General features: G+C 43.2%; 147 protein-coding genes (2 of these 147 cut by a window edge). 35 read left to right on the top strand and 112 right to left on the bottom strand.

The features are described from left to right. Positions 1 to 881 carry the 3' portion of a hypothetical protein gene (locus ABDD94_RS01485; protein ID WP_345954395.1) on the top strand. The gene continues 352 nt to the left of window position 1, outside the view, so 881 of the gene's 1,233 nt are visible here — the last part of the coding sequence; its start codon lies off the left edge, out of view; the stop codon is at positions 879 to 881. On the opposite strand, the gene ABDD94_RS01480 is transcribed toward ABDD94_RS01485, so the two are convergent. The 4 genes from ABDD94_RS01480 to thrA all read right to left on the bottom strand — a co-directional run bounded on the left by ABDD94_RS01480 (position 878) and on the right by thrA (position 6,566). Continuing rightward, the gene (locus ABDD94_RS01480; protein ID WP_345954394.1) at positions 878 to 1,483 is read right to left on the bottom strand and encodes an HAD family phosphatase; all 606 of its coding nucleotides are present in this window, start codon (positions 1,481 to 1,483) and stop codon (positions 878 to 880) included. The genes ABDD94_RS01485 and ABDD94_RS01480 overlap by 4 nt on opposite strands. A gap of 57 nt (positions 1,484 to 1,540) precedes the next feature. Further along, positions 1,541 to 2,845 (bottom strand): threonine synthase, encoded by a 1,305-nt coding sequence (thrC, locus tag ABDD94_RS01475; protein ID WP_345954393.1) that lies wholly within the window; start codon positions 2,843 to 2,845, stop codon positions 1,541 to 1,543. Positions 2,846 to 3,034: 189 nt separating this feature from the next. Beyond that, positions 3,035 to 4,054, bottom strand: a complete 1,020-nt coding sequence (locus ABDD94_RS01470) for a homoserine kinase (protein ID WP_345954392.1) — start codon at positions 4,052 to 4,054, stop codon at positions 3,035 to 3,037. Between the two features lie 61 nt (positions 4,055 to 4,115). Next, positions 4,116 to 6,566, bottom strand: coding sequence for a bifunctional aspartate kinase/homoserine dehydrogenase I (gene thrA, locus ABDD94_RS01465; protein WP_345949591.1), 2,451 nt, complete (start codon positions 6,564 to 6,566; stop codon positions 4,116 to 4,118). 388 nt (positions 6,567 to 6,954) lie between these two features. Between thrA and rsgA the strand changes: the two genes are divergently transcribed. The 6 genes from rsgA (at position 6,955) to ABDD94_RS01435 (ending at position 12,096) form a co-directional block, all read left to right on the top strand. Further along, positions 6,955 to 7,878: a ribosome small subunit-dependent GTPase A gene (rsgA, locus tag ABDD94_RS01460; RefSeq protein ID WP_345954391.1), complete on the top strand. Its 924-nt coding sequence runs from the start codon at positions 6,955 to 6,957 to the stop codon at positions 7,876 to 7,878. A 99-nt stretch (positions 7,879 to 7,977) separates the two neighbouring features. Further along, complete coding sequence (dtd, locus tag ABDD94_RS01455; protein WP_345954390.1) at positions 7,978 to 8,430, top strand: D-aminoacyl-tRNA deacylase; 453 nt, start codon at positions 7,978 to 7,980, stop codon at positions 8,428 to 8,430. Next, positions 8,430 to 9,002 carry a pentapeptide repeat-containing protein gene (locus tag ABDD94_RS01450; protein WP_345954389.1) on the top strand — a complete coding sequence of 191 codons (573 nt, stop codon included), beginning with the start codon at positions 8,430 to 8,432 and terminating at the stop codon, positions 9,000 to 9,002. The genes dtd and ABDD94_RS01450 overlap by 1 nt, the downstream gene beginning before the upstream one ends. Before the next feature lie 363 nt (positions 9,003 to 9,365). Continuing rightward, on the top strand, positions 9,366 to 9,791 hold the full coding sequence (locus tag ABDD94_RS01445; RefSeq protein ID WP_345954388.1) for a hypothetical protein: 426 nt from the start codon (positions 9,366 to 9,368) through the stop codon (positions 9,789 to 9,791). Positions 9,792 to 9,815: 24 nt separating this feature from the next. Further along, a complete protein-coding gene (locus tag ABDD94_RS01440; RefSeq protein ID WP_345954387.1) occupies positions 9,816 to 10,466 on the top strand; it encodes a hypothetical protein in 651 nt (216 codons plus the stop codon). After that, positions 10,447 to 12,096, top strand: a complete 1,650-nt coding sequence (locus ABDD94_RS01435) for a response regulator (RefSeq protein WP_345954386.1) — start codon at positions 10,447 to 10,449, stop codon at positions 12,094 to 12,096. Before ABDD94_RS01440 ends, ABDD94_RS01435 begins: the two co-directional genes overlap by 20 nt. An 8-nt stretch (positions 12,097 to 12,104) precedes the next feature. Here the strand turns inward: ABDD94_RS01435 and ABDD94_RS01430 are convergent, their stop codons facing one another. From ABDD94_RS01430 to ABDD94_RS01405, 6 genes are read right to left on the bottom strand one after another with little or no spacing between them, the layout of a single operon-like run. Continuing rightward, positions 12,105 to 14,474 carry a glycoside hydrolase family 2 TIM barrel-domain containing protein gene (locus ABDD94_RS01430; RefSeq protein WP_345954385.1) on the bottom strand — a complete coding sequence of 790 codons (2,370 nt, stop codon included), beginning with the start codon at positions 14,472 to 14,474 and terminating at the stop codon, positions 12,105 to 12,107. Between the two features lie 14 nt (positions 14,475 to 14,488). Further along, positions 14,489 to 15,892 carry a glycosyl hydrolase 53 family protein gene (locus tag ABDD94_RS01425; RefSeq protein WP_345954384.1) on the bottom strand — a complete coding sequence of 468 codons (1,404 nt, stop codon included), beginning with the start codon at positions 15,890 to 15,892 and terminating at the stop codon, positions 14,489 to 14,491. 11 nt (positions 15,893 to 15,903) lie between these two features. Further along, positions 15,904 to 18,489, bottom strand: a complete 2,586-nt coding sequence (locus ABDD94_RS01420) for a membrane or secreted protein (protein WP_345954383.1) — start codon at positions 18,487 to 18,489, stop codon at positions 15,904 to 15,906. A gap of 25 nt (positions 18,490 to 18,514) precedes the next feature. Further along, complete coding sequence (locus ABDD94_RS01415) at positions 18,515 to 19,558, bottom strand: glycosyl hydrolase 53 family protein (RefSeq protein WP_345954382.1); 1,044 nt, start codon at positions 19,556 to 19,558, stop codon at positions 18,515 to 18,517. A 10-nt stretch (positions 19,559 to 19,568) separates the two neighbouring features. After that, positions 19,569 to 21,080, bottom strand: coding sequence for a RagB/SusD family nutrient uptake outer membrane protein (locus ABDD94_RS01410; protein ID WP_345954381.1), 1,512 nt, complete (start codon positions 21,078 to 21,080; stop codon positions 19,569 to 19,571). Positions 21,081 to 21,100: 20 nt separating this feature from the next. Continuing rightward, positions 21,101 to 24,199, bottom strand: a complete 3,099-nt coding sequence (locus tag ABDD94_RS01405; protein WP_345954380.1) for a SusC/RagA family TonB-linked outer membrane protein — start codon at positions 24,197 to 24,199, stop codon at positions 21,101 to 21,103. Between the two features lie 331 nt (positions 24,200 to 24,530). On the opposite strand from ABDD94_RS01405, the gene ABDD94_RS01400 reads away from it, so the two are divergent. After that, positions 24,531 to 28,742, top strand: a complete 4,212-nt coding sequence (locus tag ABDD94_RS01400) for a two-component regulator propeller domain-containing protein (RefSeq protein ID WP_345954379.1) — start codon at positions 24,531 to 24,533, stop codon at positions 28,740 to 28,742. A 139-nt stretch (positions 28,743 to 28,881) separates the two neighbouring features. On the opposite strand, the gene ABDD94_RS01395 is transcribed toward ABDD94_RS01400, so the two are convergent. Continuing rightward, a complete protein-coding gene (locus tag ABDD94_RS01395; protein ID WP_345954378.1) occupies positions 28,882 to 29,724 on the bottom strand; it encodes a phosphatase PAP2 family protein in 843 nt (280 codons plus the stop codon). A gap of 320 nt (positions 29,725 to 30,044) precedes the next feature. On the opposite strand from ABDD94_RS01395, the gene ABDD94_RS01390 reads away from it, so the two are divergent. The 3 genes from ABDD94_RS01390 (at position 30,045) to ABDD94_RS01380 (ending at position 33,273) form a co-directional block, all read left to right on the top strand. Then, positions 30,045 to 31,706: a hypothetical protein gene (locus ABDD94_RS01390; protein WP_345954377.1), complete on the top strand. Its 1,662-nt coding sequence runs from the start codon at positions 30,045 to 30,047 to the stop codon at positions 31,704 to 31,706. A 3-nt stretch (positions 31,707 to 31,709) separates the two neighbouring features. Then, positions 31,710 to 32,159 carry a hypothetical protein gene (locus tag ABDD94_RS01385; protein WP_345954376.1) on the top strand — a complete coding sequence of 150 codons (450 nt, stop codon included), beginning with the start codon at positions 31,710 to 31,712 and terminating at the stop codon, positions 32,157 to 32,159. 130 nt (positions 32,160 to 32,289) lie between these two features. After that, on the top strand, positions 32,290 to 33,273 hold the full coding sequence (locus tag ABDD94_RS01380; protein WP_345954375.1) for an FAD:protein FMN transferase: 984 nt from the start codon (positions 32,290 to 32,292) through the stop codon (positions 33,271 to 33,273). A gap of 15 nt (positions 33,274 to 33,288) precedes the next feature. Here ABDD94_RS01380 and ABDD94_RS01375 read toward each other — a convergent pair whose 3' ends face one another. The 16 genes from ABDD94_RS01375 to ABDD94_RS01300 all read right to left on the bottom strand — a co-directional run bounded on the left by ABDD94_RS01375 (position 33,289) and on the right by ABDD94_RS01300 (position 55,192). Further along, positions 33,289 to 35,478, bottom strand: a complete 2,190-nt coding sequence (locus ABDD94_RS01375; protein WP_345954374.1) for a PepSY domain-containing protein — start codon at positions 35,476 to 35,478, stop codon at positions 33,289 to 33,291. Positions 35,479 to 35,493: 15 nt separating this feature from the next. Beyond that, positions 35,494 to 35,988: a DUF2271 domain-containing protein gene (locus tag ABDD94_RS01370; protein WP_345949609.1), complete on the bottom strand. Its 495-nt coding sequence runs from the start codon at positions 35,986 to 35,988 to the stop codon at positions 35,494 to 35,496. 7 nt (positions 35,989 to 35,995) lie between these two features. Beyond that, positions 35,996 to 37,531 carry an ankyrin repeat domain-containing protein gene (locus ABDD94_RS01365; protein ID WP_345954373.1) on the bottom strand — a complete coding sequence of 512 codons (1,536 nt, stop codon included), beginning with the start codon at positions 37,529 to 37,531 and terminating at the stop codon, positions 35,996 to 35,998. A 176-nt stretch (positions 37,532 to 37,707) separates the two neighbouring features. Continuing rightward, positions 37,708 to 39,021: a hypothetical protein gene (locus ABDD94_RS01360; protein WP_345954372.1), complete on the bottom strand. Its 1,314-nt coding sequence runs from the start codon at positions 39,019 to 39,021 to the stop codon at positions 37,708 to 37,710. A 192-nt stretch (positions 39,022 to 39,213) separates the two neighbouring features. Then, positions 39,214 to 40,158, bottom strand: a complete 945-nt coding sequence (locus ABDD94_RS01355; protein WP_345949612.1) for a 6-bladed beta-propeller — start codon at positions 40,156 to 40,158, stop codon at positions 39,214 to 39,216. After that, positions 40,155 to 41,393: an MFS transporter gene (locus ABDD94_RS01350; protein ID WP_345954371.1), complete on the bottom strand. Its 1,239-nt coding sequence runs from the start codon at positions 41,391 to 41,393 to the stop codon at positions 40,155 to 40,157. Before ABDD94_RS01350 ends, ABDD94_RS01355 begins: the two co-directional genes overlap by 4 nt. Before the next feature lie 38 nt (positions 41,394 to 41,431). Next, positions 41,432 to 42,505: a galactose oxidase gene (locus tag ABDD94_RS01345; protein WP_345954370.1), complete on the bottom strand. Its 1,074-nt coding sequence runs from the start codon at positions 42,503 to 42,505 to the stop codon at positions 41,432 to 41,434. A 55-nt stretch (positions 42,506 to 42,560) separates the two neighbouring features. Next, positions 42,561 to 43,496, bottom strand: a complete 936-nt coding sequence (locus tag ABDD94_RS01340) for a dihydrodipicolinate synthase family protein (RefSeq protein WP_345954369.1) — start codon at positions 43,494 to 43,496, stop codon at positions 42,561 to 42,563. Next, positions 43,497 to 44,432, bottom strand: a complete 936-nt coding sequence (locus ABDD94_RS01335; protein ID WP_345954368.1) for a dihydrodipicolinate synthase family protein — start codon at positions 44,430 to 44,432, stop codon at positions 43,497 to 43,499. After that, positions 44,433 to 45,212, bottom strand: a complete 780-nt coding sequence (locus ABDD94_RS01330; RefSeq protein ID WP_345954367.1) for a phytanoyl-CoA dioxygenase family protein — start codon at positions 45,210 to 45,212, stop codon at positions 44,433 to 44,435. Positions 45,213 to 45,272: 60 nt separating this feature from the next. Next, a complete protein-coding gene (locus tag ABDD94_RS01325; protein ID WP_345954366.1) occupies positions 45,273 to 46,718 on the bottom strand; it encodes a RagB/SusD family nutrient uptake outer membrane protein in 1,446 nt (481 codons plus the stop codon). A gap of 17 nt (positions 46,719 to 46,735) precedes the next feature. Further along, positions 46,736 to 50,104 (bottom strand): SusC/RagA family TonB-linked outer membrane protein, encoded by a 3,369-nt coding sequence (locus tag ABDD94_RS01320; RefSeq protein WP_345954365.1) that lies wholly within the window; start codon positions 50,102 to 50,104, stop codon positions 46,736 to 46,738. A gap of 94 nt (positions 50,105 to 50,198) precedes the next feature. Next, on the bottom strand, positions 50,199 to 51,518 hold the full coding sequence (locus tag ABDD94_RS01315; protein WP_345954364.1) for a sulfatase: 1,320 nt from the start codon (positions 51,516 to 51,518) through the stop codon (positions 50,199 to 50,201). 216 nt (positions 51,519 to 51,734) lie between these two features. Then, positions 51,735 to 52,889 carry a sialidase family protein gene (locus ABDD94_RS01310; protein WP_345954363.1) on the bottom strand — a complete coding sequence of 385 codons (1,155 nt, stop codon included), beginning with the start codon at positions 52,887 to 52,889 and terminating at the stop codon, positions 51,735 to 51,737. 79 nt (positions 52,890 to 52,968) lie between these two features. Further along, positions 52,969 to 53,661 (bottom strand): GntR family transcriptional regulator, encoded by a 693-nt coding sequence (locus ABDD94_RS01305; protein ID WP_345954362.1) that lies wholly within the window; start codon positions 53,659 to 53,661, stop codon positions 52,969 to 52,971. Positions 53,662 to 53,902: 241 nt separating this feature from the next. Next, positions 53,903 to 55,192 (bottom strand): sialidase family protein, encoded by a 1,290-nt coding sequence (locus ABDD94_RS01300; protein ID WP_352432883.1) that lies wholly within the window; start codon positions 55,190 to 55,192, stop codon positions 53,903 to 53,905. 194 nt (positions 55,193 to 55,386) lie between these two features. On the opposite strand from ABDD94_RS01300, the gene ABDD94_RS01295 reads away from it, so the two are divergent. Continuing rightward, the gene (locus tag ABDD94_RS01295; protein ID WP_345954360.1) at positions 55,387 to 56,304 is read left to right on the top strand and encodes an alpha/beta hydrolase; all 918 of its coding nucleotides are present in this window, start codon (positions 55,387 to 55,389) and stop codon (positions 56,302 to 56,304) included. Between the two features lie 213 nt (positions 56,305 to 56,517). Here the strand turns inward: ABDD94_RS01295 and ABDD94_RS01290 are convergent, their stop codons facing one another. The 4 genes from ABDD94_RS01290 to ABDD94_RS01275 form a co-directional block, all read right to left on the bottom strand. Further along, positions 56,518 to 56,997: a PA2169 family four-helix-bundle protein gene (locus ABDD94_RS01290; protein ID WP_345954359.1), complete on the bottom strand. Its 480-nt coding sequence runs from the start codon at positions 56,995 to 56,997 to the stop codon at positions 56,518 to 56,520. Positions 56,998 to 57,274: 277 nt separating this feature from the next. After that, positions 57,275 to 60,034 carry a glycoside hydrolase family 2 TIM barrel-domain containing protein gene (locus ABDD94_RS01285; RefSeq protein WP_345954358.1) on the bottom strand — a complete coding sequence of 920 codons (2,760 nt, stop codon included), beginning with the start codon at positions 60,032 to 60,034 and terminating at the stop codon, positions 57,275 to 57,277. Between the two features lie 63 nt (positions 60,035 to 60,097). Beyond that, positions 60,098 to 60,424, bottom strand: a complete 327-nt coding sequence (locus ABDD94_RS01280; RefSeq protein WP_345954357.1) for a hypothetical protein — start codon at positions 60,422 to 60,424, stop codon at positions 60,098 to 60,100. 186 nt (positions 60,425 to 60,610) lie between these two features. Next, complete coding sequence (locus tag ABDD94_RS01275) at positions 60,611 to 62,026, bottom strand: glycoside hydrolase family 43 protein (RefSeq protein WP_345954356.1); 1,416 nt, start codon at positions 62,024 to 62,026, stop codon at positions 60,611 to 60,613. A gap of 1,224 nt (positions 62,027 to 63,250) precedes the next feature. Between ABDD94_RS01275 and ABDD94_RS01270 the strand changes: the two genes are divergently transcribed. From ABDD94_RS01270 to ABDD94_RS01250, 5 genes are read left to right on the top strand one after another with little or no spacing between them, the layout of a single operon-like run. Then, positions 63,251 to 66,310 carry a TonB-dependent receptor gene (locus ABDD94_RS01270; protein ID WP_345954355.1) on the top strand — a complete coding sequence of 1,020 codons (3,060 nt, stop codon included), beginning with the start codon at positions 63,251 to 63,253 and terminating at the stop codon, positions 66,308 to 66,310. Between the two features lie 12 nt (positions 66,311 to 66,322). After that, entirely contained in the window at positions 66,323 to 68,221 is a 1,899-nt protein-coding gene (locus tag ABDD94_RS01265) for a RagB/SusD family nutrient uptake outer membrane protein (protein WP_345954354.1), read from the top strand. Between the two features lie 16 nt (positions 68,222 to 68,237). Beyond that, positions 68,238 to 71,105: a SusC/RagA family TonB-linked outer membrane protein gene (locus tag ABDD94_RS01260; RefSeq protein WP_345954353.1), complete on the top strand. Its 2,868-nt coding sequence runs from the start codon at positions 68,238 to 68,240 to the stop codon at positions 71,103 to 71,105. A 23-nt stretch (positions 71,106 to 71,128) separates the two neighbouring features. Continuing rightward, positions 71,129 to 72,904, top strand: a complete 1,776-nt coding sequence (locus ABDD94_RS01255; protein ID WP_345954352.1) for a RagB/SusD family nutrient uptake outer membrane protein — start codon at positions 71,129 to 71,131, stop codon at positions 72,902 to 72,904. A 37-nt stretch (positions 72,905 to 72,941) separates the two neighbouring features. Next, complete coding sequence (locus ABDD94_RS01250) at positions 72,942 to 73,976, top strand: DUF5627 domain-containing protein (RefSeq protein WP_345954351.1); 1,035 nt, start codon at positions 72,942 to 72,944, stop codon at positions 73,974 to 73,976. Positions 73,977 to 74,141: 165 nt separating this feature from the next. On the opposite strand, the gene ABDD94_RS01245 is transcribed toward ABDD94_RS01250, so the two are convergent. The 16 genes from ABDD94_RS01245 to ABDD94_RS01170 all read right to left on the bottom strand — a co-directional run bounded on the left by ABDD94_RS01245 (position 74,142) and on the right by ABDD94_RS01170 (position 109,035). Further along, complete coding sequence (locus tag ABDD94_RS01245; protein WP_345954350.1) at positions 74,142 to 76,751, bottom strand: TIM-barrel domain-containing protein; 2,610 nt, start codon at positions 76,749 to 76,751, stop codon at positions 74,142 to 74,144. Positions 76,752 to 76,760: 9 nt separating this feature from the next. Beyond that, positions 76,761 to 78,704 (bottom strand): glycoside hydrolase family 97 catalytic domain-containing protein, encoded by a 1,944-nt coding sequence (locus ABDD94_RS01240; RefSeq protein WP_345954349.1) that lies wholly within the window; start codon positions 78,702 to 78,704, stop codon positions 76,761 to 76,763. A gap of 88 nt (positions 78,705 to 78,792) precedes the next feature. Then, a complete protein-coding gene (locus ABDD94_RS01235; protein ID WP_345954348.1) occupies positions 78,793 to 80,166 on the bottom strand; it encodes a glycoside hydrolase family 43 protein in 1,374 nt (457 codons plus the stop codon). 13 nt (positions 80,167 to 80,179) lie between these two features. Further along, the gene (locus tag ABDD94_RS01230) at positions 80,180 to 82,585 is read right to left on the bottom strand and encodes a TIM-barrel domain-containing protein (protein ID WP_345954347.1); all 2,406 of its coding nucleotides are present in this window, start codon (positions 82,583 to 82,585) and stop codon (positions 80,180 to 80,182) included. 48 nt (positions 82,586 to 82,633) lie between these two features. Next, complete coding sequence (locus tag ABDD94_RS01225) at positions 82,634 to 84,697, bottom strand: NPCBM/NEW2 domain-containing protein (protein WP_345954346.1); 2,064 nt, start codon at positions 84,695 to 84,697, stop codon at positions 82,634 to 82,636. A gap of 52 nt (positions 84,698 to 84,749) precedes the next feature. Next, on the bottom strand, positions 84,750 to 86,519 hold the full coding sequence (locus tag ABDD94_RS01220) for a family 43 glycosylhydrolase (protein WP_345954345.1): 1,770 nt from the start codon (positions 86,517 to 86,519) through the stop codon (positions 84,750 to 84,752). Positions 86,520 to 86,623: 104 nt separating this feature from the next. Beyond that, positions 86,624 to 89,218: a xylan 1,4-beta-xylosidase gene (xyl3A, locus tag ABDD94_RS01215; protein ID WP_345954344.1), complete on the bottom strand. Its 2,595-nt coding sequence runs from the start codon at positions 89,216 to 89,218 to the stop codon at positions 86,624 to 86,626. 271 nt (positions 89,219 to 89,489) lie between these two features. After that, positions 89,490 to 91,436 carry a glycoside hydrolase family 97 catalytic domain-containing protein gene (locus ABDD94_RS01210; protein WP_345954343.1) on the bottom strand — a complete coding sequence of 649 codons (1,947 nt, stop codon included), beginning with the start codon at positions 91,434 to 91,436 and terminating at the stop codon, positions 89,490 to 89,492. A gap of 263 nt (positions 91,437 to 91,699) precedes the next feature. After that, positions 91,700 to 93,046 (bottom strand): family 43 glycosylhydrolase, encoded by a 1,347-nt coding sequence (locus ABDD94_RS01205; protein ID WP_345949641.1) that lies wholly within the window; start codon positions 93,044 to 93,046, stop codon positions 91,700 to 91,702. Positions 93,047 to 93,166: 120 nt separating this feature from the next. After that, the gene (locus ABDD94_RS01200; protein ID WP_345954342.1) at positions 93,167 to 94,102 is read right to left on the bottom strand and encodes an alpha/beta hydrolase; all 936 of its coding nucleotides are present in this window, start codon (positions 94,100 to 94,102) and stop codon (positions 93,167 to 93,169) included. Between the two features lie 26 nt (positions 94,103 to 94,128). Beyond that, on the bottom strand, positions 94,129 to 94,974 hold the full coding sequence (locus tag ABDD94_RS01195; RefSeq protein WP_345954341.1) for a sialate O-acetylesterase: 846 nt from the start codon (positions 94,972 to 94,974) through the stop codon (positions 94,129 to 94,131). Positions 94,975 to 95,000: 26 nt separating this feature from the next. After that, complete coding sequence (locus ABDD94_RS01190; RefSeq protein WP_345954340.1) at positions 95,001 to 97,007, bottom strand: alpha/beta hydrolase-fold protein; 2,007 nt, start codon at positions 97,005 to 97,007, stop codon at positions 95,001 to 95,003. Positions 97,008 to 97,607: 600 nt separating this feature from the next. Next, entirely contained in the window at positions 97,608 to 99,278 is a 1,671-nt protein-coding gene (locus ABDD94_RS01185) for a glycoside hydrolase family 43 protein (protein ID WP_345954339.1), read from the bottom strand. A 277-nt stretch (positions 99,279 to 99,555) separates the two neighbouring features. Then, a complete protein-coding gene (locus tag ABDD94_RS01180) occupies positions 99,556 to 103,725 on the bottom strand; it encodes a two-component regulator propeller domain-containing protein (protein ID WP_345954338.1) in 4,170 nt (1,389 codons plus the stop codon). Between the two features lie 433 nt (positions 103,726 to 104,158). Then, positions 104,159 to 106,639 (bottom strand): glycoside hydrolase N-terminal domain-containing protein, encoded by a 2,481-nt coding sequence (locus ABDD94_RS01175; RefSeq protein WP_345954337.1) that lies wholly within the window; start codon positions 106,637 to 106,639, stop codon positions 104,159 to 104,161. A gap of 32 nt (positions 106,640 to 106,671) precedes the next feature. Further along, positions 106,672 to 109,035 (bottom strand): glycoside hydrolase family 127 protein, encoded by a 2,364-nt coding sequence (locus ABDD94_RS01170; RefSeq protein ID WP_345954336.1) that lies wholly within the window; start codon positions 109,033 to 109,035, stop codon positions 106,672 to 106,674. Between the two features lie 535 nt (positions 109,036 to 109,570). Here ABDD94_RS01170 and ABDD94_RS01165 point away from each other — a divergent pair. Further along, positions 109,571 to 110,659 (top strand): endo-1,4-beta-xylanase, encoded by a 1,089-nt coding sequence (locus ABDD94_RS01165; RefSeq protein WP_345949649.1) that lies wholly within the window; start codon positions 109,571 to 109,573, stop codon positions 110,657 to 110,659. Between the two features lie 215 nt (positions 110,660 to 110,874). Here ABDD94_RS01165 and ABDD94_RS01160 read toward each other — a convergent pair whose 3' ends face one another. Both ABDD94_RS01160 and ABDD94_RS01155 read right to left on the bottom strand, forming a co-directional pair. Further along, positions 110,875 to 112,794 (bottom strand): RagB/SusD family nutrient uptake outer membrane protein, encoded by a 1,920-nt coding sequence (locus ABDD94_RS01160; protein ID WP_345949650.1) that lies wholly within the window; start codon positions 112,792 to 112,794, stop codon positions 110,875 to 110,877. A 10-nt stretch (positions 112,795 to 112,804) separates the two neighbouring features. Beyond that, positions 112,805 to 115,876 (bottom strand): SusC/RagA family TonB-linked outer membrane protein, encoded by a 3,072-nt coding sequence (locus ABDD94_RS01155; RefSeq protein ID WP_345954335.1) that lies wholly within the window; start codon positions 115,874 to 115,876, stop codon positions 112,805 to 112,807. Positions 115,877 to 116,628: 752 nt separating this feature from the next. Between ABDD94_RS01155 and ABDD94_RS01150 the strand changes: the two genes are divergently transcribed. Continuing rightward, complete coding sequence (locus ABDD94_RS01150) at positions 116,629 to 118,212, top strand: glycoside hydrolase 43 family protein (RefSeq protein ID WP_345954334.1); 1,584 nt, start codon at positions 116,629 to 116,631, stop codon at positions 118,210 to 118,212. A 219-nt stretch (positions 118,213 to 118,431) separates the two neighbouring features. Here the strand turns inward: ABDD94_RS01150 and ABDD94_RS01145 are convergent, their stop codons facing one another. Together ABDD94_RS01145 and ABDD94_RS01140 are read right to left on the bottom strand one after the other, a co-directional pair. Beyond that, positions 118,432 to 119,706: a glycosyl hydrolase family 8 gene (locus tag ABDD94_RS01145; protein ID WP_345954333.1), complete on the bottom strand. Its 1,275-nt coding sequence runs from the start codon at positions 119,704 to 119,706 to the stop codon at positions 118,432 to 118,434. Between the two features lie 51 nt (positions 119,707 to 119,757). Next, positions 119,758 to 121,713: a family 43 glycosylhydrolase gene (locus tag ABDD94_RS01140; protein ID WP_345954332.1), complete on the bottom strand. Its 1,956-nt coding sequence runs from the start codon at positions 121,711 to 121,713 to the stop codon at positions 119,758 to 119,760. Between the two features lie 656 nt (positions 121,714 to 122,369). Between ABDD94_RS01140 and ABDD94_RS01135 the strand changes: the two genes are divergently transcribed. Next, positions 122,370 to 123,635, top strand: a complete 1,266-nt coding sequence (locus ABDD94_RS01135) for an SGNH/GDSL hydrolase family protein (RefSeq protein ID WP_345954331.1) — start codon at positions 122,370 to 122,372, stop codon at positions 123,633 to 123,635. A gap of 243 nt (positions 123,636 to 123,878) precedes the next feature. On the opposite strand, the gene ABDD94_RS01130 is transcribed toward ABDD94_RS01135, so the two are convergent. The 6 genes from ABDD94_RS01130 to ABDD94_RS01105 all read right to left on the bottom strand — a co-directional run bounded on the left by ABDD94_RS01130 (position 123,879) and on the right by ABDD94_RS01105 (position 138,862). After that, positions 123,879 to 126,335 (bottom strand): beta-galactosidase, encoded by a 2,457-nt coding sequence (locus ABDD94_RS01130; protein WP_345954330.1) that lies wholly within the window; start codon positions 126,333 to 126,335, stop codon positions 123,879 to 123,881. Beyond that, positions 126,328 to 129,276 (bottom strand): sugar-binding domain-containing protein, encoded by a 2,949-nt coding sequence (locus tag ABDD94_RS01125; RefSeq protein WP_345954329.1) that lies wholly within the window; start codon positions 129,274 to 129,276, stop codon positions 126,328 to 126,330. Before ABDD94_RS01125 ends, ABDD94_RS01130 begins: the two co-directional genes overlap by 8 nt. Positions 129,277 to 129,291: 15 nt before the next feature. After that, a complete protein-coding gene (locus ABDD94_RS01120; protein WP_345954328.1) occupies positions 129,292 to 132,636 on the bottom strand; it encodes a DUF5107 domain-containing protein in 3,345 nt (1,114 codons plus the stop codon). A 13-nt stretch (positions 132,637 to 132,649) separates the two neighbouring features. Continuing rightward, the gene (locus ABDD94_RS01115) at positions 132,650 to 133,999 is read right to left on the bottom strand and encodes a sugar porter family MFS transporter (RefSeq protein WP_345954327.1); all 1,350 of its coding nucleotides are present in this window, start codon (positions 133,997 to 133,999) and stop codon (positions 132,650 to 132,652) included. Between the two features lie 146 nt (positions 134,000 to 134,145). Beyond that, positions 134,146 to 135,666 carry a RagB/SusD family nutrient uptake outer membrane protein gene (locus ABDD94_RS01110; protein WP_345949660.1) on the bottom strand — a complete coding sequence of 507 codons (1,521 nt, stop codon included), beginning with the start codon at positions 135,664 to 135,666 and terminating at the stop codon, positions 134,146 to 134,148. Positions 135,667 to 135,682: 16 nt separating this feature from the next. Further along, a complete protein-coding gene (locus ABDD94_RS01105) occupies positions 135,683 to 138,862 on the bottom strand; it encodes a TonB-dependent receptor (protein ID WP_345954326.1) in 3,180 nt (1,059 codons plus the stop codon). Positions 138,863 to 139,313: 451 nt separating this feature from the next. Here ABDD94_RS01105 and ABDD94_RS01100 point away from each other — a divergent pair, with 451 nt between their 5' ends. Then, positions 139,314 to 140,207: an AraC family transcriptional regulator gene (locus ABDD94_RS01100; protein WP_345954325.1), complete on the top strand. Its 894-nt coding sequence runs from the start codon at positions 139,314 to 139,316 to the stop codon at positions 140,205 to 140,207. Positions 140,208 to 140,263: 56 nt separating this feature from the next. On the opposite strand, the gene ABDD94_RS01095 is transcribed toward ABDD94_RS01100, so the two are convergent. The 11 genes from ABDD94_RS01095 to ABDD94_RS01045 form a co-directional block, all read right to left on the bottom strand. Further along, positions 140,264 to 140,863, bottom strand: a complete 600-nt coding sequence (locus ABDD94_RS01095; protein WP_345954324.1) for a hypothetical protein — start codon at positions 140,861 to 140,863, stop codon at positions 140,264 to 140,266. Positions 140,864 to 141,093: 230 nt separating this feature from the next. Beyond that, positions 141,094 to 142,938, bottom strand: coding sequence for a PQQ-binding-like beta-propeller repeat protein (locus tag ABDD94_RS01090; RefSeq protein ID WP_345954323.1), 1,845 nt, complete (start codon positions 142,936 to 142,938; stop codon positions 141,094 to 141,096). A 25-nt stretch (positions 142,939 to 142,963) separates the two neighbouring features. Next, positions 142,964 to 144,478: a family 10 glycosylhydrolase gene (locus tag ABDD94_RS01085; RefSeq protein ID WP_345954322.1), complete on the bottom strand. Its 1,515-nt coding sequence runs from the start codon at positions 144,476 to 144,478 to the stop codon at positions 142,964 to 142,966. A gap of 67 nt (positions 144,479 to 144,545) precedes the next feature. Then, positions 144,546 to 146,258: a RagB/SusD family nutrient uptake outer membrane protein gene (locus ABDD94_RS01080; protein ID WP_345954321.1), complete on the bottom strand. Its 1,713-nt coding sequence runs from the start codon at positions 146,256 to 146,258 to the stop codon at positions 144,546 to 144,548. Between the two features lie 19 nt (positions 146,259 to 146,277). After that, entirely contained in the window at positions 146,278 to 149,553 is a 3,276-nt protein-coding gene (locus ABDD94_RS01075; protein WP_345954320.1) for a TonB-dependent receptor, read from the bottom strand. A 58-nt stretch (positions 149,554 to 149,611) separates the two neighbouring features. Beyond that, positions 149,612 to 150,847, bottom strand: a complete 1,236-nt coding sequence (locus tag ABDD94_RS01070) for a DUF1343 domain-containing protein (protein WP_345954319.1) — start codon at positions 150,845 to 150,847, stop codon at positions 149,612 to 149,614. A gap of 17 nt (positions 150,848 to 150,864) precedes the next feature. Next, on the bottom strand, positions 150,865 to 151,713 hold the full coding sequence (locus ABDD94_RS01065; RefSeq protein ID WP_345954318.1) for a phosphodiester glycosidase family protein: 849 nt from the start codon (positions 151,711 to 151,713) through the stop codon (positions 150,865 to 150,867). A gap of 589 nt (positions 151,714 to 152,302) precedes the next feature. Beyond that, on the bottom strand, positions 152,303 to 155,101 hold the full coding sequence (locus tag ABDD94_RS01060; RefSeq protein ID WP_345954317.1) for an insulinase family protein: 2,799 nt from the start codon (positions 155,099 to 155,101) through the stop codon (positions 152,303 to 152,305). 87 nt (positions 155,102 to 155,188) lie between these two features. Then, the gene (locus tag ABDD94_RS01055; protein WP_345954316.1) at positions 155,189 to 156,874 is read right to left on the bottom strand and encodes a cytochrome c biogenesis protein CcdA; all 1,686 of its coding nucleotides are present in this window, start codon (positions 156,872 to 156,874) and stop codon (positions 155,189 to 155,191) included. Between the two features lie 3 nt (positions 156,875 to 156,877). Beyond that, entirely contained in the window at positions 156,878 to 157,324 is a 447-nt protein-coding gene (locus tag ABDD94_RS01050; protein ID WP_345954315.1) for a protein-disulfide reductase DsbD domain-containing protein, read from the bottom strand. A gap of 9 nt (positions 157,325 to 157,333) precedes the next feature. Next, positions 157,334 to 158,395, bottom strand: coding sequence for a PLP-dependent cysteine synthase family protein (locus ABDD94_RS01045; RefSeq protein ID WP_345954314.1), 1,062 nt, complete (start codon positions 158,393 to 158,395; stop codon positions 157,334 to 157,336). Positions 158,396 to 158,555: 160 nt separating this feature from the next. Between ABDD94_RS01045 and ABDD94_RS01040 the strand changes: the two genes are divergently transcribed. Next, positions 158,556 to 159,029: an Lrp/AsnC family transcriptional regulator gene (locus ABDD94_RS01040; protein WP_345949674.1), complete on the top strand. Its 474-nt coding sequence runs from the start codon at positions 158,556 to 158,558 to the stop codon at positions 159,027 to 159,029. 87 nt (positions 159,030 to 159,116) lie between these two features. On the opposite strand, the gene ABDD94_RS01035 is transcribed toward ABDD94_RS01040, so the two are convergent. The 11 genes from ABDD94_RS01035 to ABDD94_RS00985 form a co-directional block, all read right to left on the bottom strand. Further along, on the bottom strand, positions 159,117 to 160,229 hold the full coding sequence (locus ABDD94_RS01035; RefSeq protein WP_345954313.1) for a TlpA disulfide reductase family protein: 1,113 nt from the start codon (positions 160,227 to 160,229) through the stop codon (positions 159,117 to 159,119). A 21-nt stretch (positions 160,230 to 160,250) separates the two neighbouring features. Beyond that, the gene (locus ABDD94_RS01030; RefSeq protein ID WP_345954312.1) at positions 160,251 to 161,372 is read right to left on the bottom strand and encodes a TlpA disulfide reductase family protein; all 1,122 of its coding nucleotides are present in this window, start codon (positions 161,370 to 161,372) and stop codon (positions 160,251 to 160,253) included. Between the two features lie 19 nt (positions 161,373 to 161,391). After that, positions 161,392 to 162,525, bottom strand: a complete 1,134-nt coding sequence (locus ABDD94_RS01025) for a TlpA disulfide reductase family protein (RefSeq protein ID WP_345954311.1) — start codon at positions 162,523 to 162,525, stop codon at positions 161,392 to 161,394. A gap of 12 nt (positions 162,526 to 162,537) precedes the next feature. Next, positions 162,538 to 163,995, bottom strand: a complete 1,458-nt coding sequence (locus ABDD94_RS01020) for a RagB/SusD family nutrient uptake outer membrane protein (protein ID WP_345954310.1) — start codon at positions 163,993 to 163,995, stop codon at positions 162,538 to 162,540. Between the two features lie 14 nt (positions 163,996 to 164,009). Then, a complete protein-coding gene (locus ABDD94_RS01015) occupies positions 164,010 to 167,615 on the bottom strand; it encodes a SusC/RagA family TonB-linked outer membrane protein (RefSeq protein ID WP_345954309.1) in 3,606 nt (1,201 codons plus the stop codon). 223 nt (positions 167,616 to 167,838) lie between these two features. Continuing rightward, positions 167,839 to 168,966, bottom strand: a complete 1,128-nt coding sequence (locus ABDD94_RS01010; protein WP_345954308.1) for a FecR domain-containing protein — start codon at positions 168,964 to 168,966, stop codon at positions 167,839 to 167,841. A gap of 85 nt (positions 168,967 to 169,051) precedes the next feature. Continuing rightward, positions 169,052 to 169,204 carry a sigma factor-like helix-turn-helix DNA-binding protein gene (locus tag ABDD94_RS01005; RefSeq protein WP_345954307.1) on the bottom strand — a complete coding sequence of 51 codons (153 nt, stop codon included), beginning with the start codon at positions 169,202 to 169,204 and terminating at the stop codon, positions 169,052 to 169,054. Next, complete coding sequence (locus tag ABDD94_RS01000; protein ID WP_345954306.1) at positions 169,205 to 169,654, bottom strand: sigma-70 family RNA polymerase sigma factor; 450 nt, start codon at positions 169,652 to 169,654, stop codon at positions 169,205 to 169,207. It abuts the gene before it with no gap. Between the two features lie 496 nt (positions 169,655 to 170,150). Then, entirely contained in the window at positions 170,151 to 170,417 is a 267-nt protein-coding gene (locus ABDD94_RS00995) for an SRPBCC domain-containing protein (protein ID WP_345954305.1), read from the bottom strand. Between the two features lie 297 nt (positions 170,418 to 170,714). Beyond that, on the bottom strand, positions 170,715 to 171,095 hold the full coding sequence (locus ABDD94_RS00990) for a DUF4260 domain-containing protein (protein ID WP_345954304.1): 381 nt from the start codon (positions 171,093 to 171,095) through the stop codon (positions 170,715 to 170,717). A gap of 4 nt (positions 171,096 to 171,099) precedes the next feature. Next, positions 171,100 to 171,726: a cyclic nucleotide-binding protein gene (locus ABDD94_RS00985; protein ID WP_345954303.1), complete on the bottom strand. Its 627-nt coding sequence runs from the start codon at positions 171,724 to 171,726 to the stop codon at positions 171,100 to 171,102. Positions 171,727 to 171,910: 184 nt separating this feature from the next. On the opposite strand from ABDD94_RS00985, the gene ABDD94_RS00980 reads away from it, so the two are divergent. The 3 genes from ABDD94_RS00980 to ABDD94_RS00970 all read left to right on the top strand — a co-directional run bounded on the left by ABDD94_RS00980 (position 171,911) and on the right by ABDD94_RS00970 (position 174,431). Further along, complete coding sequence (locus tag ABDD94_RS00980; RefSeq protein WP_345954302.1) at positions 171,911 to 172,870, top strand: NADP-dependent oxidoreductase; 960 nt, start codon at positions 171,911 to 171,913, stop codon at positions 172,868 to 172,870. Positions 172,871 to 172,880: 10 nt separating this feature from the next. Then, the gene (locus tag ABDD94_RS00975; protein WP_345954301.1) at positions 172,881 to 173,789 is read left to right on the top strand and encodes a helix-turn-helix transcriptional regulator; all 909 of its coding nucleotides are present in this window, start codon (positions 172,881 to 172,883) and stop codon (positions 173,787 to 173,789) included. Between the two features lie 282 nt (positions 173,790 to 174,071). After that, positions 174,072 to 174,431 carry a hypothetical protein gene (locus ABDD94_RS00970; protein ID WP_345954300.1) on the top strand — a complete coding sequence of 120 codons (360 nt, stop codon included), beginning with the start codon at positions 174,072 to 174,074 and terminating at the stop codon, positions 174,429 to 174,431. A 4-nt stretch (positions 174,432 to 174,435) separates the two neighbouring features. Here ABDD94_RS00970 and ABDD94_RS00965 read toward each other — a convergent pair whose 3' ends face one another. Continuing rightward, positions 174,436 to 175,485, bottom strand: coding sequence for an SDR family oxidoreductase (locus ABDD94_RS00965; protein WP_345954299.1), 1,050 nt, complete (start codon positions 175,483 to 175,485; stop codon positions 174,436 to 174,438). A gap of 101 nt (positions 175,486 to 175,586) precedes the next feature. Here ABDD94_RS00965 and ABDD94_RS00960 point away from each other — a divergent pair, with 101 nt between their 5' ends. The 4 genes from ABDD94_RS00960 to ABDD94_RS00945 all read left to right on the top strand — a co-directional run bounded on the left by ABDD94_RS00960 (position 175,587) and on the right by ABDD94_RS00945 (position 183,424). Further along, positions 175,587 to 176,369, top strand: a complete 783-nt coding sequence (locus ABDD94_RS00960) for an AraC family transcriptional regulator (protein ID WP_345954298.1) — start codon at positions 175,587 to 175,589, stop codon at positions 176,367 to 176,369. A gap of 1,019 nt (positions 176,370 to 177,388) precedes the next feature. Then, positions 177,389 to 180,529, top strand: a complete 3,141-nt coding sequence (locus ABDD94_RS00955; protein WP_345954297.1) for a SusC/RagA family TonB-linked outer membrane protein — start codon at positions 177,389 to 177,391, stop codon at positions 180,527 to 180,529. A gap of 10 nt (positions 180,530 to 180,539) precedes the next feature. Continuing rightward, entirely contained in the window at positions 180,540 to 182,402 is a 1,863-nt protein-coding gene (locus ABDD94_RS00950; RefSeq protein WP_345954296.1) for a RagB/SusD family nutrient uptake outer membrane protein, read from the top strand. Between the two features lie 137 nt (positions 182,403 to 182,539). Beyond that, entirely contained in the window at positions 182,540 to 183,424 is an 885-nt protein-coding gene (locus ABDD94_RS00945) for a hypothetical protein (RefSeq protein ID WP_345954295.1), read from the top strand. A 302-nt stretch (positions 183,425 to 183,726) separates the two neighbouring features. Here the strand turns inward: ABDD94_RS00945 and ABDD94_RS00940 are convergent, their stop codons facing one another. The 10 genes from ABDD94_RS00940 to ABDD94_RS00895 all read right to left on the bottom strand — a co-directional run bounded on the left by ABDD94_RS00940 (position 183,727) and on the right by ABDD94_RS00895 (position 197,724). After that, complete coding sequence (locus tag ABDD94_RS00940; RefSeq protein ID WP_345954294.1) at positions 183,727 to 185,139, bottom strand: pectate lyase; 1,413 nt, start codon at positions 185,137 to 185,139, stop codon at positions 183,727 to 183,729. Positions 185,140 to 185,323: 184 nt separating this feature from the next. Beyond that, positions 185,324 to 185,452, bottom strand: coding sequence for a hypothetical protein (locus tag ABDD94_RS00935; RefSeq protein ID WP_345954293.1), 129 nt, complete (start codon positions 185,450 to 185,452; stop codon positions 185,324 to 185,326). A gap of 116 nt (positions 185,453 to 185,568) precedes the next feature. Continuing rightward, entirely contained in the window at positions 185,569 to 186,822 is a 1,254-nt protein-coding gene (locus ABDD94_RS00930; protein ID WP_345954292.1) for a delta-60 repeat domain-containing protein, read from the bottom strand. Between the two features lie 429 nt (positions 186,823 to 187,251). After that, entirely contained in the window at positions 187,252 to 188,790 is a 1,539-nt protein-coding gene (locus tag ABDD94_RS00925; RefSeq protein ID WP_345954291.1) for an alkaline phosphatase family protein, read from the bottom strand. 21 nt (positions 188,791 to 188,811) lie between these two features. After that, on the bottom strand, positions 188,812 to 189,660 hold the full coding sequence (locus ABDD94_RS00920) for a glycerophosphodiester phosphodiesterase family protein (protein ID WP_345954290.1): 849 nt from the start codon (positions 189,658 to 189,660) through the stop codon (positions 188,812 to 188,814). Between the two features lie 10 nt (positions 189,661 to 189,670). After that, the gene (locus tag ABDD94_RS00915; protein ID WP_345954289.1) at positions 189,671 to 191,164 is read right to left on the bottom strand and encodes a SusD/RagB family nutrient-binding outer membrane lipoprotein; all 1,494 of its coding nucleotides are present in this window, start codon (positions 191,162 to 191,164) and stop codon (positions 189,671 to 189,673) included. Between the two features lie 10 nt (positions 191,165 to 191,174). Further along, on the bottom strand, positions 191,175 to 194,576 hold the full coding sequence (locus tag ABDD94_RS00910) for a SusC/RagA family TonB-linked outer membrane protein (RefSeq protein ID WP_345954288.1): 3,402 nt from the start codon (positions 194,574 to 194,576) through the stop codon (positions 191,175 to 191,177). A 198-nt stretch (positions 194,577 to 194,774) separates the two neighbouring features. Then, complete coding sequence (locus tag ABDD94_RS00905; protein WP_345954287.1) at positions 194,775 to 195,779, bottom strand: FecR domain-containing protein; 1,005 nt, start codon at positions 195,777 to 195,779, stop codon at positions 194,775 to 194,777. A 100-nt stretch (positions 195,780 to 195,879) separates the two neighbouring features. After that, positions 195,880 to 196,458 carry a sigma-70 family RNA polymerase sigma factor gene (locus tag ABDD94_RS00900; RefSeq protein WP_345954286.1) on the bottom strand — a complete coding sequence of 193 codons (579 nt, stop codon included), beginning with the start codon at positions 196,456 to 196,458 and terminating at the stop codon, positions 195,880 to 195,882. A 219-nt stretch (positions 196,459 to 196,677) separates the two neighbouring features. Then, on the bottom strand, positions 196,678 to 197,724 hold the full coding sequence (locus ABDD94_RS00895) for an NADP-dependent oxidoreductase (RefSeq protein WP_345954285.1): 1,047 nt from the start codon (positions 197,722 to 197,724) through the stop codon (positions 196,678 to 196,680). 176 nt (positions 197,725 to 197,900) lie between these two features. Between ABDD94_RS00895 and ABDD94_RS00890 the strand changes: the two genes are divergently transcribed. Beyond that, the gene (locus ABDD94_RS00890) at positions 197,901 to 198,302 is read left to right on the top strand and encodes a winged helix-turn-helix transcriptional regulator (protein WP_345954284.1); all 402 of its coding nucleotides are present in this window, start codon (positions 197,901 to 197,903) and stop codon (positions 198,300 to 198,302) included. A gap of 129 nt (positions 198,303 to 198,431) precedes the next feature. Here the strand turns inward: ABDD94_RS00890 and ABDD94_RS00885 are convergent, their stop codons facing one another. From ABDD94_RS00885 to ABDD94_RS00795, 19 genes are all read right to left on the bottom strand, one after another. Beyond that, a complete protein-coding gene (locus ABDD94_RS00885) occupies positions 198,432 to 198,944 on the bottom strand; it encodes a cupin domain-containing protein (RefSeq protein WP_345954283.1) in 513 nt (170 codons plus the stop codon). Between the two features lie 18 nt (positions 198,945 to 198,962). Then, on the bottom strand, positions 198,963 to 199,349 hold the full coding sequence (locus ABDD94_RS00880; RefSeq protein ID WP_345954282.1) for a DUF4267 domain-containing protein: 387 nt from the start codon (positions 199,347 to 199,349) through the stop codon (positions 198,963 to 198,965). Between the two features lie 72 nt (positions 199,350 to 199,421). Continuing rightward, the gene (locus ABDD94_RS00875) at positions 199,422 to 200,000 is read right to left on the bottom strand and encodes a Crp/Fnr family transcriptional regulator (RefSeq protein ID WP_345954281.1); all 579 of its coding nucleotides are present in this window, start codon (positions 199,998 to 200,000) and stop codon (positions 199,422 to 199,424) included. A 942-nt stretch (positions 200,001 to 200,942) separates the two neighbouring features. Beyond that, positions 200,943 to 202,256 (bottom strand): hypothetical protein, encoded by a 1,314-nt coding sequence (locus ABDD94_RS00870; RefSeq protein ID WP_345954280.1) that lies wholly within the window; start codon positions 202,254 to 202,256, stop codon positions 200,943 to 200,945. A 47-nt stretch (positions 202,257 to 202,303) separates the two neighbouring features. Further along, positions 202,304 to 202,852, bottom strand: a complete 549-nt coding sequence (locus tag ABDD94_RS00865) for a hypothetical protein (protein ID WP_345954279.1) — start codon at positions 202,850 to 202,852, stop codon at positions 202,304 to 202,306. 30 nt (positions 202,853 to 202,882) lie between these two features. After that, complete coding sequence (locus ABDD94_RS00860; protein ID WP_345954278.1) at positions 202,883 to 203,827, bottom strand: hypothetical protein; 945 nt, start codon at positions 203,825 to 203,827, stop codon at positions 202,883 to 202,885. A gap of 7 nt (positions 203,828 to 203,834) precedes the next feature. Beyond that, entirely contained in the window at positions 203,835 to 205,637 is a 1,803-nt protein-coding gene (locus tag ABDD94_RS00855; RefSeq protein WP_345949706.1) for a phage baseplate assembly protein V, read from the bottom strand. Positions 205,638 to 205,652: 15 nt separating this feature from the next. Next, complete coding sequence (locus tag ABDD94_RS00850; protein WP_345954277.1) at positions 205,653 to 206,261, bottom strand: hypothetical protein; 609 nt, start codon at positions 206,259 to 206,261, stop codon at positions 205,653 to 205,655. Between the two features lies 1 nt (position 206,262). Further along, positions 206,263 to 207,159 (bottom strand): hypothetical protein, encoded by an 897-nt coding sequence (locus ABDD94_RS00845; protein WP_345954276.1) that lies wholly within the window; start codon positions 207,157 to 207,159, stop codon positions 206,263 to 206,265. Between the two features lie 97 nt (positions 207,160 to 207,256). After that, complete coding sequence (tssD, locus tag ABDD94_RS00840; protein ID WP_345949709.1) at positions 207,257 to 207,649, bottom strand: type VI secretion system tube protein TssD; 393 nt, start codon at positions 207,647 to 207,649, stop codon at positions 207,257 to 207,259. An 89-nt stretch (positions 207,650 to 207,738) separates the two neighbouring features. Beyond that, positions 207,739 to 208,137, bottom strand: coding sequence for a type VI secretion system tube protein TssD (gene tssD / locus ABDD94_RS00835; protein ID WP_345949710.1), 399 nt, complete (start codon positions 208,135 to 208,137; stop codon positions 207,739 to 207,741). A 120-nt stretch (positions 208,138 to 208,257) separates the two neighbouring features. Beyond that, positions 208,258 to 208,827 carry an NAD(P)H-dependent oxidoreductase gene (locus ABDD94_RS00830; protein ID WP_345954275.1) on the bottom strand — a complete coding sequence of 190 codons (570 nt, stop codon included), beginning with the start codon at positions 208,825 to 208,827 and terminating at the stop codon, positions 208,258 to 208,260. Positions 208,828 to 208,944: 117 nt separating this feature from the next. Continuing rightward, on the bottom strand, positions 208,945 to 210,333 hold the full coding sequence (locus tag ABDD94_RS00825) for a DUF5458 family protein (RefSeq protein ID WP_345949712.1): 1,389 nt from the start codon (positions 210,331 to 210,333) through the stop codon (positions 208,945 to 208,947). Between the two features lie 34 nt (positions 210,334 to 210,367). After that, positions 210,368 to 210,805, bottom strand: a complete 438-nt coding sequence (locus tag ABDD94_RS00820) for a type VI secretion system contractile sheath small subunit (RefSeq protein WP_345949713.1) — start codon at positions 210,803 to 210,805, stop codon at positions 210,368 to 210,370. 97 nt (positions 210,806 to 210,902) lie between these two features. Then, on the bottom strand, positions 210,903 to 213,392 hold the full coding sequence (locus tag ABDD94_RS00815) for an ATP-dependent Clp protease ATP-binding subunit (RefSeq protein ID WP_345954274.1): 2,490 nt from the start codon (positions 213,390 to 213,392) through the stop codon (positions 210,903 to 210,905). A 9-nt stretch (positions 213,393 to 213,401) separates the two neighbouring features. Beyond that, positions 213,402 to 215,771: a type VI secretion system protein TssR domain-containing protein gene (tssR, locus tag ABDD94_RS00810; RefSeq protein ID WP_345954273.1), complete on the bottom strand. Its 2,370-nt coding sequence runs from the start codon at positions 215,769 to 215,771 to the stop codon at positions 213,402 to 213,404. A 24-nt stretch (positions 215,772 to 215,795) separates the two neighbouring features. Further along, entirely contained in the window at positions 215,796 to 216,761 is a 966-nt protein-coding gene (locus tag ABDD94_RS00805; protein WP_345949716.1) for a PKD domain-containing protein, read from the bottom strand. A 22-nt stretch (positions 216,762 to 216,783) separates the two neighbouring features. After that, positions 216,784 to 217,266 (bottom strand): type VI secretion system TssO, encoded by a 483-nt coding sequence (gene tssO, locus ABDD94_RS00800; protein ID WP_345954272.1) that lies wholly within the window; start codon positions 217,264 to 217,266, stop codon positions 216,784 to 216,786. Between the two features lie 3 nt (positions 217,267 to 217,269). After that, positions 217,270 to 217,785: a hypothetical protein gene (locus tag ABDD94_RS00795; protein WP_345949718.1), complete on the bottom strand. Its 516-nt coding sequence runs from the start codon at positions 217,783 to 217,785 to the stop codon at positions 217,270 to 217,272. Between the two features lie 208 nt (positions 217,786 to 217,993). Here ABDD94_RS00795 and ABDD94_RS00790 point away from each other — a divergent pair, with 208 nt between their 5' ends. Both ABDD94_RS00790 and ABDD94_RS00785 read left to right on the top strand, forming a co-directional pair. Next, positions 217,994 to 218,428 carry a GPW/gp25 family protein gene (locus ABDD94_RS00790; protein WP_345949719.1) on the top strand — a complete coding sequence of 145 codons (435 nt, stop codon included), beginning with the start codon at positions 217,994 to 217,996 and terminating at the stop codon, positions 218,426 to 218,428. A 3-nt stretch (positions 218,429 to 218,431) separates the two neighbouring features. Next, positions 218,432 to 220,285 (top strand): hypothetical protein, encoded by a 1,854-nt coding sequence (locus ABDD94_RS00785; RefSeq protein ID WP_345954271.1) that lies wholly within the window; start codon positions 218,432 to 218,434, stop codon positions 220,283 to 220,285. On the opposite strand, the gene ABDD94_RS00780 is transcribed toward ABDD94_RS00785, so the two are convergent. After that, positions 220,282 to 221,226, bottom strand: a complete 945-nt coding sequence (locus ABDD94_RS00780) for a type VI secretion system baseplate subunit TssG (protein WP_345954270.1) — start codon at positions 221,224 to 221,226, stop codon at positions 220,282 to 220,284. The genes ABDD94_RS00785 and ABDD94_RS00780 overlap by 4 nt on opposite strands. Positions 221,227 to 221,333: 107 nt before the next feature. Here ABDD94_RS00780 and ABDD94_RS00775 point away from each other — a divergent pair, with 107 nt between their 5' ends. The 3 genes from ABDD94_RS00775 to ABDD94_RS00765 all read left to right on the top strand — a co-directional run bounded on the left by ABDD94_RS00775 (position 221,334) and on the right by ABDD94_RS00765 (position 224,710). Next, positions 221,334 to 222,227, top strand: coding sequence for a TssN family type VI secretion system protein (locus ABDD94_RS00775; RefSeq protein ID WP_345949722.1), 894 nt, complete (start codon positions 221,334 to 221,336; stop codon positions 222,225 to 222,227). Positions 222,228 to 222,248: 21 nt separating this feature from the next. Next, positions 222,249 to 223,397, top strand: coding sequence for a hypothetical protein (locus ABDD94_RS00770; RefSeq protein WP_345954269.1), 1,149 nt, complete (start codon positions 222,249 to 222,251; stop codon positions 223,395 to 223,397). A 521-nt stretch (positions 223,398 to 223,918) separates the two neighbouring features. Next, the gene (locus tag ABDD94_RS00765; RefSeq protein ID WP_345954268.1) at positions 223,919 to 224,710 is read left to right on the top strand and encodes a hypothetical protein; all 792 of its coding nucleotides are present in this window, start codon (positions 223,919 to 223,921) and stop codon (positions 224,708 to 224,710) included. Between the two features lie 219 nt (positions 224,711 to 224,929). On the opposite strand, the gene ABDD94_RS00760 is transcribed toward ABDD94_RS00765, so the two are convergent. Both ABDD94_RS00760 and ABDD94_RS00755 read right to left on the bottom strand, forming a co-directional pair. Further along, positions 224,930 to 225,622: a hypothetical protein gene (locus tag ABDD94_RS00760; protein ID WP_345949737.1), complete on the bottom strand. Its 693-nt coding sequence runs from the start codon at positions 225,620 to 225,622 to the stop codon at positions 224,930 to 224,932. Continuing rightward, positions 225,619 to 230,686: the 3' portion of an IPT/TIG domain-containing protein gene (locus tag ABDD94_RS00755; RefSeq protein ID WP_345954267.1), read on the bottom strand. Its footprint extends 176 nt past the window's final position; the window shows 5,068 of its 5,244 coding nt (coding positions 177–5,244); its start codon lies off the right edge, out of view — the gene reads right to left on this strand; its stop codon occupies positions 225,619 to 225,621. Before ABDD94_RS00755 ends, ABDD94_RS00760 begins: the two co-directional genes overlap by 4 nt.

Genomic DNA, 230,686 nt, shown 5'->3' with positions numbered 1-230,686 from the left:
CGTACCAAGGCAGGCAAGTAAGCTTACTAGAACAAACAGATAACCTGAAACAGCGCTTGTTTATATTGGAAAATGGCAGGCAGCCGATGGAACTGAAGTTTTATCAATACTATAGAAATGATAATAAGCTTATGGTGGTTAACCTTTTTCAGGAATCTTTGCTTCGGCTTGCTGAACGTTACAACAGTACAGATCGTAGCTTAATAAGCCAGATAGAATATAGCCGGTTTTCTGTATCAAATATAACGTCTATAATAAAGAAAATCAATCAGGACAATAGTAAAACAGGCACATCAAATACCCGCTTTTATGCAGGTGTGATATTGGGGCAAGCTAAAACTGTTTTTAGCGGCACAACACCTTTTAACGGCACTTCTTCGACAGATTTTATGCCAGGTCTGAGTGCCGGACTAGACTTCTTTACCAATATAAACACCCAGAAAATGTTCTTTAGAGCGGAGCTTTCAGTCTGGACTACGCGTGCCAATGTAACTAACGCAGTGCCGACGGCTTATCTGGCCACATCACAGCAACAGCAGTATAAGTTTGAGCAGTATACCGCAAGTTTAACGCCCGGAGTATTCTGCAATATTTATAATAAAGAAGGTTTTAAAGTTTTTTTTGGTGTTGGTGTCAGTTTCAATTTTTCGATTTACAATAATAATCAGTTGAGTTTCGCCGAAACTGTTTATCCAAATTACTATGACTTAGAAAAGCTTTGGATTAACTTCCCCCTCCAAACCGGCGTAACTATTACAAAGAAGTGGGACGTTTTTGCCCGCTATACACCACCAGTTGCGTTTGAACGTTATAATACAATTTCAATTAGTCACGAAATGTACGGCTTAGGCGTTTATTATCATTTTAGCAAAATCAATTAAAGTAATGCCTGCTCTTTAAACCAACCTTCCAGCTGTGCAGCATTCTGAAAATGCAGGCTTTTAATACCTAACTCTTCAGCGGCTTTTACATTGCGCAGGTTGTCGTCTATAAATAACGCTTCTTCAACTTTTACATGGTAGCGGTTAAGCAGTGTGTAGTAAAAATCGGGGTTAGGCTTGCGGATCTTTTCAATGCCCGATACCACTATTCCGTCAAACCAGTTCAGAAAATCGTAATGCTGCAAGGCGATCTCAAATGTTTCGGCCGACCAGTTAGTTAGTGCATACAGCTTGTACCTGCCGCTGCCTTTCAACTGTTTAAATATTTCCACCGTGCCTGCTATAGGTCCACCCAGCATTTCTTCCCAACGGCCGTAAAATGCACGTATATTCTCCTCATGCTCCGGAAACTGCTGCACTAATATAGCTGTGCCTTCGGCTAATGAACGGCCGGCATCCTGTTCCTCATTCCAGTCGGGCGAGCAGATATGGGTCAGGAAATGTTTCCGCTCTTCCTCGTTGGCAATTAGCTTGTTGTAAAGGTGGTTAGGGTTCCAGTCGATAAGTACGGCACCCAGGTCGAAAATTATTGTGTTAATCATGTAATAAGATAGTCTATTCGCATAGGCAAGACACTATAGCATGACGCATAAGCCACCTTATTTATTGCTTAACAGATAGCTTTTAAAGGATTTGAAACTATTATCTAAACTAACTGCCTGCTTTGCTTTGCTTTCCAGCTCCTTTACCTGTGCCGGCACCTCAACCCTGGCCGCAATCTCTTGTGGGAAAACGTCCGGAAATTTACAGGGGTGCGCAGTAGAAAGGAATACGCCGGGCACATTCTTAAGTTCTTGCTGCCACTCGGTTAATGCGCGCCAGGCAATAGCTGTATGCGGGCAAACCACGTACTCGTACTTGTCAAATACTTGCTGCATCGACTCGCGTGTTTGTTCGTCGGTATAACTATAGCCGGTCATCAGCGTTTTCAGTGCCTCGGCATCTTCCTTAAATAAATCGGCAATGCGAGCCCAATTGCTGGGGTTACCCACATCCATAGCGTTAGAGATGGTGGGAACCGATGGTTTGGGTGCATAAACGCCAGTTTTAAAGAAAGCAGGCACCGTATCGTTGGCATTGGTGGCGGCTATAAACTGTTTAACGGGCAAGCCCATTTTCCAGGCTAGCAGGCCGGCGCCTATATTACCAAAGTTGCCGCTGGGCACACAAAACGCCACCTCTGTTTTGCCGGCACGTAACAGTTGTGCATAAGCGTTGAAATAATAAAAGGTTTGTGGTATAAGCCGTGCAATGTTAATGGAGTTGGCTGATGTTAACCGATACGCACTATTCAACTCATCATCAACAAAGGCTTGCTTAACCAGCGCCTGGCAATCATCAAAAGTTCCGTCGATTTGCAGGGCGCGTATATTTTGCCCATTGGTAGTTAACTGTAGTTCTTGTATATCGCTCACCTTGCCTTTGGGGTACAAAATAGTTACCCGTGTGTTTGGCACCCCTAAAAAACCAAGGGCAACTGCTCCGCCTGTATCACCCGAGGTAGCTACCAACACATCAAGCTGTTTTTCGCCCTGTTGTAAAAAATAGCTCATTACCCGGCTCATAAAACGGGCACCAAAATCTTTAAAAGCCAATGACGGGCCATGAAAAAGCTCCAGCACATAAACGTTCTCTTCTAATTGTACAACCGGTGCATCAAAATTTACGGCATCCTCAATCAAGGCTTTTAAATCATCCTCAGGAATCGCTCCGTTAAGCATATGCCTGGCTACTTCAAAAGCAATTTGCGGCAAGGTATAGCGTGGTAGTTGCTCAAAAAAGCTGTTAGGCAGGCGTGAAATATCAACCGGCATATACAGGCCTTTATCCTGCGGCATGCTGTTAAAAACAGCGTCTTTAAATGATACCGCTGCTGACGTGTTATTGGTGCTATAGAGTTTCATTTGATTTCGGAATTCGGATGTTCGATTTCGGATTTATTTATTGTCATCCCCAACGTTAGTGAGAGATCTTTTCAAATTGGTTAAGCTTATCGCTTAATAAAGATTTCTCACTATCGTTCGAAATGAGTTTTATAATTCGTTTACTGATGGCAGCTAATAGAAGATCTTGTTCTTAGCTCCTGCTCTCTCCTACAGTACCCTCGGCCCGGCATCATTAATGGTTGATACGTAGGTATGGGAATTGATTTTAATACCGGTAAGATGTTGCTGAAGCGCCTGCGTAATTTTAAGGGCAGTCTCTTCATCGCGTGTAAACGCAAATACAGACGGGCCTGAGCCAGATATACCAAAGCCTACAGCTCCGGCTTGCATGGCCAGATCACGCATTACATAAAAATCAGGGATCAGGATAGAGCGTACCGGCTCAACCAGCACGTCTTGCATGCTGCGGCCAATCAGGTCAATATCATGCGTATAAAGACCGCTTATAAGTCCGGCTATGTTGCCCCACTGCGTAACAGCATCTTTCATTTGTATGGTGTTGCGAATAATTTTACGCGCTTCGCGGGTGGGGACATCCACATCAGGGAAAACAATGGCGCAATACAAACCTGCAGGGTGCGGCAGGCGTATCACGTCCAGCGGCTCATAGCTGCGGATGAGTACAAAGCCGCCCAGCAGCGCTGGCGCCACGTTATCGGCATGACCATGCCCGCAGGCCATTTCTTCGCCTTTTATGGCAAAGGGCAGTAGTTTGGCTACGTCCCTATCATCGCCCAGCAGGGTTTTAACGGCAAACAATCCAGCCACCGTACTAGCCGAACTTGAACCCAAGCCACTACCTATAGGCATCTTTTTGTGCAGTTCAATATCCAGTCCCAAATCGGTACGGCCAATACTTTCTAAATAATGCTGTACACTAACACTGACTGTGTTTTTTTCCGGACTTAGTGGCAAACGGCCATTATCGCCGGTTATTTTACTAATAGTGATTCCGGGTTTATCGGTAACCCGCATCACTACCTCATCGCCCGGCTCATTAACGGCAAAGCCCAGCACATCAAAACCACAAACTACGTTGGCTACCGTAGCCGGCGCAAAAACTTTGATCTCGGTACCCGGGGACGGGTTACCGGTTGACTGATATTGGCTGTTAGCTGAATCCAAGGCTTCAATTGGCTTTGCCGAGGCGTTTACTTCTTGTTCCATTTTATGTTATTTCAAAAGTCTTGATTCCTGACTTTTTATTCTTAATTCTAACACTCGGCTCCTAATTAGCGCCTACGTTTATCAAATCAGCAAATACGCCTGCGGCGGTTACCTCTGCACCTGCGCCAGGGCCTTTTACTACCATGGGGCGTTCTTTATAACGGTCAGTAGTAAAGGCAATGATGTTATCACTGCCCGACATGCTGTAAAACGGATGGGTTTCATCTACCATTTGCAGCGTGATAGATGCCTGGCCATTATCCAGCTTGCCAATGTAACGAAGTACCTTGCCGCTGCTTTCGGCCTGTTGCTTAATCTGGTTAAAGTAAGCATCATTGGCTTTTAAAGCCGCATAAAACTCAGGTACGGTTTGCGCATCCAGGCAGGCTTGCGGTAACATATTTTCTATCTGTACGTCATCAGCCTCCATACGATGACCGGCATCGCGCGCCAGGATGAGTATTTTGCGCATAAAATCTTTGCCGCTCAAATCATCGCGTGGATCGGGCTCGGTATAACCTTTTTCCTGCGCGTCCTTCACTATGTCATGAAAGCTCACATCGCCTTTAAAGTTATTAAAGATGTAAGATATCGTTCCTGAAAGAATGGCCTCGATCTTTTGCACACGGTCACCACTTATCATTAAATCTTTTAAGGTACGGATAATAGGCAACCCGGCACCAACGTTGGTTTCATAAAAGAAGTCGACCCCATGCTTGCGGGCAGTATCCCTAAAAGTTTGATATTGGCTATAGCTGGCCGAATTACCTATTTTGTTACAAGTAACAATAGATATGGTCGATTTAAAAATCTCTTCATAAAACGCCACCGGCTGCGAACTGGCCGTGTTATCAACAAACACACAGTTGGGCAGGTTCATTTCTTTCATGCGCGCTACAAACTCGGTAAGGTTAGCCTGCTCGCCGTAGGTATCCAGGTCCTGGTCCCAGTCTTGTAGTGGCAAGCCATCCACACTAAAGCGCATTTTGCGGGTATTGCTAATGCCGGCAATCTTAACTTGTATGCTATTATTCTCCTGTAAAAATTCGCGGTGTTGCTGCAGCTGATTAAACAGTGTTTTACCAATGTTACCGGTACCCAGGCAAAACACGTTGAGCGTTTTGTTAAACTGTACAAAAAAGGCATCATGTACCGCATTTACGGCCTTAGCCAGATCATGCGCCGATATAATTACCGAAATGTTGTACTCGGACGAGCCCTGTGCAATAGCCCTTACATTGACACCATTACGGCCCAACGCATGGAACAACCGGCCAGACATACCAGGTGTTTTACGCATATTTTCGCCCACAATGGCCAGCACGGCCAGGTTAGCTTCAATAACCGGCACTTCCAGCTTTTGTGCGCCTAACTCCAGTTCAAACTCCTGCTCCATAAGGCGGCAGGCTCTTTCAGCATCGCCCGGCTGCACGGCAAAGGTGATGCTATGCTCAGACGATGATTGCGTAATAAGCATAACATTGATACGCTCGCGGGCCAGCAGTGAAAACAGGCGGCCGCTAAAACCGGCCTTGCCAACCATGCCACTACCTTCGAGGTTGATGATGCTAATATTATCAATAGAAGATATACCCTTGATAGGCAAAGAAGTGTTATGGCAATCATGACGGATGACCGTGCCTTCAAAAGCTGTATCAAATGTGTTTTTAATAACGATTGGTATACGCTTGAGGAAAGCCGGCGTCATGGTTGGCGGATAAATTACTTTGGCACCAAAGTACGATAGCTCCATAGCCTCGGTATAGGTAAGCTCGGGCAGCGAGAAGGCTTTTTTAACCATGCGCGGGTCGGCCGTCATCATGCCGTTCACATCGGTCCATATCTGTATTTCGCTGGCATCAAGCGCCGAAGCAAAAATAGCAGCAGTATAATCACTGCCTCCGCGGCCAAGTGTAGTTACCTGTCCGGCCTCGTTACTGGCCACAAAGCCGGTTACAAACAAGGCCTTGCCGGTATTTTCATTAGCTAAACCACGTATCAGCAAATCTGTAAGCTCGGTGTTTACCCGTGCCTGGCCAAAGCTGCTATCTGTTTTAATTACTTCGCTGGCGTCTACGTAAACGGCATCAGGTAAATATTGGAGCGCCATACGGCTAATAAGCAGTGTAGAGCAGCGCTCGCCATAGCTTAAAATCAGGTCGCGTGTTTTAGGTGTAAGCTCGCGCAGTACCATTACACCCTGCAGCAAATCTTCCAGCTGGTTAAAGTAAATCTTCAACCGGGTATAAACCGGGTTTTGCTGCTGAATATCCAACAATTGCTTTACCACCTCAAAGTGGCGGATCTCTAACGCAGCCAGGTGTTTGGTAAATTCATTGCCTGCAGCGGCGCGGTCGGCCATTTCGGCCAGCAAATTGGTTACACCGCTCATGGCCGATAATACTACCACCAAGCCAGAGTCTGCCTGGTACTCCTGCTTTACAATGTCCATTACAGCGCCAATGCTTTGTGCTGTACCTACTGATGTGCCCCCGAACTTTAAAACTTTCATAAGATTGTGCTAAAACAAAAACGCCTTCCCCATTTGTGGAGGAAGGCGTTTTGTTGGTTTTTTATGTTTTGATTACACCATACAGTTACCTTCCTCCGGGCGTTGTGCCTGTGGTAATAATTGTGGTAATAATGGTGCCGTTAGTAATCATGTTTATTTATTGCGTCTGTGTTGACCGTTGTAAATTAAAGAGTAAAATCCCGCAATTGCAAATTAAATTTTAAAAAATCGTTTTTAAACATAGAAAATTTGGTTGGAGCTATAAGGAATTTATTAAATCGCGCAGCCTCGTGTAACCGTAGCGGCCACTAAACAGGCAAAAGCGTTAATAATGCCAAACTCATTTACACTAGCAGGCGTTAAAACTTTATAACTTTGTAGCTTACTTATGCAAGGACTCGTCACCAAATCAACAGGCAGCTGGTATCAGGTACAAACACCCGATGGCAAACGGTATGATTGCCGTATCAAAGGCAAGTTCCGTATCAAAGGTCTTACCACCACCAATCCCGTTGCCGTTGGCGACCGCGTAGACTTTGAGCCCGAGCCAGACCAGGAACAGCAGGGGGTTATCAACAAGCTGTACGACCGTCGCAATTATATTATCCGCAAGTCTATTAACCTTAGTAAGCAGGCACAAATCATAGCCGCTAATTTAGACCAGGCTTTCTTGGTGGTTACACTGGCTTCGCCACGAACATCGTTGGGCTTTATTGACCGCTTTTTGGTTACGGCAGAGGCTTATGACATACCGGCCAGCCTGGTATTCAATAAGCTGGACATGTTTAGCGACGAAGGCTTAGAAATACTGGCCGAATATGAGAGTATCTATGAAAACCTGGGTTATCCCTGTTATGAAGTCTCGGCGTTAAAAGGCACCAATATTCCGCAGTTAAAGGAGCAGCTTAAGGATAAGATCACCTTATTTTCGGGCCACTCAGGTGTAGGCAAATCCAGCTTAATGAACGCCATACTACCCGATATACAAATACGCACCATGGAGGTATCTGAGTGGAGCGACAAGGGCATGCACACCACTACCTTTGCCGAAATGTATGATCTACCCGGCGGCGGCCACATTATTGATACGCCAGGCATACGTGAACTGGGCATTATCGATATTGAAAAGCAGGAACTCGGCCACTTCTTTCCTGAGATGCGCAGCCGCATGCACGATTGCCGTTTTAACAACTGCCGTCACATTAACGAACCGGGCTGCGCCGTGTTAGAAGCACTGGAAGAAGGCGCAATAGAGCCCTCTCGCTATGACAGCTATCTAAGCATTTACAATGGTAATGACACACGCACTTAAAGCCAGAACAGAAAGCTGTTGAGTTGTTTTTTTTTGCTTTTACTTGTGCCGTTTCCTATAAATCTATATTGTTAACCCTATAATCTTGATTCTATTTCTATGCGTGCAGTATTACAACGGGTTTCAAGCGCCTCCTGTAAGGTAGATGGTCACATAACCGGCGAGATTGCAGCTGGCTTCGTGGTTTTGTTAGGCATAGAGGATGCGGACACCGAAGAGGACGTACAATGGTTGGCTCAAAAAATAGCCGGCATGCGCGTTTTTAGCGATGAGAACGGTTTAATGAATAAGGCATTGGCTGATGTAGGTGGCCGTATCTTGCTTATTTCACAATTTACCCTGTTTGCACAAACCCGAAAAGGCAACAGGCCCTCATTTATCCGCGCAGCCAAACCCGACAAAGCTATACCCCTTTATGAAAATATGATCACCTCGCTTAATCAATTAACCGGCAACGCAACCGCCACAGGTGTTTTTGGCGCTGATATGAAAATAAGCCTAGTGAACGACGGACCGGTTACTATTATGATAGATACCAAGAATAAAGAGTAGTGGAAAATTATATTGAAGACCGAAAATTCGAAAAAGAAACCTTTGCAACGCAGCCCTTATTAAAGGCCGAATACTACAACTGCACCTTTACAGGCTGTGATTTTACTAATGCCGATCTGTATAACGTTGTATTTTTAGAATGCGAGTTTATAACTTGCAATTTAAGTATGGCCCGCTTAACTGAAGCTGCATTCAGGGATGTTAAGTTTCGGGAGTGTAAGATGCTGGGCCTGCGCTTTGAAGATTGCAGCCTTTTTGGCTTTGAAGTAAATTTTGACCGGTGTATACTTAACCATTCATCGTTTCATCAAATTAAAATTAAAGGCACTGCTTTTACCAATTGCCAGTTACAGGAGTTAGATTTTACAGGTACTGATTTAACAAACGCCCTGTTTGACCAATGTGACCTTAAAGGCGCCATATTCGAAAGAACCGTATTGGATAAAGCCGATTTTCGTACATCATTTAACTTTTCCATCAACCCGGAAAGTAACCGCATAAAAAAAGCAAAGTTCTCTTTATATGGTGTTACCGGTTTGTTGGATAAGTACGATATTCAGATTGACCGGTAGCATTTATTTTTGATATTAAACTACTCGAAGGCGAGTTGTTACCCTACAAGCTTTTAAGCTCCAAGCAAACATCCTTTTTTACCGGGCTTACGCTGCCTGGCTTACCAATCGTTTCGGCACCAAACTGACTGTTGAATTACACACTCGAGTTGAACCAATAATTAATAAGGCACCCACTTCAAAACCAACCGGGCTTATATATAGCCTCCCCAAAACAACCAAGGCCATCTTAATTACAAGTTTTTTAGTTACAATTTACATCTTTTAACTTCAAATTATACCACCCAATCATTTTCAACAGAGTTAATAAAAAAACTTTTTTTTCGGTCGAGAACATTAATTTTATCAGAAAATCGACCCCTTATGTCAAGTAAACTCACCGAACCTACCCGGGTTATCATCCCGGTATCAAAAGCAATCGAAAGAACTACGAACTGGAGGAACTTTCTTAAAAAGAATCTGGAAGAACAAGAATCCTGGAAAATTCCAAAAGCAGTATACATTTCCAAGGAAGACATACTGGATTTGGCTGCCGCATGCCATGCCGACAAAAGCATAGCCGGGGTTCGCGCTTACTTCTCTCTATCTGTGCCCGAGGAAGAGAAATTCAGGAATGAAATAAAATTTGTAATGGTTTTGGTAAGGGAAGAAGAAGGAATGCCTGCCGGGAAAGACGTCATTTACTTGCCAGGCGGTTCATCTGACGATGACTCAAGCGTATACGATTTTACTCGCCCATGCCCCGACTTTTGCGATACTACCAGCCCGCTTTTTAACGGAGACCAATAAGAGATTAGCTAAACCTGCTCACTTATGAAGTCTTTTACATCCTATTATCTCGGCTATATAGTGCCGGCCAGTACACTTTTGCCAATAGTTGCAGGCTTGGTGTATTATAAGCGCATTAATAAGCCATTGCATACGTTGCTCATTTATTTAATTATAGCGTTTGTAATTAACGTAATTGGTAGCATAATGGCCGGCAACCATATTAACAACCTGCCGTTATTGCATTTTTACACCATTTTTGAACTGCTGGCAGTAATGTTTTACTACAAACATGCATTTGGCCACGGCAAAATAACCAGCTGGATTTATGCCGCCATGATAGCTTTCCCGCTGCTGTGTGTACTTAACTTTACCTTTTTACAAAGCCTCCATGAGTTTAATACTTACACAAGGCCCTTGGGTGCGCTGATAATCATTCTGTTCAGCGGTTTGTATTTGGCTGTACAGCCAAACCTGAGCAACCAGCAGTTGGTTACCCGTTCGGGCAGGATGGTTGCGGGCGGCTTTTTAATTTACTTCTGCAGTTCATTATTCCAGTTCATTTTCTCTAACGTTGTAAGCCATATTGCTACCAGAACCATAAAGGATGTTATCTGGAACCTGCATGCCACCTTTGTGCTCGTAATGTATCTGTTCTTTTTTGCGGCCATACTTAATGAAAGAAATAAACGATAACATACCGGTACTGGTAATAACGGCCATGATGTGCTCGCTTACTATTGTTATCTGTTTTCTCATCATTATTTACCGCAAGCAGCTGGATGTTTTCAGGCATAAAGAAGCCAACCAGGCTAAAAGTATTTTTTTGGCCACCATGAGCCACGAGATCCGTACGCCCATGAACGGCGTGATTGGTATGGCGGCCCTGCTCAAAGAAACTAAATTAAACACCGAACAGCAGGAATATACCCAAGCCATTATTCAAAGCGGCGAGGCCCTGCTCAGTGTGATTAATGATATACTGGACTTTTCTAAAATTGAGTCGGGCAAGATGGATATTGACCCACACGACTTTAACCTGCGTACCTGTGTAGAAGAAGTACTGGATGTATTTTCGGGCAAACTGGCTCAATCAAATGTGGAACTGCTGCACTACATAGATCACCAATTACCCCAGCAACTGGTAGGCGACAAGATGCGCATCAGGCAGATTTTGATAAACCTGGTGGGCAATGCCACCAAATTCACGCATCAGGGCGAGATATTTTTAAAGGTATTCTTAAGTAACCGCAATGAACACCACATTGAGATAGAATTTGCTATAAGTGATACCGGCATAGGAATACCGGCGGAAAAGCTTTCACATTTGTTCGAAGCTTTCTCACAGGCCGACTCCGCCACAGCCCGCAGGTATGGCGGCTCGGGATTGGGCCTGTTGATCAGCAAGCGCCTGGTAAATTTAATGGGCGGGCAAATTACCGTTAGCAGTGAGCCTGGCTTAGGTACTACCTTCAAATTTACAATTAAGTGCCAGGTTAGCAAGCAGCCTGTTGAAGTAACCAATTTGGACTTTGGAGGCACAAATGGCAGGCAGGTACTGATTGTGGATGATCATCAAACCGGTTTGCAATTATTAAAAGCACAGCTTGAACAATGGGCGCTTAAAACTGCCGAGGCAATGACCGGGCAGGAAGCACTACGATTATTAGACTCGGCTAACCATTACGATTTGGTCATAACCGATTTTGGACTGCCCGAAATGGATGGCGTTCAGTTGGCTACGCTTGTTAAGGCTAAGAAACCAAACACACCCATTATTTTAATAAGCTCAATGGGCGATGATATCCGAAAGAAAGACCCTTATCTATTTGCCGGTATATTGACCAAACCCGTTAAGCAACAACACTTACAAAGGCTATTAACTAATGTTTTGCAGAAGCAATCCCATACCCCACAAGTACCTGAGATGCTTCTTCAAAAAGATTTTGCGGCTGGGCATCCATTGACAGTTATGGTGGCCGAAGACAATAAGATTAACCAGATGGTGATCTTGAAAATACTCTCCAGATTGGGTTATGAGCCGGCCCTGGCAACAAACGGTAAAGAAGCCGTTCAGCTGCTGAGCCAGCAAACTTTTAGCCTGATACTGATGGATATTCAAATGCCGGAAATGGACGGCTTAACCGCCACCAGGCATATCAGAAAACACCATACCGGCCAACAACCCCGCATTATAGCTATGACTGCCAATGCCATGACCGAAGACCGCGAAGAATGCTTCGAAGCAGGAATGGATGACTTTCTTTCTAAACCAATAAAGCTTGATGCCCTGCTGGAAAAATTGCAGCAGGTAGCATCATCGTAACGGTTACCCTATTTAGTGATGGTATTAAAAACCGCAGATTTTAAGCCTGCGCCTGTAGCTTTTACAACTACTGTCCCTCCTTTACTGCCAGCCTTAATCAATATGGCTGCAATACCTGCTTCAGCGGCAACTTTGTTGGTGCCTATAACTTCTGCGTTGCCAGATGTGATAAAGTTTACTAAATGAGAAGCACCAGGAACAAGCGTACCATTTCGGTCTGTTACATAAGCATAAAACAGTAAAGCATCATTAGTGCCGGCCGTCCATTTTTTGCCGCTTTCATCAGCCTTAATTACAATTTGGTATGGTTTGCCCGGCGTAGACTGGGTAGAAACAGCTGCTTGCTTGTTGCCAGTATAACCAACAGCCTTAAGGGTACCGGGCTGGTACGTTTTTACATTGAAAGTAAAAGGCGGATGTTTTAAGTTGCTTGAAAGTGCACCGGTATCGGGCTTTTGACGGCCAAGAGAGCGGCCATTTAAAAATAGTTCCACCTGTTCGCAGTTACTAAAAACTTTTACGCTTTTTTGTCCGGCGTCATTCCAGTAATTAGCAATGTAAATCATAGGCTTGCCAAAACCTTTACTATCGGCCACAGGTCCATACTGGCTCTGGTAAAAGTAAAAGCTAAACTTAGGCAATCGGTAAATGTCCATCATGCCTGATGATTCTATATCACTGGCATACCCACGCTTATAATCAAACATAAGCCAGTTAGCATCGCCTATAGCATTTCCGTACTTGTTATCGTTATGCGATTCCTGGTAATTAAGCGCCTGTTGCAGCAAGCGTTGCTGGCCATCTGTACGCAACTGCCGGGAGTTGCGCTCTTCTTTCTTTAAACCCTCGTAAGCTTTTTGGTTGAAACCTGCATTCTGAGCATAATACTCCCAATCGCCGTATTCGGCAATGAGCAAGGGCTTGGTTTTGTTGTACTTTTTCCAGTAGTTGGGTGCTTTGGCGTGTTGCCGGGCAGGGTTAAATACATCGTAGGCGTAATCCATCCACCCCGAGGTATAGGTGTCTTTGTAGGGTAACTCTCGGTGTGCAATACTGTTAGCTGTGTCCATGTAAGCTTTTGCCATGTTGGTTTCGTTTAACGAAGCTTCCCACAACACAATAGAAGAGTGGTTACGATCACGACGAATCATATCTCGAATATCCTGCAGGCTATTTTTTTGAAAATCATCTTTACCAAAAAACTGCCAGCCGGGTATGGCATCCATTACTAAGATACCCAGTTCGTCGCAGGCATCTAAAAATGATGGTGCAGGTGGATAATGAGAGCATCGCACAAAATTAAATCCGGCATCTTTTATTTTCCATGCATCCCGGTACTGCATATTATCAGACAGGGCGTAGCCTAGTAAAGGATATTCCTGATGCCGATTGGTACCATTTAAAAATGTCTTCCGTCCGTTCAGGTAAAATCCCGCAGCGTCAAGCCTTATAGTCCGTATACCGCTACGGATGATTTGCTCATCAACTACCACATTGCCGCGTAGCACCTGTACTTTAAGCCGGTACAAGTACGGATTTTCGGTAGACCATAAGTGCGGATTACTTACGGTAAGTGTTTGTGCAAAACCTTGCAGCCCGCCTGCTTTTACGGCTTGTTCATCAGATTGTGCTGTACTTACTATTTTTCCATCAGCGCTTATTAAAATGATTTTTACACCTACCCGCTGCGGATCCGCATACTGGTTCCGAACATCTGTTTTTACAGTAATTACCGCTTTGCTGTTATTGGCCTCATCAGTATGCACCATGATACCGCCACGTGCTTCCAAGTTCTCTTGCACAGCATCACTTATATATAATTTATTCTGAACCATTAGCCAGGCGTTGCGGTATATGCCGCCGTAATAATTAAAATCGAGGTCCTTAATAGGCTTACCCGGTGGGATAGCTGCGTTATCCTGATTATTTAGTTTAACCAAAATACAGTTTGGCTTATCAAAAAACACCTTATCGGCTATATCAATAGTAAAAGGAAGGTAGCCGCCTACATGGCTGATTATTTTTTTGCCGTTGAGGTATACATCCGCCTCATGCATGGCGGCATCAAACCGTATGGCAATGCGCTTATTTTTATTGGTGGGTAAGAGAGAAAAAAACTTGCGGTAAAAGCAGGTGCCCTGCCATTGCTCCTCCACTTTTTTTACAGCCTCTAACCGTGGTGTGTGCGGTAAGGATATTTTGGCCCAAGCTATGGTTGAACCGGTTGGCTGGCTCAGTAATTTAGCAGCGTTAGTGGTGTCAATATCTTTAACAAACTCCCAATTGCTACTAAAATTCTGGTCAACGGGCTTTTGCTGCGCCTTTAGGTGCCCGCTGGCACTTACCCATAACAACAGGCCAATAATATATTTATTCATGCAGTACAAAACTTTTAGTTTACGTTGTATTTTTTCGCAATACCCGGATAAGCCTGCAGGTATGCGTTGGCTTTGCCATCACGGTCAAAAACGGCCTCCCAGGTATTAAGCGGCTCCCAAATAAAGGAGCCTATCCCCTTTTTGCCGGCTGCTGTAAAGGCTATATCGTTCACCTCCCGTTTACGCTCGGAATACTCAGCAACCATAATGTATTTTTGATAGGTTTGAGCTAAGTTGGCCACGCTGTGACGCAAATCACCGGGCGTGCCATGCCATTTAGGGTAATAGGAAAGACCAATTACATCAAACGGCACCTTACGCTTCAGCATGTTGCTGATGAAAAAGTGAGCTTCGTCAACCTGCCCGCCCAGCGCTACGTGCAGCATAATAGGTGTAGCAGCATTTACAGCTTTAACACCTTCTATACCGGCGTAAATAAGCCGTGCTAAACTATCCAAATTATTAATGGCACCTTCGGGCCATATCATCCCGTGGTTAATTTCGTTACCTACCTGCACCATGTCTGGCACCGTGCCCTGATCTGTGAGTGATTGCATTACAAATGCAGTGTAAAGCCGCACAGAATCGGTAAGTGTTTTAAAATCCAGACCCACCCATGCGGCAGGTTTAAACTGCTTTTGCGGATCGGCCCAGGTATCACTGTAGTGAAAATCGAGCAGCAGTTTCATACCTGCAGCTTTAATGCGTTTGGCCATGGCCCGGGTATGCGGCAAATCGCAAAACCCTTTTTGCGGAGAATAGCCTTGTGCAACCGCCGGGTTATTAAATATCCGTAAGCGTGCATAGTTAAAGCCCTGCTTTTTAAGGATCACTACCGGGTCTTCCTGCTGCCCCTTGGCATCGTAAAATTTCATTCCACGTGCTTCTAACTGGGGCAGAAAAGATATATCGGCACCCAATATCCTATCTGTAATTATCGCATTACCGGCAATGGGCCAGGTTGTGGTTGTTACCGCATGTGGTTGCCCCGGCTGTACCATATGTATTTCTGTAGACCCGGTAATTAGCCCCTCACCGCTAACATCAAACTTTATAATGCCCTTTTGCCTACCAGCTCTTAAGCCAAACCAAAGTTCCCCATTTTGCAGCTTTGCATGGTTTGCAGTGCCGGCAACGGCGCCCTTTAAGGCAACAATACGAGCATCGCCTTCAATTTTAAATTGAACAGCATTACTGGCATTGGCAATCTCTTTGCCTTCACTGTCGATAACGGTGATTTTCACTTTAGCTTCGTCTTTGCCATTAGCTATGAGGGTGGTTTTGTAAGGCGTAACCACAAGCTCGGGCAACCGGGTGCCGCCTTTGCCAGGCGCCTGACCAAAAACCTGAGATAAGCCAGCTAACCAGGCAAACGTTATTAACCGTAATTTTCTCTTACAAAATATTTTATACAGCATCCTTAGGTTATTTAATAAGCCAGCCAAACCGATTCTACCTCCACACCAAAGGGCTGACCGTAACGGGCTGCATCCAACATGTGACCTGCCGTTATCTCTAATTTATCTGCATTTTGCAATGCGAAGCCGGCGAAACTGCCCACTTTGAACCACAGTGGTAAAAACCCAGGATAAGGGCGAGGGAGCAACAATGAAGAATCGGGCTTAAGTGCTGTTAATGGTATCTCCAGCGTTTTAAATTCACTACTTAAATCAGCAAATGCAGCATAGGTGCTTGCATCCGTTGCTGTTATACCTATGCGTAATTTGGTGGGTTGAATGGTTGTTGCCCGCGCCCTTACCATAATTTTGGTAAAGGAGGCCAGCTCGCCGGTTCGACCTTTTAGTTTATTCCTAACATAAAGTTGCATGCCCATTAACTGGCCGTTGCGTATAGCCTGCGTAGCTACCCGGAACACCAGCTTACCCGTGTTAGGGCCGCTTACAAACTGCGCTCCGCCCGTGCGGGTGTATTCAGGAAAATAAGGGTTCACCATTTCACGGTCGGCTGTTGCATCAAACAGAGACAAATTCCCTTTCGGAGTAGCGATGAACGTTTGCCAGTAATCCGTATTCACATTATCCCATTGGTATGGGTTACCGCTATGGTTTCCGGGGAAGGTGAAATACTCAGATATGCCCCGCTGAACAACAACCCGGTAATTCAATATTCCAGTAGCCATGGTATTAGCCGGGATTTCGGCGGTGTAATCATACGGCGTAACACGGGTCATGGCAATCTGGCTGGGGCCGCTAAAACCACTGTTTACGCTTAAAGTTACTTTATCTGTAGAGTCAATATTAACGACTTTGATTTTTACAGTAATGGATTTCGCGGTGCTTACTTCTGTAAGCGGCGTGTGCGATACCTGCGGGCTAAGCGTGCGTGGCTTCGGCGCTACAAACTCATTTAAGTTTAAATTATTTATACTTTTTAAGCCCGTCCACCGGCTGCTGCTGTTTCCCACTTTCACCAGCAGGTAAGTGCCGGGGGCAATGTTGAATTTACCCTGACTGGCTATTGCTGTAAAGGTATTCCCAGCGTTAATGCCGTTTACCTTAAAATCATTGCCCAGGTCGGTTAGCGCCAATTGCATGCTTTGCGTATTCCAGGCAATATATACAGCCTCGCGCGAGGGCGAAGGGCGGGCAAATGGATCACGAATGGTAATGGCATCGGGCATAACTTCCAGGCGCCAAATACCGTTTTCCAGTTTATCTAAAAAGTAAGCGCCGTACCCCTGGTATTTAACCAATGCTGAACTGCCCACGCCGGCAACGTGCGCTAACCGCTTATTATCTACAGGCTGAGTATTGGTTGAGCCTGAGTAATAAAACTCATTAACCGTATTCATTTCGCTCATGGCTTGCTTGTAGCTAACATGATAGGCATCAAAAACACTGTCTTGCGGGTAGGTACCATACTTTTTACCAGCAGGTAACAGATGAAACACGCGGCTGGCAATTAAAAAGCTGATGGCCTTAGCCGGCGTATAAGCCAAATTTAAAAAGTGTGTTTGATACTCGGTATTGGCGTAAGCCGTAGCCAGCGGATCATAAGCAAACTGTGTTACCCACTGAAAACCCGCCTGCTTAAAACTGCGTGCTACCGCCGGGTATAGATAAGATTGCAGAACATCGGCCGCATCAAATTCATAAACCATGCGGGCCTTGTTTTTAAACTCGGGTATGGTATCGTACGGGAAAGTGTAACGGTCAACATTCGGCAGCATATTGCCTTTTTGCTCGTGCCCCGCTACCAGGCCGGTTGGGTACCACTGAAAGCTAAAACCGTTTACGTTTGATTTAGCAACCGCATAGGCATAATAGGGCGACTCGCTGATGTTATAAAACACCGGCTTGCTCCACCCTGTGCTATTGATGGCTGCTTTCATACGGTTAATGTATTCGGTGGCCCGTGCTTTTGGTCCGCTGGGGTGTGGTTCGTTGTTAATTTCGGTGGCTATTACATTATCGTCGGCCGTGTAGGTTAACTTGGTATAGGGGTTAACATGTTTAAAAAACTGCTGTAAATAACGCTCCTGGGCTTTAAAAGCATCTTCATTAACCAGTGCACCGCCTTTACCATATTTATCACTAAAGCTGCCTGTGCGTTCATCACGCTCCGGATAACCGTTTCCCCAAAAGGCAATAGGCGTAATAATAATGCGGATGCCACGCTGCTTCAACTTGTACAACAGGTAATCGAATAAGCGCAAATGTTCGTTTTCTTTCAAGTTTCCTAATGAGTCGCTGATCTCGGTATCCCAAACGTGCACCCTAAAGGCTTCTACACCCATGCGGGCTAAGTGGTAAACATCTTTATCAATCTCCTCCTCATGCTTCAAGTTGAGCGCCTTTACCGAACGGTAACCGTATGCAAATGGTAAAGTATAATTAACACCCCAGAGATAAACAGGCGCTTTACCTTTTGTCCACCTGAAAACCCCTTTAGCATCCACGTATGTTGGCGAAATACTTTTTTGGGCGAAGCATACAGACACACCACCGGCAAGCAGTAAAAAAAAGAGTGTTAACGCATAATACAGCTTTCGCATAGGATTGATAATTATTTAGCTAAAGTTAATCTGTAAAAGCATCCAAAGCTATAGTAGGCTTGCCCGAATTATCAAACGCACCTAGCCCGTAGCCCTGCCAATTATAGCTTTGCGGTTCCCAATAAAAAACACCTAAGCCTTGGTTGTTGGGTACCGACCGTACTTTGGCAATCAGGTCGGTTATGAAAGCTTTGCTGGCCGCGGCTTCTGAAGCAGGCATACCCACTTCAACAACCATTACCGGCGTGCCATAACGGGCAACCATGTCATTCATATTATTTAAGCATTGACCATTAAGGGTTTGCCAGTTGCTTACTGTGGGGTAAAGCGACAGGCCAATTATATCCCACTTGCCGCCATTCGCTTTCAAACCGTCAAACATCCACCTAAAGAGCGCATTATCATACCCCCTGTCAATGTGAACAATAACCAGCGTGGTGGGACTAACTGATTTTACAGCATTGTAGCCGCTGGTAATTAACTTGGCAAAATTAGCCATGTGTGTAGAAGCCCGACCGTCTTCCCACAGCATACCGTCTGCAGTTTCGTTACCTACCTGTACCCAATCGGGCGTAATACCGCTCGCTTTAAGCGTGTTTAATACGGATGCTGTGTAAGTATACACGGCGTCGGTTAAGGCGGTAAAGCTTAAATCTTTCCAGGCAGCCGGTTTAGTTTGCTTGCCGGGATCGGCCCAACTGTCGCTATAATGAAAATCAATCATAATCTTCAGGCCCAGCTTTTGCGCCCGCAGAGCTTTCGCCAGCACGTCGGCGGTGTTACACCAGCCATCGGTCGGGTTAACCCATGCTCGTAAACGGATGGCGTTTATACCTTTGCTTTTGAGCAATTGCATACACTCCTGTTCGGCACCGGCAGCATTATAAAACTTATAGCCGGCAGCTTCCATTTGGGTAAGCCAACTTACATCGGCCCCCTTAACTATAGCAGTAAGTGAGCCGCCGCTAACCGGCGGCTCCACAGTTTCAGTATTTGCAGGACTACTCTTTTTGCAGCCCGGCAAGATATACGCCAGGCAAAGCAAACATGTGATGATAATCCTGCTCATGTGGTAAAAATTAATAGCCCTGATTTTGCGAAAGCTTACCGTTACTGGCCGTTATAGCATAGTTAGGTATTGGAAACAGTACCGGCCCGGCAGTTTTGCCAACTGAGGCCAATGCGGCTTGCCATTGCCCGTGGCGTACCAGGTCCGTTTTTCGTTGGCCTTCAAAATAATTATCCCAGCCTTGTTCTTTTAATATCCAGGCATCAAATGTATTTTTATCAGTAGTGGCCGATGCCGGAACATTACCCAAAGCAGCTCCGCCATGAGCCAGCCGCACTTGGTTAACCAGGCCAACAGCTTCAGGGGTAGGTCCGCTGTTTTGATTAATGGACTCAGCAAGCATTAGCATCACATCGCCTAACCGCGCTTTCGGAAGGTCGTTGCCTTGATAAGGGTTATCAAGCGTGCCACCCAGATCGGGATATTTCGCAATTACCGGCCCGGTTAATCCGTTAGCGCGATTTTTAATTACGTTACTTTTATTCACATAGCTGGCTACCAACAGCTCGCGGCGTTTATCCAGTGGGTTAAAGGAATCATAAAAGCTCCAGGTTGCCGAAATAGGCGCATCGCCTCCGGCAAAAGAACTGTATACTTTGTTGCCTTTGTAATCTTTAGGGTAAGTATAAAACACCCACGGATTAAAGCTGGCTCTGTTTTCATCACCGCTTTGATCGGGGGCGCAAGTAACAGCCCATATAGTTTCGGCATTTTGCTCGGTAGCCTCTCTAAATAGGCTGCCATAATCGGTCACTAAAGCATAGCCCATCGTAAGGATCTGGCGGCCTACCTTTTCGGCATTCACAAAATCCTTTTCATTCATATAAGTACGCATTAGCACTGTTAGGGCTAACCCTTGATTGAAGCGACCATATTCGGCAGGTGTTTTAGGCAGGTTTACCGAAGCAAAATTAAGATCGCTTACAATAGCTGCTAAAAAGTCGGCTCTGGAAAGTCTCGATAAATTGGACTCTGCTTCTGTATTGATCTTAGCCGGATCCAGAATAACCGGCAGCGGGCCATACAGCTGTAATAAGTAATACATACACCAGCCACGTGCCATACGCGCCTCAGCCAGATATGTATTTTTTGCTGCAGGGCTTAAACTTGATTTTTCCACATCACTTATAATTTGTGTAATGCGGGTAATAAATCTTATTTTTTCGAAATGGTTATTACCCGACTGCTGATTAACCAGAAAGTTAAAGCTTGCGGTAGTAAACTGCGTAAAAATGCCGCCCCAGCCGGTAAATATGTTAATATCATCACTTGGCATATCAAACATCATGATATCTCCGTACTCCGGGCTAAACCAATCATTCTGGTATCCTGCGGGGTCGTTGTATCCCCACTTAGACTGGAATGGCTTGTATACCTCGGCAACGTATCTTACAAAATCGGCCTCGGTTCTGGGAAAATTTGTAGTGGAGTAATTGCCATATAATTCAGGCTCAAGCCCCTTTTTACAGCTGCTTGAAAGAATGCAGGCTGAAATAGTTAATAACGCATATATCTTTTTCATAACTGATTTCTTGTTGTGGTTTAAAATCCGGCACGTACACCAAATGAGAATGTTCTGAACATAGGGTACGGTGCATACCCTCCTTTTACATTGGCGTAAGATACCTCAGGGTCTACCCCTTTATAATCGGTGATAATAAACAGGTTTTGGGCATCGGCAAAAACCCTGATGGATTTGCTAAACTTGCTGATGAACTTTGGATTGAAAGTATAACCCAGGGTAAGGTTACGGCAACGTACAAAATTGGTGCTTACCATGTTAATGTCAGAACCGGCAGGCAAAGCTGCAGAAGTCTCATTATAGTTTACACCGGGCCTTGTGCCGCCCGTATTGGCAGATGTATATACTTCAAGCGCCTGTATGGTACCGCTTTGTGTATTCGAAATTAAACTAACGGGATCGGCCCAGGCATAGTTAAAGTTGGTAGCCTTGCCACCAAACTGGCCGTAAAAGAAAATACTCAGATCTAATTGTTTGTAACGGAAGTTATTGCCGAAACCTAAAATTAGTTTTGGATCCGGGTTTAACTTATACACGTCAGCTCCGGTTAATTTACCGTCGTTATTTACGTCAACAAATATTGGCGCCCCAGGTAATCTTGCCCCCGATCCGGCCGCGGTTGGCTGGCTTGCAGGTACTGCTTGGCCTGCCTGTAAAATACCATTGGTTTTAATGTAATACCACTCGTTTACGGCATCATCAACGGCCTGATAGGCAACACCTCCGTTGGCACTTAATATATCGTACACAAAACGCTCTTTCCATTTATAGGTGTAGTGCGAAAGATTGATAACCGAACTCCAGTCGAAGTTTTTAATGTGCAGATTCTGGGTATTCAGTGCTACATCATAGCCCTGCCGTACCTGGTGTCCACCATTTACTGGTTGGCTTGAAAACGGAGACAAACGCGGTGTTGGACCGGTTCCTCTCAGCAAGTTGGTAATATCGTCTTTAAACACATCAAATGACCCTGTAATCCTGTCATTGAAAAAGCCAAAGTCCAAACCGATGTTTTTGTTGTTGGTTTTTTGCCAGGTTAACTCAGGGTGGTCAATAGCGAAAGCTGCAATAGTTGGATAGTTTACGGCACCATTGTTAAAATATAAAATGTTACCATCGGAACTATAACCCCCATAACCAGCACCGCTGCTAAGCCCGGCGGTTGAACCGGTTAAACCTATACTACCACGAAGCTTTAACAAACTGATGAATTTGATGTTCTCCATAAAAGACTCGCTACTGATTTTCCAGCCAGCCGATACAGAAGGGAATAAGGCATACTTGTTTTCGGGGAAGAACAAGCTAAACCCATCATAGCGGGCCGTAGCGGTAAGCAGGTATTTGTTGTAAAGGCTAAAAGTTGCACGACCAAAGTAAGACCGTAATTTGGTAGCTGTTTTACCCGAATTAATACCCATGTTGGCGGTAGACAGCAGCAGATTAGTGTTCTCAAATGCGTCGGGCCCGCCTCCACCTTCGGCGCCAAAAGCGTCGTAAGTGTTTTTATATTGACCGATGCCTGCTATAGCGCTTACGTTTAAAATACGGTTATCAAAAAAGTCCTTTTTGAAATCTATGGTAGCCTCCATGGTTTGGCTCTGCCGCTTAGCAAAATTGCGCGATCCCCTGGCCTGGTAGCGCTGATAGTAATAAACTGTGCTTGGCACAAAGAAATCACGATCTGACGATTCGTAATTATTACCATATAATCCGTGAACCGTTAATACACCCGGAATAATTTTTATATCTGCCGAAATATTGGCATTAAGCGTACTGGTGTAGGTACGATCCTTAATCTCCAGCAATGAAACCGGGTTAGCTGTTAGCCCAAACTGGCTATAACCACCATTTGCATTCCTTACCGGAATATAGGCCGGGTAGCCCAATGCTGCCTGTACCGCACCAAAGCCTTCAGCACCCGAACCGCCGCTCTGACCGCCAGACGATGAATTTAAATAACTATTACGGCTGCCGGTAAAATTCGTGTTTAGCGTTAAATGCTTAGATATATTAAATGATAGGTTGCTCCTGCCGGTATAGCGTGTTAAGCCTGCATTTCTGAGCGTACCCTCCTCGTTGTAAAAACCGCCCGAGAAATAGTAAGTCACTTTTTCGGTACCACCGTTTACGGTTAACTGGTGGTTATGGATAGCGCCTGTTTTAAATATTTCGTCCAGCCATTTGGTACCCTGGCCTGCTGCTGCAATTTGTGCTGCAGAGAACTGGGCCGGTTTGTTGCCTACTGTATAATCAGCACTCAACTGGTTAAACAGGGTCATATATTGTGTGGCGTTAAGCGGTTGCAGGTACTGGTAGTTTTTTTGGAACGAATAATTACCATTGTAATTTACAGACATACTACCCGATTTACCTTTTTTGGTGGTAATAAGCACCACCCCGTTAGCGGCATTAACACCATAAATTGCAGCACTCGCATCTTTCAAAACCTCTATAGACTCGATATCTTCAGGATTTAAACCAGCGAGCCCCGCACGGTTTACGCCGTTGGTTTCGCGCGCTATGGCGCCGTTTCCCGGCTCCAGTGCATCGCCCGGAAAAATAACACCATCTACTACATATAATGGATTACCCCTGCCGCGGATGGACACATTAATTCCGCCACCCGGTTGTGGGCTGCTTTGCGAAACCTGTACGCCCGCTGCCCGTCCAAACAATAGTTGCTGTATATTGCTATTAGCTGCCTGGGGTACTTTTTTAGGGTCAATTTTAGTTACCGCAGTGGTAACGTTTTGGCGGGTGGTTGTACCGTAGCCAATTACTAATACTTCGTTCAGGTTGTTTTGCTGGGTTTCCAGTACCACGCTCATGGTTGAGCCGTTTACTGCCACTTCGCGTGTTTGGAAGCCTACCCCTGTAAACACCAGCGTGGCACCTGTAGGAGCACTTATTAAAAATTTGCCCACGCCATCGGTTAAAGTACCTTGTGTTGTTCCTTTTACAGTTACAGCAATACCAGGTAAAGTACTGGCATCTTCTTTTAAAGTTACCGTTCCTGTTACCGTAATGTTTTGCGCAAACACCGCGGAGACATTCAACAATAATAGTAAGGCTACTATTGATGAAAATCCCCTCTTAAAAAAAAGAGTAAATATCCGCATAGAATTTAAAGTTAAATTGGTTTAAAACTTGGTTTCTATCAGCACTTAGCTTATCACATTATTATAAAACTAGCATACACCGAGGCATACGCATAAGCAGGAAATGAGGTGTAAAGCGACTGATAGATATAATTGGTTTACGAGGTCAAATCACCATAATTTGCACCAATAATAGCTAATTCAAACGTTCATTTCTTTTGTTCAAATCATCATTTTTTTGAGCGCTTATAGCCAAATTGACGCCCCTGCTTAACTTTTAGATAAAAATCGTATTATTGTGAATATGCAAGCGGTTCACTAACACCGTTAACCAATTATACTTTTAAGGACTATGGAACGGTGCGGACTAAATAGCCATCGCGGTGTGAAGTATTTTATCCGGCAACAAGCCTTGTGTTTGCTTTTGTTAGCCGGTTTCGCTACGCTGCATGATGGCTTGCAAGCACAAACCACCCAGCTTCGCTTTAAACACATTAATAGTTCGGACGGCTTATCAAACAGCACTATAGAGGCCATTTACCAGGATACCCGGGGCTTTATGTGGTTTGGTACGCGTGATGGTTTGAATAAATATGACGGATACAGTATAACCGTATTTAAGAATAAACCGGGCAATACAGGTAGCTTAAGCGACAATTATATACGCTGTATTACCGAAGATGCTCAAAAGAACCTGTGGATAGGCACCATTGACGGGCTTAACCGCTTTAATACAAATACCAATACTTTTACAGTTTATAAATACAGCTACGGCAAAAAGGCAAGCCTTGCCGGTAACAACATTAACAGCCTCTATACCGATAAACAGGGGGTGCTTTGGATTGGTACAGATAATGGCGGCTTAGATAAATATAATGCAGCTGATGGCAGTTTTAGTCATTTTGCGGCTGCAGGTAACTTTAACAACGTTACCAATTGCATATACGAAGATTCAAAAAGTTGTTTATGGCTGGGGACATCCAAGGGGCTTCAACGCTTTGATCGTAAAACACACAGCTTTGCTACCGCCGTGGTTAGCGTGCATGAACAGCCGGCTCTTAAAAATCAACCCATTAATTCGATACAGGAAGACAAACTTGGCCGTTTATGGCTGGGGATAGAAAACGGCGGATTACTTGTTTATGATCCTTTAAAGAGCACATTACTAAGTTTTAAGCATCAACAACAATATGCAGGCAGCCTATCAAATGATCAGGTTAAATGCCTGTTATCTGATAGTAAGGGCCGCATCTGGGCAGGCAGCATCAACGGAGGCCTCGAACGCTTTGATTATAACACTAATGAGTTTATACATCATCAGAATAAAGTGGATGATCCGGAAAGTCTGTCTCAACGAACGGTTTCGGCCATTTATGAGGACCGTCAAAAAAACCTTTGGGTAGGTACGCATCGTGGCGGAATTAATTTATACATACCCAATGCCTCCAAATTCAATTTTATACACACTGCGTCGGGCACAAATAGCCTGAGTTATAATGACGTGAGGGCTTTTTTTGAGGATGACCAGGGCAGTATCTGGATAGGCACCGATGGTGGCGGTTTAAACGTTTATAACCCGTTGACCGGTACATTTAAACATTACCGCAATAATTTGCAGGCAACCAACAGCCTGGCCAGCGATGCCGTACTCGACATTATGCAAGACCGCGAAAAAACGCTGTGGGTAAGCACCTGGGGCGGCGGACTTAACCGTTTTAACCGGAAAACCCAGACCTTTGAACATTTTTTGAATCTTCCGGCCAGCAAGAATTCTATCTCTTCCAACTATGTTCAAAAAGCTTATATAGATAGCCACAACAATTTCTGGGTAGCCACTTACTATGGCGGGCTTAACCTTTTCGATCCTGCAACAAAGCGGTTTAGCCGCATTACTGCATCGCCCGACGGGAAAACCCGATTAAAGGGAAATAATATTGTGTCTTTAAAAGAAGACCGCTACCAAAATTTGTGGATTGGCACAGATGATGGCGGACTAAACTGTTATAACTTAGTAACCCGGCAGTTTAAACACTTTTTTGACGATCAGGAACGCCGCCCTGATTTAAGAGTTTTATTTTCTGACCATACAGGCCAACTTTGGGTAGGCCAAACCGGCCTGTATGTTTTTAACCGGCAGCAAAGCAAGTTTGTACGGTTTACCACAAAAGGCGGATTAAGTACAGAATTTATTAAAAGTATTGAGGAGGATACAAAAGGGAACCTTTGGATAGCTACCTCAAACGGCATAACCAGGCTTAATCCATCCACTCGTAGCTTTAAGAAATATAATTTAGCCGATGGATTGCAGGGGCTGGAATTTGAAGCCAATGCTTCTTTAACCGCACGTAATGGTACTATGTATTTTGGCGGTATTAATGGGTTTAATCAGTTTAACCCTTACCAAATTCGCTCTAACCGGTTTGTGCCGCCAGTTTACATCACCGGCTTGCAAATATTTAACAAAGATGTACTGCCAGATACTACTGGCAACTCGGTATTAAGGCAGGATATTAGCCAAACTAAAACATTAAAGCTTAACTATAAACAGTCTACGCTATCGTTCCAGTTTGCAGCACTTAATTACAACGCGCCCGAAAACAACCGCTACATATACAAGCTTGAAGGATTAGACGATACCTGGTACGACGCCTCACAAAGCAGAAAAGCCTCCTTTACTAATTTAAGCCCTGGTAAATATACTTTCCATGTAAAAGCATCAAATAATGATGGCGTTTGGAACCCGCACGAATCGGTTATTAAAGTAATTATAACCCCGCCTACATGGGCCACATGGTGGTTCAGAACCTTAATGGCGGCCCTCTTATTTTATGGCACCTACCTAATATTAAAATTTAAAAAGAACGCCGATTTAAAGAAGATAGAAGAAAACAAAAAGGAGGAAATGCACCAGTTGAAGCTGCAATTTTTTACCAATATATCGCATGACCTTCGCACGCCGCTATCACTCATTTTAGGTCCGCTTGAAAACCTTTTACGTGAGAGCCCGAACACTCATTTTACGCATTACTTCGAAATGATGTACCGTAATGCCAACCGCTTAATGGTGCTCATTAATGAATTAATGGATTTTCGGAAAGTGGAATCGGGCGCATTGAGCTTAAAAGTGGCTAAGGGCAACACACAGCTATTTATTGAAGAAATAACAAACGATTTTCAAGATTTGGCTCAACAAAAGGCTATCACCCTAACGGTTAAGCTTTCGCCGCAAATAGATGAAGCTTATTTTGACCGTCAGATACTGGAGAAAATTCTGCTTAACTTGTTAACCAACGCTATTAAATACACCCAAACTGGCGGCAGCGTAACTGTTGAACTGTCAAACGAATTGAGCAGCTTTAAATCGGCATATGGAAACGAGCTGATTATTAAAAACGCTTATAGGGGCAAGCAGTACTGCTATATCAGGATAGCCGATAATGGCATCGGCATATCGCGTGATTCGCTCTCGCATTTATTTGAACGTTATTATCGTATAACCGAGTCACACCTTGGCTCTGGCATTGGGTTAGCGTTTGTAAAAAGCCTGGCCACGCTTCATAAAGGCGATATTTACGTATACAGCGAACGCCAGCAAGGCACCGAGATTATTATTGGCCTGCCTTGCAGCGAACACGATTACACTTTAACCGAAAAATGGCTAGCAAACGATCAGCACGGCGGCGTTAGCCTGGAAAGCATTGCTTATCATCAACTACCACAATCTGCCAACGCTGCGCAGAACCAGAAGCAGAAGCCGGATCCATTAACGGACAAGCCGCACATTCTCATTGTTGACGATAATGAAGAGATCAGGCTGTTTTTGAGGATCTGCCTGGAAAAAGAGTATGCCATAAGCGAGGCCGCTAACGGAAGAGAGGGCATAGAGAAAAGCAAAGCTGAACATCCGGACTTAATCATCAGCGATGTGATGATGCCCGGAACTGATGGCAATGAATTTTGCAAAATGATACGGCAGGATATTGAAACCAGCCATATTCCATTTGTGATGCTAACCGCAAAAACTAACCTGCAAGCCGAAATTGAAGGTTTTGAATCGGGAACCGATTTGTATCTCAACAAACCGGTAAGCCCTAAATTACTGACTACCAGTTTACACAACCTATTTGAACAGCGCCGTGTACTCAAAGAGCGTTATTCAAAAAGCTATAACACCACAGCCCTCGAACTGGTATATAACAATAAAGATAAAGCCTTTCTTAATCAGCTTATTAGCACCATTGAAGCGGAAATGAGCAATCCGGATCTGGACATTGAATTGCTTTGCAAATCAGCGGGTATGAGCCGTACTAAACTTTATAACAAAATAAAAGATGTTACCGGTCAGTCGGCCAATGAGTTTATCAGGAGTACCCGTTTAAAAAAGGCTGTTGAGATTTTAACGCATGAGGATGTTCTGCTAACCGAGGTGATGTACCGGGTGGGCATACAAACACAGTCTTATTTTACCAAGGCATTTAAAAAGGAGTTTGGCGAAACCCCTTCGCAGTTTTTGCAAAACCTCAGAAAAGAAAGCAAAAACGAGAGCGCCTCTTTAGAAAGGTAATTACCATCGAACAAATCCATATAACTAATACCCAATTGCTGAAACAAGGCGCTGCAGTGTAATGCTTAACAATTAGTAATCTTCAACGTTAAAACAGTTATAAATGCAAGCAACGGAATTGCATGCGTTGTAACCGGCATCAAAGTTCCATCGCGAACTCAACCCCAAAACCTCCGCTTTGGTATGATGGCAACAGTATAGCGCTGCGCCGAGCTTTCTTCTTTAACTCAGGCGCTAGGTTTTGATCATCATTTTTGTCCTTACCCCTAAACAGGGTGTTACGTATGTATGGATATAACAAATAAGCTCCCTTGGTTGCTAAAATACCCAAACCAGCTCCTGCAACTACATCGCTAAACCAGTGATCCTGGTGGTAAATACGGAACACGCCTGTTGTTGTTGCAAAGGCATAACCTACAAGCCCGTAGTAAGGCGAGTTGCCGCTTAGCTCCTGCGCCATAAACTCGGCACCTGAAAATGCTGTTCCTGTATGGCCTGACGGGAAAGAGAACCTATCAAGCTCATTAGGCCTTAACCGGTGTGTTGAGCGCTTCAGCACATTTAGTGAAAGCTTTAGCATACCTTGCGACAGGACATAAATAAGTGTACGATCCACAAATGTGTTTTTGCCGTGTACACCTACTACGTTCAGGCCATATACCAGAGCTACCGGCGCGTACTGAAAATAATCTTCTATACTACTGTTAGTAATAATGTTGTGCTCCTGCGCTTCCTTATAAATATAACGATCCCATTTACGCAGTGGCTTAACATAAAACGAAGTTATACCATAACCCATCAAGGCGGCGGGCGGTATTAACGATGCAAATTTGCTGCGCAAATGCTGAACGGTGTCCGGCACTGTTAAAAGATCCTTCTTTAACGTATCAATAACATTTTTCTTCGTGGTATCTTCTGTGGTTTGTTGAGCAAATGCACAAGAACCAGCCATAAAAAGAATGATGAGCAATATATTTTTCAAGGCAGTAGATGATGGTTAATAGCGAGTTAACGAACAAAACTGTATAAAAGTTGGAGTTGGAGACACAAATACTTAAAATACTGTTACGCACCAATAAAAATTGGGCGGTTAAAATATAAGTAAGTAGCATAAACCACAGCTTTGCCGCATATAAAAAGCAGCATGCATTTGAAGCCATATATGCCCGGATTGTAGGTTCCCTTTAGTAAGTAAATTAGCTATAAGTAGCTATTGTATTCATAAGTGGTATTAAGCAATTTCGTTGTAAGCCTTTATCAAAGCGTCTTCACAGACCCTCCTTATAAACCAATTTTCATCCCATGAAAGATTCATTTAAAAAAATTGACCCACCCTATTACCCCATAGTTTATGTAAGAGGATATGCGATGCGCCGAGCCGACGTTGAAGAAACTTTTAACGACTCTTATTATGGCTTTGCAACTTCGGCCGTTTATAAGAAGCAAACACAGGCAGACAACGGTTACCTCACCCCCGATTTATTTGAAGGGCAATTAATCCGCTTTATGAAAAGCCGGTTTGAAAGCAGTGATGAAAAAAAGTATGGCTATGCCGATGCCGTGAATTGCCGGACGGAAGATTTTGACGAATCTAACCCATCGAGAAGTATTTGGATAAGCCGCTTTTATGATGTGGACTACATTCAGGATAAAGTGCGCAGTATTGAAAACCATGCGCTTGAACTGACAGACCTGATTGTAAATAAAATTCCTCTCCAGTTATTGGCGTTGGGCATGAGCAGGGAGTCGTTAGAAAAAGATTATAAAGTTATACTGATTACCCATTCAATGGGTGGCCTGGTATGCAGAACATTGTTGCAGAATACCTTGCCTAATTACATAGACAACAGAGCCCCGGATGACATTATTGTGCCCCTTAGCCGTATTACAGATCCAGCCAAACTAATACACCGTTTGGTAACCATTGGTTCGCCGCATAAAGGAATAGACATGGGTAACATACCCGATATTGTTGAAGAGGCGATTGTTTCTTCTCTCAACCCGTATGACTCCAGCATTTTCAGGCCTAAAAGAATGCGGGAGTATTTACAGCTTGATGATTTAAAAAACCCGCAAAGTGAAAGTCGCAATGAAGATAATTACAAGTATGATTTACACAGTTTAGGCAAAAGTACCTTCCCCGTTAAAAATTGCCTTTGCGTTATAGGAAGTGATTATGGCGCCTACTCTGCCATTAAACACGTTACCGGAAGTTTTAGTGATGGCTTGGTAAAGCAAGACAGAGCTTACATAGTAAGCGGTGAAAAGCCCGTGTCAGGCACTCAATACGACGAAAACAATGTTGCTTTTTATGCCAATGTGCACCGGGCTCATTCGGGCTACAGGGGCATTGTAAACAGCTACGAGACATTTGAAAACATCCAGCGTTTTTTGTTTGGCGACTTAGGCGTACGTATAGCGCTACGCGACATTAAAATTCAAACGCCCGAGCTGCAAGGACTGGAATACTTTTATGACTTTGAATTTGCATTAACCATACGCGGTACAGGGGTTTACTTACATCAAAGAAAGCAAGACCCCTGCGAAAATGCCATACGTATTAGGCGAAAAGAGATTCCGGATCAGAAAGACATTTTTTTGCATACCGGCTTTTTAAATTCAAAATTACGGCAGTCTAAAAATGAAGGCTCGTTTTTTATCATGAAGTTCAGCGTATTGGAGTATAGTGTTAAAAAGGGCTTGCTATGGGATACACAATACCCATCCCGAACCATCTATTCAGAAAGCCTGGAGATAGAAGTCGTAGCAGATGCTACAAGTCCTTACGATTACGTTGCCAGGTATTCTTGGCAATCCGATATTGACAAATGGAAAGACTTTGCAGCTGATGAGGATGGAAATTTTGTTATTCCGCTTACCACTAATGCAGCAGTTCAGGATATGTCATCATTGGTTGGTAATATCGTTTTAAAGCCATTTAAATGGGGGGAGCAGACAACTTAATTTATGTTTAACTTTTTAAGCCGCCCGCCAAAACCTACTACCATACCGGTAGTAAGATCAGACAACATTATAGAGATAGAACTAGACATTGCCGAATCTCTGGGTAATTGGCACAGATGGGCCGGGCAATTACATGCGCTCTATATTGTTATAGGTGTAATAGCCATTTTATCGTCGGTATTTGTTACAACGTTTATATCCACAAAAGACAATCAATTATTTGACACAAAATATTTGCCCTACGTTTCATTTACTTCAACTGTTTCGATTACGCTTATTACCGCTTTCAATCTCGGACCCAAGGCAAATAACTGGCGAAAAGCTTGGAGAATGCTGCATTATCATTACTCACTGTATAAGGCAGGGACAATTACGATGCCCGAACTTTTGAAAAAACGTTATGAAGCTGACGAATTGATAGGAGGCGTTGACTTCCAATATAGCGCTAAATAATTAGCAAGAAGCAAGCTTGCATTATTCACAAAGGCACATTGCTCATCATCACCTTAATTTCAGTTTTCTTTAACCTAAATTTGCGTTATTTGCTGAAATCTTTTAGGAGCTAATGCGTTCCTTTTATTCCATGAAACAGTGCCTATTTGTATTTTTAATTTTAACCGGTATAAGCACCTCGGCCCAGGTACTGCGCAAAAGAACAGTTAAATTAATGGGTGGGAGGTTTGATATCACCATTGTAGCACCTGATTCCCTATCGGCCGAGCATAATATTGATACAGTGATTGCTGAAGTTACCCGGATAGAAAACCTGATATCGGACTGGAAGGCCGACACACAAATATCTGCAGTGAACCAAAATGCAGGCATTGCCCCGGTAAAGGTAAGTGCGGAAGTATTTGCTTTGACGGAACGGGCGCTGCATCTTTCTAAAATTACTAAAGGCGCATTTGATATTAGCTTTGCAGCCATGGATCGGATATGGAAGTTTGATGGCTCCATGACCCAAATGCCGTCTGCCGAAGCGGTAAAAAAATCGGTTAAAAACGTAGGCTATCAGTATATAGTACTGGATCGTAAAAACTCGACTATTTTTTTAAAGCGGAAGGGAATGAAGATTGGATTCGGTGCTTTGGGCGAAGGTTATGCAACCGACCGCTGCCGCGATATGATGCTGGCCCGTGGCATTAAGGCTGGCATTGTAAATGGATCGGGCGATATGAGCACCTGGGGCAAACACCCTAATGGCAGTAACTGGGCCGTGGGCATCACTAACCCTATACATAAAGACACCATATTTGCGGTTGTGCCACTGCAAAAAAGCGCCGTGGTAACCTCGGGCAGTTATGAAAAATTTGTAGTGTTTAATGGCAAAAGATATTCGCACATTATTAACCCGACCACCGGCTACCCGGCTACCGGCTTATGCAGTGTAACCGTATTTGGCCCCAGCGCTGAAACAGCCAACGGTTTAAGCACCTCTATGATGGTTTTAGGGAAAACTAAGGGTATGCAGCTAATTAAAAAATACCCGGCCTACAGCTGCATTTTAATTACTGATGATGGCCATATTTATTCACATAAGTTGGACCTTGACAAGTATGCTTTATAGTGGAGTTTTGAAAGCCTAATAACAATCCATCAAAATTTGACCATGCGACTGGTAAACACTGAGGCTTTGCCCTAATTGCGATTGACATGCGGTTTCGAGCAAAGCAACAACGTCCTTTTGCATCGATAGCGAACCACAAATCATCAGCACGCCACCACCGTTCAGTATACGTGCAATAAAGTTAATGTCGCGATCAATCAAATGGCTTACATATTGCATTTCGCCTTCCCTTGAACGCGCCACATGCAGCCGGCTAAGCTTTTGCACAGCTTTAGCCTCTTCCAAAAACGGCTGATAAATAGCGAATGATGCACCGTCACGGAAACCGCAGTACAAATGGCACGGCGTTCTTTGAAGGTTCTGTCCAATCATGCCCAAAAACGGGGCAATACCCGTACCGTTGCAAATCATGACAACCTCGGCGGCTTTTGATGGGAAATGAAAATGATCATTGTTGACGAGGCGTGCCTGGATACTTTGCCCTTCACTTAGCCGATGTAAAAAGCCCGAACCAAGCCCCTCAGTATGCAAGCGCACACTTAACTGAATCTCTTTATCAATAACACCAATAGAATACAACCTTTCCCGATGATCATTTGCAGGGTAAATAGCCAACAGATCACCAGAGGTGGCTTTCATTTTACGCTTAGCTTGTAAACGAATTAAAAAAGTATCATCACTACCGGCGGTTGTACTGGTTACAATAAATGTTTCCAGGCGGCTGGGTCTTGTACTTTGCCATTCAGGCAGTGCTGTAAGCACAACGCCTGATTGTTGTGACCAGGCCTCTGCCCATAAATTGAATTCGGCTGGCGATTTATCATTTACCGTATGAATATCCAACAAAGGTTTAGCCCAGGTTTGGTGCGCAAGCAGCTGGTTTACCTCAAAAGCAAACTTACAAAAATTGGGATAGGCATGTGAGCCAAAGCCAATTACCGAATACAGAACCCCTTGCGGTTGCTGGTACTTTTGAAAAAGGCCGGCAACACGTGAAGCATTGGTAGGCGCATCGCCCAGCCCATAAGTGGCGGTTAATACAATTAAATGTTTGGCTTGAGGGAATGCCGTATAGCTATTCAACTCGGTTATAAAACTTCTTTTATCCTGCTTGAGCAATTGTTGATGCACGGCCTGTGCAAAGCCAAACGTGCTGCCGTTTTCTGATCCAACCAGTATAATAAACTCGGCAGTGGCGGCGGTGTATTTGTTTTTTACCCGGTTAACCCTGCGTTTAAACGTAATAGCAAAGCCCGAATAAATAAAGAACAAAATACTGGCCGAAGCAACGGCTAGCACAACGGCCCACAGTGCGCTTGCTTTGCCCGTATGTAAGTTGAGGCTTAAGGTAGTGAGCACTACGGCAGTAGGATACTTCACTTCACTCAAAATATCTCCGGTAATTTGGTTAACCGTTAGTTCGCGGTCATTTAGCTTAAGGGTATAATAGTCTTCCGCATCTTCTGAGAAAGGAAACTCAATGCTTTGTACCTGTGCTAGTTTAGTATTTTTAAAAATGGCAATCTCAGCAGGCGTCCTTTCAGGCTTAGACCGAATAGCGTTTAAATCAATCTTTGGTGTAGCTTTTTTAGTTTCCACCAGCCCAAACCGGGCTAACGACAGGTATGCGCCGGTTAGCGCAATAATAAAGATTGGCACCAGTGCCAGCCGCCCCAGCACCACATGGTAGTACTGGGCAAAATTATCCCGTACTATCCGGGTAAAAAACCGCTTCAGCCCACGCTGCCGCTGTATAACCAGCACAGTTCCGGACAAGGTAATTAGCAGTAACAAAAAAGCGATAAGACCTATGAAGAACCGGCCCGTTTCATGCAAAAAAAGTGAGCGGTGCAAATCATTCACCCATTGGAAAAATTCATTCTTTTTGGCCGGTATACCCAAAACTTTCCCTGTTAGCGGATCTATATATGCCGCCAGGTTTTTTCCTTGTGCATCACTTGCCTTTACCTGTACAAACTGGTTGGCATCAACGGTAAGCTCACTAATATCGGGATAAGTTTTACGAACTGCAGGAAGCGTTTGAGCTAGTGTAATCTGGTTAAACCCATCAACGCGGTAAGGATGCAACTTTTCGGATACCGGCTCAAATGAAAGGATGATGCCGGTTACGGAGGCTAATGTAAGCAACAAAAAAGAAGATACGGCCAGTGCTAAGTGGCTGTATCTCCAAATTGAAATAGTCATGCTGTAATGGTAACGTTAGTTAGCGCTAAAGCGCACATAACGAATAAAGCCCGTGCCCTCATTTTTGCCGGCAAGCGCATCGCTGGTGAGTGGTATTTCCAGGTCTTTTACATAGTAATTTTTATCTTCTACTGCGCTTTCAAAACGCAGCTTGTAGCCAGCATTTATCTTTGAAGTTTCAATCTCAATAACGTTAACGCTACGGTCACCACCTGTAACGGAGGCGCCGGTGATAGCGCTAATGTTAGCCGGCTTCTTTTTATAAAACTTGTTCCACTCTTTCAGGCTCGAATACCATTTCTTGTCAGAACCCATTACATACAAAGTTTTATCGTACGCACCTTTGCTATCAATTAATGAAATAACAATATAAGCGCCCTCACCCATGTAATTGGTCATTTGCACCATGCATTTATACTTGCTGGTACCGGTTGCCTGAGCAAAAGAAACAGTAGACTTAACGAAGGTGAGCGCCAAAAACAAAAGCGTTGCTTTATATAACTTAGACATTAATAAATTATTTAAGGAAATTAACAGATACGTTCTTTTTAGTTAAAGACTCATTTTCACCAGCTAAGTCAAATGCAGTTTCTTTAAAATTTGTAGTGATGTCTTTTTTAGCGCCTATTGATAACAAATATTTCAGCATGGCATCGTCTTTAGATACCATAGCTGCTTTATGCAATGCAGTAAGGCCTTCATTATTACGAGCGTTCACATCAATACCCAATGGCTCTAAACGTTTCATTAATGAGAAGTCGTTTTTGGCAATGGCCAGATGCCACAGCGTATTACCATTTTTTTGCGGTGCCTTGGCATCAAAGCCTTTTGCCTGGAGCAGTTTTAGCTTGGTATCAAAGTCTTCGGGCTTTGGCCCGTTAAAGCCAGGGGCACCTTGCCTTCCACCCATTTGTTCGCCGGCGTATGATTGCACCAGGTAAGCAGCAAGGTTATCACCGGCATGGTCAATTACTTTAACATTAGCACCTTTATTGAGCAGGTAACTTACAACATCGGGCGAATTGCTACGCACAGCCATAGCCAATGCACTTACGCCTTTTTGGTTACTTTGATTAAGGTTTTTTACATGTGAGATAAGCATACCCAACACAGCCGTATCGCGGTTACTGGCAGCAGCATTCATAAAGGGTGTATTACCGTCTTCGTCGGCCTGATTTACGTCAACACCTTTAGATAAGAAATACTGGATGATTTGATTTTGGTTAGGCTTGCGCACAATGTAATGAAGCACATTCTCGCCACTCTTATTGGTTACCGTAGGTTTAATGTTCAGGCTTTCGAGGTACTGGTAAAGGGCTAAAGTAGCGCCGCCGGCATTACCGCCCGGTCCACGGCGTCCTCCAGACTGGCTGGCCATAATCATGGCGTTGGCATTCACAGGCACCCCTTTTTGTACCAATGCCTTTAACACATCAATATTACCACCCCGGGCAGCATAAGCAAAGGCATTGTTGCCGGCAGCATCCGTGCTTTTGATATCCAACCCTTTAGATACGAAATAACTAGTTAGTGTAAGGTCTTTATCATTTGCTACAGCTAAAAGCAGCGCATTTGCACCATCATGATTGAGCTCCTTCTTTAGGTTAGCGCCGTGCGCTAAGCATAAATCGTAAATTTTTGTATTGCCCTGACCACTGGCAGCTGCAAAGTTTAGCGGCGTAGTGCCATGGCTGTCCTCAATATTTGTTTTAGCACCTTTTGAGAGCAGGTATTCTACCACCTCTGCATTACCCCTGTTAGCAGCCCAGTGTAAATAAGTACGACCATCGTGTGTTAGTTTATCTACGTTGTTACCCGGCTGGTCTATTAAATATTTAATAGCCTCCGTAGGCGCCTGCGCATTAATAGCCATTACAACCGGGTCGAAGCTCATGGCATTAAATTGTGAAGGGCTACCTCCTTTATCCACTTCGGCTTTTACCTGGCTCACGTCGGGTTTAGCCTGCCAAAAAGATGGATCTAACAACACATTTCTCTGCGCATGTGCAGCAAATGTAAAAAGAGTTGAAAGGGCTATAAGTAGTTTTTTCATATTACCGGAGTTGCTGGGTATACAAATACCGCTTACTTCACTGTTATAAATAAGATAATGCAGCGAAGTTAATAAGAAACAGTCTAAATAAAAATAGGCTTTAAGTAATAATATAAGCCGTAATAAAAAAGCCTTCCCGGCAAGAAGGCTTTAAGTGGCGTTATTTTTACAAAAATCTATTTGTGTGATTTGACCAAACTGGCCGGAGTGGTTTCGTTGCTCAGCAACCTACCGAACACTTCCCAACGCTTATTAGGGTCTTTACCAATTGCACCGTTTTGCGCCATATAATTTCTAATCAAATCCTGCCCATAGTTGTAGTTAATTACATAGCTGCGGTACTTTCTGATAAAATCTAATGATTTTTCGGCTGTTTCATCATTCATGAGACCATACTTTTTTAGCCAGCTTAGTGCCTTGCCCCGGCTCATGGTATCATTAATTAACCCTCTGGCTACTTCATTACGCACATAATTCAATCTTGCTTTAATAGCCAGGGCTTTAAAGTAAACGTCAATTCCGGCGGTATCCAGTCCTGCTAACGGTAACAATATCGATTTTGCGAAATTCACTTTATCATTACCCGGAAAAGCTACTTCTATACCATAATTGGCACTGCCCTCCGCAATTAAAGACTGCGGGCTGAACAACGGGTATAATGAAAGTTCCACCCATCCCCTGTCGTGGTACAGGTTCTTTTCCAACAGCATATTATATACATGGTGACCGGGGTAACTTTCATGGCTGCCCACATCAATAGCCCGGTCAATAAAAATCTTGGTGTCGGTATTAATTTGTACTACGCTTTTATAGTTGCCCTTGTACCAATTATAACCCGACCATGGTTTATCTTTTACAAATTCCAGTGTAAAGCTCTCGTTTGCCGGCAATTGATAGTGGGCTTTAGTGCGTTTACGCGCTTCAGCTATGGCAGCGTTTATAACCGGCTCAAGTTTCTCTGTCGGAATTACAAATTTATTAGCCAGCTTCTGGAAACGGTTGTTCACATTACCGCTGCCTGGCAAAATACTATCCAGTTCATCAACGGTAGCTTTAAAATAATCTTCGTCATAAACAGGGGCCACTACGCCAAACAGCGCTTTTGACTCTTCATCAAACGTGGCGTATTCTTCGCTATATATCCTGATACGGCGGCTAAATGCCAGTAACTGATCATACATCCAATTTGCCCTGATCTGGTTAGAATCGTTGGTTGAGCTATGGGCTACTGAGCTGAGCTCGTTCATCAACTCATTTACTGATGCTAAAAGGCTATCCTTAGGAAAACTTTCGGCAACTGCCTGCTTAGGTTTCAATGAATCGGGACCATAATAAGCATCCACAAAGTCACTGTCATACTGGCCAATAGTTAAGCCAAGATGGACATAATCTTTCGCCAACTTATTCAGTTGCCTGTCTTCTTCCTTTTCGGCAGGGCTTTTACATGACAAAACCATTAACACAGGAAATAACAGTAGTAAATTTCTCATAGATGCATACATAGATAGCTGTAAAGCTACAAACAACGGATGACTTATTTAGAAAGGACGTTTACCTGCCTATTATATAAGGAGGCAAAGTCATACTTCTACAACACATTCTAAGAAAATTAGCAGCGTCACATTCCTTTCAAGTCTGGCTTATTTAATATAAGCGACATTGGCCTGAAGTCCATATATACATCATACTCTTTCCAAAAAAACCGGATAGGTCTTACCCGCGTTCCATTGCGGTATGAGGAGGTTTTCGTCCGCATCAACGCATACATCGTGCGGGTGAATAAACGTTTGCCCAACCTGCTTTTGCGGTTGTAAAACACCGTCTGCATATATAGGTTCAGTGCCACCCGGAGAGGAAATTACACGGTGATGTTCATCTAATATGGTAACGTAACCAGAGCCAAAATTTTGATTATGTTCTGATCTGAATACTGCGCCATAAACATTTTTTCCGTGTATAACAGGTCGGCAAATAAAAGAACCCGGCAGGGAAATGGTTTCTATATATTGTCCATCCAGTGTAAAGCGCTTAAGCGCCTGATGATTTCGGGAAGTAATTAGTAAAGACGGCTCACTATAACGGCTATCAACAGTTATACCATGTGCACAATCAAATTGCTCGCGCCCGTCACCTTTACCCCCCCAATGCCGGATGTAATTACCTGCATGGTCATACTGTATAACAAACTGGTGACCATAACCATCGGTAACGTATAAATCTCCATTGGCAGCAACTGCCGTTTCGGTCGGTTTATATTCATTGACAGCTGTATATTCGGGTATCTCTTTAGGATAGCTGTATACCGAGATTATTTTGCCATCGAGCGACGTTTTAATCACTTCATGGCGTACCGTATCGGTAATGTATAAGTATTCAGTCCCGTTTTCATCAGCAATGGTTAAGCCATGCCCGCCCGGAAACTCGTTTCCCCAGACAGACACAATGTTACCGTCTTTTGAATAAACAAGTATATTGTTCTTAACCTCGTTGGTAAGCATGTACAGCAATCCGTTCTGTGCCCTAACCATTTCATGGCAGTCGTTAACCGGATATTTTACGGCATCGGCCTTGCTCCAATTACGGTTAACACGATACTGGTAATCACCGTGTCCTATAACCTCCTTCATGCTGTATATTCTTTTTGACGATAAAATTTTACAAAAAACAGAGAGAGGCTTGCCAACAGCATTAACACCGCTGAAACCTGGTAAATGATAGAAAGATCGATTTGAGCGTCTTTTAAAACCCCACCAATATATACCATCAATCCGCCAACTATGGTACTTAAAAAGTTCAGGAAGCCATACCCCGTTGCTATGTACCGGTTATCAATTACCTGACACAAAATGGGCATCAGGTTACTGTCATTAAAGCCACGTGCTAAGCCATAAACAATCATAGCGGCAATGGCTATAAGTAAAACATGCGTACTGGCCATTAAAAAAAGAAATGGAGCCCCAACCGTAAAGCCAATTATAACTACATATAAACGACTGCGTTCATTAATTTTCGACCACCGATCTGCCAGTATACCACCTATCAAAACACCCGCAAAAGAGCCAATTTGCATATAGCCCGTGGCCGAAATACCAGCCTCTCCAAGCCCGAGGTGAAAATGTTCTTTTAAGAAAGTGGGCAGCCAGGCATAAATTAACCAGTTTACAATGCCCAATACGCAGAAATAGAACATCAGTACTAAAAACGAGCGTTCTGCCAATAACTCCTTAAATATTTGGAACAGATTTGCAGGTGCCTTTTTGTCGCCCGGGTCACCGTTAGATACGATAGGTTTATCTTTTAAAAACACAATCAATAAAATCGAATAAACTACACCAATCAATCCAAATAATTGAAAGCCATGGCGCCACCCCCATGATTCGGCTATAAAACCGCCTAAGCCGCCGAGCGCAAGACCAGCATATAAGCCGCTCATGTGCAAGCCCGTGGCAATAGATCTTGTCCGGCCCTGATGATACTCACTTATAAGCGCCAGGCCAGCCGGTATGTAGCACGCTTCGCTAAGCCCCATTACCACACGTGCAACCAGCATTTCCGGAAAAGAACTTACAAAACCCGTCCAAAGCGTTACAGCAGACCAGATGGCCACGCTAAAACAAATTACCTTTTTGCGCCCATAATTATCGGCAAAGTAGCCGCCAAGCGGACTAAGCAAGCCATACGAAAGCAAAAACATGGTAGTTAACAGACCGAACTGCGAATCATTGAGTTTAAAATCGGCTACTACCGGATCATGCATTGATGTAATGAGGTTTCGGTCGAAATAATTTAAAAACGCAACCACCCAAAGCATAGCTACAAGTGCCCATGGATAGGAGGAAGAAACGGATGGTGATTTAATCATGGTATTGGTGTTCTGTAATGGGGTAAACTGTGGTTACTTTAATGTTTAACTGGCGTTGCCACCCGCACCCGCGGAGTACGAACAGCCGGGCGCACTTCACCGCCTGGAAAAACAAGCTTTCCGTTCCATATAACTAAAGGTACAGTAACCGGTGCCCATAAACTTTCGTTAGGCTTACTTACACTGTTCTTATTCTTCTCAACCGGGATATCTGACCCGGCTTTCCACTGATTTTCATTTACATAATAGTTCAAGATCCGGATATTAAAGCCTGGATGCGTTTCTTTAAGATCAGCTCGTTCGGCCAGTTGTCCGTCATCGCCACCAAATATGCTTAATACATTTTTATTTGAGGTATAAACGGAATTAGGAGCCGCAACAGCGGCCCAAGGCATATCAGCAAGCTGTTTCCAACCTTTATCCGGCGTATAAGAATAGGCATCGTTCAAATACCTGCGCTTCACCGATCCGGTCTGTGCGTCTACGAGTTCAGCGCCACTAAACAAATAAAATGTATTATTTATGGCACCTGTTGCAGCTAACATTCGGGCCGGACCGGGCCAGCTATCTAATTTATGCCACCGCTGTTCGGCTGTCGGCAATGAAAGATCGAGCGATAAAAAAAGGTTAGCGCAACGCCTGTCGTCGGGGTTAATTAAACCGCCAGCTACATAGAGTATATCACCGGCAACAGCCCCCGAACTATTGGCAAGGGCGTAGGGCAAATCTGGCAGCGTATCTATTGTTATACTTTGTGTGTTATAAGAAAGTGCAAACACTTTCTGCGTATGGCCGGCTTCGTTGCTTCCGCCAACACAAATTAATTTGTTATTCCAGGTTACCGATACACCGTAACCCAGATTATGGGGTAATTTACCGACAACTTTCCATTGCCCATCAGGCTTCTCAAGCGCAAAAATCTGATTAGTCCAAACTTTCTTACTTCCTGTCCACGGCGCTCCGCCGTCAGGGAAGTTTGCCCCTCCTGCTACAATCATGCTACCTCCGGAAGTGCCGCCAAACGAACCGGCAAAACCATGCGCATCAGGAATAGCAGCCAGCTCAGACCATTTAAATTCGGTAACTTGTGCTTCAGCTATCGTCGTACTCATCAGGCTCAGATTAAAACCAATAATTTTTGCTGCTCGTAGTGTTTGAGAAATAGCTTTATGCATTAGCAGTTTGATTTGCGTATTGATTAAGCAGCTCAAAGAAGCTTTCTGATTCCAGATCGCCTTTTAATTGGGCATAACTCTGGGCAGACAACGGCGCAAGTGGCAAACGTGGATTACCCATATCAAAACCCAGCATGTGCATAATGGCTCTTTGTGCAGCAATGGATGGATGTTTAATAATACAACGAATGATGTTTACCATTAACAGTTGCAGGCGTTTTGCCTCTTCGTGATTACCAGCACGGTAATTTTTAATGAGGTCTAAATATACAGGCGCGGCAAAGGTATAGGTACTGCCAATTGCACCTACTGCGCCAACCGATAAAGCAGGAAGCAGCATCTCATCAAATCCGTAAAGCGCTTCATATCTTCCGTCTTCAACGTTCAGGCAGGCCTGGTACTCGTACAACGTAGATGCTGTATACTTTATACCTGCAAGATTGGGTATCTGCTGTCCGCCTATTTTTAAGAAATCAACCATATCCATACCCACACCTGTTAACGTAGGCATATGATAGTAATAAAAAGGCAGCTGCGGCGCAGCTGAAGCTATCTCGGCCATACAATCGACCAGGTTTTGTACCGATACCGGCTTAAAGTAAAATGCCGCTACTGACGAAAATGCATCAGCACCAATGGAAGCGGCATGTGCTGCCAGCTTTTTACACTCGGCAATTGAGGTATGACCTACATGTACAAGCACCAATATGCGTTTATTGGCAGCTTTTACATAGGCTTCGGCAACAGCCATACGTTCCTCAACTGACATGTTGGGGCCCTCGCCGTTAGTGCCGCATATGTATACACCCGAAACACCATCTCCTATTAGCTTTTCAACCAGCGTTGCTATAATCTCCGTATTAAGTGTTCCGTCTTCATGATAGGCTGCAAATGTTGCTGCTACTATTCCGTTTATTTTCATATTCATTTAATGTTTTGTAGTAAAAAATTCGGGTATCAGTGCCTGGGCGCGCTTCCTTGCCGTGAGCACCTCATCCTCGCTAATAAAGTGATATGGCCAGCGCAAACGCGTTCCTACGTTTATGTAACCCCCTACCGCACTCAAAAATTTATCAAGTGCTGGGTTAGAAAATCGTTGTTGCTGATACGGCACTATACATTCTTTAAAAAACTGCTGGATTCGAAACTCCAAATCGAGAGCCGAGTTAATATCTGTTTGCATATCATCCCACCATTGTTGGGCGGTTTTTGCGTTAATGCAGGCTACATTTGAGTAAGCGCCAGACGCAATGCCATTGGCGAAGCCAGTGGCTAACATATGCCCCGGTACAAATACTGAAAGGTGCTTGCCATACCGCTTCATATCATTAACCCATTGCACATCACCGCTCAGTACTTTTATGCCAATAAGGCTGAGGACTAAATCTTTAAAGCCAGCGTAAGCCTGTGGCGGCAAAACCATTTTGGCATGCGGCGGATTATAAAGCACCAGAGGTATACCGGCAGCAGCATGGCTCATTCCCTGCAAAAAGCTTACTTGCTCCTGCTGGTTAGCTACTATCCAATCAGGCAGTATAACCTGGATAGCATCTGGCAGCAAGGCTACGCTTCTTTGCAGGCGCTCTTTTGATATGATGGGAGACGGATGCGACGCACCTATCTGAAACGGCATACCGGCCATTCTGCATTTACTCGCGAGCAACTCGTTTATTTTATCAAATTCAGCTTCGGTTTGGTTATGAAACTCACCCGCCGATCCATTTGAATAAATGCCATCTACCTGAGCTGCTATCAATTGGTCAATTTCCTCGGCCAGCAGTGTGTAGTTGATTGAATCATCCGTATTAACTGGCAGTAGCAGTGTGGCCCAATTTCCCTTTAAAGTTTCAGCAGTAAGCCTCATTTATATATTGGCTTCAAATTCTGACACTTCAGTAAACCGGGTTGCGCCTTTAACCAACCGGCCAAGCCTGGGCTTCCTATCGTTATAAACCTCAACTGCATCAGCATCAGCATAGCGAAGGAAAAGGATACGCCGGTCACGATCAGTTGAATAATTGCCGTCGGATTTATGAAGCATCCAGCAATTAAATATAAGCACATCGCCTGCCTGCATTTCCATCGGTACAGCAAGTGAATCATCTGCCTCAACTATAATTTCCGACTGCGTTTTTTTCTGCTCTTCATCCTGATTAACTTTAATCTGGCCTTGTTTGTGACTGCCGGGAATTAACCACAAGCAACCGTTACCACGGTCGGTATCATCAAGCGCAGTAAGTGTTGTTATAGCATTGTAAGGCTCCAGTTCGCCATAGCCGTTATCCTGATGCCAGCCAAAGGGCTTGGTGTTGCCCCGCATTTTAAATGTAAGCTGCGAAGTAGCTCCTTTAATATTGGGCCCAATAACCTGTGAAGCTATATCAACCAGCGGTCCTTCAAAATAATAATTACGAACAGTTGGCGCCTGGTGATGAATGTTTACCAGCAGTGAGTTTTGAAGCCAGCTTTTAGTAGGATCAAATGATTCTTTTTCACGAGCCCACGCGGCCATGCTTTCAGTTTGCATCTGGTTAAGGCCCTCCTTAGTAAGAATACTTTTGATAACCAAGAAACCGTTTTCTTTGAAAGATTTCAACTCATCTTCATTAAGTGCTTTATAGTTGAATAATGATGTGTGTTTCATATCAAAATCTGTAGTTAATTTGTATGGTTAGCGGATGTTAAAATCTCTGCCATCAGAATCTTAATACCCTGCTGTTTGTACTAATTGAGAATTTGCAGCAAGTACGCTTGCTGACAGCGGCCAGAATAATGGTGTTTTTTTACCTACAAGATTTGGCACATAATCGTAAGCATTAATGGTGTTGCCAAAGTGAAAGCGCACAATATCATACCAGCGTTTGTTCTCAAAAAACAACTCGCGGCCACGCTCATCAAATATGGCGCGTTCAACAGTAGCTTTATCTGTTGCACCCGTATAAGCGCCGTTGCCGGCACGTACGCGCACCTTGTCGAGATATTCGATAGCTTTGGTAGTGTTATTAACCCCTGCGTAAGCTTCAGCTTCCATCAGGTAAACGTCGGCCAACCGCCACATGATTACATCATTGTCAGAAACACGGTCATCAGGGTACACGTTACCCGGCAATTTGATAACATAGCTATTTCTAACCGTTGTGCCAACGCGCTCGGTAATGAAGGTAAACGGCTTGCGTTTGTCATTAGTTAAACCGCTAAACAGTTGGCGGCTTTTTAGGCTGATTTGGTAACCGCCCTGGCCATTTGTTGTAGTTTTAGCATAAGGTATGCTATCTAAATTAGATGCGTTTTGCACACTTTGCAGGTACGGCAATGCATTTAGTCCGTAATTGGCACCAGTCTCGTCGCGCTGATAATAGGCAGCCATGATAACCTCTGCATTGGCGCGTGTGGTGGTTACATCTTTAAAGTTATTCAATAAGCTTACACCCGTGGTTTCAACAGCTGCACATGCGGCAATAGCATCATTAAAGTCAGTTGCACCGCCGCCCAGTACTTTGGCACTCCAAAGTTTAGCTTCGGCCTTTAAAGCTTGTGCTGCGCCCCAGCTAAAGCGATACTTATTGGCATAGGATTTATCTGGGAACAAGCTGATAGCCATGTCTAAATCAGAAAATATCTGTTTCATCACATCAGCCGCCTTAGCGCGCGGCAGCAGGGGCACATTATCGTCAGTAATGGCCTGCAGCATTAAAGGCGTATCACCAACAACCCTAACCAAAAATAAATAGGTATAAGCCCGTTGGCATAAAGCTTCGGCTTTTATTCTGTTCTTAACGGCCGCGCTGCTAAATTGGAATGGCTCAATCTGCTCTAAAAGTAAGTTAGAAGCACCAATAGCTCTGTACTGCCCGTTGTAGTTAAAGGCATTTGTTGTAGGCGTAATGGTTTGCAGCCACACGCTTGTTAAACGTGAGTTTGGCCCTTGCGCCAATTCTTCGCTACGCTCGGTACCATAAGTAAAGGAGTTTGCAAATGCGCGTATAGAGGCATAATTGCCGATAACAAAAGGATCGAAATCGCCTTCGCTTTTAAAGTAAACTTGTCCAGTGATTTGCGACTGCGGTGTAACATCTAATAATTTATTGCAGGAGGTTGTTCCTGCCAGCGTTAAGCCTAACAGGCCTGCCGCAAAGAATATTTTTCTCATTTTCATGTTTTTATAGGTTAAAATCTCAATGAAGCACCAAATGTGTACTGCCGTGGGCGCGGGTAACCTCCGGGATCGAAACCAGTGTAAGTTTCAGGATTTTGACCCTTATAGGCTGTTAAGTAACCCAGATTGGTACCGCTTACAAATACTGTAAGACCAGTTGCCTTGATCTTTGATAAAATGCTTTTAGGCAGGTTATAAGCTAAATACAGTTCTCTAAAAGCCAGGAAATCACCCTTTGCAATCATTCTGGAAACGTCTGAAGCGTAAGCACTGCCGGTTCCTACATCAGACGATGCTTGCCTGATATAATTGAATTGCCCAAAATTGGCATCAGCAAAAGAGTAGCGGGCGTATTTTTTATCCCCGTCACCCGATTGCTTCCAGATGTTATTACCCAAAGCCTCCCTGGGTGCACCTTCATTAAAGGCACGGCCTACGCCCAGTTCACGTGCAAGGCCACCGTCTGATATGACATGGCCCAAGGCAAAGTCCATATTAAAGCGCAGGGTAAAGTTTTTGTAAGTGAAAGTGTTTTGCATGCCGCCGGTTACATTAGGCGTTTTGTAGCCCTGAAAAACAAGGTCTTTGCTATCAATTACACCATCGTTGTTAACATCCTGGAACTCGTAATCGCCGGCATGTTTGCCATTGGCCTGCCCTACTGATGTTGGTACCAAATCTTTGTGTGTTTTATTCCACTCGGCTGCCTCGGCTTCGGTACTAAACACCTTTACTACCTGCCATGCATAGTAACCGTACGGTCGTTCGCCTTCGGCCAAACCGCCTACTTCCATATCCTTACCTGTATTAGGGTCGGCTATAACACCACCTCCCTGCCGGTTTTTTAAGCGGCCGTTGAAGGGTAACGAAATGATTTTTTGTGAATTGTAGGCGTAAGCTATGTTAGTGCGCCACTGAAAATCTTTTAAGCGTAGCACAGTTGCGCCCAACTCAACTTCAATACCTCTGTTACGCAATGTACCGTTGTTAAAGAAAATAGAAGAGAAAGGAGCTTCGGCAGGCAGCGGTTTAGAATCAAGCCGGTCTTTGGTCAATTTATTATAAAGATCAACCGTTAATGTAATCCTATCTTTTAAGAAACCAGCGTCAATAGCCAGATCTGTGGTTTCTGTGGTTTCCCATTTAAGATTAGGATTGGCCAAGTTTGACCGTTGTATACCCGAAAGTGTGTTATACGCGTTAGCTGTATAGCCGCCGTAAGTATCGGTGTATTGTAAGTCGGAGGCGCCTACCTGCCCCCAACTGCCACGCAGTTTAAGTGTGCTTACGGCATTATTATCTTTCCAAAAACTCTCCTTATAGATATTCCAGCCAGCTGCTACGGAAGGGAAGAAAGCATACCGGTTATTGGGTGCAAAGTTTGAGAAACCATCGCGCCTAACTGTAGCATTTAAAAGGTATTTGCCTTTAAAATCATAGCCGAATTGGCCGTAAATACTGGCGGTTTTATCAACCCTGGAGAAAGTGCCGTAATTAGTGGGCAAAACGTTAGATACCGTACTTCCGTTTATTACTGTTGTTGGGTTCTCGCTAATGGTGGTTACATAATCGTTACTACCGCGCTGCGAGCTGATATCCACATAATGCAATTTGTTTAGTTGATAACTGAAACCACCCAATACCGATAAATGATGATCATTTTTGAAAGTATGGTCATACTGCAAAACCTGGTCTATCATTAACTGGCGCTGATTGTTTGTACTATCTACCTTTAACCTTGGCGCAGGCAGCTGAACAAGATCATTGTAAGCCTTACGATTAAACTGGTTGCTGTAATCAGTCATCATGTATGACACGGCTGGCCTGAAATGCAGTCCTTTTATAATATTCCAGTCCAAATCAACCCGCGAAACGGTACGTTCTGTAGATATCTGATAATTATCGTAAGCCAGCGTGTGGAAACGGTTGCGTGTACTGGTTACCTCACCAAAACTTGGCGTTCCGTCGTCTTTAAATATTCTTACAAGCGGTGTTACCCTTGTAGCCCTTACTAATTCGTTGGTATAACCATTTACGTAATTAGGTTGAATGTTTTGATAGTTTAACGAAGTGTTGATTTGAACGTTATTACTTGCTTTGAAGCTGAAATTAGCTAACCCACTGTAACGCTTATATTTAGTACCTACAAACGTGCCTGGTTGGTCAACGTAGTTAAACGATACGTTAAAGCTCGAATTCTGGCTGCCACCATCTATACCCAGGTTATAGGTATTAGTGGTAACCGTGTTCCATAGCAAGTTTTGATAATTGTTATCGTAATACAGCAATGTGTTTGCCGGGTTAATAGGATCGGGCATGGTTTGATAACCTTTTGCAAGCAGGTTATTTACATATCCCTGCCCCTCTATGGCCACAATATTGCTTAAAAGTGCAGTAGTATAGGGATCTACACCATACTGTCCTTTGGCGGTGAACAGTTTATAACCGGCAGAGAAACCGCCGTTGGTCAAGTAAAAATTCTTATCCAACGGATCGGTGGTATTTTGCATAGTAGTACGCGCCAGCACTAAATATTCTGCAGCCGACATGTAATCGCGTTTACCGGTAGGCACCTCGCGGTTAGTGCGGTAGTTGAGCGTAACGTTAATTTTGCCCTGCCCAAATTTGCCCCCTTTAGTTTTAACCACAATAACACCATTGGCACCACGTGCACCATAAATTGCCGTCGATGCAGCATCTTTCATTACCTGAAGCGTTTCAATATCGTCGGGGTTAATGTCATTGATGGTACGGTACACACCATCAATAACTACCAATGGGCTCGAACCTTCTGAATTTAGGTATTGTGTACCATTGGCATTACCTGTACCAGAACCGTATACGTTAGCCTTGGTACCGCCGCGAATAATGATATTGGCCGGCGCCGAACCGGGCTGACCATTTGATAAAGGCAAAGAAACACCGGCTATTTTACCTTGTATAGCTGCCAGCGGGCTTGGATTAGCCGTATTTACCAACTGCTTAGTATCAAGCGAACTGATGGCAGCGGTATTTTTATCGCGGGTTTGAGTGGTGTAACCCACTACTACAATTTCTGAAAGCGATTTGCTGTTGGCCGCCATAGAAACGTTAAGTTGAGAACGGCCATTTACAGGCACTTCCTGATTGTCGTAGCCTACATAGGTAAATACCAGTACAGCATTAGGAGATGGAGCTTTTACAGTGAACTTACCGTTAACATCAGTAATGGCGCCGGTGCTGCTACCTTTAACGGTAACACTCACACCCGGAAGCATTTCGTTTTTGGTTCCATCGGTAACTGTGCCGGACACGGTTATCGGTGTACCCGTTTGCGCCTTCACCATGCTGAATGCCAGCAAGAGAAGGCAACCAACAATGTAGTTGAGTTTAAGTTTCATAATTTAAAATTGGTTAGTCAAATATATCATTAAATATATATGTAGTACATAATAAATAAATTTATTTTTCTGTAATCTCTTAATCAGCCGGTGTTTATTTACGGTATAAATCTACTTGTTGATGGAAAAACGCCACTTGCCGGCGGTATTTAGGCTTTGCTGCTACGTTGGCATTTTCAGCAGGGTCTGCGTGGTAATCGTATAATTCCTGCGCCAGCACTTTACCGGTAGGCACATCTATCCACTCTGTGTAACCAAAACGGTTGTTATGAATGGCATAACCCATAACCTTAGGCTGCTGGTCAAATTTCATGTCGTCGGGAAACTGACTAAAGGCCATGCCCCTTCCTAAGTAAGGTTTTCCTTTTATAATATTAGCAAAGCTTTGCCCATCGGTTTTGGGAATGGGCAATCCGCACAAATCAGATAATGTAGCATACAAGTCAACCAACTCAACTGTTGCTACCGTTGCTCGCGGTGCTTTTGTTTGTGAAGGATCGTAAATAATAAGTGGTACACGTGTGTCAATTTTTGAATTGGTTGTTTTACCCCACATACCGTGCTCGCCCAAATGAAAGCCATGATCACTTAATATTACTACTATAGTGCTTTGATCAAGTTTGAGCCGACTAAGCTCACTAAGCACTTTTCCGATTTGCTCATCAGTAAACGACACGGCTGTATAATATCCCTTAATTAACTCGGCTGATAGTTCCTTATTTATTGGCCCTAAATCCGGAATATCCTGATATCCTCTTAACTCAACTGAATGGTGTATGGAATACCTGGGCACATGCAAACCCGCAGCAGTATCAGTTGATAAAGGGAATACCTTGCCGGCATTGTTATTCCAATACTTAAGCGGCGCACTAAAAGGCAAGTGAGGCCGCCTGAAGCCAACAGCCAAAAAGAAAGGCTTCTTTTGCACCAACTGCAACTCCTTTATAGCGGCATTAGCTACCATACCATCAATATAAGCGCTGTCAGCTACATTGGCCGCCTCTGCTGCGTTAGCTTTGGGTGCCCGTACTAAATTAGAATCCAAAACATACTTGCCCAGGTTTGTGGTAACAGCAAATAGCTCCGGAACACTCCATGAACGGGCATCCTGGGCAGCTTTAGGATCATGATAAATCTTGCCAATTTGCCGTGCGTAGTAGCCGTTACTTTTAAAGTACTCAGGCATGGTTATCACATTGGGCAGCGCTTTTCTAAAATGTGTGGTTAAATTCCACACCTTAGTATGATCAGGCTTCTTTCCGGTCATGAACGATGCTCTGGAAGGTGCGCATACAGCCTGCTGGCAATACGCTGATTTAAAAATGGTACCCATGGCGGCCAACCTGTCAATATTAGGCGATACGGCTACGCGGTCGCCGTAACATCCTAACGCAGGCCGAAAATCGTCTACCACAATAAACAATACATTTTTCTTCTGCTGCGCGAATGAAGGCAGAACAGATAAACAACAGCAAAAGGTTAGGAAGAACTTTACGTTACCATACCTAAATAGGCGTAGGTAACAGCTTACTATACATTTCATAAAATAATGAGCTTAGAATAAAGTTTTAATCAGTTTGCTATGCTCAGCTTGTAAAAGCTTAAAGCATTGCGACCTGTGCTCTATATTTTATGGCTTGTTTAAAAACTTACTAACTACTTTAAAAGCAATGCCTTCGTAAGGTTTAGCGACGCCACACTCATACAATACAGCCACATTTTTATTCTTATAAATGGAAATGTCTGAATAGGCAGATGGGCCAGGATAAATTATTTCTGAAACGGGCCAGGTTTGCCCGTCATCGTAACTCATGCGCAGTGTTAAATTCATGCGCTTCGCTTTGTTTGCAGGGTTAATAAACAGCAGCACCGGCTTTTTGCGGATGTTGAAGTTAAGCAAGCTCCCCTGGCAAATAGGTTCAACCAGCACGCTGTCATTTCTTACATTACTCCAGGTTTGCCCCCCATCGGTACTTGTACTCGTATTTCGGGTGCGTATGCTACGGTTTGCATTGCGCATGTTAAGCATCAGGCGGCTACCACTAATTTCTGCCAAAGTCGTCTCATTCATCATATCCTGTGGGGTGTTGCTGCCTAACTTCCAGGTTGCCCCATGATCGTCCGAATAAATGGTATGAGAAAAATTCTTATTAGAAGGCGCTTCTATATGATTAACAGGAACAACCAACCTGCCCTTGTGCTGGCCGTTTTCTATTTGCAAGCCGTGGCAGGGTCCTGTAGCATACCAGGTCCAGTTGGTCATTTTAACAGAAGAGGTGATTTCGCGGGGTTTGGACCAGCTTTTGCCCTGGTTGTCAGATTGTAACACATAAACCCGGCGCCCATCCTTGCTGGTACCGGCTATAATATCTTTTTCATGATCAGTGCCCAAATTCCAGGTACTGATTAACACAATATGCCCGTTGGTTCGGTCCACGATGGGTACAGGGTTGCCGCAGGTATTAGTCGAGTCACTCCAAACCAACTGCATGGCCCCCCACGTCTTGCCCCCATTATCAGATCTTTTTACAACGAGATCTATATCGCCCGAATCGCCGCAATCAGCTTTGCGGGCTTCGGCAAATGCCAATAACGCATCATTTGTGGTTGTTATTAGTGCCGGTATCCTAAAACAGGCATAGCCACCCTCCCCTGCTTTGTAAATGTGGTTTATTGCTACGCTGTCTTTTACAAAACAATAACCTGGTTTTATTAAAACCAGCAATACTACAAAACAGATAGGCAATGCTTTACGCCACATTGCACTCTTGATTAATGATTTCATTTGACAATAATTGGTTATGCCGGTAGAATACCGTTTAAACAAATGTAATTATTAAATCATTATGTAGTACATAAAAAGGTTATTTTTTCAACCTGTCAAAATGGGGTTTCAAGTGCTCATACATTCCCTGCCTAAAATCATCTTTATTACCTTTTTTTAGCAGCTCAACTAAATCGCGGTGCGTTACCTTGCCGTAGGTAACCTCTTTTTCCATTTTAATAACAAATCCAAAAACAGGTAACAGCATGATCTGAAAGCGCTTGAGCGTATCATTGCCTGCAATTTCATACAGTTTGCCGTGAAATGCAATCTCATTTTTAATCCTGAATTCCATCGGTGCATGAACTTCACTCTTTGCAATTTGTTCGAGCTCATTGATAGCCTTATCGGTAACATTGATGAACAGGATATCGGCAAGTCCCATCTCCAATACAAGACGTAACTCAAAAAGATCCTTCAGTGCATCTTCAGTCATAATCAGCGGATCGAGTATACGCTCGAAAGCGCCAAGTATGTCTGGGCTGGATAATATCATTCCCCTTTTCTTTTTCGACTCAATCATACCCAGCATTCGCAATCTGCTTAGCGCTTCTCTAACAACATTACGGCTTACACCTAAAGCTTCAGCCAGTTCAAGTTCTTTTGGCAGTGCATCGCCCGGTTTAAAAGATTTCCTCTTAAAATAATCCCGTAAACGGAGCTCTACTACATCGGCCATAGTATCTGTTGGTACCCGCTCTATGTCTTTACTTAAATTGTTATGAATAACCATAGTGATAGTTAATGCTTAAATGGTTTTGTTCTCTATTACCCGTGCGATTTACAAAGGTACTGGTATCTTTTTTACAGAGCTAAAAATTCTACGTTATTTATGTAGTGCATAAAAGAGTTACTAACAGCTTGTAATAAAACCGCTAAGGTTATGATGCGCATTGCCCTTCACTAATTTACTTATAAAAACAAAGAGGAGCTTATGTAAGCTCCTCTTTGTTTTTGTGTTGCATATATCGTATTTACGGTTCCGGGTTACCGTTCAATATCCAGCCTAGGCTAATTTTATGATATTGAATATTCATGGATGTAGTGGAATTATACTCAATTAAAGCTCCGGTCATGTTATCGGCTGTTTTTACTAAACTGGTATAGCCGCCAAGAATACCCGACCCGTTATTGGGTATTGAACGTATTATAGGCCAATCTATCGCTTCGTTATACGAAATTCTTATAGCCGGATGTCTTCGTTGGGTTTGATGATTGGAGTTCATGAACATTACCCGGCTTTTGTTGGTAGTAGAGCCATCGGTATATCTTAATATAGACGCCTGGCAGATCGGATCCATTAACTTAGTGTTGTTCTGAAAAGGTGCTGTCCAGTTGAGCAAATCAGTAGAAGCTGACGTTTGCCTGTATCTGTTAGCTAAATCGGTTATATCTGGTGCAGGTGCCTTACGATCGTTTCTTAATAATTTGCCGTCAGGCCTTTCTATAATAGTGCTTTCGCTTGTTCCGCTCGGAACGGTAGCATAGCTCCAAGAGCCTGTAGGCGTTTTGTACAGATTTCTTCCATTTGCCGGGATTATCAAAGTATTCTCGAGAGACACAAACCGCTTTTGGATACCAATCCCTGGTCCTACGGCATCCCACTTATAAGTGTTTGGCGTTAACTCCTGGGTCATGTCAACCGGTGTAGACCAGGTTGCGCCATCGTCGTCGCTGTAACATAAAAAAAGCCTGCGATCGCCATATTTAGTTACATTACTATACTGGTCATACGTACCATCGCCTGCAACTTTATTACAGCTTTGACAATGATCCTTATCGTTAAATGACATGAACAACCATACGCGGCCGGTAGTTTGATCTGTTACCAGCGTAGGGTTACCAAAAGTACCCTGGTTACTGTAGCTTTCGGCTACCGCATCTGAGGGTACATTAGGAATATCGTCCAGTACAACGTTGTTGTTACCGGCAATAACGGTTTGCGAAGTCCACTCTGCGTTTGTTATTCCAGGCTTTACTTCATCAGTAGATGTTTTTAACAGCCTTCTGCAAACAATGTCGATATCGCCCCAATCATCATCACTGTTCTTTCGTGCTTCGGCAAGAGCGATTAAAACACCGTTTTTTGAGCGGATGATAGCCGGAATGCGATAGCTGTGATAGGTGGTATTTCCTGATTCGGGAAATATAGTAAAAAACGGAGGCGGGTCAGTTACATCATTTTCGGTCTTGGCGTCTACGATATTATCTGCAGGCAACTTTTCGGGTAACTGGTTTTTTTTGCTGCATGCCGTTACTAACATACAGGAAGAGATGGTAAGTGCCAACATAAGGTGTGACACTGGGTGATACATTTTTCTCATCGGTTTCAAATTGGTTAATGGATTGATTAAGAAATTCAAGCAGGTGCTTGATAATCAAAGTTAACTAATTCATTATAAATATTTATGTACTACATATTAATTTATTATTTTCGTGGTATATCCAGTTATATAAAATGAGAAGATTACCAATTATGATGCTTGGACTAGGCCTTTTGCTTAATTTACTTAATGCAAAGGCTCAAACCGTTGTGCCACTTTATAAAATTGTGCCCAATGCCAAAGAGAGTAGTATACGCGAGGTTAATGACACTACCGTTAAGCGCGGCAAGGTAAGTAAAGTAGTTTTTCCTACACTTACAGCCTATTTACCAGATGCAGCTTTAGCAAACGGAACCGCAGTTATTATTTGCCCAGGCGGTGGTTACTCTTACTTGGTAGTAAATGATGAAGGACGTAATGTTGCCCGTGAGTTGAATACCCGGGGGATTGCCGCGTTTGTTTTAAAATATCGACTACCTAACGATGAGACCATGCAGAATAAAGAGATTGGGCCACTACAGGATGCACAAAGGGCTATACAAATAGTAAGGCAGCGCGCGGCCGAGTGGCACATAGCACCCGACAAAATAGGTATTGCCGGATTTTCGGCAGGTGGTCATTTAGCGTCAACTTTATCCACTCATTACCAAAAAGCACTGATAGCGAACCCCGACAGTATAAGTTTAAGGCCAAATTTCTCGATATTAGTTTACCCTGTCATTAGCTTTCAGGACAGCTTGTTACACAAAGGGTCGAAAAAAGCGCTTATTGGTGAAAATGCCAGTGCAGAGAAGACCAAGGAATATTCTAACGAAATGCAGGTAACTGATAATACACCTCCGGCATTTCTGATTCATAGTGCCAACGACAAAGTAGTACCGGTAGGAAATAGCATTAACTATTTTAAATCGTTATCCGCACATGGAGTTAAGGCCGAAATACATATATACCAGGCTGGTGGGCACGGTTATGGCCTGAACAATACGACTACAAATGACAAGTGGATTAATCACTTATATAATTGGCTATCGTCAAACCACCTGATACCTTGAGAAAGATTATGGTTGAACGCTCATACATCTAATGTACACTGACTATGCGTATAATGAGTAAGTTTTATCATAAACACTTTGCCCAGTTAAAGAACTTTACCGTTATGGAGGTGGTAGCAACACTTGTGTTTACCATTTTAAGGCCGTTACGCGTTTTCATTCCTTGTACCGAAAAACATAAAAAAAAGGGTTGCTTTCAAGCAACCCTTTTTTTTATGCACCTTGTTGAATGATCTGCTTCTCAATCTCAACCAGTGCGGCTTTTATGCCGTCGCGCTGCTCGGTTAGCAGTGTCAGGTGGTCTGCATGATCTGCATAGTCAGCTATGCATTCGTTGTATTTTTCTATAGCGGCTTTCTCACCGGTGGTAATAGCATTTAAAATAGCTTTGTCCTCCTTGCTGCTTAATGCTTGTTTTATAGTTAACCAGGTACGGTGTAACCCACCCAGTAAACCGCCATTTTCATTATCAGCATCCTCTCCATGCGTGGCGATATGCTCTTTCAGCTCTGCTGCGTAAACAATCCGTTCTCCTGAGAGCTTCAGAAATAATGCTTGTAGCTCCGGATTTTCAGTTGCTTCTGCTGCTGACTGATACCCCTCTTTACCATCATTTACAAGATTCAGGATCTCATTAAGATCATTTATAACCTGTTCTTTACTCTTTAATGATGCTTTTCCAATGCTTTCCATAGTTGCTGATGTTTTGACGTATACCTTGCAAAAAGTCAGCCACGTATTGCTCTTTAATAATTCAAGTATACCTTCATGAGTACATTTACTTAAACTACTGGCTGTATACCTTCAAATTAAGTTGCATACATTAAAATAAAGATGCTTGGACTTCGCTATCTTTTTTCGACTTTGAATAATATGATTGCTATAATAGTCAAACAGAGACCCGATGAGTTTGGAAAGCTTGAATTACAACTGCCGATTACCGAGGTGCTACTTTAACTAATACATTATTTTATAGTTTAATTGTATATGAAAAACGCGTAGGCTCTGAAAAAACCTGAAAAGATTCCAAAGGACGCGGGCCACAACTGGCTGAGCCCACACCAAGCGTTTTAGTAGATATACAAACTACAGTTGCAGTGCTTGCCGGAAGATCAATTTTATATTCTACCGGATACATCTGCTCATCGGTATGTGGAAGCGCCGCTACCTGCATTAGTTTTTCATCAGCCTGGATTAATACGGGCGGTTTGCCCTTACCGCTGAAAGAAGCCCATCTAACTTCTTCGTGATTGCCACGCTCCATGGGTTTTTCATATTCATACTGATCATTTACACCAATTTCGTAAATTCCCACGTCAGCGGCGCTTTTACGATCAGCATAGTTTTCGAACGGACCACGTCCATAAAAGGCCATCTTGTCAAAGCTCTTATCAAACAAAACACGCACGCCTATTCTGGCAAGGTTAATTCGCAGCCCAACAAAAGACACCTGGTTATCTACTACTATGTTTCCGCTCCCTTTAACCAGGTAAGTTGCAGTATGGTATACGCCAAAACCTTCCTTTCCATCAGCATGGGTAACTGCAGTAACTTTTACAGCGGCATTGCTTACGCGCTCAGCCTTAATGCTCACCAACTTATAATTAAGCGTAGTTACGCCAAATCGCTCCCACATATCAAAAGCCCAATTATCGTCGTTCCTGTGGGCAGCACGCCACAGGTGCAAACGTGGCGAGCCATTTGGAGCAAGCAAGGGGACCCCTGCCTTATTAATTTGATTAATGAACCCTGTTTTTTTACTGAAACTTACCGAAAACTGATTACCGGAAAGCACAATACCCTGTACGTTCTCTTCTAATTTAAGCGGATGAACATCTGCTATTGTGTTAACAGGCGGCGTGTAAACAGGTAGCTTAAACTGTGCAGAAGCCACTTCAAAGCCTTTATCAGCCCACAGCGTAGCTTCCTTTTGTGTGTAAGATATGCGCAAAAAGTATTCAGCGCCGGCTTTGGGATGTTCGATTTTATAAGGAACATTGGCAGACCCCGTACTCCGGGCGTTAATGGGTCGATACTTAAGCTTTCCTTTTGCTATTTCGAGCCCGTTTTCGCTTAAGCTCCACGAAGCGTCGAAACCGTCGAGTGAGATGAACTGGTATTTATTTTTGATTCGTATGGTTCCGTTAGCCGGATCCGCCAGCTGTGTTTCTATCCATTGAAAAGCCTTCTTCATTTCAGGAAAGTGAGGCTTAACGGTCTTCCGGTCCCAGGCTACAACACCTTTATGAATAAAGTAGTGATCGTTAGGGTATTCGCCAAAGCCCCCGCCGTAAGCCAGTATGGGATGTTTTGGATCGCGCTTGTTCCATAACCCCTGATCCTGGAACTCCCATATTGCTCCACCTAATATTTCGGCATTATTATCAAATACCTGCGAATACTCTTCCAATGAACCCATAGAGTTGAACATTGCATGTACAAATTCGCAAATATAAAATGGTTTGGTCAGCTCCTTATTCCTGGCAACGTTGGCATAGTCTTCGGCAGTGCCGTACATTCTGCCATCCAAGTCGGCCGGATTATTTTTTCCGGTGCCAAACCTTTCATAGTGAACAAAGCGGGTACTATCTATTGCTTTAACAGCTTTAAGGGCAGCCCTTACATTTGATCCACCATTACCCCCTTCATTACCCAACGACCAGATAATAACTGCAGGGTGGTTTTTAAAATTTTGAGTGTTAGCTACATTACGGTCAACAATGGCCGCTTTTATGGTTGGTTCCTCATCAAATTTTTTGTCGTACCCATGATATTCCATGTTCGCCTCGGCAACCAACCAAATGCCCCATTCATCACATAGTTCATACCAGCGTGGGTCGTCCGAGTAATGACAAGTGCGAACATGGTTGCAGTTTCCTTGCTTGATGATTTGCAGATCGCGGATCATCTGCTCTTCGGTAATCGCATGCCCTACGTCCGACCAATGTTCATGACGGTTTACACCTTTTAGCTTAATAGGCACACCGTTTACCATAAAAACCCTGCCCTTAATCTCGATCTTGCGAACGCCAACTTTTGTAGAAAGAATTTCTCCGGATGAACCTGACAACACCAAAGTATAAAGATTGGGCGTTTCAGCAGTCCACTTATCTGGATTGGCAAGCTGCAATTTTAACTGCAAAGATTCTTCCTGCTTAGCATTAAGCCGGTGCCCATTGGCATTGCCCCTGGCTATTTCTTTCCCGTTCCGGTCGTAGAGCGTTGCTGTAACTACCTGGCTCACGGCACCTTTCTCGCTATAATTTTTAATGATAGCAGAAACATTTATAGTGGCATCCCGGTACTCTTTATCGAGGTCGGTTTGAACAAAAAAATCACGAATGTGCACTTGCGGGGCACTCCACAAAGTTACGTTCCGAAAAATACCATGTAATCGCCACATGTCCTGATCTTCAAGCCAAGTGCCCGAACTATATTGATAAACCTCAACAGCAATCATATTTTTCCCTGGTTTCAATAACGTGGTAACATCAAACTCAGCTGCATTTCTACTGTTCACACTATAGCCCACCTTTTTGCCGTTCACCCATAAAAAAAAGGCGCAGTCAACACCGTCGAACGTAATAAACTGCCGCCGGCCAGCCCACTCTGCTGGAACCTCAAACTCTCTTCGGTAACTTCCTACCGGGTTGCGCTCCTTAAATGCCGTATATTTTTGATCCGGCTCGCTCATAACGTGCGGGAAATCTTTTTTAATGGTGTATCCCAAATTGCGGTAAAAAGGAGTTCCATATCCTTCAACTTCCCAATTTGATGGTACAGGGATCTCTTTTCAGGACGAAACATCAAACTCAGGGTTATAAAAGTTAATAGGACGTAATTGCGGCGTGGGCACCCAATTGAATTTCCATAGCCCGTTCAGGCTCCTGCTAAAAGAAGAAGCGTGCCGCTTAGCTCGCAAAGCCTCCTGCAGGTTTGCATAAGGCATCAGTGTAGCATGATGCGGTTCCTTACCGATACCGGTAATCTCAGGGTTTTCAATTTCGGCAGGAAAACCTACGCCTGTCTGAAGACCGGACTGCGCATTAGTTTGCATATAATAGCATATCAAGGCGGCTATTAACAATAGCTTCAAGCCGGAAACATATAAAAAACGCATTTTGTAAATAGGGTTTAACTGTTAAATATGAACTCTGAAATCAGCCTCCTGTGCCAGCTTTTCTAGGCAATATGCAGGGGCTCCAGGTTACCAAATAACCGGTATTGCAGATTAACCTTACCGCTTATTGCTCAACAAACGGCCCGAAAAACAGTAAGCGATTTTAAGTTATATGCAACTTAGTGGTTAGTGTTCAAATTTCCAATAATCAAAATTATAAAGTTCTCTCCCGGCTGTTATATTCTGGCCCTTAAAAACGAAGTAAATATCGTGCACGCCGGTTACAGCTGTATCAACAGCGGATGAAAGTTGTTTCCACATTGTCCAGCCTCCTGTACGCGGTACACTAATATTAGCCAGTTTTATTCCGGTAAGGCTATCTGCACGTACTTCTAATATGCCTCCATCCAGGCCTGCAGCAATGTTAGCAGAGAAGTTTCGGGGCGAGTTACTCCCAAAATCTACCGAACGTACTTTGATATAACCACCCGTGCGTATTTTGGAGACATAAACACCTGTAGCCTTATTCTCATCTATACTACACTTTTCGGCCCAAGCGATGGTTTCTGCTTCCGTCCTTTTGTAAGGATTTAATAAACCAACAGGCCCAACACCTGCTTTCGTCATTTTTACCACCGGTATTGTTCCATCTGGGTTGTACTTAAACTCTTCTATTGCAGTTGAGCGTCCGTAACTGCCACCACCCGGCAATAAACCGGTATGGTAGAACAAATAAGACTTGCCCTTAAAATCAATAATGCCACCATGATTAGTAAAACTATTGGCAGGCTGATCGGCCATGATTCTGCCTTGGTATTTCCACGGTCCTGTGGCCTTATCGCTCATGGTGTATGACAGCGTCTCTCCGCCCTTCCCCATTCCTGCATACATAAGATAATACTTGCCGGCGTGCTTATAAAACCAGGGCCCTTCTACATACATATCTTTATTTTGTGCAGTTTCGCTGCCGTTCTGCCCGTTAGCATTCCTGGCACGCCTTACGCCACCAAAGCTCTCTGCTGTTTGCGGTACCTGCATAATCTCACCCGAATAGGAAATCATATCAGTATTTAGTTTTACGTAGTATAAACTACCGTTGCCCCAGTAAAGGTAAGCTTGCCCATCATCATCAATATAAACGGTAGGATCAATGTTTGACCAATTGCCTGTAGTAATAAGCGGCTTATTTAAGGCATCCCGAAAAGGCCCTGTTGGCTTATCTGATACGGCGACGCCTATTGCCATATTGTTTGCAGTAGTTTGCGCACATATGTACCAGTAAAACTTACCGTTACGTGCTATACACTGGGCAGCCCATGCGCGGTCTCTTGCCCATGAGAAAGACTCGAGCGCAATTGGAGAACCATGGTCTGTCCAGTTCACCATATCGTTTGATGAATGCACCCGCCATTTGGTCATGTAATAAAAATCATAACCTGGAATGTCGTCGCCTGTGTATACGTAAACAGTACCGTTATGCACCAGCGGTGCCGGATCGGGTGAATAATGGGTTTGAATAACAGGGTTTTGAGCCAGCAACGAGGTTGAAAATAACAACACCCCAAAACAGCTTAACAAAATGCTTTTTGTTTTCAGATCCATGAATCGGTTTTAAGTTTATGATTATGTTGGTTACCGGCTAAAGTAGTTGATGAAGCACTCGTAACGTATGGCAATTGTTCAAAATAATAGGAAAGATGTGTAAAGGCGATCTGCAACATTACCGTTATCCGTTTAGGTTGAGTTGACTTAAAGTATCTTTAAAAATCGGACAACAGCCAATACGATTACCCGAACTATCCAACGACGCCCAATGGACAGTAGAAAAAGAAAACATGCCTTAAAAGCGAGATATTTTAAAGAGTAATTTCCATGCATAAACTAATTGAACGCCATATTCAACAAGTGTTAACCAGTTAGCTTAAACGTCACAAAAGTCCAATTCCGCAGCCTTACGCCGCAGGCCCTAGCGCTGTTACAGTAATCTTACTTTCAGCAAACCCTGCCTTGATATATAACTAAACGGCCATATTAAAATGCCGCAGCTTTGCATTAATGCTTTAATTATTAATAGCATTTAAGCGCCTCATATCAATTTTCAACATTGCCAAACAACTTTATTGTTGCGTCATAGCAAAATGACGCAAACAATCATTCGTTTCTTTACAAGCGCTTTTACGATTACCACAAACTCTTATCAATCAGAATATTACAAAAACACAAGCGCGTAAATATTTTTAGTGTACAATTGACATTTATGCTATCTTTTTCAACGACAGCGTAACTTTTTCATGATTCAGGCTGATAAATTTGATTTGTTCAACAGCATGTTATAAACCGGGGCAATTACTTCTGCCTTTCCTTTTGCTCGAACACATAACCAATTACTGATTAAACCTCGATCGTCATGAGAACACCGACGTAGCCTACCTGTGCGCAGCTATAAAGTTGTAGCTGCTAACAATGAATTTTTTAACTAACTAATCAATTACGAAACCAGAAATATTGAGCCGTATATGGTAACAGGTTTACTTCTCCAATCAAATTATTAGAAACCCTTTGTTCCGATTCAAAAAATGGCCTGCCGGTTGGGCCTGATGGAGAGGGTATTATAATAGACAACAGAGTGCGATAAGTTTAGTTAACTGGATGCCTTACTCAAACCACATCGATGTTTGGTAAGGCGCATTACGCCAGTAAAAAATTCACCAACCAATTAGTAAAAACCATTACTTATTCATTCTCAAGGAAATGATCATCATTAAAAATACAAAAAAGCGATTTTCAAAGATTTCTTTTCTGGTCTTGCTTCTGCTTTTTAAGGCTTTGGGAACGCAGGCCCAAAACAGCGTAACGCTGAGAGGAACGGTTACCGATAAAGGCGGAGAGCCGGTGATCGGTGCGGTGATTGCGACCAAAGGTAGCAACGCCAGAAAAACGATGTCGGATGCAATCGGAAAATTCACCATTGCTGTCCCTAGTGGCACTACAGTTCTTGTTGTTTCTTATGTAGGCATGCTCACCAAGGAGGTAAGTGTTTCGGGTAATTCTCCTATCAATGTTGTGCTCGATGGTGAAACAAAAGCCATGAACGAGGTAATTGTAGTAGGGTATGGCCAGCAAAAGAAAACCAGCGTTGTGGGCGCTATTACCCAAACAACCGGTAAAGTATTAGAACGTACAGGCGGCGTTACCAATTTGGGCATGGCATTAACCGGAAATTTGCCGGGCGTTGTCACCACATCTTCTACTGGCATGCCGGGTAGCGAAGACCCGCAGATTCTCATTCGTGGGCAAAGTTCCTGGAATAATAGTTCGCCGCTTATTTTGGTGGATGGGATTGAACGCTCCATCAGTTCGCTTGATATTTCTTCTGTAGAAAGCATCTCGGTTCTGAAAGACGCCTCTGCAACAGCTGTTTATGGGGTAAGAGGTGCCAACGGAGTAATACTGGTTACTACTAAACGTGGCGTAGAAGGAAAACCACAAATTCAAATACGGTCAAATGTAACAGCAAAAGTAGCCTCAAGGCTTCCTGAAAAATATGATTCGTATGATGCCTTGATGATAAAAAACCGGATTATTGAAAGAGAATCAATAGTAGATCCGAACGTATGGTCGGGCTATACTCCAAAATTAATAATTGACAAATACCGCAACCCAGCAAATGCAGAAGAATGGGACCGTTACCCCAATGTAAATTGGGAAGACGAGTTGTTTAGAAATAAGGCCATGTCTTACAATACGGCGGCTAATGTTTCAGGAGGCTCAAAGTTTGTCACTTATTTTGCAGGCATCGATCTTGTACGTGAAGGCGATTTGTTTAAGACCTTTCCTAACAGCCGCGGATATGAGTCAAACTTTGGTTATAACCGTACCAACGTTCGAAGTAATCTTGATTTTAACCTTACCAAGACTACCAAATTCTCCACTAAGTTATTTGGATCAAACGGTGTTCGCCAACTACCTTATAACATGGCCGATGGGGAACAGGCTTTCTGGTCATCGGCTTACCGTACAGCGCCGGATTCTTTCCGCCCTTTTTATTCAGACGGTACTTATGGCTACTTTCCCTCTGCAATTCAGGACCAACCCAATGCCGCGTTTTGGCTGGCTTTTTCGGGCGTAGAAAAACGCACGGCAACACAGCTCACCACCGACTTTATTTTGCAGCAACAGCTGGATATGATAACAAAGGGCCTTAGCTTCAGATCGAGCCTCTCGCTGGACAATAGCTTTCTGGAAAGGCGACGTGGCATTAATGATCAAAACAACCCAGCCCAACGTAAATGGATAAGCCCTTCTACCGGTTTTGCTTCTTACGAACAGAGCAGAAACACAGGTACACAGTTTGATTTCACTGATGCGATTGCTTGGTCTGTTGCTCCGGGAGAGGTAGACAGGGCGGCTACCTACCGCAACGTAAACTACCAGTTTCAGTTAAACTATGCCCGCATGTTTGGCGATCATGATGTAACTGCCATGGGCCTGATGCAACGGCAGAGAACTGCACGCGGAGGCGCATTTCCCACTTTTAGGGAAGATTGGGTTTTCAGGGTTACTTATGCTTACAAAGCTAAGTACCTGTTAGAAGCCAATGGCGCTTATAACGGTTCAGAGCAATTTGGGCCCGACTATCGATTTGCCTTCTTCCCTTCACTCTCGTTAGGCTGGACGCTTAGTAATGAAAAATTCATGAAAAATCTGGCGTTTGTTGATTTATTGAAGATTCGCAGCTCATGGGGTAAAATTGGTGATGATAACCTGGGTGGTGCGCGCTGGCCTTTTAGAGATGCCTATCAGTACACCGGTAACACCCCAATGGGTAGCCCTGCCATTGCTACACCCTATACTATTTACCGGGTGGGCACTATGGGTAACCCCAACCTATCATGGGAAACCGTTGAAAAGCGCAACCTGGGTGTCGACTATAGTTTCCTGAAAGGAAAAATATCGGGCAACGTGGATGTTTTCAGGGACAGAAGAACCGATGTGATGGTTAACGGCGGAGCCCGTGCTATTCCTTCTTTTTATGGCTTTGGCCTAAATGCGCCAAGGGCCAATTTAGGTGAAGTTATTAGCAAAGGTTACGAAGTTGAACTTAGGCTAACCCACACCTTTAACAATAACATCCGTATATGGGCTAATACCGCTGTTACCCATGCCGAAAATAAAACCATTTTCCGTGATGACCCTGAACTGACTCCAGCTTATCAGAAACAGGCAGGCTATGCTATTGGGCAAACCAGAACCTATATTGATAACGGATTTATTAAAAGTTGGGATGATATTTATGGCAGCACAGCCCGGCTTTCTAACAACCAAAACAGGTTGCCCGGCGATTATAACATTGTTGACTATAACGCCGATGGTATTATTGACGATAAAGACAGGGCGCCTTTCGGTTATACATCCAATCCGCAAAATACTTACAACGCTTCGTTGGGTTTTGAATGGAAGCGCCTGAGCTTATTTGTACAATTTTACGCCGTAAACAATGTAACCCGCGAGGTAATATTTCCAGACTACCAAGGGAAAAGCAACGTAGTTTTTGTAGAAAAACCTTTTTGGTACTTACAGGATGGCGGCGGCGAGGTGCCTCCACCCCGCTGGACGGTGTTAGACGCCTTTGGTGGCGATGGTACCCGTTACTATTATGACGCATCGTACATACGCTTAAAGAACGCCGAAATTGGTTACAGCCTGCCCACCAATTATGTAAGCAAGCTAGGGCTTAAAACGTGTCGCATTTTTGTTAACGGCAATAACCTGCTGTTATGGACCAAGATGCTGGATGACCGCGAATCAAACTTTAGCGGAGATCCACGTGGTGGCGCCTATCCTACCGTAAGACGTTTCAATTTAGGTCTTGATATCACCCTATAAATCATATTAAAGATGAAAAATCTCTTTACAAAAATACTTTTGCCTTTCATAATTGTGTTAGGCACTGGTGCGCTAAGTTCATGCAAAAAATATCTGGAAAGGTCGCCTCTTGCCGATATACAGGATGCAGATCCCTACAAAAATTTTAGAAACTTTCAGGGCTTTACGGAAGAGCTATATAATTGCATTCCATTGCTAACCGTATCTAAAGCACACAGCAGCTTTAACTTAGGCGAAGATGAGTTTTGGGAGCTTGGAGAAACACGGCTATTATCTTACCATATTGATAATGGCAACTACATGGCTTGGACCAACACCTATTATAACTTTTTAGGTACAGACGCCAGCGGCGCCTCTAACGGTACCGGTGCAGACCCCAACTTAACCAAAGGCGAACTATGGGGATTATCATGGTATGGTATCAGGAAAGCTAACGTAGGCCTGGCCAATCTAAACCTGTTAACAGAAGCAACCCAGGAAGAAAAAGATTTAATTGCAGGACAACTATACTTTTTTAGGGGCTTTTTCCACTTTCAGTTGATGCAGTATTGGGGCGGCCTGCCTTATATAGACCAGGTTTTCCCAACCGATCAGGTAATCAAAGTTTCGCGTTTAAGCTACCAGGCAACAGCCGATAAGGTTGCAGCAGACTTGCAGAAGGCAGCTGATTTACTACCGTTAAACTGGGACGAAACTGTTATTGGAAAGCAAACCCTTGGCAGCAACAATACGCGCATCAACAAAATTATGGCGTTGGGCTTTAAAGCAAAAAATTATCTGTTTGCTGGTAGTCCATTAATGAACAGGGAATCTACCGGCAGCAGTAGCTACAACACCGAATACTGCAAAAAAGCGGCTGATACATTTGCGCAGATGCTGCAAATTATTGAATCAACCCAGCGTTATGAACTGGCACCGTATTCCCAAATAAGTGATGTGTTTTATACCTGGAATCAAGGCGGTAAAATTCCCGGTTTAAAAGAGGCGATCTTTTTAGAGAATCTCGCTCGTTCAAATGATCGCTGGCGCTGGAACCAAGTAAACGATTACCGGCCGCTCACTATTCACCCATCAGGCATCAAGGTTTACCCTACCGCAAATTATGCGGATTACTATGGGATGGCGAACGGACTACCCATTGCTGATCCTGAAAAACCCGACCCCGAAAGCGGATATGACCCTGAGTACCCCTGGAAAAACCGTGACCCTCGTTTTTATAACGATATCCTGATAGATGGCGAGAAATGTGTTTTAACGGCACAAGCTGTAGGCAATAATGAGTACAGGCAATATGCAAGTCTTTTTACCAACGGTCTATTCCGTACGGCCGATGGCAACAAAAAAGTTTGGACCGGTTATATGAATTCAAAACTGGTTTCTAAGCTGATGAATGACTATGACGGGCATAGAGATGGCAACACCTTTATACTAAGCTTAATGCGGCTGGCAGACGTTTATTTGATGTACGCCGAGGCTGCTGCTATGGGTTATGGCAGTCCGCAGGCCAGCGCGCCCGGCTATTCACTTACAGCTGTTGCTGCTGTAAATAAAATACGTGCCCGTGCGGGTGTACCTGGTGTAGCAGCAAAGTATTTGGGTTCGAACACAAGTTTTTTAAGTGAGCTTAGACGCGAGCGCGCAGTAGAACTGGCGTTTGAAGGCCACCGGTTTAACGACTTGCGACGTTGGTTGCTGCTAACCGAGCGCCCATACACCTATAAAAAAGCCATAGAGTTTGACAGGGCGCTACCCAATGCCCAGGTATATGCCGACCCTAAAAACGCACGTGTAAGAAATTTTAGAGAAACCATATTATTTGAAAGGCAACTGGGCCAGCGCCATTACTGGTTGCCGTTCCGCACAGAGGACGTCAATATGTATAGTGATTTTAAGCAGAATCCAGGTTGGTAATTAACATTCAATCACAATGAAGAAAAAAAATATAAAGGCCTGTTGTGTTCTATTTGCCGCGCTGTTAGTAAGCATGGCAAAAGCTCAGGGTCAGGAAAAAAATGACAGCCTCGTTAATGTCGCATTCCGAACAGTTGCCAAAGAAGATTTGCTGGGTGCAGTGTCTACGGTCAACGTTTCGGAGTTATTGAAAAAGAGTTACGGCACTAATAGTCTCGACAACCTGCAAAGCTTTGTAGGTGGCTATACAGGCAACATCTGGGGGCAAGCGCCCCTTATACTAGTGGATGGTGTACCAAGGCGAACATCTGACGTACGACTGGTTGAGGTAGAATCCATTACAGTACTTAAAGGTGCAAGCGCAGTTGTGCTTTATGGCAGCAGCGCTGCAAAAGGTGCAATCCTTATCACCACCAAACGCGGTAGTATTGGCCCGCTACGGATAGATGTGCGTGGCAATGCCGGGCTTTTTGTGCCCAAAGCATACCCCAAGTATCTCGATGCTGCAAATTATATGACCTTATATAATGAGGCCTTAACCAATGACGGAATTGCAACCACCGGCGCAGGATATAGCCAGGATGACATCAATAATACAAGGGCAGGTAACAATCCTTTCCGGTACCCCGACATTGATTTTTTCAGTTCAGACTATCTTAAAAAAACCTATTACCGGTCAGATGTCACCACTGAGGTTTCGGGTGGTAATGAATTTGCCCGTTACTATACCAATATCGGCTTAACATCAAACAACAGTTTGGTAAACTACGGTGAACAAAAAAAGAATAAGGATTTTGCATTCAATGTTAGGGGTAATGTTGACATGAACCTCTCAAAATGGCTTACCGCTTATGTGAATGCAGTAGCAAACCTCAATGATAATTATGCAGGCAGGGGCGATTTTTGGGGAGCAAGTTCAACAATAACACCAAACTTCAATCGCTTTTCACCGCTTATTCCTATCAGCCTGCTTGATCCGAATAATGCGGCACTTCAAACCATTGTAAAGAACAGTAATCATATAATTGATGGGCAGTACTTACTCGGTGGGCAAAGTACTAATCCAACTAACGTATTTTCGGATATGCTGGCAGCGGGTTACATTAAAACCCGGTCTCGTTCCTTTCTTTACAATTTAAATGCAAGAGCTGATCTGGGTTCTTTGGTTAAAGGCTTGTCTTTTTCTACAGGTACCAGTATGGATTATACCTCACTGTATTCTGAAGCCTATCAATTGCCTTATGCCACCTACCGGCCAACATGGTCTACTGTAAACGGCCGGGATATTATAACCGCTCTGGAAAGGTTTGGCGAGGACAGGAACTCTACCAGCGAATTTGTAGGCCGGTCAACTTATACACAAACCATGTCTTTCAGATCGCAGTTTGATTATGGCCGTACTTTCGCACAAGACCATAACGTGACGGCTACCTTACTGGGCTGGTGGTATAAAACGCAATTCTCAAGCGATATCGACAATGAAGGCGGAAGCGATTATCAGCCTGTCAAAAACACTAATCTGGGCTTTCAGGCCGGTTATAATTACCGCCGCAAGTACTATTTAGATTTTTCAGGTGCGCTAGTACATTCAGCCAAGCTGCCTCCGGGTAAGCGGGATGCCCTATCTCCTACCATTACACTCGGATGGCGTATCAGTGATGAAAATTTTTTGAAGAACAAAGTTTCCTTTCTGGACAATTTGAAAATAACATCTTCTTACGCCTCCATAAATCAAGACCTGGACATTACCGGTTACAGAGCTAATAACACAGCTGAGCCGGTTGACCACTATCTATACCAAGGCTATTATAGCAACACGGCTACCTTTGGTGGTTATTATCAATGGCGGGATAACGTTGCAGGTGGCCGGACTACCCTTTCCGGACAAGCAGCCAATCCCGATTTAACTTTCGTTAAGCGGAATGAGTTCAGGGTTGGCCTGGATGGCTCGCTTTTTAAAAACCTGATAACGTTGGATGTTAATTATTTCTCGCAAATCACCGATGGCTTGCTTGCACGCGGCCTAACCATTTATCCATCTTATTTCTCAGGCTCGGGTGATTTTCGCCCCTGGATTAATTTTAACAAAGAGAAGCGTTCGGGCGTTGATTTTGCAGTTAACCTGAACAAAAAAATCGGGCAGGTACAATACTCTTTAGGAGTTACCGGCATGTTCTATAACTCTAAAGTACTGCGCAGGGATGAAACGCCGGCAGAAAGTTATCTGGCCAGAACCGGCAGACCTTTAGATGCTAATTATGGGTATGTAAGCGAGGGCTTTTTTCAAAGCCAGGCTGAAATAGACAGCTATGCCCGCCAAACGTTTGGTACGGTAAAGCCTGGTGATATCAAGTACAAAGACATCAATGGCGATGGCTTGATTGACAGCAGGGATCAGACAGACTTAGGCCATACCGGATTTGCAGCTTCGCCATTTAACTACGGCCTTAATCTTACAGTAAAATGGAAACGTCTAACCTTGTTTGCTTTGGGCTCAGGAAACGTTGGATCTGTTGCATTTAAAAACAGTTCTTATTACTGGGCAGGCGGTACCAGTAAGTATTCTGAAGTGGTTTTAGGACGCTGGACAGAGGCCAACAAAAACTCAGCTACTTACCCGCGTTTAACAACCAACAGCACTAACAATTTCCGTAACTCAACTTTTTGGATGTACAAAACCAACCGCTTTAACCTGAACAGGGTACAATTTACCTATGATTTTAATGAGGAAATCTTTAAAAAGTCGTTTGTTCACGGTTTGAGCGTGTATGTGCAGGGCGATAACCTGCTCGTCTTATCAAAAGAGCGTGAACTTATGGAAACTAACATAGGTTCGGCACCACAAACACTTTTTTTTAACCTGGGTGTCCGAACTTCTTTTTAACGAACTAAGTAAATCGTAACGATATGAAATTTTACATAACAATTTTGACGTTGGCGGTTGTGGCTCTAACAAGCTGTAAAAAGCTCCTTGAACCCGAACCGGAAAATTTAAAGACCCTTGACCAAATGTACACCGACGCAAATTTTGCGCAAGGCTTTTTGGTTAATGCTTACCGTACCATTCCTAATTACTATGACAATTCGGAATATGCCACAGATGACGCGGTAACCAACCAATTGGGGCAAGCCTATCAGCAACTAACCACAGGTTCGTGGACGGCAACCAACAATCCGGCTTCGGTATGGAACCAGTCTTATGAGGCTATACAATATATCAACCTTTTTTTGGAAAACTCAGCAAAAGTAAAGTGGGCAGAAGACCCTGAAGCATCAAAGCTTTTTAACATCAGGATGCGCGGAGAAGCATTTGGTTTACGCGGGCTGTATATGTATTTCCTGCTGCGCCACCACGGCGGTGTGGCAAGCAACGGGCAGTTAACCGGCGTGCCTATAATTACGCAGTATCAAACCCCTAACGCCGACTTTAATGTGCCGCGGGCTAGTTTTGATGCCTGTGTTAAACAGGCTTACAAAGATTTAGACAGTGCCGAAACTTATTTGCCGGTTGAGTATAACGATGTTGCCTCGGGCGCGCAGATTCCGGACCGGTTCAAAGTTTACACACAAAACGCCGAAACTTATAACCGGGTTATGGGACAGTTTGCGCGTCAATTATTTAACGGGCTAATTGCTAAGTCTTTCAGGGCCAGGTTAGCGTTGTTAGCTGCCAGTCCGGCTTTCCAAAACAGTTCTAACACCGTTACGTGGACAGATGCCGCTACATATTCCGCTGCCATAATTGACTATAAAGGGGGCGCTAATGCTTTACCACAGAACGGCGGCACATACTATGCCAACACAGCTGAGGTTGATGGAATTGGCGGAGGAATTAATCCGCCTGAGATTATATGGCGGCAAAACGTTGCCACTAGTGACGGTACACAGGAAGCACAAAACTTTCCGCCTAGTTTATTTGGTACGGGCTTTATGAACCCCACTCAGAATTTGGTAGATGCTTTCCCGATGGCTAATGGTTATCCTATAGGCCATCCGAATGCCAATTACAACCCTGCTAATCCATATACCGGAAGAGATCCAAGGTTTGCAAAATATATTATATACAATGGCAGTACCGCAGGTGTAAGCAACACAGTGATCAGAACTGGCAGTGCATCCGGTTCTGATGATGGTGTCAACGTCAGATCTACTTCAACCCGTACCGGCTATTATATGAAAAAGCGTTTACGGATGGACGTGAACCGTAACCCAAATTCTATAAGCGGCAAAAATCATTATACCCCCCGCATTCGGTATACAGAAATTTATCTGAACTATGCAGAGGCAGCTAATGAAGCCTTTGGACCAACAGGAACCGGAACCCGCTCCTACTCGGCTTATGATATAATTAAAGCTATCCGCAAAAGGGCGCTGGGCCTTAACACCGACCCTTATTTAGAGGAGTGTAAAGGCGATCAGGCTACAATGCGCGAACTGATCCGTAACGAACGCCGCCTGGAACTTTGTTTTGAAGGTTTCCGTTTCTGGGATCTCCGCAGGTGGAAAGTTGATTTAAGTAAATTGAATGAAACAGCAAGAGGACTGGATGTAAACGGTACTGTTTACACGCCGCTTAATAATGTGGAAACGCGTTCTTACCAGAGCTACATGTACTTCGGACCAATTCCAAATTCTGAAGTATTGAAGTATAGCCAGCTACTGCAGAACCAGGGATGGAAATAATTAGTAACCACAGCATTATATTAATTAGATAAATGATATGAAAATTTATAAAATACTTACAGGCTTGGTGGTTGCAGCCGGCTTGCTGTCGTCATGCAAAAATGACGATGCCCCCTTTCCTGACTTCAATTATTCGACAGTGTACTTTGCTAACCAATATCCTTTAAGAACTGTTGTACTTGGAGAAGATTTGTTTGTAGATAATTCTTTAGATAACCAGCACAAAATATCTATAAAGGCTACCATGGGAGGCGTTTACGAAAACAAAAAAGATGTGGTAATAGACGTGAAGGTTGATGAGACTCTGTTGGATAATCTTTATTTCAATAATGGCGGTTCGAAAATAGCGGCTATGCCAGCTCAATATTATCAGTTAACATCTAACAAACTTACAATTCCATCTGGTAATATACTGGGCGGGGTAGACGTACAATTAACCGATGCTTTTTTTGCTGACCCAAAAGCTTTAACCAGAAATTACGTTATCCCCTTGGTAATGACTAATGTAAGCGGTGCCGATTCTATTCTTAAAGGTACCCCAACGACGGCTAATCCATCCCGTGTTGTACCCTTGAACTGGACTACCAGGCCTAAAGACTATGTTCTGTATGCGGTTAAGTTTGTGAACCCCTGGCAGGCTAACTATTTACGCAGAGGCGTAGATCAAATTACGCCCGCCGGCGGCTCGCCCACTTCTGCTACCCGCCATGCCACCTATGTTGAAAACGACCAGTTGGTGAGCACTACAACCAGTTCATTAAAATCTGTTACCCTGCCCTTAACAATTAAAAATAGCACAGGCAATAACGTTCCTTTTACATTAGTTTTAACCTTTGCCGATAACGGAACCTGTACAGTAGGCAGCAATTCGGCCGATTTCGAAATCTCAGGAACTGGCAAGTTTGTTTCTAAAGGAGAAAAAAACAGTATAGGAGGAGCCGATAGGAGCGCCATTTATTTAGATTACACCGTTAACTTTAAAAATCTCAACTTGCGGTATGCCACCAAGGATACGCTTGTTGTTCGGGATAGAGGTATAAAAGCGGAGTATTTCGACGTGGAAAAGAAGTAAATTCGATCTAAACTTTTATGCAAAGAAAGGTCTGGAAATCTATTTTCCAGACCTTTCTTTATAGTACCTTTCGTTATTCCACTGTAATTTCCGGCAGTTAACGTTCAATGGTTTTCAGAGCTTAGGTTGCAGGCAGAGGAAACAGTGATGAAAGTTAACTCTCGCTTACTCTACTTTAGTTGTTAGCCGTACACCATTATAGCGCAATTGCTTGCTATTATGCGCATCTGCCTTGCTTTTGCCATTTATCAACACAATGTTAAAAATTCTGGCCTTCAACTTTCCGGGGAAAGGCTTTCCGGCTGATGGACCTATAGTCAGGATTTTTGTGGTGTTGTTCCAGCTAAATGGAATTAGGTTAAATTTCCCTTTTTCATAGTTATAGTTGTCGCCCTCATCCTCATATAATTCAAACGTACCGTTCGCACCGCTGTAAATGCGGATCTCCAGCGTATCCGCAGTCTTTTCTTTGGTATATTGCATAGGCGGACCTACCGGAATGATGGCACCTGCTTTTATAAATACAGGTATTTTATCCTGCGGAGCATCGGTTTTGATGACTTGCCCGCCATTATACTGCTTCTCGCTCCACCAGTCATACCAAATAGTAGATTGGGGCAGATACACTTCTAACTCCTTAATACCGGCTTCGGTTACCGGAGCAACCAACATTGACTTGCCAAACAGGTATTCGTATCGCCGTTCAACAGCCTTTTGATCGGTTGCAAAATCCATTACCAGGGGACGCATGAGCGTAGAACCATTTGCAGATACCTGCCAGGCAGACGAGTAGATGTAAGGCAACAACTGGTAACGCAGAACGAGCATCTTTTTCATGTTTTTTTCAACGGCTTCACCATATTTCCAGGGTTCTGTTTCAGACTGGTATCCGTGTACCCTAAAAATAGGGTTGAAAGTGCCCCACTGAAACCAGCGTGTAAGCAGATCATGATATTGCGGATCGGTGTACTGCGAGCGTCCCGGTCTAAAAAAACCGCCAATATCGGTTGTCCAGTAAGGCATGCCCGTCATGTTGTAATTTAGCCCGGCCACAATCTGGCGTTTGTAGGTATCCCAGCTCCAACCGATATCGCCAGACCAGTTGATGGTGCCATAGCGCTGCTGACCAGCAAAGGCAGAGCGGGTAAGAATAGCTACCCGTTTTTGAGGGTCTGAACGGCGCTGCCCTTCATAAACGGCTTTACTTACAAAAAGAGGATAAGTTAGCCGGTAAAAATTACCCGGCCCTAAATAAGTTTGCTTACCTGTGAGCGCATCATTTTCAGGCTCGGTCGCATCCATCCACCACGAGTCCACGCCGTTGGCAAACAAGTTGGTATCAAGTGCATTCCAGTGTACCTTTTGCGTCTCCGGATTAAAGATGTCTATCCAAGGGCTATTCGGAATGTACAGGTTTTTCACAATATAAGGTTTGGCCACATCAGACCGCTTATCTAAGTTTTCCCAAACAGACACAGAAAAATGTGCGTTCAAATCATGTAAATGCTCAATGAAACCTTTAGGGTCGGGGTAATTCGCTTCATCAAATTTCGGTACTCCCCAGCCATACTTGCCCCAGTACTGCCAGTCCTGAACAATTACATCTACAGGCAAATTCCTTTTTCTGAATTCTATTATAGTTTCCACCAAATGATTGCCGGATGTATACCGCTCACGACATTGCCAAAAGCCGTAGGCCCATAACGGAAGCATTGGCACTTCGCCTGATAGCTTACGGTAGTTTCCGATCACTTCATCTGCATTATTACCTCGAAAAATCACATAGTCCAGCGCTTTGGCATTAGGCGAACGGAAAGTGGTCAGGTTATCAGCCGGCTTCCATGTCAACTTAGGTTTATTGGTTGCTTTGCAGACGATTTGAACGGTATGTACCCCAGCATTCAGGTACATAAGCTTACCAGCTGAGGGCGGAAGCCATAAATTGGACTGATCAATTTGTGCTACGCCATCAATAACAACCAAGTGTCGGTTATCCATATCCCCTAAATCTAACAGAAATAAATAGTTACCGTTGCGGCCAATCTTAAATTCCCCACGGTAAACGGCTTGTTGTTGCGACACACGTTGAGTACCGGCCGTTGTGGTCACTTCTGCATCTGCTTTTTTCCCAGTGGCTATAGTATTACTTGCAACGAGAGCAACTGCACTGTCTGCCGGATTGAAATACGTTAAACCGTACTGGTGCCAAAGAATTCCGTAGTTTTTACTCGAATACAAAAAAGGTATTGCTATTTGGGTGTTTACCTGAGTAAGTTTACGGCTCACATTGCGGAGATTAAAATTGCCGTCTTGAAATTGCCCGAGTCCAAATAAAGCTTCACCGTTGGTGGAAAGGAAACTCTGTTCGGCCACAAAGCAATCTTCGCCCGATACGCTATCAGCCCTAAGTGTTCGGCTGCCTGCTTTTTCCTGCAAAAAAGCTTTTCCATTACTGTCAGCAAAGGTAAGCGCCCCATTATTTTTTGAAAAAACAACCTGAAGCGAACGGGTACTAACTTTTAACTGGCCTAAGGTTGATGTGACCATGAATTTTGGCACCGGAATCTTATTGATTAAAATAATTTCTTGCGCTTCCCTGATGCCGTTCTTATGCCATTGCACGCGAATGGCTTTTTCTGATAACGGAATAAGCTCCAACACACCTTTTGAAAGTTCAATCGAAACCCGGTCGGCCTGTACCATATGCCTTTTATAGCCTTGGGCAAATACAAGGGCAGGCAGCAGGATGATCAAAAAAATGGAAATAGCTTTCATTATCTGATTTCAATTACTATCCGGTGTAAAAACTGCAACAAAACCTCCGCGACGGAGGATTTTAACCGCAAGAGTACTGGAATGATTTACCTTCGAAAACTGCGTTTTAAAACTCTTATCGTGTTCCCCATCGGTTATTAAAGTGCAAGAATAGTTGGATTCACTTTGCAAAAACGGCAAGTGAACCGTCTGATTCATTTCTCTGTTCTCTGCATTAATTGCACCCACATACCAGGCAGTACCTTTACGGCGGGCAATTATTACATACTTACCCGGATAGCCGTCAATTAGCCGGGTTTCATCCCAGGCGTTGGGAACTTTTTTAAGAAATGTCTTAGCAGCATCGGGCAAATCATGGTATCCGTCTGGGCGATCGGCCAGGTGCTGAAATCCGGATTCAAACACTACAGAAAGTGCTAACTCATGCCCATAAGAGGTAGTATGCGGAAACTGAGAATTGGTAAACGTGACCGGAGTATAATCCATAGGTCCAACCACATTCCGTGTAAAAGGCAGTATGGTGTTATGCTCAGGGGCGGTCATGGTAAACTCGGGGCCATTGTTATACCATTCTGCACCTCTTACTGCTTCATATGTCATTAAATGCGGATAGGTTCTTGACCAACCCCGTGGTACCAGACAACCATGAAAATAAACCATCATCTGGTAAGCGGCGGCATCTTTCAAAATATCCAGGTAGTACCGGATCATATCCTGCTTTTCGCTTTCAAAAAAATCAATCTTCACACCTGCAAAACCCATCTTTTTGAGCTTGGCAAATTCAACTTTCCGATTCTCGTGTGTAAGCATACGGTCTTTAGGGGTGGCAGCCACCCACGTGTGGTTTCCTCCTGAGTTATACCAAATTAGTGGCTTAACTCCTTTAGACAGTATGTATTTTGCGGCGTCTTCCACATTGCCGCCATTGGTCATGGCATCCCATTCCCAATCTAGCAGGGTATACGGCCAGTTCATTTCAGCGGCAAGGTCAGCAAATGCTTTAACGGTTTTAAAATCTTTGGTTCCGTGATTGCTTGACCAATAGTTCCAGGATACCAGGCCGGGCTTTATCCAGCCGGTTTCTTTTACTATGGATGGTGCCGATACATCATCAACTAATGTGGATGCTACCACATCTGGCAGGGCACCCATCAAAACTACCCGCCAAGGCGATACCCAGGGGAGCGTGATAGTTGGATTAGAGGCCCCCTGCCCCCTGCCGTCCCGCGGGTTTGGGAAGCTTAATTTATAGCGGTCGCTATCCTGCAAATTATTTAATTTTGTACCGCAATAGCTGTCGTCCAGGTCCGCTTCGTGCAGCAAAAACCAGCAGTTAGTATCTTTAGTTTGAAAAAGTGCCGGATAGCTCCATTCCTGTTTTTGTACTTTTTCAGCACTCATGGCAGTATACAGGCCTTCGTTAGCCGGATTCCATTTTTCCATCCACCGCTTGGTCTCGCGGGGTATGGTATAAGTTGTCTGTTCATCCAAAATTTGAAAGGTGCCCTGTTTGCCCGGAAATTCATAACGGAAAGCTACCCCATCATTATAAGCCCTGACTATGACATTAATTTTCGACTTAGATGAGTTTTCGAGGCTCACTTTAATCTCGTATGCTGAATTTTCGCAAACAGACTTCTTGCCGTGTAAAGCAGCATATTTTTCCTTAATCAGTTTAGGCTTGCTTATATGAAGAATTTTAAGGCTTTTTGAAAAGTCTTGATCGCTCCTTGTGAGCCCTAACGCTATTTCAGGAATAGCCTCTACTTCCTGCTTACCGGATTTATAAATAACCTGCAAGTACAACTCATTAGTACTTTTACCTGCCCGTTGAAGTAGCCGTACATTTATTTTACGATTAGGCGAACTTGCGTTTAAAACCTGCGCCTGCACCAATGCGTGGCTCATTATCAGCAAAATACTTAGTCGGATAACCTGAGTAACAAACTTCATGTAATATTATTTAAAAACAAGTTGCAAGGGAGATGTGGCGTTGATAATTGATGTAAATGGAGCGCACTATTACCGGCTCTTATTGCATTTAATTAAACTTCCACCAGTTTAAATTAAACAACTGTTTGCCGCCGCCTTTAAAAACGAAATAGAGATCGTGTACACCTTTAGCAGCGGTAATTTTACAAGATTTAGTAAGCCATTTATTTGAACTGCCGTTACCCTTGATAACACAAGTTCCTATTGGCTTTCCTTCAAGACTATCTAAACGGATCTCAATAGTGCCGCCGGTATAAGCAGAAGAAACGCTCGCGTTAAATGATTTTGCGCTCCTGGTAAAGTTTACACCACGAACCTGAATATAGTCGTTGCTGTCTATACCGGTCACAAACATTCCTGCCAAGCTGTCGCGTTCTGTTCCTACACCCTTTTCCCAGGCAATGGTTTCGGCCTCGTTTCGTACAAAAGGATTTAAAGTGCCAATTTGTGCTACACCTTCCTCTTGCCACCATGGCAATTCAATAATAGTACCGTCGGGGTTATACTTCAACTCAGCCACGCAAACCGAGCGCCTCTCGTGATGCTGAGTGGTTTGCATAAAGTTTAAACGGTAATTAAAACCAAAAACGTAAGATTTGCCTTTGTACGCAATAATGCCAGGATGATTGCCCGTTGACCTCTTATCGGGCTTCATGATATAGCCCTTGAACTCCCATGGGCCGGTGGCGCTTTTACTCATAGCATAACCAATACCCTCCGGACAACAAGTAGAGGCATAGGCCATATAATAAGAGCCATTAAGCTTGTATGCCCACGGTCCTTCCTGATAATGGAAAGGGTCAGGCTGGCCAGTCCGTTTTGCAACAGAACTGTCTTTTATGATCTCACCTGCTAAGGAAATCATATCCTGGTTAAGTTTTACATACCACAGGTTGGGATTTCCCCAGTATAGATAAGCCTGGCCATCATCATCAATAAGAACTGTAGGATCAATACTATCAAATTTCCCCCCAATTAAAGGACCACCTATAGGGTCTTTAAAAGGACCTAAAGGGCTATTGGATACCAGCACGCCAATACCCCTTCCCTGTACCGGGCAGTACATGTAAAATTTACCGTTACGCTCAACAGTTTGCGGAGCCCATGCACCATTATCAAACCCACCCCAACCAGTTAAAGCCTTATCGGCCCATTTAAAATTTTTGAGAGAGGCAACTTCACCCTGGTCGGTCCAGTTAACCATATCAGTAGATGTATAGCACAACCAATTGCGCATTAAAAATTTACCCTGGCCCGGAGGGGCGTCATCCTCATCATGGCTGGTATAAAGATACACAGTGTCGTGATAGACCATCGGTGCAGGATCAGCCGTATACTTAGTTTGTATAACTGGGTTTTGCGCCTTACCTACTAATCCTAAAATTAAAGCGGGCAGTAATAATTTGAAATGTAATACCTTCATTATTATGGCTTAACTATAATTTTACTACCTGCGCTTTACCGCTGTAACTTACAACTCGCTCTTTGTTGGCAGAGCCATCGGCCATTGCCGGCGCAACACGTATTTTAAAGTTTCGCTTATCAAGCATGTTGGTAAACGAGCCTTTCCGGTCAGCAATTAAAAGTTGATGCCTCTTATCGTCCCAATGAAACTTAATTTCTGAATACTTTCCTTCTTCATAATGGTAGTTGTCATTCTCATCCTCATAAAGCGTAAAGTTGCCGTCGGCACCCGGGTAAATTAACATCTCTAAATTATCCCACCTTTTTTCTTCAGCGTATTGCACTTTGGGGCCGAGTGGTAAGATACTTCCCGCCTTTACATATAAGGGCATTACATCCAGCGCTACCGGCTTACTGATACGTGTGCCGCCAACCAGTTTTTCGCCCGTCCAGAAGTCGTACCAAGACACATTTGCAGGCAGATATACCTGCTTGGCTTTAACAGTGGTAAAATCATCCTTACGCAAACTGTCCCGACCGTTTACAGCAGGTTTTACAAACATGGCTTCGGTAACCGGTGCCACCAACAAAGATTTACCAAACATAAACTCATCATTAATATCTATGGCTTTTTTATCTGCTGCAAAATCCATCATCAGTGCCCGCATCATGCTAGACTGGCGCGAGGTTACATCCCAAGAGGCAGAATATATATAAGGCAGCAGGCGGTAGCGCAGGTTAATGTACTTTTCGATGGCATCGTATGCCTCATCTCCTTTTTTACCAAATTGATAGATCTCGCGTGGTGCATCCGCGCCGTGTGAGCGCATCATCGGGCAGAACGCTCCAAACTCGAGCCACCTCACATAAAGCTCCCGGTACTCCGGATCGTTTAGCCGTTGGCGAAAGCGTGAAAGGAAGAAGCCACCAATGTCGGAGTTCCAGTAAGGGATACCGCACAGGGAAAAGTTCAATCCGGCCGAAATTTGATTTTTTAATGCCTGCCAGGAAGCAGTAACATCGCCAGACCAGGTATTGGCGCCGTAACGTTGCTGCCCGGCAAAGGCTGAGCGCGTAAGAATAAACACTCGCTTTTTAGAGCTCTCAGCACGCTGGTGTTCAGAAACACCGCCAACAGTCATTAAGGGATAGGCATTCCGCACTTTTCTGAACGATCCTAAATAAGTTTTGCTGTCCAGGTCATGTGGTTTAAAATCCAAGTGATCCGGCTCTGTGGAGTCCATCCACCACCCATCCATACCCAGCGAAAATATCCCTTTGTTTAAATAGCTCCAGTAAACGTCACGAGCTTTTGGATTGTATGCATCATAAACCCTAACGCCCGAAGGATAGTCTAGATTGGGGGGCCACTTTTCGGCACCAGACTGCGGCCAGGTCGAAAAGTTAAAAAGAGCGCCCATTTTATCCAGATCATGATAAGGCTTTGTTTGTGGACCAAAAGAGCTCCAGATAGAAATAATCATGTGTGCGTTCATGCGATGAACCTCGTTCACCATTTTTTGAGGGTTATTAAACTCAACATTTAAAAACTCCATTGCGTTCCACAAATAATTATTACCCCAATACTGCCAGTCTTGTATAATGCCATCAAGGGGTACTCCTAATTGCCGGTACTTTTTAACCACGTCAAGCACTTCATCCTGGCTTTTATATCGCTCCTTACTTTGCCAAAAGCCAAAAGTCCACAGCGGAAACATGAGCGCCTGACCAGTTAAATTGCGGATGCCGGCAATAACACCATCGGCGTTGCCACCATACATAAAGTAGTAATCAATGCAATCACCAACATCAGATTTAAAAGAAGTGCTCTCAGGAGTATCCTGAAAAACGGTGGGCGAGTAATTATCCCAAAAAAGCCCATACCCTTTCAACGACTGGAAGAAGGGAATATAATCGTCTGTGTTGCCCTGTACCATATTCAGTTTCAGGTTGCGCTGTACCATTTTACCCTGTTGCTGCTGCCCTAATCCGTAAATTGACTCATCTTTGTCTAACTGAAATGACTGAGAAACCGAGTAAGTTGATATACCGGCATCGTTGAATGTGGTAAAAGAACTTCCGGAAGGCTTTTCCTGCAGCAACACATTGCCTGCCGTTTTTGAAAAAGTTAACTGACCGGTTGCAATATCCAACGTTACATGGAGCTGTGCGCTTTTAACCGAAAGCATTTTTGCACTCTGGTTAAACTTAAGTGCTTGCTGCTGCGGGCTTTTGATTACAGATAAACTTGCTTTATTTACCTTCTCACCTTCGGGGCTTTTAATGATTCTGACGATTGATGGGGTGTAAAACTGTATTTCAACCCAAGTATTGTTCACCTTTACCCGTGCGCCCAAGCGCGTTTTCTCTACCGTTTGGCCGAAACTATTGCTGAACGCCAAAACGCCCAAAAGCATCAAATAAATGTTTCTTTTCATAATTGCATTATTCCCTTCTTATGAATTATATACAGCGCTGTCAATCCTTTAAAACAGCTGGTTGAATCGGTATAAAAGCACTCCATGAACAGGAACCTTAATTTCAAGCTGATCCTTACCGGTAACTACAGATTGAATGTTTTTTTGCCGCCACAGATCACGGACCTGTTGACGGCCGGTAACCCCGAGCTTATCGAAGTCGTGATATTTAATATTAATCTCCTGCAAACCGAAGTTACAAAAGCCTACGGCCTTACTGCCATCCTCTAATTGTTTAACGTAAATACGCAGATCGCCTATGGTTTGAACACAGGTGGCTTGCTTTCCCAATGGATCCTGATTAACGGCAATTACTTCGTCATTGGTGAGTAAGCTAAGCGTAAAGGCATCTAATTTTTCCATGTCGCAGCCAATTAAAAGCGGGGCGGCAAACAAACTCCAAAGACTAAAGTGGAGGTATTGTTCGTCGGGCCTGAGCTTACTTGGATGCGGATTGCCCCATCCTACTGTGCCGATAACCAACATGTCGGGGTCGTTCCAATTGCCTGGTTTTGCCCATGCGGCTGCCTTATCCTGAGCCAGTGCAATATTCCTGACGCTTACCCAGGTATCCGTTATATCATTGGTTGTGCGCCAAGCGGTTCCACCTACCGAATCCCCCCACTTCCAAACATCAGACATACCGTACTGGCATAAGCTAAAGACAATGTCGCGCGGCTGTTCGCGCAAATATTTACCCATCAGATCAAAAGGCTTGATGGCTGTGGATAGATTGTTGCCGCCTTTATATGACAGCGATGATATTTTGTAAGCGTCGTTGTCTGGCATTCCGTCAATCACTCCTCCGTAGCTGCACCAGTCGTATTTCAGGTAATCGAACCCCCACCTGGCGTAACTCTGTGCATCCTGTTTTTCATAACCGTAACTGCCGGCGCATCCTCCGCAAGTCCATGGACCAGGGCTGGAGTACAAACCAACTTTTAACCCCAGCCCATGAATATGATCAGCCAGCGCTTTCATGTCACCAAACCTGGCGTTAGGCTGGATATTTCCGGCTTCATCACGCAGCTTACCACGTAACATTTGGTCTTTAGAATCACGGTGGTTCTGCCAAAAATCATCTACATTGATGTAAGTCCATCCATGATTGATCAGGCCACTGCTCACCATAGCTGCTGCTGCCCGTTTTACCTTTTCGGCCGACACCTCTCCGGCAAAGCAATTCCAGCTATTCCAACCCATAGGGGGTGTTAGTGCAACATGATCACCGCAAACAATACGCAGCTTTTTTTCATCCTTACCCCTGCCATTGCTGGCAACCAACGTAACCTGGTACGTACCGGGCCGGGAGAGGCGGCCGGTCATAATACCTGTCTTCCGATCTATCTTTAGCCCTTTGGGTAAACCACTGGCTGTAAAATACATGGGCCGGTCTCCACTGGCAGGAACCATAAACTGAAACGGGGAACCGGGACGAACACCGAAAACGCGGGCCCCATTAATTCTTGGCGTAGCAGGAGGTGGTGGTGTTAGTATATAAGGTTCTCTTGCAACGGGGCTGATTGTTACAAAGCTGGCGCCTTCAGCACCTTCAAGCCGGGCATTTACCCAGTCGGCATGATCGTAGTAATTACCATTTCCGCCATCGGTGACAACCAATTCCATCTTTTGAACGCCGGCGAGCGATACAGCGCACGACTTGGCAGTATCGCCTAAATGCATTATCCCACTAGCCCAAAGCCTTTTACCATCGCCGTATACCATAAACTCAGATGCCGGCTGTTGACCTTTAACTTCATCATCCATACCCACTTGTGCCGTAAACCTCAATGCCTTTCCATTGAGCTGAATAAATAAGGAACTCTCTGCATGTGTGCCAAACCCGCGTTCGTAGGTCTTTCCGGCAATGGTTAGCGTTTTACCGTCAACAGTCTTGTTTTTTTTAGGTACTCCATATCCCTGCGTAGCAGTACTTAAATCGAGTTGGTCAATCCAGATAGTTTGCGCATGTAATTGGTTCAGACCCCCCAAATTAATGGTGATAACTAAACCCAGCGTAGCCGGCAGCTTGCGGCCAACTGTTAACTTTTTGATATATTCTGTCAGTTTCATAATGAATGATTGAGACCTACAACATTGAGCTGATATGCCGTTTTTATGAATTTTATTTTTTTGCAAACTGCCACCAATTAAAATTGAACAAGTGCCCGTTACTGCCTTTAAATACCATAAAAACGTCATGTATACCCTTAGCCCCGCTTACACCGGTGGAAATGACACGCCAGCTCTCGCCGCTTGCACTACGTGTAACTTCACACTTACCTGCCAGAGGACCCTCAAGGCTATCCAGCCTTATTTCTATAGCTCCTCCATTTAAAGCAGCTATCCCGGCTTTAAACAATCGGGCTCCTTTTCCAAAATCTACACTTCTTACCTTAATATAATCGCCGTTATCAATATCGGTTACATATACACCCGCCTCATTCGCCAATGCTGTTTCGATGCCCTGTTCCCAGGCAATGGTTTCGGCTTCTACTCTCTGATATGGATTTAAGTAACGAACGGCTCTCTCAATACCGGCAACAGAAGGCTCGATTCTAATTATAGCTCCCTTTGCATCAAACTTCAGTTCATCAACACAAACCGAACGGGTAAAGCCGCCGCCACCCGGTAAGGCCCCGTTATGATAAAACAGATAGGATTTTCCTTTAAAATCCACCAATCCGGGATGATTGGTAAACGCGCCGCCTTTGCCAATCACCGCCATAATAGTATCACGGTATGTCCACGGGCCAATAGGACTGGAACTGGTAGAATAGGCTAAATGTTCGGGCACACCGCCAGCCGGATACAGCAAATAGTACAAGCCCTTGCGCTTGTAAAGCCACGGACCTTCTTCATAAGTGGTAATTCTTTTTTCGGTACTGTTGGCCGTAGCATGAATCTTTTCTGTAACCCAATCCCTTTTATTTGCCGGAACGGGTTGAATGCCTGCGGACTGATCATAAGAAATCATATCTTTATTAAGCTTAACCTGCCATAAAGCCGAATTTCCCCAGGTTAACCAAGGCTGCTTATCTGCGTCTGTTATAACCGTGGGGTTGATCCGCTCTCCTCCGGTATGTTCAGCAATAAGCGGTTTGCCAAGCACATCCCGGAATGGGCCAATAGCTTTTTCGCCTACTGCTACACCAATTACCTGCTGCTGGGTTGCTTTATCAACCGCGCTTACGTACCAATAATATTTGTTGTCAGTTGCGTTCTTAACACTGTGCGATTCCAGCCCATTTATAGATTGAGCCCAGGCAAAAGTCTTTTTTGCGTTTAAAATACGTAGCTTAAAGCCTTCATCCGTCAGCGGCACTTTAACAATGCCTACCGTCTGGTCATAAGATGTCATGTCTTTATTCAGCTTCACATAGTATAAATGTGGATTTCCCCAATATAGGTAGGCTTGTCCGTCATCATCAATAAATACAGATGGATCTATATACCCCCAACCGCCAGACACCATAGGTTTACCCAGCACATCCTTAAAAGGCCCTGTAGGGCTGTCGGAAACGGCCACCCCAATAGACATGCCACCATTTTTGGCGTTTACGGGTACATACCAATAAAACTTGCCGTTTCTGGGCACACATTGGCCGGCCCATGCATCTTTGGCCGCCCAACTGAAAGCTTTAAGAGAAAGACCAACACCTCTGTCTGTCCAGTTAACCATATCGGTGGTGGCGTATACATGCCAATCATTCATGGTAAACCAGGTAGACTTATCCTCGTCATGCCCGGCGTACAAAAACAAGGTGTCTTTATAAACCATAGGCGCCGGATCTGCTGTGTAAATTGTTTGGATAATAGGATTTTGCGCTCTGAGAGATGAGGGCAGTAAAACAGGTACAAGCAGTCCTATGGCTATGAGTATTCTTTTATACATTGCTATTTTATAGAGTTGAATTCTTTACGTATCAGGCCCGGTTAGTTGTTGATTATTATTGCCATGCTGTGTGTTGCATCGGTACAACCATGCGTAGCCAAAATTTATAATACCGATATCTCTACCTTTTTAAGGTCCTTATTGGCAGAACTGTTGCCGTACCACAGCTCATAAACACCCGGCGTTACATCCATCTGGTAATTTGACGCATTGTAAAATTCCAAGGCTGTATAAGGCAGTTTGATATCAACGTTTAAAGTGCTTCCCGGCGTTATTTCTACTTTTTTAAAGCCTCTTAATGTTTTTAGCGGCCCTTCGCTGTCATTAACTTTGCGGATGTAAACCTGTATGGTTTCATTGCCACTCCTTTGCCCCTTGTTAGTTACCGGAACGGTAAGCCGAATATCCTCTCCTGGTTTAACTTGCATTTGCCCAAGCTTAGCGTTACCTATCGAAAAGCTTGTGTAACTTAACCCATAGCCAAACGGGAACAGCGGATTATCCATAAAGCGATAAGTTCTGCCCTTCATGCTGTAATTTTCGAATGCGGGAAGCTGTTGGTTGTTTTTATAGAAAGTAATCGGAAGTTTTCCCAAAGGATTGTAATCACCAAACAGTACATCGGCAATCGCCTGCCCGCCTGATTCTCCGGCATACCATGCTTGCAAAATTGCATCGCAAGTAACTGTTTCGGGCATTAAACCGATAGCCGATCCGGAGCAGTTGACGAAGATCACTTTCTTTCCGGCGGCTTTTAGCGCCTTCAAGCAATCACGCTGTACCTGAGGAAGCTCAATATCGGTGCGGTCGCCTCCCTTAAAACCAGGAAGATTTACCGGCATTTCTTCCCCCTCCAGCAGGGTTGATAAGCCTCCTGCAAATACAACTATATCAATACCATTAAGCTTGCTAATCAACCCGCCGAAATTTACGGGCGTTTCCCTACCAAAGTTAAATTCTAAATTAGCCTGCCAGTTATTTAACTGAGCATAGCGAAATTCGATACGGTACGATTTTCCGGCCTCCACACGGTAAAGTATACGCCCGGGCACGGTTCTCCAATTATTGGATTTGCCCGCTTTCTGACCGTTAATCAATAATTCAAATAAGCCTGTTGCACCAAACTTGAAAGCGATTTCTTCGGTGCGGCCAGCTTTAAATACAGTTTCATATTTTGCTGAAAAGCTTTCTAACCTCACGCCGGATGCAAACTCATGCTGCCCTGCGGTGGTTTGTTTAATCGGGTCGGTAATTTGTTCAGTACGAACCACCGGGCCACTGAAGTTGCGGTTGTTCCAAAAAGTTGCTTTAAAACCTTTTTTACCCTGTATGGCGCATTGGGGAATATAGCTTTCGGTTACTTTATTTTCTACCCAGTCGCAAGCCTTATCATATAATACATTATGGCTAGGGAGTGCAGACTTAATTCCATTCAATATGGTTATAGTACGCACCGGTTTACCGTTGTAATTACCCCAAAGCATCGGTTCATTATCTGCGTTTGGGCCTATTACTGCTATACGCCCGCCATTTTTGCTGAGCGGCAGCACATTGTTCCTGTTTTGCAACAAGGTCATTGATTGCCGCGCCATATCCAATGCCATTTTTCGATGATCTGCATTATTGATAACGGTTTCAGGTATTTTAGTCCAGGGCACCAAACTATCCTCGTCCATTTCTCCTAAATCAAATCGTCCCGTTAAAACCCGAAGCAAGCTTTTGTTAATATCTGCTTCATCAATTAACCCTTTAGATACCGCCTCAGGCAGCTTTTGGTAAGCATACCCTTCCCAAACACACTCTACGTCTGTTCCGGCACGTACACCTTTTGCAGCCGCATGCGCTGCGTCAGACGACACCTTATGACTTGTATAAAAATCCGTAATAGCGCCACAATCCGAAACCACAAGGTACTTGTACCCCCATTCGTTTCGCAATATGTCCTGCATCAGCCGGCTGTTTCCACAGCATGGTTCATCGTCCAGACGCTGGTAAGCACACATAACCTGCCGCACATCGGCCTGCTGAACCAACGCTTTAAAAGCGGGGAGATAAGTCTCTCTAAGATCGCGTACATTAACATCAGCCAGATTGAGCTCATGACGATTCCACTCCGGTCCTGAATGCACAGCAAAGTGTTTGGCACAGGCCAGCAACTTTTTGTAACGTGAATCAGCGCCTTGCAAGCCTCTAACTACTGATACTCCCATGCGCGAAGTGAGATAAGGATCCTCACCGTAAGTTTCCTGACCACGCCCCCAGCGGGGATCTCTGAATATGTTAACGTTAGGGGTCCATACCGACAAGCTCATAAAGCGCCGGTTCTCCTGACCTTTACGAAGGCCATCATGGTAGCGAGCACGCACTTCATCAGATACGGCATCAAATATGTTGTACAGCAAACTATCATTAAAAGATGCCGCCATTCCGATAGGCTCAGGAAAAACGGTTACATTATCGTTACTGGCCAATCCGTGCAGCGCCTCACTCCACCAATTAAACTTTTTAATACCGAGGCGGGGTATAGCCGGAGACTGATCCTGCAACAACAGTACTTTTTCTTTTAATGTCATGCGCGATATCAGATCCTTTGCCCTGCTTTCTGAAGAAAGCACAGGATTTTTGTACGGCAAAGGTTGCGCATGAAGCCTGGCAACAAAAAAAATCGCAAGTATGAGTAGACCTTTGTTGAAATGCATTTTTAAAATTTCACGTTGTTATCACCGGAGTGTTAAGGCATACCGCCTTATAATTGGTTTTGCGCAGGCTAAAGTAGACGTATACCTGCCAATTCAATGACACTTACGTTTAAACAAATCGTAAAGAAGTTTAAACTTTAGATGATAAGGCAACGGGCAAGCTCGTACTTTGAAATTAGCACTTTTAGTTTAGATAAAAAGACCGTTTTATTAATAGAAATTGAACCCCTACTTTAAAACATCCAGCGAATTATAGTGATCAAACTTATATCTAATTCGTGGTAATCACCAACCCACCGTTGGGCTGCATCTGTAGCTCAAGTTGCGCCGAGTGCCTCACATCAACTTTCTGTAACTTAATTAACCCTTTAGCATCATCCTCATACAGGCTGACCGTCTTTCCGGCTAGCATAGGGAGTTTTACCTTTAATTTCAAACCCTCCTTTGTTGCGTTAGCCCCGGCCACATACCATTGCTTGCCACTACGGCGTGCAATTACGCAGTACTTACCCGGGTAACCATCAATAAATAATGTTTCATCCCAAGTGGTTGGCACTTTTTTTAAGAAGTCAACCTCAAAAGAAGGCACATCCGTTAAATTATTAGGAGTTAGTGCAAACATCTGCACAGGGTTTTGATAAAGAATGGCAGTGGCTAGTTGAAAAGCGTCTGTAGTTAGTCGTTTATTTCGTCCTTCATTACTTTTAACGAGATACTTATTCAGTATCACCCCTCCAAATTCCATACTACCAACCGTGTTTCGGATGAAAGGGTGTAAAGTGGCATTATAAGCCTCAGCGGCTCTAACGCCTTCCGAAAAAACGAGCATCTCAGAAGCTAAAACGGCCTCGGCACCTACAAAGTTAGGATACATTCTTTCCCAACCCCTGGGCAAAGTAGTACCATGAAATATAATCATTAATCCATAGTCGTTTGCATCAGAGAGTATGTCTTCATAAAGCCGCATGGTTTCCTGCTTATCACCGCCAAAAAAATCAACTTTGAGCCCTTTAATGCCAATTTCCTTAAGCCAGCGCATTTCCTTTTTTCTTTCAATGGCGGTATTCATCTTGTTTCTGGGGCCTTGTGGTGCATCGTTAAACGTTCCGTTCGAGTTATACCATAAAAACACACCCACACCTTTTGATTTTGCATAAGCGACCAGTTCTTGCATACGGGTTTTACCTATGTTTTTATCCCAAAGGGCGTCAATCAGTATATATTCAAAATTCATAGATGCTGCCAAGTCGATGAACCGCACCTGGTCGGCATAATTCATGCTATTGTCCTGCCACATAATCCAGCTCCAGGTTGCGCGTCCGTACTTATAAGGCTGTGATGGCTCGTAAAGTGGCTCCACTACATCAAACGGAATTGTGGTCTCTACAATAGGTTTCAGGTTATCGCTAACTGTTATTGTTCTCCATGGTGTAACACCAGGTAAGGCAATGGCTGCACCGCTACTACCAAAACCATTGTTTTGCCTTGCGTTAGGATATTCTACTGTATACACTCCATCAGCAGAGGCCTCGCTAAGGTGAGAAGCGCAGTAAAGGCTGCTTACTCCGGTTTCAGACAGCAAAACCCACCCTTTGTTGTTAATATGAAATAAACCGGGAAAGATATAGCCTTCGTTCCGACGGTTAGTTTTAACAATTGGAACGTCCGCCTGGTAAGCACTTTCGTAGCTGGGCGCTGTCCTGGCAAAACCGGTCATCGGGCTCATCATTCCGGACAAGAATGTGGTTGTAGCCAACGGGAAGTTAAAACCAGTAGCCTCAGTTTCAATTACACATGAACGGCGCTCTCCCCATTCGGGAAACTCATAACGGAAAGCGATATTATTATTACTCACCTGAAACTGGACTGCAAATTTTCGTTGCTGGGCGTTTTCAAATGTACAGGTCAGTTGGTTGGCCTGGTATTTAATTTCAGATTTTTTGATTCTGCTTTGGGTATAATCTTTTTGAACAATACCCTCCGATTTACTTACATAACGAATATCAGTGGTAAAGTCTCCTTCATTTGTCTTCAGCCCCAAAGGAGAATCTTCGAGCATAACATTTCCTTTATAGGTCACCTTAAAGGTGGGCTTGCCATTGCGTACAAGTACACTTAACTGCAATTGCTTGTCGGGACTTTGAACGGTTAGTACCTGGCCATAAACCTGGGTAAAAAAAAGAAAAGTAAGGCTTAATAAAAGGTTAAAGATTCTCATTTGGTGTTATTCAATCAATCACGATATTGCTATACATCTTCAGTTACCTAACATTGACGCAAAAACGCATAGCGTTGCGGTTTGAGAGATGAGCGTTTGAAGGCAATTATAGCCTTAACGCAGGCAGTACAAGGCCAATAATTCCTATATATCTGCAACACTTGTTCAAAGTTAATTAAATCACATCTTGTTGTCCTAGGCAAATCGGCTTCAACACATTTGATCCTTTTCAATCGACCTACTCCTAATCGAACAACCCCTTATTACTTGAAGCTGATCCAGTCAACTTCTACCGTTGAGTTTTTAGCCGCTATAACCAAATCCTGGATACCAGGCTTAATTAAACCTGTAGGAGCGGATATTTCATGCCACTGGCCCCCTTGTGGAACCGGAATACTGGCAATTACCGGACCCGAAACTGTCCCTGTTCTGATCTCTAAAACGCCTCCCAGAGCAGACCAGGCCCTAACCATGAGCTTTTTAGCCTTTAATTCCTTAAAATTAACATGCGTATACTTAACCCAGCCGTTTGGCGTAGCTGGAAGTATGCATTTCCATCCGTCGAACCGCTTGGCCGAATCTAAAAAGCTGACGCCTGCCTCGCTACCCTTATCACTAAAGCGATCTATTTGTATTTTGGTAAAAGCCTGTGTAAGGCCAACTCCCCGTAAAGTGGGAATAACCTTTTTAATTGTGCCGTTAGCGTTAAAAAACAAGCTATCAGCACGTACAGACCTGTTCTTATCAAAATTGGGAGATAAATCATTGCTGTGGTAAAACAGGTAGTGCTGTCCTTTAAATTCAATAATGGAGTGATGATTTGTCCAGCATCCGGTAGGATTTTCATCCATAATTACTCCTGTGAATTTAAATGGCCCCAAGGGACTTTTGCTGATGGCATATTCCAGCCGTTCAATCTTGTTTTCTACATGAGGATAGGTAAGATAATAGGTATTATTATGCTTATAAAGGTAAGGCCCTTCTTTTAAACCTTTACTTGGCAGGTTGGTTAAGGTTTTAACTTCTCCGTCGAGCTCGAGCATATTTGCTTTCAGTTTGGCCGCATATATGTTACCCTGAGACCAATACAGGTAGGCTTGTCCGTCATCATCAATAAACACATTAGGATCGATACCTACCACACCGGCAATGGGTTGAGCTTCTGGCCTGAACGGGCCTTCCGGCCTTTGAGCAACTGCCACACCAACAGCAAAGTGCCCTTTGCCGCCGGGTAAATCAGGCTTTGTTGTGGTTGGAAAATAAAAGTAGTATTTGCCGTTGCGAAAAATACAATCTGGCGCCCACATACTAAATGATGCCGGATCTGCCCAGGGTACCTGCGTTTGGCTAACGATCATTCCGTGGTCGGTCCAGTCAGTAAGATTAGCCGATGAAAACACGTGGTAATCTTCCATAACAAACCAGCCTTCGCGCCCGCGGCCTGGGGTTGCCTTAATATCGTGAGAAGGATAAATGTACACCCGGCCGTTGAATACCCGGGCAGATGGGTCAGCTGTAAACTGGTTAATGATTAACGGATTTTGCGCTTTAACATATCCAGCCGATAACAGAGCGGCGGCAACTATAAGCCAATATTGTATATATTTCATGCTATGAGTGTCTTTCAATAGGTGTGTCATTTTGTTAGCGTAGCATCCTTAAAGCAAGGTAGATTACTAAACAGGTGCAATTGTAGTTTGGCAGCATAACCCCCTTCTATCAAAGGCGCACTATTTTAACCATTTGCCGTTTTTCATCCATTCAAATAGCGGCGTCATCCAATCGGCCTTGGCAAATATGAAACCGTGCCCACCTTTCGGATACAAATGCATCTCGGCGGCAACATGCTGATGACGTAGCTTTTCGTAAAAAACAATACTGTTATCTACATCAACCAAGTGGTCATCGCCGGCATGCGTGAGATAAGTAGGCGGCGTATTAGCGTCAACCTGCAACTCGTTAGAATAAAGCTTAATTAAATCTGCAGGTGGTTGGCTGCCTAATAAGTTCCTTCTCGAATCTGCATGGGTAAGAGAATCCTGCATGCTGATTACCGGATACACCAGGATCAGGAAATCCGGACGCAGGCTGGTTTGGTTTCTGTTCTCAATTACCGGTTGCCTATAATGCGTTGCAAGGGTAGAAGCTAAGTGGCCACCTGCCGAAAAGCCGATAACGCCAACTTTGTGGCTATCCAGCTGCCACTTAGCAGCATTCTCACGAATAAGTTTTATAGCGCGCTGGGCATCCTGCAAAGGCCCTATTGTTTTGTTCACCATCAAAGAATCATGTGGCAGCCTGTACTTCAGTACAAAAGCTGTTACTCCTTTTCGCGCAAAAGCTTTTGCAATAGCCACACCTTCACCGGCATAAGTTAGTACCTTATAACTGCCACCAGGGCAAATAAGTATACCGGTACCATTGGCCATCCCTTTTTCGGGAAGATAAATATCAAGCGACGGTGTTGTAACCCGGTAAATTAAGCCGGGAGATAATTTACCAGGCAGCGGCGCTAATTGCCCATGCCTATAATTTGGAACAGCTCCATTGTACAGACTCAAAGTATCCTGGGCACTGGATTGATTAAATTGAAGGCAAAGGCCTGCAGCCAAGCTAAATAACTTCAACGTTTGATTTTGCAAACCTACAATCAACTTCTTATGCATATGATAAATTTGATAATCCACACCTTTTACTCAGGCTCGTCCACTTTATGACCCAGTATAGCCAGCATTTTAACACCATATCTTTTGCCGAGTTTGCGGCAGCCTTCAGCCGTAAAATGGAGCCTGTCTTTCCCGCTGGCACATCCGGCTGAAGAGATGACATAGGCATTAGGAATTACTTCGGGGAGTTTAGCAATGATTTTGTTCATGGAGGCGCAAACACCCCCCTGATCAGCATTTACCACTTCGCCGGCTAAAAGCGGTACAGATTTGGCCTTTAGCTTTAAGTCATTCAGTAAATTGGTGTACACTCCTTTTACTTTTTGGGTCCACAAGGTGTCATTCGTGTTTGACTCCCCCTGATGCAAAAGTATGCCTTTAATTACCCCTGCTTTTTGCGCAAGCTTCGCCAGCTCTACCAATCGTGCGTACGGATTACCATTGTATTCAGCTGCCATTTTTTTCATCCATTCGGGCGCTGTTTCCAGGTAAATTTGATGATGGTCTTTGTCGAATATTTCGATTTTAGAACCGGCAACAGAAACGTTAATGATACCGATCTTTACTTTAGCCGGCAGGTGAGCCAACATTGTTTTGCCAAAATAATCGGCTGGCGACAAACCTGTATTGCAGCGGCACAACGGTGGAACGGCATTATACCATGTATTCTTAACTCTTTGGCGCTCCGGACAATCAACGGCTTGCAAAACTTTGAATCGTTCATCAGCAATAGTATCCTGCTGTTCGAATCTTGGATTTCCTTCCATATTAGATTGACCGAAGCATAAGAAGATGTAGAAATTTTTATCCTGAGAATAACCGGAATAGTTAAGCAGTACCAGAGATAGTAACAGAAAGAGTTTAATTTTCATAGAAGTCCTGACAAGTTGAATCTTTATCAATCTTTAAATATTAAGGAAGCGAACTGGCGAAGGGAACGGCGCCAGGTTTGCCACTCATGTGAAGTACCGGGCGATTCATAATACGTATGCCGGATACCGGCTTTTTCCAGTGCTTCATGAAAGCCTTTAACTCCTGTATACATACGTTCTGGCTCTGTGGTACCAATACTGATATACAGCACTTTGAGCTGTTTGTTAAATTTTCCGGCGTCAGACCATACGCCATCGTACATCTTGGTGATATCTGTATTTGGCTGAATGAAGCTAGCTCCGCTGAAACCACCTACAAAGGCAAATTGATCTAAATGGGTCATGGTGGTTTGGAAAGTTTGGAAACCGCCCATGGATAAACCAGCCATAGCGCGATGGCTGCGATCAGGCAAGGTACGGAAGGTACGATCTATCATAGGTATGATTTCTTTTACCAATACTTCAGGAAAAATATTTCCGGACATGCCAACGGTCTTGCCTGCACCTTTTGCTGCATCTGTAGCATAGCCTCTGTCCATCACCACAATCATCGGGTTAGCCTTTTTTTCTGCAATTAGGTTATCAAGTATAAAACTCACCTTACCCTGCGTTGACCAGCCCGTTTCATCCTCACCCGATCCATGTTGCAGATAAAGTACCGGGTATTTTTTAGCAAGTTCATCATAACCGGCAGGCGTATAAACATAGGCTCGCCTCCAGGTTTGAGTTAGGTCTGAATAATAGTTTACCAGGCGCACCTGCCCGTGAGGTACATTTTTCACCTCGTAAAAACCACCGTCCGGATCAGGAATATCAATCCCGCTGGCCATTCTTCCCATACCATAAAAAGTTTGACTGGATGGGTCGGCAACCGGTACGCCATCAATTAGCAAGGAGTAATAATGAAAACCCAGTGGAATTGGATCGGTGGTAAGTGTCCAAAAGCCTCCGGTGTCCTTTTGCATAGGAAACTTTTTAGTTAAATCAATCTGCACATCTTTGGCTAGCGGCGCTTTTACCCGGAACATCACCCTGTTATCAGGTAAAATTTGCGGGTAATTAACACCTGGAATATTGGTAGATGCAGGCACTCCTGCCTGCACAGCACTATACAACGGAAAACTGGCAACGTTAACGGGCTTAAAAATAAGTTGTGAAAACATGTACAATCCGTTTTTCCATACCTTAAAATCATGTACACCAGGTTCGATATAATAAATATGGGGTACATTTTTAGCTACTAGGTAATCATGAGTCCGTTTACTGATGGAGATCAGCTTATCACTTGCACCGCATGATATCCAAAGGAGACGCAATTGCTTGTTGGTTAATTGGGCGTCAGGAACCAATTCTTCGGGCTTTTTTGTGTTAGGAGCAGCTGAAAAAGCGCCAACCCACGCAAACTTGTTCAGGTTACCCAAACCAAAGTTGAGGGATTGGCCGCCACCCATAGATAAGCCGGCTATTGCCCGGTATTCCCGATCTTTCAATACCGAAAAGTGGCTTTCAACATAGGGAATTAAATCGTTTATCAGGTCTTTTTCAAAATTGGCAAAAGCGGCCACTTTATCAGGTGCCATAATGTTGCCCAGCGGCCGGTCGTCTTTCATAGCCCTGCCATTGGGTAATACAACAAGCATAGGCGCTATTTTTCCTGCTGCATATAGGTTATCCAAAATATCCTGAGGTTTACCACCTCTCAGCCATTCCTTTTCATCGCCACCAATGCCATGAAGTAAATACAATACCGGATATTTTTTCCCCTTTGTATAGCCCGGCGGCGTATAAATTAAAGCCCTCCGATTGGTGCCAACTGTTGCTGATGTATAAGTAATGGTGTCTATTTTGCCGTGAGAAATACCAGGTTGGGCCACATCAAAGCCTTCCGTAGCTTGTTGAACCCTGCTCTGCGCATAACTGATTGATGCCGGTATTAGTAATGCAGCTAAGAACAACAGCGTCGCTGTTCGCACTGAAAAAACTTTTGCCAAGCGCATTACAGGAGCGTTATACATTAAGTTGTTTTTCATCATCTCAATCATTCTTTATGGTTTATTATAGCTTTAAAGTGCCGATCCATCACCCACGTTGCCTATTAGGTTAAATACCACAAGGTTACCTGTTATTTGAAAATCTCCAGGTTTTTCATGCTTTCACAAAAGATTAGTGCTGGTTAAATGGCAGTGATCACATTGAAGCGCTGCAAAGTCAACAGTATCTTGTTCGGTTTAAAAATTGGTTTATGATTTTAAAGATCAGTTTCAGCGGCTAATTATCACCCCAAATGTTTGGTCGGGTTTATAGATTGTGTCTGCGACTAAGTGCCAAAGATATAGCCAGCTAAAAAATGTTGATAATAATTAAAGTCATAATCATTACACATATGTTCAAGATCGGCGCAGTGTGCCGCAAACACACCTTGCTCAACATCTATAGTATTTTAACATATGAACGATACAAATATGTTATCGTGACATTGAACAAGCCATCAGATCGTGATTTTTACGGCTCGGAGTTTCTCTTCTAATACTCCACTCCAAACCCAGCTTGGGTTTTATAATTTGGTTTAAGGACAGCGCGAGGCTGTCCTTTGTTATTAAATCAGGTTAAACATGCATTGCAAGCAACAACGCTTACTTTTGATAAACCTTATCCGCTCCTACATAATCAAATGATTTGAACTGTGCTGTATTTGAAGAAGTATTACCCGACGACGTAGCATACATAGCAAACACACTACCAACAAAACCGCCAGCCACCTGCGTACTTAAATGTTTTCCATCTACATTCTTTTTAAGCACTAGCCAGGCTCCTTTTACCGGGGCATACTCAAAGCTGTAATTTGCACCATCTGCATTAATCCTAAACGCAATATCATGCTTCCCATCAGGCAAACGTGCCTCAGACAGTAGTTCCATCATCTTGTCATTATTTGTTCCTTTAAATAACTGCACAACCGGGCGCCGGGCACTATCGGCAGATTTGCATATAAAATAAAAATGACTTTCATCCTGAAAAGCCACCAGTCCGGCTTTTTCAGCGGGTTGCCCTGCTACAAAGTTGAGGCTTGTGCTAACTGTGCAGGTCATATGCTGCTGGCGCTTGGCTATAAATGCAGGATTGCCTTTCTCCATACATGTTTCAGGCTTTAGTTTGATGGTTAAGCCTTTTGCCGAACTTGTTTTATACCAGGTTGAGTCGTGGGTGCGTAAAAACAAGAATGATTTGTCCAGCCCTTTTTCAAACCGTGTGGAATAAGCGAAATTGCCGCTTTGGGGTTGGTTGCCGGCCTGTTTAATCTCCGGGATATTTACCTTATACTGATACTGTATCTCTTTAAAATCGGGATTAATTACAGGCCATTCATTTTGCCATTTAACCGGTGCAATAAATGTCTCTCTACCGGTATTGTAATAGTTGCCCTCATACGGTCTAACAGCTAAAAACACTGCGTAGGTTTTTCCATCAGGCCCCTCAACAAATTCGGCATGGCCAGTTGAGGTAATTGGATTTTTCCGATCTTCCGGCAATCCCCGTTGTGTGAGAATGGGATTTTTTTCATAAGGAACATAGGGGCCCAGAGGTGCCTTACTACGAAAAACAACTTCTGAATGGTTAACTGATGTGCCACCTTCAGCCGCATATAGATAGTACCACGTTTTAGCTTTCATAATGTGCGGTCCCTCAATCCACACCGGTTTTTTCGAGATGTCGACTCCCCCGTTAATCAAAATATGATTTTCGCCTGTAACCTTGTTTGCTATCGGATCAAATTCATATGCCCGTATGGTACGGTGCCCTGAATACATTGGCTTATTATCAGGCGCGTCACCATTATAAACGATGTAGGCTTTGTCTTGATCGAAGAATAAGGAAGGATCAATTCCCTGTACTTGCGGCAACCAAACCGGGTCGCTCCAGGGCCCCGCCGGATTGCTGGCAGTGATAACAAAATTGCCGCGGTGATCAATTTGGGTGCACGTGATGTAAAAGCGGCCCTTATAATGATTGATGGCCGGAGCAAACAAGCCACGGGTTACCCGGTCGCCCATAAAGTTCATTTGCGTTGGCCTTTCAACGGCGTTGCCTATTTGTTTCCAGTTTTTCAAATCCTTGCTGTGAAATACCGGGATGCCGGGAAAATAAGCAAACGTGGAGTTAACTAAATAATAATCCTGGCCTACTTTAGTGATACTTGGGTCGGGGTAAAATCCGGCCAATATAGGGTTAACCAACGTTGTTTGTGCCTTAACCTGCACGCTGCAAATAAATCCAAGGAAAACCGACAAGAGAATTTTATACATAGTTTTTAAACGTTAACAAAAATTATCATTAGTGAACTTTATGTTAGTCGGACAAGACTTTCTAACTCAAGCCGGTAAATTTATAGTGCAAGCGCTTGCCGGTATCGCTGGTATGTCAAAATCCTAAAGACTTTTGTTTATGACCATCCGTAAATAAGTAATGCTAACAAGCACGGCAAAGGGCAAAGGCTTGTTTGGTAAAACTCCGTGTTATTTAATCATTTGTTTTACAAAGCCGTTGTTGTTAACCATACATGCGTGCACATCACAGCTTTCTTTAGGAAGGATGTTCAGTAAGGTGATTTACAGATTTTCGTTTTTGGCTTAAATATTCTGACGGCAACATCTGGTATTTTGATTTGAACGACTTGGCAAAATAATTAGGTGTTGCAAAACCGGCAGCATAGGCAATCTGCGCTATGTTCATATCGCTGCTTTCTAACAGTATAGCTGCTTTTTCGAGTTTAATTGAACGGATAAACTCCACCGGTGAAAGGCCTGTAACTTCTAAAAGCTTATTATAGAGCGAGCCTCTGCTCATGCCCATGTGGCGACTGAGATCTTCTACCGAGAGCTGTGCATTATGAAGGTTCTCTTCTACATAAGCAACAACCATCTTCAAAAATTTCTCTTTTACCGACTCAACCTGAATTTGCGCAGGCTCTACCTTCAGCTGTTTAGTATACGTGCTTTTAAGCGTTCTATTGAAAGCCAGCAAATTATTTATTTTGATAACCAGTATTTCGAAGCTGAACGGCTTAGTGAGGTAATCGTTAGCACCAGAAGACAAGCCATTAATCTGTTCTTCCTCCCGGCTGGATGCCGTTAGTAGGATAATTGGAATATGGCTGGTACGTTTATCAGCTTTTAATTTAAGGCTGAGTTGTATCCCGTCCATCTGCGGCATCATAATATCGCTTACAATCAATTCGGGGTGAGTGGCTAAAGCTTTTTGCCATCCCTCTTTGCCATCTGCAGCCTCTATCACTTTGTAATGCGTACTTAAATTATCACGCAGATAAAACCTAAATTCCTCGTTATCTTCTACAATAAGAACTATGGGCCGAGTAGCTGCTGGTTTGCCAACAACTTCTTTAACCGTTTGAGCCATCACTTCTGCCTCAGGCTCGTTAACCAATTCATCTCCTATATCATTCCCGGGGTTGTCCAGCGCCTTAGGTTGAGTAGCATCTGCATCTACCGGCAGATGCACACAAAACGAACTTCCATTACCTGGTTCACTGGTTAACTCAATTGTACCACCATGTAATTCAACAAATTCTTTAACAATAGACAAACCGATACCACTGCCCTGATTAAATACATTTTCAGATATCCGGTTTTGATAGAAACGATTAAATATATGCTGTTGCTGCTCTTTATCAATCCCAATACCCGTATCCGTAACCTCTATTACTAACTGAAGGCTTTCGGGGTTGGCCTGAGCATGCTTAAGGTAAGTGATCAGCATCACCTTGCCGCCTTCTAAAGTAAATTTAAAAGCGTTCAAAAGCAGATTAAACAACACCCGTTCGAGCTTATCGGGATCAAAGCTTGTAAATAATGAATTGAGAGATGATTTGAATACAAATGCAATGCGCTTTTTCTCCGACAGATCACGGAATGACTCGCTGACTTCTTTTTGAAATGCAATGATATCGGCTTTGACCAAGTTAATTTTTGTCTCACCTTCTTCTATCTTCCGGAGATCGAACAACTGATTAACCATGTTCAATAACCGCCTGGCGTTTCTCTTAATAACCAAAAGTTGGGTATAGGCACTATCTTCCATGCCTTGCGCCATCAGTTTATCAACCGGGGCCATAATTAATGCGATAGGGGTACGAAAATCATGACTCAAGTTGGTCAGAAACTTAATTTTCAAACGATCTAAGTCATGCAAACGTTCCGCTTCGCGTCTGGCCTCTTCTTGCTTGAAAGTTCGTTTAAGTTTCTGAATACCACGATAACGTAAGTAGAGCAACAAGGCGCCTATCGCAGCAATGTAAAGAAAGTATGCATAAACCGTCATCCAAAACGGCGGTGGTATAGAGATGGTAACAGCACTGATGTTCTTGTCCGGAACGCCATCATTATTAATAGCTCTAACCTCAAAAGTATATTCCCCGGGGCTGAGATTGGTGTAATAGGCCGTTGTTTTAGTACCTGCATTAATCCAATCTTTATCGAAGCCCTTAAGGCGATATAAGTAATGATTCTGCTTGGTGCCGGTAAAATTCAGGCCTACAAAGCTAATAGAGAAATTCTGTTTATAATTCAGACGTACGTTCTTTGCAATCGTTATATCCGTACTTAATATATCTGAGTCGGCACTTGTTATCTCCTTGGCACCAATTTTTAAGCTGGTGAAAACAACCGGGGTAGGATTTTTATTTACCCGGATGCCGCCTTGAGGCTGGAGGTAGTTAAAGCCGTCAGTACCCCCGAAATAAATTGTACCATCGGTATCTGAAAAACCCGATCCCTGCTCAAATGAGCCGCCCTGCAGGCCGTTAAATGCGCTGTAGTTAATTACAATTTTACGATTTGGATCGAGCCAACTCAGTCCTCTGTTCGTACTGAACCAAATTCTTCCGGCCCGGTCCTCTAAAATTTTATGAATAATACCATCAGCAAGTCCCTGCTCCTCTCCAAAGGTTTCTACATGCTTAGTGAGTACGTCTATTTTGAGCAATCCATCGCCTGTACCTGCCCACATGTTGCCTTTCCGATCCAGGAACAGCGTTTGTATTAAATCGCTTGGCAAATTTCCGGCTAACCGGCTTAACACGGAAAATTGCTGGCTTTTTGGATCATAAATTGCAATGCCCGTTCCGTGTGAAGCAATCCACATCCTGCCATATTGATCCTCCTCAAAATCCCGTATATAGCCATTTAGTGGAATACTAAATTCGTTACCTGCACTCGGTATAGTAACATAAAACTTAAACGTTTGGCTTTTAGGATCGTAAACATTAACTCCCCCTCCGTTAGTGCCTACCCACAATTGGCCATTCCTATCCTGCTTTAAACAAAAAATTTCATTGTGGTTAATGGTAGCATTGCCGGAGCCCTTTATAAACTGTTGAACTGCTCCATTTGAAGGATTCATTTTGAACAGACCGTCTTGATAAGTTCCTATCCATAAATTTCCATCACTGGTACGGTTAAGTGCTAAGATGGTGAGGGCCGACGCATTTTTTTTAATCTTTGAAGTAATTGAGTAACGCTTGAACAAACCATTTTGAGGATTAAAAGATGACAACCCTCCCCCGTCGGTTCCTATAAATATGTGACCGCCATCACCACGCGAAAAAGATGTGACGAAGCGGGCACTGAGGCCAAAAGCGTCATATGGGTTGCTTTTTATGAGACTGAATAACGTTAAGTTACTATCATATTTATTTACCCCGGCCATGTATAGCCCCAACCAATTTATACCCTGGTTATCAATCAATATGCTACGAACCGATTTTCCGGTCAAGCTGTAAATGTTACGGCCGTCAGGCAGGTAATGTTCTATCGAACCCGTTTGAAGGTTAAGGACATTAAGGCCTTCCTCTGTGCCAATCCAAAGTGAATTACGGCCGGCCGGCGCCAGTGCATACACCGTATTGCTGGACAATCTTCCGGGCGATGAACTCGTATCTTTAATATTAAAAAAATGCTTACCGTCTGTCAAAAGCCTGCTAATACCTCCATCTGTACCCAGCCAAAGATTGCCTTTTTGGTCTTCTGTAATAGCCTTTACCGTACCACCGGCTAGGCTTTGCGGGTCTTTGTTATTTGGTAAAAATGGGATAAAATGGCCAGTCCGCCGGTCATACTGATACAGACCATTTTTGGCCCCGATCCACATCCGCCTGCGGCTGTCTTCATAAACTTTTAATACGGGCTGGTGACCAATTTCATAAGGAGCACCGCGAATTTCCCGAAACTTGGTTACCTGGCCTGTAACAGGATCTAACCTGTCAAGTCCGCCAAGCGTTGCTACCCAAATCTTCCCTTCAAAATCACTGCAAATACTTTTAATAATAGCACTTGTAAATCCGTCTGGCTCGCTATTCGATTTAAAATGATGAAAGGAGTTACGTTTGCGATCGAACAAATGTAAAGAACCACTTGTACCTACCCATAATTGTCCGGCCCTGTCTTCGTGAATGCTGGTAATCTCGCTTGAGCGTAAACTTGTTGTGTCTTTCGGGTTATGCCGGTATACTGTATAATTTATACCATCGAACCGGGTTAAGCCATCCTCTGTACCAAACCATATAAATCCGTACCTGTCTTTTAAAATGGCAGTAACAGTGTTAGAAGAAAGGCCCTCTTTAGAGCTGATTGCTGTAAAATTATATTTAGGCGTTTGCGTAAAGCCTGCAGTGGCTAAACCAGTAAACAGGCTAAAAATTACAGCCAGTAATTTAAATTTATAAAAATCTAAATGCATAATTAGGTTATTACTATCCTCCTGCATTCAGGTAGATTATTGCTTGTGGCTTTGTTGATACAGGAAGAATAAGTATCAAGAAGTTTAACGGCAAATCTGCAATGCAGGACGTCTTCTCTTAATTGGTTGAACAAATATACCTTGAATGCAACATTTGAAATGCAACATTTGTACAATTATGCTATGCAGAAGTTCAATCACAACACAATTAGCACTTTAGTTTTAATAAAGAGGTATAACTGGCAACACGGTTATGCTGGCCGCATTACATCCGATAAAATACAAGTACAATGACCAGATAGCTTTTATTTACCAATGCTGGAGATGATCTAAACTGTTAATCTGTTGTTAAAAAAGTTTGTTATCATGTTGGGTTTTGCGTAAGTCGATACCGGCTTATTTGCCTAAGTCGACTTCGCAGCATTCACGATAACTATTTAATTAAAAAGGTATACGTTTTACCCGGTTGTGTATGTAAATCATATAACCAGCTCTCCGGTTGATTGTAGGCTAACTGCATGGCCGGAATCTTTAGCACAGGCTTAGAAATCCGGTCGGTTTTGAAATATGGGTTTGTATTGTTTCCCCGAGCTGTTTTAAGGGTTTTTACATTTAACATTTGGTTGCTACGCAACCTACACTGGCCACCCAACGTTGAGTATACACTAAGTTTATAAATACGGTGATTACGCCATTGTATCCCTATTTTAAACCCACCCCGCGCCATTAAGCCCGATATGCTGCCCTGCTCCCATTCATCAGGCAATGCCGGTAGTAAGTAAATAGCGCCATCATGGCTTTGTAACAGCATTTCTGCAATACCCGACGTACATCCAAAGTTTCCGTCAATTTGAAAAGGCGGGTGTGCATCAAATAAATTAGGATAAGTACCTCCGGACTGTTTACTGACCGGCGAAATTTGATCTTTAATCAGCTTATAAGCATGATTGCCATCTAACAAGCGCGCCCATAGGTTTATTTTCCATGCCATTGACCAGCCTGTAGATACATCGCCGCGGTAAATAAGCGAATTTCTGGCAGCAGTAAACAGTTGTGGCTGTCGAAATGGAGATATTTGACTACCCGGAAACAGTCCGTACAAGTGAGAAACATGACGATGGTTATCTGTTTTACTGTCCAGGTCATTAAGCCATTCCTGTAATTGCCCGTATTGGCCCACCTGCATTGGAGGCAATTTATCTCTTAATGTTTTTAACGTATCAGCAAACGTTTGATCAGTATTTAAGACTGTCGAAGCGTTAATCAAGTTGCTGAACAATCCAAAAACCAGTTGGTTGTCCATGGTTGCACCGGCTGTAACTGATACTGCGTTCCGACCGCCGATATATTCATGTTCTGGCGAAACAGATGGGCTAACCACCAACCAGCCATGATCGGGTTCTTTTTGCAAAACATCAATAAAATATTGAGCAGCTCCTTTCATCACCGGATAGTACTGTTGCAAAAATTTGCGGTCGCCAGTGAAAAGATAATGTTCCCATAAGTGCTGGCATAACCAGGCATTAGCGGTAGGCCAAAGCCCCCAAAAAGCACCATCTACCACACCGGTAACACGCCAGATATCAGTATTGTGGTGCAACATCCAGCCCCTTGCACCATACATAACTTTTGCGCTTGACTTTCCGGTTTCAGCTAACTCACCGATCATATTAAATAGCGGGGCATTTAATTCAGTAAGCTGCGTAACTTCACTAGGCCAGTAGTTCATTTCGGTGTTAATGTTTACCGTGTACTTACTGTCCCACGGTCCTTTTAGCTCACCATTCCAAATACCCTGTAAATTTGCCGGCTGTGAGCTTGGCTGTGAAGAAGATATAAGCAGATAACGGCCAAACTGAAAATATAACTCGGCCAGTTGCGGGTCTCGGCTAGTGGCAAATTTCTGTATTCGTACATCAGTAGGCTGTGAATTATTTAGGGTGCCAAGATTTAAATGTACCCTATTAAAGTATGCCTGATAGTACTTTAAATGCGCACGGCACAATTCATTAAACCTTTTTTTATAAGCGGCATCAAGAAATTTTAACGCGCGCTGGTAAGGCTGAGCCGAAACATCCTTATAATTCACAAAGTTTGTGGCTATGCTTAAGTAAATCAGTGCAGTATCCGCATTCTGAACCCGGATCCCTGAACTATCAGTAGTGGAGCCGCCCCCAACTATTTTGGTACGGGCAATGATGTTAAAACGAATTTTACTTTGCTGATTTTCATGATCGCTACCAGACCCGGCAAGGATAAGATCATTATTAGTTGCAGTTAAACGCTGTTTGAGCGGGCTTTGCAGGTTAATTTGGCAACTAACCATTCGGGGCTTGTTAGCGGTAAGCCTAACCAGCAAAACGTTATCCGTAAAAGAGGTGAAATATTCCCTTTTGTATTCAACGTTTTTATACGTGTAACTTACTGTAGCAACAGCTTTCGCAATGTCCAGGTCGCGGCTATAACGAGTCACCTCTTCATGACCTGGAAATTGAATATAAAGGTTTCCGGCTAATTGATAGGGCATTCCGCTATTGCCCTTCGGGCCCAAGTACTTATTGGCTACCTGTTGGGCCTCTGCATATTTTTTTTGCGTCAGCAACGAACGAACTTCGGTTAGGTGTGGTGCCGCAGCTGAATCTAAATTGTTGTTGGGACCTCCACCCCAGATTGTTCCCTCATTAAGTTGAATGCGTTCTTGCACAACATTCCCGAAAACCATCCCGCCGATATGACCATTACCAATAGGCAAGGCTTCATTCCAGTTAGCGGCAGGCTTGTTATACCAAAGGCGATAACGTTGTTCATTGGGCTTAAGTGCCTGTTGAGATTTGCCCGGTTGGGCAAGTACTACAGAGGTTAGACAAAAAAGCATACTTATAAGCAACCCTTTGCTCAAGTTTATTTTAATCATAGCATACACTATATAACTGGTAATACGTATTTCTACCTGAGTAAACGCAAGTCATAAATGGCCGCAGTCTTTTTACCCGGCGTAGCTACAAATTTAACCTGAATACTATTTCCCGCTTTTTTTACATCCTCCGGAACAGCAAGTTCTTTTGCAACAAAAGTATCGCCCTCGGTGCCTTCCAGGGTAACATGAGCAAGCTTGGTTTCATTGATGTAGATATCAAAATCGGCTTTTTCGAGCCCATAATAAGTGATACTTAATTTATTTACAGCAGGAGACATGCGCATGCGGTAACCAAAGTAACCTGCAGCATTTCGCCAGTGCAGATTTCTAAAAATGCCCGTCTCAGACCTGTCAGCAATCAGCGCATGGTCGTTCTCGGGCTGTTGTTCTCCGGGGGCAACTCCATCAACGGTACGTGAGGCCAGCTTGATATAGGTATTATCTAACATCTGCAACTCCGCCTGTTTTTGAGAAGCACTGTCCCTTGAAGAGACAACAGGCCAGTAAAGCATATAACGCGTATCATGCAAGGTGTAAAAAGGAACCAGTTTTAAATTTTTAAACTTGTTCTGCATAACAGCTTTACCTACAGTATATACATTGTTACCATTTGCGCTTTTTACAACAGCCTTTTCAATATCACTTTTATTACCAACTAACAAAGGCGAAGTGGTAAGCGGGTACATAGGGCCGGTTGCAATATGCCCCCACCGACTGCCATTTGCACGCAATCCGGTTAAATTTGCGGTATCAGTTGCAGCGGCCAGTACCAGCGGGCCGCGTAAAAACGAAACCCATTGAGAATTATCAGGCAGGTACTCTGTATAAAGTTTCATGGGCAATTGCACCGTAATTTGGTCGCCTGATTTCCATAGCCGCTTAATTGCTAAATAATTATTAATTACCGATGAGCCGTTGATTACTTGTCCATTTACTTTAACATTGTACCCCTGATTACTTAACCATTTTGGTTTGCGGATATAAATGGTAAATTTTTCTGGCTTTGCAATTTTAATGGTCAGCCGGCTATCTTCATTTTCTGGAAACTTGTTCTGTTGTGTAACCTGTAATTTTCGCTCTTTCCAGTTCAATACTGACGGAATAAATAAGTTCACATACAAGTCGTTGTTGCGATGAGTATATATTAATTCGCCGTATTTGCCATGATTCTCCATGCCCGTGCCTACACAACACCAGAAACCTTCATCTGCGGTAGAATATACCCGGTAATGCTGCGGATGTATAGGCGTAAAGTAAACATAACCCCCTCTTTCCGGATGTTGTGATGAAAGGATATGGTTGTACAGTAAGCGTTCATAAAACTCGATGTATTGTGCCTGAAAATCATGTAAGAACAACATCTTGGAAAGCTTGAGCATATTATTGCTATTGCAGGTTTCCGGGCCCTGCTCAGACTCGATCATGGAAGCAAAATTGCCAGCCGGATTAAAATGCTCTCTTACGCTGTTACCACCAATTGAAATGGTGCGCTTATCCACAACAGTTTGCCAAAAAAACTGCGCTGCATTATGATAATCAGTATCGTTACTTAATTCGGCTATTCGTTCAAAGCCAATCACCTTCGGAATTTGCGTGTTAGCGTGCATTCCGCTTAGTTTGTCTTCTTTGTTTTCAAGCGGCCTCAACAGTGCCTGGTGCGAAAATCGCCTGGCCAATTCCAAATAACGCTTTTGCCCCGAAATTGCGGCCGCATCAGCACAAACTTCATTCATACCGCCATGCTCTGTGCCCAGCATTCGCTGAACCTGCGCTTCACTTAGGTCCGAAAGCTCATTCATGGCCCAATCAGTTAGCTTCAAAAACACCGCCTTACCCTGAGTGTTACCTGCCAGCAAATAACTATCCCGTAAACCTGCATATAGCTTGTGTAAATTATACCAAGGCACCCACTTCTGATTAAATTCAGTAAAATCACCCAGCTTAAACTTAGCCCACATCTGTTTTCCACCCGGCACTCCGCCAACGTATCCATCAGCGTTGTTTTGCTGACAGCGGGCCAGTTCACTAACCATGTAATCAAGTCGCCGTTTACACTCTTGATTTCCTGTGGCAGCATACATCTGTGCTAAAGCGGTTAGGTAATGCCCGCCGGTATGGCCGTCCAAACCAGAGTTTTCCCAGTTTCCGTAGGTTTCTGCCTTTGGCTTCAGGCCAGCCTCCCGTAGGTAAGGCGCCAGCAACCGGTCGGGCTCTAAACGAAGCATGTATTGCAGGTTAGTGTTTTCTGCGCGTCGAAACGGGCTTTCCAACAACCTTACCTGGCCCAAAGTAAAAGGCTGCATGGAAGGCGCCTGTGCCAATGCCTGTGAAGTAACAGAAACTAACACACCTAAACGGAGAAAACGAAAAGCTGATTTTAAGAGCATTGACATAGTTTAATGGTTACAACCGATTAATTAAATAAGAAGGCCTGATACACCGTTGGTAATAATCGATATAATTTTAAGCAATTTCTACCTGTGTAAACGATTTGAGTTTACTTAAGTCTAACGTCTGGCGTAATGAAGCCCTTCGCATTGCAATACAATAGTAAAGCTTTGCCACTACTAACCGGCTTCCAAAGCTATTTTTGATTTACCCTTCAATATAGCACTATTGTGCAAATAGATAATGAGTTTGTTTAACTGTATTTATACAACAATTGCTTTAATGCCTATGTTGTATTACGGGGTACCGGCTAAATTTTAAAAAGGATGTTTACTGTAACAGACAGGCGTAATCCGAATGAGCTTTGCCTTTATAACGGGTTAATGAACATTTGTAGAAATGATATATACAAACGGCACCTTTCATTCTCTTTCATGCCATTATTTTTGAAAATCTGCAAAACCGTTAGAAAACAGCTAGTCATCAAAAGTTTAAATCATCCGGTTTTATGCTGTCACATTCAAATTATCTCATAAAATTATGAAAAGAAAAGGTAAAATCATCTGCTTAACGGGTGCTGTAGCTTTGTGTATCACCGGACTGGCCTGGCGGCCGTCAAAAATTGATTCGGACAAGGGATTAAAGGATTACTACAGAAAATATTTTCCTGTTGGGGCTGCTGTAACGCCAAGAGAGTTACATACAGAAGAGAGCCAACTAATTGTTAAAGAATTTAGCAGCATTACGCCCGAAAACGCTATGAAAATGGGACCTATTCACCCGGAGGAAAATCGCTTTTACTGGCGTGATGCCGACAGCATTGTAGCATTTGCCCAACGTAACCATCTTAAAGTTCGCGGGCATACGCTTTGCTGGCATGCCCAGGCACCATCTTGGATGTTTAAGGATACAGCTGGCCACGATGTGAGCAAAGAGGTTTTACTGGAACGACTCCGGAAACATATCCATGCAGTAGTAACCCGGTATAAAGGGAAAATTTATGCCTGGGATGTAGTAAACGAAGCCGTTGCCGACGATACTACTTTTTTGCGTAAATCGAAATGGAATCAAATAACCGGACAGGAATTTATTGAGAAAGCATTTGAATACGCCCACGAGGCCGATCCTAAAGCCGTATTATTTTATAACGATTACAACACTGAGCAACCGGCTAAACGCGAAAAGATTTACAAGTTGTTGAAAAACCTGTTGGAAAAGGGAGTGCCAGTGAACGGTGTGGGATTACAAGCGCACTGGTCGGTTACCAATCCAAGCCGTGATGAACTGGAAAAGTCGATTAAAATGTTCTCGTCATTAGGTTTGCAGATACAGTTTACAGAACTTGATATATCGGTATATGCAGGCCGGCAGGGCGGACAACTAATTAGTGGAGAACAACAACAGGCTAAAGCCACATTTACACCCGAAATGGAACAACAGCAACTGGAAAAATATAAAATGGCTTTTGAAGTATTCCGCAAATACAAGAAAAATATAACCGGAGTTACATTCTGGAACGTTTCGGACCGTTATACCTGGCTTGATGGCCGGGGGCGTAAAAATTACCCACTACTTTTTGACACCAATTTGAAACCTAAAAAGGCTTATTGGGAAGTGGTTAATTTTTAACTGAGCAGTTCTTAGTGAACTTTGATACTGCCGTTCTTGACGGCCTGGTTGCTTACATACCAGTTAATACAGGCGATTAAACGTATAGCTTAACTATGCGCTTTGAATCGCTCCGATATAAAACCGCCTATAACTTACAACGTATTTAAAGAACAATAAAAAAGGCCGCCTTATTGCTAAGGCAGCCTTTTTAATAAACAACTATAGACTGTTGATTAATATCCAGGATTCTGGTACGCCGCTTTTTCAGCAGCTGAAACCACCATATTGTCTATTTGACCTTGCGGTATAGGACGAAGATAAAGGTGATTATCAATAGTACGTGTTACTGTAGCTGGTGTATGATCACCAAAATTAGTACCGCAAATAGTGAATGTTCGGGCAACTTCACCCCATTTTTGGGTCCGGATCAAATCAAGCCACCTGCCACCTTCTCCATAAAACTCTCGCGAGCGTTCTGCCAGGACATAGTTAATATCAATTGTTGCAGGCGTAGCAGCAACCATCGCTGCGCTATTGTCTTCAACTTTTACAACATTGCCATTATTATTGAAACGCCATTTACCAGCCCGCGCGCGAATTACATTAATTAACTCTCTGGCTGATTTACCACCTTTTGTTACCGCACCCTTAACAGCTGCTTCAGCGGCTATAAAGTACAATTCAGAAAATTTAGCGATAGGGTAAGGACGTGTGCTACCTGCGTTTGGTTGACCAAGACCTGTGCCGTTATCAGTACGATAAGGTCCTAATTTCCAAAGACCCGGGTACATAATTCTGCTTATTCCGCTTGGGTTAACAACAAAATCAGCCCTTCCAGGTAATACACCGGCGCCTACGTTTCCATTTCCGGCTGCATAGGTAACCGCAGGGTTGTCATTATCTAAAAACGTTAATACCGCATCACCAGGGGCAACTGGCAACCCGTTTGCATTAGGCAAAGTTTTGGTCGTACTGCCACCTTTAGGCCAGTTGCCACGGTAAACAGTAGTAAAGGTGCCATCATACCTCGAATCATTTGTTTTATCGGCAAAAGTATTTTTGAACACCTCTATGGTTGGCGCCATCCGTACCCATGGGCGGCCAAGATGCTGTTCGGCTTCACGCTGTACAGAATTTTCGTTACCACTTTTAATATTGGGATAGTTCCAGGTCATCATCCAGCCGGCAAAATTATCAGGGGCACCGCCACTGCCAAAAGTAAGGCTGGAACCGTTATACTTTTCGCTGGTTTGTGTATGGTCGGCATACAGCACCATTTCACTATTGCGATCGTTTGAACCTACGTTTACATCATAGAAAGTTGGCTGCAATTTAAACGGCCCCGGTTCATCAATTGCTGCAGTTGCCACATCATAGGCCTGCTGAAAATACCAGGCAGCATCATGTCCGTCCGGATCGGTACGGTTGCTGGCCGGGTAAGTTGGTATATTGTTAGGGTTCTGTAGCCACCAGCCGTAGGTTAAATACGCTTTAGAAAGCATTAAACGCGCCGCAGTTTTAGTTAGGCCCCCGGTTACACGCCCGGTTGCCGGTAAATCTTTTATGGCCTGCACTAAATCAGGGAATACCGCTTTGGTATAAACGTCGGGTACGGTGTTCCGAACTGACGTTGTTATTGGAGAAGTGTTAAATTTGAGCACGCCAGCACCCAAATCAAGTGGCACGCCACCAAATGTTTGTACCAGCAAAAAGTAATCAAAAGCACGGAAGAAACGGGCTTCGGCCACCAAAGCTGCCGATATACCTACTGCACTCGCATTTTCGATAACGCCACTGGCTGTATTAATGTTAGGGAAGGTTTCTCCCCACAATATACTGCTCGGAAAACTAGTAGACTGGATAATACCCACGCCCGAGCAGTCATAATCTTTAAAGTTCCCGTCGGCACTTTGGCCCCAGGTGGCTTCGTCAGTTCCCGTAACGCCCGAATTATAGTAATAGGCTTGTCCGTAAATTTGGCGAAGATGGTAGTACATGGCGGTCAGTCCGCCGTTAACACCTTGCTCTGTCTTAAAATAATCAGGCGTAAACGTTGCCCGTGGATCTTCATCCAGCACTTTGCTACATCCTCCAGATAAAATCAAGGCAAAGAGGGCAGATCCTATAATTGTTTTTATTTTCAATCCTTTCATCACAAACATTTTAAAATGATACATTTAGTCCAAGCAGGTAATTGCGAGTGGTTGGCGTATTGGTTCCGATTGTTAATAATCGTCTTTGAGAGGCCGCTAAAGGTACAGCTGCATTTTCATCACCATAAGAATTAGTTTCCGGATCCATACCAGATTCCTTATGGTACGGTGAAAACAATACAAAGGCATTCTGAACAGTAAAATATAGTCGTGCCCTCATGCTCGACATTTTAGGCATCAATCTGTTTAAATCATATCCAAGCGTCATTGTTCTGACCTTGAGATAAGAAGCATCGAAATACCCCAGTGTGCTTCCATATTTCGGATTATCACCACTTTGAATACCGCCAGGTTTTGGATATTTGGCACCTGTATTCTCTGGCGTCCAGTAATCTACCTTTATATTATTCCGTCTTCCGGTCAGTAAATTCAGGTACCCGCTAGAGCCGTATAAACTACTAATGAGCACGCCTCCGCTTTTGAAAGCCCCAACAATATTTAAATCAAACCCTTTATAAGCTAAACGGGTATTGAAACCACCCTGAAACTTTGGATCTACATCTAATATCTGACGATCATCAGCACCAATCGGTCTGGTTGGTTGGCCGTTAGCGTTATATAAACCGGTATATTCAGCTTTTATCATGCCTACATTACCGCCTGGTTCTAAAATATTTAGGTAAGGATCGCCCTGCTGCCACAAGCCTGTGTATTTATAGTCAAATATGGCATTGATATTATGCCCAACAAACCAAGCATTTCCTTCATTTCTGGTTTGCCCTGAAGCAAGTGCTACCAACTTATTTTTGTTGATATAGAAGTTAACGCCCATATCCCAGGTTAAACCTTTCGGATTATCTATGATCGTACCGTTCAAAGACATTTCAAACCCTCTGTTTTGGGTACGACCTATGTTAGCCGTATAAGCGTTTACACCAGAAGTTGTTGGTAAACTTACATCTAGCAAAAGATCTTTCGTATTGGTTACATAGTACTCCAGCCTACCCGATAAACGGCGTTTTAATACTGCAAAATCGGCGGCAAAATTATAAGTGTCTGAATACTCCCAGCCTAACGCCGAGTTAGGGAGGCGTGTTACATAATAACCAGTGGCGTAATTAGTATCGCCAAAGTTATATTGCCGTGTAGATAACAGGCCCAGCGTTTGATAAGGTCCAACAGCCTGATTGGCGGTTTGACCATAGCCGGCGGTTAGTTTTAAGTTATCTAAGCCGGTAACACCTTTCATAAACGATTCGTTGGTTAAATTCCAACCCACAGAAACGGCCGGAAAAGTATGCCATTTGTGACCAGCAGCTAAACGCGATGATCCATCGGAGCGCAGTGTGGCACTTAGCAAGTATCGGTTGTCATAAGCGTATAAGATACGCCCCATGTAAGAATTCAAACCGGTTAACTGGTAATTTCCGTTACCAATGGTAATCTCACCGGTAGCCTGACCTAAATTGTAGAACTGAAAAGCATCCGATGGAATGCCTCTGGCCGACATAGAAGAAGCATAATACTTATTTTGTTCGGCAGAGTATAAGGCCAAAACGTTAATGTTGTGCTTTTGGGCAAAAGTACGGTCATAGGTCAGCAGGTTTTCAACCGTCCAATGGTAATTATGTGAGTTATTAACGTTGGCTGTTGATAGTGTAGTAGGGGTAGCACTGTTAATACCCGTACCGGTGTAATTGCCAAAATTACTTTGCCTGAAATCTAAACCCAGGTTGAGACGGTATTTTAGGCCTTTTACGCCCGGAACCCTTACCTCACCGTACATTGAGTTATAAGTTGCAAAGCCTCTGGTTTCATCTACCCACTGGTTGTGCAGGTTCTCCACAATGTCTCGGGTAAGTACATAGCTTTCATCCAACGGCATTTTAATGGTTCTTTTGGTTGTGCCATCTGCGTTAAATGGGTTTGCAATTGGAGAATTACTTAAATTGCCATAAATACCAACCTGATTACCTTCTGTTAAATTGTAATTATTATTGGTTGTAAAGCCTACTTTAATGTATTGGCCAACCTGCTGATCAACGGATCCGCGCAAGGTATACCGGGTATATTTTTGTGTAGGTATTACGCCCTGATTGCTATAGTAGCCACCAACGAAGCTATAACTGCCTGTTTTGCTACCACCAGAAACACCTACATCATGGCTGTTTACAATACCGGTGCGATAAAGCAATTTTTGCCAGTCGGTGTCTACGTTGTCAGCCTCATCAATACCATTAGTGTATAGCCCCGCTGCTTTGCGCAGTGCAACAAACTCAGGCCCGTTCATCATTTGATACCTGGCAAAAAGTGTTTGTGCACCCACATAGGCGTTATAAGTAATTTTGGCATCACCGCCAATTTGCCCCCTGTTTGTTGTAACCAGGATAACGCCGTTAGCACCGCGTGAACCATAAATAGCCGTAGCAGATGCATCCTTTAATATATCCAGGCTTTTAATGTCGTTAGGATTTATGTCGCCTAAGTTTCCGGCAAAAGGGATACCGTCAAGCACCACCAGAGGGTCATTGCTTGCAGTAAGCGAGCGTTGGCCACGAATAAGGATTTGCATGTTTGACCCAGGCTTAGAGTTAGTTTGCGTAATTTCTACGCCGGGTAAACGTCCTTGAAGCGCTTGAGATATGTTAGGAGACGGCACGTCACGCAACCTATCACCACTGATAGAAGCAACTGACCCGGTCACCGCTTCCCTACGTTGCGTACCGTAGCCCACAACAACTACATCATTCAGGTTATTATTATTTTTCACCAATGAGATGCTACCTAAATTACCGGACTGTCCGTTAATTAATTTCTCTAGATTATTGTAGCCGATAAATGAAATGATGATGCTTTTTACATCGCCCGTTACGGCAAGGCTGAACTCGCCATTTGCGTTGGTTGTGGCAGCAGCCTGTGAACCCGAGGAACGTACGGTGGCTCCTGCTAAAGGGTCGCCCCTTTCATCGAGCACCTTACCTTTAATTGTTTGATTCTGCGCATATAAGGATATAGAATGTAATGCCAGCAAGAAAGCCAAAACACACATCCTACACCAGTTTTTTTGTTTAATTATTCTCATGAAGCGTAAATAATTGATTGATATTTCAGGATTAATAATAAGCTGTTCAACAGCTTTAACCAACAAAATGGAGGTTATCGATTGGTATTTAAATCTGTCTTCTACTCATATTCTAATTTTGATGAATGTTACTCCCTCTTAAGCTAAATACATCAATGCTTCTGCAATCGATTGCAGAAGCATTGATGCGCTTTAAACTTTATTAATTTTGCAAAAACGGCTTTAAGGTTACTTTATAAATTTGGTTATCGCCAAATGTTGGGAACAATTAGCAACGGCTAAATTCGAGCGATTTTTTCTTCACAAATGCTACATTCGAATAAAAAGATAGCACTTATGTGCACTCCAAACACTCCATTATTGCTACAAATAAGCATTTTGTTAGGTGAGCCCATATCTTCTTATTTATTCGTCATTAGCTAAGCCAACCTAATTTAGATGCTGAATATGATTGTGGGCTTCCGGGAGCGGCAACGGATGTTAAACTAAAAGTGAATACAGACATCTTTAATACAACGGCATCACACTATCTGCACATGGCCATTGAGATGGATAAGTATCACTACACTTTAAGTAGAAGTAGAGCTTAAACAAATGTATTTTCTATTTTGACGGTTGTGCAGCACAACCTTTATAAATGTCTGTAATTTCGTTTTTATCGTCGGCTTATCCTAAGCACAGCAAGCTTCTAGCTGATAAGGGTAAACGGATCAACAAACTACATGGGAACTAAATTGAGTATACGCCACAAGATGAAAATTTCACTTTATAAACCTTTTCCACTTTTACTCTTACTTAGTACTATAGCATCAGTATTAGTAGCTCAACCGGCCAAAAACCCTATTATATATGCAGACGTACCTGATTTATCCATGATACGCGTGGGCAATACGTATTATATGAGCAGCACAACTATGCACATGAGTCCAGGCGTTCCTATTATGAAATCAACAGATATGGTAAACTGGCAGCTAGTTAGCTATGCGTATAACACACTAGACGATGTGGATGAACTGAACCTTGCTAACGGAAAGAGCACATATGGTCGGGGTTCCTGGGCGAGCAGCCTTCGCTTTTATAAGGGCACTTATTACGTATCAACATTTGCCGGTACAACAGGTAAAACCTATATATACTCAACCAAAAACATTGAAAAGGGCCCCTGGAAGGCAATTTCTTTCAAGCCATCGTTGCATGACCACTCCTTGTTTTTTGATGACGATGGAAAAGTTTACATGATTTACGGGGCCGGGCGTATTATGCTTGCCGAACTGAATGCCGATCTGTCGGGAATTAAACCAGGCACTTCGCCAAAGGAAATTATTGCCAACGCCAGCACTGTGGCCGGGCCCAATGTGGGCTTGCCCGCCGAAGGTTCGCAGTTATTTAAGATTAAAGGAAAGTATTACCTTTTCAATATCTCCTGGCCTAAAGGCGGCATGCGTACCGTAATTATTCATAGGGCCGACAACATAACCGGACCTTATGAAGGTCGTGTTGGCCTTCAGGATAAAGGCGTAGCACAAGGGGGATTAATTAGTACACCAAATGACAATTGGTATGCTTATCTGTTCAGAGATTTTGGAGCGGTTGGACGTATTCCCTACCTGGTCCCGGTTACCTGGCAGGATGGATGGCCGATTATAGGCAACAATGGAAAGGTGCCAATGCAATTAGCCTTGCCTGCTAACAAAAGCTTAATTTCTGGCATTGTCGCATCAGACGAATTTTTGCTTAAAAAGACCAGTTCTGCTTTGCCGCTGGTATGGCAGTGGAACCACAACCCCGACAATAAGCTTTGGTCACTTACCCAGCGACCCGGATACCTTCGCCTGACAACCGGCCGAACCGATACAAGCATTTTTCTGGCCCGGAATACGTTAACTCAACGCACGTTTGGGCCGGTAAGCTCTGCAAACACAACTTTAGACATCAGCCAAATGAAAGACGGTGACCGCGCGGGCTTATTATTATTACAAAAAAGATTTGGCTGGGTTGGCGTTAAGGCAGAAGGTGGAAAAAAATTTATTGTCATGGTCAACGGTGAATCGGGCACCGACACAGAAGTGGCCCGCGTACAGCTGCAACAAAAAACTGTTTACCTTAAAGCTGATTGCAATTTTACTGACCGAGTAGATCAGGCTACATTTGCTTATAGCTTAGACGGTAAAAAGTGGGTTTCAATTGGCAACATTTTGCATATGGCTTATACTATTCCACACTTTATGGGATATAGATTCGGTTTGTTCAACTATTCTACAACGGAGCCCGGCGGCTATGCCGATTTCGATTTTTTCCGCATCAGCGATAAGATTAACACCAGTTTAAGTAAGTAAAATATAATTGCGTTTAGGCCAACTACAATGTGTTTCCTTTACTTAGAGAATTAGCGTAGCGGAGGAGTTGTTATTGATACGCAAGGCAATAAGCGATCGTACATGTTAAAAAAGCAACCCACCGGGGTTGCCTTTTATTTAAGTTATTACAGAAGTGGACTATTAATACGCTTAGAAAGCGCATATGCCTTATATCCGGGCATGAAAACATGATTACAACTAATTAGGCTGTATGATACGGTACTTGCCGCTCAGGTGCATCAGGCTGAACAGGTAAAGCAGGCCATCATAATAAGGGTCAAAATACCCATCCGCATAAGGCTCTAGTTTAGCATCCCACAAGGCGTGAACAAAATCCAGGTTTTTAGCATTCCGGTTAACTAATGAGGCCGAGGCTGCAGTAGCTAACAGCCCTAATGAATGCCGTAATTTAGGGCCATTGCTCCCAGCTTTCAGAATAAACTCTGGCCTGGACCCATCCAGATTGAACTGATCTTCAAATGTATTAATGCCCTTTGTTCTTAAAAAACCCTGCAAGCGGCGCGCATAACCCTGCTGCCAATTCTTATCTTTACCAAACCAAACGTAGTCCATAGCAATATTCATAGGTACCCGCCATGAGTCATATCTGAATGCTGGCGGCATCCAACGGGTACTGTGTGGCTCACCGCTAAATTCTGTGTAGTCGGCATTTAATCCGGTTACCGGATGACACGCCCGATGTAAAAACGCTCGCGAGGTGTCGGCACAATCCCGGTAAAATTTTTCATGCCCGTCCTTTGCATACATGGCCCATACTTCGTAAAATGCCGGCAGGTGATATGATGGATCTGTCCATTGGTAACCATCTCCTTCAGGAACAAAGCTTATTTGCTTATGCTCCACATTAATAAGGTTATAGATATTCCCGGTACCGTCTTTTTTCCACATGTTATCCAGTATACGGCGCGCTTCCTGATAATAATTGATGCCTGTTTGGTTGCCCCAACGGTTGGATGCGAACAACAAACTGGTAATATAATACAGTTCACCATCGGAGGCGGAACCATCGGAGTTACGTTTCAGTGTTTCCGGGTTTATACTCCAGGCAAAATAGGCTTCACGCGGCCCGCTTTGATGTTGCAAATACTTTTTAGACCAACGCCATATGCGGTCAAACACTTCTTTTTTGTTCAGTTGCACAGCAATCATCATCCCGTACGAAAGCCCCTCCGTTCTGGCGTCATGGTTTTTAACATCTGATACGTAAGCCATGGTGTCGCCAACAGTAAAGTAAACCCGGTTAGGGCCTTCAAAAATATCATAATAGGCCTTAGCCACTTTACGATCAATTTCTGCAGCACTGTATCCGGCTGCACGGAAAAGATTGGTATAGTTAGCCTCAACAGCTGTTATACTTTTACGTTGCTGTTTATTTCTTTCCTTTTGTGCAAAGGATAAGCCCGCAAAAAGCATAAAAAGGACTAAGAGCAAAATCGGGATTTTCGGTGCCATAATTATGGATAACTATTTGTCTATAATAAGCCGGAAGTATTAGTCGGTAATTCAATCAGTCAATCGGATGTTTTTTATCTGAATATCCCCTGCAGTTCCGCGTGGAAATTTAATAAACAAGTCGTGCTGGCCTTTTACATTTTTTAAAGTAGCGGTAAACGCTTTCCATTCACGGTTGGCTGTTGGCTCTATCTTAACTTTTGCAACTCGCTGTCCTTTTTGCAAATCATCCAGCCATATTTCTAATTCGCCTCTGGCACGGCTTGCGGCCTTGATTGCCATCTTAACCGCCGGGCTCTGCCTAAAATCAACACCCGATATCATGAACCAGCCACCCAACGGTGATACATTGGTAACTGAGCGATCGGCAAGCTTCTTAACACCAAAATAATTATTCATACCTATTGCAGGAATAGCAGAAAAGCCATCTTTGACTGTGAAACTGTCAAAATCAGCACGCTTACCCTCAGCAAACAGTCCTACACTGGTACCCACCCATGAATTAAAGTTGGGCTGTGCCTTATCCAGATTGACCACGTTAACCGGCTTGCCCAAAGTTACCCAGGATTTGCCATCGCGACTATAGAAGCCTGTAAGCAAATGCTCATTTCTTTCCACCTTTAGCCAAACGGTAGCGCCAATTGGCTTAGCTGCTCTCCGTACAGCTGTATCCATTTCCATAATAATTTGCTGACCATTATCAAATCCGGTGTACAATCTTACAATCACTTTTTGGTTGCCGTTGGTTAGACATATACCTGCTTTATCTTGAGCTCTTACAGCATCGAGATTCACTTTAGTAATTACTGAATAAAAATGATCGGTTTCTTTCTGAAACAAATGAGCTCGGCTCGTATCTGGGTTAAGACTAATCCAGCCTTTACGATTAGAGAGCGAATATTGTTCAGATGCCTTTTTGGTAAGAAAATGCCAGTTCCATGATAAGGTCTGACTTTCAAAATCATCTGATTTCATGCTCCTCCACAGGATACCGGATTGTGGAAGATTGGGTTTAGCTATGGGTTGCGTAGTTGGTGCCAAACCCCACGGACGATCACCCTCCCAAATGACAGGATACAGGGCGGTTTGCCTTCCTGTACCAGACCAATCATCACCATCATATTTTTCGTAACTCTGCCCGATGGTCCACCATGAGCCATCCGATAGCTGCACGGGCGCGGCAATGTGATTAGGCCTGCGGAAACCCACCTTTGCATCTGTAATAGGCTTAAAGAAATCTCCTAACCTTTCCCATTTTGTTGAATCACTGGTAAGCGCCGAGGACCGTAAAACATATTGCCCACCGGATACGTCGCCTGCCGGAAAATAGTAATAATAACCATTACGTTTACACATAACGGGGCCTTCGGCCCAACTGTATTGTAATTTGGCATTGATCCAGTCCAGGTTTATAACTATATCTGTAAGTTGCCCGTCTTTGCCTAATGCCTGTAACCGGTTAACCTTTTGCCCGTTCTTAATAACCATATAAGGTTTACCGTCATCGTCTACAAAAATAGAATTATCATAACCCAGGGGACCTGTTTGGGGATTTGATTTCACCTGTACAGGCTCAGACCAGGGCCCTTTTGGTGAAGGAGCTTTGCAAAACCACTGGCCGCCCGCCGAAAAGTATATCCAGTAAGAACCGTAAAAGTAGGTTATAGCACCCTGCCATATGCCTGCCGATGGCCGGTCAGTTACCCACTTGGCTTTGGATGCCGGCAGCACACGGCTTATAATTTCCCAATGAACCAGGTCTTTAGAATGATAAATGGGCATATAGGGGTTAAAATGAAAAGTGGACCCGCAATGGTAAAAATCATCTCCTACTTTCAATAGAGTCGGATCCGGATGATCGCCGGGCAAAACCGGATTAACATACGTTTGAACGCTTTGATAAAACATCAGCGAATCACGCCTTTTACCTTGCTGTGCCATTGCAGTGTATAGTGCCAAAAAAGAAATAAGTGCGCAAATAAAGGCGGACCGGATTTTATATGTCATATTAAAAGATAGTATAAGCCCAAGTTGAGGCAAGGTTAAAAGATCTGATTGTTGCTGTTTCTATATTGCTGGATATCTATTGCTGACGAATTACGGTCGGTTTAATACCGTATTCATGTGATTGGTTGTTGTTTAAAGATTTAATATCTGGCTTATAAAGTCCATTAAACCTTAGCTGAGCGAAATTAAGCTACTACTCTTTCTTGCAGTACTGCTCTTGTTTAAATTGATTAAACAAATGTTTAAGAAAAGATACTGCCGTTGGGAACGATGTGAGATAAGCACAATTTAATCCATTAACTAGTTAATGCGTTACCCGCTACATTCTGCTTTTGGCATTAATAAAAGCCAATGAGCTTAATGCACCCGGCAAACTAACCATAAAGGCTATGGAAATTTGATCAACTAAATGTAGATGAACAACTTAACTACATTTGTTATTTGCGCTTTTGCGACACGACAGACTATATGATCATTCCGAAGGCAGCCGATTAATCAGACCTGTTAATTACGCTGTGCTGTTGCTTTGAACATTTATGTCACAAATATCATGATTAATGATATCCTTGCCAGATTTGAACTACTTCCTTTGGTAAACCACTGCCGACAGTTTTGCCTATCGGTTACAGTGTAAAATCGTATTCATTAATCCTTAAATGAGCATTCAATTATACAACGGCGTTAAACAGAAGAAAAGCTCTTTTTTTTCAACGCAAACCATTGTTACGATCATAATTTTCACGTTCGTATTAGGGCCTTTCAATAACGCTTGGGCAAAGGAGCTTCAAAGTACGCCGCAAAAATGGGTTGGTACTTGGGCTACTGCACCACAACTGGTTGAGCCAAATAATATGCCTCCGGCGCCGGGGCTCACCGGAAACACTTTACGGCAGATAGTACGTGTATCGGTTGGCGGGAAGAAACTGCGCATAAAGTTTTCGAATGAATATAGTTTAGCGCCTGTAACCCTGAAAGCAGTCACAATAGCAGTTTCGGCAGGTGGCAGTGCTGTTAAAGAGTCGACAAATAAAGCACTTACATTTAATGGGAAGCAGGAAGTTACAATGGAGCCCGGATCTGTCATGTATTCGGATGGCTTGGTTTATGACTTAAAAGCAGGAGCAGATATGGCCATCACCATATTATTCGGTTCAACATCTCCCACCATTACCGGACATCCAGGCTCACGCACAACTTCTTATTTAATAACCGGCAATAACATTGCACACTCAGATTTCAGTCAGGCGGTAAAGACCGACCATTGGTATATCATTAATGGAATTGAAGTTGACCAATCCAAGCATAAAGCTGCTGTAGCCATTATAGGCGATTCTATAACAGACGGGCGCGGATCGGGTACCAATAAACAAAACAGATGGCCGGATGTGCTTGCTCAAAAACTCTTAGAAGAGAAGAAAGAAATAGGCGTTCTTAATTTAGGTATTGGCGGCAACTGCGTACTGCGTGGAGGTTTGGGCCCAACTGGACTTAGTCGTTTTAACAGGGATATTCTTCAACAAAACGGTGTGCGCTGGCTTATTGTATTGGAGGGTGTAAACGATATAGGTGGTGTGCGAGACAGTACTGCCGCCGCACAGGTTGCAGAAGCCCTCATTGCCGCTTATAGTAAAATAATATCCCAGGCACATTCAAGAGGGATAAAAGTTTTTGGAGCTACAATAACGCCGATTAAAAAATCCTTTTATTATACCGACTACCGTGAAAAGGCGCGTAATACCGTAAATGAATGGATACGAACAAGCGGACGTTTTGATGCAACCATTGACTTTGACCGTGTATTAAGTGATCCCAACAACAGCTCTACTATCATTCCAGAGGCACAGTCGGGCGATTATCTGCATCCTAATGAGGTGGGTTATGAGATGATGGGCAAGTCTGTGAAATTATCGCTGTTTCGCTAATGCAAGTTGCCTGCGGTGAAACGCTTTTTGGAATCGGTTTGAATTGCTAAAAATACAGCAGGCTGGTGTCTTTCCCTGCGCATTAATGTGCCGGCGATTTAATTTTGCCTGAACATGATCAAAACGCTGCACATCAACCGCCATTTTCATGCAATAATGGCTCGTGCTGTTAAAGCGTAGTTTACTGCAATATGGTGCAAAAACAGGTGCTTACAAGTATCAGATACCGATTGATATTGCTACCTACAGTGTTGTATCGTAAACAGGTATTATCTTAACTGCATTTAAAGTGGCTACAGCTTTACCCAGCATCGGCTCACGAACACCCTTTTCAAAATATATATTGCGTTCATCAGTAAGCGGTATTACTTGCAGCATTAAGGTTGTAGTAATTGATGCCTTTTCTAAATATACCTGCATGGTTTTACCAAAGTAAAAATCATCGGCCACAAGTTTGCCGTCAATATAAGCGGCTCCGGTATCACCACGATAATCTATATCCAACAATGCGTTTTCTTTATGTGGCGGAATGATAAGCGACCAATACCTGGCACCCTGAACAGGTATAATTTGAGTTTGATACTGCGGCCCCGGGCTAACGGCGGTATTCTTACCATTCCGGTCATCTAAAGGAATTTTGGAGCGTTGTTCATCAGGTTTGGCAATCCAGTTAACCAGCTGAACCTTAACATCCACTTCCTTAGCTGGTAACACCTTTACCATCCTGGTAAATACACCGTCCGCCTGTTGCTTAAAGCCCGGTTTGTACATTGCTTTGAAGGAAGGAAATAAAGAAACATCAAAACTGGGGCCTTCGGTACTTTGAAGCATCAGCTTACCATTTGCAAACGTTAAATTTTGCCTGGAAATAAAGAGATGTTCGCTTCCGGAAGCACTGCCTTTATAACTATTTAAAGCTTGCTGGCCGGTTAAGGTAATGATGTTAACCTGCTTACCTGTCCTTAACTTTAATGTTATTAAGCTACCTGTTCCAGGTTTAACATTGTCTATTAAAATACAATCACCTATATTTTTAGATTGTGCTTGTGCAGCTTTTAAAACAACAATGCCCGCTTTATTAAATGCATACTCAGGCCTGATGCCATCAGGCGCAAAAAACACATAAGTTGGGGTTGAACCCGCTATTTTGCACAAGGGTTGCACAGTTGCATATTTAAGATTACAACCCTCAATATCCATATTGAATGGCAAAATGGCAACCGTGCCCGATTTTATATCAATTGGCTTTTCCGGGAAAGTCATACTTTCCTTATCTGTAAGCCGCAGCTTAAATTGAACGTTGGCTTGGTTATGCAAATTTAGTTGCCGCTGATAGTTACTGATAAATAAAAAGCCGCTTTTGCCTTTAGAGCGTACCACCCACCGCAGCGTAGTACTATCTGCCGGGCTACTCACCTTTTGGTCGGGGAACGAGGGATAAGATTGTACCAGTCTATCACCAAAATCATTTAAAAAAGTATGAATAATTTTAAAGGCATTGTATGATGGCCTTACTTGCCCGAATTCGCCCAGCGGCGCCTGGAAATCATAATTGAGTATAGGATAATCATTAGGGTAGTTTGTGGCCTTCGATTCTTGCAGGGTGCTTAAGCGGCCAATTTCATTATGACCGCCATGAAACATGTAATAACCCATCAAATTAGCACCCGATCCTATTTTAGTGTAGGCTAATGCAGCTACATCAATAGGTTTAATTATGGGTCGCCTGTGGTATGTAATTTGTATTCCGCCGCCCATTTCGGCGGTGGCGTACGGATAGCGATAACCGGTATAACCGGCGGCATCCCCTTCGTGCTTACCCAAAAGGTCACTGCCTATTGCAGGATCATTTCGCAATGTGCTGAACACATAGTTTTCAGATAGTGCCAGTTGTGACGTCTTCTTATCCCAGGGAGCCTCAGGGTAGCCGCCCCAAACCGGTATCAATTCATCTTGTTTTTGGTTAGAGCCTGGCCAGCCGGTAGCGGTATAAAAAGGCACATCAATGCCGGCTTTTATAGCCATTTGCTTTAGCGTAAGCATATGCTCCAAACCAGCCGGATTGTTAAATCTAAACTCATTCTCAATCTGGCTGCCAATAATGGGGCCGCCATTTTTAAAGTATAACCCTTTTAGCTGTGTGCCAATGGCATTATAAAGCTTTTGTACGGAGTTCAGATAGTCTGTATTGTTTTTGCGCATGTTGCCACGCTTAACAATCCAGTCGGGAAAGCCACCATTACGCACCTCGCCATGGCACCAAGGGCCTACGCGTACCCATACGTTAACATGATGCTTAGCGCATAATTTAATAAAATGCCGTAGGTCACGGTTGCCGGTCCAGTTGTACACCCCCTCTTCTTCCTCATGATATATCCAAAACACGTAAGTAGCAATCACATCAATACCGTTGGCCTTCATTTTCAAAATAGCTTCTTCCCAACGCTGTTCTGGATAACGCGAAAAATGAAACTCACCCATTACCGGGTACCACGGCTTGCCGTTTTTGGTAAAATACAAACTGTTAGCATCTACAGAATGCCCTGCAGGATCGGTATGTGTGCCTAACTTTAGGTGCCCCTTTATAACGGGTGCTTGCGTTTTACTAATATCAGCACTGTATATTTGCTGGGCTTTGGTTTTACTTATACACAAGGTAACAAGTATGCCAACATAAAAACACCAGGCTATCTTACTCATTACTTTTAGGCTTGATTTGATTTGAATTCGGTTTTAATTCATCCGGACTTTCCTTAGTAAAAGTGCTAAATTGGTATTTGGAAGGACTTACCATCACATCCTTAATTACTTCAAAGCTTACCTCACCGGTGGGATTAAATTTTTCAGATGCCATATACTGCAGCAAACTACGGTACAGCTGGCGGGCCGCTGGCTTATCAGCGTCTATGGCTGGTCCTAAGTCTGCGCTTGATACTATAATTTTACCATTTCCTACTTTGGCTTCATATACTAACGCTAAGCGGCGGTTCAAAAACCATGTATCAATTGGTTGTACCAGGGGTTTAAAGCCAGCAGGGAAATCCTCCAGCACCATTACCTGTGCACGATTGGCAATCTCCCACCATTGCAAATCACTGTGGTAACTGGTTGGAAAATTGGCAAAAGCTGAACTTTGATCCTGTATAAGCATACCGGTTACATGTGGTGGGCGCATTTTAAACCAGGATGTGTTCCAAAATACCGGTAAAAAATGCATAATTACCTCTTTACCCTTTACTACCTGCCCGGCTATATTTAAAAACACCTTGCCACCTTTATCTAATACAGCTTTTGCTTTCTCATCAAAGGCATTGGTATAATATACTTCATTCTTTATTGCCTCAGGTTTAGCCGGATATACCCAAACATTCCAATCGTTTGCATATGGCGTACCTACAATGCTAACTTCGAATTTTAATTGCGTTGCCTGCTTAATACTGCTTAGCGGCCAATTAACATTGCCAACCGGGATGCCGTTGCCGTTATTGATGGTTTTGACTTGGAAATTACCTTGCGTTAACAACACCCCTTTCTCATTTTTAATAGTCCACTTAAACGTTGTGTTCCGAAGCGGCGCATTGCCTGAATGGGCAACCATGATACCAGCCTTCAATACTTCATCGTTGGTAAAAACAAATTTAGGCACCTGCACCAGTGGCACCGTTGTATTGCAAAAACGTGCAAACTCTTTTGACGTGATGTATTCTTTTTCTTTCCAAAACGCATTAAGCACGCCTACTAATGCTGTACCCTGGCCCGGAAAATCTTGAAGGCCCAGTAGTTGAAAGCCTGCATAATTTGGCGTACGCAAGGTTTTCTCTATCTCGTTTTTATAACAAAGCACCTGCAGCTTTCCGGATGCTCTTAAAAAATCACGGCCCTGATCTGCCATGCCCTGGTCTTTCAGATCCTCTTGAAACAGCTCAAAGTTTTTAGCTCTGTAAACGCCTGTATATTCTTTTATTTCACCAAAATCAGGAAAAACACACCATTGGCCCATTTCATGAGCAACAAACGGAACATTAAATTTGCCAATACCGGCGGTAAAGTCAGAGATGCTTTCAGGCCTCTTTTCCCAGGCAAGGCCACGCACGCCTCCCCGCACCTGGTACTCGGCATTGGGGACTACCGGCCAGCTGCCACCAACAGACATCCCTGTATAAACCCGGCGGGAATCTTTCTTCTTCCAGTAATCCACAAAGGCATTAAGGTAGGCCACCTGGTTCCCTGCAGGTTCGTTTCCGCCAGACAGCATGCAAAACGAAGCAAAATTGCCATAATGCTTAGCCATGCGGTTAGTTTCATCATACAAGTACTGATCTATGGGTTGTCCCAAGCCAATTTTAGGACCATGATTTGGCCAACTTGGGCCTTCGGGCTGCAGATAGAAACCAACCCTATCAGCTGCCATAAAGGCTTCCTGCGGTGGGCACCATGAGTGGAAACGCATGTGGTTTAAACCATGTGCACGAGCCACTTTAAAAATGCGCATCCAATCAGCTATATTGGTTGATGGGTAACCAGTTAATGGAAACTCGCAATTGTTAACCGTACCACGCAAAAACACAGGCCTTCCGTTTATTAAAAAATGTGTGCCCTGTATGGTAAACTCACGCATGCCAAATTCGGCCTGCCGTTGTTCAAGGCTTTGTCCTTTACTGGTTATAACAGCCGTAAGCGCATATAAAGCCGGGTTAAACTCATCCCAGGTTTGCATGCCGCTACCTAATGGCAAAACCACTTCAATGCTTTTGGTTTGCTTACCGGCAATACTCACATTCGTTTTAATGAGCTGCGTTTGGTGCACCTTTGCAGTATTAAAGCTTTTGGCCGACAGTACTACTTGCCCGGCAAAACTTGAGTTGCCATTATTATTCAATTGCAATTTCACTCTGGCCACTTTAGCTTTTACATCGGGGTAAACTTGTATATCGTCAAGGTATGTTAACGGGGCGGTTTGTAATTCTATTTTACCAATTATGCCATTCCAGTTACCTTGCGTATGATCGGTTATGCTATGCGAATCGGGCCCAACGTTAATCGCTTTGATTCGGTTATCAACACAAATGCTGATTCGGTGCGGGCCAGTTGAAAGGTAGTCTGTCAGATCATACTGGTGCGGCGCTACCAGGCTGTTTTGCATCCCGGCTTCATGGTCATCTACCCAAACATGCGTTTCGGTGTGTGCCCTTTCTAAAAACAATACTATTCGTTTCCCTTTCCATGCGGCCGGAATGTTCACGTTGTGCTGGTACCAGGCAGCGCCAACATAGTATTTGGCGGGGGTTAACCAAAAAGGGAGCTTGATATTGCCCGCCTGCCTGAATTTGGCCAGCCTCGGATTGAAGTAAAAGGAGCTATCATAAATAGTACCTGTCCATGGTGTTTTAAGCGTAATATCATCACCTTTTCCATTTTGAGCCATTGAGCCCGGGAGCCGGATATTGTCTTCTAAATTACGGGCGTACCACTTTTCTGCAGTACCTTTATTTTCGCGGTCTATTTTAAAGCGCCATTGCCCGGCTAAAGACAATGTTTGCGCTGTTGCAGCAATTGTAGTTGCTACCAATAAAATACTTAGGCAAGCACAAAATGCAACCCTACGCATTAAAACCTTTTTCAGGCAATTTATGATAACCATGGTATCAAATCTTTATTATTTAATAGTACTTTCTGCATTGGTGGTATAAAGCAAATCCAGGTGTGTTTTAGCACCAAAATGCATAGCATCCTCTTTCAAAACGTTTCGGAGAAGGGAAGAAGCCTCGGTAGTGTTACCCAAGCCAAGAAGCCCTAAACCGGTAATGTAATCACAATGCAGCTTATTTCTTAAATTTAAATCATCATCAAATATTAGAAGATTAGGCAACGATACGGCAAAATAATCCAATGTAATTTCATCATGCCGGTGCTCTCGTCCGTAATTTACCAGACGATTAAATATGGTTTGAGCCTTATCACGCTCGCCTAACTTTATCCAGGCCATACCCTGATAAAAAATTTTGTCTGGTTGCTGATCGTTGTAAAACATAGCCGCACTAGGTTCTGAAAGGCCAGTTGATGCCTTTTTAAAGTACAGCTGCGCCTCCTCATTTTCGTTTAGTTGTTCATAAGCGCACCCAAGCCAATAGTAAATATCATTTTCTTGCGCACCATGCAGTTTTCCCTCTCCTAAATTATCAGGATAACTTTGGGCAAGGGTTAAATTTTCAATGGCTCCCCTATAGTCTCCGCTGCTTATTTGCTTTTTGGCAATTTCAACCAGGCTGTAAATATACTGTCCGGATACTCTACCTTCTCCTCCTTCCCAGGGATGAAACTTGCGGTTGCTTATTAATTGATTAGCCTTTTCGGGCTGACCTAAAAAATTATGCAATGCAGCAATCTCCAAATATAAATCGTCCCGAAGGTTGGTTACTGCGTTGTTACAAGTGAGGTGATTGAGTCTTTTCTGGGGTGCAACGTTTAATCTTTTATAAAATTGATCTAACTCCATCAGCACACGTGCATCGGCCGGATTGAGGGCAAAAGCTTGTTCAAAAAGTGTAAGTGCTTCAGCCGATTTTCCTTTTTTATTAAAATAGGCTATAGCTAGATTTCTTAATACGATAGAAAATTGATCATCACTTGCCATTGATTTTTCCCAGGCAGCAATTGCCTCATCATACTGACGCTTATCATACCAAAGGTTACCCATATAAAACGCAGCTTTTGCATCAGCTGGGTTTACCTCCAACGCATAAGTAAGCACCAAAATATCCTCCAACTTATTTGGAAAGCAGTAGGCTGAATCTGCCATTTGCGCCTGTTTAAGTGAAGTGGCTGAAAGCGAAGCATTACCCAAAAGCTCGGCGTAGTAACCGATATAATAAAAAGTCATTGGGGTACGCAAATCTTCTTTAGTTAATTGCAGTAACTCAACAGCTAGTTTATATTCTCCCATAGCTGCATAGTCAATAGCATATTCTAACAACGTATTTGCTGTTAAGCGGCTGGTTACCTCAATTTCTGTTAGTTCCTTATCTGCATCGTTTAACTGCCCGTTTTGCAAATAACATTGTACAAGCTCATACCGGGCACCAACATTAAAGTAATCTCTTTTTAACGCGCTATTAGCCGCCTCCATAGCCTCTGTAATACGGCCAAGCTTTCGCAAAGCACAAATTTTAAGGGCATGGGCCTTTCCGTTTCTGGCATTACGGTCTATTGCCCAGTTGATGTGTTCGAGCGCCAGTTCATGGTGCGACCTGATCATATCTATTTGCGCAACCGAAAAATATCCGGCATCCTGCCAGGCGCTACTCCAGGTAGACTTAAAAAAAGCGTTGTAAGCCTCGTTGATATGGTTTTGATATTTTAGGGAAAGGCCCAGATTGTAATAAGCTTCACTGTCATAAGGATTAGGATTGCGGCCGGTGATGGTTGCAATTGCAGTTCTGAAATAGTTCTCGCTTTTTTTAAACTGCCCACGGCGCAGGTACCATGCACCTAACGCATTGTTGTTCCTATAATCAGCAGGATCTCTTTTAAGTGCTTCTTCATAATACGGAACAGGGCTATAAGTGGCGTGCCTGTATTGCTCCAAATGCTGGCCAGTTAAAAATAATTGCTCCGTTGATTCGGTTTCCTGAGGTGTTAGTGCAGGCTTAGCGGGTTCGGGTATGTCATTATTGCGATTGTTTGCAGGATCATAGCGAAGCATTTCTGAGTTATAAACGTCGGTAATACGTATTAAAAGATCCATTTCCCGACACTCAGCATCTACTTCATAACTTTGATCGAAAACTATTTCAGGCGAAATTGAAATTACTTCCCGTGCAATTTCACAACCACGAACAGCGATAATTACACTTATGTTACTTAGCTTACAGGTTGCAAAAAGTTTAACAGTTAACCGGCAATCTTTAATATCGGCGCTCAACATGACATCCTTACTGGCGTTCTTAACCATTCCCAGCTCCCGGTAAGGCATAAAATACTGTGTGAAAGATTTTTCTTCATAGGGCATCAACCATGAAAAATCGGGCTGATTATCTGTAAACACCCCCGTCATCAACTCTATGTATGGACCGTCCTCGTCTGTTAGGTTTCGGTCCCAGGCAACGCCAAAGTCTCCGCAGCCCCAGGTCCATTGCTTTTTACCGGGCGAAACGTGATGGTTGGCCACGTGCAGTACGCCGGCCCTAGTATCGTGCTCATAGCCGCCAACAAAATTATAATCAGAATTTACCGCCATATAAGAGGTTGGTACCTTTATATTCTTATATCTGGAAATGTCGGTACCTGGCGAATAATCAACTTTATAATAGGTCCCCGTAGCAATAGGAAAAGCAGATACGTCGCGTTTGCCGTGGTCAAATACCGCGTTAACATCCGATGGAAATACAGACTGATAGTCGTCATTTACTGCAACAGCCGGGTTTGCCCACCACAAAAAAGTTTGTGGCATATTGGTTCGGTTATAAAGCTTGGCTTTAATTTCGAGATAAGCTTTATCGGGGTGCAGCGTAAAACCAGCCATACCTTTGGTACGAAACATTTTTTCGATTTCATTCACCCAAACAGTCGTGCTACCATCGGCATTTTCTTCAATTGAAAAATCAACCGGCTCATAGGTGCTTGGGCGGTGATGCTGCGGCCAGTTAAACTCAATGCCACCAGATATCCATGGGCCGCACAGTCCTACCAGTGCAGGCTTAATCACCTGATTATAATAAATAAAATGCCGCTCTTTAACTTTGTCCCAAGCCATCTGAACGCGGCCACCCAGTTCGGGTAGAATCATTATTTTCAGATACTGGTTTTCCAGAAAAATGGCCTGGTAAGGTTTATCTACCTTTTCGTCAAAAATTTTTTCTATAACTGGGTTGGGGTAAACCACACCACTGCTTCCCTGGTAAACGCGCTTTTCAAAAAACATGGGGTTTTTATCAGGTGCTCCAACTTCATAAGTGGGTATTATCACTGTTTCAACCCAAGCCTGCACAGTACTTTTATTCATATAATAAATTCGTTTAATGGCTTACGAAATTGTTCTCCAATTCTTCCAGGGTCTGCCCTTTTGTTTCTTTCACCCGTAGGCGAATGAAGAGGAACCCCAGGAAGCAGATCACAGCGTATAAGTAAAACGGACCATAAGTGCCCAACTTTTGCGCGAGGATAGGGAACGTAAAAACCAAAATAAAGTAAGCCCCCCACAAGGAAACGATGGCAACCGAAGAGGCTACGCCACGTATATGATTAGGGAAAATCTCTGAGATGAGCACCCAGGTAACTGGTGCTAAAGAGGTTGCATACATACCAATAGCCAATAAAACCAGTACCGATACCAAACCGGGTCCGGCATGATTTTGCAGAAAGTAAGCCAATAACAAGTAAATGATTGACAAACCTAATGAACCAATTAACATGAGCGGGCGCCGGCCGAGTTTATCTACCTGCCACATAGCCAATAAGGTGAACAGCAAGTTCACCAACCCAATAGATACCGTTTCAAACAACTGGCGATCTAAACTGGCGCCCACCGATTCGAATATGGTTGAGGTATAGTTGAACACTACGTTAATGCCACACAGTTGCTGAAATACGGCCAACGTAACGCCAACAATAACTGCCGGACGCACAGCTTTAGAAAACACCGCACGGTAAGAAGGCTGAACGGCGTTGCCGTTTAAGGAGCTGCCAATATCGCTCATAGTAGCGCTTACATAAGATTCTGAACCTATTTTTTTAAGGACAGCTACCGCTTTTTCTTCTTTGCCAGCCTTTGCAAGCCAACGCGGACTTTCAGGCAGCCATACTATACCCAGCAAGAAAAGTCCTGATGGAATAACGCCCATGCCAAACATCCAACGCCATACCTCCGGCCCGTTACCGGCAATTATGTAATTGACCAGGTTAGTGACCAGAATGCCAATTACAATAGTTAACTGATTAATGGCAACGTTACGCCCCCTAACAGAAGCGGGCGATACCTCGGCAATATAAAGCGGGCTGAGCATAGAAGCCATGCCAACACCTATGCCTGCAGCAAAACGCATAACCACAAACACTGAAAGGCTCCATGACAGGGCCATGCCTACAGAAGAAACTGCAAATACGGCCGCAGCAAGCATTAGCCCGGGCCGGCGTCCGTAACGGTCCGCAAGTTTACCTGCTAATAAACAACCAACAATACACCCCAGCGCCAATGAGCCGGTCAAAAAACCTTCCCACCATACATCAAGTGCAAATGCTTTACGTAAAAAAGGAAGCGCTCCTGAAATGACAGCAAAGTCAAATCCGAAGAGATATCCTCCTAAAGCCGAGATAAATGAGATGCCTACAACATAGGTACTATTGAAGCGACTTTCGGAATAAGACATTATTAAAGCAGTTTAACGAATATAAAGTAACAAACGACGCCTGTATGGCGAATGAACATATTTGACTAAGCGCACACAAACTTTTCTGACAAGTAAGAGCACCTATTAAATACAGCCTTCCTGAAACGGAAGGCTGTATTTTAGAATTAGTAACCGAAATTTTGCGTCCAGTTAGAACGGGTTTTCAGCTCGTTTTGCGGAATGGGCAGTAACAAATCCTTTTTAGTGGGAAGTTGTCCGTTAAGTTTAGAATGATAGTAGGCGGCAAATGCAGCTAAGGTGCTGATAGCTTCTGTTTCGCCCCAGCGTACTAAGTCAAAGTATCTCCGGCCTTCGCCTATAAACTCAAACTTCCGCTCCCGTTTAATATCATCCAGCGTTGGGTCTGCAGTTAATACAGCTAAGCCTGCCCTTGTACGTATGGCATTAACATACTGCCTGGCATTTCCGGCTTTACCATCGCGAATCAGCGCTTCAGCATACATCAGATAAACGTCAGCATCCCGAATAATCGGAAAGTTTCTGGGCTGATCGTTCCATGCTTTAATTTTGGTATTAGTTGGGTCTTTTTCTAAAAACTTGGTAACAATGTTTCGCGGAACGAACACCCGGTTGGTAACTGTGCTTACTGCGTTGTAGTAACCGGTGTCAATACTGGCCGGAAAGCGAAGATCTTTATTGGCTTTCATTTGTTTAACCACGGCACTATCTACACGCACATCCTGCCCCTGTACAGTATAAGTTGAATACAGCCACTCTGGAAACGGTGAACCTGAACTTGCACCACTAGTGGTATAAGCGCCCAGGCTGGAACCTGTATTCAATCCGCCCGAGGCAAACTGAATGGAGAACAGATCGTATTTATTTTCGTTAGCAAGCGTAAATATTTGCGCATATACCGGCGAAAAGCGGGCCGATACATCACCAATGATACTTGCATAAACCGCCTCGGCCTTTGCATAAGCTGAGGCATCGTTCATTGGATAACCGGCCATGGTCATATAAACCTGGCCCAACAGGGCATTAGCTGCCAGGCTACCTACCCGGCCTGCATCTGCACCGGTATAAACCTTCTGAAGATTTGCGGCCGCATATTGTAAATCGGCAATAATTTGTGCATAAATTTCGGTTGCAGCAGCACGCGGCTGTGAAACAGCCTCTGAGTTTTCAACTGGTGTTGTAATTAATGCAACCGGACCAAAGGAGCGCACCAGTTCGGCATAGGCATATGCCCTTAAAAATCTAGCCTCTGCACGGTAGCGCATATATTCGCCTTCCTTAGTGTAATACAAAAGATTATTAGCTTCTTTGATAATTTGATACAGCCTCGAAAATATGGCTGATACTGTGCCGGATGTTGGTGTAGTAAGGTATTTTCTCAATTCCAGCTGATCGTTCTGAGCCGAAGTTTCACCGGCAATGTACAGCAAGTCGGAGCGGTTCTCAGACGCCAGCCAAAAATAGTCTGTTGCAAAATCTGTATTGGTACCATTTCTGCCCAACCTTGCATAAATGCCTATTGCTGCCTGCTTTATCTCAAGTTCATTTGAGTAAAAGTTACCAGAAGTATTATTTTCAATGGGTGCTATATCGATGTTCTCTTTGCACGATTGAATCAGCATAGCTGAGCTTGCCAAAACAATTAGATACTGTTTAAATGTTTTCATGCTTTTAAAATTGCTGTTAAAAAGTTGCGTTCAGCCCAAAAGATAGTGTCCTTGCCAATGGGTATGAGCCCCAATCAGCCGATCCGTTATCTTGCGTGGCGCCTTCAGGAGAATAACCCGGGTAGTAAGAGTCCCATAGGTAAACATTGTCACAAGAAGCATATATTCTTAACCGCTTAAATGCCTTCTTCAATACCGGAAGGTTATAACCTAATGCAATATTCTTGATTCTTAGGTATGCTGCACTGTACATCCAATTAGTATCATACTGGCTTGTAACTGCCGAAAAGAAAGCAGGCACTTTTCCGTTTCCGGGCTCAGCTTCAGACCAGTAAGCATCCTTCAACCAACTATTCATATATTCATAACGGGTATCGTTAGTTGCCCTGTTCCAGGCTCTAGATCCGATTGATAAAAGATCGCCGCCAACACGTCCCTGAACCAATACGGTCAGGTCCCAGTTTTTATAGGTCCAGGTGTTGGTAATACCAAAATCAAACTTGGGTTGATAATTGCCTGCAACCACATAATCATTAGCATCTATCTTACCATCGTTGTTGGCGTCCATATACTTGGTATCTCCGGGCTTTTGACCAGAATAGATAGGTATTTTGGCAATAAAGTTGCCGCTTGCATCTTTGTTAAAATCAGCTTCGCGCAATACTCCTGTTGCTTGCAACAGATAGAAGGAATTGATAGGATAACCTACCCTTTGTATAACGGTATTTCCCTGACCTAATTTTATATCTGCATTATCGTTAGTTAAGGCGGTAATTTTATTGCGGTTGATAGATACGTTTAACGAGGTATTCCAACGGAACCCTTTATGAATCACGTTAACCGTATTCAGCTCTACTTCAAAGCCCCGGTTTTCAACGCTGCCTATGTTATCATACATACTCGAAAACCCTGTTGATAGGGACACAGGTGCGTTGAGGAGCAAATCGACCGTCTTTTTGTAATAAGCATCCAACGACAGGCTTATTCTGTCTTTCAATAAGCCTACGTCCAAGCCCAGGTTATAACTATCTGTTTTTTCCCAGCGCAATCTGGAGTTAGAAATATTACCCACTACAAAGCCGCTGGAAACCGCCTGCGCATCGCCTAAAGGATAATTTAGCGCAGCCATGCTCGATAGGAATGCCGAGTTGCCTATACGGTCGTTCCCGGCCTGTCCCCAGCTAAACCGCAGTTTTGTTGTTCCCATCCAATTTACATTCTTCAGGAACGATTCTTCGCTGATAACCCATCCTGCAGAAAGGGAAGGAAACACGCCCCATCTGTTATTAGGCCCAAATTTAGATGAGCCATCTGTACGTAATGATCCGGCAAATAAGTACCGGTTTTTAAAACTGTATTGTACCCTTCCGAAGTAGGAAATTAAAGCATTGCTAGCACCATATATCGTATTGGCATTTACTGTTGTACCACGGGTGATATCAAAAATGTACGTCTTATCATTCGGAAAACCGGTTACAGATTGATTAGTGGTCTCTTCCTTATAGGTTTCCTGCGATGCACCCAGCAAGAAGTTTAAGGAATGCTGGCCAATATCTTTTATATAAGTAGCTGTAGCCTGATATAAAAGACTGTTGGAATTTAATGTGGTTTTAGTAGATGTGGACAACTGACCTGGAGTTGCCGAATCCCAGGTGGGCTGTATCCAGGTAGGACTATAGGTTCTTTGCGAATTACCGCGGTAGTTCCAACCTATGAGGCCATTAATATCCAAACCTTTAATGATATTGACCGTGGTATTAAATGCACTGTTTAAACGAACATCGCTGTTTACGCGGTCATTATAAACGGCTTGCACATAAGGGCTCACTACATTTGGGCCCGGGCCCCAGCCATCGTAGTATTTATAAGGCGATGCGCCAGCCATTCTTCCGGAGCCTGTAAGTACCCAGCCCGGATAACTGAGTGCACGGGCAACTGCATTGTCTTTACCATCTACATTGGGCCCTTTTATTGTACCAATAGAGGGTGCTAAGGTAAGGCCTACTTTTACCCGGTCACTTAATTTTGCTTCAACGTTTGAGCGGAAAGAGTAACGACTGTAAGAAGAACCCACCACGATGCCATCCTGCCGGTAAGCACCGCCAGATATGGCATAGTTTACAATATCATTAGCGCCCGATGCACTAATTTGCAAATCATGAACAGGAGCGGTACGCAAAACCTCATCCTGCCAGTCAATTTTCTCCAATGCACCATTGCTCCAATAAGGATCGTAAATGCCATAAGTAGCGCGAATGCCTAAAAGATCGTTCCTTGTTGTATAGGTCTTCCCGTCTGTACGGCTCGCATAAGCAATACGGTCTGCCTGGCTTACGCCCGCACTTTGTCCGGTTTTTAAAACCCATTGCCGGTCCAGCCACTTTTTGTTAAATTCAATCCACTCGTCAGAATTCAACACCTGTACTTTTCTTTCGGCTGAGGCAAGAGCTGTATAAGCCGAAACCGAGAGGGCTGGTTTTCCTGTCTTGCCTCTTTTGGTGGTTACCAATACTACGCCATTTGATCCGCGCGATCCGTAAATTGCAGCTGATGAAGCATCTTTCAGTACATCTATAGACGCAATATCGGCAGGATTTATACCAGATAGGTTATCTAAGGGAACACCATCCACCACATATAACGGTGCAGCACTACCCGATATAGATGCAGCTCCACGTACATTCACTGTAATGTCTGAACCTGGCGAACCGGAAACATTCCTAACCTGCACACCCGCCAATTGCCCCTGTAAAGCTTGCTCAACACGCGTAATTGGTCTTTCGTCTATCTGTTTATCAGTTATTTTGGCTATAGCCCCGGTTACATTACCCTTTTTTTGTGTTCCGTATCCTACAACTACAACATCCTGCAAGCTCCTCTGGCTTGTTTCGAGATTTACGTTCAACGTTGGACCGGTAACTGAAATTTCCAATGAGCTGTAGCCAATACCGCTAAAAACCAGCACAGTGCCATTGGAGGCATTTACTCTGAATTTCCCCTGCGCATCTGTTAAAGTTCCGCGGGTTGTGCCCTTAACAGTAACCGAAATTCCCGGAATCCCATCCGGATCGTCTTTGGACGTGACTTTTCCACTTACCGATCCTTCCTGGGCAAAAAGCTTTAACGGAGTTAGCCATACCAGCAAACACGCTAATATGATACTCCCAATTTTGATCTGAAAAGTAAATTTTCTCATAATAATGGGTTCAAATTTTTAATTGGTTTAAAACTGGTGTGTTGCATAAAGCAAATCACCGATTGCTTAGCTGCAACAGTCTTAAGTATCTTTAAACATCGTAGGTTAAATTGGCAGGCTAAATGTATTCGGTATTAGCGCAATAAAAAATGGATAAGAGCTCCTTAATGATGGATTATTTTACCATATATGCTTACTGTATTTGTGCAGCTGCAGTCACTTACCCGAGTAAGACTGCCCCTTTTAATAAGATTTAGTAATTATTATGTATTGATACTTTTGTTTAAAAATTACAACTATTGGTACATGTGTGTATCTAACACGAAATATCTCAACTTTACAACCTAAAGGGGCAACGCCTAATATTTATTTTTTAAATAAACTATGGCTATAAACTAGATGGATTATATAACTTAGTATTTATGAGTTTAGCTGCAAAAAATTTATGCTGATGGCAGGCCCTAGTATTAAAAAGGTAAAAGAAGGATTTATTGGTCAAAGGATGATTGTGGTTCCTCCTGATGTTAAACGGTTAGTTGGAAAGAACGAGCTGATCAATGATTTGAACCTCACCGCAATCGGACATTATCCTCATGCCAGTTTCCATGATAGAGAGCGAAAACTGGGCACTAACCAATATATTCTGCTGTACTGTACTGAAGGGAAGGGCCTGATTGAATTGGAAGACCAAAAAATCTTGATGCGCCCTAACACATTTTTTGTTATCCCTAAAAACGTTCCTCATCATTACCAAAGCTCGGTTCAAGACCCGTGGACGATATACTGGATACATTTCAAAGGCAAAAAGGCTGATTTAATTTACACACGCTACCTTAACCGCACACTTACCGATGGCCTGGCAATTCCTTATACTTTAAACCGAATACAAACATTCAATGAGATTTACCAACTACTGGAGCAAAGCTACCATCCGCTGGTAATGGAGATTATAAATATTAAGCTACTGGAATTTATTGCATCATTCGTTTATGATGAACAAATTAATCCGGCCGTTCTTGAAGATGATGCCATAACGCATAGTATCCGTTTTATGAAAGATAATATCAGGCAGCTATTTACAGTAGACAACTTGGCTAAACAGCAAAATCTTTCGGTTTCACATTATACCAGGTTGTTTAAAACCAAAACCGGCTATAGCCCTATTCAGTACTTCAATCAGTTGAAAATCCAGTTATCCTGCCAGTACCTGTATTTTAGTGACCGCAAGATAAAAGAGATTTGTAATGAAATTGGGTTTGTAGATCAGTATTATTATTCGCGCCTGTTCCGGAAACTGATGGGAATTTCTCCTGCTAAATACAAATCACAGAAAAAGACTGCCTGACGCTGGTGTCGATTTCGTGATTGCTGAGTACAGTTGCATTTAATTGCAGTATTATCTTACGGTGTATAGGTTTTAATCACCCTATCTAACACCGTTTTGAAATTGGTTTCATAGCTTGGTTTTACGTTGTTATTAATCAGCACCAAGTCTGTGTTTTCAACCGGCTTTCCATCTTCAACCATATAGGTTTTAGATAAGAATAATGTTATTTGTGGTTTAATATTTTTCCACATGTAGGCAGAACCACTTAGATAAGGTTTTTTGTTTTTGTCTTTCTTTTGTGTTTCAGCTTCGAGCACAACGGGCTTTCCATATTTCGCAAATACATATTTATTTATAGCCTTTGACGCGGCGTCCGTTTCGAAGCCAATAATAACACCAACCAGTTTTTTTTCCTTAATAGAGTTTAGCAAAAATGAAACGAAACAATGCTCGGTAAGATTGGCCGGACCGAAATGATAGCCGGCAATATCATACGTAGTATAGGCGGGTAAAGACGTTAAAGGCTCTGTAGGGTCGGCAGACTTTTTATGGTTCTTAACAAGAATCCTTGGGTCTTCTTTAAAGGTGAGTTTTTCCAAATCAAGTTTCGCTTGTGCAAAACACGAAAACTCAACGGATGCTAAAAATAAAAACAGGAGCAATTTAAGCAGCATAAGCAATTAGTATACAATAGTATAACACCTGCTCGCTCTTTTTGTTAATACGGTACGTAGCATGAAAACTACATTTATGTAAAATATTAAATTGACCGTGCCTTTCAGCATTTCGAATGATCGTGTTTCGATCATCTTTATCTTTTCAACAATCCCCAAAAGCTAGGCTATGTGCAGTGTTTTAATTATCTCGCTATGGCATTATATATAATACCATAGCGAGAAGGACACTACTGCTTACCCAGGCAAGCAACAGCACCATCTGTAGTACTAACGTATACTTTACTGTTTAGCGGTAAAACTGTATTCACCAAACAATTAGAAACTTTGTATTTCCAAAGGGTTTGGCCGCTATTACGATCAACACCATATACTATACCCGAATGTGTTGGCACAAAAACAACGCCTTGGTATTCTACTATAGCCGAAGGGCAAAGCTCGTATGGTAATTGCAAAGTTGACTTCCAAGCTACATGCATTGAATCGGCAACAGGCGAAATGCCTAGTAGGTTACCATCCATTGTTTTTACGTAAATGAGGGAACTATCAGCAGAAATACCCATCGACTCCCTCACTCTTAATTTCGGGTCTTGTTTGCGCCATATTACTCTACCTGTTGAAGCATCGAACGCTGTCATGTAGCGATCGGGCGCTACAATGAAAACCCTGCCGTTAGCAGCAACCGGGTAACATGCCGCGGGCGAAAACATACGGTTGCCAGAGCCATTGTTCCATTTCCAGATCAACTTGCCGGAGTTTACGTCTAAAGCGTAAAAGTCGTTAGCCCAGCATCCGAAGTAGATGATGTTCTTGTAAATTAGTGGCTTGGTTACCACAAAGCCCTTCACTTCGTTATAATCCCACTTCAGCTTTCCGTTATTTAAGTAGATGGCTCTAAAATGACCATCTGAAGCACCTATAAAAACAACATTATCCTTAATTACAGGCGAAGCTACAATAGCCTTTTCGGCCTGTGCTTTCCAAACTAATTTACCGGTAATGGCCGACAGGCAGTAAACGTTCTGATCAGAGGATCCGGCAACAACATAATTTCCGGAAACCGCCGGTGTAGAGTAAATTTTTCCTTGAGTTGCATAAGACCATAAGCGCTTCCCGTTATCCTTGTTCAAAGCATAAATTAGCCCTTTGGTATCGGTTAGTATAATTGCGTTTTTATGTATAGCCATGCCCGAGCCTATATCACTTTGATCTTGATAGGTCCATACCGGCTTTACCCTTGTTAGTTTTTGATTTACGGCGTAGGAAGGCCTATAATAGCGGGCAGTGTCCTTATCGAACGCCCTTTGCATTAAGGCCACTTTTGCCCAAGGCTTATTAGCCTTTATTATTGGCTTACGTTCTTCGAAATACGCTGTGTTATTATCAAAAGTAACAATGTTATATCCTCCAATGCTGTCTTTAGCCCGCAGGTTAGACCGACCCATAACACCAGGAATACCATCAAAGGTATATTGGTGGTTTTGATGACCGTGCCCGCATAAAATAAGTTGTACGTTTTTCTTTTTTAACCTGTCTATTACGTTGTACCAGTTATTTTGGGCAGAGTCTTGGGGGTAATGGTTCAGGTACACTACAGGTGTTTGCGCTGGTGTGCTTTTTAAAACCGAATCGAGCCATACAATATTTTCACGCGGTACCTGGCCCGGCCCCATCCGCATATTCGGACCCGAACTTGCGCCCGTAAACAAGTATCCTCCATAATTAAAAGCAAAAGTTTCGGCACCAAACACCCGGCGAAAAGTGTTACTGCCACTCTCCGACCAATTTGCATCATGATTGCCCGGAATGATGTACCATTTTTTATTCAAGCTATCCAAAATTTGTTTAGCTAAGGCTAGTTCAGCGTCGGCTCCGAATTCTGTAATATCACCCGTTATCACCACAAATTTAAGCTCATCATTGGCGTTAATATCCTTAACGGTCCTGCGCAGATCTTCGGCCGCTGTTTGGTTACCAATATGCGTATCAGAAACAAAGGCAAATTTAAATGACTGTGCATTTGCAATACTTACTAACAGTAAGAAGTATAAAAACGGAATTAGCTTTTTATTCATATCAATATCTTAGATGAGAGCGTGTTTATCTTATTTTGAGTACAGCTGGTTTGCTTGGATAACCTTCATTTTTAAGGCGATCGAGAGCAGTAACAACATACTTGCAACCATTGGAAGCGGTTGTGTCAGTATAAGATCGCAAGGTTTTATCAAAACTGATCTTGATAATGTTTTGCGGTTTATAAATATCTACCTTTTCGCCTGCTTTAAAACGGTAAATTACATAGCCATATACATTTGCCGGTCTTTTGCTGTATTGCCAGGTTAACTGTGCTTTACTATTACTATAGACTGCCTTCAAGCCGCTAGGTGCCATTGGTACCGATTCGCCCAACCAAATCATTTGAGGAAGCAAAGCAGGGTACTTGTAAAAATTGGCGCGTAAAGAGTCTTGAAATCCGGCAAGGTTATCGGTAACCGATTTTGAACTGAAGTATACGCTTCCCTGAACCCGGGCATTTTTACGTAATGCCCTTACCTGGTTAGGTAATTGCTGCTTGTCACGCCAGCCCTCGCGATTTTCCATAGCACGGTATACGGCCTGCCCAATATATACATGCTTATTAAAGGCGTTGTTGCTCCACCATTCCAACAGCTTTTCGTATGGTGCAGCCGGGTAGTAAAACGGAAAATAAATTTGCGGGTTCACGTAATCGACCCATCCGGCCTGCGTCCATCTACGGGCATCAGCATATAATGCGCTATAACCCGAAAGGCCGTTAGATACCGACCCATTAGGATCGTCCTTTAAATTACGCCATATGCCAAATGGACTTATGCCAAATTTAACATGCTTTTTAGCGGCATGAATACTGTCCGATAAAACATGGATAAGGGTATCGACATTATGGCGTCGCCAATCGTTAATGTCATTAAAACCTGTTCCGTATTGTGCATAGGTAGTTGTATCAGGCAATTTATCCTTACCCGGGTACGGGTAAAAATAATCATCGAAATGTACCCCATCTATATCATAGCGATGTACCACATCCATAATTATGCTGATGATGTACTTCCGAACTTCTGGTAAACCGGGGTTAAAGTACTTTTTGCTCCCGTAAGTAAAAAACCATTCCGGATGTGTACGGGTAATATGATTGGCGCTAACATTTGAATCGGCCAGATCATTGGTAGCACGGTACGGATTAAACCAGGCATGCAATTCCATAGCCCTTTTGTGGGCTTCATCTATTGCAAACTTTAACGGATCATAAAACGGTTGTGGTGCAAGGCCCGGTTTGCCAGCAAGGAACAAGCTCCAGGGCTCTTTGCTGTTTGCGTATAAAGCATCGGCCGACGGTCGTATTTGCAACATAATAGCATTAATGCCGCTTTTTTCATGCTCATTTAAAATCTGCACAAGTTCTTGCTGCTGTACGCCCGATGCCAATCCGCGCTTGCTGGGCCAATCAATATTCTGAACCGTGGCTATCCATACGCCCCTAAATTCGCGTTTTGGAGGAGTTTGTGCGTTAGTTATGTTTGGTATAATGAAAAGCCCCAATAATAGAGCTAAAGTGAGGCATGGCAATAGTCTCATAGTATAATGTTTTTATAAAGAAAACCCTTCATGGTATTGGCCATGAAGGGTTTTAAAATAACTGTATTTACCAGCCTGGATTTTGCTTTAAATCCACACCTTGATCTTTATAAAGTTTGATCTGATCTATTGGCAACGGACTTAAATATACCCGCGGATCATTAAATATCCGCTGCGTTTCGGCCCTTGGCGCAGGAATAATATATCCCTGGGTTGCGTTGTTCTGGATGGTTACAGTAGTGCCAGGATAATCAGCCTTATTTATCCATGCACCTAAATTAATATCAGGATTAGCTTGGGTATCCAGGTATTCATATTTTTTCCACCTGCGTAAGTCACTGTTCCTGAAACCCTCCATCATCAGTTCAACCCTGCGTTCACGACGTATTTCCCATATCATGGCCGGTACAGAAGGGTCTCTTTTGGGATCATTGTAAACTACATTGTTTACAGCCGGCAAACCACCAACGACCTGTAAATTAGGCATATTGATGTTAGCTCTTTTGCGTAGCTTATTTACAGAATTATCCAGGTCGGTTTGCGTTAATGTACCCAGTTCGGCGCAAGCCTCGGCATAATTAATCAGTACCTCGCCCAAACGTATTACAGGTGCCTGCGTGTCGTTCAAGCTGCTATTGCCATTGGTCAGATCCTTGATATCCTCGTTTAAGAACTTTAAGGTAGAATAGCCTGAGGTAGAATAATTACCCACTTTACCCGGCAGCCTTATATCGTTTGTAATGGTTGCCCGCAAACGTGGATCTCTGTTAGCCATTACATTGTTAATAGTCTTATCTCCCTGGTACAAGGGTGAAATACTGATAGGTAAACCATCACTGGCTAAATAAGCTTCAACAGCGTTTTTGGAAACACCGGTTTGTGGCTCCTTATTAACATAACTGTTTAAGCTGTGCGTAAGCAAGCCGGTTTGATATCTCCTGTATAGAATAATTTCCGAATTAGTAGAAAGATCAAGCGAGTTAAACAGCTTTCTATAATCGGCGGCAAGCGTATAACCACCTTTGGTCATTACCTCATTAGCAGCAAACTTTGCAGCTTCCAGGTATTGGGTAGCCTTTGCAGTGTTATTCTCCTGGTATTTTTGCCAGGTTCCTTCATATAGAAATACCCGCGACATAAATGCCAATACCACATCCCGGTTTACAATCAATTTTTGCGGCCCGGTAGCGGCATCTACAACACGAACATTAGCAGCAGCATATTGAAAATCGGCTAGAACGCTGTCCATTACCAGTGTGCGTGGATCGCGTGGTTTGTAAAGGGCAGCCTTGTCGTCATCATTTATTTCTTTATTATAGAATGGATAATCACCAAACGCTTTAACCTTGCTGGCATACTCCATTGCACGAAAGAAACGACCAACCCCTCTCCAATGATTTTTAGCCTCAGTTGACATTGGAACACGATTTATACGATCTATTAAAATATTGGCTTTACGGATATTGGTAAAGGACCAGCCACCACCCGTTTGTGGAACTTGCCTTGTTAGTACCGTAGGCGTTGTTGGTGCAAAATCATCGTTCAAGGTTTCACCCGAAAAATATCCACCCCAAGTTAAATCAAAGCCTGAGGCATATCCGGGGAAATAGGTGGTATAAAAGCCATACGCAAAAGTTCTTACGTTACCTTCACTGGTCCAATAATTGCCATCTATAAGAGCATCCAAAGGAGGCCTGTCTAAAAATTTGTCAGCTTTCTTACAACCAAAAATTGTAGTTGTAACTGCGATGATTATAATTAAATATTTTAAAGTCTTCATGTCTGTATTTTTTTAAGAATTAAAACGTAACCTGTAGACCTAAAGAGTAAGTTTTTCTGTAAGGATAAACGCGTCCGAAGCCTGCTCGGTCTAAGTTTAACTGGCTTTGCGAAAAGTCAATTTCCGGATCTATCGGAATTTCGCCTAAGTGATCAAAAGTTAAAATATTTTCGCCACTGAAAAATACTCTTAACTTTTGGATTTTTATACGCTCTGTTAGTCTTTTAGGTAATGAGTAGCCTACGTTCAGATTTTTTAAGCGCAGGTACGCCATGTTTAACAAGTACCGGGTTTGTGGTTGAAAATTCCATCTGTCAACAGTTGCGCCGTAGTCTGTTGGTCTTGGATAAAAGGCTCCAGGGTTTTCCGGTGTCCAGTAATCCATCTGGTTAGCATACCAGCCCTCTGCTGCTCTAAAGCCGGGGAATACGGTTGGACCGCTTGCCCAAAGGTCGCGTTTAGCTACACCCTGGAAAAATACGTTTACATCAAATCCTTTCCAATCGGCACCAAGCCTTAAGCCGTACAGATAACGTGGTGTCGAATTTCCAATTACTTTTTTATCGCCCGGATCATCCAGTGTGCTAGTACCAGAATAGATTACGCCGTCGCCGTTCAGATCTTTGTACTTTACATCACCAGGTCCAAAGTAGAATGAACCGCTTTCTAACTGAGCCTGCGAAGCGACTCCCGGAGCATAAATATAACGGCCTGCTGCGTTCCTTCCCGAAAAATCACTTTCAGTAAATAAGCGATCTGTTTCGTAACCCCATATCTCGCCGAGCTTCATACCCTCATAATAGGTTGTGTTAATTTCGGCAATAGGTCCGGGCAATCCACGTGTTGTGTTCGCAAATTTGGTTATGGTTTCCGTTGCATCAGACAATGTACCTGTGAAACTGATATGCAAGCCATTTGAAAAAGCGTGATTATAATCCACTGCCAATTCCCAGCCTGTTCCTCTTAATTCACCATAATTAACCCTTGGTGCGCCTGTGCCAAACGAGCTTGGCAGCGTGGCACCGTTAGTTAGCATATCGCTTGTTGTTCTTCTGAATACATCAAACGTGATACCCAAATCATTATTCAGAAACCTGGCATCAAGTCCTAAGTCGGCTGTTTTAACCTTTTCCCAGGTTAGAGTAGGCGAAACGTAAGGGGGGGTAGCAACAGTAATTGCATTGCCTGATGGCAGTAGCCATCCCGAACTAGAAGAAGGCATGACTGGTAGGAAAGCATAATCACCCCGGGTCGTAACAACCTGATTTCCCACTTGACCGTAAGAAGCTCTTATTTTTAAGAAAGACAACCATGATTTGGTTTTCTGCATGAACGACTCCTCACTTAATACATAACCTGCTGAAGCAGAAGGAAAGAAAGCATATAGATCAGTGCCTGGGAAGCTTGATGATCCATCATAGCGACCATTTAACTCTAACAAATACTTGTTTTTATACCCATAGTTAATACGGCCAAAGTAACCCAGGGTAGAGAAATGGTTATGTACGCCATCTACGAATTGATCGCCAGTTGCCAATCTAATTTCGCCATAATTTGGATCAAGGAGGTTTCTTTTTTCCGATGAATTGTTGGTCAACTCGTTATACTCTATATCGCCGCCTAATATGGCTTTAAACGAGTGGTCACTAATGGTTTTATCGTATGTTGCAAATAGTTTTCCTGTATTAATACGTGTCCATGTAGAATTGTAAACCACTTTATTAAAAGAAGCGGCTTGATAAGGCGTGTAATTTAAATTGGTACCGTTGAATGACCAAAAATCATAAGCGGAGGTGTTACCGCCCGTTTGATGCAAGTGGGAATCGGTACCTGTATAATAATAATCGGCATTAACGGTTAAGCCTTTAGCCAGTTTAAACGTACTACCCAATTGGATGCGGGCTGTACTACTCTTGGTTTCGTCCATTTTGGCCTGTTCTACCTCGGTAATAGTACCTCTGAAAGGCAAACCATTGAAAGTACCGTAAGGGTAGTTAGATGGCCAGCGGTACAGGTAGTAATAAGGGCCATATTGTGAACCCGAAAATGAGAACGGACTGGTAGCTTTGGTATTAGAAAAGATAATTTTTCCGCGTACATCCACCCACTGTTTAGGGCTTGCGTTAACACCTAAGGTAAAATTATAACGATCAAACTCATCGGGGTTTACCTTTAACACGCCCGACTGCCCTAAATAACCAATACCCAGGTTGTAGTTAATCTTATCGCTGCCCCCGGTTACGCCCAGGTTGTGTGTTTGCTGTGGTGTCCAGTCGCGAAGATACAATTTGGCAGGATCCCACGTACGATAGAAATACAAGTTACCACCTGTAATATCAAAATCGCGACCCTGTACCATTTCACTACCCAAGTCCTGACCTAAATATTTTTGTTCCCAATCGCGCATTTTAGCTATGGCACCAGCGTCAACCGTATAACCTATTACTTTAAAATTGGCCGTGTTAGGGCTAAACCGCTGCAAAGCCAGCAAGGTAGCCTGCGAGTTTTCAGAAGCAAGCGACATTTTAGGCGTGTTTAAGGGTGCTGCCCAAGCCAGGTTATTTGAATAAGTAACGGTGTTTGTACCATTTCTTTTACCGCTTTTGGTTGTAATTAGTATTACACCAAATGCCGCACGAGTACCATATATAGATGCAGAAGCTGCATCCTTTAATACTGATATAGACTCAATATCGTCGGGGTTAATAAGCTGCAAACTTGGTATCTCGGCATTATCTACCAAAATAAGCGGTGCTGCGCCGCCGGCACCTGTGTTAACTGACCCTCTTAAACCACGTAACCTGATCTTGGGGTCTGTACCAATATCACCGGTTGCGGTAGTTATGGTTAAGCCCGGCACAACACCTTGTAAGCCGCGGCCCACATCAGTAATTGGCCTCGATTGTAGTGCTTTTGTGTCAACAGTAGTTACGGCACCTGTTAAATCGGCCCGCTTTTGTGTGCCATAACCTACCACAACCACCTCGTTGAGTGATTTGGTATCGGCACCAAGTTTTACATTGATCACATTGCTGCTACCCACTGTAATTTCCTGATTTGAGCTTCCGATAAAACTAAATACCAGCACCTGGCCGTTAGCTGCCTGTATGGAATACATACCGTTAACATCGGTCACGGTGCCATTAGTTCCTCCTTTTACCTTAACTGATACGCCGGGCTGCGGGTTTCCGTCATCGGCGTTAGTTACTTTACCGCTAATTGCTTTTTGCTGTGCAATAGCCTGCACAGACAAAAACAATAGCGCAAAGAACATCCTAAGTAGCTTTTGTTTCATAATTTTTGTTTAGCGTTAGTTAATCTATTTGTGTTATAGTATGTAGGCTGTTGATAGCTTAAGGATATAAAAGATAAAGCTGGCGCATTTTTTTAAACTGAGTTAAACCCGGTTCCCAACTTGCCCTGATTTCTTCCTCCGTTTTACCGGCAATAATCTGTTCTTTTAAAGTTGTTGTGCCGGCCAGCTTATCAAAGTTGCCCATCTGCTTACTTTGCTTGTAATCAAAAAACTTATCTTTAAACGGATAGGCCTTGTACATCTCAATAAGCCAGCTTAAGTTGACCCGCTTGCTTTTAATGAGCTTTTTGGTGTCATATTTTCGCAGGTCGAGGCCGAAGCATTCCATGTCCTGAAAAAGCGGTGTTTCGCTCATTCCAGGTATACTTTTCGGCGTAAAGGCAAATTTATATTGCCCTTTCAGATCAGGGTTTCCCAACACGGTAAACGGAAAGTAAGTACCCCTGCCCTGGCTAATAATAGTCCCCTCGAAAAGGCACAATGAAGGATATAATAAAATAGATTGCTGCGTATTGAGGTTTGGTGACGGATGTACCGGTAAAGTATAAGGCATACTGTGCTTATAATTAGCCAGCGGAATAATTTTCAGCTTGCATTTTATTCCATTAGCCATCCAGCCCTGGCCGTTTATCATTTGCGCATATTCGGCAACAGTCATACCGTGTGCAATAGGTACCGGATGAAACCCGATGCCAGATTTTAGCTTCATATCCAGCACAGGCCCGTCAACCATATATCCGTTAGGGTTGGGCCTGTCCAGTATCATCAATTCTTTGTTATTTTCGGCACAAGCTTCCATTACCCGATGTAAGGTAGCTAAGTAAGTATAATACCGAGCACCAACATCCTGCAGGTCATATATCATTAAATCAACCGCTGCCAAATCTTGTGCGGCTGGCTTACCTGATTTGCCGTATAAGGAAACTACTTGTATACCTGTTTTAGGGTCGGTACTGTCATCTACATGTGCACCATTGCTGGCATCGCCTCTGAAGCCATGCTCGGGACCAAATATTTTAACAATGTTTACGCCAAGCGCTTTTAAACTATCAACACTGGCCTTATCACCAATACGCGACGATGGGTTAACCACCATACCAATGCGCTTTCCCTTTAAATAAGGTAAATATTTCTCGGTTTGATCTGCGCCGGTTATAAGCGATTTGGCAAAAGTACTTGGCTTAGAATTATGGAGTAAAGCTTGTGTTGGTTTGCTATAATTATGCCAGCTTGCCGACACAATTATTAAAACAGAGAGTATTGTTATTTTCATAATTCTCGTTTATTAAATCACTTGCGTTTCACCAGCACAACGTTAGCTACCTTACGCTGTGTTTTATGGTCCCATTTTCCACCGTCAGATGGGTAGTTAACCACCCCATCTTTGCTCTCCCATAGTGTTGTTGAGCCACCACCGTCAAGGTTTACGCCATCACTGCAATGGAGCCAGCGTAATATTTTTCTTAATTCAAATAAGCTAACTCCTGCAGAATTTGCGCTCCTTCCATCAACCGTTATAAGCAATACGCGGTTGTTATCGGTTATGGCGACCGCCGACCGCGGGTGCCGAAGAACATTAAAACTGGCAGAATCCAATGCCACCTGTTTGTTATCATGTAAGAGTAACGGCCCGGTTAACATCACATCTTCACCATCTAATTTTTTTTCCCAATCAGCACTGCCGTCCCATTCTGCAATACTTAGCTTGCCGTCCTTTATTACTAAAGCCGCTTGCTGATGCCTTGCCCGTTTGTCTCCTTTTTCTAGCCGGTTTTCATTGATAATCTGGCCATCTGATTTAATAAAATCAACCGAACCGCCATTCTTAACGTCAAAGAAAGTTCCGTTGATGGCTGCTATGGCATGCTTATCGCTTCCAAAATCACTGGTTGTTCTCTTTTGCTTTGGCTCGTAAGCCAGGTCGAACTTCGTTTTGCGTCGGGCTTTAACTTCGAGAACAGATATAAATTGGTTCGATTTAAACAAAGATTTGCCTCTAAACCAAGCCTGCTTTAAATGAATGCCCGGACCAAGCCTTTTAGTATCCCACTCAATCCTTTTAAAAATAACGGAATCGGTTTGAGCGGATGCAAAAGCAATATTTAACGTTAAAAATGTTAGAACCACAATTAAACGCATACTTTTAGATTTGGCTATTTAGTTAGAATTAAGGCAATAATGACGCAAAAACATGCAACGTCTAAAGATCTTTCTTTTCAAATATATAGAATAAGCAATTAAAGAATACAACTTTTTGCTGCTTATTTTTACAACCGTGCAAGAAAACGCATTTTAATGCACTTTTCATCACAGTTAATAAACAGCACATTAATTATGTGTTAAGATCAAGTTGATAAACTGTTGGCTTTCTGTCTTTTCATAAGTTTTAGATTTGAAAAGAATTGTGATACTATGGTTATGTCTTAGGCTCACTTAGCTTATAGCAGAATAAAACGAACAATAATTGTATGTAAAAAGCTTTACGTTCTCCGCCCTACATACACAGAAAAATAACCCAAAAAAAGAGCCTCTCAAATTTCTTTAAGAGGCTCTTTTTTTGTAAATAGAACTGGCAAAAGCTGATTCTCTTCCATTACCCTAGGAACGTTGCAATCAAATTAAACTATCAAGAAGCTACCCTGGCTGTTGCTTAGAAAAACTATTTGCGAGAGCCCTGTTAATATTTGCCTAATGTGATTACTTGCAATGTTTACCAGTTAGGTGCCGTTTAACGCCGTTCGGTTTCGGGCATAAGCACAAACCTGATATAATTTTTTCCGTTTAGGTATTTCTGTGCTGTACTTTTTAAGCTTTCGGTAGTGATAGATTGCAGGTTAGCTGCATAGTTATCTAATCCGGTGAGTGACTCATTGTTTTGTAAGGCTCCGCTCAAGTAAGCTAACCAAAACTTGTTGGTTTTAACTTCGGTTTCGTGGCTGCGTTGCGCTTCGGCTTTATACTTATCAACATTTACCTGGGGCGGACCCTGCGTTTTTAATTTATTCACCTCATCTAACGATGATGCTATCAGCTTGTCGACATTTTGCGGCGCACAACCAAAAGTAATTGCGAAGCTATAACGCGGACTAGGAACTTTGCTTGCCCCGGCGTAAGCGCCAGGCGTATAAACGCCGCCCTCTTCTTCGCGCAGGCGTTCCAACAGCCGAAACTGTAATGTCTCTTTCAATGCATCTAACTGTAATTTTTCTTTATCGGTATAATTAAAATCGCCGGTAAAAAATAACTGCACAGTCGCTTTTTGCTCGGTGCCTTTGTAAATATTTTTTTCAAATCGTCCCTTTGGAGGGTAGATATGCAGGTCTTTAGCCTGCGTTCCACTGCTTTTTGCCGGTAATGATGCTACATACTTTTCAAGCAAGGGTTTAATAGCTTCCATATCAATAGCACCAACAAAGGTATATACCGTTCCTGCTGCGTTAGCAAAACGCTCTTTATAAATTTGGTAGGCCCTGTCCAAGTTTACCTGATCTAACTTAGCCAGTGTTGGCGGTGTGCGGCGTATGTTATAGTTACCCAAAAATGCGCTCACTGAATCTTTAAAAACCGTACCCGGATCGCTGCCCCGATTTGCCAGGGCTGCTTTAGAACGCTGAATGATGCTTTGAAATTGGTTTACATCTTTACGGGGTTCAGTTAAATAAGCATACGCAAGCTGCAAGGCCGTCTCCAGGTCTTTTGGAGTTGCACCTCCGGTAATTCCCTGACTGCGCTCACCAATATACGGTTGAACCGCTAACTGCCTGCCAGATAAAAATTTGCTTAATTCTGTTAAATTATAATTGCCTGCACCAAACGATGGAATAATTAATGAATTAGCAGCACTTTGATAGTCGGCATCATTGTATAACGATGTCCCCCCGGCAGAAAATGAATTAAACAGAACTTCATTATTTTTAAATGGTGTTGGTTTTAGCACCACTTTAACACCATTGCTAAGCGTTAACGTGGTTGTTCCTAAATGCTCGTCCTTTACTTCTTTAATGATTTTTCCAGATATCGGTGCTTTAGTAAGTAGAGACAATGTACTTACCTGATCATTGTATGGCTTAAGGCTTTCGGTTTCAACATCCTTTAACCACGCAGTTACTGTTGCTTCAGATGGTAATCCGGCTTTATCCTTTTCGGGCGCCATTAGCAGGATGGTGCGGTTATCTTCCCGAATGTAAGACTTAACTACCCTACTTAGTTCGGCTAAATCAATTTGCGGCAAGGCTGATTTAGCCAGTTCATATTCGGCATCGATACCGGGCGCAGCTTCGTTTTTTAAGAAGTAAGCCAGGTATTCATTTACATAATTGTCTGAACTCGTTTTGTTCTTTTCTTTTAAAGATGACTCCATCTGGTTCATGAAGCTTTGTTTTGCACGGGCTAACTCCGTAGCGGTAAAGCCAAAGCGTTTAACCCTTTCAATTTCGCGCCATACAGCCTTCAGTCCCTTTTCCAGCCCTTGTGGTTTAACCGATACACTTGCACTAAAATTTTTAAGATCACCTAAAAAATCGCCAATGTATGCGCCGCCCTGAATGTAAGGTGGTTCTGCTTGCCTCAACAATTCGGCGCAACGAGCGCCAAGCATGCTATTAAAAAGCCTGTTAACTATTTCTGCTTTATAATCTGAAACGGTTGTTAAATGGTTACCAGGAAGTTTGATGATTACCTGCGCCACAATGGAAGTCATTTCAGGATCCGTAACGGCCTGAAAGTTATTCTGGCCGGTTAGCGGTATCTTATATTCAATCCGTGGTTGCTCAGAGGCCGGGTTTTTCAGATCGCCGAATTTATCTTTGATGGTTTGCTCCATCTGGTTTACATCAATATCGCCCACCACAATCAATGCCTGCAGGTCGGGACGGTACCAGGTATGGTAGTATGCTTTAAGCGTTTCGGGTTTAAAGTTTTTCAGTACGTCATCGGTACCTATGGGCAGCCTGCTGGCATAGCGCGACTGGTTAAGCAGCATTGGAAAATACTGATTGCGCATGCGCTCTTGTGCACCTTTACCCAGCCGTTTTTCCTCCAGTATAACACCACGTTCCTTGTCAATTTCTACCGGATCCAGTGTGGCATCTTGCGCCCAGTCCCGCATTATTTGGATGCCGTTTTGCAATATCTCGGGTTTATCGGTTGGTAGGGGCAACTGGTAAACGGTTTCGTCAAAACTGGTGTAGGCGTTCAGATCAGCACCAAAGCGTACCCCCGATTTTTGCAGATAATCAACCAATGCATTTTTAGGGAAATGCCTGGTGCCGTTAAAGCTCATATGCTCCATAAAGTGCGCAAGCCCTTGCTGCTCGTCTGTTTCCAAAATCGACCCTACTTTGTTCGCCAGATAGAATACAACCCGATTCTTTGGTTCTTCGTTATGACGGATATAATAGGTAAAGCCATTGGCCAGCTTACCGGTACGCACCGCCGGATCCAGTGGCAATGGTTTCTCTTGTGCCAGCACATGGCCGGTTAATAAAAAAGTTCCGGCAATGGCCAGGTAAATGTTTTTTAATTGCATGGTATATCAATTACGTTTGACTGGCTCGCTAACAGCCAATACAATGTGTTTATTTAATAGTCTATTATTTGCGTCATTTAAGGCGTATTACCTGCCCAACTTTTGGTAAGCCTGCAAACCGCTATCTAAAAATTTCAGGTAACTAACCGGATCATAATCTGCTCCGCCTGCCGGTACCAGCAAATTGCCGCTATTATCCAACAGTACATAAAAAGGCTGCGAATTGGCCTGAAATTTTGATGCTTCCAGATTGCTCCATTTGTTGCCTATAGTTTTTATTTGTTTTCCCTGCGGTGTAGTAATTTGTTCAGTTTGTGCCAGGTCGGTCTTGTCATCAACGTATAGCTGTATCAGCACATATTGCTGGCTAATGCGCTGGTAAACCTCTTTGTCGGTCCAAACACTGGCTTCCATTTTTCGGCAGTTAACGCAGGCGTGTCCGGTAAAATCAATCATCACGGGTTTATGCACTTTGGCTGCATACGCCATACCCTCGTCATAATCAAAGTAAGGGTTTAAGCCTGCCGGCTTATCAAAAAGCTCGGCATATTTATGTGGTGCCTGTTCATTGGCAGATGACGTGCTGAGTCGTCCGCCACCATTCAGGGTAGCCGTATACAAGTCAAAATCCTGCGTTGACTGCGGCGGCAAAAGCCCCGATAAGGATTTAAGCGGCGCCCCCCATAAGCCCGGAACCATGTATATGGTGAACGACAAAACGACAATGGCTAAAAACAGCCTGGGCACCGAAATATACGGCAACTTACTATCATGGCTAAAGGTTAACTTGCCCAGCAAATAAAAGCCCATTAGGGCAAAAATAACAATCCAAAGTACCAGGAACACTTCACGGTCAAACAGTTTCCAGTGGTAGGCCAAATCAACGTTAGAAAGAAACTTGAAAGCTAAGGCAAGTTCCAAAAAGCCTAATACAACTTTTACACTATTTAGCCAGCCGCCTGATTTGGGTAACGACTGCATCATACCCGGAAACATAGCAAACAGTACAAACGGTATAGCCAGTGCCAGCGAAAAGCCAAACATACCTACCGCAGGCCCTAATAAGGCACCAGTAGTTGCAGCCTGCACCAATAACGAGCCCACAATAGGGCCCGTACAACTAAAAGACACAAGCGCCAAGGTAGCCGCCATAAAAAAGATACCCGCCATGCCGCCTTTGTCCGACTGCTGGTCCATTTTATTGCCCCATGAACTGGGTAACGTTATTTCGAAAGCGCCTAAAAAAGAAGCGGCAAATAACACCAGCATTAAAAAAAACAGAAAGTTAAATACCCCATTGGTAGAAAGGCTATTAAGCGCTGCCGGCCCGAATATGACCGTTACAATTAACCCCAGCACTACGTAAATAACAATAATAGAAATGCCGTAAATGAGCGCCCTGCTCACCCCGCTTCCCTTATTTTCACCACTTTTAATAAAGTAGCTCACCGTCATGGGCAGCATTGGGAAAATACAAGGCATCAGCACGGCGGCAAAACCACCTATTAAGCCGGCGATGAATATGGCCCATAATGATTTTTTTACGTCTGTTTTAGCTGCCGTTGTATGATTGTTTTTTTGCGCTACAGCCTTTTCCTTAACGGTGTCGCTGTTTTTAATAATAATAGCGTTGCCCGTATCAGCCGTAATGGGAGAAAACTCCAAATTGGCTGTTGATACCGTATCCTGGCTGTAAGCATTTACGGCCAAACCCGTCGATAACATTAAGGTTACTAATAGCAACCGGTATAAGTGTGTAAATTGAAGGGTCATCGCTTATTTAACAGGGATGCTAAACTCGATAGTTTCGGGCGGCAGGCATTGCTTGTCATTGCAGGTCATATATTCTAACGTGCCTTTTACAGTAGCCTGACCGGCTTTCAATTTAATTTTTTGCTGAAATATAACCTGCTTTTCAAAGAAGCTTACATTCATGCTAAACACCTTTTCATAACGGGTAATAGGAGCCGGCTCGTGGGTTTTACCAACCAGTGTGTATGCCGGCGATGGTGCGAATGTAAAAGTGGTTTTTACCGGGCCGCCTTCTTTAACGGTTTGTGAGTACAGGTGCCATCCCGCATCAATTGTTGCTTTAACAAATATCACGGCTTCTGCTTTTCCGGTTTTTTTACTGCCGTAGCTCCATTTTACCGGAGTTAATATTTGTGCGTGTAACTGCAGGCTTACCAGTATGGTTGCTGCTATCAATAACATCTTTTTCATTTATAAAAATTATTTTATGTATGTGTCTTTAAGTCGGCTAATAGGATGATAGCCGGTGAAATCAACGTTGGTAGACAGGTAGCCTTCTTTAACAGGCTCGTCCTTCATGAGGTCTGTGCTCAGGTACTTTTTATTATCATCACAAAGCATGGTAACAATGGTTGCGTTGTAACCCATTTGTTCTTGCAGTTTGATAGCGCCAATTAGGTTTGCACCTGATGATATGCCTACCGCCAAGCCCAATTGCCGGGCCAGCTTCTGGGCCATCAAAATGGCATCACCATCATGGGCTTGTATAACTTGATCCATTTCATCCAATTTCAGAATGGCCGGTATAAACTCATCAGATATACCCTGAATACGATGGCTGCCCACTTTATGACCGGTGGTTAGCGTTGGCGATTCGGCCGGCTCTAAAGGATGGGTCTTTATTCCCGGCTGCTGGGTTTTAAGGTATTTACCTATACCCATAATGGTACCACCGGTACCAACGCCCGCAACAATGGCGTCTGGCTGTTTACCTATGCTTGCAAGCTGTTGCCATATCTCGGGGCCGGTGGTTGTTTCGTGAGCTTCGGCATTGTACAGGTTTTCAAACTGCTGTGGTAAAAATATATTTGAAAATTCATTGGCCATGTATTCGGCCAGTGCTATACTGCCCAAAAAACCTCCTTGTTCTTTACTAATCAGTATAACCTCGGCGCCCATGCTTTTAATTATATCAATGCGCTCTTTGCTTAACCAGTTAGGCAAAATGATTTTAACCGAATGGCCTAATGCACGGCCAATTGCTGCAAATGCAATACCTGTATTGCCACTGGTAGCCTCTACTATAGTATCACCAGGCCTTACATTACCATTAAGGTAGGCCTTGTACATAATGTATAAAGCCATCCTGTCTTTAATGCTGCCGGTTAAATTGTAATGTTCGCATTTTACATAAATGCACCCCGATTTACCTTTATGCTGGTACTGCAATTCCAGCATAGGTGTATTACCCACCAGGTGCCAAAGGTTGTTAAATTTACTTTCAAGTTCGGTACTCAAACCGGCTGTCAGACTATCGTTCACGCTTATAATTATTTACAGTAAAAATCAACATATATAAATTATGCGTCAATGATTACGCTAAAACCCATAAATTTTACGGAGTATTGCTTATATTTTTATGTTATTTACAGTGTAAGCCACAGTTTGGATCGCTTACTAAATTTTTTACGGATTTCGATTTATGATTATGACCATAAAGGGTTTGGACAATACAGATATAGACATACTTAATCTACTACAGAAGAACGCTGAATTGACCAATAAAGAGATCTCGTTCACCCTGCATAAGTCAATTGCTACGGTTCATGAACGGATTAGACGCTTAAAAGAACAAGGATATATTGATAGGGTGGTAGCCATTTTAAACAGCAAAAAAATTGATAAATCGTTAATTGCTTTTAGCCAGGTACTTTTAAACGGGCATGCGGCAGATACGCTCCGTCAGTTTGAAAATGAGGTGGTTCAATTTCCCGAAGTAATGGAATGCTTCCAGATGACCGGCACCTTCGACTTTCTATTGCGCATTGCCACCAGCGACATGAACGCTTACCATGATTTTTACCGGCATAAATTAGCCACACTACCTAATATTCATTCTATACAAAGCTTTTTTGTATTGTCGGAAACCAAAAGCGATACGGCTTATCCTATCTGATAATGTATATCTAGTATAACCCAATGGGTCATGCTGGATATACATTAATGTTTTTAGCCTGTAGAGGCTAATATTGGCTAACCGGTATTATTTTACCAGGGCCGATAGCTTAGTCATCAGTTCCTCGCCGCGCAGGTTTTTGGCAATTACTTTCCCGGTGGGGTCTATCAAAATGTTTTCGGGAATGGCAGATACGCCATACTTAAGGGCAACATCGTTTTTCCAGCCTTTCAAATCACTTACCTGTACCCAGGGTAGTCCGTCTGTTTCAATAGCTTTTAACCAAGCCGCCTTTTTATCATCTAACGATACACCAATAATTTCGAAGTTTTTACCCTTTAGCTGATTGTAAGTTTTTACAACATTTGGGTTTTCCGCACGGCAGGGCGCGCACCAGCTTGCCCAAAAATCAACCAATACATATTTGCCTTTAAAGTCAGATAGTTTTACCGGTTTGTCGTTTACATCATTTTGTGTAAAGTCCATCGCTAATACGCCTAGATCCTTCTTTTTGGCAATGGCAATCTTTTCGGCCGTTTGTTTACCCAGTGCCGATTCGCGTAGCGCTGCTGAAAACTTATTGAATTGCACATCTGCAACTTTTGGATCGAAATTATAGCCTAACCCTATATTGTTAAAGCTCACTAAAGCGACATAGGAGTTAGGGTGCGATTCAATAAATTTCGTGTACAAAGCCTTTTCTTCGGCAATCATATTCCGTAAGCTATCAGCCGCTTTAACATAAAGCGGATTTTCGGGTTGTGGTTTAACACCAGTCCATGCTGCCTTTAAGGCATTCATTTTAATTCTTAACGGCTTAATGTATTCGTTCAGCGCTTTATTGTCATCATTAATAACAGAGCCTTTAATAGAAGCGCGTTTAACTGAGTCGGGGGCGTTTACCACAATACGGGCATTTTCGAGATACAATCCCAAAATATCCATGTTCCTGGTTAAAGGGGCAGCATCATGCCTAATGGTTATGCCCGCCGGTACCGGTGATGCCACCGATCCTTTAAATGCAAACGTACCATTTTTCATCTCTACCGAATCAACAACCCGCTTACCATCCACCATATAGGCCAGGTATGCTTTGGCAGGCGCATTCAAGTTACCTACTTTGCCGGTAATGGTGTAGCCGCTTTGTGCCTTTCCCAAAAAGGGTAGCAGGCACAGCGTTGCAAAAAATATTTTTTTCATAATTGTATTTACTAATGCCTGTTATTTAATATAGGTCGACAATGTTTGGGTAAGGTCTTCGCCACGAAGGTTTTTGGCAATAATTACACCTTCGGGGTTGATTAATACGTTTTGAGGAATTGCGGTAATGCCGAATTTAACGGCAACATCATTTTTAAAGCCTTTTAAATCGCTTACTTGTATCCACGGCATAGCATCCTGCGCTACGGCTTTTAACCAGGCAGCCTTGGTTTCATCTAAAGAAATTCCTACTATTTCCAACTTCTTATCTTTCAGTGTACGGTAGGCTTTTAACAAATTAGGGTTTTCGGCACGGCAAGGTGCACACCAGCTGGCCCAAAAATCAACTAATACGTATTTGCCTCTTAATGCCGACAGCTTAAACTCATTACCTTTGTCATCGATCTGGGTAAAATCAAGCGTTTTACCTATTGATAACTGCATTGCTTTCTGATACTTAGCTGCCAATCTTTGCCCGGTAAAGCTACCTAACACCCTTTTGCTAAGCGATTTATAGTAAGGATCAAAAACTTTAGGGTCTATAACTGCAGCCTTTTCGTTAGCTACCAAATCGAGCGTTACGTAGGAGTCGGGGTGACTAAAGATAAAAGCGTCTAAAGCCGCATTCATTTTAACACCTAAAGGTTTACCTTCGGTTTGTATCCGCTTAATTTCGGCTGTATCTTTTGCCGACCTGGCTTTCAGATACCTGTTGGCTAATAGCTGATACTGGGCCGATAGCGGTCCCATTTGACTATCATACGCAAGGTAATCGGTTTGGGCCTGTGCACCTGTGATTTTTGCGTTTTTAATACTATCAGCAGCTACCACCGTGTACTTTCCTTTTTCCAAATAAAAATCTTTGTAATCGGCTTGGCGGCGGGTCTTAACACTATCTTTCTTGCTTGGCACTAATATAAGATAGGCCCTGTTGCCAAATGCTGTTTCGCCGGTAAACATAAATTTACCTGCTTTAACGGCTACTGTATCACTCTTATCTTTGCCCTGGCTGTTTTTGTAGCTAAGTATGGCAAGCTTTTCGCTACCCGGATTGGTAAGCTTTCCATTGATCTCAAACTTATCCTGTGCATGCACCATCAATGGCAATGCGCACAGCAGGGTTATCATTACTTTCTTCATCATCGTACGTATAGCGGATATTTTATTTAATGTATGCTGATAGCTTGGCTGTTAGATCATCCCCACGAAGATCTCTGGCCACAATAACACCCCGAGGGTCAATTAATAAGTTTTGCGGTACCGAATTAACGCCGTATAAAATTGCCACCTCGTTTTTCCAGCCCTTTAAATCACTTACATGAATCCAGGGCATACCATCTTTATTAATAGCATCCACCCATTGCGGCTTTCCCATATCTAACGATACACTTACAATCTCAAAGTTTTTGTCTTTTAAGGCTTGGTAGGCTTTACGCACATTGGGGTTTTCGGCACGGCAGGGTGCACACCAGCTGGCCCAAAAATCAACCAATACATACTTTCCTCTTAATGAAGACAGTGTGAAGGCTTTACCATTAACATCGTTTTGGGTAAAATCGGTAACCTTTATACCTGCCTGACCTCTTTTGGCAATCTCAATTTTTTCAGCTGTACGCTTGCCCAGCTCTGATGCTTGCAGTTGGGGAGACAGCTTATGGTACAGCGGCTCCACAGCAGCCGGGTTAAACTTACTGCCTAAAATAGAATAACTGTAAGTATACAACCCCATAAATGAATTAAGGTGCGTTTCTACAAACTTCAACTTAATGTCTCTGATCTCGGTAACCCAATTGGCTACACTGTCTGATGCTATCTTTCGCTCTTCGGCAGTTAAGCTTGCGGAAGCTTTGTTGTATTTGGAGAACTTATTATTAAGCCTTATAATGTTATTGGTTAAAGGTCTAACCTGGGCCTCCAGCTCATGACTTTCTCTATCGGCAACCGAGCCGGTTACCTTTGATTTTATGATAGAGTCGGTAGCAGTAAATACAATATTAGAATTTTCGAGGAAAAAGCCTAACTGATCGCCCTGAGTACGAACCTCAGGCACACCGGTTCGCTTAACAGCTAAGATGGCCTGCTGCGGTTCGTTAACACTGCCTTTGAACTGAAATTTACCGCCCTTTACTTCTACCGAGTCGGTTTCTTTCCAGGCTCCGTTTTGAATGGTAACCAGGTAAGCTTTGGCCGGCACTTTTAACGCCGGCATTTTACCGGTTATGGTATACCCGCTTTGTGCCATTAAAGCTAGCGGCCATAAGCCGGCCACTAGCAATATTGTTTTTTTGAAATTCATATCAATCATCAATTATGGATTGTTTTCGATGTTAGGATTCTGATCAATTATTTTTTGCGGTAAGCGCAGCGTCAAGCGTTCGGGCTTTAATTGAAAAGTAGTGGTGGTACCTGTTGCCGAATACAGCGTATGCGTATAAGTGGTTGAGGAGAACAGCGGATCTACAGAAAGCCGCCTCATATCAAACCACCTGTAACCTTCAACAGCAAACTCGCGGATACGTTCATCCAAAATAAACCTAAGCAGCGCCACTTGCTGGTTGGCAATAGCTGCCGGAACAGTAGCATCAGCAGCCGGCATACGTTTTACACGTAATGCCTCAACATCTGCCTTGGCACCAGTGAGGTCATTTGTGCGGCACCGGCATTCGGCTCTCAGCAAATAAAGGTCGGGCACTTGCATGCCAAACAAGGTTTGCGAACCTTTTTGTTTTCGTAATACGCCTGCTACCGGAAAAGGAAGTTTGGTACTGTAAGTAGAATTGGCATAAAATTTTAAGCGCTGGTCTGAAGCACCAAACAGGGCTGCCGTTTGCGGTGTGATTACAATATCGTTATATGAACTGGTAAAGCCGTTTGCAAACTGTTTAGAGTAAAGGCTTTCCGCGTTATTGGGCAACAAAATTGAAGCCGGGCCCGAGGTGGCGTTTATTGGTAAAAAAACACCGCCGGTTGCAAATTCAACATTGTAGTCATACAACTTAACCGGTGTTCCCTGGTTGGCCATGTCGGTAAAAGCTGCATTCAGCATGGTTAGTGCATCATTATAACGCCCCATAAACAGATATACTTTCCCTAATATAGCTTCGGCGGCTGCTTTTGACATGCGGGTTCTGTTAACTACCTGCGGTGTTAGATTAGGTATGGCTGTTACCAGGTCTTTGATGATAAAATCATACACGTCCTTCACACTGGCCCTGTCAAACTTTGTTGTAGTCACATCGGCCACCTCTACAATAGGAAATCCAGGATCAGTTGCAGCGGTAGCTGCATTATAGGGTTTTCCGTAGTAATTGATGAGCATGAAATAAGCCCATGCCCGGCCTGCTCTGGCTTCCGATTCAATTTGAAGTTTAAATTGAGCAGTACCATCAGTTGCATTGGGCACTTCGTTAATTACCTTATTGTACAGGTAAATATTCCTAAGCGGCACTAGTGTTTCACCGGCATCTTCGTTGGCTTCGTAAATAACAGACTCCCAGCGAAAACTCCTCTGCGTTTTTAATGAGGCCGACAAGCCCGTAGTAAAGTACGGCTCTACTGCAGCAACTTCATCACCCATAGCAACCTGCACATTAGCGGCCCCCATATTCAAAAGATCGAGGTTACTTAAAAGCAGGCTATAGTCTGAAGAGGTTTGTGCAACAAGTTTTCCTTTAGGAATTACTTCTAAAAAGCTTTTCTTACAAGCGGTTGAGGCAACCACCAGTAACAGGGCTAAAAGCGTTATTTTATGATAGTTATGTTTCATTTCTTTTGAGATTATTATAATCTTACATTTAATCCGAAAGTTACTGTACCCTGGTTGGTTCGGAGAGTTCTGTAACCGTCGATACCACTTTGAAATTCGGGATCAATACCATCTTTATTGGCTTTCCACAACATTAAGTTTGATACTTGCGCGCGCAGGGTAACACCTTCGGCATGGATCTTTTTAATTATTTGTTGCGGTAAACTATAGGTTAGCGTTATATCACGCATTTTAACGAACGATGCACTGATCACATTAATATCGGCAAGTGTATAATAACTAATATCCCGACGTGCCGCTATGGTTGGATTCGCTACAAAAGACGGAATGTTGGTAGTTAGTTCATCGCCGGGCTGTCTCCAGCGATTAACAAAGTCGGCATGAACGTTGCCGGTTGTAAATCCGTTAGAGGTTGAGCTGTGGGTTAAACGGGTTGAATAAAAATTGTCAACATCTCTACGCATTACATGCCCTAAGTTGAAAATGGCATTCAGGTTAAGCCCAAAAGATTTGTAAGTGACGTTGTTGGATAAACCACCGCTCCATTTAGGTTGTGTACTGCCCATAAACTTAATATCATTTGGCTTGCTTGCATTTAATGCTTTGGTTACTGTACCATTAGCCAAACGTATTTGCGGGTCGCCCAGGTTATCTAAACCTGCGTACTCGAACGCAAATAAGGCATAGCCAGGGTAACCAGTTATAAACCGCTGGTTTACCATGCCATTGGTGCCACTGCCTGTTGTAACGGGCGTAGTAATTATATTTAAGCTGGTAATCACGTTTTTGTTGTAGGCCCCGTTAAGTGTAGTGCTCCAGGTAAAATTTGGCTTGCGTACGTTAACAGAAGTTAAACTCAACTCTACACCTTTATTTTCCAAATCGCCTAAGTTACCATATATGCTTGGGTAACCTGTAAAGCTATTAGTGGGTACATAGCCCAACAAATCCTTTGTTTTCTTTTGGTAAATATCAATAGCGGCACTCAAACGGCTATTTAAAACGGCAATATCTAAACCTAAGTTAGTAGTAGTAGTACCTTCCCAGGTTAATGACCTGTTGGCAGGTGTTGCAATCTGTAGCCCGCGCCCGTTAGGTAAAAAGCTATTGGAAGTACCTGATATAATATCGTAAGATGCTGCTGTACCTGGCAAAGGTGCATTACCTGATATACCGTAAGTTGCGCGCAGTGCCAGGTTATTTATCCAGGTTACATTTTTCACAAAGCTTTCTTCACCAATTGCCCATTTACCGCCTACACTCCATACTGGTTTATTTTGCGCGGCTGTATTAATACCAAAATTGTTGCTTTTATCAATACGGTAACTGCCATTAACCGTGTACTTGCGGTTAAAGGTGTAACTTGCATTTCCATAGTAAGAGACAAAGCGGCTTAACACTTCGACCTGACCAAAGATCTGATCATTTAACTGGCTTACATTGGCACCTAATATACCTGGCCAAACCGGGTTAGCCAAGCCGGCATTCAAAGTTTTATAATCAACCAGCACTCCAGATTGCAACAGGGGGTCCCAACCCTTTATACTGCTTAAGTTGAAAATATTAAATTGTTCCTGTACCTCCTGGCCTGCCAGTAATGTAAGCTGGTGCAGCCCGTTATTCCAGCTCTTGTTATAATCTAACTGGTTGCGCACAGTCCAGTTACGTTGGTTTATATTACTTACTTGATAGTTGCCACCAGTATTGGGCAGGTTGTAAACGGGTGTTGAGGTGGCGGTAGGTGCAACGGTAAATTGTGCGGTTTGCGCTCTTACCCTATAACTGTTACGGTCGTCATACTCGCGCGTGCGATTGGTACTTTTTATAAAGCTGAATGTTCCGGTATAATTTAAACCGCTTATTAGCTTCACACCAACGTTGAAAATATTGCGGCTCAACAAAAAATCGTTTTTTTGGTAACCATAATTTACTTCATCAAGCGGGTTGTAATTTAAATTAATACGGCTGCGGGTTTCATAATCAAGTCTAACCGCATCGGGCAGACTGGTCATGTATGGCATTGAAATATTATTACCTGCGTTATCCTGAAATAACTGGTAAGGATAAAATTGGTTAGTAGCGTTTATATTACGCGGACTGTTGCTAACAGTGTTGGTTAAGTCGGTTATTAAACCCAGGCGAATGCGTGTGCCTATGTTAAAATCCTGGCGTAAATTAACTTTATACGTATTGTTACTTTGACCTGGACTATTGCTGCGGTTATCTGTATAAGCTAAAGAGCTATAAAACGCATAATTTTTTTGCCCGCCCGAAACCGATAAGGTATGATTCATGAGCATGGCGTTACGGTAAAACAGGTCTTTAATTTGCTGATTATTGTTAATAGCAGCTAAGCTATCTAAGCTGCTGTTAGCCTGTGCAGCAGTTATTCTGCCTAAATTTTGGTTGTACAAAATCACTTCATGCGGCGCTAACCCGGCACCGGCAGTTGGTAAGGTAACGCTGTTGTAAGGATAAGCAACCGGGTCAAAGGTTTCCCGGGCGGCCTGTATAAACTGCTGGCTGTTTAGCACCGGAAAGTAATTCAAATCGGGCTTGCCCTGAAAGTTCACAAAAGCATCATAAGTAACCCTTACTCTCTCACCTCTAAGGCCTCTTTTGGTAACAATAACAATTACACCATTAGCAGCCCTTGAGCCCCAGATTGAAGCGGCGGTAGCGTCTTTAAGAACCGTAATATCTGCTATATCTTGTGGATTGATACTATTTATACCAGTTACAGAACTTATATTAGTAAATTGGCTTCCACTTACATCAGGCAGCGGAATACCATCCACTACATATAAAGGTGATGAGCTGATAGATACCGAAGTTAAACCTCTGAGGATATAAGGGGAAGCCGTTTGCCCGGGTGCATTATTTACGGTTAAACCTGGTATTAAACCATCCAGCCTTTGCAAAACGTTCATACTGGTTGAGCGGTTTACAACTGCATTCAGATCGGGCTTGGCAAATGAGCCTGCGCTTCTTTCTTTAGCAATAGTTTGGTAACCGTTTGATATGATCGAAACCTCCTGTAAACGGCTAACATCGCTTTTAAGTATGATGTTAAGATTTGCGGCGTTTTCACGGGTAACGCTTACCTGCTGGGTTACAAAACCTATGTAAGATATCTCTAATACGGTACCTATTTCAATGTTCTTCAGCGTAAATGCACCGTTAACATCGGTTGTTGCAACTGTGTTGTTTGCCTTTGACCGAACGTTTGCACCAATAAGCGGTGTTCTCGTCGAATCGCTCACTACACGTCCGCTTACATCTGTAGGTATAGCAAATAAATTGATTGCTTTTTCCAAAAGCGTTTTTTGTTTTTTTGAAACAACAACCGATTTGTCTTCAATAGAATACTCCAGTGGTTGCCCAACAAACACCCGCTTAAGCACATCATCCAAATTGCCATTGGTTACTTTAATAGTAACAGGCCTCGAACCTTTTAACAGGGAAGTGGTATAAAGAATATCATAACCAGTTTGTACCCGTATTTTATTAAATACCTGCTCTAACGGTGTATTTTTTTCCGATAGGCTAACCTGTTGCGCATAGGTTGATGCGCTTACCTGAAAAATAGCTATAATTAAAAGTAGGGTGGTTAACTTCATAGTCAAAATCCAATGATGGATACAGCCTGGCGGCTGCACAAAAATTTTAGGGTAAAATTTGTACATTTGGGTAACATGGGTTTAAGCGAATTGCCTTTGCATTGTGGTAATAGAAGAGGCATAACGCAGTTTATCAATAGTTTATAATTTCGAATCCATTGTTAAGGTCATTCCGGGCTCAATCGGAATGGCTTTTTTTATGGGAGGGCAGTGGGGTAAAATTTTACTGGATGATTGTCACCCTCCTTCCTTCAATTTTATAATGAACGGCTTTTGTTCTCTCCAGCATTTTTAAAACCTGGCTTATATTTTTTGATCGGGATATTGTACCGCTAAAGCCTTCATTTAAAGGCTCTCCCTGGTATTGCATGTCAATATTATACCAGCGTGATAGCTTACGCATTACACTTTCAATTCGCTCATCGTTAAATTGAAAATAACCGTTTTTCCAGGCTATGGCTTCATCCAGATCAACCGCTTTGTTTACGTTTAAACGGCCTTCGTGTAAAACCGACTGCTGCCCGGGTTTGATAATTGTACTTGCGTCATTCGCAGATACTTTTACAGAACCTTCTAATAACGTAGTCTTGATGTTGGCTTCATCCGGGTAGGCATTGACGTTGAAATGTGTTCCCAAAACTTCAACTACCTGTTTGTCTGTAACTACCTTGAAAGGCTTGGCGGCATTATGAGCTACCTCAAAGTAAACCTCGCCGGTAACTTCAACTTTGCGTTCTGTGCCCTTAAAAATGGTTGGGAATTTAATAGATGATGCCGCATTCAGCCAGACGTTAGTGCCGTCGGCCAATGTAAGGTGATATTGACCTCCTACAGGCGTATTAATGGAGTTATACTCTACAGTGTTGTCATTAACGTCAGTTGAATTTAGCTGATAAGTTAAAAATCCGTCTGTGGCTTGTTTAATCCTTTTACTGCCTTGCGCCGCAAGCTTGCGATTTTCAGCATTGGTTAAGTTTATTTGCTGACCATTAGCTAAAGTTAAAATAGCTTGATTGCTGCCCGGCTTAATGGCAGACAACTTTTTTTCGATAGTTGCTGCATTGTAATTAGCAAACAGAAAAAAAGCGCCTATGCCTAAAAAGATTAAAACAGATGCTGCTGCAAGAATTTGTGGCAGCAATTTACGAACGGGACGATTAGCCTGCAGATGCGCAATTACCGCCTGGCGCCCCCTTGAATGGGCATCGTTTATACTTTGCGCCGAGGGCTCAACAGTACTCTCCGACAAGTCGTAAAGGTGCCAGCTCTCAACAATTGCCCTTTCCTGCTCATTGCAGGTACCTTCTGCATATTTTTGAATTAATTTTTCAGGCGTATTTTTCTCTTGCATACATAGCTATCCCTATGGGGATATAACATATGTAAGCTAAATAGGGATTAGGGCCCAGATATATTTATACTTTTTTAACAAAATGTTAATATTTTATTAAAAACAGCAGAAAGGATACTAAACCAAGCTTAATTCTTAAACTTTTTAAAGCATTATTAACTTGATTTTTGACTGTTTTTTCGGAGATGTTGAGTTTAAGTGCAATTTCCCTATGCGAAAGATGCCCTTTTCGACTCAACTAGAATATTTCCCGCATTTTATCGGGTAACATAGCTATTTCTTTCTCAATTAAACGACTAAGTTCTTTCTCCCGCACTACATAATCGGCCTGGACGGTTTCCCGGTCTATAAATTTTTGAAAAGAAACTGCATAATCTGTTCTAACTTTTTTACGGTCGAGCAAATTAAAAAATTTATACCTAACTGCGCTATATAAGTAAGATGCTAAACTATGCTCAAACGTTATGGTGTTCCGTTTATCCCAAAGGTAAAACAGCACTTCCTGCACAATATCCTCTGCTTCGTTTTCGTCTTTGGTAATTTTACAGGCATATATATACAACAAACCCTGGTAGCGATCATAAATTTGAGTAAACGCAGAATGGCTGTTACCCTTCATTAAAGATATTAGTTCCTGATCAGTATAATATTGATAATCTTCCACCTCTTCTATAGCGAATATAATCAATAATTATAATGATTGTCAAATCAGAAGGGTGTTACACTGCCCATTTCGTAACAAACTGTTTTAAATTAGCTCTTTTTTTAGCCCATTTTGCGGTTCGGCGTCTTCTTCTACGTATTAATGCCTTAAGATTCGGGCTTGCATTACTTTCGAACTTATACCTTGCCTGAAAAATTGATGACAACGTGTGGATTGGCGATGGAGTGATCATGCTGCCGGAACAACCATTAGAAAAATGCAGTAATTGATGCACTTAGCGTGATTACCACGCATTGCACCTTCAAAACAGCAATGAGGCAAAAGATCGTATCTATAATTGAGCCATACATACGGAAAGGATCAGTTATAAGTCTCTTTTAAATAATGCTTTAGTTTGTTACCAATAATCCACTTCCAGCCATCTTCAAATCGGTGCCTCGCAAAATGCGGATCATTTGGAAAGCTTGACAGCCCCGTATGTGTTAGCTTAAGCCGGGTTTGGCTACCCTCCCCGATTAATTCAAAATATTACCTCTGAAGCACCGGGGTACCCGTGATAAGTCCAGCTATGCGCCAACTTTTTTCCACTTAGTACTTGTGTAACTTGCCACTGCTTTTTGAAAGATGATCCGTCATCATCAAACTCCATATTAAATCCTACCGAAGGCTCAAACCGCTTCAACTGAGGAAAGTACCATATTTTCATAGCATCTTGATCAGTTAGCGCTTGCCATACTTTTTCTATCGGCGTATTATAAACCTGTTCCATTTTAAAGGGAAGATCCATAGGTTGTCTTTTTAGTTTTTAAAAATAGTAAGAGGCCCACGCACAGCTAATCCATTAAACTTCTAGTGTAGATGCCTGCACAAATAACGCCCTTGAGTTCTAATCGTTCAAATACATTTGGCATCTTTAAGGATACCAACTATGAAAGACAGGGAGAAACATATTTTTCACGGGGATGTACAGGATGCACTCGATCTGATAGGCGGACGGTGCGTGGCGCATCTTGGCGTCGCTTTGTAACAGCCCCAAGCGCTTTTTACAGCTTAAAGAGGATTTGGCGCCGGTTACCCCCAAGGATTATTTATCTTTCCCAATCCTGCCCGAACTGGTATGCTTAAAATCATCAGGAAACTTAAGGCCGTAACCCAGCATACGATCAAACGATGAATGCGCTACCAATAGTAAACCGCCGGTAATGAATATATCCAGGTGCATAAGAAAGCCGGTAGCCAGCAGGGCCAGTGCTACCCCTCGGTGGTGAAACAAATTGTAGGTAAAGGCTCCTATCCGGGCGTTCACAACATACCCCAGCATAGAGAAATCAGGGCTAAAAAACAGTAACACCCACAGCCAAACCGACAAACCAAGGTTGTATTTTGATAAAAAATAAATAGCAACTGCTGTTATGGCTGCTTCTTCAAATCTGATGGTGAAATCCATGGCCTTTTCCTGATTCATGACACTAATTTTTGGTTAGGTCAAACGTAGGCGCGAAAACGGGGGTTTGCGCTTGACAAAAATCAAGAAAGCATTTTTCTTCTAATCCGGCTAAAGGTCTCGGTGTCATACCCAGCATGGAGGCCAGGTATTGCAGGGGTACCTGGTTAAAGAGTTCACGGTTCTGATCGAACAGTTTTTGGTAACGCTCTTCGGCGGTCATGGAGATGAAGTCGAAAATGCGGTTCTCCAACATTACAAAACATTTACCCATAAACAGTTTCTCAAACTCATGCCACTTGGGCACCAGCTTTCCCATCGTCAGGTATCCTTCATAATCGATTGTGAACAAACGCATGTCGGTTACAGCCTGCATATTGAAACGGGAAGTGTTACGAAACATAAAACCCTGAACATCCGTGACAAAATACCCGGCTGTGCCTATCCACTGGGTAACCTCTTTTTCAGGCAAGTTGATGTATACCCTTAAAATACCGCTTTCTATAAAGCTAAGCTTATTGCAAAACTTACCTGTCCGCAGCCAGTAGGCACCTTTTTCCAGCGTCTCGGTCTTAAACAATCCGCTCACGCGCTGACAGTCATCCGGACTAATGCCGAAATGGTGATGGATATAAGTTTCAAGTTCGTTCATTGGGGCGTTTATTAGCAGGAGCAAATCAAAGGTTTATATATCAAATTATTCAAAGCAATTTTCTACTGCAGCTTAAAACGGCTTGCAATCATTAATTTGCAGAATTTCGGCTAACACAAAGCGTATTTCGGCTAAATGCCGATCAATATGAGTAATGACCTTTGTTTTATAAAATTTAACAACCATGAAAGCAGTAAGAATCAATGAATATGGTGGACGAGAGGTCATGAAAATTGAAGATATAGCTCTGCCTGCTCCAGCGTCCGACGAGGTTTTGGTTGAGGTTTATGCAAGCGGTGTTAATCCGGTGGACTGGGTGATCAGAAGCGGGGCGAACGAAGGCCTGCATTCGTTCTTGACGTTGCCCATGACATTGGGTTGGGATGCGGCCGGAGTTGTTGTTGAAGCCGGCAGCGAAGTGACTTACTTAAAACCGGGTGACCAGGTTTATGGCGTTCCCAACTTTCCGGGCGATGGAAGTTACGCAGAGTATTGTGTTGGTAAGGCGACCCAGTTTGCCATCAAACCGCGCAGTCTTGATTTTACGCAGGCCGCCGGTGTACCATTAGCAGCCTTAACTGCATGGACCGGTATATTTGCACATGGCGATCTCCAGCCGGGCCAGCGCATTTTGATCCAGGGCGCTTCGGGCGGCGTAGGTAGTTTTGCGGTGCAGTTTGCCAAATCAAAAGGCGCTTACGTAATCGGCATGGCATCTGCAGATAATGTGAATTACGTAAAGCAATTGGGCGCTGACGAAGTAATTGATTACAAAACGCAGCAATTTGAAAGTGTACTGCGCGATATTGATGTAGTACTCGAAGCTTCGCCAACCCGTAATAACCGCGAGCGGGTAAAAGCTGTTGCCGTTTTGAAAGAAGACGGTACGTTTGTAAGCGTTAATACCGACTTTCCATTCAATGACGAATTAATGGAAGCAGGTAAGGCCAAAAAAGTAAAAGTTGCTTTAGCTGCTAATCAGCCCCGGCAGGAATGGCTAAAGGAAATAGCTGAATTAATTGATGCCGGAAAAGTAAAGGTTTTGATCAATAAAGTGTTTCCTTTGGAAGAGGTGGCCGATGCTCACCGCGCAAGCGAAACCTGGCATGTAAAAGGCAGACTGGTTTTGAACATCAAAAAATAAGCGTTACGGCATGAGGCATTTCAAATCGATAGCAGAATTTCATCATTTTGTGGGCTTACCGGCGCCGCTCCATCCGCTCATCAGCGTTGTAAACGTAGCTACAGTACCCCATTCGGATAATCCCGATCCACAAAGCATGGCAATGGACTTTTATTCCATTTCTGTAAAAAGAATGATCAACTTTAAAGTGCAATATGGACAGCGTCCATTCGATTTTAATGATGGCATCATGTCTTTTATACAGCCCAACCAGGTACTAAATATTGATGTTGATGACAAAGGCAAGAAGGCAGAAAAATCAGGGTGGGTGATCTACATCCATTCTGATTTTTTGTGGAATACGGCGCTAGCCAAAACTATCCGGCAATATGATTTTTGGGATTATTCACTAAATGAAGCATTGTTTTTGTCTGAAAAAGAAGAGACAACCATTAACAACATCATTCAAAGCATTTTTGAAGAGTACCAGGCCAATATAGACCGGTTTAGCAAAAGCATCATTATTTCGCATATTGAAGCATTGCTGAACTATGCAGACCGGTATTATCATCGCCAGTTTATTACCCGCGAAAAGTCGAATCATCAGATACTTGAACGGGTAGAAACCTTACTTGCTGACTACTTTAATAGCGATGACCTGCTGTTAAAGGGATTGCCTACCGTTGCCCACGTTGCAGAATCATTAAACCTTTCGCCCAAATATTTGAGCAGCCTGCTCAAAATCCTCACTGGCCAAAGCGCCCAGCAACACATACATGAAAAACTGATTGAAAAAGCCAAGGAAAAATTATCGACCACAGAATTATCAATAGGCGAAATTGCTTACAGCTTAGGGTTTGAGCATTTGCCGTCGTTCAGCAAGTTATTTAAAGCCAAAACCAGTAAAACACCTGTAGAGTTCAGGGCCTCATTCAATTGAGTGCATAAATGCTAGTCACCGGCTTGCTTGGCAAAACTTATAAACCCTTTGTGCATGCAATCCCTTTAAATAAGAGGTAAATGCTCCTATCAATTTGCTGCTTTAAAATCGGAGCTTATATGGAAGAGTTTAAAAAGCTGCTTTAATGTGCATACTATTTTGCAGCCCAACAATAAAGACAGCTGACTGCCCCTGAAAAGCTCCGACACATTTTAACTGTATCATTCCCAATTCAACAATATATTCTGCTAGGTTTGTACTATCAGCCTAAAAAAATAAGCGATGACCGGATTCAACCAATTTGCAAACCTGCTTTCGCCGCTTACCCCCATTGCCAATAACGAGTTGCAGGAAAAGCTTAAATGTAAAACGTTTGATAAAGGCGATTACCTGTTAAACAGCGGACAGGTATGCAGGCATGTCTTTTTTATAGATAACGGACTCCAGCCTGCAATTGAGCCCACCAACATTAACAGTATCAGCCAACAGATTAAAGGAACTCAGATAGATAACATGCACAACTATTATTATAAGGTTACAGGACGTTACTATTTCGCAGGCATGTATACGGCTATCTTACCCATGGTTCCGGGTATTTACGCAATCTATCGTTTGACAAAAAATCACAAACCTATTAAATAGAGGTTTATGGGATAACTTTTTTCACCCTTAATTCATCAAACAAGTTGTAGAACATCTGCTCCGTATCTACAAATTCATGAAAACCCAAACGCCGGGCTTTTGTACCATCGCCAAAGAAATCATAATCCCAGCCGAAAACGGCATCACCAAAAGGCCATGAGGTTAGCTCCTGGTAACTGTGTCTGTTCAATCCGTGCCTTTCCTGAATCTGTTTCCACAAGTCTTCCTTATCGGCCATTACAGTTTGTAGTGACATAGTTAAAGGCGGCGCAGTCTCTAATCCAAAATAGCCGGCAATTTTCGGCCAAAGCTCGTTCCAGCGAAACAGGTCACCATTAGTAATATTAAACGCCTGGTTGGCACATTGCTCATTCGTTGCTGCCCAAACAGTTGCTTTGGCTAACAAGCCTGCATCCGTCATTTCCAGCAGCGTGTCATAAGCGCCTGGTTTACCCGGAAAACGCAACGGCAGTCCAAGTTCTTTGGAAATGGAGGCATAAACCGCAATAACCAGTACCAAGTTCATTGGGTTGCCTAGTGCTGTACCCGCTACCACAGATGGCCTGATGGCAGACCATGTCCAATTTTTACCCTTTTGTTTACTCTCCAGGTAATCCTGCTGGTCAATATTAAATTCCGGAGGCATGTGACCGCCGTCGCTTTCTTTGGCAGGTGTTTTAAAAGGCCCCAAATGAGCGCCATAAACCTTGTATCCCTGCATTAAACTGATGTGTTGGAGGTTTTCTGCAATAGGCTCTACGGCATCTACAACGTTCGTGAGCATTGCCAAATTCGGCTGCACCAGTTCTGCCCAGGTTGGCCGATCCTGAAAGGCAGCATAAAAGATATGTGTAATTTCCTTTAAGCCGATTAGCTTTTCCTGGCACTCTTCCCGATTAAGCAAGTCAACGGAATGGTATTTTAATTTTTCGCTATTGGTACCACCACGCCTGGATAAACCGATGATTTTCCAATCCCCAAGATCTAGTAAATGGCGGATCAGGTTAGACGCAATTACACCGTTTGCGCCAACTACTAATGCTGTTTTTTGCATAATGATTATTTTGTTGCCTTATTAATTTAACACAACAAAGGTATTCCATGCCAGTACCAACTAATTTGTAAAGTTCCGCTATAAATTGGTATATTTCCACTATGAAGCGATACAAACAGTTTCAGCCTCTGGCTATATCCGAATTTGAGGCGACCACGTGGCCGCACCCGGTTCATAAACATAATCATTATGAGCTGATCTATATAAGCCAGGGATCAGGTTCGCATTTTATTAATGGGAATAGCATTGCCTATAAACGCGGCGACATTTTCCTTATCGGACCAGAAGAGGAACATTACTTCGATATCCGATCGCTGACAAGGTTTGTTTTTATCAAATTTACCGACTTTTTTATCCACCACGTAAGCACCGGTTCTACCTACGGCCTCCAGCAACTTGAATACTTGATTAAAAGCCGGGAAACACATTTTTCTGGCTTTCGTCTTAATTCTGCAGATCAAAACTCAGCTGCCAGAATTATCCAGGTAATTCTTTCCCTGCAACACGATATTCTATCCAATGAGCAGCTCATCTGGTTACAGGTACTAGGGCTGGCGGCACTTTTACAGCGTAATATGCCCGAATTGAAAGCTACCGCAAACCGGAGCAGGGACATGCAGGCGGTATTTTGTTATTTGCATAAGCACATTTACACGCCAGCTAAGTTAAAGTCGCCAGTGATAGCCGCTCATTTTAACACCACTGCAGATTATATAGGTCCGTACTTTAAAAGAAATACCGGTATAACATTACGTGATTACATCGCCGATTATCGTAAATCCTTAATCCGTCAAAGAATCGAGAAGGGCGGTTATGTACTTAAACAAATTGCCGCAGAATTTGGTCTGACTGATGAAAGCCATGTTAAGAAAGTATTGCTATAAGAATAGCTTATAAAGCAGCTTTAAAACGGGTTTCTGGAGTTATGAGGTAGGCAACATATTCATTTGTTAGGGCATCAAAAGGTACAAACTACTATAAGAAAACGGACGAGTGTGTTGACCCACAGAAATAAATAACGCCTTTTTAATTTTGCTTTCTACAGCATACATGCGCACTTCTAACGCATGTCATATCTGAAGATGGCTCGTTTTATATTAGCATAACAGATCTGCCTGCACAAACACAGTATTAGATTAAAGATGGTATGGAGCTCTAGCTGTGACAACATACTACAAAAATATGATAATAAATGCAATGAAACTTATGACCTGCAAGGGCATATTTGCAACATAACCAATTAGATACAACCAAGAATAAAGAACGCTAGCTTATTTGCTGCTTCAATATCAGTTCATTACATTTTAAATTTTAAGACTGCAGGTTTTGCTCGCACTTTGATAATATATTATCATTTTTCAAGCCAAGCGTTTCTAAAGAAGCCTAATTTATTGAGGCGGCAGCGTACCGCAACTTGTATAAAAGAAAATAACGTGTTCTGTTCGTTTTGTTAAGCGTGTTAAATTTAATTATATCCATTAAACAGATTACAAGCGATAGCTTTTTTAATCATAAAATGGAGCAATGGGCAACAGAGGCAGATAACCTACAATCGATTACTTGATTGTATAGAAATTTGATAAGGCTCATTTAAATGTGTTAAGAAAACAGCGCAGCAAATCAAGTAATACGCACGGCCAGGTCCAGGTGACCAGCATTGGTAGCGCTAATTGAGTAAGTTTCCAAGAATAAAGAAATGCCGTACCTGAGAAGCACGGCATTAAGCAGTAAATAACCAATTAATATCTATAATCAAAAGATGCCTATGAACTAAAAGTATACTCTTCTCAATAGTGTTTGCCAAAACCATCTTGTACGTTTCCGTTTTGCAGAGCTATCCTACGCTCCTGCTTTCGCCGTGCTATTACACTTTCAACAATATTCTCCAACCAAATAAACTTTTATGGATCTAAATTTTTTACGTAAATTTTCTTTGCTGATGTTGCTCTGTACATTGGCTTGTTCGCTTGCATTGGCGCAAGAACGACGGGTAACAGGCAAGGTTACAGACAGTGTAGGTACTCCCCTGCCCGGTGTAAATGTAGCCATAAGGGGCTTGCCCAGTAATGTAAGCACCACGGTCGATGGGTTATACACCATCCAGGTACGCTCTAACAGCGATGTGCTGGTTTTTTCATACGTGGGTTTTGTAAGGAAACAAGTAACTGTGGGCACACAGGCCCGCATAGATGTTAGCATGTCAGAAGAACGCAGCACCTTAACCGATGTGGTTGTAGTGGGCTATGGCACAAAGAAACGCACTGAAATTTTGGGCTCGGTAGCCACCGTTACCGGACAGGAACTTCAGGACATTCCGGCTCCTAATCTGGCTGCGTCGCTAAGGAATAGAATAGCCGGCGTAAGTGTATCACAAGTATCAGGTCGTCCAGGGTCAACCGTTACGCTCAATATACGTAACTCAACGGCATCTGAAACAGCCCAAACACTTGGCGTAACTGCCGAACCCTTATACATCATTGATGGTATTACGGTAAGCAGAGAGGCATTTGATGCACTGGATGCATCACAGGTTGAAAATTTAACGTTCCTGAAAGATGCATCTGCCGCTATTTACGGTGCATCAGGCGCCAAAGGTGTGGTGTTAGTTACCACCAAAAGAGGAAAGATTGGCCGACCCAGCTTAACTTATAACGGCTACTATGGTGTTACAGACGCCTCAAGAACTCCTAAAATGCTATCGGCCTATGATCACGCCCTATTATTGAATGACACCTACAGAACACAAAGCGCACCTGCGTCGTCTTTGTTCGCGCCTGAAGATCTGGAATATATTAAGGGCTTGGATTATAAAAGCTGGTATGACGAGTTATGGCAAGCCTCAACTATGCAGCGGCACAATATCGGGCTTTCGGGCGGTAGTGATAAGGTAACTTTTTTCACCGGCGGTAGTTACCAAAGCGAAGATGCAAACTATCCGGGCTTAAAATACGACAAGTACAGCTTCAGAAGCGGCTTAGTAGCCACTATAGTAAATGGACTAAAGGCAGATATCGCCTTCAACGTAGATTGGAACATCAGGAATGCACAACATAACCAAACCGATAGCGATAATGAATTTTTCCGACGCATTGTAAGTGTTCCGCGATGGGTTCCCATTAGCATTGATGGAAAATATGTTAATTATGTTAATAGCAATATCACCGTTAATCCTAAAGCTTTAATAGAGTCGGGCTATTATGAAAGACAAAAATCAAAAGCCTATCGTATTAATGCTAATTTAACTTATCAGCCTACTTATCTGAAAGGCTTTACAGCAAGATTTCAGATATCACAGGGCAGTGGTTCTACCAACAGCCGGCAGTACAGGCCACCTTACCTAACTTACAATTTTGCCAGAATGGGTAACAACCAGGCATTATTTAGCAATCAACTCACTGCCACTAATCCAACCTTTCAAAACGTTGACATAGGCAACCAAAGGGTAACGCCGGGCTTGTCGGAAACGAACAGTTATCAAGGATTTTTAACTTTACAATACGGCCGGACATTTGGCAAGCACACCTTTGATATTTTGGCTGGCGGTGAGCAAACTGAGTCTAATAGCGAAAACCTTTCTGTCAACTTTTCAAATCAGTTAATACCCAACGCCGAAGAGTATTGGGCATTTGATGCGTCAACTTTAAGAGTTCAGAGTATTGGCAGAACCCAGTCTGTAAAACGGTCATACTTTGGCCGCTTTAGCTATAACTTTGATAAGAAGTATTTAATTGAAGGTGTTTTACGTGCTGATGCCTCCTCCAACTTTGCACCCGATAACCGCTGGGGATTATCGCCAAGCATAGGTTTGGGCTGGGTGGTTAGTAACGAGGAGTTTATGAAGCGTTTCCCTTTTATCAGCTTTTTAAAACTGAAAGCTAATGTGGGTATCACCGGAGATGACCGTGTAAACGACCGGTTATGGGTAGAGCGCTACCTGATCGATATAAGCAATGGTTATTTGTACGGAAACTCTAATCAAAACAGCTTAAACCAGGGTGTAATTCCCAATCCGGATATTACCTGGGAAAAAAAGCGCACGGTTAACGTAGGTATTGAAGCCTCGCTATTTAACAACAAACTCGATTTATCAATTGAGGGCTTCAGAAATTATAATTATGATGCCTTTGACCGTGGCGCTAATCAATTATACCCCTTATACGCAGGCTTTGCCGCACCGGTAATTAACTATCGCCAAACATACAACTGGGGAACTGAATTCAGTATTGGTTACCGGGCCAAAGTAGCTAAAGATTGGAGCCTGCAAGCTAACATGAACTTTAGTTACGGCAATTCTGTAAACGACAGGATTATATACACCACTGGTAATCTTATTAACAACGTTGCACCCGACTGGCCAATCACCTTTGGTTTAGATCCTAGGAAATGGAACACCGGCAACATAGGGCTTAGAAACCTGGGGATGTTTAGGACGCAGGCAGAGGTTGATGCCTTTATGGCCAAAAATCCGAATTACAGATCCTATAACCTTGTACCTCAGCCAGGATGGTTGTACTATGAAGATACCAATGGCGACGGCATTATCAATGATAACGATATGCAGCCATTGTACAACAATACCAATCCGGTTTTTGCGCCGGGCATAACATTGGGTTTATCTTACAAAGCCTTTAACTTAAACACCAATATTGCTGCCAGATTTGGTGGTAAGGTCTTTTACGACAGCCAATCGCGCATTGCGCCGTCAGCAACGGTGAATGTGCTGGATATCTGGAAAGACCGCTGGACGATCGACAATCCGATGGGCGGAAAATATCCCCGCTTTGATGATCCGTCACTGACTAAAAACTCTGACTTTTGGGCTGTTAACGGAACCATGGTGCGTATTAATAACATGACACTCAGCTACAGAGCGCCGTTAAATGTGGTTAAAAAACTGGGACTGAGCGGCGCCAGGATATTGTTAACCGGCAACAACCTCTGGACCTTGGTTAATCCGCTTAAATACAAGGATCCATATACTTCAAATGCGTACGATTATCCAATCCTGCGCACCATTTCAGTAGGTGTAAATGTTAACCTTTAATTTTTTGAGTATGATTAAGCAAATAAAAAATAATATAACAAAATCGGTTCTTGCTTTGGTTTTGGCGGCTTGTTTGCCTTCCTGTAAACAAGATGAGTTTTTTGATATACGCGACACAGGCGGTATTGATGCCGCCATATGGAGCACCGAAGGGGCTGTGCAACTACAGCTAAACCGGGTGTATGACGTAGTTATCCCCCAGTTTCCTTACCAACTGATACCAGACAGGGGTGGCGTGCATTTGGCCAGTGATGAAAACTACTATCCCGACCGCGATGAGTGGGCACGGGCTGCCCTTGGCTTACAAGGCGCATTGGGCAATAACGACGTGAGACTAACCGGAAACACTTATAACGGTAACGCCGGGAGCAACAAATATTTTGATATTGCAAGGTGTAACGAGGCAATTACCAATATTCCGCTTGGCACCTTACCGCAAGCAACGCAGCGCACTTTTTTAGGCCAGTATTATGCCTTACGGGCCATGACCTACTTTGAGCTGGTTAAGGTGTATGGTGGTGTGCCGTTAATAACACAGCCACAACGGCCGGAATCGCTTTACCTGGACGGCAGAAAAAGCGCTAAGGAATGCTTCGACCTTATCCTCAGCGACTTGAACAATGCTATTACCATGCTGGAAGGCTTTAACCCGGATGATGGTACAGGTAGAGGAAGAATAACCAAGCTAATTGCCAGCTGTTTAAAAGCCAAAGTATTGCTTTATTGGGCAAGCCCGCAATTTAACCCTGCTAATGATGTTGCCCGGTGGCAAACCGCCTTACAAGCCAACAAAGAAGCTTACGACCTGTGTATAGCGGGCGGAAAAAAGCTGATGGCCAATTATGGCGATATTTTCAGGGTAGAGGGAACCACCAATACGGAAGCGATTTTGGTACGCACTTATTCGAGCACCGTTGAAAGAAGGGGCCATGATGGTGAGAACCGTATGCGGCCAGCATCTGAAGGTGGATCGCCTTATCAGGGTTACACACCAACTAAGAAAATGCTGGATGCCTACCCTATGCTTGATGGTAGCATCAGAGGAACATCAACCCAGTTTCCGTATGATGATGTGATGTTTTGGCAAAACCGCGACCCACGATTTGAAGCTACCATTGCCTACAACGGCAGCATTTGGCCGTTAAGCGGCAACGCTAACAGGAAGCAATGGACTTATAACACTGCCCTTGGCGAAAGCAATGGCAATGGCGTATACTGTAAACGTTTTACCACACCAGGTTTGGCCGCAGGTAACGTGAGGTACACCAATAACATTGGTGGCAGTGGTATGGACTGGATAGAACTGCGCCTGGCTGAAGTAATGTTAAATTATGCAGACTGCATGAACGAGACCGGCAATATAACCGGCGCCAAAGATATGGTTAGGCAGATACGCATAAGAGCCGGTATAGTGCAAGGCAACGGCAGCAATGACTACGGCCTGGGTGTAGTAACCGGCATAAACCAGATGCGCACACTCTTGCTCAACGAAAGGATGGTTGAATTTGCCTTTGAGAACAAACGCAACGCGGATTTGAGAAGAACCCGCCAGATGCACCTGCTTACCGGGAACATGACAAAAATCGAAATTAACTTGGTTAACCCGCCTGTTGGAAATGACCTGCGTGACAAGGGCGTTTTAGAAGCCGTTACCAATGGCGTAATGTTCAGGGAAACGCTCAACATCAATGATAAAGCTACGTATCTGCGGTATTTCAGGCCTTATGTATTGATAACCAATAATCAGTATTCGGCTTATAGTGTACCTGAGTTCCATTACTTCTACACGTTTCATAACGATTTTGTTAATAATGGAGCCAACATTGTGCCTACCATTGGCTGGGCCGGAGGGACATTTGATCCGTTGCAATAGGTTACTGATACAAATTCAATAAAAGTGATTTTAATGATTGAACAATGAGAATCAAAAATATTCAAAAGTTATTTTTTACAGGCTTAAGCATAGTTTTACTTGCTTCATGCGCAAAAAAATCCGACAACATATTTAATATGTTCGATGATGTTACGGTTACTTTTAATAACCGAAGCCCCCTTGCCGTAACCGATTATAAGCTGGTGAACGACGGCGATAGCGTTTATGTAGACTACACCATTAATTCGGCCGCACAAGATATGTACTCTATCACTGTTGAGCGCTCTGCCGGGTCGCAAAACGGCATCGAGCGTACTGTGATTAACGTCACCGATAATGCCCGACGGAGAAGTTACTCTGATGTGCTAAAGTTAAAAATGCAAAGAGACGGTAAAACAAGTTATCGCATTTATGCCATGAACCAAAAAGGCACCTACATTGGAGATGGCTACAAAAAGGTAACCATAGAGGTAAATCCGAGTTATATGATTTATGCAAATAGAAATATCTATTTGCCAGATACAGCTGCCAAGGTTTTACCAGCTTACTTTTCGCTCAGCGATGCTACAAGCTATAGCTATACCAATGGTCAAGCCAATTCTGCAAAAATAGATTTTGGTATTTGGAGAAGGCCAAACCCAAGTACAACTCCTCAAGATGTTGCAACCAATCCGTACGTTTACAACTTGTACTCTATCAGTGCGCCAACCAATCCGTTTCCTTTGTATGATGTAAGTGCCTGGACAAAAAGGGCAACAAAATTCAGTGCTCCGCAAACCAGCCAAACAAATACTTTCTTATACAATGCAGTGTCGGCATCAACCATTGATGCCTTGGCAAAGGCCCGTAACCCAGGGCTTACGGCCATCAACGCAACAAACTTTGCCACTGGCCTATCTCCAGGATGCACAATCTGCTTTTTAACACCCGAAGGAAAATACGGTATCATGTTAGTTAATGCCATTACCTCAGATTATGAGCGGCGTCCGTATATTAATGTGAGTGTGAAAATACAACGGTAAAGATTAACACGTGGAGGCACCACACCCAATATGAACAAGATTTACCACCGGCTGCAAAACAAGAGCCTTCAACATCTGTGCAAAGTGTGGTAGCAATACCAAATAAAATCTCACATCAAGGGACTACCTGATGTGTGTCAAGATCATACCGGCTAAGGTCATCCTTCTTCATTTCTGATGACCTGGTTAGTAAGTGTTCAATAATTGGTAACAGGCAGTTGTGGTCGCTGCCTGTTACTTTTTTAAATGAACAAAACGCTTACAAAACCCCGGTTAATACCTCGATGCTCCACTGTAATTTTTTACTTTACCTGGTTAAGGTAAATTTCCAGCATCGTGTAACCGTTGCTCCACACTTTATTTCTATCGTTAGCATCATTTTTATTTAATCCATTTGCAGTTTCCCAGGCATCGGGCATACCGTCATGGTCTGAATCAGGCGGTGCAACTGCCGTTGAATAAGCAGGCCATCCACCAACTGCCTTAGGGTCATCAATTATCCCCGGCTTTCCGAATGACCCAATTCCGGTGGGCCGATTTGTGCGCACTTCATTAATTAACCGGCTATCCACAATATCGCGTACGGGCAAAATAGCGCCAACTTTATTAAGCACTGCCTGGTAGGCGTCCCGCGCTGTTTGATCATTTATGGCCTCCACCTTAAAGGGATGATTTACCAGTGCACGGCTTCGGAGCGTGTCCGGAATTTTAGAAAGCTCAAGACCAACAGCGTTGTTTTTGTTGAGCTCAGCGTTACCCTCCATTATGTTTCCGGCCAGATACCATTGGCCGGTACTGGAAGATGCCTTTCCGGGAAAAAACTCTGCTTCACAAAAAATTTGTTTCGCCGTTGATGTAGCAGGACCTGGTTTATAATAGTTGTTTACCATATTTATTTCAGACCGCCCATTCGGAATCTTTACCTCTCCGCCATAACAGGCGTTATTGCGCCCCCAGTTGTAAACAACATTGTTTCGGTAATCAATCACCGCAAGAGTATCATGAGCACGGGAACCATTAAACCGCACCGTTCTGCTGTTTTGGTTACTAATCAAGTTGTGATGATACGTAACATTTTGCCCGCCCCATACACCTCCATAACTTCTCAGACCTTTATGGTGTCCGGCATTGTATAAGCCCTCGCTTACAATACTCCACTGTACTGTTACGTTTTTTATATCGTACATGGCTGCACATTCTTCATTAGCCCAGCTGAAAGAACAATGGTCGATAATTACTTTCGACATGTTTTCCATATCGAAACCGTAAATGCCATGCGCTAAATTACTCCCCGGCCTGGATCGTAAATATCTTATAATAATATTGCCATTTCTGCCCCCTCCGTTTAATATGAACGAGTTACCCTTGAGGCAAATGCCCTCGCCAGGAGCGGTCTGACCGGCTATAGTTAGGTTTGAGCGGCTAACTTTAATTGCCGATTTTAAATCGATGATCCCGGCCACGCGAAAAACGATGGTTAAAGGTTCTCCAGGGTACATCTTCAAAGCATCTCTGAAACTGCCTGCTCCTGAGTCGTTCAGGTTGGTAACCTCAGCTACTTGTCCTCCCCGGCCACCTGTAGCATACTTGCCAAACCCCTCGGCACCCGGAAAAGCGATAGCAGGCGTAACTGACTTTGTTTGCGCACTACAAAACGGCCGGTTCGAGCCAAAAAACAGGTTTGCAATTAACAGCGTGTACAATAGTAATTTCATAAAGGCAATATATTGAATATTGCTATCGATTGAAAGGATAGTCTGCTGTTATAAAGTCAGTCAGTTAGCAAATCGTTACTGAATCTGCAAGAATTTCAGGGGCGTATTAATAAATGGGTTTGGAATGCTTTCCCCGCGAGAGATTTCATCAGACTTAGAATTTAGACTGTTTACTGGCTATATCTTACCAGGGGTTATAATGAAAAGTTATATCATCGCTCATGACTACGAATAAGCCATGTTTAAAGGTAGCGTTAAGCGGCAGGTTCCCGAAATCAAACCCATCGCTTTGATGGGCTGCAATTAGAACCATTTTCAACAACCGGTGCTCAAAGTAGATGAGCCTGGTACCTTCGCGCTAAATAATTTGTAATAGAAATACCTTCGTGGACTTCCTCAAAGCATGTGGTACTGCTAAATATGATTTATTTATAATTTTACACGATACAAAGCAGGATTATTGTCATATCCAAAGGCTCCAAACACAATAAAATTATTGTTGTCCTGGCGAACAATTCCTGCGATACTCGTTCCTTCCATACCAAGTTTGAACGTCGGCGAAATATTACCATTTTTATCGAGGAGCTCAAGATATCTTTCCCCTTGCGAAGCCGTTAAACTCAGATGACGGCCTAAAAGTAATTGATCGCTTGAAGTGCCTACCAAAGCACTTAAGTCAGAAGTGTAATTGTTGTTATTCTTGAAAGTGGCGTCAATTGATCCGTCTGTATTCACTCTAGCTACCTGGTGATAATTAGTTATATTATCCCTTGTGTTTGGTATATAGAACTTGTCAAAAGATCCACCTATTATAATTTTCCCATCAGACTGTTCAACCATTTTTATAATGGAACCATTTAATTCAATAGCATTTTGCCCAAGGCTTCTGTAATCCTGTACTTGTGCAAAGCTTTCATCAATTGTTAAATCAGCTGGGTTAAACCTTGCGATAGAGTAAGTTGTTGATTTCCCCGCAGATAATCTGAAAAAGCCTGAAAGGTAAATCTTTCCTGATTTTGATTCAATTAAATCAAGAAGCACTGTGTTATCATCCTGGATGCGAAACCCATTGTTTCTGTCATATTCCCCTAATTCGTTAAGACTGAAAAAGTGTGCTTCTCCGAAACCATTGGCAAATGTGTTTCTACCGAGAACAGCAATCCTTCCACCAGTCAGCTTAACAAGGGTATTAACTGATGTTATACGGGTGGTTGGAGTGTAAGATTTATCTATTGATCCATCTGCATTAAGACGGATAAGAAATTTGCTAACCCCATCAACCTTAAAAGAACCTGATATCAAAACTTTTCCCTGAGGAAGAGCGATCATACTTATCCTTGAGGGCAAATTGTCTGACCAGGTTTTGTCTTTATCAATATCAAATGATTTATCAATTGCACCATTAGGTGTTAGCTTGTATATCTTAAACTTTGTTTGGTATTGTGGACCAAAATACCCCAGAACAAATATGTTTTTGTTATCGTCAACACAAGCAGCAAACGCACTTCCAGTAACTTCTTTAGAAAATACAGGGTCGGTTATGCCGCCATTACTGGGATTAGTAGGCGTTGGTTCAACAGTACCAGTACCAGCGGTTGATGGCTCTGCCGTATCGCTTTTACTACATGATGCTATGACAAGGACAAATAGCCCTGTTATAAAGGAAAGAAAATGTTTTTTCATATATAATAAAATTTTTAACAGCCCTTTTGAGCTGAAACACATTTCTAAAATATTACGAAACTTTTTCTCTCCAAATAGTTAGTTGTAACTAAATCGTATTTTGATATCCTACGTGAAAAATAGGTAAACCTAACACTTTTCCTGTTTTACACCACAAGTAACCAGCAAGAAACAAAAAACCCTTTAACTCATTGTAAAACATTGTGGTTAAAGGGTTTTAAGTAGAAGAAAGCCAACTAAAGTAAAAACTTTATCTGGGTAAAAGACATTGTTATCAGACTGCAGTTGTTACAAAAAACGAAATGAATCCATAAGCCTGTTAGTAGTGATTTGGCGGATAAACGTAGATTATTTAGACGGCTAAGCCTCTTACCATATTTATCGGACTAAAATTTCAATAGATTCAATCATCCTCTTGTGTTTTAAGTCTTATTGCCGGGTAACTTTGGTAAAATCAAAATATTGTTGCTTCCCTACAATTGATCGTTGCATATAAAGTTTATATGAAGTTTTACCTGTGCCCGCTGATGCCTCAATATGCTGAATTTTAACCGCAGGTAGCTTTAACGAGCTTTTAACCAGCATTTCGGTTGCCACCCTACCATCCATTTGTTGGGGCACACTTAAATGTTGCAGGTATAGTACGGTTGGCGTAATATCGGTATTTGATGTAGGAATTTCACTTACGTACTTTTTCTTGAAATCAGGTCCGGATACAATGAAAGGAATGTGTATCTCGTACGGACTAGTACCGCCATGACCCGCCACACCTTTACTATTGTCCATGCCAGCATAACCAAAGGTATTCTTATCATCATTCCAATTAGGCGATACCACAATATCAGCCGCCCTTTGTGGATGATCCCAGTGTATGGCTTCAAAAGACAGGGTACCGGCCACAGCCCCTTTTAAATCTCCGGCTTTTTTGCCTTTGGTAAATATGGCGCCCACCCATGGCTGGGCCTGCAATAAGGTAACAATTTGTTTAATCTTATTAAGATCGTGGTTTTTTACGTAGATGGCATTTTCAGATACAACTACATCGGTAACTGGGCTGGCCGCTTTTAAACCGCTACTAATAAGTAACGAGGCTACGTCCTGATTACCGGTGTGTGTAATAAACCCATGATCGGTAGAGATGAGAATGTTGATTTGATCAATAATGCCTTTCTCCTGAATGGCTTTAATCATACGCCCAAACTGTGCATCAACCGTTTTGATGGATGCCATGGTAACTGCCGAGCCAATGCCCGTGCTATGCGCCGCACCATCGGGGTCAGATAACCAAATAGCGCTTACATCGGGGCCATCGGCAGCCAGGCCATAGCGAATAAGCGCATTGGTTACCCACTGATGCTTAGCGGCATTATCGAGCTTGTTGCTTGCCGGTATGGGACCCACTTCGGCAATGATGCGCTCTTTAATATTTTCGGGCAATATCATGTCCGGATTAACAATACCGCCGCCGCTAATGGTGTGGTTTTGCAGCAGGGCCTGCCCGGTAGAGCCAGAACTGAACACCATCATCTTTTTACCAGCCGCCTGTAATACCTCTCCCAAAGAAACAGTAGTAAGGAGATGACCATCTGTAGCTTTGTTAATTTTCTGCAGATTAATGGCATCTCCAGTGTCCATACCCTTTAATGAATCTACCTGTGGAAAATAAACCGTATTACCCATTAAGCCGGTTTTGGCCGGGTAACTACCGGTTGAATAAGCCGATGAGTTAACCCGGGTAACGGTAGGGAACACACTGTGGTGTTGATTGCCGTATGCTCCCTGCTGCTTAAAAGCAAACAGGTTAGGCATATTTTGAGCATTAATATAGTCGGGGCGCAAGCCGTCAAAAAAAACGATGAGGGTTTTATGCGTTTTGCCCGCATCATCATCTTTTTTAGGTTGTGCTTTTTGCGCATAACATACGGGCAAAGCCATAGATACAAGCATTATAGTTATCTTAAATTTCATGCTGTTTGTTGTATTAATTATTTAATAAACCGGCTTAACAGGCACTATGCCCAGCTTTTTTGCTTCGCCAGTAAAAAGGGGCAGGTTATTGGTTAATATAAAATCAACACCACTATTAAATAAGCCAGCCATCATTTCCGGCTTTTCGGCATAAAAATAATTGATGCGGATATGGTTCTTTTTCAGCAGATCAATTTGCTCCTTACGGTCTTCGCCTGGTTTTAAAACCAGCAATTGAATAAATTCTGCCTTGTTTTTAATGGTTGCAGCCACATACTGCGGTACGTTAGCGCGGTAGCGGTTATCGGCATTACAAATTAATATAGCCGGGCAAGCCGCTCTGGCACCTTGCGCGGCATCTTCCTCGCAGGTTAAAAAAGCTTGGTGCATTCTATTGGTTTTTTGAATCACTAACGCAACGGCAGCACCTAATTTATTACCGCCTTTTAAGTGGCAGTTAAGCCATACATTTTTTGGCATCATGGCAAGGGTTTCATCAAGCGTAGGCACTTTGGCACCTGCAAACTTGCTGCTTTTTTTGCTTCCCGCATCCAGCTTACGTATCTCGCTCAAGGTCATGTTGGCCACTGCTCCACTGCCGTTGGTGGTGCGGTCAACGGTGCCGTCGTGCATTATAACCAGCACACTATCTTTAGTGAACTGTATATCAAACTCGATCATTTGCGCGCCGTATTTAATAGCCTCCTTAAAGCCTGGAACCGTGTTTTCGGGCGTGCTTTCAAACCCACCCCGGTGTGCACAAAGCCCCCGCTGAGGCATTAATATTTGAGCTTTTTGTGCAAATGCGGTTGACGCTATTGCCAGTAATGCGACACCGGCAGCTAATTTGCGTTTTATACTATTCTTCATGTTAAATGATTTATTTGTCCCACCAAACTTTAATGTTGCTGTTATCGCCACCCATGGCGGTTACAGCCTTAGCCAAATTATCGGGGTTTAATGACTGGAGGTAAACCGGGTAAGGGCATCTTGAAGGAAACACATTGCCATCGGGTATGCCGGTACCTCTTGGTAATACAGGGTACCCTGTACGCCTTTTTTCGAACCATGATTGATAGTCGACAAAGAAGTAAGCGTAATACTTTTGCAGCATTATTTGTTGCAACTGTGCATCAGTACTGGCGCCCGGGTTGTAAGCTACACCAGCTTTTTGCAAATAACCGGCAGGCAAAGGCACACCCCATTGTGTCATAGATGCAGTAATGCCGTTTTCATAATGCTTTTGTGATGAGTTGCCTGTAGCAAAGCCTTTAAGAGCTAATTCGGCTTTAATAAATTCCACTTCGGCATAGGTCATCATTATACCTAATTGGGGCAGGGTTTTTAACCCATCGCTGTAGCTCGAGTTTTTATCAACCACGTACTCGGTACTCGACGGATAGCCGCTATCAATCCCCTGATATACGTTAGCGCCGTTTACAGCTACCTGCGTTGCCCAAACTGCTCTGCGCGGGTCTTCATCAGTATTCATTTTGTTGATGAAGAACCTGGTGTAATAATCGCCCTGGCGCCAATCGCTTAAGCGTGCGTTGTAGTAAGGGTTAAAGAAAGGAAATGTACCCGGAAACCTAAAAATGGCATCATCGCTGGTGGTTGTAAATACCGGATTTTTAACCGGATCGGCCAGTATGGCGTTAATCTCACTATTGACGTTAACATCCCCGCTTCGTTTTGAAATCCTGAGCAGCAAGCGCAAACGCAACGAGTTGCAAAATTTCTTCCATCGGTTAATACCGTCGTTAGTGCTACCGGTTAAGGCATTGGCATTGTACAAAAAATCGCCGCCGTAGGTTAGTGCCTTGGTATTGTCGAGCAACGTATTAGCTGTAGCGAGGTCTTTCAATATTTGCGGATATATATCCTTTTGCTGATCAAATGCCGGCTTCAATATACCCTCCGTAGCTCTGGTAGATTCTGAATAAGGTATATCGCCAAAAGCATCAGTGAGTATAGAATAAGCCCATGATTTATAAATGAGGGATATAGCCATATAATTGTTCTCTTTGAGCTTTGAGGCTATAGAATACATGTCTTGTACATCGGTTAACGAGCTATAAAAGCCGGTCCAAAGGAAATCGTTGCTGCTGGGTGTAATTACATAACGGTGTATGCCACCGTTTACGCTGCTCCGGGGCGCGGTAACCTGCATCAGTTCATGCGTAAAGCGGCGCGAACCATCAATGCTCCTGGTCACAAATTTATACTCCATTTGCCCGAGCATTACACCGGGCGTAACTTCTTTAGGCCGGTTAGGATCGGTGTTTAATTCTTCAAAGTTTTTTGTACATGAAACCAGTAAAGAGGTTGTTGCCAGTAGCAGGGCAGCAACTTTAGGTATAATATTAAACTTCATAACTGTTATGTTAAAGTTTGAGTGTAAGGTTTAAGCCGAAGGTTCTTTCGGTTGGAAACTGTGTTAGTTCCACACCAGGCGTTATGGTACCGTTATTTAAATTGGCCGCTTCGGGATCGAAGGCAGGAAAATTAGTTATAATTAAAAGGTTACGTCCATAAACACCTAGCATAACCTGTTTTAGATGCAGCTTGGTTATCATTTTGGCAGGTAAGCTAAAATCTATCCTGGCTTCGCGCAGTTTGATGAAAGAGGCATCATAAATGTTCACCTCAGCGTTGGTGATCTTGTAATATTCGTCATAATATTTACTGGCCGGCACGTTTACAGTATTAGGCTTGTAACTGCCGTCAGGTTGTAACACCACGCCATCGCCCACTATACCGCCATCGCGCCCCGGCAGGGTAACTTTGGTTTTACCCAGCGTATTTAATTTATGGCTGGTTTGTGAAAATACGCTGCCTCCTTTTTGCCCGTCAATTAAAAAACTTACTCTGAAATTTTTAATAGTGAACTCGTTTTGTAATCCGGCTTTCCAGTCGGGGAAAGCATTGCCAAAAACTTTAAGCGTTTGGTCTAACTCGGCCGGTACGCCGGTGCTTGCATAAATAATCTTTCCATCAGGTGAGCGTTGAAAGCCACGACCATACATATCGCCCATACGGCCGCCTACGCGTGCTTCAATAGATACGTTGGTATCGTGATTATAAATTACCTGGTTGGTAATGCCCTGGGCCAACTCTCTTACATAACTGCGGTTGCTGGAAAAATTAACAGTGGTATTCCATTTAAACTGCGGATTATTAAAAGGTTTTCCGGTTAGTTGCAACTCAATACCCCGGCTGTTAATTAAGCCCGCGTTTAACAGAGCGCTTGAATAACCTGAGATAGGATCGAGCGGAATAGCCAAAATTTGGTTACGGCTGTTATTGGTGTATAAGGCCAAATCTATCCCTAAACGACTTTGGAAAAAGCGCATATCCAAACCGGTTTCAAAACTGGAGGTAATCTCGGGCTTTAAATTGGCATTGAACAGTGTGGTTGGATTGGTAAAGCTGTTGCTATATATTCTATCGTAATACTTGGCTGTTTGATACGGCCGGGTATCATTACCAACCTGTGCCCACGAAAAGCGGAACTTAGCAAAAGACACTGCTTTAGGCAGTGTAAACATATCGCTTAATATAAAGCTGGTGCTTACTGATGGGTAAAAGAACGAATTGTTTCCGTATGGTAACGTGCTGGACCAATCGTTACGGCCAGTAACATCCAAATAAGCGTAATCATGATAAGATAGCTGGCCAAAAGCATATAAACTGTGGATCGCTTTCTCGCTTTTGTTAGGATCGGCAACGGCCTGATCCAAGCTGTTGGATATTTGATAAATGCCGGGTTGCGCTAACTGGTCTGCATAAATACCAGCAAAATTATACGTCTGCTTCATTAAGTTACCACCACCCGATACCGAAAACTTTATATCATTTGTGATCTTATCTTTGTAGGACAACAATAGGTCGGTATTACTCTCGAAATTGAAAACGGTTTGCTCTCGGTAGCTTCCTTTAGGGTACTTAGTCATGCTGTAGGGACGTTGCTGCGAACGGAACTCATTTGAAAGGTCGACACCCGAGCGGAGCATTAATTCCAGTTTAGGGTTAAAAGTATAGTTGGCCATAACATTACCAATTACACCGTTCTTGTTAATTTTATTCAGCATTTCGTATACCTGCAGGTATACGTTGTCGGGACCGGGATTAAAGGGCAGCCTTTGCTGAATGTTTACCTGGCCAGGTTGCCAGTATGGTTTAAACCAGTCAATATCCACATTGGGAGTGGTACCCAATATCATAAAGTACATGATGGTTTGGTTATTGTAACCCGATAATGGAAGATTATCGCTGCGTTTATTAGTGTAATTAGCTTTACCAGATATTTTCAGCTTATCAGATATCTTTTGATTGGCCGATAGGGCAACTGATAATCTTTCGAAACCTGTATTAGGAACCAGCCAGTCGTTTTTTAAATGAGTAACCGATAACCTGCCCGAACCATTTTCATTACCACCCTCAATAGAAACATTATTAGTACGAGTAACACCGGTGTTGAAAAATTTGGAGATATAGTCTTTACGCGCAACCCAAGGAGTACGCTCTGTTGGCTTACCATCAGGCGAATTGGGGTTATACTGAAAATACATCTGCCCATCAAACTTAGGGCCCCATGCCCTGCCCTGTGCTGCGGCTGCTGCCGTATTAACACCATCGGGGCTGTCGCCGTAAGAGTAATACTTATCGGTACGGCCTTCACCATATTCAAACTGGTAATCGGGCCATTTCATTACACCATCAAAACTCAGGTTGCCGTTGTAAGTGATGCCTAAGCCCTTATCATTTCGCTGACCCGATTTTGTAGTAATAATCAACGCTCCGCCAGCTGCACGGCTACCATAAAGTGCAGTAGCAGCCGGTCCTTTCAATACAGTTACCTTTTCAATATCATCTGGGTTAATGTCCGATACATCCGATCCGAAATCAACAGGGCTATCGGCGGCTAAATGCGCTTTGTAGCCTGTGCCGGTAATTCGGTTACTTACAGGTATACCGTCAATTACAATTAATGCCTGGTTATTGTCCAAATTTAATGATGACTCACCTCTGAGCGTAATACGCGACGAACTAACAGGCCCTGAGCCCGTGCTTACGATGTTCAGCCCTGCCACCTTGCCAGCCAGGGATGATACCCAGTTATTGGTTTTAGCGTCTTCCAGACTTTTAGAGGTTACATTTTGAGCTGAGTAGCCTAATGATTTTTCTTCACGCCTTATACCTAATGCTGTTACCAAAACCTCGTTCAGGGATTTCGTGGAAGGTTTCATACCAATGTTAAGTATGGTGCTCTCGCCTGCTTTAACCTTAATGCTAGACAAATGCTGTGTTTCAAAAGAAACATAGCTGACATCAACTGTGTAATTACCCGGTACGGCATTGATTGAAAAATTTCCATCAGCATTACTTATCGCAACTCTGTTTAATTCTACAATGCGTATGGTAACGCCAGGTAAAGGCTGACCTGTTTCGTCGGTAATCTTACCAGTAATTTTACTATCCTGAGCACTAACTCTCTGTAAAGTAGTTAGTACTATATAGTTACCCTGGTTATTGTAAGCAATACCGGCATCGGTTTTTAACCATGCCAATACCTCTTTAACGGTGGCGTACTTTTTTCTTACCGCTATTGTACGGCTAAGTTGTCGGTTTACAGTTTCATCAAAGGAAACCTGCGCATTTGCCTGTTTTTTTATAATCTCAACAATTTGCTGGCCGCTGTATTGCGCTGCTTGCATTTGTAAGTTTTGCTCAAGTACCTGCGCTGCTGCAGCCGTTAGGGTGTGTGCTGTTAATAGTAGCACCATTGTAAAACACCGCTGAAATTTATTACATATAATAAGCCATAATGATGGTTTCATTGTTACTTTTGATAGGTTATAGGGTTGCCGCCCTGTGATTAAAAAATCGACTTTTTGGCTGATGCTCATCAGCTGATTGGATTGCCGCCCTGTTAACGCAGGGCGGTTTTTAATGAGTAAACTATTGGTTCATGCCCTCCTTCGTTAATAAATATGAATGCTGTTTTTTCCTGTTTTGTACTTAAAGCCGGCAGTTGCCGAAAGAATGTCAAGCACTTGTGGTAATGATTGCCCTTTAAAATCAGCCGTAATTTTCTTGTTTAGTAATGGCTTGCTTTGAACGCTAATGGTAATGTTATACCATTTTTCGAGTTCTTTACAGATTTGGGCAAAACTGGTTTGATCAAATGCCAACTCACCATCTATCCAGTTCAGTAGCCGATCGGGTTGTACCCGCTCCATCGTATAATTACCTGTAACCTCCTGAAAAGTGACCTTTTGGCCCGGGTGCAGAATAGCTAATTGTTTAAACTTTTTACTACGTACGCATACCCGGCCGGTGCGTAATAATACAGATGCCGTGCTTGCTCCTTTGGCTGCGTTAACTTCAAACGAGGTACCCAGTACTCGGGTGGTTACTTTTGAGGTGATTACATAAAAAGGTTTTTGTTTATTATGGGCAACCTCAAAGTAGGCGCGGCCAGTTAAAAATACTTTCCGATTTGTTGCATTAAAATCACTTGGTATATCTATAACCGTTCCAGGAAACAATGACAAACGGCTACTGTCCGGAAGCGTGATACGATCTATTTTGCCATACCCCGCCTCAATACGTTGGTAAACCACTGCTGATTGCAGCAGGCTTGGCGGCTGTTTAAAGTAAAAAGCAAACGTAGCCGATAACATGAACACCGTTATAGCCGCTGCATAAGCCATCCAGTTACGGCTATGCTTAGGTTGTAATTTGGCCGTCTGATGAGATAGCAGGGTATCAAACTTTTGCCATGTCTGCTCTTGTTGTTCGCTGCTTAACGGCAAAATATCAGCATCTGTATTAGCCATGGCATCTTTCAAACACTGCTCTACATAAGCTGTGTCTGCTTCCATCGCCAGGTAGACTTCTATAGCCTTATGTTCATCGGCCAAGCTATTCCCATTAAAATAATTTATGAGTGCTTGCTTTGAGGGTTTCTTTATCCTGTTGGGCATTCTACAGGTAAGAAGCCCAAAGTACCAGGGATGTACTATGACAATAAAAAACTTGATATGGACTTAACACCCGCTTAACGCCGGCAAAGAAAAACAGGCCTTAGCGCTTTAAAACAGCAATTAGAATAAATAGCGGAAAAATATCTGAGTATTCGTGCAACTCGGTTTTTAAGAGTTTAAGGGCCGAAGCAATGTGATTGCGCACGGTATTGCTGGAGATGTTTTGCAGCTGACTAATTTCCTGATAGGTATAGCCCTGATCACGACTAAGCAAAAAAATCTCCAGCCTTTTAGCTGGTATTTTTGATAGTGCAACTTCATACCTAAATTGTAATTCTTTAAGATTGAACTGACCGTCAACTTCGGTAAAAAATTGGTGTTCTTCTACCACACTCAACTCTTGCGTTTTAAAAATCTTCTTTCTCACCATACGGCTAATTTCCTGCCTTAGCATGCCGTAGAGGTAACCTTCCAGATTTATGATATTTTGAATAACTGTTTTATGCTGCCATATTTTTAACAGTACATTCATAGCCAATTCCTCGCACTCCTCGCTGTTTTTACGCATGCGGTAACCCGCGGCATACAATTTAGGGTAATAATGGTCAAACACACCTTTATAGGCGCGCTCATCTCCGTTTAACCATTGGGCGGTGTATACTTCAACTGAGTGTGACATATCGCTACAAAAGTATGCGGGTGCTGTAGCAATTATTTCAATTTTGCATTAAGTGATTATTAAGTTTTGAACCCTCTGTTGTTAGTTTTTACAGCATTAAGTCCGCTTTATCCTAGGTGCAATTTTATCTTCTAATCTCTCTTATTCACCATTTAATAACATACAGGCCATCCCAGGATCGGGAAGGCTTGTATGTTAAACTCGTTTATAGTGAACCACTCAGGCAACAGTAAGCACTATTTTGCCTTGAATGTGACCTTTCTCGGCCCGTTCGTGCGCCTGGCGCGCATTGGCAAGCGCATACGTACTATCCACTACCACGCGGATCTTTCCACTGTCAAGCAAGTGAGCCAGCTCCGCAAGCTGCGCCCCGTTTGAGCGAACCTGTGTGGCTGAAACCGTAATGCCGAGCTTTTTAGCTTCATCGGCACCTTCAAAACCCAAAGGGAACACCGGGAACAGAGCACCACCACGCTTAAGCGTGCGCAAAAAGCGGCCGGTAGTGGGGCCACCCAAAGCGTCCAATACCAAATCCAGGTCCTGGGCCACATCTTCGGGAGGCGTTTGGGTGTAGTCTATAAATTCATCAGCACCCAGTTCGCGCAGCAGCGCTTCGTTCTTGCCTGATGCCACGGCAATTACATGTGCACCTTTCAGCTTGGCAATCTGGACCGAAAAGTGCCCTACACCGCCTGCGGCTCCATTAATCAGCACCCGCTTTCCCTCAAGTGGTACAGGCTGATGCTTGTTGGGCTTAAGGGGGTTGGGTGCATCGTGCCCCACCTCAACCAGGTATTGCCATGCTGTAAGCAGGGACATTGGCGCTCCGGCAGCATGGATATGATCAATACCGGCAGGTTTGAGCGCCAGTTCTGATGCAGGTACGCTAACATACTCGGCATAGGCACTGCTTTCGCCAACGCTGAAGAAGCGAACCATCGAATACACTTCATCACCAATAGAAAAACCTTCAACATCATCTGCCACCGCTTCAACAATGCCCGAAATGTCTGTGCCTAAAATAATGGGGAAAGGTACCTGAGGTCTCCATTCGGGCGGCAGTGATTTATAACCGTCGCGCAGATACCAGTCTGGCGGATTAAGCCCAACTGCATGAACGCGCACGAGCACTTTACCGGGCTTCAGTTCAGGAACAGGTGCGTCCTCATAGCGCAATACTTCGGGGCCGCCATATTCGTGCAGTCTTACTGCTTTCATCATTCGTTTGCTTGCATTATGGTCTGATGTATTTTCAAGCTCTTTCATCGTATGTTTTTGTTGTATGTGAATAAATATCAAGCCTTGCTTAGGACTTGACAGTGTAATCTAATGTGCTGCAATACTATCCGATTTGTATATATTTGGCAAGTATGTACTTTTTTGTATCTTATGTACCCAAAAGTGTGTATTACTGATTAACAGCCTTTTACAATAATTTTGAAATGAAAAATGAATCCAAAGTGACTGAAGCGACACAGCTTTGTGCGGTTGATTACGCCTTTAAGCGCATTGGCGGCAAATACAAAGCACGCATTTTGTGGTATTTAGATATGAAAAGGGTTTTACGCTACGGGGAGCTGAACCGGACCTTACCTGATATTACCACTAAAATGCTTACCCAAACCCTGCGGGAACTGGAAGAAGACAAACTGATTATCCGCAAAATGTACCACGAGGTACCACCCAAAGTGGAGTATTCACTTAGCGAAACAGGCAAAGAGCTGATTCCTTTTATAGCGCATTTGCATCATTGGGGCAAGAAACAAATTGAAAAGGAAGGCCTGGCAAATGCAGGCATCCTAGACGAACGAACCAAGACCTGCCAAAGTGTTTGCGAATCTTGATTGATTATCTGCTAACAAAGGGAAAAAGCCCCGATGCTTTTAGCACCGGTGGCTTCATAGGTTGAATAATTAAACTTGTATTAAGGCTATGCCTGTGAATCACATAACGGGTTGATCAGACTCAAGATTTTAGCTGCAATATTTCAATTCTAATTCTTTTAACCGTCCTTTTTTAATGGCCCTCTTGGCAAGATAATTAAAAAGAGGTGCTGCGATCTTTTGTAGACTTACCATTTTAGAGTTGTTTAAGTAAACGAACAAAGCAAGGTCAGCAAGTTTTTTGGGTGTTCCTGCCGCACTGGCCAGGCCATCTTTTGCCAGTCCTTTTGATATCAGCAGCGCATTTTCAAAGTTTTTATTGCCAGGGCTTACTGTTACTTGTATTAAACAGTTCTCAGTTGATACGTTGTGAAAGTAGTGTTTCTCGTTAGGCTTGATCGTTACCCTGTCACCTGCTTTTAACTGATGCACCCGGTTGTTCAGTCCTACTTCCAACGTACCCTGTAGCACTTCAAAAGTCTCTGCAAAAAGTGTGTGGTAATGCCATGGCGTCTTTTCGTTTGGAATGATGTTAAATTCAATCACACTTTCTTTATGAGTATCTGCTGAACTGATTAGCTTGATGTATCCTTGCGTTTTCATATAGCTTTGGTTAAGGTTTTATTTGTTTGAGGATTTATGGCTTAATAAGATAGTTCCGGCAGCGGCGCAAACGATAATGGCGGCTATATGAGGGATAGCTTGAGGGATGCCATTATAACTTTTGCTTAATACGATCAGCATATCGGTGACAGGGATAATGGTTCCTGCCGCCAGCGTAATACCTAATGCTTTGGTTTGCTTAGTTAAGATAAGCAGGCAAATTACTAAACCTGAAAACACATCACGGATACCTTTAATGTAATGGAAAGAGTAGTCGGCGTGCTCGTTAAAGCGTATGCCGTAACCGGCTTCTGCTGGTTCGGGCGCCAAAAGGAACCTGGTTCCGATAAAAATCATTCCCAACCCTGTGAGGAATGCGATTGCAATAAAAATTCTTTGTGTCATGATTATTTATTTTAAATGATGACACAAAGTTCCCTAACCCAAATCCGGCATTCATGCACCTGGGTTAACAAATCATTTTTCTGTGAAAATTCTTTTGCGGATACGGCTGAGAGATTGCGGCTTTACGCCTACATACGATGCGATATGATATTGCGAAATTCTTTGCAGCAAGCCCGGGTGCCTTTTCAGAAATTTTTCATAGCGAAGCTCTGGTGTGTCTGTATAGAACGAACTCAAGTCTTGCAGGGTTTGTACAAAAACCTGTTCAATTACTACCCGGCCAAACCGCTCGGCTCCGCTCACAGATTGATAAAACAGTTGTAAGTCGGTAAATGAGATCTGTAGCATTTCACAATCCTCTAACGCTTGGATGTTTTTTGTAGATGATGTTTGCGGCAGAAAACTTTCATAGTTGCAAACAAAGTTGTTTTCCTGTGCAAAGTCGTATGTTTTATCTTCTCCATCGTGATTGATGTAGTATCGCAATAGCCCTTTAATAACAAACCCCACCTGTTTACAAACCTGTCCTTCTGCTAAGAAGAAATCTCCTTTTTTGTAAGTCTTTTCCTTGAATAAAGAAGTGACGGTTTCTTTTTCTTCCGGACTTAGCGCTATTATTCTTTGTAGGCTATCAATCAAGTTGGTCATCATAATAAAGTGTCGCTATTTTAATAATTAATAATGGAAAGGCATTGGTAACTGCACAACTAAACTAGTTGGATGAAGCCCCCGGCCTAAAGATTGTAAACCAAAATAAAAGTTTATTGACAACACCAGCCACAGCACCGGCTGCCTGGCTAAAACCTTCTTAAAAATATTCCAAATTTTATTTAGATAAAACAGGATGTGAGTGTTGTGTACCACTTGGTTTCAATGATTAAGAATTGCAAAATCAGAAAAACCAGCTATAAATACTGATACAGTTACTTACAAAGACAAAGCTGGTGTACCTTAATGGCTTTTGTGTACCTATCACTATACCACAAGCAGATATAATGATAAAGAAAAAGCCCCAAATATTATCAATTTGAGGCTTTTTCTTTCTTTGCAGAAGTAAGCGGATAAAAGTCGAACTCGCCAACCATATCAATAATACTGTTACAAAGCTAAATCATAGAAGGGCCACTTTGTATTGCTTAGAACAAGGAAAACTTCGGGCTCTAACCTCAATACATACAACTATAATCAACGAGTTTCTAAATAAGTTTATAATAGGTCTCTTTTGAATGGCTGTCGACCTGTCTACGTCCATGCAGTATTTTGTCTGCTTATACGCATAGAGGTAACTAAAGTGTCGAAGTTCAGTATTAATTGGCCGCACACATTTTTAAGCTATCTGTTCTATCAAAACATCGCTAAAAAGGTACTCAAGCGTTATATAAATCAACTTCGGATCAGTAAAGTGGGGTGTGAAGCTATTTATATTAAATAAAAGCTATGTCAAACACAATTCATGTCCGAAATACGCTTTGGCATCAGCGTTCCATACGGCCTTTAGCTTTCGTTATTAATACGTTAGTCTGCTCTGCAAGTAGATGCTCCTTGCAATGATTAATAGTTATTGCAGGCGTATTGATAAAGGACGGTACCTTTTTATTGGTCACAGGTTACGTTTATACCATTGTTCATGTCTTCGGCCATAGCCGATGCTAACTCGGCACGTGCCTGCTCAGAAAATCGGGTAGCCACAAACGGAAACACAAATGCAATTAGTCCTCCTCCTTTTACACCCAGCTGACCTAATGTTCTAAAACTGTTAATTTTTACGGCACGCGCATCAGGCAATACACGGATTAAGTCTCTTGGACGTACTACCTGGTTACCGTCTCTAGACAGTTTTACCATACTTTCGTTATACCTGCCCTGCCTGATGTCCTTTGTGATTTGACGAGCTATTTCATTTTTATGCAGTTCGCGTGGGGGTATCCCTTCAATTTTCTTTAAATCGCTGGCAAGTTTTGTACTTTCCTTAAACTCGCGGTAGTTACCTTGCACATCTTTAATATATTGCCGTCCATTGAAAACAACAACTGTTCTACCCTCCTGATCTTTAGCAAACCATCCTGATTTGGCGTCTACTTCTAAGATGTCGGGACTGCCTAAATCGCCCGGCGTAGCTCCAAGCGGATTTGGTACATAACCAGGTACCGGATTGTTAGCATCTACCTCATTCAGGCGGGTGTAGTGTTCATTGCCAGGGGCCAAATTACTTCTTAAAACCTCACGCTGGCCATAAGTGCCCGCTGCAACAAATGCCATTGTTCCACCCATCCAGCCTATTGTTTTTGCTATGCCACCCAGCTTAGCCATACCTACCACCCCTGCAGTAGCTCCGCTAAAAGCCAATACTGCACCCGCTCCTCCAAAAAATGAAGCAATAGTGTTAAAGAAAATTTCACCAGCATTGTTATCGGAAATTGATTGCGCATAGCGGTTAGCTACATCTAGGCTAAAAATGGGAGACAATACCCCACCAGCATCACATACCAACATAGAATTGTGGGTTATTGCCCGTTCCTGATTAAATCTTACCTTAGGATGCTCCAGTGCCCAATGCCCGTTACCCAAAGCACCAGTACATTTATGATTAATTTGCGTTGCATAATAACCACCCACTATCATGGAGCCTACTCCAAGTGCTATAACCCACCCTACCGGGTTGGAGAGCAAGAAAGCGCCCACAATTAAGCCTGCACCAAAAGCAAGAAAACTCCACATGGCGTTTTTAGGGCTTTTGCAAGGAAATTCTTCATTAATATTCCTATCCTCAATAGTTAATAGCGTACGCTGCCCTTGGCTGTAAAATACGCTGATTTTAGCTCGCGTATCAATAAACATACGGGGTGCATTATCTGTTTGAAAGGTACATACTGCATACACGTTTTTGGGAATATAAGAAACGCTCATAATATTATACTTTATGGTGAACCATATATCTGTTTAAAAGCAGTTGCTTACTGCGGCCTTGAGTACCAACAGGCACCCAGCTTTTGTAAGCTGCGCCCCGTATTCTTCTTTATAAATTCAAACCCCATTTCTTTTTTTAACGTAGTTAAAAAATCACTCATCAATAAGGCTTTTTGTTGGTCTACTTTCTCACTTGTATCCATATCAGTGATAGAGATATTTTTACCGGTCTTAAATTTAATTTGTAATGAAATGAAAGATTTTTCAATACGATTGTAATCATAACTGTAAACCCCGTCAATACTGTCTTTCATTATTTTTTGAGGGGGTTTATGGTTTTCAACAATATAAAGCGCCTCTTTGTCAAAGTATAACAACAAGTTTTTGGATGATGCTTTAGTAATCCCCATAACTGTTAACCCTACTATCAAAAAAATCAGTATAAGTCCCCAAATACCAAGATACCTCATTCCATATTCTCCATATAAAAAAAGCAGGGGCAAGCCAATGAAAAATCCCATTACATAATTGATGTAATAAGGAAATGTTACCACATTATTGAACTGAAACTTTTTTATTTCAGGTTGCTGTTGCATATTCACAGTATTATATTGTTACACTACAAGCTAGTCTTCCAGCTTTTTGAGGTCAAACTGCGTAACAAATTCATAATTATATTTAACAGCCTCTTTTAACTGAACGGTTGCACTTAAAATTAAACCTGAATTTTTATCAACTGTACGCCTTATAACGTACTCGAAAATGTATTCGGTGAAATCGTACTCGATGATAGGCTTGTAAAACTGATTGTATTGTTGTATTAAAGTGTCTTCGTTAAGCTTGCCTTTGTTTAACTTACCTACGGTCATTACTTCGGTGGTACGCTCGCTATCGTTAATTACACCATGTGTTAATTCAAGCTCTAATGGTACATTAACAAATATCTGCGAATTAAATTCGAGCTGCTGCTTGCTATCCCTATCTTTTTCGGGATCAAAATCATTAAAAATGGTATGGTAAAACAATGATTTATCATATGTTTTAAGTAAAACATCTTCAGTTCCAAATTCTAAATCACCGCCTTGAATAAGCCCCTCTGCGGCGGCCGGATTGGTGCGTCCTATTGTTCTGTAAAGTTCTGAATTAATAAGTTCGGGCTTAAACTGGTTCCATTTTTGCTGCAAGGCAGCGAAATTATTGACACTTTTGATGGAGTTATCGGCATGTAAGCCAAACGCAACGTTTTCCTTATCAAACTCTAACTTTTCTGTAGCAGCAATAGCATCTTTTAGCGCCGGTGGGTTTACTTTATACAAATATTGCTCAAGCACAACCTGTGCTTTACGGCCGGGTGTAAGTTTAAGTAAGTACTGCTTTTTGGTATCACAGTGAAAAGTAATATGATCTTCTACCTTAGTGGTATTAAATTGCTCACACCGGTAACGGGCCGATAATTTATAATTATCATCTAAACCATCGTCATTTTTTTCCTGACCAGACGGAACAAAAACGGGATTTTTACTGCCCGTTTCAGTGGGTTGTGAATCTTCAAAAAAGCGCAATCTGCTCATGTTAAAATCAATTAATGTCTACCTGATTTCCAGTAATGGTATGCTTGCCATTAGCGGTAGTACTTATTGTTGTATTTGAAAATACCGTTAAGGCGCCTGCAATAGTAACGGTTTTGTTTTGGCTCTCAATAGCAATGGCGGTTGTGCCGTAAGTGCCCATGTTAACCGCGTTGCCGGGCATATCGCAGGCGTTAGCATTGATAGCCTGTTTACCCTGTATATTAATCACTTGTCCTACAAGGTCAATAGTTCCGTTACTATTAAGTGTAATCGAACTCTCGCCGGTAACCAGCTTTATGGTTTGGTCGGCAGTAATGGTTATTGTGTTGTTGCCATCAATTTCAATATGGTTTAATTTACTTTTATCAATAAAAGTAATACCTGCCGAATCATCCAATCTGAGCATATGCCCACTTTTTGAAATCAGGCTTTTACCGTTGTTGCCTACGCCGCCGCCAATACCGGTTTTACCACTAAACATACTACCAATCACAATAGGCCTGGCGATATTACCTTCTTCAAAAGCCACTAAAACCTGGTCATCCTTTTCCGGAACAAAAACAAATCCTCTATTTGTGTTTACTTTATCGCTACTGCCAGCATCGGGACTTACTACCCGTAACCATTCGGTAGGGTCGTTACTGGTACACTGCCATTTAAACTTCACTTTTACCCGTCCCTGTTTTTTCGGATCGTCGTTATCCAGCACAGTTGCCAGTTGCATATCAGCAAATGGTTTCTGCGCCTGCTTTACATTTAGCTTTTCACTGCTGGCCGATACGCCTTCAAATGTATTTTGATAATGGCCTACGCCATCCAACTGATGATAAACTGCGGTTACCAAAAACTTTCCAAAATCTTGCACCTGAAAGCCGGTTTCGGCACGCATACTGGTGCTAATATTAACTACTTTGCCTAACCCCACTTGTGGGTTATCGCCGTTACCCATGATGTTCAGCAACTCTGATACAAGCGCATTATGTTCATCATTAACAAATGTGTCTATCTCCTTTTGTGAATTGATACGAACGTTAAGCGGCTCATTATAGCGTTTGCTAAAGACCTGATCAGATGCTGAAACCACATGAGACAAATCTGGCGAAGACGATGAGGCCGCAGCTGGCTGTGCACTAAAAACCTGGTCTTGCGGCGAATGGTAAGCAAACTTCTGATATTTGAGCGGTGCTATCTGCATACCGTATTGCAAGCTATGCAGATCACGTCCATAAACCAGGTCCACTTCTTCCAATTTGTCGGGCTTACCAAAATTTAACTTGGTACCGTCATAGTAAAACCATTCATGATACTCGGCCGATAAGCGATTGATGAATTCAAAATCGCTTTCACGGTATTGAATCATATAATCTATAGGAGAGGTATAGGTTGGTTTAACCTGAAAGTTTAGGTCGTTCTGCGGGGCATCGGCGGTAGCCTGTTGCAATATAGTAGTAAGGCTTTTATTAAGGTAGGATCCTAAATCCGGGCCACGGTCTATCAATATAGACGGGCTGAAACCACTGATTAGAATATCACCTTGAAAACCATGACTTTGTGATATTTCCACACGGGTAACTTTGCCAGTAAACTGATTTTCTTTACCCAAAAAATTTCCAAACTGTACAGTAATATTTTTCCCAATAAAGGTTTTCGATTTTTCGAGCGTAACGTTGTTCGTGCCCTCAATCTGATCGTGATTGAGGCGTAGCTCAAACGAGTGATGCTCATTAAACCGCTGGTTTAATACAAAACTCGAAAAGTGAGCGATGGGGGTACCTTCAATATTAATTTCAACGCTGATCTTGTTTTCCATAATCAAGGTTTTGGGTTAACCCTTTAGCGGCCAGGGTGTGTAATAGCTTAATATTTTATATGTTCCTTTTACCTTACCAAATACAAAGCCAAATGATGTTTCTTTACCGTTATCCTGTACATATTGTTTTTGCAACTCATATAACGAGGTGCCTTTGTCTGTCACCTGCCGTAGCCTGAGATAATAATCTTCATTACTGTGTGCATCAATAACTGATAAATCATCCTCTGTACTTGCAGGAACCAAACGCGTTACATCACCCGAAAAAATATCTGCCATGTATAAAGGCAGTTCTTTTTTACTTAACAAACCGTCTTGATAGTTGCCTGTCGAGCTTTGCAAATCAGTGTTACTCCACTGCGGACTGGTTTGCAAAGGATAATATAACATGTTAGATAATGCGGCTTTATCCTTTTGCTTCACTGCAAATTTGAACTGTGCCAAGAACTGCCTGAAAAGCTGCTCATCGCTATCAATTACCGGTTGCTGTGACTGAGCTGCAACATTTACTTTTGCAGTAACCGACTGTTTAGGCTCATTGCGCTGCCCCGGAGCAGGTTTACAACCCGTTAAGACATACAATGTTAACGTGCTCCACAACAAGATATACTTCTTGATAACCATTTTAGTTTCGTGGGATACTAATTAGCGCACGTTGTTCCATGCGTTTTAAAATTACACCTGCACCTAGTTGTTGTGATACGGCCTCTGCATCAAACACGCCATCCTTTATATATTTGCCTTTAACATAGTGGTTTGAATAGCTCCATAAATAAGGCGTATGCACACCTTTACGGTTGTAACCAAATCCGTTGTATCCTTCCAGTTTTTGCAATATAAATGGCAAGCTCCAGTTAGTTACCTGGTCATATTTCATCAGCTTTAATGCATCTACTGCGCTTTCTTCAAAAGTAAAGGGAGGCGCATGTCCAACTTTTGGCCTGTGCGCAGGAACGTGCACAGTATAACCGGTAAGCGGATCGCCGTTGTGCAAATGCTTTTTAAAATCAAAGCTACATTCCAGGTAGTGTACACAAGCAATGAAGTACCAAGGCACACCTGCGCTGTTAAAATTTGCAGCCATCGCAAAAAAATCGCGGTTCATACCAAAGCTACTGCTGTTGTCGGCAAAGCTGGACTTTAAGTATTTGCTTTGTTGCCCCGGCTGCAATACCTCAGTAACCGAACGCCCAAATAAATCTTCCCTCACCGGAGATTGCTCCCAGGCTGCTTTGGCATAGGACGCAAATCGGTTATTAAACGGTACGTGTGCAGATTGAAAGAGAGGTTGAGCTGAAACTTGCGCAGTATTACCGCCTTTTACCATTTGCGAAACACCTTCGTAACGCTGTCTGTTCACCACCACTTTTTCGTCAATTATTTTGTCAACAGCCAGCAGCTTGTCTTTATTAATTACGCAGGTATTAAAAAGATTCACATACTCCATAGCGGTGGGTATGTTTGACTTTTTCTTTTGAACAGTAGGAGGTGTATGACTAACGATACGCTTTTTAATCTTCATAAGTAATCGGAGTAAACAGCAAAAAAAACGGAGAAGATACTTGCGTATTCCTCTCCGTATCTGGTATTTCATTGCCTCAAGGGCTTATGCTATAATTTTATTTAGGCCAGTCATTTTCATGATCGGCATTGCCAACTTTTAGCCGGCGTGCAGAAATCACGAAACTTAGTGACATAGGCGCATTGCCTACAACAGACAAACCTTCATTATATTGAATAATATAACCGTCTTCGAAAGATAATTCTTTCATTTTGGCATCTTCTTCTGATTTTTTGAAGGTAATGGTGCCGCTCAGCGGTTTATACTGGTTGTTAACCATTGATTCGATTACAGAAGTATCTTCAGTCGATTCTACTTCTACCTGTACTGTTCCGCCGTACACACCCGATGACGGCCGTCCTTTGGCATCAACATCGCGGCTGAGTGCAAAACTGCACTGCAGTACATCAAACTCTTTTGAGCCTATATTAATTCTTGCTTTAAAAGCCATGTTTTTAAAATTAAAGGTTAAACAATACGCAAACTATATTAAGCATTTACCAATATAAGCCTGCTCTTAATGTTCTCTATGCAGAAAACTTATGCCCTACCTGGCCAGTCGTTCACATGCTCGGCATTACCCAGTTTAATTTTACGGGCCGATATAGTGAATTTGTAAGTCATCGGGGTATCGCCGGTGATGTTTAAGCCTTCGGCATATTTTACAATATACCCGTCTTCAAAAGTAAGCTCCTTCATCTTTGCATCCTCTTCAGACTTTTTGATCAGCAAACTACCTACAATAGGCTTGTACTGGTTGTTCACCATAGCTTCAACCACCGATGTATCTTCGGTTGATTCTACTTCAATGTCGATGGTTCCACCGTAAACTCCTGAAGCAGGGCGCCCCTTTGAGTCAACATCACGGTTTAAGGCATAAGAGCAGTTTAGCACATCGTACTCCCTGCCCGAAAAATTTAATCTTGCTTTGAAAGCCATAACGATAAATTTCTAAGGTTAATAATATTTAAGTGCCTTATTTATAAGCGGCACTCTCAATATTAACTACAATATATCTTATATATTGTTTAAGGAAAATAAAAATTACTTTATTGTTAGCTAAATTAATTTTTCACCGAAGCTTTCCAGCTTGTTTAACCACTTTTGCGCGTATGGGTTTTGCAGGGAGTGTAAATGGCCAATAGTATTAGTTTGCACAGGCTTGATACGGCATTTTTCGAGTATGGTACGCTTTATAGGAAGGTAAGTGGTACGCTGATTTATTTGCCAATCTTGCCAGGCAGCCTCATCTAATATGGAAACTATCCGGGCCGAACGGCCGCTAAAGTCATTACTAAAAGCCGGGTTACGGATGATGAAGACTTGGTCGGGTAAAAAAATACGGTCAAAAAACCCTTTAACTTTAAAGTTGATGGAACTCTTATACACCGGGCAAAACACAACTATATGGTGACTCCAGCGTATGGTGGCTATTACCTCGGCTAAATCTGGCTGCCCTTCGGTTAGTTTATTTAGTAATGGTTTGTTCGGGTTAAATTTCAGATCAGCAATTGTGATTTCCTTTAAAGCAGCATTAGCGCGGTCTGCGCCGGCACGGTAAGCGTTGATAAGCGCCCGGGTAATGGGCGTTTTATCAATATCTGCGTTTATAAGGACAACCTGTTTCATCTTTGTGCGGATAAAGGTAAGCAGGCTTAACCAACAAAAGCAAGCAATTTTACATTGCCTTAATGTAACGTAAAAGGCCCGGTATAATTATACCAGGCCTTCCATATTATTGAGCTATTATTGCTGGTTATATTCAGTGTTCCAAACAGCGCTATCGTCATCACCTTTTTGTCCATCCAGCTTCACAACAAAGCTTTTGGCCGGGAAGTAAGGCGTGATATGTATATCTAAGTGGATACGGTCTTTCTGCACTTCATCGCGCTCAAACCGCACTATTTTAAAGCGCTCAATCAGGCGGTCAGGTCCTTGTATATTATCCAAGAACTTCACGATTTGAGAGCGTAAATCCTGCTCAGTTTTTGAATTCCAATTTTCAAACGCCCTGCGGTTCAGGAAATCGAACAATACTTTGGTAATGTAATCGAACACCCTAACTACTGAGTAAGTCTGCAAACCAATATTATCACCGTTAAACAGGGTTTTGGCTGAAAACGCCATCACTTTTCCATACTCGTTTACCATAGGTACCAAACCCAGTTTTTCGAGGTGCGAAATTTCACTTTTCTTTAGATCGAAGCGAACGCCATCTACCTCGTTAACTGCACCATGTTTTTTGCCCGCTGTAACTTGTGACATTAATGTATAATACATTTTGCCAGCCAGCGCAGCTGAACCGGGTACATAAAGATCATCTTCTTCGCCCACTTCTGCTACTTTACCACGGCCTACTAACCAATTACAGGTCATAATGGTATTCGCTTTAAAAGCATCACCACCGGTTAAGTTGGCCGCGCTAAATAAATCAACCACATCATCGGGTTGGTCAAGGTCGGCAAAGTCGGTCACCAGCATTACCTTATTTTCGTATGCCATTTTAGACCAGCGTTCTACCACCTTGTTTGATCCTAAATAGCCCGGTATAACCATCAGAGAGTAGTTCTGGCGTAAATCGAGCCGGTCATAGTTTTGTTTCAGTTCGTCACCTACGTATTCTATGAAACGCGGATTGTCCAATTCTTTCAACTGGTCTAAACTGGCATTCATCATTACCAAATTCTTGATCTTATCAGATTCGGTATTTTTATAGAATAAATGCACAGAGCGGTAGGCCTGCTCTAGTTCGCGGGTACTTTGCAATACGTTGTTAATGTTAGCATTCAGATTTTCTTCAACCTGCTGCAGTTTTTCGCTGCTGGTTGCTACCATGTCGCTCACAGAACCACCGCTTTCCAATGCTTCAATCCATTGGCCCAGCTTCTGTTTCAGTTCTTCACGCTCCTGCTTTTTTTCTTCATCGTTCAAGAAAATTTGTTTACGCGCTTTGCGTTCGGGATTTAGGTTTTGCAGGCCGTCTACTGTAGTTTCCAGCAAATCAAAACCGCCCACCCTGGACAATTTATTTAAACTTTCATTTAAGCTTAGTTCGGGGGCGGCGCTTTTTTCAGCCGGTTTATATCCTTGAGCCGATGAGGTATCGTTGAGTGCTTGCTCGTTTGGTGTTGCCATTTTGCTAGTATTGAGGTATAGGAGTGAGCTAAAATTATTCCAGTTCTTTTACAAAGTTTTTAAGTGCGCTTACAAAAGCGGCTCTTGATTCTTCATTATCCAGCGCTGTTTTTAGTGTTTTGTTGGTTTTTAGCTGTTTAATGATGCTCATGTACATCTCGCGCTCAATGTTGAGTTTGCGTAGGTAACTGCTTTGCTGTACTAACTGTTTAACACCAAAATCGCCTAAGTTTTTAAACTTAAGATTTTCAGTTGTAGAAGAGCCGTCCAATCTATCAAGCTCTACATCAATGCTCGGTTTAAAATGTTCAAAAACCTCTTCCACCGTTTTTAAACCCTCAACCTTTTCAGGACGCAGCGGTTCGTTATCGGTTAATTTTTGAATAAACAGCGTTTTATTCGGAGATATTTCGCCAAAAGCTTCGGAGGTATCTACTTTCCTCTCGTTGCCACCAATTTCGTAATTAAACATATTTGCAAAAATGAGATGTACTGTCCTTTAAATGTCTTAGTAGTAAACTCTGTTCAATAGTTAATGTTTTTAAATCGTTGAGTTTACTGGCTTATTGTTAAGTTATTACCCAATCTAGCTCATCGGTATCGCCTTTTTTAGCCACATCAATATGCTGTCCCTTTTTTACCTGGCCTGCAATGATGTATTTAGATATTGGCCGCCGGAGCTGGTTACGTATCACACCCGATAATTGCCTGGCGCCATACTTGGGTGTAAAACCACCCAAAGCCAGCATACTCTTGGCTTCTTCGCTGATTGAAAAGCCAATACCCATTTTATCCAAAGCTTCGATAAGGCCTTTGAGTTGTATGTCAAATATCCTAACCACATTTTGCTCGGAAATGGGTGCAAAAGGCACAATTTCAGACAGGCGAGCTAAAAATTCGGGTCTGAAATGCCGGGCCATAATTTCCATCAATTCGTTGGAGGAAGGCAGGTGACCTTCACTCAATTTTTCTGCAATCCATTCGCTGCCAATGTTTGAGGTGAACAGTATAAGCGCGTTTGAAAAATCGCCTTCCTTGCCCAGCCGGTCGTGCATGTGGCCTTCGTCCAGTATTTGTAAAAAGATGTCGAATACCGATGGGTGAGCTTTTTCAATCTCATCAAACAGCAACACAGTATAAGGTTGCTGCCTTATTTTATTCACCAGCAAGCCCCCTTCTTCATAACCTACGTAGCCCGGCGGCGCACCATATAATAATGCCGCAGAATGCTCTTCTTTAAACTCCGACATATCAAACCGGATCATTGCCTTTTCATCATTAAATAAAAAGTCGGCTATGGATTTGGCTAATTCTGTTTTACCTGTTCCGGTAGGGCCAAGTAAAAAGAAAGAGCCTATAGGCTGTCCTTTTTTGTTCAGCCCACTTCGCGATTCCAAAATAGCGTCAGCTACAGCTTTTAATGCCTGATCCTGTCCTACTACCCTCTTTTTCAAAAAGCTTTCCATGTTCAAAAGCCTTTCCTGCTCTTGCGCCTGGATTTTGCCTAATGGGATGCCGGTTTTATATGATATGATGGCTGCTATATCTTGTTTGTCAACCTCGCTGGTTTTCTCCTGGGCCAGCGCCTGAAGTTTAGGTAAGTTGCGCTCAAAGTACTCTTCAAACTCAGCAGGCGTTTCAAAACTGCTTACCTGGGCATCATCCTCCAACTTGCCTAACAAAACAGCGCTTGTTTTATTTTGAAGAAGTGTGTACAACCATTTATAATCTGATACTTCGGCTTGCCCCGCCTCTTTATTTTTTAACGTGTTGAAATCCTCAGTTAATTCTTTCAATGTACTGTCTGAAGTATCATTCATCAGCCTGATGGCTGCCATCGTCCGGTCCATTAAATCAAAAGCAGCATCGGGCAAACGGCGGTCTTTAAGGTACCGCTTGGCTAGGCGTACGCAATCATGCACGGCTTCAATATTTATTTTGAGCTGATGGTGCTCTTCATAGTGCGGCACCAATCTTTCGAGCATTTTAATGGCCGTATCTATATCAGGCTCATTTACCTGTAATACTTCAAAACGGCGGCTAAAAGCTTGTTCGGGCTCAATTATTTTCCGGTATTCATCAACAGTAGTTGCGCCGATTACGGTTATTTCTCCGCGGGCAAGCTCGGGCTTCAGCAAGTTGCCTACCCCGCCGCCAACCGGGCCTTTGTTGTCAAGCAGCGTATGGATTTCATCAATAAACAATATTGCTTTTTCGTATTGTTTAATTTCTCGCAATATATTTTTAAGGCGGTCTTCAATCTCGCCCTTGTAAGATGCACCAGCAATCAGCGACCCCATGTCCAGCTCAAACAAACTAACATTGAACAATGACTGTGGTACACGATTATGAATAATATCCAACGCCAGGCCGTCAATAAGCGCTGTTTTGCCCACACCTGCATCACCGGTTATAATTACGTTGGGTTTGGTACGCCGGCTTAATATCTCCATAATCATACGGGTTTCACGGTCGCGCCCAATGATAGGATCTGTTTTTCCTTGCCGGGCCAGGTCTGTACGGTCAATACAGTATTTTAAGAGTGCGCCGTTTGATGTACCGCTCCCTGCAGACGCATTTGGATCTCCGTTTGCGTAATTACCTGATGTTACAGCCTGTTTTACCCCATCGTCCTGCAGATACAAATCCAGCAGTTCTTTTTCTTTGATGGGAAGCGATTTAAGCTGACCGGCATCAAAACCTACATTAGGTTTAACCAGTGCGGTTAACACGCATACGGGCGTAATGCTATCTAGCCCCAATTTTAACCGTATGTTGTCAGCCTCGTCAAATACCTGCTTAACAGCATCGTTACCTAACATTTCGTCGGGCACATTAATGGCTGTATTATAATCTTCCATCCGGATGTCGGCCCAATCGCCTACATAAGCCGGGTCTTTGTCAATAGACGTTAAAAAGTTACGCAGCCCTACTTCCTGATGCAATAACCCTTTAAGCAGGTGGGCCGGACCAAACTCTTTATGATGATATTCTTTGGCTAGAGATTGGGCAACGCGAACAGCGGTTTTTACCGATTCACTCAAGTTGATGATGTTCATAATTATAGATTATCGCCAGTTGGCTTGAGTTATGTAGTAATAAGTTTTGCCGTTTGAATCAAAATGTTGTGTTAGCATAGCTTGTTGCTTAACGGCGTTACGGCTTGTAATTAAATAATTAATATAGGCCTCAAATTTTTGTTGCGGCATGCTACCATCACGTTTTAAATCAACCACCTTATACTTGCCGAGGGCCGGGTTTGCTAAAGGCGGTAAGCCAATGGCTTTTTGAATATAATCGGCCAAACTCATGCGTTTAATATCGCCCCGGCTCAGGTCCAGCTTCATGTTTTTACGCAAAATGTTCAGGTAATTTTTAAATAATTTTCTGCGAAAGTTACTGGCGTCTTGCTGCAAGTTTTCTCCAATCATCATGGATAATACATCCTGCATTTGCTTGTACTCGGCATCGTTTAAAATAAGAAGATATTGCAGTTGTTGCGGGTTTTGTGCAACTACATTAGCAGGTACATTGGCGGCAAAATAATATTTAAAACCGTTGTGTGGCATATTGTCGCCCAGGGTTGCCGATACCGGCGGGCTTAATTGCGATAACACCAAAGGCGTTACATAGCGGTGCTCACGACCGGTAAGCCTAAAAGCACTATCCAGCGAGTGCGTTTGCGTCTTAATATCGTATTGAGTTTCGGCCAATAGCTTTTTAAGCGAAGTTTCCATTGCCAGGTTAGATTTAACCACACCTTTAGGTGGGAAAATCACAGCACCCTGCACCAGGCTGTTTCGGGGATAGTCCAGGTAGAAAGATACCGAATCGGATACAGAGGTGTTGAATTGCTGGGTATTACTTAAGCCTTCGCCAACCACCATGCGGCTCTTTTTACGCTCCGCCGCTAAATTAGCCGATTCTGATACCAGTTTACGCGATTGTATAACAAAATCATTGTAAATAGACTTGTAATCACTATAAACTTGTATGGCCAGCAATCTTGCATCCACGTTAGCCATTCGAGCCGCAAGGCTACTTACAGCATCATTACTATAATCCGTATTACCTGTACTGCCGATTAATACAATTAAATTACTTTGATTGGGGCGATTGGCGAACATTTGGAGCGAAGCACTGATGCCATCAAATACCGGCTGGCTGTTGGTGGAGGCATCGCAAGCAGAAGTTATAATGGACTGCTTTTCCATAAAGCGTACCACCTGGCGGTAATCGGTGCTAAAAGGTTGCTGCTCTATACCCCCTGTTGTACAATTGCTTGAGCTACGGTAAACAACAGCGCCATAACTAACAGGATACCCCTGGTTATACGCATTAAAGGTTTTTTCAAAAGATTGAATAGTACTGGTTAAACCGCCAAAATAATTGCGCATGGCGCTTCCGCCGTCCACTACAAACACCACGTTAATCTGACGCATTCCCCGGCGCAAAGCCAGGTAGTTTTTGTACGTAATATGGCCGCCTTTAATATTTAATATGCTGTTATTAGATTTATCATAAACATCAGTAGCTAAACCCACCTGCATTGTACCCGCATTAGTAGCCGAAGGAGGCGTGATTACCGGCAGGCTGCGTAACAAGGGCTGGTCGGCATCAATTAGCGGATCAAATACAAACTGACCACTCAGCGGACTGCCTGATTGTAAAGCCGAATTAATAAGCACTGCTGCTGAGTCATCGGCCTGGTAACCCGGCCTGGTTGTGCCAATGTATAAACGATCGCCCCAGCCATGCACAGCATCAGCAGGTATCCATCCATAAACGCTACGGGCTGCACTATCGGCAATCAATTGGTCGTCTGATCCTACCAATACAGTTCTGCCATCGGGCGATTTTTTATAAATGTAAAGTAGTTGATTAAGCGCAACTTTGTTTTTTTTCTGGGATAAATCGGGAGAGGTGTATACGTAAAGTGAATCGCTTTTATCGTAATATACATCAGGGTTAGCTAATGCACCTTTACCCGACACCAGGGTTAAGGCTTTTTGCACATGCCCGCTTGCTGGATTCACGTAAGCAGACTGCCACAGCAAAACTTTGTTTTTGTTGATCCAACCGTAGCTTTGGGCCGCCTTTTTATTAACCAGTTTACGCCCCTGAACCATACCAGGCTGATATTTAATTACCTTTACATAACCGTTTTTCTCCTGGCTTATGTAGAACGGCTCCATAAACTTCAGCTTTTTCATAACCAGCGAACCGCCGGGCGCTGTATAAGTATAGTTTTCATCGCGGTCTGAAAAAACTATCCAAGGTAACGAAGTGGTTTTACCATCATCGTATACGTTGGTTTTATCATTTGGCTTTTCGAAAGCCGCGGGCATTGTTTTTACTTTTTTGCTGATAGAAACAGGCGATTGCGCCTTGGCCGTTAAAGCCGATAATATAGTGAGTGCAATAATAATTTTTTTCATGGCAGGATAGATTGTAGGAAAGTACTATTTAGTGCGTTTGATACCTTGAGCTGATGTTGCAGAATGCTGTTTTACAGTTAACAGGCTTGAACAGTTAGACTTGGGTTTGGCCGTTACCTGGGCTTCATCAATACTAATGCCGCCTCCAAACGTTAATCGCATGCAATAGGTATACAAATCAGTTTGCTTGCTGTCGCCCCCTGCATCAAGGTTTACGGCAACCCGCTCATCACCACAAAAATATTTATTAACTAGGTAGTAATAATGATGGTTAAAATCGGCACCGTTAGCAATAGCCTGCAGATGTGCCCTGATGTCGTCTATCGCTTTACGCTCGCCTTCGCCAGGTGCTATTATAGCATTAACAATGGCCGAGTCCGGGTTGGTAACGCGTATACGATGATAAACAGGCCTCTTATTTTTATCGGTACTTAGCCTTACCGTATATATGCCCGGGCTGTGGTAGGTATACAGCGCAGTAGGTCCTTTTACATCAATACGGCCGGTTTCACCAAATGACCATTCAAATATCCTGGCGTCTCCCTGGGCCTCCAGCCTAACCTCTTCGTTAACTATACCTTGTGTTGGGCCGTTTATAGTAAGCAAGGTATCTTTAGCCAGCGCAGCCACCGTATCTTTTACATCAAGAGGAAATTGCTGTTGTAATTTACCATCAACGGTTAAGCGGATAATATAAGCGCCCGGCTTTTTAAAGCGGTACGTACCGCTTTGTGTAGTTGCTTTTTCGCCATTGCCAAACTCCCAAAGCCATTTGTTGGCGCCCTGGGTATTGTCCGAATAAACTAGGTCCTCATTCAGATATATCTCGTTCTTCAGGATTTTTGCATTAACCGTCTTATCATCAAACAATGCGTTTTTGAATAAGAAAATAAGACCGGCTAACAAAAGTACAGAAACGATAATGTAGAGGAAAAGATAGTTTTGCCTGTTGGTTTCAACCGAGCGGCCATTGCGGTAATCGTCTTGCATAAGTGAAAAGTATTAAGTTAGGTTAACGCGCGCCCAGGCTTTGTTGTAGCTGCCTGGTCGATAATTTACATTCGTCTAAAAGTTTATTAATATGAGCTATGTCGTTGTAGTTCCCTTTTAGTTCACGCTTGTCATAGAATAAGTTTTCCTGAATTTTTGAAGCGTATATAAAGCATTTGTAACGGTTATCGTAAGGGCGGCTGTTGTAATACGACCTGATAGCAGTAATAGCATTCTTAATGTCGTTTTCTAGAAACACGGCCTGTACATTCGGATTAAACTTTACAATACGCCCATAAGTGGTATCGATAGCTGGTAATGCTTGTGTTACGGCTGCTTCAAAATAGTCCTCTTCCTGTAATCGTTTAGAAAAATCGCTTTTTGAAATATCACTTGCATTGCCACGATTATAGAATAAGGCTGTACATAAAACAGCAGCGGTAAACAGAAAGATCCCTAAAAAAAACAAGAATTTTTCACGGCGTTCTTTAATGCTGAATTTCATAGTTTATCTTCTAAAGTTTTTTAGCTTGTTAACAGCCGAATTGTTGGTTCGGTTACAAGACTGCAGTTGTAAACGGGCACTTTCAATTTGAAAGCGCGTGGTAAACAACGAATCTTTGATGGTAGCAACTGTGCTAATGTTGTCGCTCATTTTTTTATAAAGCTCAAAGCTTTTTAAAGGCAGGCTATTTTGCTGCAACGCTGCTTGTATTTTCAGGTTGCTTTCCTGAATGTCGTTTAACAACAGATTTTCGTTGTTAAGTTCAACAGAATTTACTTTAGTGTACTGAGACAACTGCGCCATCCGCATAATAATAATATCAAAGTTGTTGTTGATATTATTTCGGATTGAGATCAGTTTTTCGGACTGCTTAACGCGTTCATTTAATTGAGCAACCTCACGATCGGAGGTTAAAAAAAACAGATAAACGGATGCAATGCTGAAAAAGAGCAGCAATAAAAAATAAGCTGTAAAGGCAAGATAGGCACGCTTTAAATCACGACTGTTGACCGGCTTCATGTAAATATAAAATCAAAACTGGTAAAAAAAGTTGTTGAAAACACCCCTCGCGTAGGTTATTACCAGTAACAGGCAGTAACCACCTTTACTTGACCTTTATTTGTACAAACAGGTCAACTCCTTCAATCTTCACAACATCCCAACAACCATTTCCGAAAAGTTTTGTTTAAATGTTGCAGCATTTTGCTTAAAACTTAACACAGGGTATATGGCTATCCCACTTTACAAAAAACCATTTCAGCTGGGTAATTTATTTAAAGGGTATGATTTAAATAAGCAAGATATTGGCAGCTCGGTATCACAATACATTGAACTGATCATTTTTACCCGCTATGGTGAGCACCGTTATCAACCAGACTTCGGGTGTGAAATCTGGGATTTGGATTTCGAACTGATTGTTAGTGAAAGTATGTGGGAAGAGAAGCTCAGGAAATCACTTATGCGCTCCATTACCAAATACGAAACGCGCATATACGATGTGCATATTGAGGTACGCATACAAGAAGTAAATAAATTTTACCCTCTACGCAATGTAAGCGAAATAAAAAAACAAGTAGAAATCATCATTAAAGCTAAAATTCAAAAAACCGGAGAAAATTACACGTTTTCAACTGCACTATTTTTAAGTCCCCTTTCAGCCTAAAGCATGAACCAAACGCTATTTTCGTCTAAAGAAGACATACGTGCCCGTATACTACGTAACGCAATGGATTATTGGGGAACCAATAATGTAAACGATATGGATCCGATGGTCAAGCTTTTAATTGAAGCTTTGAGCACAGAACTGTTTAATATATCTAACGACGTAAAGAATTTAGAAGACAGAATACTTCATAAAATTTCCAGGATTTTAGCTTCAGATTATCTAACATCGGCCTTGCCGGCTCATGCTGTATTAAAAGCACAACCCGTTGAACTAAAAGAATCGCTGGCGGTTAACAACCATTTCTTTTACAGGCAACCAGCTGTTAAAGAAAACGGAAAGCCATCGGACGAGCAGGCAGATGCTTTTTTTTCGCCCGTAGGACAGATGGACCTGTACAATGCAACTGTAAAATATGCCTGCAGCGGGCATCATTTATACGAGTATGATGAGCATATGCATAAGAATACGGCGCTGCCACATGTTGGAAGTGGTTTTACCGATAGCCAAAGCCTTTGGATAGGTATTGAATGCGCACCTGGCCTTACCAATATCAATCAACTGGCATTATTTATTGAATGGCCGGACTATGCGGCAAACGAGGATTTTTACAAGCTACTATCAGTTGTGCAATGCTATTTAAATGGCGAAGAACTCAATAGCCAGTCGGGCATAAATTATATAGATGACCAGCTACTGCAAAACAAGCCTATTTTTTACGAGCAGAATACAATTAACCTGATTGTACGTGATATTAAAGAGTTTTATGCCAACAGGTTTATTACCTTAACTGACGATAAATTACAAGACATTACGCCCGTTAGGGAAATTTTACCGAATGAATTGACCGCTTTATTTAACCCTGCTGATATAAACCGCTTAAAGCCATGTGTATGGATAAAACTTAGGTTTCCGGCTGCTATCCGTCCAGATATCATTGATGAATTGCAAGTTTCCATTAACTGTTTTCCTGTAATCAATCGTCGGCTGCACGAAAAAAAATACCGGTTGCGTGAGCTAAATAATGTCATTCCCATTAAACCCGATCACAAAGATTACTTTTTGTCTATCAAAGAAGTTTTTGACGATCGGCAAACGTATTATGCCGAAATACCTTACGCGCAAGCCGGCACAGGCAATGATGGAAGTTATTCGATACGCCATGGTGGGGCAGAGCGGTTTGACTCGCGCAACGCACAACAGCTAATAGAATATCTCTTTGAACTGCTTCGTGATGAAAAGGCTGCTTTTGCCAGTTACGGAACCGACTATATGGCTGGTGTGCTCCGAACCCTTGAGCAAAACTTATCATTGATTGAACGCAAATCGCAAAATTCCGATCACAGTTCAGAACTTTTGAACTATTTGGTTATCAAGCCTGCTAAACAAGCCTCCATGCTTTACCTAAATTATTGGACAACACTGGCAGGGGCAGCTAATCATATACGCCGGGGAGCCAAATTGCAACAGTTTGAGATGTACAAAGTTAAACCCGACTCAGTTAGGCTAATGACAAGCACAGTTGGCGGAAGGGACAGTTTAGGTGCTACCGAACGCATACAAGCTTATAAATATGGCCTTACTACCAAAGACCGAATTGTTACCCAGGCAGACTTAATTAGTTTTTGTTATTACGATTTGGGCAATAAGATTACAGATGTGCAAATAAAGAAAGGACTGGCTGTTTCCAGCAACCCTAAAGAGGGATTTCAAAAAACTATTGATATTTACCTGAAGCCTGAGCCAACCTTACAATTAAGCACACAAGACTGGGATACACTGATTACTTTGCTGGCCTCAAAGCTGGATAGCCGTAGTGTAATGAATTCAACTTACAGGATATTTGTTAATGCTTAGCTGCCAAGGTAAGTTGTAAATCCTAAGCATGCATTTTCAGAAGAGGCGCCCAATACCGCTTTTTGATACTCGGTGCCTATTGTGTAGTGTGTAATCACACTGGTTTGCATAGGGACGAAATAATTAAGTAACACATCTAATGCTTTTGCAGCCTGGGTTCCGGGTAATAAAGCCAGCATTTGTGTTGTGGTTAACGGACCAATTGTTATTTGGAGCTGCTCATCGGGTTCTTTGCTGTTTCCGGCAATTAAGTTAACCCCCAATTGCCCAAAACCCAACTGGTTTCCCAACCCAGCTTCGCCACTGGGCTTTAATACCTCCATTACGGTTTGATAAGTGAGTTCAAACGGAGCATTGAACATAATACTGAGCACATTACGCAAAAACGGCAAATTATTGCGTTGTTCATGAATAACGGGCAGCACATGTATTAACACAATCATCTGCTGATTACTGAAGCATTTAAATTCTTTCCACTCTTTTAAAAATATATCAATCAGCTCATCATACTCGCTTTTTTTATCTAACCGGGTTTCGTATAACTCAATAACCGTGCGCAAGCCGTATAACTCTATTTCAAGCGGGGCAAAAAAATTGCGGGCCAGGCGCTCCTCCTCACGCCGCACTTTTATATCTTTTACCATTTCCTCTTCGGTTATCATGACGCTGGAGGCAGGTGGTTGATGAAACAAACCTTCAGGCAGCATATCGTACAACCCCTCGCGATTGATATATATGGCCTGCATCGTTCGGTTTCGATAAGCTGATTGATAAGTAGTTACGTTAGCCACCTCTTTGGCGTAGGCGCGGTGGTGCGCACCCTGCGGTAAAATTACAACGCGGTCTGCCTCTGTTTGGTCGGCTTCTACCATACCTGCAGCTATAGTTGAGGCTTTAAAATCAGTATCTAATAAGTTCACTTTGTCTGTTAAGGCGGGCATAGCACTTGGTATAATTTTCTAAAAACAATAACCCCAAATTTTGGTAATTGATTAAGCAAAGTTCATTTTTCCATGAACTTAATATTTGCTGAAAGCTTGCAGTCTTTATGGATGTTAAATCTTTTTTTATACGCTATCTTCTGTTCCCGGTAATTTTTGCGGTGAGTACGGCTATTATGACCGTTATCAACAAAAAAAATCAGGTATTTAATAATAAAAGGCTTATCGTAACAATGCTTATTACCTCATTGGTATTAGGCCTCCCTGGTTTATTGGGATTTCTGGACTTACAGTTTATGCCTTGGGGATACATTTGTGCACAACTTTACATGTTAACCGCCGGGATTATATTTGTTTACCTGGCTGTAACTTACTATGATCAGGAACTCAACACCCGAAAAGGCTTTGTTTTTATTTGTAGCTTATTAAGTTGCATGTTAGGCGCATTTTTGTTTAAGCTTGGGTTTGACTGGTTAAACAATTTGAAATATGGTATATGGGCCTCTACTGCTGTGTTTGCCTTTTTACTTCCGTTAGTGTTTTGGTGGGCTTATGTAGCTTATTTAAACATACCGCTCGAAATATACAAGGTATGGCAGTATCCATTATATCCTGTAGATATCAGCATGGAGCATTTAGATTTTAACCGGCTGTTAGTATTGGAGGTGAATCTTTATAAAAGCACAGCCGACAGTGAGCAACTTAAAGTAAAAGCTAAAGCTCCTCGTAATATGAATTTTGGCTTATGGTTTCAGAAATTTATTGAAGATTACAACACAAAGTTCCCGGATTCACAGATAGAATACCAGCAGGCGAAAGGCGAAAGCTATAAATGGATTTTTTACATTAAACCATCATTTTTCAGCCAACGTAATTTCATCGATCCTGAGCTGGACATTGAACAAAATAATATAACAGAAAAATACGCTATCATGGCCAAAAGGGTTTCGGAAGCCGTAAACGAACCGCAACGAACCGGTGATGAGGCGATATATCTATAAATTGCTATTCAGTAATATAATATGATACTACCTGTAAAACATAAAGCTGTAAACTGGGTGGATGGTATGAAAATATCAAGCAGCCACTTTGTGCAAACTGATAATTTTATACATGATTTGGTAAAGGACAGCAATGCCCTGCTACTAAACAATTATAATTTTGGCTTGCTGCCACCATTCGGGGGCACAAGCAATGGCACTTTTGATGTTCAAATCATTGAAAGAGCTTCTAACCACATGCAAGTAAAAATAAAAACGTGCAATGCCGTAACCGCTGAAGGTTACCGGATATCTATTGCCACACAAGGTATAGGTCAGGAAGTAACATTTGATCATTATTTTAATCAAGATGGTTTGGAAGACGGTACAGAAACTTACTTTATCGTCCTCACTGTTAATCCTCATGAGCGCGTGGCAGCAGGGCAGCCAGATGCAGAGGAATTGCCTTTGCGTTATCCCGACGTTGAAAGCAGATATACCGTAACCTTTTTACCAGCATCCCAAATCAATAACCGCACAAATCACTACTTAGAAATTGGTAAATTCACTAAAAACGGATCGGGTATACAAATACATACGAATTATATACCCCCAAGCGCTTGTTTATTGAGCCACCCGGACTTGGTTAGTGCCTTTGAGTTATTTAGCGGACAACTCAATCAAATTCAGCTCCTGTCTTTTAGAATACTAGACAAAATCACCTCCAAAGAATCTATTTCGACAATTGGAAAGAATGTGAAAGCTTTATGCGAAAAGATGCTCGATTACATAGCCCGTATCTATTTTCCTTACCGCAATATAGCTTACAACCAATCGCCTGTAGTATTAGTGGGTTATTTTTCTGAAATGGCACACGTGTTCTTCAGCACCGTAAAAAGCATTGCTGGTGCCGAGCGCGAAGAGCTGCTTAAATATTTTTACGAGTGGAAAGATGTGACCCCGGGCAACTTTGAAGAATTGCTGGCCCGTTTGATTGAGATTGTTTATAACCATCATGATATCCGCTCATCGGTAACAGCCGTAGATGAGTTTTTGAAAGTAATTGTGGCTTTATGGAATAAGTTAAGCACGCTGGAGTACATTGGCCAGCGTAAAGAAAACATTGTAGTTGCCGAACAACAAGTGGTGCAAACCGTACAAGCCAAACGGGCCTGGACGCTATTGGATTAGTGCCCTTTATAGCTCGTTACATATAGGTCTAATAGCCTTTTCTACTGTTTGTTGTTAATCTATGTCACAGAGGTTCCCTAGAATGAACGATGTAAAGAAGGTATCAGGCAGAATTTGAAAGGCTTGGCAGGGAAAGCTATCATGCCATGGTTTTGGCCTGCACCTGTTGCCTCAAAGGGAAACAAGTTCAACCACATTTATGCTTGAATTGATCAAAGGACCAGTCAGCTATTTGCTTTTCTTCTCTACGCATCATTTGACTATACGATGGCGTAAAAGTTTACCGATCTTCCAACCATAACATCTCCTGTGACCACTCGTGTTACCTCCCTGCACAACAGATGGAGCAGCGTTAAGTGGGTATGGTTACACCAAAAAGAGATTGAGAAATGCCTTGAAGATATTTACAGGCTAAGTAAATGTGAGTTAAAATAAAATCAACTGACAACGTTAAACTTTAAGATTGATAAACGTACAGAAAACATCAACGATCATCTTAATTTCACTTACCAATTATCAGCATGTTGACTATAGACAGCCGCATTCAAAAACTCATTACTAAAGAGATTGAATTACCTGCTTACCTTGATGGCTTTAATGCCATTGATGGTCACTGGTACCCACACCCGCCATGTTTGGTCCCGTTATTTTTAGGGCATGGCGCATCGTATAAAGGCATCGTTAAACACTTTTTTTGTGATCGTAAGGAGACGTACGCAGAGTATATTCTCGAGCATGGTCACCTATCTGAAATCGCCCGTGATACCGATCAGTTCATCACATCGATAGTTTTACAGATGATTATGACTAAAGATGGGTTAACCCACGACATTGTTAGATTTTGTGAACAAGTTGATTACAAGTATGCATTAGAAGTTGACGAGTTTACCGTGGAGTATGGCGATGACCCAAAAGAATTCGGGCATTTGCCATATTTTGATCAAAACATGCCATTCAAATATTTGCGCACCTTATCTGAATATAACGGTGATTTTCCTTCATCAATATATACACTGAACTCACCTGATATTATTCAAAACTCATCATTGTATGAAATCGCTGATGCAGGAATGTTAAGCACCATAATGGACCTGCCGACATGGTTACTTAGCACCGGTGACAAAAATACTCAATTTTACGACTATCTGAATAGAGGGCAATTTAAAGAAGCTTGGTTTACCTTGAATAGCAAAGGTTGGGAACTGAAAGATCTGGCCGTTGCTTTGAATGAGTTGAAGAAAAAAAGTGGGAATAGGGAATTGGAGCAGTTAGCGGACGATTGGATATCCAAATGGCAAAATTCATCTTCTTGATCTTAGTTACAAAAAAATTGCCTGTTAGCTTTAGATCACCAATGAGCTGTATCCAATAAATTCGGAAAAGTCCCAAATCTTATCAATTTGAGGCTTTTACTTACTTGGGTAGAAGGAAGCGGACCAAGATCGAACACTTAGCACCTTATTTTTGTCACCTGACAATCAATAAGTTTATTCCTGTTAAAGCGCCTCAGCTTAGCCAGCATAGGCTTTTCTCTACCGTACAGTGAACTGAAAGATGTCTGAATAGGACGTGTTTCCTGAAGCATCATGGCTTACAATCTTCCAGAAGTAACGTTGTCCGGAAACCACATCTATGCTGTTCAATTCACTATCTTTAATATCTTTTACCCATACTGCCGGATCGCTCTTGGTTCCCAGGTATACATCATAATTAACGATATCGCCATCAACGTCATTGCCTGACCAGTCCAGCTTAATCTTGCCATTTGAAGCAACAACCGTTTGCCCCAATGCCGGGATCAACAATTCTGCCGGAAAGGGTGCATAATTTGTCGTACCAGGTCCTGCGTTATAAAACTTCCAGCTATCACTCCTTCTGATACTGTCACTTTGTGAAGACCGGGAGATTACCGTCCACGAGTAGGGCGTATTTCGCTGCAATGTTAAGGCAAGTGAGGTAGCTGTGGTGCTTTGCGAGGTCAGCGTTTGGGTTAGTAAATTTTTAACACTCACCTCATAGCTTGTAGCATGGTCGGCAGCGTTCCATTTAAAGGTAATGGCACTTTGCGTGGGCGACAGCACCGTGCCTTGTGTGCACAATTCATCTTTGGCCGGAAAGAGCAGGGCAGCTTTTCCAGGTGGCAGCACAGCTTCCGGCACATCTTTACCGCCTCCGCAACCCGCAAACAACAAAGCGTACCCTATCAATAAAATCAGTTTTTTCATTTCTTAACAATTTTAAAAGCAGCCATTTCTTTACCCTGCAAAAGCTGCATGGAGTAAATACCTGGGATCACGGCAGAGAGATCAAGTTCGACCACGCCGGATGCATTCACATATCTACTACTCCAAACGAGGCGCCCGTTGGTTGTGGAGTAGATTCGGATTTCTGAAGAGGGGACATTTACCTCCCCCAGGTTCACATACAATGTACGCTCTACTGGATTAGGATAGGGAGTCTGATTGCCAGAGTAATTTAGCATCCTTTCAACCGTGCCCTGGCATGGTTGATTGGTACTCACGAGTAACCGGTTGCTCCCTCTGGACAAAGGCAGGCTGATCCTATTACCGGAAGTATGGTAGACCGCGCCGTTTAACGTTAATGCATACTCAGTGCCGCCTTGCAGATCAATACTCACTGTATTGTTCTCTCTGTTAAATAAAGTATATACCGCTAAATCTTTAGGTTCGGTTACCTTAAGTTCAAAACACTGTTGATAGCCCGCCTCCCCTGCTACCGTGATACATACGTTATAACTTCCGGCACCCAATGCTGGGATGGTCAACTGCTGGCTGAACGGATAGGTCCGGTTCAATCCCTTACCAGTTAACGTGGCGGTGTATCGCAGCGGTTGTTCCGCGGTAACGTCAATGGCACCGTTGGCCTGACCTTTACAACTGGCGCTGGTAGCCGACACCCTGAAGTTACTAGCCGGCAACACATACTGCGCTTCAACTTGAACCGGTTCTGTTTGGGTTGAATAACCGTCAACCGTTAATTTAGCCATGTAGGTACCACTCTCGGTAACTGTATATGCAGTGCTGTTTTGACCAGCAATAGCGATGCCATCCCGGTACCACTGGTATACATAACCCTGACCATCGCTTGCCCGCAGTGTAACCTTCCCTCCTTTGACAAAGGTGGTCGGCCCATCAGGGGTCAGTACCGGTTGCGGAATGTAACGAAATCCATCCGTAACACCCGAGCCGTAAGACGTTGTTACCCTCACTGCTCCGTTGTTGAGCGACGTAGGCGGCACCTGGACCGAGATAGCCGTCGACGAAATAATGCGGAAACTTGCGGCTGGTATACCTCCTAAAGAAACCTCGGTGGCACCGGTGAAGTTTTCGCCGCTGATCAGCACCTGGCTTCCGGGTCCGGCCGTTTTGGGTGAGAAAGAAACGACCCGTGGCGGGGGATTGAAAATAAAGCCGTCTTTAGTTGCGGAGCCGCCCGGCGTACGCAATGAAATAGTTCCCGATCCGCCGTTGGCGACGGTAGCAGTGATCAAAGTTGAAGAAACCACGTTGTAGAAAGCAGCGGGTGTCCCGCCAAAAGCTACTACAGTTGCACCCTCCAGGTTCGTACCGACGATGGATACGGTCTCCCCACTTTTAGCGTTCGATGGTGTGAACGATTGGATGACAGGTTGTGGAATAAACCTGAAACCGCTGAGTACAGCTTCACCGCCCGGTGTAATTACATTTACAGAACCAGTGCCTCCAGAACCGACCGTTGCTGTAATGCTCGTGGATGAATTAACCGTAAAAGAGGCTACCGGCACACCACCAAATTGTATGCCGGTTGTACCCAAGAAGTTGGTACCGGTAAGCGTTACCAGCGCACCGGCTCCTGCACTGGCTGGCGAAAACGAGGTGATACCTGGTGGCTGAATATAGGTGAAGCCCAAAGCGCTGGCTTTACCGGTTGGGCTACTTACCTCGACAGCACCACTTGCACCCTCTCCAACTACAGCGGTCAGGCTGGTTTCGGAAAGAGCCTGGAACGATGCAGCAGTCCGCCCGCCAAATGTTACGGCTGTTGTGCTGCGCAAATTGGTACCGGTTATCGTAACCACTGTCCCTTTTTTAGCATTTGCCGGTGTAAACGAACTGATTACCGGCGCGTCCAGAAATACAAAACCTTTTAATGAGGCCTGGCCTAAAGGCGTGCTAACCGTTACCTCACCTGTCTTGCCGGTACCTATCACTGCTGTAATCTTTTCGGGTGAGACAACCTGGTAAGATGCTGCCGCAATGCCACCAAATTGTACTGTGGTCGCCCCACTGAAGTTAAGACCGTTTATGGTTACCGGCGTGCCGGCAGCAGCAGTAACCGGTGTAAACGATTGAATAACCGGAGCGGCTATAAATGTAAAGCCATCCAAAATTGCGGTGCCTTTAGGGGTAATAACCTTGACTTCCCCGTTTGCCCCGTTGCCCAGCACCGCTGTTATCAGTTCAGGACTAACTACTGTATAGGATTGTACTGCCGTGCCACCAAAACTAACGGTGTTTGTGCCTGTAAAGTTGGCACCTTTAATGCTGATCGTCGTTCCATAGCTGCCCTTACTTTCGCTTAAGGAGGTAATGGTAGGCTTTTCGGAAAGGTAAGTAAAACTCGCCAGCACTGCGATACCACCGGGGCTGGTTACCGAGATCTCCCCTGAAGCTCCTTCCCCGACAACCGCTGTCAGACTGGTTGCCGAAACAATTTTAAAAGATGCAGCTGGTACCCCGCCAAAACTCACAGCAGTTACTGTAGACAAGTTGGTACCAGTAAGCGTGACGGTGGCGCCGGTTTTGGCGCTCATCAAGTTAGCTGCAGTGACAGTAGGCGGATAACTGTAAATAAACAGCCGCTGCGATATAGCTGTACCTCCGGGTGTTGTTACCACAAAGGAACCCGTACCACCTTTGTCGCTTGCAACAGCGGTAATAGACGTTGGAGATTCGACACTGAATGACGCCACTGGATACCCACCCAAGGTTACCTGGCTGGCATTGGTAAAGTTACTGCCTGTAAGCGTTACCTTAGTACCAGACGCACCTGATGTTGGGGAGAAGGACGTGATACCCGGAGCCGGAACAAATTCGAAACCGCTGAATATAGCAGTACCAGCAGGCGATATCACCTGGATATCACCAGAAGCCCCGCTTCCTGTTACTGCAGTGATGGTGGTTGGCGATACAACTTTGAATGAAGCTGCCGGTGTTCCGCCAAACGAAACCGCTGTAGCGCCAGTAAAATTACGACCGGTAAGCGTCACTGTTTTACCAGTACCGGCGCTCAAGGGCTGCGCTGCTGTGATAGCGGCAGACACTTTAAACGATTGTGCGAATGCTCCCCCACTTTCATAGGCCACAATTAGCTCATCACCAATACTTGTCAAGGCTGTATTCAGAATCGCGGTTTCAGAGATGCCCGTAGACGGTCCTACAGTCTCCCAATCGGTGCCAGCCAGGTTGGGCCTGACCACATATTGCTTATCGCCAAGATCATTAATGTAAGAAATATAAGGCGTGGTACCCAAAAATGTTATAGCCTCATCGTCTGCACTGATATAGCCAGTTATTGCATTTTTCCCCACCGGTGTCCAGGTGGTCTTAGCGGCGTTAAACTGGTATAAAGCCAAGTATGACGACCGCCTGCACAGCAGATACATAGCGGACTGATTAAAAACCAGCGCCGAAACGGTCACCACTTCACCTGTATTAAACGGCACCTCCGCTACAGTTTCCCAATCCGTACCAGCGGTATTCAACCGCGTAATGATGGCCTTTGACGTAGATTTATCATAATAAGCGATGTAGGGAGTGCCTTGTTCGATCGCCATCGCCATGTCTTTGGCTTGTACAGTCGTAAAGTTCGGCTTGCCGACAACCTGCCATGTCGTACCAGCGTCGTTAAGGCGCATAACCGTACCTTTACCGGAGTTATTATAATCGGCGTGAGCGATATAAGGAGTTGTCCCGTTGAATGCCAGTGCTATCTTGGCATCTGGAGTAACTGCGCCTGAAAAGCCCGGACTTCCTACCGTCTCCCAATTGTCGCCTGCCGCGTTAAGCTTTTTAACGGTTGCTTTATTTCCCGCTGCACCATTCCCATAAACAACATAGGCTTGCGTGCCGTTCATGGCAATATCCATGTTGCTAACAGCATTGGTGGAAATTACAGCTGGTCCGGCGCTCTCCCAGCTTCCAGAGGTTTTATTATACCGCCTAACGGCCAGACGCTGGTTATTGCTTTGATCAGTGTAGGCCAAATAAGGGCGAGTACCGTCATTGACCAGTTTCATACTGCGGGCACTTCCCGGCGTAAAGCCAGATGTACTTGCCAGTTCCCATTTTGTACCTGAATCATTCAATTGCGCAATTTTAGCGCGGTTCAGAAACCCATAATCCCGGTAGGTTAATACCGGTTTGTTTCCAGCAAATTCCAGTGAAATCTGGTCGGTATTGCCGGCGGTGAAGGCAGCGTTGCCGGCCAGTGTCCAGTTTGTCGCATTTGGGCTCAATTTCATGACCGTTAGCTTGCTGTCCTGGCTCAGATCGGTATACGCAATGTAGACAGTACCGCCATTCTCTTTGAGCACAATTTCGGAAGCGGCACCCTGTGAGAAATTTGACTGACCTAAAGGCTCAAAAGCTTTTGAGGCTACGTTATACTGAATAACCGTTGCCTTGCTCGCTTGGTTTCCATTAGCGTAAGCTACACAAGGTATTGATCCCTTAAAGGCCAGGGAAGTGAAATTAACCGAGCCAACATTTGTCTCAGTAGAAGCCAATGTCTCCCAGTTGGTACCTGTGGCGTTAAGGCGCATCAGCATTACCCTCGTGGATATACCTACATCTTCATAAGCGACATATGGTACATGATTATAAAAGGCCAGAGATGGGTAATACGCTTTACCTTGTGTAAAAGAAGCGTTGCCGACGTTCTCCCAACCGGTTCCGGCAGCATTCAGCCGCATTACAGTCAATTTGGTGCCGGCTAGTGCATTCTGAAATATCACATATGGAACATCATCATTAAATACCATGGACAGGTGTCCAATTTGTCCGCTCGGTAGCGCATCTGCTCCAACCGTTTCCCATACGCTCGCACCTGGCAATAGCTTTTTGATATATACTGTTCCTATATTCACATAAGCCACATAAATAATATCCTTATTAATTTCGATGTTTATTAACGTAGGACTTTCGAATTGCGTATTAACTACATAGTTACCCACCTGTTCCCATTCGCGGCCAGCTGCAATGGGGCGTCTTACCACAACACCTTTGTTT

Origin of the sequence: Mucilaginibacter sp. PAMB04168 (genome assembly GCF_039634365.2) — a bacterium.
Taxonomy (GTDB): domain Bacteria; phylum Bacteroidota; class Bacteroidia; order Sphingobacteriales; family Sphingobacteriaceae; genus Mucilaginibacter.
This window is presented reverse-complemented; position numbering and strand designations above follow the sequence as displayed.

Excerpts from the sequence above, each read along its gene's own strand:
- ABDD94_RS01480 (WP_345954394.1), bottom strand. The coding sequence starts at position 1,483 with ATGATTAACACAATAATTTTCGACCTGGGTGCCGTACTTATCGACTGG.
- thrC (WP_345954393.1), bottom strand. The coding sequence starts at position 2,845 with ATGAAACTCTATAGCACCAATAACACGTCAGCAGCGGTATCATTTAAA.
- ABDD94_RS01470 (WP_345954392.1), bottom strand. The coding sequence starts at position 4,054 with ATGGAACAAGAAGTAAACGCCTCGGCAAAGCCAATTGAAGCCTTGGAT.
- thrA (WP_345949591.1), bottom strand. The coding sequence starts at position 6,566 with ATGAAAGTTTTAAAGTTCGGGGGCACATCAGTAGGTACAGCACAAAGC.
- rsgA (WP_345954391.1), top strand. The coding sequence starts at position 6,955 with ATGCAAGGACTCGTCACCAAATCAACAGGCAGCTGGTATCAGGTACAA.
- dtd (WP_345954390.1), top strand. The coding sequence starts at position 7,978 with ATGCGTGCAGTATTACAACGGGTTTCAAGCGCCTCCTGTAAGGTAGAT.
- ABDD94_RS01445 (WP_345954388.1), top strand. The coding sequence starts at position 9,366 with ATGTCAAGTAAACTCACCGAACCTACCCGGGTTATCATCCCGGTATCA.
- ABDD94_RS01440 (WP_345954387.1), top strand. The coding sequence starts at position 9,816 with ATGAAGTCTTTTACATCCTATTATCTCGGCTATATAGTGCCGGCCAGT.
- ABDD94_RS01435 (WP_345954386.1), top strand. The coding sequence starts at position 10,447 with ATGAAAGAAATAAACGATAACATACCGGTACTGGTAATAACGGCCATG.
- ABDD94_RS01430 (WP_345954385.1), bottom strand. The coding sequence starts at position 14,474 with ATGAATAAATATATTATTGGCCTGTTGTTATGGGTAAGTGCCAGCGGG.
- ABDD94_RS01425 (WP_345954384.1), bottom strand. The coding sequence starts at position 15,892 with ATGCTGTATAAAATATTTTGTAAGAGAAAATTACGGTTAATAACGTTT.
- ABDD94_RS01420 (WP_345954383.1), bottom strand. The coding sequence starts at position 18,489 with ATGCGAAAGCTGTATTATGCGTTAACACTCTTTTTTTTACTGCTTGCC.
- ABDD94_RS01415 (WP_345954382.1), bottom strand. The coding sequence starts at position 19,558 with ATGAGCAGGATTATCATCACATGTTTGCTTTGCCTGGCGTATATCTTG.
- ABDD94_RS01410 (WP_345954381.1), bottom strand. The coding sequence starts at position 21,080 with ATGAAAAAGATATATGCGTTATTAACTATTTCAGCCTGCATTCTTTCA.
- ABDD94_RS01405 (WP_345954380.1), bottom strand. The coding sequence starts at position 24,199 with ATGCGGATATTTACTCTTTTTTTTAAGAGGGGATTTTCATCAATAGTA.
- ABDD94_RS01400 (WP_345954379.1), top strand. The coding sequence starts at position 24,531 with ATGGAACGGTGCGGACTAAATAGCCATCGCGGTGTGAAGTATTTTATC.
- ABDD94_RS01390 (WP_345954377.1), top strand. The coding sequence starts at position 30,045 with ATGAAAGATTCATTTAAAAAAATTGACCCACCCTATTACCCCATAGTT.
- ABDD94_RS01385 (WP_345954376.1), top strand. The coding sequence starts at position 31,710 with ATGTTTAACTTTTTAAGCCGCCCGCCAAAACCTACTACCATACCGGTA.
- ABDD94_RS01380 (WP_345954375.1), top strand. The coding sequence starts at position 32,290 with ATGAAACAGTGCCTATTTGTATTTTTAATTTTAACCGGTATAAGCACC.
- ABDD94_RS01375 (WP_345954374.1), bottom strand. The coding sequence starts at position 35,478 with ATGACTATTTCAATTTGGAGATACAGCCACTTAGCACTGGCCGTATCT.
- ABDD94_RS01370 (WP_345949609.1), bottom strand. The coding sequence starts at position 35,988 with ATGTCTAAGTTATATAAAGCAACGCTTTTGTTTTTGGCGCTCACCTTC.
- ABDD94_RS01365 (WP_345954373.1), bottom strand. The coding sequence starts at position 37,531 with ATGAAAAAACTACTTATAGCCCTTTCAACTCTTTTTACATTTGCTGCA.
- ABDD94_RS01360 (WP_345954372.1), bottom strand. The coding sequence starts at position 39,021 with ATGAGAAATTTACTACTGTTATTTCCTGTGTTAATGGTTTTGTCATGT.
- ABDD94_RS01355 (WP_345949612.1), bottom strand. The coding sequence starts at position 40,158 with ATGAAGGAGGTTATAGGACACGGTGATTACCAGTATCGTGTTAACCGT.
- ABDD94_RS01350 (WP_345954371.1), bottom strand. The coding sequence starts at position 41,393 with ATGATTAAATCACCATCCGTTTCTTCCTCCTATCCATGGGCACTTGTA.
- ABDD94_RS01345 (WP_345954370.1), bottom strand. The coding sequence starts at position 42,505 with ATGAGTACGACGATAGCTGAAGCACAAGTTACCGAATTTAAATGGTCT.
- ABDD94_RS01340 (WP_345954369.1), bottom strand. The coding sequence starts at position 43,496 with ATGAATATGAAAATAAACGGAATAGTAGCAGCAACATTTGCAGCCTAT.
- ABDD94_RS01335 (WP_345954368.1), bottom strand. The coding sequence starts at position 44,432 with ATGAGGCTTACTGCTGAAACTTTAAAGGGAAATTGGGCCACACTGCTA.
- ABDD94_RS01330 (WP_345954367.1), bottom strand. The coding sequence starts at position 45,212 with ATGAAACACACATCATTATTCAACTATAAAGCACTTAATGAAGATGAG.
- ABDD94_RS01325 (WP_345954366.1), bottom strand. The coding sequence starts at position 46,718 with ATGAGAAAAATATTCTTTGCGGCAGGCCTGTTAGGCTTAACGCTGGCA.
- ABDD94_RS01320 (WP_345954365.1), bottom strand. The coding sequence starts at position 50,104 with ATGAAACTTAAACTCAACTACATTGTTGGTTGCCTTCTCTTGCTGGCA.
- ABDD94_RS01310 (WP_345954363.1), bottom strand. The coding sequence starts at position 52,889 with ATGAAATCATTAATCAAGAGTGCAATGTGGCGTAAAGCATTGCCTATC.
- ABDD94_RS01305 (WP_345954362.1), bottom strand. The coding sequence starts at position 53,661 with ATGGTTATTCATAACAATTTAAGTAAAGACATAGAGCGGGTACCAACA.
- ABDD94_RS01300 (WP_352432883.1), bottom strand. The coding sequence starts at position 55,192 with ATGTTAGTAACGGCATGCAGCAAAAAAAACCAGTTACCCGAAAAGTTG.
- ABDD94_RS01295 (WP_345954360.1), top strand. The coding sequence starts at position 55,387 with ATGAGAAGATTACCAATTATGATGCTTGGACTAGGCCTTTTGCTTAAT.
- ABDD94_RS01290 (WP_345954359.1), bottom strand. The coding sequence starts at position 56,997 with ATGGAAAGCATTGGAAAAGCATCATTAAAGAGTAAAGAACAGGTTATA.
- ABDD94_RS01280 (WP_345954357.1), bottom strand. The coding sequence starts at position 60,424 with ATGCGTTTTTTATATGTTTCCGGCTTGAAGCTATTGTTAATAGCCGCC.
- ABDD94_RS01275 (WP_345954356.1), bottom strand. The coding sequence starts at position 62,026 with ATGGATCTGAAAACAAAAAGCATTTTGTTAAGCTGTTTTGGGGTGTTG.
- ABDD94_RS01265 (WP_345954354.1), top strand. The coding sequence starts at position 66,323 with ATGAAAAATCTCTTTACAAAAATACTTTTGCCTTTCATAATTGTGTTA.
- ABDD94_RS01260 (WP_345954353.1), top strand. The coding sequence starts at position 68,238 with ATGAAGAAAAAAAATATAAAGGCCTGTTGTGTTCTATTTGCCGCGCTG.
- ABDD94_RS01255 (WP_345954352.1), top strand. The coding sequence starts at position 71,129 with ATGAAATTTTACATAACAATTTTGACGTTGGCGGTTGTGGCTCTAACA.
- ABDD94_RS01250 (WP_345954351.1), top strand. The coding sequence starts at position 72,942 with ATGAAAATTTATAAAATACTTACAGGCTTGGTGGTTGCAGCCGGCTTG.
- ABDD94_RS01245 (WP_345954350.1), bottom strand. The coding sequence starts at position 76,751 with ATGAAAGCTATTTCCATTTTTTTGATCATCCTGCTGCCTGCCCTTGTA.
- ABDD94_RS01240 (WP_345954349.1), bottom strand. The coding sequence starts at position 78,704 with ATGAAGTTTGTTACTCAGGTTATCCGACTAAGTATTTTGCTGATAATG.
- ABDD94_RS01235 (WP_345954348.1), bottom strand. The coding sequence starts at position 80,166 with ATGAAGGTATTACATTTCAAATTATTACTGCCCGCTTTAATTTTAGGA.
- ABDD94_RS01230 (WP_345954347.1), bottom strand. The coding sequence starts at position 82,585 with ATGAAAAGAAACATTTATTTGATGCTTTTGGGCGTTTTGGCGTTCAGC.
- ABDD94_RS01225 (WP_345954346.1), bottom strand. The coding sequence starts at position 84,697 with ATGAAACTGACAGAATATATCAAAAAGTTAACAGTTGGCCGCAAGCTG.
- ABDD94_RS01220 (WP_345954345.1), bottom strand. The coding sequence starts at position 86,519 with ATGTATAAAAGAATACTCATAGCCATAGGACTGCTTGTACCTGTTTTA.
- xyl3A (WP_345954344.1), bottom strand. The coding sequence starts at position 89,218 with ATGCATTTCAACAAAGGTCTACTCATACTTGCGATTTTTTTTGTTGCC.
- ABDD94_RS01210 (WP_345954343.1), bottom strand. The coding sequence starts at position 91,436 with ATGAGAATCTTTAACCTTTTATTAAGCCTTACTTTTCTTTTTTTTACC.
- ABDD94_RS01205 (WP_345949641.1), bottom strand. The coding sequence starts at position 93,046 with ATGAAATATATACAATATTGGCTTATAGTTGCCGCCGCTCTGTTATCG.
- ABDD94_RS01200 (WP_345954342.1), bottom strand. The coding sequence starts at position 94,102 with ATGCATAAGAAGTTGATTGTAGGTTTGCAAAATCAAACGTTGAAGTTA.
- ABDD94_RS01195 (WP_345954341.1), bottom strand. The coding sequence starts at position 94,974 with ATGAAAATTAAACTCTTTCTGTTACTATCTCTGGTACTGCTTAACTAT.
- ABDD94_RS01190 (WP_345954340.1), bottom strand. The coding sequence starts at position 97,007 with ATGATGAAAAACAACTTAATGTATAACGCTCCTGTAATGCGCTTGGCA.
- ABDD94_RS01185 (WP_345954339.1), bottom strand. The coding sequence starts at position 99,278 with ATGTATAAAATTCTCTTGTCGGTTTTCCTTGGATTTATTTGCAGCGTG.
- ABDD94_RS01180 (WP_345954338.1), bottom strand. The coding sequence starts at position 103,725 with ATGCATTTAGATTTTTATAAATTTAAATTACTGGCTGTAATTTTTAGC.
- ABDD94_RS01175 (WP_345954337.1), bottom strand. The coding sequence starts at position 106,639 with ATGATTAAAATAAACTTGAGCAAAGGGTTGCTTATAAGTATGCTTTTT.
- ABDD94_RS01170 (WP_345954336.1), bottom strand. The coding sequence starts at position 109,035 with ATGTCAATGCTCTTAAAATCAGCTTTTCGTTTTCTCCGTTTAGGTGTG.
- ABDD94_RS01165 (WP_345949649.1), top strand. The coding sequence starts at position 109,571 with ATGAAAAGAAAAGGTAAAATCATCTGCTTAACGGGTGCTGTAGCTTTG.
- ABDD94_RS01160 (WP_345949650.1), bottom strand. The coding sequence starts at position 112,794 with ATGAAAGGATTGAAAATAAAAACAATTATAGGATCTGCCCTCTTTGCC.
- ABDD94_RS01155 (WP_345954335.1), bottom strand. The coding sequence starts at position 115,876 with ATGAGAATAATTAAACAAAAAAACTGGTGTAGGATGTGTGTTTTGGCT.
- ABDD94_RS01150 (WP_345954334.1), top strand. The coding sequence starts at position 116,629 with ATGAAAATTTCACTTTATAAACCTTTTCCACTTTTACTCTTACTTAGT.
- ABDD94_RS01145 (WP_345954333.1), bottom strand. The coding sequence starts at position 119,706 with ATGGCACCGAAAATCCCGATTTTGCTCTTAGTCCTTTTTATGCTTTTT.
- ABDD94_RS01140 (WP_345954332.1), bottom strand. The coding sequence starts at position 121,713 with ATGACATATAAAATCCGGTCCGCCTTTATTTGCGCACTTATTTCTTTT.
- ABDD94_RS01135 (WP_345954331.1), top strand. The coding sequence starts at position 122,370 with ATGAGCATTCAATTATACAACGGCGTTAAACAGAAGAAAAGCTCTTTT.
- ABDD94_RS01130 (WP_345954330.1), bottom strand. The coding sequence starts at position 126,335 with ATGAGTAAGATAGCCTGGTGTTTTTATGTTGGCATACTTGTTACCTTG.
- ABDD94_RS01125 (WP_345954329.1), bottom strand. The coding sequence starts at position 129,276 with ATGGTTATCATAAATTGCCTGAAAAAGGTTTTAATGCGTAGGGTTGCA.
- ABDD94_RS01120 (WP_345954328.1), bottom strand. The coding sequence starts at position 132,636 with ATGAATAAAAGTACTGTGCAGGCTTGGGTTGAAACAGTGATAATACCC.
- ABDD94_RS01115 (WP_345954327.1), bottom strand. The coding sequence starts at position 133,999 with ATGTCTTATTCCGAAAGTCGCTTCAATAGTACCTATGTTGTAGGCATC.
- ABDD94_RS01110 (WP_345949660.1), bottom strand. The coding sequence starts at position 135,666 with ATGAAAACATTTAAACAGTATCTAATTGTTTTGGCAAGCTCAGCTATG.
- ABDD94_RS01105 (WP_345954326.1), bottom strand. The coding sequence starts at position 138,862 with ATGAGAAAATTTACTTTTCAGATCAAAATTGGGAGTATCATATTAGCG.
- ABDD94_RS01100 (WP_345954325.1), top strand. The coding sequence starts at position 139,314 with ATGGCAGGCCCTAGTATTAAAAAGGTAAAAGAAGGATTTATTGGTCAA.
- ABDD94_RS01095 (WP_345954324.1), bottom strand. The coding sequence starts at position 140,863 with ATGCTGCTTAAATTGCTCCTGTTTTTATTTTTAGCATCCGTTGAGTTT.
- ABDD94_RS01090 (WP_345954323.1), bottom strand. The coding sequence starts at position 142,938 with ATGAATAAAAAGCTAATTCCGTTTTTATACTTCTTACTGTTAGTAAGT.
- ABDD94_RS01085 (WP_345954322.1), bottom strand. The coding sequence starts at position 144,478 with ATGAGACTATTGCCATGCCTCACTTTAGCTCTATTATTGGGGCTTTTC.
- ABDD94_RS01080 (WP_345954321.1), bottom strand. The coding sequence starts at position 146,258 with ATGAAGACTTTAAAATATTTAATTATAATCATCGCAGTTACAACTACA.
- ABDD94_RS01075 (WP_345954320.1), bottom strand. The coding sequence starts at position 149,553 with ATGAAACAAAAGCTACTTAGGATGTTCTTTGCGCTATTGTTTTTGTCT.
- ABDD94_RS01070 (WP_345954319.1), bottom strand. The coding sequence starts at position 150,847 with ATGAAAATAACAATACTCTCTGTTTTAATAATTGTGTCGGCAAGCTGG.
- ABDD94_RS01065 (WP_345954318.1), bottom strand. The coding sequence starts at position 151,713 with ATGCGTTTAATTGTGGTTCTAACATTTTTAACGTTAAATATTGCTTTT.
- ABDD94_RS01060 (WP_345954317.1), bottom strand. The coding sequence starts at position 155,101 with ATGCAATTAAAAAACATTTACCTGGCCATTGCCGGAACTTTTTTATTA.
- ABDD94_RS01055 (WP_345954316.1), bottom strand. The coding sequence starts at position 156,874 with ATGACCCTTCAATTTACACACTTATACCGGTTGCTATTAGTAACCTTA.
- ABDD94_RS01050 (WP_345954315.1), bottom strand. The coding sequence starts at position 157,324 with ATGAAAAAGATGTTATTGATAGCAGCAACCATACTGGTAAGCCTGCAG.
- ABDD94_RS01040 (WP_345949674.1), top strand. The coding sequence starts at position 158,556 with ATGATTATGACCATAAAGGGTTTGGACAATACAGATATAGACATACTT.
- ABDD94_RS01035 (WP_345954313.1), bottom strand. The coding sequence starts at position 160,229 with ATGAAAAAAATATTTTTTGCAACGCTGTGCCTGCTACCCTTTTTGGGA.
- ABDD94_RS01030 (WP_345954312.1), bottom strand. The coding sequence starts at position 161,372 with ATGATGAAGAAAGTAATGATAACCCTGCTGTGCGCATTGCCATTGATG.
- ABDD94_RS01025 (WP_345954311.1), bottom strand. The coding sequence starts at position 162,525 with ATGAATTTCAAAAAAACAATATTGCTAGTGGCCGGCTTATGGCCGCTA.
- ABDD94_RS01020 (WP_345954310.1), bottom strand. The coding sequence starts at position 163,995 with ATGAAACATAACTATCATAAAATAACGCTTTTAGCCCTGTTACTGGTG.
- ABDD94_RS01015 (WP_345954309.1), bottom strand. The coding sequence starts at position 167,615 with ATGAAGTTAACCACCCTACTTTTAATTATAGCTATTTTTCAGGTAAGC.
- ABDD94_RS01010 (WP_345954308.1), bottom strand. The coding sequence starts at position 168,966 with ATGCAAGAGAAAAATACGCCTGAAAAATTAATTCAAAAATATGCAGAA.
- ABDD94_RS00995 (WP_345954305.1), bottom strand. The coding sequence starts at position 170,417 with ATGGATCTTCCCTTTAAAATGGAACAGGTTTATAATACGCCGATAGAA.
- ABDD94_RS00990 (WP_345954304.1), bottom strand. The coding sequence starts at position 171,095 with ATGAATCAGGAAAAGGCCATGGATTTCACCATCAGATTTGAAGAAGCA.
- ABDD94_RS00985 (WP_345954303.1), bottom strand. The coding sequence starts at position 171,726 with ATGAACGAACTTGAAACTTATATCCATCACCATTTCGGCATTAGTCCG.
- ABDD94_RS00980 (WP_345954302.1), top strand. The coding sequence starts at position 171,911 with ATGAAAGCAGTAAGAATCAATGAATATGGTGGACGAGAGGTCATGAAA.
- ABDD94_RS00975 (WP_345954301.1), top strand. The coding sequence starts at position 172,881 with ATGAGGCATTTCAAATCGATAGCAGAATTTCATCATTTTGTGGGCTTA.
- ABDD94_RS00970 (WP_345954300.1), top strand. The coding sequence starts at position 174,072 with ATGACCGGATTCAACCAATTTGCAAACCTGCTTTCGCCGCTTACCCCC.
- ABDD94_RS00965 (WP_345954299.1), bottom strand. The coding sequence starts at position 175,485 with ATGCAAAAAACAGCATTAGTAGTTGGCGCAAACGGTGTAATTGCGTCT.
- ABDD94_RS00960 (WP_345954298.1), top strand. The coding sequence starts at position 175,587 with ATGAAGCGATACAAACAGTTTCAGCCTCTGGCTATATCCGAATTTGAG.
- ABDD94_RS00955 (WP_345954297.1), top strand. The coding sequence starts at position 177,389 with ATGGATCTAAATTTTTTACGTAAATTTTCTTTGCTGATGTTGCTCTGT.
- ABDD94_RS00950 (WP_345954296.1), top strand. The coding sequence starts at position 180,540 with ATGATTAAGCAAATAAAAAATAATATAACAAAATCGGTTCTTGCTTTG.
- ABDD94_RS00945 (WP_345954295.1), top strand. The coding sequence starts at position 182,540 with ATGTTCGATGATGTTACGGTTACTTTTAATAACCGAAGCCCCCTTGCC.
- ABDD94_RS00940 (WP_345954294.1), bottom strand. The coding sequence starts at position 185,139 with ATGAAATTACTATTGTACACGCTGTTAATTGCAAACCTGTTTTTTGGC.
- ABDD94_RS00935 (WP_345954293.1), bottom strand. The coding sequence starts at position 185,452 with ATGGTTCTAATTGCAGCCCATCAAAGCGATGGGTTTGATTTCGGGAAC.
- ABDD94_RS00930 (WP_345954292.1), bottom strand. The coding sequence starts at position 186,822 with ATGAAAAAACATTTTCTTTCCTTTATAACAGGGCTATTTGTCCTTGTC.
- ABDD94_RS00925 (WP_345954291.1), bottom strand. The coding sequence starts at position 188,790 with ATGAAATTTAAGATAACTATAATGCTTGTATCTATGGCTTTGCCCGTA.
- ABDD94_RS00920 (WP_345954290.1), bottom strand. The coding sequence starts at position 189,660 with ATGAAGAATAGTATAAAACGCAAATTAGCTGCCGGTGTCGCATTACTG.
- ABDD94_RS00915 (WP_345954289.1), bottom strand. The coding sequence starts at position 191,164 with ATGAAGTTTAATATTATACCTAAAGTTGCTGCCCTGCTACTGGCAACA.
- ABDD94_RS00910 (WP_345954288.1), bottom strand. The coding sequence starts at position 194,576 with ATGGTGCTACTATTAACAGCACACACCCTAACGGCTGCAGCAGCGCAG.
- ABDD94_RS00905 (WP_345954287.1), bottom strand. The coding sequence starts at position 195,779 with ATGCCCAACAGGATAAAGAAACCCTCAAAGCAAGCACTCATAAATTAT.
- ABDD94_RS00900 (WP_345954286.1), bottom strand. The coding sequence starts at position 196,458 with ATGTCACACTCAGTTGAAGTATACACCGCCCAATGGTTAAACGGAGAT.
- ABDD94_RS00895 (WP_345954285.1), bottom strand. The coding sequence starts at position 197,724 with ATGAAAGAGCTTGAAAATACATCAGACCATAATGCAAGCAAACGAATG.
- ABDD94_RS00890 (WP_345954284.1), top strand. The coding sequence starts at position 197,901 with ATGAAAAATGAATCCAAAGTGACTGAAGCGACACAGCTTTGTGCGGTT.
- ABDD94_RS00885 (WP_345954283.1), bottom strand. The coding sequence starts at position 198,944 with ATGAAAACGCAAGGATACATCAAGCTAATCAGTTCAGCAGATACTCAT.
- ABDD94_RS00880 (WP_345954282.1), bottom strand. The coding sequence starts at position 199,349 with ATGACACAAAGAATTTTTATTGCAATCGCATTCCTCACAGGGTTGGGA.
- ABDD94_RS00875 (WP_345954281.1), bottom strand. The coding sequence starts at position 200,000 with ATGATGACCAACTTGATTGATAGCCTACAAAGAATAATAGCGCTAAGT.
- ABDD94_RS00870 (WP_345954280.1), bottom strand. The coding sequence starts at position 202,256 with ATGAGCGTTTCTTATATTCCCAAAAACGTGTATGCAGTATGTACCTTT.
- ABDD94_RS00865 (WP_345954279.1), bottom strand. The coding sequence starts at position 202,852 with ATGCAACAGCAACCTGAAATAAAAAAGTTTCAGTTCAATAATGTGGTA.
- ABDD94_RS00860 (WP_345954278.1), bottom strand. The coding sequence starts at position 203,827 with ATGAGCAGATTGCGCTTTTTTGAAGATTCACAACCCACTGAAACGGGC.
- ABDD94_RS00855 (WP_345949706.1), bottom strand. The coding sequence starts at position 205,637 with ATGGAAAACAAGATCAGCGTTGAAATTAATATTGAAGGTACCCCCATC.
- ABDD94_RS00850 (WP_345954277.1), bottom strand. The coding sequence starts at position 206,261 with ATGGTTATCAAGAAGTATATCTTGTTGTGGAGCACGTTAACATTGTAT.
- ABDD94_RS00845 (WP_345954276.1), bottom strand. The coding sequence starts at position 207,159 with ATGAAGATTAAAAAGCGTATCGTTAGTCATACACCTCCTACTGTTCAA.
- tssD (WP_345949709.1), bottom strand. The coding sequence starts at position 207,649 with ATGGCTTTTAAAGCAAGAATTAATATAGGCTCAAAAGAGTTTGATGTA.
- tssD (WP_345949710.1), bottom strand. The coding sequence starts at position 208,137 with ATGGCTTTCAAAGCAAGATTAAATTTTTCGGGCAGGGAGTACGATGTG.
- ABDD94_RS00830 (WP_345954275.1), bottom strand. The coding sequence starts at position 208,827 with ATGAAACAGGTTGTCCTTATAAACGCAGATATTGATAAAACGCCCATT.
- ABDD94_RS00825 (WP_345949712.1), bottom strand. The coding sequence starts at position 210,333 with ATGGCAACACCAAACGAGCAAGCACTCAACGATACCTCATCGGCTCAA.
- ABDD94_RS00820 (WP_345949713.1), bottom strand. The coding sequence starts at position 210,805 with ATGTTTAATTACGAAATTGGTGGCAACGAGAGGAAAGTAGATACCTCC.
- ABDD94_RS00815 (WP_345954274.1), bottom strand. The coding sequence starts at position 213,392 with ATGAACATCATCAACTTGAGTGAATCGGTAAAAACCGCTGTTCGCGTT.
- tssR (WP_345954273.1), bottom strand. The coding sequence starts at position 215,771 with ATGAAAAAAATTATTATTGCACTCACTATATTATCGGCTTTAACGGCC.
- ABDD94_RS00805 (WP_345949716.1), bottom strand. The coding sequence starts at position 216,761 with ATGCAAGACGATTACCGCAATGGCCGCTCGGTTGAAACCAACAGGCAA.
- tssO (WP_345954272.1), bottom strand. The coding sequence starts at position 217,266 with ATGAAATTCAGCATTAAAGAACGCCGTGAAAAATTCTTGTTTTTTTTA.
- ABDD94_RS00795 (WP_345949718.1), bottom strand. The coding sequence starts at position 217,785 with ATGAAGCCGGTCAACAGTCGTGATTTAAAGCGTGCCTATCTTGCCTTT.
- ABDD94_RS00790 (WP_345949719.1), top strand. The coding sequence starts at position 217,994 with ATGGCTATCCCACTTTACAAAAAACCATTTCAGCTGGGTAATTTATTT.
- ABDD94_RS00785 (WP_345954271.1), top strand. The coding sequence starts at position 218,432 with ATGAACCAAACGCTATTTTCGTCTAAAGAAGACATACGTGCCCGTATA.
- ABDD94_RS00780 (WP_345954270.1), bottom strand. The coding sequence starts at position 221,226 with ATGCCCGCCTTAACAGACAAAGTGAACTTATTAGATACTGATTTTAAA.
- ABDD94_RS00775 (WP_345949722.1), top strand. The coding sequence starts at position 221,334 with ATGGATGTTAAATCTTTTTTTATACGCTATCTTCTGTTCCCGGTAATT.
- ABDD94_RS00770 (WP_345954269.1), top strand. The coding sequence starts at position 222,249 with ATGATACTACCTGTAAAACATAAAGCTGTAAACTGGGTGGATGGTATG.
- ABDD94_RS00765 (WP_345954268.1), top strand. The coding sequence starts at position 223,919 with ATGTTGACTATAGACAGCCGCATTCAAAAACTCATTACTAAAGAGATT.
- ABDD94_RS00760 (WP_345949737.1), bottom strand. The coding sequence starts at position 225,622 with ATGAAAAAACTGATTTTATTGATAGGGTACGCTTTGTTGTTTGCGGGT.